The 229,608-nt window shown below is 71.6% G+C and carries 191 protein-coding genes, 5 tRNA genes, 3 pseudogenes and 1 riboswitch (2 of these 200 cut by a window edge); of the genes and pseudogenes, 106 read left to right on the top strand and 93 right to left on the bottom strand.

The annotated features are described in order from the left end of the window. Nucleotides 1–1,312, top strand: partial view of a hypothetical protein gene (locus QFZ75_RS24835; RefSeq protein WP_307540254.1) — the 3' portion only. The gene continues 434 nt to the left of window position 1, outside the view; 1,312 of the gene's 1,746 nt are visible here — the last part of the coding sequence; the start codon falls outside the window, past its left edge; it ends in the stop codon at nt 1,310–1,312. Between the two features lie 270 nt (nt 1,313–1,582). Here the strand turns inward: QFZ75_RS24835 and QFZ75_RS24830 are convergent, their stop codons facing one another. From QFZ75_RS24830 to iolD, 5 genes are all read right to left on the bottom strand, one after another. Beyond that, the gene (locus QFZ75_RS24830) at nt 1,583–3,223 is read right to left on the bottom strand and encodes a VWA domain-containing protein (RefSeq protein WP_307540253.1); all 1,641 of its coding nucleotides are present in this window, start codon (nt 3,221–3,223) and stop codon (nt 1,583–1,585) included. Nucleotides 3,224–3,414: 191 nt separating this feature from the next. Then, nucleotides 3,415–4,200 carry an ABC transporter permease gene (locus tag QFZ75_RS24825; RefSeq protein WP_307544762.1) on the bottom strand — a complete coding sequence of 262 codons (786 nt, stop codon included), beginning with the start codon at nt 4,198–4,200 and terminating at the stop codon, nt 3,415–3,417. A 77-nt stretch (nt 4,201–4,277) separates the two neighbouring features. Then, nucleotides 4,278–7,052: an alpha/beta fold hydrolase gene (locus QFZ75_RS24820; protein ID WP_307540252.1), complete on the bottom strand. Its 2,775-nt coding sequence runs from the start codon at nt 7,050–7,052 to the stop codon at nt 4,278–4,280. Nucleotides 7,053–7,364: 312 nt separating this feature from the next. Beyond that, complete coding sequence (gene mmsA, locus QFZ75_RS24815) at nt 7,365–8,867, bottom strand: CoA-acylating methylmalonate-semialdehyde dehydrogenase (RefSeq protein WP_307544760.1); 1,503 nt, start codon at nt 8,865–8,867, stop codon at nt 7,365–7,367. A gap of 38 nt (nt 8,868–8,905) precedes the next feature. Continuing rightward, the gene (gene iolD / locus QFZ75_RS24810; RefSeq protein WP_307540251.1) at nt 8,906–10,801 is read right to left on the bottom strand and encodes a 3D-(3,5/4)-trihydroxycyclohexane-1,2-dione acylhydrolase (decyclizing); all 1,896 of its coding nucleotides are present in this window, start codon (nt 10,799–10,801) and stop codon (nt 8,906–8,908) included. A gap of 566 nt (nt 10,802–11,367) precedes the next feature. Here iolD and QFZ75_RS24805 point away from each other — a divergent pair. Beyond that, entirely contained in the window at nt 11,368–12,309 is a 942-nt protein-coding gene (locus QFZ75_RS24805; protein ID WP_307540249.1) for a sugar phosphate isomerase/epimerase, read from the top strand. A gap of 308 nt (nt 12,310–12,617) precedes the next feature. Continuing rightward, nucleotides 12,618–12,818 carry an AlpA family transcriptional regulator gene (locus QFZ75_RS24800; protein WP_307540248.1) on the top strand — a complete coding sequence of 67 codons (201 nt, stop codon included), beginning with the start codon at nt 12,618–12,620 and terminating at the stop codon, nt 12,816–12,818. Between the two features lie 112 nt (nt 12,819–12,930). Here the strand turns inward: QFZ75_RS24800 and QFZ75_RS24795 are convergent, their stop codons facing one another. After that, nucleotides 12,931–13,965, bottom strand: coding sequence for a zinc-dependent alcohol dehydrogenase family protein (locus tag QFZ75_RS24795; protein WP_307540247.1), 1,035 nt, complete (start codon nt 13,963–13,965; stop codon nt 12,931–12,933). A gap of 135 nt (nt 13,966–14,100) precedes the next feature. Here QFZ75_RS24795 and QFZ75_RS24790 point away from each other — a divergent pair, with 135 nt between their 5' ends. Next, nucleotides 14,101–14,340 carry a heavy-metal-associated domain-containing protein gene (locus QFZ75_RS24790; protein ID WP_307540246.1) on the top strand — a complete coding sequence of 80 codons (240 nt, stop codon included), beginning with the start codon at nt 14,101–14,103 and terminating at the stop codon, nt 14,338–14,340. 83 nt (nt 14,341–14,423) lie between these two features. Continuing rightward, the gene (locus QFZ75_RS24785) at nt 14,424–16,724 is read left to right on the top strand and encodes a cation-translocating P-type ATPase (RefSeq protein ID WP_307540245.1); all 2,301 of its coding nucleotides are present in this window, start codon (nt 14,424–14,426) and stop codon (nt 16,722–16,724) included. 594 nt (nt 16,725–17,318) lie between these two features. Here QFZ75_RS24785 and QFZ75_RS24780 read toward each other — a convergent pair. The 4 genes from QFZ75_RS24780 to QFZ75_RS24765 all read right to left on the bottom strand — a co-directional run bounded on the left by QFZ75_RS24780 (nt 17,319) and on the right by QFZ75_RS24765 (nt 23,657). Continuing rightward, on the bottom strand, nt 17,319–18,608 hold the full coding sequence (locus tag QFZ75_RS24780; RefSeq protein WP_307540243.1) for a citrate synthase: 1,290 nt from the start codon (nt 18,606–18,608) through the stop codon (nt 17,319–17,321). A 485-nt stretch (nt 18,609–19,093) separates the two neighbouring features. Further along, entirely contained in the window at nt 19,094–21,376 is a 2,283-nt protein-coding gene (locus QFZ75_RS24775; protein ID WP_307540241.1) for an ATP-dependent RecD-like DNA helicase, read from the bottom strand. Nucleotides 21,377–21,509: 133 nt separating this feature from the next. Next, the gene (locus QFZ75_RS24770; RefSeq protein WP_307540239.1) at nt 21,510–22,691 is read right to left on the bottom strand and encodes a DUF4157 domain-containing protein; all 1,182 of its coding nucleotides are present in this window, start codon (nt 22,689–22,691) and stop codon (nt 21,510–21,512) included. Nucleotides 22,692–22,850: 159 nt separating this feature from the next. Further along, complete coding sequence (locus tag QFZ75_RS24765; protein WP_307540238.1) at nt 22,851–23,657, bottom strand: SAM-dependent methyltransferase; 807 nt, start codon at nt 23,655–23,657, stop codon at nt 22,851–22,853. A gap of 672 nt (nt 23,658–24,329) precedes the next feature. On the opposite strand from QFZ75_RS24765, the gene QFZ75_RS24760 reads away from it, so the two are divergent. From QFZ75_RS24760 to rbsD, 5 genes are read left to right on the top strand one after another with little or no spacing between them, the layout of a single operon-like run. Next, nucleotides 24,330–25,379, top strand: a complete 1,050-nt coding sequence (locus tag QFZ75_RS24760; RefSeq protein ID WP_307540237.1) for a LacI family DNA-binding transcriptional regulator — start codon at nt 24,330–24,332, stop codon at nt 25,377–25,379. Next, nucleotides 25,376–26,947 (top strand): sugar ABC transporter ATP-binding protein, encoded by a 1,572-nt coding sequence (locus QFZ75_RS24755; protein WP_307540235.1) that lies wholly within the window; start codon nt 25,376–25,378, stop codon nt 26,945–26,947. The genes QFZ75_RS24760 and QFZ75_RS24755 overlap by 4 nt, the downstream gene beginning before the upstream one ends. Further along, a complete protein-coding gene (locus tag QFZ75_RS24750; RefSeq protein WP_307540233.1) occupies nt 26,937–28,895 on the top strand; it encodes a substrate-binding domain-containing protein in 1,959 nt (652 codons plus the stop codon). The genes QFZ75_RS24755 and QFZ75_RS24750 overlap by 11 nt, the downstream gene beginning before the upstream one ends. A gap of 41 nt (nt 28,896–28,936) precedes the next feature. Then, on the top strand, nt 28,937–29,842 hold the full coding sequence (locus QFZ75_RS24745; RefSeq protein WP_307540231.1) for a ribokinase: 906 nt from the start codon (nt 28,937–28,939) through the stop codon (nt 29,840–29,842). Further along, nucleotides 29,839–30,231, top strand: a complete 393-nt coding sequence (gene rbsD, locus QFZ75_RS24740; RefSeq protein ID WP_307540229.1) for a D-ribose pyranase — start codon at nt 29,839–29,841, stop codon at nt 30,229–30,231. The genes QFZ75_RS24745 and rbsD overlap by 4 nt, the downstream gene beginning before the upstream one ends. Before the next feature lie 196 nt (nt 30,232–30,427). On the opposite strand, the gene QFZ75_RS24735 is transcribed toward rbsD, so the two are convergent. From QFZ75_RS24735 to QFZ75_RS24725, 3 genes are read right to left on the bottom strand one after another with little or no spacing between them, the layout of a single operon-like run. Further along, a complete protein-coding gene (locus QFZ75_RS24735; protein ID WP_307544758.1) occupies nt 30,428–31,225 on the bottom strand; it encodes a sugar phosphate isomerase/epimerase in 798 nt (265 codons plus the stop codon). 50 nt (nt 31,226–31,275) lie between these two features. Beyond that, nucleotides 31,276–32,445, bottom strand: a complete 1,170-nt coding sequence (locus QFZ75_RS24730; protein ID WP_307540228.1) for a dihydrodipicolinate synthase family protein — start codon at nt 32,443–32,445, stop codon at nt 31,276–31,278. Beyond that, nucleotides 32,442–33,593, bottom strand: coding sequence for a Gfo/Idh/MocA family protein (locus QFZ75_RS24725; RefSeq protein ID WP_307540226.1), 1,152 nt, complete (start codon nt 33,591–33,593; stop codon nt 32,442–32,444). The genes QFZ75_RS24730 and QFZ75_RS24725 overlap by 4 nt, the downstream gene beginning before the upstream one ends. A 680-nt stretch (nt 33,594–34,273) precedes the next feature. Between QFZ75_RS24725 and QFZ75_RS24720 the strand changes: the two genes are divergently transcribed. The 5 genes from QFZ75_RS24720 (at nt 34,274) to QFZ75_RS24700 (ending at nt 38,941) form a co-directional block, all read left to right on the top strand. Further along, entirely contained in the window at nt 34,274–35,326 is a 1,053-nt protein-coding gene (locus QFZ75_RS24720; RefSeq protein ID WP_307540225.1) for a LacI family DNA-binding transcriptional regulator, read from the top strand. A 499-nt stretch (nt 35,327–35,825) separates the two neighbouring features. Beyond that, nucleotides 35,826–36,455 carry a sigma-70 family RNA polymerase sigma factor gene (locus QFZ75_RS24715; protein WP_307540223.1) on the top strand — a complete coding sequence of 210 codons (630 nt, stop codon included), beginning with the start codon at nt 35,826–35,828 and terminating at the stop codon, nt 36,453–36,455. Nucleotides 36,456–36,671: 216 nt separating this feature from the next. After that, the gene (locus QFZ75_RS24710; protein WP_307540221.1) at nt 36,672–37,004 is read left to right on the top strand and encodes a beta/gamma crystallin domain-containing protein; all 333 of its coding nucleotides are present in this window, start codon (nt 36,672–36,674) and stop codon (nt 37,002–37,004) included. 152 nt (nt 37,005–37,156) lie between these two features. Next, nucleotides 37,157–38,005 (top strand): alpha/beta fold hydrolase, encoded by an 849-nt coding sequence (locus QFZ75_RS24705; RefSeq protein WP_307540219.1) that lies wholly within the window; start codon nt 37,157–37,159, stop codon nt 38,003–38,005. A 102-nt stretch (nt 38,006–38,107) separates the two neighbouring features. Then, on the top strand, nt 38,108–38,941 hold the full coding sequence (locus tag QFZ75_RS24700) for an alpha/beta fold hydrolase (RefSeq protein WP_307540217.1): 834 nt from the start codon (nt 38,108–38,110) through the stop codon (nt 38,939–38,941). A 43-nt stretch (nt 38,942–38,984) separates the two neighbouring features. On the opposite strand, the gene QFZ75_RS24695 is transcribed toward QFZ75_RS24700, so the two are convergent. Next, the gene (locus QFZ75_RS24695; RefSeq protein WP_307540215.1) at nt 38,985–42,164 is read right to left on the bottom strand and encodes a BTAD domain-containing putative transcriptional regulator; all 3,180 of its coding nucleotides are present in this window, start codon (nt 42,162–42,164) and stop codon (nt 38,985–38,987) included. Between the two features lie 440 nt (nt 42,165–42,604). On the opposite strand from QFZ75_RS24695, the gene QFZ75_RS24690 reads away from it, so the two are divergent. The 3 genes from QFZ75_RS24690 (at nt 42,605) to QFZ75_RS24680 (ending at nt 45,321) form a co-directional block, all read left to right on the top strand. Then, a complete protein-coding gene (locus QFZ75_RS24690; RefSeq protein ID WP_307540213.1) occupies nt 42,605–43,753 on the top strand; it encodes a serine hydrolase in 1,149 nt (382 codons plus the stop codon). Nucleotides 43,754–43,878: 125 nt separating this feature from the next. Continuing rightward, nucleotides 43,879–44,784 (top strand): SGNH/GDSL hydrolase family protein, encoded by a 906-nt coding sequence (locus QFZ75_RS24685; RefSeq protein WP_307540211.1) that lies wholly within the window; start codon nt 43,879–43,881, stop codon nt 44,782–44,784. Between the two features lie 168 nt (nt 44,785–44,952). Continuing rightward, entirely contained in the window at nt 44,953–45,321 is a 369-nt protein-coding gene (locus QFZ75_RS24680) for a YbjQ family protein (protein ID WP_307540209.1), read from the top strand. Nucleotides 45,322–45,374: 53 nt separating this feature from the next. Here QFZ75_RS24680 and QFZ75_RS24675 read toward each other — a convergent pair whose 3' ends face one another. Beyond that, nucleotides 45,375–46,868: an oxidoreductase gene (locus QFZ75_RS24675; RefSeq protein WP_307540207.1), complete on the bottom strand. Its 1,494-nt coding sequence runs from the start codon at nt 46,866–46,868 to the stop codon at nt 45,375–45,377. A gap of 167 nt (nt 46,869–47,035) precedes the next feature. Between QFZ75_RS24675 and QFZ75_RS24670 the strand changes: the two genes are divergently transcribed. From QFZ75_RS24670 to QFZ75_RS24660, 3 genes are all read left to right on the top strand, one after another. Continuing rightward, on the top strand, nt 47,036–47,836 hold the full coding sequence (locus QFZ75_RS24670; protein ID WP_307540205.1) for a sugar phosphate isomerase/epimerase: 801 nt from the start codon (nt 47,036–47,038) through the stop codon (nt 47,834–47,836). Nucleotides 47,837–48,079: 243 nt separating this feature from the next. Further along, nucleotides 48,080–49,897 (top strand): glycoside hydrolase family 3 protein, encoded by a 1,818-nt coding sequence (locus tag QFZ75_RS24665; RefSeq protein ID WP_307540204.1) that lies wholly within the window; start codon nt 48,080–48,082, stop codon nt 49,895–49,897. Between the two features lie 147 nt (nt 49,898–50,044). Next, complete coding sequence (locus QFZ75_RS24660) at nt 50,045–50,689, top strand: hypothetical protein (protein WP_307540202.1); 645 nt, start codon at nt 50,045–50,047, stop codon at nt 50,687–50,689. Nucleotides 50,690–50,735: 46 nt separating this feature from the next. On the opposite strand, the gene QFZ75_RS24655 is transcribed toward QFZ75_RS24660, so the two are convergent. The 4 genes from QFZ75_RS24655 to QFZ75_RS24640 all read right to left on the bottom strand — a co-directional run bounded on the left by QFZ75_RS24655 (nt 50,736) and on the right by QFZ75_RS24640 (nt 57,751). After that, a complete protein-coding gene (locus tag QFZ75_RS24655; RefSeq protein ID WP_307540199.1) occupies nt 50,736–52,184 on the bottom strand; it encodes a S28 family serine protease in 1,449 nt (482 codons plus the stop codon). Between the two features lie 139 nt (nt 52,185–52,323). Next, nucleotides 52,324–52,713 (bottom strand): hypothetical protein, encoded by a 390-nt coding sequence (locus QFZ75_RS24650; RefSeq protein ID WP_307540198.1) that lies wholly within the window; start codon nt 52,711–52,713, stop codon nt 52,324–52,326. Between the two features lie 155 nt (nt 52,714–52,868). Next, the gene (locus QFZ75_RS24645; protein WP_307540197.1) at nt 52,869–56,600 is read right to left on the bottom strand and encodes an ABC transporter ATP-binding protein; all 3,732 of its coding nucleotides are present in this window, start codon (nt 56,598–56,600) and stop codon (nt 52,869–52,871) included. A 92-nt stretch (nt 56,601–56,692) separates the two neighbouring features. Beyond that, the gene (locus tag QFZ75_RS24640; RefSeq protein WP_307540196.1) at nt 56,693–57,751 is read right to left on the bottom strand and encodes an esterase-like activity of phytase family protein; all 1,059 of its coding nucleotides are present in this window, start codon (nt 57,749–57,751) and stop codon (nt 56,693–56,695) included. A 193-nt stretch (nt 57,752–57,944) separates the two neighbouring features. Between QFZ75_RS24640 and QFZ75_RS24635 the strand changes: the two genes are divergently transcribed. From QFZ75_RS24635 to QFZ75_RS24620, 4 genes are all read left to right on the top strand, one after another. Next, the gene (locus QFZ75_RS24635) at nt 57,945–58,313 is read left to right on the top strand and encodes a hypothetical protein (RefSeq protein WP_307540195.1); all 369 of its coding nucleotides are present in this window, start codon (nt 57,945–57,947) and stop codon (nt 58,311–58,313) included. Nucleotides 58,314–58,415: 102 nt separating this feature from the next. Further along, a complete protein-coding gene (locus QFZ75_RS24630; protein WP_307540193.1) occupies nt 58,416–60,683 on the top strand; it encodes a glycosyltransferase family 39 protein in 2,268 nt (755 codons plus the stop codon). A gap of 250 nt (nt 60,684–60,933) precedes the next feature. Continuing rightward, on the top strand, nt 60,934–61,737 hold the full coding sequence (locus QFZ75_RS24625; RefSeq protein ID WP_307540192.1) for an endonuclease I family protein: 804 nt from the start codon (nt 60,934–60,936) through the stop codon (nt 61,735–61,737). A 216-nt stretch (nt 61,738–61,953) separates the two neighbouring features. Further along, on the top strand, nt 61,954–63,372 hold the full coding sequence (locus QFZ75_RS24620) for an FG-GAP and VCBS repeat-containing protein (RefSeq protein ID WP_307540190.1): 1,419 nt from the start codon (nt 61,954–61,956) through the stop codon (nt 63,370–63,372). An 88-nt stretch (nt 63,373–63,460) separates the two neighbouring features. Here the strand turns inward: QFZ75_RS24620 and QFZ75_RS24615 are convergent, their stop codons facing one another. Continuing rightward, nucleotides 63,461–65,146: a thiamine pyrophosphate-binding protein gene (locus QFZ75_RS24615; protein WP_307540188.1), complete on the bottom strand. Its 1,686-nt coding sequence runs from the start codon at nt 65,144–65,146 to the stop codon at nt 63,461–63,463. After that, nucleotides 65,143–66,111 (bottom strand): agmatinase, encoded by a 969-nt coding sequence (speB, locus tag QFZ75_RS24610; RefSeq protein ID WP_307540186.1) that lies wholly within the window; start codon nt 66,109–66,111, stop codon nt 65,143–65,145. The genes QFZ75_RS24615 and speB overlap by 4 nt, the downstream gene beginning before the upstream one ends. Nucleotides 66,112–66,255: 144 nt before the next feature. Here speB and QFZ75_RS24605 point away from each other — a divergent pair, with 144 nt between their 5' ends. Together QFZ75_RS24605 and QFZ75_RS24600 are read left to right on the top strand one after the other, a co-directional pair. Next, nucleotides 66,256–67,776 (top strand): PucR family transcriptional regulator, encoded by a 1,521-nt coding sequence (locus QFZ75_RS24605; protein ID WP_307540184.1) that lies wholly within the window; start codon nt 66,256–66,258, stop codon nt 67,774–67,776. 207 nt (nt 67,777–67,983) lie between these two features. Further along, complete coding sequence (locus QFZ75_RS24600) at nt 67,984–68,781, top strand: phosphatase (RefSeq protein WP_307540182.1); 798 nt, start codon at nt 67,984–67,986, stop codon at nt 68,779–68,781. Nucleotides 68,782–68,785: 4 nt separating this feature from the next. Here QFZ75_RS24600 and QFZ75_RS24595 read toward each other — a convergent pair whose 3' ends face one another. The 3 genes from QFZ75_RS24595 to QFZ75_RS24585 all read right to left on the bottom strand — a co-directional run bounded on the left by QFZ75_RS24595 (nt 68,786) and on the right by QFZ75_RS24585 (nt 71,639). Next, the gene (locus tag QFZ75_RS24595) at nt 68,786–69,667 is read right to left on the bottom strand and encodes an acyl-CoA thioesterase II (protein WP_307540180.1); all 882 of its coding nucleotides are present in this window, start codon (nt 69,665–69,667) and stop codon (nt 68,786–68,788) included. Between the two features lie 66 nt (nt 69,668–69,733). Further along, a complete protein-coding gene (locus QFZ75_RS24590; RefSeq protein ID WP_307540179.1) occupies nt 69,734–70,891 on the bottom strand; it encodes an acyl-CoA dehydrogenase family protein in 1,158 nt (385 codons plus the stop codon). A gap of 130 nt (nt 70,892–71,021) precedes the next feature. After that, nucleotides 71,022–71,639, bottom strand: a complete 618-nt coding sequence (locus tag QFZ75_RS24585; RefSeq protein ID WP_307540178.1) for a TetR/AcrR family transcriptional regulator — start codon at nt 71,637–71,639, stop codon at nt 71,022–71,024. Between the two features lie 122 nt (nt 71,640–71,761). On the opposite strand from QFZ75_RS24585, the gene QFZ75_RS24580 reads away from it, so the two are divergent. From QFZ75_RS24580 to QFZ75_RS24540, 9 genes are all read left to right on the top strand, one after another. Next, nucleotides 71,762–73,378: a carboxyl transferase domain-containing protein gene (locus tag QFZ75_RS24580; RefSeq protein ID WP_307540176.1), complete on the top strand. Its 1,617-nt coding sequence runs from the start codon at nt 71,762–71,764 to the stop codon at nt 73,376–73,378. A 14-nt stretch (nt 73,379–73,392) separates the two neighbouring features. After that, nucleotides 73,393–75,357 (top strand): acetyl-CoA carboxylase biotin carboxylase subunit, encoded by a 1,965-nt coding sequence (locus tag QFZ75_RS24575; RefSeq protein ID WP_307540174.1) that lies wholly within the window; start codon nt 73,393–73,395, stop codon nt 75,355–75,357. Then, complete coding sequence (locus QFZ75_RS24570; protein ID WP_307540172.1) at nt 75,354–76,316, top strand: hydroxymethylglutaryl-CoA lyase; 963 nt, start codon at nt 75,354–75,356, stop codon at nt 76,314–76,316. Before QFZ75_RS24575 ends, QFZ75_RS24570 begins: the two co-directional genes overlap by 4 nt. Nucleotides 76,317–76,327: 11 nt before the next feature. After that, nucleotides 76,328–77,488 (top strand): acyl-CoA dehydrogenase family protein, encoded by a 1,161-nt coding sequence (locus QFZ75_RS24565; RefSeq protein ID WP_307544756.1) that lies wholly within the window; start codon nt 76,328–76,330, stop codon nt 77,486–77,488. A gap of 382 nt (nt 77,489–77,870) precedes the next feature. Then, complete coding sequence (locus tag QFZ75_RS24560; RefSeq protein WP_307540170.1) at nt 77,871–78,917, top strand: ABC transporter substrate-binding protein; 1,047 nt, start codon at nt 77,871–77,873, stop codon at nt 78,915–78,917. 340 nt (nt 78,918–79,257) lie between these two features. Further along, complete coding sequence (gene desA / locus QFZ75_RS24555; protein ID WP_307540168.1) at nt 79,258–80,700, top strand: lysine decarboxylase DesA; 1,443 nt, start codon at nt 79,258–79,260, stop codon at nt 80,698–80,700. Further along, entirely contained in the window at nt 80,684–81,991 is a 1,308-nt protein-coding gene (locus QFZ75_RS24550; RefSeq protein WP_373465938.1) for a lysine N(6)-hydroxylase/L-ornithine N(5)-oxygenase family protein, read from the top strand. The genes desA and QFZ75_RS24550 overlap by 17 nt, the downstream gene beginning before the upstream one ends. Beyond that, nucleotides 81,988–82,563: a GNAT family N-acetyltransferase gene (locus tag QFZ75_RS24545; protein WP_307540166.1), complete on the top strand. Its 576-nt coding sequence runs from the start codon at nt 81,988–81,990 to the stop codon at nt 82,561–82,563. The genes QFZ75_RS24550 and QFZ75_RS24545 overlap by 4 nt, the downstream gene beginning before the upstream one ends. Continuing rightward, the gene (locus QFZ75_RS24540) at nt 82,560–84,338 is read left to right on the top strand and encodes an IucA/IucC family siderophore biosynthesis protein (protein WP_307540165.1); all 1,779 of its coding nucleotides are present in this window, start codon (nt 82,560–82,562) and stop codon (nt 84,336–84,338) included. Before QFZ75_RS24545 ends, QFZ75_RS24540 begins: the two co-directional genes overlap by 4 nt. A gap of 77 nt (nt 84,339–84,415) precedes the next feature. On the opposite strand, the gene QFZ75_RS24535 is transcribed toward QFZ75_RS24540, so the two are convergent. After that, complete coding sequence (locus QFZ75_RS24535; protein WP_307540163.1) at nt 84,416–86,026, bottom strand: beta-N-acetylhexosaminidase; 1,611 nt, start codon at nt 86,024–86,026, stop codon at nt 84,416–84,418. Nucleotides 86,027–86,088: 62 nt separating this feature from the next. Here QFZ75_RS24535 and QFZ75_RS24530 point away from each other — a divergent pair, with 62 nt between their 5' ends. After that, a complete protein-coding gene (locus tag QFZ75_RS24530; RefSeq protein WP_307540162.1) occupies nt 86,089–86,946 on the top strand; it encodes a DUF4429 domain-containing protein in 858 nt (285 codons plus the stop codon). A gap of 207 nt (nt 86,947–87,153) precedes the next feature. Here QFZ75_RS24530 and QFZ75_RS24525 read toward each other — a convergent pair whose 3' ends face one another. Continuing rightward, nucleotides 87,154–88,734, bottom strand: a complete 1,581-nt coding sequence (locus tag QFZ75_RS24525) for a metallophosphoesterase family protein (protein WP_307544752.1) — start codon at nt 88,732–88,734, stop codon at nt 87,154–87,156. Nucleotides 88,735–88,897: 163 nt separating this feature from the next. Here QFZ75_RS24525 and QFZ75_RS24520 point away from each other — a divergent pair, with 163 nt between their 5' ends. Both QFZ75_RS24520 and glmS read left to right on the top strand, forming a co-directional pair. Beyond that, on the top strand, nt 88,898–89,155 hold the full coding sequence (locus QFZ75_RS24520; protein ID WP_307540160.1) for a hypothetical protein: 258 nt from the start codon (nt 88,898–88,900) through the stop codon (nt 89,153–89,155). A gap of 11 nt (nt 89,156–89,166) precedes the next feature. Continuing rightward, entirely contained in the window at nt 89,167–90,984 is a 1,818-nt protein-coding gene (gene glmS, locus QFZ75_RS24515; protein ID WP_307540158.1) for a glutamine--fructose-6-phosphate transaminase (isomerizing), read from the top strand. A gap of 369 nt (nt 90,985–91,353) precedes the next feature. Here the strand turns inward: glmS and QFZ75_RS24510 are convergent, their stop codons facing one another. Next, nucleotides 91,354–91,878, bottom strand: a complete 525-nt coding sequence (locus QFZ75_RS24510; RefSeq protein WP_307540157.1) for a universal stress protein — start codon at nt 91,876–91,878, stop codon at nt 91,354–91,356. A 399-nt stretch (nt 91,879–92,277) separates the two neighbouring features. On the opposite strand from QFZ75_RS24510, the gene QFZ75_RS24505 reads away from it, so the two are divergent. The 4 genes from QFZ75_RS24505 (at nt 92,278) to QFZ75_RS24490 (ending at nt 95,203) form a co-directional block, all read left to right on the top strand. Then, on the top strand, nt 92,278–92,649 hold the full coding sequence (locus QFZ75_RS24505) for a hypothetical protein (RefSeq protein WP_373465937.1): 372 nt from the start codon (nt 92,278–92,280) through the stop codon (nt 92,647–92,649). A 386-nt stretch (nt 92,650–93,035) separates the two neighbouring features. Further along, nucleotides 93,036–94,259, top strand: a complete 1,224-nt coding sequence (locus tag QFZ75_RS24500; protein WP_307540155.1) for a helix-turn-helix domain-containing protein — start codon at nt 93,036–93,038, stop codon at nt 94,257–94,259. A gap of 161 nt (nt 94,260–94,420) precedes the next feature. Then, nucleotides 94,421–95,023 (top strand): oligoribonuclease, encoded by a 603-nt coding sequence (gene orn / locus QFZ75_RS24495; RefSeq protein ID WP_307540153.1) that lies wholly within the window; start codon nt 94,421–94,423, stop codon nt 95,021–95,023. Between the two features lie 107 nt (nt 95,024–95,130). Then, nucleotides 95,131–95,203 (top strand) — tRNA-His (locus QFZ75_RS24490). 107 nt (nt 95,204–95,310) lie between these two features. Here the strand turns inward: QFZ75_RS24490 and QFZ75_RS24485 are convergent. Then, nucleotides 95,311–96,366 carry a LacI family DNA-binding transcriptional regulator gene (locus QFZ75_RS24485; protein ID WP_307540151.1) on the bottom strand — a complete coding sequence of 352 codons (1,056 nt, stop codon included), beginning with the start codon at nt 96,364–96,366 and terminating at the stop codon, nt 95,311–95,313. A 450-nt stretch (nt 96,367–96,816) separates the two neighbouring features. Here QFZ75_RS24485 and QFZ75_RS24480 point away from each other — a divergent pair, with 450 nt between their 5' ends. The 4 genes from QFZ75_RS24480 (at nt 96,817) to QFZ75_RS24465 (ending at nt 101,668) form a co-directional block, all read left to right on the top strand. Further along, nucleotides 96,817–98,139, top strand: a complete 1,323-nt coding sequence (locus QFZ75_RS24480) for an ABC transporter substrate-binding protein (protein WP_307540149.1) — start codon at nt 96,817–96,819, stop codon at nt 98,137–98,139. Beyond that, entirely contained in the window at nt 98,136–99,164 is a 1,029-nt protein-coding gene (locus QFZ75_RS24475; protein ID WP_307540147.1) for a carbohydrate ABC transporter permease, read from the top strand. Before QFZ75_RS24480 ends, QFZ75_RS24475 begins: the two co-directional genes overlap by 4 nt. Next, a complete protein-coding gene (locus QFZ75_RS24470) occupies nt 99,161–100,078 on the top strand; it encodes a carbohydrate ABC transporter permease (protein WP_307540145.1) in 918 nt (305 codons plus the stop codon). The genes QFZ75_RS24475 and QFZ75_RS24470 overlap by 4 nt, the downstream gene beginning before the upstream one ends. Nucleotides 100,079–100,237: 159 nt before the next feature. After that, nucleotides 100,238–101,668, top strand: a complete 1,431-nt coding sequence (locus QFZ75_RS24465) for a GH1 family beta-glucosidase (RefSeq protein WP_307540143.1) — start codon at nt 100,238–100,240, stop codon at nt 101,666–101,668. Between the two features lie 170 nt (nt 101,669–101,838). Here QFZ75_RS24465 and QFZ75_RS24460 read toward each other — a convergent pair whose 3' ends face one another. The 3 genes from QFZ75_RS24460 to QFZ75_RS24450 all read right to left on the bottom strand — a co-directional run bounded on the left by QFZ75_RS24460 (nt 101,839) and on the right by QFZ75_RS24450 (nt 105,580). Continuing rightward, nucleotides 101,839–103,326, bottom strand: coding sequence for a cellulose binding domain-containing protein (locus QFZ75_RS24460; protein WP_307540141.1), 1,488 nt, complete (start codon nt 103,324–103,326; stop codon nt 101,839–101,841). A gap of 101 nt (nt 103,327–103,427) precedes the next feature. Next, nucleotides 103,428–104,867, bottom strand: a complete 1,440-nt coding sequence (locus tag QFZ75_RS24455; RefSeq protein WP_307540139.1) for a HAMP domain-containing sensor histidine kinase — start codon at nt 104,865–104,867, stop codon at nt 103,428–103,430. Beyond that, a complete protein-coding gene (locus QFZ75_RS24450; RefSeq protein WP_307540138.1) occupies nt 104,864–105,580 on the bottom strand; it encodes a response regulator transcription factor in 717 nt (238 codons plus the stop codon). The genes QFZ75_RS24455 and QFZ75_RS24450 overlap by 4 nt, the downstream gene beginning before the upstream one ends. Nucleotides 105,581–105,690: 110 nt before the next feature. On the opposite strand from QFZ75_RS24450, the gene QFZ75_RS24445 reads away from it, so the two are divergent. Further along, complete coding sequence (locus QFZ75_RS24445) at nt 105,691–106,242, top strand: hypothetical protein (RefSeq protein WP_307540137.1); 552 nt, start codon at nt 105,691–105,693, stop codon at nt 106,240–106,242. 23 nt (nt 106,243–106,265) lie between these two features. On the opposite strand, the gene QFZ75_RS24440 is transcribed toward QFZ75_RS24445, so the two are convergent. Both QFZ75_RS24440 and QFZ75_RS24435 read right to left on the bottom strand, forming a co-directional pair. Continuing rightward, nucleotides 106,266–107,141: a spermidine synthase gene (locus QFZ75_RS24440; protein WP_307540135.1), complete on the bottom strand. Its 876-nt coding sequence runs from the start codon at nt 107,139–107,141 to the stop codon at nt 106,266–106,268. 142 nt (nt 107,142–107,283) lie between these two features. Next, nucleotides 107,284–107,721, bottom strand: a complete 438-nt coding sequence (locus tag QFZ75_RS24435) for a hypothetical protein (RefSeq protein ID WP_373465936.1) — start codon at nt 107,719–107,721, stop codon at nt 107,284–107,286. Between the two features lie 262 nt (nt 107,722–107,983). Here QFZ75_RS24435 and QFZ75_RS24430 point away from each other — a divergent pair, with 262 nt between their 5' ends. Beyond that, complete coding sequence (locus QFZ75_RS24430) at nt 107,984–109,453, top strand: hypothetical protein (protein WP_307540134.1); 1,470 nt, start codon at nt 107,984–107,986, stop codon at nt 109,451–109,453. A 91-nt stretch (nt 109,454–109,544) separates the two neighbouring features. Here the strand turns inward: QFZ75_RS24430 and QFZ75_RS24425 are convergent, their stop codons facing one another. Next, the gene (locus tag QFZ75_RS24425) at nt 109,545–110,141 is read right to left on the bottom strand and encodes a histidine phosphatase family protein (RefSeq protein WP_307540133.1); all 597 of its coding nucleotides are present in this window, start codon (nt 110,139–110,141) and stop codon (nt 109,545–109,547) included. 215 nt (nt 110,142–110,356) lie between these two features. Here QFZ75_RS24425 and QFZ75_RS24420 point away from each other — a divergent pair, with 215 nt between their 5' ends. From QFZ75_RS24420 to QFZ75_RS24390, 7 genes are all read left to right on the top strand, one after another. Beyond that, nucleotides 110,357–111,340 carry a phosphatase PAP2 family protein gene (locus tag QFZ75_RS24420; protein WP_307540131.1) on the top strand — a complete coding sequence of 328 codons (984 nt, stop codon included), beginning with the start codon at nt 110,357–110,359 and terminating at the stop codon, nt 111,338–111,340. After that, the gene (locus tag QFZ75_RS24415; RefSeq protein WP_307540130.1) at nt 111,264–112,544 is read left to right on the top strand and encodes a hypothetical protein; all 1,281 of its coding nucleotides are present in this window, start codon (nt 111,264–111,266) and stop codon (nt 112,542–112,544) included. Before QFZ75_RS24420 ends, QFZ75_RS24415 begins: the two co-directional genes overlap by 77 nt. Further along, the gene (locus QFZ75_RS24410; RefSeq protein ID WP_307540128.1) at nt 112,535–114,208 is read left to right on the top strand and encodes a hypothetical protein; all 1,674 of its coding nucleotides are present in this window, start codon (nt 112,535–112,537) and stop codon (nt 114,206–114,208) included. The genes QFZ75_RS24415 and QFZ75_RS24410 overlap by 10 nt, the downstream gene beginning before the upstream one ends. A gap of 8 nt (nt 114,209–114,216) precedes the next feature. Then, entirely contained in the window at nt 114,217–115,551 is a 1,335-nt protein-coding gene (locus QFZ75_RS24405) for an AAA domain-containing protein (protein WP_307544747.1), read from the top strand. A gap of 109 nt (nt 115,552–115,660) precedes the next feature. Further along, on the top strand, nt 115,661–116,026 hold the full coding sequence (locus tag QFZ75_RS24400) for a hypothetical protein (protein WP_307540127.1): 366 nt from the start codon (nt 115,661–115,663) through the stop codon (nt 116,024–116,026). A gap of 114 nt (nt 116,027–116,140) precedes the next feature. Further along, nucleotides 116,141–116,857, top strand: a complete 717-nt coding sequence (locus QFZ75_RS24395) for a bifunctional DNA primase/polymerase (RefSeq protein WP_307540126.1) — start codon at nt 116,141–116,143, stop codon at nt 116,855–116,857. Next, nucleotides 116,848–116,921 (top strand) — tRNA-Lys (locus QFZ75_RS24390). Before QFZ75_RS24395 ends, QFZ75_RS24390 begins: the two co-directional genes overlap by 10 nt. 50 nt (nt 116,922–116,971) lie before the next feature. Here QFZ75_RS24390 and QFZ75_RS24385 read toward each other — a convergent pair. Beyond that, entirely contained in the window at nt 116,972–118,219 is a 1,248-nt protein-coding gene (locus tag QFZ75_RS24385) for a M6 family metalloprotease domain-containing protein (protein ID WP_373465935.1), read from the bottom strand. A gap of 783 nt (nt 118,220–119,002) precedes the next feature. Between QFZ75_RS24385 and QFZ75_RS24380 the strand changes: the two genes are divergently transcribed. Continuing rightward, the gene (locus QFZ75_RS24380) at nt 119,003–120,805 is read left to right on the top strand and encodes a putative bifunctional diguanylate cyclase/phosphodiesterase (RefSeq protein WP_373466059.1); all 1,803 of its coding nucleotides are present in this window, start codon (nt 119,003–119,005) and stop codon (nt 120,803–120,805) included. A 33-nt stretch (nt 120,806–120,838) separates the two neighbouring features. Here the strand turns inward: QFZ75_RS24380 and QFZ75_RS24375 are convergent, their stop codons facing one another. Further along, nucleotides 120,839–121,999, bottom strand: coding sequence for an LLM class flavin-dependent oxidoreductase (locus tag QFZ75_RS24375; RefSeq protein ID WP_307540120.1), 1,161 nt, complete (start codon nt 121,997–121,999; stop codon nt 120,839–120,841). A 126-nt stretch (nt 122,000–122,125) separates the two neighbouring features. Here QFZ75_RS24375 and ehuB point away from each other — a divergent pair, with 126 nt between their 5' ends. The 6 genes from ehuB to QFZ75_RS24345 all read left to right on the top strand — a co-directional run bounded on the left by ehuB (nt 122,126) and on the right by QFZ75_RS24345 (nt 126,365). Further along, nucleotides 122,126–123,067: an ectoine/hydroxyectoine ABC transporter substrate-binding protein EhuB gene (gene ehuB / locus QFZ75_RS24370; protein ID WP_307540119.1), complete on the top strand. Its 942-nt coding sequence runs from the start codon at nt 122,126–122,128 to the stop codon at nt 123,065–123,067. After that, nucleotides 123,064–123,783 carry an ectoine/hydroxyectoine ABC transporter permease subunit EhuC gene (ehuC, locus tag QFZ75_RS24365; RefSeq protein WP_307540117.1) on the top strand — a complete coding sequence of 240 codons (720 nt, stop codon included), beginning with the start codon at nt 123,064–123,066 and terminating at the stop codon, nt 123,781–123,783. The genes ehuB and ehuC overlap by 4 nt, the downstream gene beginning before the upstream one ends. Continuing rightward, nucleotides 123,780–124,430 (top strand): ectoine/hydroxyectoine ABC transporter permease subunit EhuD, encoded by a 651-nt coding sequence (gene ehuD, locus QFZ75_RS24360; RefSeq protein ID WP_307540115.1) that lies wholly within the window; start codon nt 123,780–123,782, stop codon nt 124,428–124,430. The genes ehuC and ehuD overlap by 4 nt, the downstream gene beginning before the upstream one ends. A gap of 49 nt (nt 124,431–124,479) precedes the next feature. After that, nucleotides 124,480–125,250: an ectoine/hydroxyectoine ABC transporter ATP-binding protein EhuA gene (gene ehuA, locus QFZ75_RS24355; RefSeq protein WP_307544745.1), complete on the top strand. Its 771-nt coding sequence runs from the start codon at nt 124,480–124,482 to the stop codon at nt 125,248–125,250. Between the two features lie 182 nt (nt 125,251–125,432). Beyond that, nucleotides 125,433–126,191, top strand: a complete 759-nt coding sequence (locus QFZ75_RS24350) for an IclR family transcriptional regulator (RefSeq protein ID WP_307540114.1) — start codon at nt 125,433–125,435, stop codon at nt 126,189–126,191. A gap of 97 nt (nt 126,192–126,288) precedes the next feature. Then, nucleotides 126,289–126,365, top strand: a tRNA-Lys gene (locus QFZ75_RS24345). Nucleotides 126,366–126,417: 52 nt separating this feature from the next. Here QFZ75_RS24345 and QFZ75_RS24340 read toward each other — a convergent pair. The 5 genes from QFZ75_RS24340 to QFZ75_RS24320 form a co-directional block, all read right to left on the bottom strand. Further along, the gene (locus QFZ75_RS24340) at nt 126,418–126,912 is read right to left on the bottom strand and encodes a DUF3592 domain-containing protein (protein WP_307540112.1); all 495 of its coding nucleotides are present in this window, start codon (nt 126,910–126,912) and stop codon (nt 126,418–126,420) included. 165 nt (nt 126,913–127,077) lie between these two features. Then, a complete protein-coding gene (locus QFZ75_RS24335; RefSeq protein WP_307540110.1) occupies nt 127,078–127,722 on the bottom strand; it encodes a lytic polysaccharide monooxygenase in 645 nt (214 codons plus the stop codon). Nucleotides 127,723–127,865: 143 nt separating this feature from the next. Further along, nucleotides 127,866–128,540 (bottom strand): nucleoside/nucleotide kinase family protein, encoded by a 675-nt coding sequence (locus tag QFZ75_RS24330; RefSeq protein WP_307540109.1) that lies wholly within the window; start codon nt 128,538–128,540, stop codon nt 127,866–127,868. Then, nucleotides 128,527–129,702: an SPFH domain-containing protein gene (locus QFZ75_RS24325; protein WP_307540108.1), complete on the bottom strand. Its 1,176-nt coding sequence runs from the start codon at nt 129,700–129,702 to the stop codon at nt 128,527–128,529. The genes QFZ75_RS24330 and QFZ75_RS24325 overlap by 14 nt, the downstream gene beginning before the upstream one ends. Before the next feature lie 97 nt (nt 129,703–129,799). After that, nucleotides 129,800–131,149, bottom strand: a complete 1,350-nt coding sequence (locus QFZ75_RS24320) for a peptidoglycan-binding protein (protein ID WP_307540106.1) — start codon at nt 131,147–131,149, stop codon at nt 129,800–129,802. Nucleotides 131,150–131,374: 225 nt separating this feature from the next. Here QFZ75_RS24320 and QFZ75_RS24315 point away from each other — a divergent pair, with 225 nt between their 5' ends. The 3 genes from QFZ75_RS24315 (at nt 131,375) to QFZ75_RS24305 (ending at nt 136,456) form a co-directional block, all read left to right on the top strand. Continuing rightward, nucleotides 131,375–132,085, top strand: coding sequence for a FadR/GntR family transcriptional regulator (locus QFZ75_RS24315; RefSeq protein WP_307540105.1), 711 nt, complete (start codon nt 131,375–131,377; stop codon nt 132,083–132,085). Nucleotides 132,086–132,412: 327 nt separating this feature from the next. Beyond that, entirely contained in the window at nt 132,413–134,425 is a 2,013-nt protein-coding gene (locus QFZ75_RS24310; protein WP_307540103.1) for a cellulose synthase catalytic subunit, read from the top strand. A gap of 93 nt (nt 134,426–134,518) precedes the next feature. Continuing rightward, a complete protein-coding gene (locus QFZ75_RS24305) occupies nt 134,519–136,456 on the top strand; it encodes a kelch motif-containing protein (RefSeq protein WP_307540101.1) in 1,938 nt (645 codons plus the stop codon). Nucleotides 136,457–136,544: 88 nt separating this feature from the next. On the opposite strand, the gene QFZ75_RS24300 is transcribed toward QFZ75_RS24305, so the two are convergent. From QFZ75_RS24300 to QFZ75_RS24275, 6 genes are all read right to left on the bottom strand, one after another. Next, nucleotides 136,545–137,561, bottom strand: a complete 1,017-nt coding sequence (locus QFZ75_RS24300; RefSeq protein WP_307540099.1) for a glycoside hydrolase family 6 protein — start codon at nt 137,559–137,561, stop codon at nt 136,545–136,547. Nucleotides 137,562–138,014: 453 nt separating this feature from the next. Then, entirely contained in the window at nt 138,015–138,749 is a 735-nt protein-coding gene (locus tag QFZ75_RS24295; protein WP_307540097.1) for a class F sortase, read from the bottom strand. Nucleotides 138,750–138,755: 6 nt separating this feature from the next. Further along, on the bottom strand, nt 138,756–139,397 hold the full coding sequence (locus QFZ75_RS24290) for a hypothetical protein (RefSeq protein ID WP_307540095.1): 642 nt from the start codon (nt 139,395–139,397) through the stop codon (nt 138,756–138,758). Nucleotides 139,398–139,526: 129 nt separating this feature from the next. Then, nucleotides 139,527–140,306: an HAD-IIA family hydrolase gene (locus QFZ75_RS24285; protein ID WP_307540093.1), complete on the bottom strand. Its 780-nt coding sequence runs from the start codon at nt 140,304–140,306 to the stop codon at nt 139,527–139,529. A gap of 212 nt (nt 140,307–140,518) precedes the next feature. Further along, nucleotides 140,519–141,466, bottom strand: coding sequence for a hypothetical protein (locus tag QFZ75_RS24280; RefSeq protein WP_307540091.1), 948 nt, complete (start codon nt 141,464–141,466; stop codon nt 140,519–140,521). A gap of 291 nt (nt 141,467–141,757) precedes the next feature. Next, complete coding sequence (locus QFZ75_RS24275) at nt 141,758–143,056, bottom strand: ROK family protein (protein ID WP_373465934.1); 1,299 nt, start codon at nt 143,054–143,056, stop codon at nt 141,758–141,760. 66 nt (nt 143,057–143,122) lie between these two features. On the opposite strand from QFZ75_RS24275, the gene QFZ75_RS24270 reads away from it, so the two are divergent. Further along, on the top strand, nt 143,123–144,229 hold the full coding sequence (locus tag QFZ75_RS24270) for a Gfo/Idh/MocA family oxidoreductase (RefSeq protein ID WP_307540090.1): 1,107 nt from the start codon (nt 143,123–143,125) through the stop codon (nt 144,227–144,229). Continuing rightward, a complete protein-coding gene (locus tag QFZ75_RS24265; protein ID WP_307540088.1) occupies nt 144,226–144,699 on the top strand; it encodes a heme-degrading domain-containing protein in 474 nt (157 codons plus the stop codon). Before QFZ75_RS24270 ends, QFZ75_RS24265 begins: the two co-directional genes overlap by 4 nt. 48 nt (nt 144,700–144,747) lie before the next feature. On the opposite strand, the gene QFZ75_RS24260 is transcribed toward QFZ75_RS24265, so the two are convergent. After that, nucleotides 144,748–145,761 (bottom strand): DUF2690 domain-containing protein, encoded by a 1,014-nt coding sequence (locus QFZ75_RS24260; protein WP_307540087.1) that lies wholly within the window; start codon nt 145,759–145,761, stop codon nt 144,748–144,750. Next, entirely contained in the window at nt 145,758–146,711 is a 954-nt protein-coding gene (locus tag QFZ75_RS24255) for a peptidoglycan-binding protein (RefSeq protein ID WP_307540086.1), read from the bottom strand. The genes QFZ75_RS24260 and QFZ75_RS24255 overlap by 4 nt, the downstream gene beginning before the upstream one ends. A 267-nt stretch (nt 146,712–146,978) precedes the next feature. Here QFZ75_RS24255 and QFZ75_RS24250 point away from each other — a divergent pair, with 267 nt between their 5' ends. Both QFZ75_RS24250 and QFZ75_RS24245 read left to right on the top strand, forming a co-directional pair. Next, nucleotides 146,979–147,425: a peptidoglycan-binding protein gene (locus tag QFZ75_RS24250; RefSeq protein WP_307540085.1), complete on the top strand. Its 447-nt coding sequence runs from the start codon at nt 146,979–146,981 to the stop codon at nt 147,423–147,425. 295 nt (nt 147,426–147,720) lie between these two features. After that, nucleotides 147,721–149,367 carry a peptidoglycan-binding protein gene (locus tag QFZ75_RS24245; protein WP_307540082.1) on the top strand — a complete coding sequence of 549 codons (1,647 nt, stop codon included), beginning with the start codon at nt 147,721–147,723 and terminating at the stop codon, nt 149,365–149,367. 275 nt (nt 149,368–149,642) lie between these two features. Here QFZ75_RS24245 and QFZ75_RS24240 read toward each other — a convergent pair whose 3' ends face one another. From QFZ75_RS24240 to QFZ75_RS24230, 3 genes are all read right to left on the bottom strand, one after another. After that, nucleotides 149,643–150,500: a fumarylacetoacetate hydrolase family protein gene (locus QFZ75_RS24240; protein ID WP_307540080.1), complete on the bottom strand. Its 858-nt coding sequence runs from the start codon at nt 150,498–150,500 to the stop codon at nt 149,643–149,645. Nucleotides 150,501–150,644: 144 nt separating this feature from the next. Then, nucleotides 150,645–151,421: a YidC/Oxa1 family membrane protein insertase gene (locus tag QFZ75_RS24235; RefSeq protein ID WP_307540078.1), complete on the bottom strand. Its 777-nt coding sequence runs from the start codon at nt 151,419–151,421 to the stop codon at nt 150,645–150,647. A gap of 157 nt (nt 151,422–151,578) precedes the next feature. Further along, nucleotides 151,579–151,893, bottom strand: a complete 315-nt coding sequence (locus tag QFZ75_RS24230; protein ID WP_307540076.1) for a DUF6412 domain-containing protein — start codon at nt 151,891–151,893, stop codon at nt 151,579–151,581. Between the two features lie 173 nt (nt 151,894–152,066). Between QFZ75_RS24230 and QFZ75_RS24225 the strand changes: the two genes are divergently transcribed. The 4 genes from QFZ75_RS24225 (at nt 152,067) to QFZ75_RS24210 (ending at nt 158,774) form a co-directional block, all read left to right on the top strand. Beyond that, nucleotides 152,067–153,083, top strand: coding sequence for an SEC-C domain-containing protein (locus QFZ75_RS24225; protein ID WP_307540074.1), 1,017 nt, complete (start codon nt 152,067–152,069; stop codon nt 153,081–153,083). A 145-nt stretch (nt 153,084–153,228) separates the two neighbouring features. Further along, a complete protein-coding gene (locus tag QFZ75_RS24220) occupies nt 153,229–156,369 on the top strand; it encodes a DUF3427 domain-containing protein (protein WP_307540073.1) in 3,141 nt (1,046 codons plus the stop codon). Nucleotides 156,370–156,815: 446 nt separating this feature from the next. After that, a complete protein-coding gene (locus QFZ75_RS24215; RefSeq protein WP_307540072.1) occupies nt 156,816–157,910 on the top strand; it encodes an HNH endonuclease signature motif containing protein in 1,095 nt (364 codons plus the stop codon). 90 nt (nt 157,911–158,000) lie between these two features. After that, entirely contained in the window at nt 158,001–158,774 is a 774-nt protein-coding gene (locus QFZ75_RS24210; RefSeq protein WP_307540070.1) for a transposase, read from the top strand. A gap of 68 nt (nt 158,775–158,842) precedes the next feature. Here the strand turns inward: QFZ75_RS24210 and QFZ75_RS24205 are convergent. Then, a pseudogene (locus QFZ75_RS24205) lies at nt 158,843–159,265 on the bottom strand (ATP-binding protein); the annotation flags it as partial. Nucleotides 159,266–159,467: 202 nt separating this feature from the next. Between QFZ75_RS24205 and QFZ75_RS24200 the strand changes: the two are divergent. From QFZ75_RS24200 to QFZ75_RS24175, 6 genes are all read left to right on the top strand, one after another. Beyond that, nucleotides 159,468–160,313, top strand: coding sequence for a helix-turn-helix transcriptional regulator (locus QFZ75_RS24200; RefSeq protein WP_307540067.1), 846 nt, complete (start codon nt 159,468–159,470; stop codon nt 160,311–160,313). Beyond that, nucleotides 160,313–160,492 carry a DUF397 domain-containing protein gene (locus QFZ75_RS24195; protein ID WP_307540065.1) on the top strand — a complete coding sequence of 60 codons (180 nt, stop codon included), beginning with the start codon at nt 160,313–160,315 and terminating at the stop codon, nt 160,490–160,492. The genes QFZ75_RS24200 and QFZ75_RS24195 overlap by 1 nt, the downstream gene beginning before the upstream one ends. Before the next feature lie 135 nt (nt 160,493–160,627). Beyond that, entirely contained in the window at nt 160,628–161,551 is a 924-nt protein-coding gene (locus tag QFZ75_RS24190) for a dihydropteroate synthase (RefSeq protein WP_307540063.1), read from the top strand. Between the two features lie 77 nt (nt 161,552–161,628). Next, nucleotides 161,629–162,426, top strand: a complete 798-nt coding sequence (locus QFZ75_RS24185; protein ID WP_307540061.1) for a transposase family protein — start codon at nt 161,629–161,631, stop codon at nt 162,424–162,426. 693 nt (nt 162,427–163,119) lie between these two features. Next, complete coding sequence (locus QFZ75_RS24180; RefSeq protein WP_307540059.1) at nt 163,120–163,434, top strand: hypothetical protein; 315 nt, start codon at nt 163,120–163,122, stop codon at nt 163,432–163,434. A gap of 37 nt (nt 163,435–163,471) precedes the next feature. After that, a complete protein-coding gene (locus QFZ75_RS24175) occupies nt 163,472–163,873 on the top strand; it encodes a hypothetical protein (protein ID WP_307540058.1) in 402 nt (133 codons plus the stop codon). Between the two features lie 105 nt (nt 163,874–163,978). On the opposite strand, the gene QFZ75_RS24170 is transcribed toward QFZ75_RS24175, so the two are convergent. Then, the gene (locus QFZ75_RS24170; RefSeq protein WP_307540056.1) at nt 163,979–164,434 is read right to left on the bottom strand and encodes a MarR family winged helix-turn-helix transcriptional regulator; all 456 of its coding nucleotides are present in this window, start codon (nt 164,432–164,434) and stop codon (nt 163,979–163,981) included. A 63-nt stretch (nt 164,435–164,497) separates the two neighbouring features. Here QFZ75_RS24170 and QFZ75_RS24165 point away from each other — a divergent pair, with 63 nt between their 5' ends. The 4 genes from QFZ75_RS24165 (at nt 164,498) to QFZ75_RS24150 (ending at nt 167,030) form a co-directional block, all read left to right on the top strand. Next, entirely contained in the window at nt 164,498–164,866 is a 369-nt protein-coding gene (locus tag QFZ75_RS24165) for a VOC family protein (protein WP_307540055.1), read from the top strand. Between the two features lie 101 nt (nt 164,867–164,967). Beyond that, entirely contained in the window at nt 164,968–165,684 is a 717-nt protein-coding gene (locus tag QFZ75_RS24160) for a hypothetical protein (protein WP_307540053.1), read from the top strand. 130 nt (nt 165,685–165,814) lie between these two features. After that, nucleotides 165,815–166,654, top strand: a complete 840-nt coding sequence (locus QFZ75_RS24155; RefSeq protein WP_307540052.1) for a rhamnogalacturonan acetylesterase — start codon at nt 165,815–165,817, stop codon at nt 166,652–166,654. A gap of 73 nt (nt 166,655–166,727) precedes the next feature. After that, the gene (locus QFZ75_RS24150; protein WP_307540051.1) at nt 166,728–167,030 is read left to right on the top strand and encodes a hypothetical protein; all 303 of its coding nucleotides are present in this window, start codon (nt 166,728–166,730) and stop codon (nt 167,028–167,030) included. Nucleotides 167,031–167,259: 229 nt separating this feature from the next. Here the strand turns inward: QFZ75_RS24150 and QFZ75_RS24145 are convergent, their stop codons facing one another. Both QFZ75_RS24145 and QFZ75_RS24140 read right to left on the bottom strand, forming a co-directional pair. After that, nucleotides 167,260–168,789, bottom strand: coding sequence for an FG-GAP repeat protein (locus tag QFZ75_RS24145; RefSeq protein WP_307540049.1), 1,530 nt, complete (start codon nt 168,787–168,789; stop codon nt 167,260–167,262). 174 nt (nt 168,790–168,963) lie between these two features. Continuing rightward, nucleotides 168,964–170,004: a GlxA family transcriptional regulator gene (locus tag QFZ75_RS24140; RefSeq protein ID WP_307540048.1), complete on the bottom strand. Its 1,041-nt coding sequence runs from the start codon at nt 170,002–170,004 to the stop codon at nt 168,964–168,966. 154 nt (nt 170,005–170,158) lie between these two features. Here QFZ75_RS24140 and QFZ75_RS24135 point away from each other — a divergent pair, with 154 nt between their 5' ends. Then, nucleotides 170,159–170,728 carry a protease gene (locus tag QFZ75_RS24135; protein ID WP_307540046.1) on the top strand — a complete coding sequence of 190 codons (570 nt, stop codon included), beginning with the start codon at nt 170,159–170,161 and terminating at the stop codon, nt 170,726–170,728. A gap of 45 nt (nt 170,729–170,773) precedes the next feature. Here QFZ75_RS24135 and QFZ75_RS24130 read toward each other — a convergent pair whose 3' ends face one another. The 3 genes from QFZ75_RS24130 to QFZ75_RS24120 form a co-directional block, all read right to left on the bottom strand. Continuing rightward, a complete protein-coding gene (locus QFZ75_RS24130; RefSeq protein WP_307540044.1) occupies nt 170,774–171,271 on the bottom strand; it encodes a hypothetical protein in 498 nt (165 codons plus the stop codon). A gap of 60 nt (nt 171,272–171,331) precedes the next feature. Beyond that, nucleotides 171,332–172,858 carry an MFS transporter gene (locus QFZ75_RS24125; protein ID WP_307540042.1) on the bottom strand — a complete coding sequence of 509 codons (1,527 nt, stop codon included), beginning with the start codon at nt 172,856–172,858 and terminating at the stop codon, nt 171,332–171,334. Between the two features lie 191 nt (nt 172,859–173,049). Beyond that, on the bottom strand, nt 173,050–174,480 hold the full coding sequence (locus QFZ75_RS24120; protein ID WP_373465933.1) for a DUF445 domain-containing protein: 1,431 nt from the start codon (nt 174,478–174,480) through the stop codon (nt 173,050–173,052). Between the two features lie 184 nt (nt 174,481–174,664). Here QFZ75_RS24120 and QFZ75_RS24115 point away from each other — a divergent pair, with 184 nt between their 5' ends. After that, the gene (locus QFZ75_RS24115; RefSeq protein ID WP_307540039.1) at nt 174,665–175,981 is read left to right on the top strand and encodes an SGNH/GDSL hydrolase family protein; all 1,317 of its coding nucleotides are present in this window, start codon (nt 174,665–174,667) and stop codon (nt 175,979–175,981) included. Between the two features lie 276 nt (nt 175,982–176,257). Here QFZ75_RS24115 and QFZ75_RS24110 read toward each other — a convergent pair whose 3' ends face one another. The 4 genes from QFZ75_RS24110 to QFZ75_RS24095 all read right to left on the bottom strand — a co-directional run bounded on the left by QFZ75_RS24110 (nt 176,258) and on the right by QFZ75_RS24095 (nt 179,723). Further along, the gene (locus QFZ75_RS24110) at nt 176,258–176,983 is read right to left on the bottom strand and encodes a DUF1707 domain-containing protein (RefSeq protein WP_307540037.1); all 726 of its coding nucleotides are present in this window, start codon (nt 176,981–176,983) and stop codon (nt 176,258–176,260) included. A 9-nt stretch (nt 176,984–176,992) separates the two neighbouring features. Beyond that, a complete protein-coding gene (locus tag QFZ75_RS24105; protein WP_307544741.1) occupies nt 176,993–177,943 on the bottom strand; it encodes an ATP-binding cassette domain-containing protein in 951 nt (316 codons plus the stop codon). 111 nt (nt 177,944–178,054) lie between these two features. Further along, the gene (locus tag QFZ75_RS24100) at nt 178,055–178,921 is read right to left on the bottom strand and encodes an ABC transporter permease (protein WP_373465932.1); all 867 of its coding nucleotides are present in this window, start codon (nt 178,919–178,921) and stop codon (nt 178,055–178,057) included. Then, nucleotides 178,914–179,723 (bottom strand): ABC-2 family transporter protein, encoded by an 810-nt coding sequence (locus QFZ75_RS24095; RefSeq protein ID WP_307544737.1) that lies wholly within the window; start codon nt 179,721–179,723, stop codon nt 178,914–178,916. The genes QFZ75_RS24100 and QFZ75_RS24095 overlap by 8 nt, the downstream gene beginning before the upstream one ends. A gap of 210 nt (nt 179,724–179,933) precedes the next feature. Here QFZ75_RS24095 and QFZ75_RS24090 point away from each other — a divergent pair, with 210 nt between their 5' ends. Next, a complete protein-coding gene (locus tag QFZ75_RS24090) occupies nt 179,934–182,456 on the top strand; it encodes a transglycosylase domain-containing protein (protein WP_307540035.1) in 2,523 nt (840 codons plus the stop codon). 107 nt (nt 182,457–182,563) lie between these two features. On the opposite strand, the gene QFZ75_RS24085 is transcribed toward QFZ75_RS24090, so the two are convergent. From QFZ75_RS24085 to QFZ75_RS24075, 3 genes are all read right to left on the bottom strand, one after another. Further along, nucleotides 182,564–182,884, bottom strand: coding sequence for a multidrug efflux SMR transporter (locus QFZ75_RS24085; protein WP_307540034.1), 321 nt, complete (start codon nt 182,882–182,884; stop codon nt 182,564–182,566). Nucleotides 182,885–182,913: 29 nt separating this feature from the next. Continuing rightward, nucleotides 182,914–182,979, bottom strand: a riboswitch (guanidine-III (ykkC-III) riboswitch). Nucleotides 182,980–183,086: 107 nt separating this feature from the next. Beyond that, a complete protein-coding gene (locus tag QFZ75_RS24080) occupies nt 183,087–183,443 on the bottom strand; it encodes a co-chaperone GroES (RefSeq protein WP_307540033.1) in 357 nt (118 codons plus the stop codon). 73 nt (nt 183,444–183,516) lie between these two features. Next, nucleotides 183,517–183,855, bottom strand: coding sequence for a DUF3618 domain-containing protein (locus QFZ75_RS24075; RefSeq protein WP_307540031.1), 339 nt, complete (start codon nt 183,853–183,855; stop codon nt 183,517–183,519). Nucleotides 183,856–184,012: 157 nt separating this feature from the next. Here QFZ75_RS24075 and bcp point away from each other — a divergent pair, with 157 nt between their 5' ends. From bcp to QFZ75_RS24055, 4 genes are all read left to right on the top strand, one after another. Next, complete coding sequence (gene bcp, locus QFZ75_RS24070; protein ID WP_267028875.1) at nt 184,013–184,480, top strand: thioredoxin-dependent thiol peroxidase; 468 nt, start codon at nt 184,013–184,015, stop codon at nt 184,478–184,480. A gap of 168 nt (nt 184,481–184,648) precedes the next feature. After that, nucleotides 184,649–185,296, top strand: a complete 648-nt coding sequence (locus tag QFZ75_RS24065; RefSeq protein ID WP_307540027.1) for an HNH endonuclease signature motif containing protein — start codon at nt 184,649–184,651, stop codon at nt 185,294–185,296. Further along, complete coding sequence (locus QFZ75_RS24060; protein WP_307540026.1) at nt 185,293–185,955, top strand: HNH endonuclease; 663 nt, start codon at nt 185,293–185,295, stop codon at nt 185,953–185,955. The genes QFZ75_RS24065 and QFZ75_RS24060 overlap by 4 nt, the downstream gene beginning before the upstream one ends. Nucleotides 185,956–186,006: 51 nt before the next feature. After that, nucleotides 186,007–186,081, top strand: a tRNA-Leu gene (locus QFZ75_RS24055). 93 nt (nt 186,082–186,174) lie between these two features. On the opposite strand, the gene QFZ75_RS24050 is transcribed toward QFZ75_RS24055, so the two are convergent. After that, nucleotides 186,175–186,840, bottom strand: a complete 666-nt coding sequence (locus QFZ75_RS24050) for a transcriptional regulator (protein WP_307540024.1) — start codon at nt 186,838–186,840, stop codon at nt 186,175–186,177. Nucleotides 186,841–186,979: 139 nt separating this feature from the next. Here QFZ75_RS24050 and QFZ75_RS24045 point away from each other — a divergent pair, with 139 nt between their 5' ends. After that, entirely contained in the window at nt 186,980–187,711 is a 732-nt protein-coding gene (locus tag QFZ75_RS24045) for a hypothetical protein (protein ID WP_307540022.1), read from the top strand. A gap of 88 nt (nt 187,712–187,799) precedes the next feature. Here QFZ75_RS24045 and rdgB read toward each other — a convergent pair whose 3' ends face one another. The 4 genes from rdgB to QFZ75_RS24025 form a co-directional block, all read right to left on the bottom strand. Continuing rightward, nucleotides 187,800–188,402, bottom strand: coding sequence for an RdgB/HAM1 family non-canonical purine NTP pyrophosphatase (gene rdgB / locus QFZ75_RS24040; RefSeq protein WP_307540020.1), 603 nt, complete (start codon nt 188,400–188,402; stop codon nt 187,800–187,802). A gap of 37 nt (nt 188,403–188,439) precedes the next feature. Then, nucleotides 188,440–188,844, bottom strand: coding sequence for a hypothetical protein (locus tag QFZ75_RS24035; RefSeq protein ID WP_307540018.1), 405 nt, complete (start codon nt 188,842–188,844; stop codon nt 188,440–188,442). A gap of 165 nt (nt 188,845–189,009) precedes the next feature. Beyond that, nucleotides 189,010–189,747: a ribonuclease PH gene (gene rph, locus QFZ75_RS24030; RefSeq protein WP_307540016.1), complete on the bottom strand. Its 738-nt coding sequence runs from the start codon at nt 189,745–189,747 to the stop codon at nt 189,010–189,012. A gap of 79 nt (nt 189,748–189,826) precedes the next feature. Continuing rightward, the gene (locus QFZ75_RS24025; protein WP_105869475.1) at nt 189,827–190,060 is read right to left on the bottom strand and encodes a glucose PTS transporter subunit EIIB; all 234 of its coding nucleotides are present in this window, start codon (nt 190,058–190,060) and stop codon (nt 189,827–189,829) included. Between the two features lie 229 nt (nt 190,061–190,289). Between QFZ75_RS24025 and QFZ75_RS24020 the strand changes: the two genes are divergently transcribed. Both QFZ75_RS24020 and QFZ75_RS24015 read left to right on the top strand, forming a co-directional pair. Then, nucleotides 190,290–191,576, top strand: coding sequence for a PTS transporter subunit EIIC (locus tag QFZ75_RS24020; protein WP_307540014.1), 1,287 nt, complete (start codon nt 190,290–190,292; stop codon nt 191,574–191,576). Between the two features lie 281 nt (nt 191,577–191,857). Further along, entirely contained in the window at nt 191,858–193,123 is a 1,266-nt protein-coding gene (locus QFZ75_RS24015) for a PTS transporter subunit EIIC (protein ID WP_307540013.1), read from the top strand. Between the two features lie 103 nt (nt 193,124–193,226). Here QFZ75_RS24015 and QFZ75_RS24010 read toward each other — a convergent pair whose 3' ends face one another. Further along, on the bottom strand, nt 193,227–193,979 hold the full coding sequence (locus QFZ75_RS24010; protein WP_307540011.1) for an MBL fold metallo-hydrolase: 753 nt from the start codon (nt 193,977–193,979) through the stop codon (nt 193,227–193,229). Nucleotides 193,980–194,228: 249 nt separating this feature from the next. Here QFZ75_RS24010 and QFZ75_RS24005 point away from each other — a divergent pair, with 249 nt between their 5' ends. Next, nucleotides 194,229–194,678 (top strand): type II toxin-antitoxin system PemK/MazF family toxin, encoded by a 450-nt coding sequence (locus QFZ75_RS24005; RefSeq protein WP_307540009.1) that lies wholly within the window; start codon nt 194,229–194,231, stop codon nt 194,676–194,678. 188 nt (nt 194,679–194,866) lie between these two features. Here the strand turns inward: QFZ75_RS24005 and QFZ75_RS24000 are convergent, their stop codons facing one another. From QFZ75_RS24000 to clpS, 7 genes are all read right to left on the bottom strand, one after another. Then, entirely contained in the window at nt 194,867–195,817 is a 951-nt protein-coding gene (locus QFZ75_RS24000) for a PLP-dependent cysteine synthase family protein (protein ID WP_307540008.1), read from the bottom strand. Between the two features lie 25 nt (nt 195,818–195,842). Continuing rightward, nucleotides 195,843–196,121, bottom strand: coding sequence for a MoaD/ThiS family protein (locus QFZ75_RS23995; RefSeq protein ID WP_307540006.1), 279 nt, complete (start codon nt 196,119–196,121; stop codon nt 195,843–195,845). A gap of 167 nt (nt 196,122–196,288) precedes the next feature. Continuing rightward, nucleotides 196,289–196,390, bottom strand: a complete 102-nt coding sequence (locus tag QFZ75_RS41180) for a putative leader peptide (RefSeq protein ID WP_313904860.1) — start codon at nt 196,388–196,390, stop codon at nt 196,289–196,291. Nucleotides 196,391–196,490: 100 nt separating this feature from the next. Then, nucleotides 196,491–196,913, bottom strand: a complete 423-nt coding sequence (locus QFZ75_RS23990) for a M67 family metallopeptidase (protein WP_307540004.1) — start codon at nt 196,911–196,913, stop codon at nt 196,491–196,493. Nucleotides 196,914–197,006: 93 nt separating this feature from the next. Then, a complete protein-coding gene (locus QFZ75_RS23985; RefSeq protein WP_307540002.1) occupies nt 197,007–198,482 on the bottom strand; it encodes an amino acid permease in 1,476 nt (491 codons plus the stop codon). Between the two features lie 332 nt (nt 198,483–198,814). Continuing rightward, a complete protein-coding gene (locus tag QFZ75_RS23980; protein ID WP_307540000.1) occupies nt 198,815–199,420 on the bottom strand; it encodes a DUF2017 domain-containing protein in 606 nt (201 codons plus the stop codon). A 73-nt stretch (nt 199,421–199,493) separates the two neighbouring features. Continuing rightward, entirely contained in the window at nt 199,494–199,811 is a 318-nt protein-coding gene (gene clpS, locus QFZ75_RS23975; protein ID WP_307539998.1) for an ATP-dependent Clp protease adapter ClpS, read from the bottom strand. A gap of 120 nt (nt 199,812–199,931) precedes the next feature. On the opposite strand from clpS, the gene QFZ75_RS23970 reads away from it, so the two are divergent. Together QFZ75_RS23970 and QFZ75_RS23965 are read left to right on the top strand one after the other, a co-directional pair. Further along, entirely contained in the window at nt 199,932–201,260 is a 1,329-nt protein-coding gene (locus QFZ75_RS23970) for a nicotinate phosphoribosyltransferase (protein WP_307539997.1), read from the top strand. A 213-nt stretch (nt 201,261–201,473) separates the two neighbouring features. Continuing rightward, nucleotides 201,474–202,058 (top strand): nicotinamidase, encoded by a 585-nt coding sequence (locus tag QFZ75_RS23965; RefSeq protein ID WP_307539996.1) that lies wholly within the window; start codon nt 201,474–201,476, stop codon nt 202,056–202,058. Between the two features lie 18 nt (nt 202,059–202,076). On the opposite strand, the gene QFZ75_RS23960 is transcribed toward QFZ75_RS23965, so the two are convergent. Together QFZ75_RS23960 and QFZ75_RS23955 are read right to left on the bottom strand one after the other, a co-directional pair. Next, nucleotides 202,077–202,406, bottom strand: a complete 330-nt coding sequence (locus QFZ75_RS23960) for a hypothetical protein (RefSeq protein ID WP_307539995.1) — start codon at nt 202,404–202,406, stop codon at nt 202,077–202,079. A 124-nt stretch (nt 202,407–202,530) separates the two neighbouring features. Further along, on the bottom strand, nt 202,531–204,879 hold the full coding sequence (locus tag QFZ75_RS23955; protein WP_307539993.1) for an immune inhibitor A domain-containing protein: 2,349 nt from the start codon (nt 204,877–204,879) through the stop codon (nt 202,531–202,533). Between the two features lie 473 nt (nt 204,880–205,352). Here QFZ75_RS23955 and QFZ75_RS23950 point away from each other — a divergent pair, with 473 nt between their 5' ends. Next, complete coding sequence (locus QFZ75_RS23950) at nt 205,353–205,670, top strand: hypothetical protein (protein ID WP_307539991.1); 318 nt, start codon at nt 205,353–205,355, stop codon at nt 205,668–205,670. A 124-nt stretch (nt 205,671–205,794) separates the two neighbouring features. Here the strand turns inward: QFZ75_RS23950 and QFZ75_RS23945 are convergent, their stop codons facing one another. Together QFZ75_RS23945 and QFZ75_RS23940 are read right to left on the bottom strand one after the other, a co-directional pair. Continuing rightward, complete coding sequence (locus QFZ75_RS23945) at nt 205,795–206,439, bottom strand: RDD family protein (RefSeq protein WP_307539989.1); 645 nt, start codon at nt 206,437–206,439, stop codon at nt 205,795–205,797. 62 nt (nt 206,440–206,501) lie between these two features. Continuing rightward, nucleotides 206,502–208,199 (bottom strand): RDD family protein, encoded by a 1,698-nt coding sequence (locus tag QFZ75_RS23940; RefSeq protein WP_307539987.1) that lies wholly within the window; start codon nt 208,197–208,199, stop codon nt 206,502–206,504. A gap of 264 nt (nt 208,200–208,463) precedes the next feature. Between QFZ75_RS23940 and QFZ75_RS23935 the strand changes: the two genes are divergently transcribed. Further along, nucleotides 208,464–208,943, top strand: coding sequence for an SsgA family sporulation/cell division regulator (locus QFZ75_RS23935; RefSeq protein ID WP_307539985.1), 480 nt, complete (start codon nt 208,464–208,466; stop codon nt 208,941–208,943). Nucleotides 208,944–209,002: 59 nt separating this feature from the next. Here the strand turns inward: QFZ75_RS23935 and QFZ75_RS23930 are convergent, their stop codons facing one another. Further along, nucleotides 209,003–210,430, bottom strand: coding sequence for an FAD-binding oxidoreductase (locus QFZ75_RS23930; protein ID WP_373465931.1), 1,428 nt, complete (start codon nt 210,428–210,430; stop codon nt 209,003–209,005). Nucleotides 210,431–210,533: 103 nt separating this feature from the next. Between QFZ75_RS23930 and QFZ75_RS23925 the strand changes: the two genes are divergently transcribed. Further along, nucleotides 210,534–212,054 (top strand): hypothetical protein, encoded by a 1,521-nt coding sequence (locus tag QFZ75_RS23925; protein ID WP_307539982.1) that lies wholly within the window; start codon nt 210,534–210,536, stop codon nt 212,052–212,054. Nucleotides 212,055–212,102: 48 nt separating this feature from the next. Here the strand turns inward: QFZ75_RS23925 and hppD are convergent, their stop codons facing one another. Next, the gene (gene hppD / locus QFZ75_RS23920; protein ID WP_307539980.1) at nt 212,103–213,248 is read right to left on the bottom strand and encodes a 4-hydroxyphenylpyruvate dioxygenase; all 1,146 of its coding nucleotides are present in this window, start codon (nt 213,246–213,248) and stop codon (nt 212,103–212,105) included. 122 nt (nt 213,249–213,370) lie between these two features. On the opposite strand from hppD, the gene QFZ75_RS23915 reads away from it, so the two are divergent. From QFZ75_RS23915 to QFZ75_RS23895, 5 genes and pseudogenes are all read left to right on the top strand, one after another. Next, on the top strand, nt 213,371–213,844 hold the full coding sequence (locus QFZ75_RS23915) for an Lrp/AsnC family transcriptional regulator (RefSeq protein WP_307539978.1): 474 nt from the start codon (nt 213,371–213,373) through the stop codon (nt 213,842–213,844). A 103-nt stretch (nt 213,845–213,947) separates the two neighbouring features. Next, nucleotides 213,948–214,595: an ABC transporter permease gene (locus tag QFZ75_RS23910; protein WP_307539976.1), complete on the top strand. Its 648-nt coding sequence runs from the start codon at nt 213,948–213,950 to the stop codon at nt 214,593–214,595. Continuing rightward, a complete protein-coding gene (locus QFZ75_RS23905; RefSeq protein ID WP_373465930.1) occupies nt 214,588–215,895 on the top strand; it encodes a betaine/proline/choline family ABC transporter ATP-binding protein in 1,308 nt (435 codons plus the stop codon). The genes QFZ75_RS23910 and QFZ75_RS23905 overlap by 8 nt, the downstream gene beginning before the upstream one ends. Continuing rightward, a pseudogene (locus tag QFZ75_RS23900) lies at nt 215,892–216,861 on the top strand (ABC transporter permease). The gene QFZ75_RS23905 and the pseudogene QFZ75_RS23900 overlap by 4 nt, the downstream one beginning before the upstream one ends. Next, nucleotides 216,858–217,835 (top strand): glycine betaine ABC transporter substrate-binding protein, encoded by a 978-nt coding sequence (locus QFZ75_RS23895; RefSeq protein ID WP_307539974.1) that lies wholly within the window; start codon nt 216,858–216,860, stop codon nt 217,833–217,835. The pseudogene QFZ75_RS23900 and the gene QFZ75_RS23895 overlap by 4 nt, the downstream one beginning before the upstream one ends. Nucleotides 217,836–217,881: 46 nt before the next feature. On the opposite strand, the gene QFZ75_RS23890 is transcribed toward QFZ75_RS23895, so the two are convergent. From QFZ75_RS23890 to QFZ75_RS23875, 4 genes are all read right to left on the bottom strand, one after another. Continuing rightward, entirely contained in the window at nt 217,882–218,691 is an 810-nt protein-coding gene (locus tag QFZ75_RS23890; RefSeq protein ID WP_307539972.1) for a S16 family serine protease, read from the bottom strand. 171 nt (nt 218,692–218,862) lie between these two features. Beyond that, the gene (locus tag QFZ75_RS23885; protein WP_307539970.1) at nt 218,863–219,504 is read right to left on the bottom strand and encodes an IclR family transcriptional regulator; all 642 of its coding nucleotides are present in this window, start codon (nt 219,502–219,504) and stop codon (nt 218,863–218,865) included. Between the two features lie 464 nt (nt 219,505–219,968). Further along, entirely contained in the window at nt 219,969–221,768 is a 1,800-nt protein-coding gene (locus QFZ75_RS23880; RefSeq protein WP_307539968.1) for a DEAD/DEAH box helicase, read from the bottom strand. A 270-nt stretch (nt 221,769–222,038) separates the two neighbouring features. Then, a complete protein-coding gene (locus QFZ75_RS23875; protein WP_307539966.1) occupies nt 222,039–223,490 on the bottom strand; it encodes an MFS transporter in 1,452 nt (483 codons plus the stop codon). A 209-nt stretch (nt 223,491–223,699) separates the two neighbouring features. Between QFZ75_RS23875 and QFZ75_RS23870 the strand changes: the two genes are divergently transcribed. Next, nucleotides 223,700–223,771 (top strand) — tRNA-Cys (locus QFZ75_RS23870). A 104-nt stretch (nt 223,772–223,875) separates the two neighbouring features. On the opposite strand, the gene QFZ75_RS23865 is transcribed toward QFZ75_RS23870, so the two are convergent. From QFZ75_RS23865 to QFZ75_RS23850, 4 genes and pseudogenes are all read right to left on the bottom strand, one after another. Next, nucleotides 223,876–224,367 carry a DUF5949 family protein gene (locus tag QFZ75_RS23865; RefSeq protein WP_307539964.1) on the bottom strand — a complete coding sequence of 164 codons (492 nt, stop codon included), beginning with the start codon at nt 224,365–224,367 and terminating at the stop codon, nt 223,876–223,878. A gap of 107 nt (nt 224,368–224,474) precedes the next feature. Next, nucleotides 224,475–225,665 carry an SUKH-4 family immunity protein gene (locus QFZ75_RS23860; RefSeq protein ID WP_307544734.1) on the bottom strand — a complete coding sequence of 397 codons (1,191 nt, stop codon included), beginning with the start codon at nt 225,663–225,665 and terminating at the stop codon, nt 224,475–224,477. 275 nt (nt 225,666–225,940) lie between these two features. Then, nucleotides 225,941–228,250, bottom strand: a complete 2,310-nt coding sequence (locus QFZ75_RS23855) for a xanthine dehydrogenase family protein molybdopterin-binding subunit (protein WP_307539963.1) — start codon at nt 228,248–228,250, stop codon at nt 225,941–225,943. After that, nucleotides 228,247–229,608: pseudogene (locus QFZ75_RS23850) on the bottom strand (2Fe-2S iron-sulfur cluster-binding protein); it runs 304 nt beyond the window's last position. The gene QFZ75_RS23855 and the pseudogene QFZ75_RS23850 overlap by 4 nt, the downstream one beginning before the upstream one ends.

Genomic DNA, 229,608 nt, shown 5'->3' with positions numbered 1-229,608 from the left:
GGCCGTGCCGCTCGGGTCGCTGGTGCTGCTCGGGCTGCCCCCGGTGTGGGACTTCGCCACCTCGGGGCTGGAGACCGGGCTCGCCACCTGCTGGATCGCGGGCGCGTGGCTGGCGCTGACGGCCCGGCCCGCCCCGCTCGCGACCTCGGTGCTCATCGGGCTCGGGCCCCTGGTACGGCCCGATCTGGGGCTGGTGACCGCGGTGTTCCTGGCCGCCCAGTGGCTGCTGGTGCGGCCGTCGTGGCGGAGGGCGCTCGCGGGGGCGGGGGCGGCGGGGGCGCTGCCGGCCGCGTACGAGGTCTTCCGTGCCGGGTACTACGGGCACCTGGTGCCGCTGCCGGCGGTGACCAAGGAGGCCTCGCGGAGCCTGTGGGGGCGGGGGCTGGTGTATCTGGTCGACTTCGCGCACCCGTACGCGCTGTGGGTGCCGGCGCTGTTCGTGGCGGTCGCGGTGGCGGTGGCGCTCGCGCGCGGGGGGCCGGGCCGGGCCGGGGCGGCGCGGCTCGTACCGGTGTGCGCGCCTGTCGTGGCGGGGCTGCTGTGCTGGGTGTACGTGGTGAGGGTCGGCGGTGACTTCATGCACGGGCGGATGCTGCTGCCCGGACTGCTGCTGATGCTGCTGCCCGTCTTCGTGGTGCCGGCGACCCGGGTGGGAACGTCGGCCGCGGTCGGCGTCGGCCTGTGGGCGGTGGTCTGCGCGGGCTGGCTGCGGATGCCGTACGGCGGGCAGATCGGACCGGCGGGGATCGCCGACGAGCGTGGGGTGTACGTCCGCCACAACGCCGATCCGCATCCGGTGCGGCACACGTTCGCGGGGGCGCCGCACCACTTGCGGTACGCACGTCGGGTGGAGGCGGCCCGCCGCTCGGGGGCGCCGGTGCTGCTGTCCGGCAAGGAGGGGCGGGCCGGGGCCTCGTCCCCCGGGGTGACGGGGAGTTACGTGGTCCTGGGGTTCAACGGCTCGGTCGTTCCGCTGGAGGGGGCCGCGCTGGATCCGATCGGGCTCGCGTATCCGCTGGCCGCGCATTCCGAGCGGGTGGGGCGGGGGCGGGTGGGGCACGACAAGCACCTGCCGGCGGCCTGGCTGGCGGCCGACCGGGGGGTGGGGTCGCCGGCCTGGGCCGACCGCGGGGAGGTGGCCGCGGCGCGGCGGGCGTTGCGGTGCGGGGGTCTTGCGGAGCTGAACGCGTCTGCGCGGGGGCCGCTGACCGCGGGGCGCTTCGTGCGCAACGTCGCCGGTGCGTGGCACCGGACGTCGTTCCGCTTCCCGAACGATCCGGTACGGGCGGAGAGGGAGTTGTGCGGGCGGTAGCCGGGGAGGCGGGGGGGGACGGGTGCGGGGATGTACGTGTTTCGCCGGCCGCGGGCGCATGGGGGCTGGTCGCGCAGTTCCCCGCGCCCCTGGGAGGGACGGGGCTGAGGTCGCAGGGACGTGCGGGCCGGTGGGGGCTGAGCGCGCAGTTCCCCGCGCCCCTGACGGGGTCCGTCAGGGGCGCGGGGAACTGCGCAGTCTTTTAGGGGCGCGGGGAACTGCGCGACCAGCCGTATCCGGGCGCAACCCCGTTCCCCCTCCCCAGGGGTGCTAGGCCAACCTGTCGGCCCTGCTTATCGCGTCGGCCAGTTCGCGGATCTCGGGTGATTCCGTGGCCGTCGCCAGGCGGGCCGCCCGGGACGCGAGTTCGGAAAGGCGCGGGGCTCCCGGCAACGGGGGCCACTGGGAGCCGGCCCCGCGCAGGGCGTCGGCGAAGTACGCCGCCACCGCCGTGACCTGCAGGCCCGTGCGCGCCGTGCGCGGCGTCCACAGGGGCCGGCCGAGGGCCGTCGCCTCCACCCGGGCCGACCGCTCGTGGGCGACGCGTGTGCCGGGGTCCAGCCACCGCACGGTCGCCGTCGCGACGTGCCCCGTCGCACCGGCCCTGACCCGCACCGCGTACAGCGCCGTCACCGTGTGCCCCGGACCCGTCTCGCCGCCGTCCACCCGGTCGTCGCGGAAGTCCTCGTCGGCGACCCGGCGGTTGTCGTAGCCGATGAGCCGGAACCGCTCGACCGTCTCCGGGTCGAAGGCGACCTGCGCCTTCGCGTCCCGGGCGGTGAGGTCGACGGTGCGGGGCAGCTCGTCGCAGAAGAGCTCGCGGGCGTCCTCGGCGTTCGACACGTACGTCGTGTACCCGTCGCCCTTGTCGGCGAGGCGTTCCATCAGGGCGTCGCCGTAGTCGCTGCCCACGCCGACGCCGAACAGCGTGATGCCGTGCTCGCGGCGGGCGCCGCCGATGCGTTCGAGGATCGCGTCGGCGTCGGTCTCGCCGGTGTTGGCGAGGGCGTCGGAGAGCAGCACGACCCGGTTGGTGGCGCCCTCGCGCAGCCCTTCGACGGCCGTGCGGTAGCCGGTGGTGACGCCCGCGCCGAGATTGGTCGAGTCGGTCGGTTCGAGGGCGTCGATCGCCTCGTGGACCCGGCCGCGGTGGTCGCCGAGCCGGGTCATCGGCAGGACGGTCCGCGCCTCGTCGCTGAAGGTGACGAGGGCGACCGCGTCGTCGTCGCGCAGCCGGTCCGTCATCACGCCCAGCGACTCCCTGGCCAGGTCGAGCCGCCCCGGTTCGCCCATGGAGCCCGACACGTCGATGACGAAGGTGAGCGCGGCGGGCGGGCGGCGGCCGTCGTCCTCGGCCTCGCGGGTGGCGAGGCCGACCCTGACGAGCCGCCAGTTTTCGTCGCCCGTGCGGGCGCCGTCCATGGTGACCGTGAAGCCGTCGCCGTCGGGGCGTTCGTAGTCCTGGCGGAAGCTGTTGATGAACTCCTCGGGGCGGACCGTCGACGGATCGGGCCGCCGGCCGTCCTCCAGGGTGCGGCGCGCGTAGCCGTAGGAGGCCGTGTCGACGTCCAGGGCGAACGTGGAGAGGTAGTCCGCCGCCACCGACGGCGGCGGGCTCTCGCGGAGTTCGCCCTTCCGGTCGCCCCCGTCGTCCTCGTACCTCCCGGTGGGGCCTCCGTCGGTGCCCGGGGGGCCGGTCGGCACGGCCGGGGCGGGGGCCGGGAAGCCGTTGTCCTCCAGGGCCTCGGTGCCGCTGCGCTTTCCCGATCCGTCGTCGTCCCCGCCGCCGCAGGCGGTGAGCAGGAGTCCGGCGGTGACGGTCACGGCGGCCAGCGCGCCCCGTACGCGCCGTCGTCGTGCCTGCCGTACCCGCCGTTCCTGCCGCGTCCGGTGCTGTTCGGTGCGCCTCATGTGTGCCCCCTCGGTGACCGCCGTGAGCCGACGTCTGTGACTGTGACGGCGGAGGGGGCCGGAAGGAGCGGGCCGAGGCGTTGCGGATGGGTTGCGATGCGGCCACGGTGGGCGCCCGCCGAGACCGGTGGGTGATCCTCCGGAGACCTGGGGGTGTCCGGAGGATCGGTGGCCCGGCGCCCACGGGGCGTCTAGGACACCACGTCCTTGCCGGCGAAACCGCGGAAGGCCAGGGCGAACAGCACCATCGCGTACGTGACGGAGACCGCCGTGCCCTGGATCATGCCGCCCCACTCGGGGTCGGGCTGCACCGCGTCGGCCCACGCGAACTGCCAGTGCGCGGGCAGGAAGTGGCGCCAGTCGCCGAGGGCGGTGACCGCGTCCAGCACGTTGCCCACGATCGTCAGGCCGACCGCGCCCCCCACCGCGCCCAGCGGGGCGTCGGTCTTCGTCGACAGCCAGAACGCGAGCCCCGCCGTGACCAGTTGGGACGCGAAGATGAACGCGATCACGACGACGAGGCGCTGGGCCGCCGTGCCCGCGGACAGGGTGCCGCCGGTGGGGATCTCCAGCGGCCCCCAGCCGTACGCGACCGAGCCCACCGCCAGCGCGACGACCGGCAGCAGCACCATCGCGGCGAGGCTCAGGCCGAGCGCCACCACGAGCTTGGACCACAGGAGGCGGGCCCTCGGCACGGGCGCCGCGAGGAGGTAGCGCAGGGAGGACCAGCTCGCCTCCGAGGCGATGGTGTCGCCGCAGAACAGGGCGACGGGGATGACCAGCAGGAAGCCCGCGGAGACGAAGAGGTTCGTCGCGGCGAAGTTGGCGCCCGACGCCGTGGCCGTGTCCATGAGGCTGACCCGGCCCTCGCGGCCGTCCGGTTGGCCGCCGATCGCGAAGGCCACCGCCAGCACGAAGGGCAGGGCGGCGAGGATCGCCCCCATGACCAGCGTGCGGCGCCGCTTCAGCTGACGCATCAGCTCGACCCGCAACGGGAGGGTACGCCCGGCCCGGTAGCCGTCCGCCACCTCGGCACGCTCTACAAGTGCGCTGCTCACGCGGAGTCTCCGATCAGGGTCAGGAACGCGTCCTCCAGGCGGCGGTGCGGACCGAGGGACGCCACCGGCACCTCCAGCCGCACCAGCTCCACGAGGAGCCGGGCCGCCGCCGCGGAGTCCCCGGCGGCCGGCTCGCTCGCGATGTCGCGCGTATCAGGACGGGCCCCGGAACCCGCCGGTCCGGCGCCGTCCGCCGACGCGGCGCCGTCCGCCCGTTCCGCGTCGCGTGCCGTCAGGCGCAGCAGCAGGCCGTCGTCCGTGCGGACCGCCGACGCGACGCCCGCCAGCGCCGCCACCTTCTCCACCAGCGGGTCCGTGACCTCGCCCGCGAGGCCGACGAGGAGGGTGTCGCCGGAGCCGATGATCTCGTGGACCGGACCCGCCTGGACCAGCCGTCCGCGGTCCATGACGACCAGGTGCGTGCAGGACTGCTCGACCTCGGCGAGGAGGTGGCTGGACACGATGACCGTGCGGCCGGCCGCGGCGTAACGGATCATCACCTCGCGCATCTCGCGGATCTGGGGCGGGTCGAGGCCGTTCGTCGGTTCGTCGAGGATCAGCAGGTCCGGGAGGCCGAGCATGGCCTGGGCGATGGCGAGGCGCTGCCGCATGCCCTGCGAGTACGTGCGGACCGCGCGGGCCAGCGCGTCGCCGAGGCCCGCGATCTCCAGGGCCTCCTCCAGGTGGGCGTCCTCGGCCGGACGTCCGGTGGCCCGCCAGTACAGATCCAGGTTCTCGCGGCCGGAGAGGTGCGGGAGGAAGCCCGCGCCCTCCACGAAGGCGCCGACCCGGGAGAGCACCGGCGCGCCCGGCCGGATCGCGTGCCCGAAGACCCGGATCTCGCCGCCGTCGGGTTTGATGAGGCCCATGAGCATGCGCAGGGTGGTGGTCTTGCCGGCGCCGTTCGGGCCGAGCAGGCCGAGGACCTGGCCCTTCTCGACGCGGAACGACAGGTCCCGTACGGCGTAGCGGTCCGACGACTTCGCGTACCGCTTGCCCAGGTCGGTGATCTGCAGCGGGACCTCGGCGAGCGCCGGGTCGGGCGGAACCGCGGCCGTGCGGCGGCGGCCCGTCAGCAGCAGGCCCAGGGCGAGCAGCGCGCCGGCGACCGGCAGCCACCACACCCAGGCGGGCAGCGTCGCGGCCGCGGTGCTCACGCCGGGCGCGGTCGGCACGGCGAGGTCGCTCCTCAGGGAGACCTTGTACGTGGCCGGGGCCACCGGGGACGCGTAACCGAGGTCGGTCGAGGCGAGGACCAGGCGCAGCCGGTGGCCGTCCCGCACCTCGTGATCGACGGCGGGCAGGGTGAGCCGGACGTCCTTGCCGCTGTCACCGTCGGTCGTGACCCGGACCGGGGTGACCAGCTGCGACGGCAGGACCTGCTGCCGTCCGCCGGGTCCGACGTCGTACACCTTGGCGAAGAGGACCGCCTCGCCGGTCGTCGACCTGACGTTCACCGTCACGGTGGGCGAGCCGGTGATCCGCAGGTCCTCGGTGAGGGGCTCGGACTCGAAGCGCGCGTACTGCCCGGGGAAGTCGAGCGACACGCCGACGCCGAGCGAGGACAGCTGGGAGAGGCCCGCGGCGCCGCCGAGGCCGGGCAGCGCGGAGACGCCGGGCGGGCTGGCGCCCGCGGGGTTGGCGAACTCCTGCTCGCGCCCGCTCAGCGCGAACCGCCGGTCGCCGCCGGTGAGTCCGGGGTAGGTGTCGCTGTCGGCGCCCCGCAGCTGGGCGGCGCCGTCGGTCGAGTCGATGCCGCCGGTGCGCGTGACGCGGAACGCGGGGCCCGTGTCGGCGTTCTTGTCGTCCTTCAGGTAGCGGTCGAACCAGGAGTGCGTCCGCGCCTGTACGCGGCCGGCCTCCATGTCGCCGCCGTCGTGGCCGCCCGCGATCCAGTCGACGTCCACGGGGGCGCCGTTGGCCTGCACGGCCTTCGCGATCTCGTCGGCCTGGCCGAGCGGGAAGAGGGAGTCGGTCTGGCCCTGCATGATGAGCGTGGGGACCTTGATGCGGTCGCCGACGGCGGAGGGGCTGCGCTCCTCCAGCAGTTCGACGGCCGCGGCGTCGGGCTTCCCGGACTCGGCAACCCGCTCGTACATCGCGCAGAGCCGCGCCTCGAACGTGTCGCAGCCGCCGCCGGAGTTGATGAACATCCCGGCCCACAGCTTCTTGAAGACACCGTTCGGGAACAGCGCGTCCGCGAGGTTCCAGTACGTGATCGCCGGGGCTATGGCGTCCACCCGCCGGTCGTACCCGGCCGCGAGGAGGGAGACCGCGCCGCCGTACGAGGCTCCGGCGACGCCGACCCGGGGGTCGCCGGCCTTGTCCAGCTCGACCTCGGGGCGCTTCGCGAGCCAGTCGATCAGGCGGGAGACGTCGGCGACCTCGCCCTGGGGATCGTTGAGGCCGATCTTGCCGGTGGACCTGCCGAAGCTGCGCGAGGACCAGGTCAGGACCGCGTAGCCGTCGCGGGCGAGGTCCTCCGCCTGCTTGCGCACGTCCCCCTTGTCGCCGCCGAAGCCGTGCGTCAGCAGGACGGCGGGGCGGCGGTCCGACCCGTCCCCACCGGCGGTGAAGTACGACGTGTCGATCCTCACCCCGTCCGCCGTGGGCAGGAGGCGGTCGGCGCGGTGCACCGCGGGCGCCGTGTCGGAGGCGACCGCGGTCCATGTCCCGGCGCCGGCCAGCACCACGACGGCGGCCGCGGCCGCCGTCCACCGGCGGGGGCCTCGCAGCCACCGGCGCGGTGCTGCGGGCATTCGAAGATCCATGCCTCAACGGTACGGGGCGCCTCCGGCGGGGGGTGCAGCCGCTGGGCGGAGCCCGGTGGCATCCCGGAGGAGTACGGGTGTCCTTCGCGTACCGCAGGTGCGGTACGCGGTACGCGGTACGCGAAGGGTTGTCGGGCGGGTGCGGGTTCGTCGTGGCCGGTCGCGCCGTTCCCCGCGCCCCTTAAAGATTGCGCAGTTCCCCGCGCCCCTTGAAGATTGCGCCGTTCCCCGCGCCCCTTGAAGATTGCGCCGTTCCCCGCGCCCCTGGAAGACGAAAGACTGCGCCGTTCCCCGCGTCCCTGGTGGGGTGGGTCAGTGGTGGTGGGGGAAGCCCAGGTCCACGCCCGACGGGGTTTCCGACGGGTCCGGCCAGCGGGTGGTGACGACCTTGCCGCGGGTGTAGAAGTGCGTGCCGTCGTTGCCGTAGATGTGGTGGTCCCCGAACAGCGAGTCCTTCCAGCCGCCGAAGGAGTGGTAGCCCACCGGGACCGGGATCGGCACGTTCACGCCGACCATGCCCGCCTCGATCTCCAGCTGGAAGCGGCGGGCGGCGCCGCCGTCGCGGGTGAAGATCGCGGTGCCGTTGCCGAAGGGCGAGGCGTTGATGAGGGCCACCCCCTCGTCGTACGTGCCGACGCGCAGCACGCACAGCACCGGGCCGAAGATCTCGTCCCGGTAGGCGTCCGAGTCGACCGGCACCCGGTCGAGCAGCGAGAGGCCGATCCAGTGGCCGTTCTCGTGGCCCTCGACCGTCAGGCCCGTGCCGTCGAGGACGACCTCGGAGCCCTGCGCGGCGGCGCCCGTCACGTACGAGGCGACCTTGTCGCGGTGGGCCGCGGTGATCAGCGGGCCCATCTCGGAGGCCGGGTCGTCGCCGGGACCGATCCTGATCTTCTCGGCGCGCTCGCGGATCCTCGCGACCAGCTCGTCGCCGATCGCGCCGACCGCGACGACGGCCGAGACGGCCATGCAGCGCTCACCGGCCGAACCGTAGGCGGCGGAGACGGCCGCGTCCGCCGCCGCGTCCAGGTCGGCGTCGGGGAGGACCAGCATGTGGTTCTTGGCGCCGCCGAGGGCCTGGACGCGCTTGCCGTGGGCGGAGGCGGTGGTGTGGATGTACCGGGCGACCGGGGTCGAGCCGACGAAGGAGACCGCTTTGACGTCCGGGTGCTCCAGGAGCCGGTCCACGGCCACCTTGTCGCCGTGGACGACGTTGAGGACGCCGTCCGGCAGGCCCGCCTGCGTGAACAGCTCGGCCAGCCGGACGGCCGCCGACGGGTCCTTCTCGCTCGGCTTGAGCACGAAGGTGTTGCCGCACGCGATCGCCAGCGGGAACATCCACATCGGCACCATCGCCGGGAAGTTGAACGGCGTGATGCCGGCGACGACCCCGAGCGGCTGGCGGATCGAGGCCACGTCGACGCGCGAGGCCACCTCGGTCGACAGCTCGCCCTTGAGCTGCACGGTGATCCCGCACGCCAGGTCGACGATCTCCAGGCCGCGCGCGACCTCGCCGAGCGCGTCCGAGTGCACCTTGCCGTGCTCGGCGGTGATCAGCGCGGCGATCTCGTCGCGGTGGGCGTCGAGCAGCGCGCGGAACGCGAAGAGGATCGCGGACCGCCTGGCGAGCGAGGAGGTGCCCCAGGTGGCGTAGGCGCCCTTCGCGGCGGCGACCGCGGCGTCCACCTCCCCGGCGCCCGCGAGGGCGACCCGCGTGGTGACGGCGCCGGTCGCGGGGTCGGTGACCGGCCCGTACGAACCCGATGTGCCTTCGACGGTCCTGCCGCCGATCCAGTGGTCGACGGTCTTCGTCACACCGGAGGTCCTGTCAGACGTCATGCCGGAGAACTCCTTCACAGATGGCGGCGACGGGTGGAGGCCAGCCGTTCGTACAGCTCGCGTGCCCTGACCGCCGACGGCCGGGTCGCGGTCTCGGCCACGGGAACATCCCACCAGGCCTGCGCCGGGGGCGCGCCCGACACTGTGTCTGCCGTTTCGGTCTCCACGTAGACACATGTGGGAGTGTCGGCGGCCCGCGCCTGCGCGAGGGCCGTCCGCAGGTCGTCCACGGTCTTGGCGCGCAGCACCCGCATGCCGAGGCTCGCCGCGTTGGCGGCCAGGTCGACCGGGAGCGGGCGCCCCGTGTACCTGCCGTCCTCGGACCGGTGGCGGTAGGCGGTGGCGAACCGCTCGCCGCCGACCGCCTCGGAGAGGCCGCCGATGGAGGCGTACCCGTGGTTCTGCAGGATGACGACCTTGATCGCGATGCCCTCCTGGACGGCGGTGACGATCTCGGTGGGCATCATCAGGTACGTGCCGTCGCCGACCAGCGCCCACACGGGCCGGTCCGGGGCCGCGAGGCTCACGCCGATCGCGGCCGGGATCTCGTAGCCCATGCAGGAGTAGCCGTACTCGACGTGGTACTGGTCGCGGGACCGGGCGCGCCACAGTTTGTGCAGGTCGCCGGGGAGGGAGCCGGCCGCGTTGATCAGGATGTCCTCGCCGGTGACCAGTTGGTCGAGGGCGCCGAGGACCTGCGGCTGGGTGGGGCGCGTGTAGGGGTCCTCCGCCTCGAACGCGGCGTCGACGCGGTGCTCCCAGCGCTCCTTGTCGTCGGTGTACTCGGTGACGTACGCGGACCCGACCCGGTGGCCCAGCGGGGCGAGGGCCGCGGTGAGGGCCTGAAGCGCCGTGCGGGCGTCCGCGACCAGGGGCCGTCCGGCGAGCTTGTGGCCGTCGGAGGAGGCGATGTTGATGTTCAGGAAGCGGACGCCGGGGGCGGCGAAGAGGGTGCCGGAGGCGGTGGTGAAGTCGGTGTAGCGGGTGCCGACGCCTATCACCAGGTCGGCGGTGCGGGCGAGTTCGCAGGCGGTCGCCGTGCCGGTGTGCCCGATGCCGCCGACGTCCGCCGGGTGGTCCCAGGTGAGCGAGCCCTTGCCGGCCTGGGTGGAGGCGACCGGGATGCGGGTGAGGTCGGCGAAGTCCCGCAGCGCGTCCTCGGCCTCGCTGTGGTGGACGCCGCCGCCCGCGACGACCAGGGGGCGGCGGGCCTCGCGCAGGAGCCGTACCGCCGCGGCCAGTTCGCCGGGGTCGGCGACCGGACGGCGTACGGTCCAGACGCGCTCGGCGAAGAACTCGTCGGGCCAGTCGAAGGCCTCCGCCTGCACGTCCTGCGGGAGCGCGAGGGTGACGGCGCCGGTGTCCAGCGGGTCGGCGAGCACGCGCATCGCCTTGAGCGCGGCCGGGACCAGGGCCTCGGGGCGGGTGATCCGGTCGAAGTACTTCGACACCGGGCGCAGGCAGTCGTTGACCGACACGTCGCCCGGGTACGGGACTTCGAGCTGCTGGAGGACCGGGTCGGCGGGGCGGGTCGCGAAGACGTCACCCGGCAGGAGGAGCACCGGCAGGCGGTTGACGGTGGCGAGGGCGGCGCCCGTGACGAGGTTGGTGGCGCCGGGGCCGATGGACGTGGTGACGGCCTGCGCGGAGAGGCGGTTGCTCTGGCGCGCGAAGCCGACGGCCGCGTGCACCATGGCCTGTTCGTTGCGGCCCTGGTGGTACGGCATGTCGTCGGCGTACTCCAGGAGCGCCTGCCCGAGCCCGGCGACGTTGCCGTGCCCGAAGATGCCCCAGGTGGCATCGACCAGGCGGCGGCGCACGCCGTCGCGCTCGGTGTACTGGGCGGCCAGGAACCGCACCAGTGCCTGCGCGACGGTCAGCCTTGTCGTCGTTGGCCTCGGCTCTGTCATCGGTAGCCCTCTGTGCTCTCTGCGTGTCACGGGTGGAACCACGGGTGAAAGCCGATTCCGCCACGTCATACGTCCGAACGGGCCCGGCGTCTCTACGGCCGGCCCACCGATCCGTCGTACGCACCCGGCGCCGGGACACACCGGCACCGGGTGGGGGACCTCCGGCGCGGAGCCGTAGCGGGCGGGGAGTCGTCGCTCGCACTTCGCTCCTGCCAGGGCGAAGCGGCGTACCGCGCCGGAGGCGTTCTGTGCCCGGGCCTCGCGGGGCGCGCGCGGAGTCGGGTGACTCCGGCGAACGCGCTCGCCCTGCCCGGGAGTTCAAGCACTTTGCCCTCTTTGTTCCCCTCTGTGCGTACCGTACGCGCCGTACCACCGCCGTCGCGCAGGCGCGTCGGGACCTCGGCACAGGAGGACCGGCGGTGGCGGGGGCGGGGTCGGCCGCCGGGAGCCCCTCCGTACCGGTCGACCCTAGGTCTAGTCCCGCTCACAGAGCCCTGTCAATTGGTTGTCCGGACATTCGGACCAACCCTTGACACCTCTCCCCGGCCGCCCCGAAGCTGACGCCCATGACGTCGTTGCCACCGCAGTCATCGCCCCAGTCATCGCCCGCATCCTCACTGTCGCGCATCCGGATCGGTTCGGCGCCCGACTCCTGGGGTGTGTGGTTCCCCGACGATCCCCGGCAGGTCCCCTGGGAACGCTTCCTCGACGAGGTCGCCGAGTCCGGCTACGAGTGGATCGAACTGGGCCCGTACGGCTACCTGCCGAGCGAGCCGGCCGTCCTCGCGGACGAGACCGCGCGCCGGAACCTCCAGGTCTCGGCCGGCACGGTCTTCACCGGGCTGCACCACGGGCCGGACGTGTGGGACAAGACCTGGGAGCACGTCTCGGACATCGCCGCGCTCACCCAGGCCATGGGCGCCGAACACCTCGTCGTCATCCCCTCGTTCTGGCGCGACGACAAGACGGGCGAGGTGCTGGAGCCGGACACCCTCACCGCCGAGCAGTGGCGCCACCTGACGGGTCAGACCGAGCGGCTCGGGCGCGAGGTGCGCGAGCGGTACGGGCTGAAGATCGTCGTCCACCCGCACGCGGACACGCACATCGACAGCGAGGAGAACGTGACGCGGTTCCTCGACGGCACGGACTCCTCCCTCGTGTCGCTGTGCCTGGACACCGGGCACTACGCCTACTGCGGCGGGGACAGCGTCAAGCTCATCGAGACGTACGGGGAGCGGATCGGATACCTGCACCTCAAGCAGGTGGACCCGGAGATCCTCGCCGACGTGCGGGCGAACGGGGTGCCCTTCGGGCCCGCGGTGGGGCGGGGCGTGATGTGCGAGCCGCCCGCGGGGGTGCCGGCCCTCGAGCCCGTGCTCGCCGCCGCGCAGAAGCTGGACGTCGAGCTGTTCGCGATCGTCGAGCAGGACATGTACCCGTGCCCGCCGGACAAGCCGTTCCCGATCGCACGGCGGACCCGGGCGTTCCTCCGCTCCTGCGGGGCGTAGGCGTTCCACCGGGCCGAACCGGGGGCGCGTTCGTTCGCCGACGGCCGGCGGGGGCCGGTCGCGCCGTTCCCGGTGCCCCTCACGGGGCTCTCCGTGGGGCCCGATGCGTCACTCGTGTCACAAGTGACCTCGTTCCGTCACATCTGTCTCGTGTACGCGGGTTCTGCGTCACACCCGGGAGACAGGGGCTACCGGGTCGTCACGGTGCGTCGTTCACCGAGCACAGGCTTGTGATCACCAGCGCAGCGCCCGGCTCCCCCGACGGCCACCCCCGGCCGCGCCGCGGCGCGCGCGGGGAGGTGCTACTGATGACCGACCGGAAGCTCTGGTCCTACAAGGAGATCGCGGCGCACATCAAGGTGCAGCCGGACACGGTGCGGTCCTACCGCAAGCACGGACTGCTGCCCCCGCCCGACCACGTGGAGGGCGGCAAGCCCTACTGGTACGCCGACACCGTCCGCACCTGGGTCGCCTCCCGGCCCGGCAACAGGGGGCGCGGGGGCCGCTGACCGCGCCGCGGTCACGACCGGCCCGGAGCGGGCCCCGTGACCCCGTACCGGAAGTGGGTCCCGCACCTCGCGTGCGGGACCCACCGTCATGTCCGGGCGGGTTCCGCGACCCTCACGCCCAGGGTTCGACGACCGTGACGCCCGCTCCCGGCGCCGTGCCCGTCGCCGCCAGCGCGGCCGGGGCCGCCGCCAGCGGGATCGTGGACGTCACCAGGAGGTCGGGGCGCAGCAGTCCGGCCCGTACGGACTCCAGCATCGGCGGGTAGGCGTGCGCGGCCATCCCGTGGCTGCCGAGGAGTTCGAGTTCCAGGGCGACGACCCGGGACATCGGTACCGCCGGGTCCTGGGGCAGCAGGCCCACCTGGACGTGCCGGCCGCGGCGGCGCAGGCTGCCGACCGAGGCCGCGCAGGTGCCGGGCGAGCCGAGGGCGTCCAGCGAGAGGTGGGCGCCGCCGCCGGTCAGCTCGCGGACCGCCGCCGCCGTGTCCTCGACCCGGGACGCGTCCACGCGGTGCGCGGCGCCGAACCGCCGCGCCAGGTCGAGGGCCCGGGGCGAGAGGTCGACGGCGACGACCCGCGCCCCGGCGGCCGCGGCGATCATCACCGCGGACAGCCCGACCCCGCCGCAGCCGTGCACGGCCACCCACTCCCCCGGCGCCACCCCTCCCCGGGCGACGACCGCGCGGAACGCCGTGGCGAACCGGCAGCCGAGCGCCGCGGCCGTACCGAAGGACAGCTCGTCCGGGACGGCGACGAGGTTGACGTCGGCGTGGTCCAGGGCGACGTACTCGGCGAAGGAGCCCCAGTGCGTGAAGCCGGGCTGGGTCTGCCGCTCGCACACCTGCTGGTCGCCCGCCGCGCAGGAGGCGCAGGTTCCGCAGGCGCAGACGAAGGGCACGGTGACGCGGTCGCCGGGGCGCCAGCCGGTGACCAGGGCGCCCACCGCCTCGACGGTTCCGGCGAGTTCGTGGCCCGGCACGTGCGGCAGCACGATGTCCGGGTCGTGCCCCTGCCAGCCGTGCCAGTCGCTGCGGCACAGGCCGGTGGCCCCCACCCGCACCACCACCCCGTGCGGCGCGGGTGCCGGATCCGGCACCTCCCGCACCCCGGCCCGCTCTCCGAACCGCTCGAACACCACTGCCCGCATGTCCTTCACCCCTCCACCGCCGTCAACTCTTTGGAAAGTACCCCCTAGGGGTATACCCTGCACAGGGTGAAGGCGCATGGGTCACCCGTGTCCCGCGCCACGCACGCCCCACACGTCTCGACGAGGAGCAACGACATGACCGCCCACACCGACACCCCCGGCTCCGTCACCACCGTCTACCAGGTGAGCGGGATGAGCTGCGGACACTGTGAAGGCTCGGTCTCCGGCGAGATCTCGGAGATCGCCGGTGTCACCTCCGTGAAGGCCGTCGCCTCCACCGGCGAGGTGACCGTGGTCTCCACCGCCCCGCTCGACGTCGAGACCGTGCGCGCCGCCGTCGACGAGGCGGGCTTCGAGCTCGCCGGTCAGGCCTGACCCACGTCTTTCCACCGCACGGGGCCGTACCGACCAGCTGATACTGGTTCCGTACGGCCCTGTTCGTTCTCTGGAGCACGGACATGAAGAGCATCACCGCAGCAACCGCAGCAACCACCGGGGCCGAGGGGGCCGGCGCGGTCTCGCAGGTCGAGCTGGCCGTCGGCGGGATGACCTGCGCCTCCTGCGCGGCCCGGGTCGAGAAGAAGCTCAACCGCATGGACGGTGTCACCGCCACGGTGAACTACGCGACGCAGAAGGCGAAGGTGGCGTACGCGGACGGGGTGCGGGTCGACGACCTGATCGCCACCGTGGTGAGGACGGGGTACACCGCGGCGGAGCCCCCGCCGCCGCAGCCGTCGACGGCCTCCGGCGCCGGCGAGGACCCGGCGACCGCGCGGCCCGACCCCGAACTGGCCGCGCTGCGCGAACGCCTCCTCGTCTGCGTCCTCCTCGCCGCACCCGTCGTGCTGCTGTCGATGGTTCCGGCGCTGCAGTTCGACAACTGGCAGTGGCTGGCGCTCACCCTCGCCGCGCCGGTCGTCGTCTGGGGCGGACTGCCCTTCCACCGGGCCGCGTTCACGAACGCCCGGCACGGCGCCGCCACCATGGACACGCTCGTCTCCACGGGCACGCTGGCCGCGTTCGGCTGGTCCCTGTGGGCGCTGTTCGGCGGTGACGCGGGCATGGAGGGCATGCGGGACGAGGGTTTCTCCCTGACCGTCTCGCGCGCGCAGGGCTCCTCGTCGATCTACCTCGAAGTGGCCGCCGGGGTGGTGGCCCTCATCCTCCTGGGCCGCTACCTGGAGGCCCGCTCCAAGCGGCGGGCGGGCGCGGCCCTGCGCTCCCTGATGGAACTGGGCGCGAAGGACGTCACCGTCGTACGGGACGGCCGTGAGGTCCGCGTGCCGGTGGCCGCGCTGGCCGTGGGCGACCGCTTCGTCGTACGGCCCGGTGAGAAGGTCGCGACCGACGGGACCGTCGTCGAGGGGGTTTCGGCGGTCGACGCGTCCATGCTGACGGGCGAGTCGGTGCCGGTGGACGTGACGGTGGGTTCGGCCGTCACCGGGGCGACCGTGAACGCCGGCGGGCGGCTGCTCGTCGAGGCGACCCGGGTCGGCGCCGACACGCAACTCGCCCGGATGGCGCGGCTGGTGGAGGACGCCCAGAACGGCAAGGCGCGGGTGCAGCGCCTCGCCGACCGGATCTCCGGGATCTTCGTACCCGTCGTGCTGCTGATCGCGGCCGGCACCTTCGGGGGCTGGCTCGGCGTCACCGGCGACACGGCCGCCGCCTTCACCGCGGCCGTCGCCGTGCTGATCATCGCCTGTCCGTGCGCCCTGGGCCTCGCCACCCCGACCGCCCTCATGGTCGGCACCGGCCGCGGCGCCCAGCTCGGCATCCTCATCAAGGGCCCCGAAGTCCTGGAGTCCACGCGCCGCGTCGACACGGTCGTCCTGGACAAGACCGGCACGGTCACGACCGGCCGCATGACCCTCCAGGAGGTGTACGCGGCCGACGGCACCGGGGAGGACCGGATGCTGCGGCTCGCGGGGGCCCTGGAGCACGCCTCGGAGCATCCGGTGGCCCGGGCCGTCGCCGCGGGCGCCGAGGAGCGGATCGGGGCCCTGCCGGCCGTACAGGGCTTCGAGAACCTGCCCGGGCTCGGTGTCCGCGGCACGGTCGAAGGCCACGCGGTGCTCGTGGGCCGGGCGCGCCTCCTGGCGGACGCCGGGATCACGCTGCCCGGCGAACTGGCCGCGCGCACGGAGCGGGCCGAGCGGGAGGGGCGTACCGCCGTGGCCGTCGCCTGGGACGGCGCGGCGCACGGCGTCGTGACCGTCGCCGACGCGGTCAAGGAGACCAGCGCGGAGGCGGTCCGCGCGCTGCGCGCCCTGGGGCTCACCCCGATGCTGCTGACCGGGGACAACCGCAGCGTCGCCGAGTCCGTGGCCCGCAGTGTCGGCATCGGCACGGCCGACGTGATCGCCGAGGTGCTGCCCGAGGAGAAGGTCGCCGTGATCGAGCGGCTCCGCGCCGGGGGGCGGACCGTGGCGATGGTGGGCGACGGCGTCAACGACGCGGCCGCGCTCGCCACCGCCGATCTGGGCCTGGCGATGGGCACGGGGACGGACGCGGCGATCGAGGCGAGCGATCTGACGCTCGTCCGCGGGGACCTGCGGGCTGCCGCGGACGCGATCCGGCTGTCCCGCAGGACCCTCTCCACGATCAAGGGGAACCTCGTGTGGGCCTTCGGCTACAACGTGGCTGCCCTGCCGCTCGCCGCGGCGGGACTGCTGAACCCGATGATCGCGGGCGCCGCCATGGCGTTCTCCTCCGTGTTCGTGGTGACGAACAGCCTTCGGCTCAGGGCATTTTCATGACGCATTTTCATGATGAAGAGGCAGGAGTCCCCTAGAGTCCGGCACACGTCTTCACATAAGCTCTTCACAAGGCTCGCGCATCATCCTTACGCTGAGGCCCCGATAGTCATATCGGGTCTCTTGCGCATCTTCAGGACATGAGCGAGAGACGCAGGTCACACTGATGTCAACGTAACCATCTAAGGGGTTCGTGAGTCTAGATTGGCGATGTCAGAGACGTCTTGGGGGGCGAATCTGACATCTGGGGACGTCTTGGGGGATGTTCTCGGAATTGCGTTGCCGGGACACGTACGGCGGGGAGCTTTGAGCGGCCCTCCCGTACGTACGGGTCCCGGCAGACCGCACCGCAGCGATTCAGGCGCTGCCTTCGACGCCCGGCCGGATCCCGTGGGGGGAATCCGCACCGGGACATGGGAAGGCGCCCCGACTCCGGCCCGTGGGGGGACCGGCAGCGGGGCGCCTTCTTAATTTCTTCTTCTGCTGCTGTCGCTTCGGCCGGCCTTCAGCGGCCCCGCGCCCCTCAGGGGCGCGGGGAACTGTGCGACCGGCCGCAGCGGACCCGCGGACGAGGACCTGCCGCCGAGGAGCGGAGTGCTACCGCTGCTCGACCGGCGTGAAGTCCCGCTCGACCACACCGGTGTAGATCTGCCGCGGACGGCCGATCCGCGATCCCGGCTCCTTGATCATCTCGTGCCACTGGGCGATCCAGCCCGGCAGCCGGCCGAGGGCGAACAGGACCGTGAACATCTCGGTCGGGAAGCCCATGGCCCGGTAGATCAGACCGGTGTAGAAGTCGACGTTCGGGTAGAGGTTGCGCGAGACGAAGTAGTCGTCGGAGAGCGCGTGCTCCTCCAGCTTGAGCGCGATGTCCAGCAGCTCGTCGGACTTGCCGAGGGCCGAGAGGACGTCGTGCGCCGCAGCCTTGATGATCTTCGCGCGCGGGTCGAAGGACTTGTACACCCGGTGGCCGAAGCCCATCAGGCGGACGCCGTCCTCCTTGTTCTTCACCTTGCGGATGAAGGAGTCCACATCGCCGCCGTTGGCCTGGATGCCTTCCAGCATCTCCAGGACCGACTGGTTGGCGCCGCCGTGCAGGGGGCCCCACAGGGCGCTGATGCCGGCGGAGATCGAGGCGAACATGTTCGCCTGCGACGAGCCCACCAGACGCACGGTGGAGGTCGAACAGTTCTGCTCGTGGTCCGCGTGCAGGATGAGCAGCTTGTCGAGCGCGGAGACGACGACCGGGTCGAGCTCGTACTCCTGCGCCGGGACCGAGAAGGTCATGCGCAGGAAGTTCTCGACGTAGCCCAGGTCGTTGCGCGGGTAGACGAAGGGGTGGCCGATCGACTTCTTGTACGCGTACGCGGCGATCGTCGGAAGCTTGGCGAGCAGCCGGATCGTCGAGAGGTGGCGCTGCTCCTCGTCGAACGGGTTGTGGCTGTCCTGGTAGAACGTCGACAGCGCGGAGACGACCGACGACAGCATGGCCATCGGGTGGGCGTCGCGGGGGAAGCCCTGGAAGAACCGCTTGACGTCCTCGTGCAGCAGGGTGTGCTGCGTGATCTCGGTCTGGAAGGTGGAGAGCTCGTCGACCGTGGGCAGTTCGCCGTTGATCAGCAGGGAGGCCACCTCGAGGAAGGTGGAGCTCTCCGCGAGCTGCTCGATCGGGTACCCGCGGTAGCGGAGGATGCCCTGCTCGCCGTCGAGATAGGTGATGGCGGATTTATAGGCGGCGGTGTTCCCGTAACCGCTGTCCAGCGTCACCAGACCGGTCTGGGCGCGGAGCTTCCCGATGTCGAAGCCCTTGTCGCCGACGGTGCTGTCGATCACCGGGTAGGTGTACTCGCCGTCGCCGTACCGCAGTACTACAGAGTTGTCGCTCACGTCATCCCTCACCGACGTTGTGCCTCTTCTTCGAGGTGCCCTGACTGTCTCTACCATCCCCCATTTGGCGCAGGAGAGTGCACTCGGGGTCGACCATTGGGCCTATGGGCGGCACTCAGTGCCGCCAACCTGTTCATCCTGCCCGCTCCGTCCGCCTTCCGAAAGTCCGGTGTGACGTTTCCGACTCGTTTGATCGATCATTTTTCACCGCGGGGGGTGGGGGCGGGGTTGCGCGGTTGCCCGCGCCCCTGGGGGCAGGGTCGCGCTTGTCAGTCGACCGCGCGCCGTCCTGGGCCGAGCGCGCAGTTCCCCGCGCCCCTGACGGGGCGGGGTTGCGCGCCGTTCCTCGCGCTCCCGGGGCGGGGGCTGGGCGCGGGCGGGTTTTTAGGGGCGCGGGGAACTGCGCGATCAGCCCCCACCGGGCCCGCACCGGTCCACTCGGCTCGGGCACCGGCACCGGCACCCGCCCTTCAGGGCCGCGGGGCTCAAGCCGGTGGGCGGGTGCCGGCCAGGCGGAAGTCCAGGGCCGTGCAGCGCCGCCCCGCGGAGACCGTACGGACCGCCTGGGCCAGCGCCTTGCGCGAGCCCACCAGCACCACCAGCCTCTTCGCCCGCGTGACGGCCGTGTACAGGAGGTTGCGCTGGAGCATCATCCAGGCACTCGTGGTGACCGGGATGACGACGGCCGGATACTCGCTCCCCTGCGAGCGGTGGATCGTCACCGCGTACGCGTGCGCGAGCTCGTCCAGTTCGTCGAACTCGTACGGCACCTCCTCGTCCTCGTCCGTCAGGACCGTCAGCCGCTGCTCGTCGAGGTTCAGCGAGGTCACCACCCCCACCGTGCCGTTGAAGACCCCGTTCTCGCCCTTCTCGTAGTTGTTGCGGATCTGGGTGACCTTGTCGCCCACCCGGAACACGCGGCCGCCGAACCGCTTCTCGGGGAGGTCGGGCCGGGCCGGTGTGACGGCCTGCTGGAGCAGGCCGTTCAGCGCCGCCGCGCCCGCCGGGCCGCGGTGCATCGGGGCCAGCACCTGGACGTCCCGGCGCGGGTCCAGCCCGAACTTGGCCGGGATGCGCCGCGCCGCCACGTCCACCGTGAGCCGCCCCGCCTCCTCCGTCTCGTCCTCCACGAAGAGGAAGAAGTCCTTGAGGTCGTCCGTCACGGGCTGCCGCCCCGCGTTGATCCGGTGGGCGTTCATGACGACCCCCGACTGCTGGGCCTGCCGGAAGACCCGGGTCAGCCGGACCGCCGGCACCGGCCCGCCCTCGGCCAGCAGATCCCGCAGCACCTCCCCCGCCCCGACGCTCGGCAGCTGGTCCACGTCCCCCACGAAGAGCAGGTGCGCGCCCGGCGGCACCGCCTTCACCAGCTTGTTGGCGAGCAGCAGGTCCAGCATCGACGCCTCGTCCACCACCACCAGGTCGGCGTCGAGCGGACGGTCCTTGTCGTACGCCGCGTCGCCCCCCGGCCGCAGCTCCAGCAGCCGGTGCACGGTCGAGGCCTGCGCGCCGGTCAGCTCGGCGAGCCGCTTGGCGGCCCGGCCGGTCGGCGCCGCCAGCACCACCTTCGCCTTCCTGGCCCTGGCCAGCTCGACGATGGAGCGGACCGTGAAGGACTTGCCGCAGCCGGGCCCGCCGGTCAGCACCGCGACCTTCTCGGTGAGGGCGAGCCGGACGGCCTGCTCCTGCTCGGGGGCCAGCTCCGTCCCCGTACGCCCCTTGAGCCAGGTCAGCGCCTTGTCCCAGGCCACATCCCGGAATCCGGGCATCCGGTCCTGCTCGGTGCGCAGGAGCCGCAGCAGCTGGGCGGACAGGGACAGCTCGGCCCGGTGGAAGGGGACGAGGTAGACGGCCGTCACCGGCTCCCCGCCGTCCGGGCCCGGCACCCGCTCCCGTACGACCCCCGGGTCCTCGCCCTCCTCGGCGGGCGCCGCCAGTTCCGCGAGGCACTCGATGACCAGACCGGTGTCCACCTGGAGCAGTTTGACCGCGTCCGCGATCAGGCGTTCCTCCGGGAGGAAGCAGTGGCCCTGGTCGGTGGACTGCGAAAGGGCGTACTGCAGACCGGCCTTGACCCGCTCGGGGCTGTCGTGCGGGATGCCCACGGACTGGGCGATCTTGTCGGCGGTGAGGAAGCCGATGCCCCAGACGTCGGACGCGAGGCGGTAGGGCTGGTTCTTGACCACCGAGATCGACGCGTCGCCGTACTTCTTGTAGATGCGGACCGCGATCGACGTGGACACCTCGACGGTCTGGAGGAAGAGCATGACCTCCTTGATCGCCTTCTGCTCCTCCCAGGCCTCGGCGATCTTCTTGGTGCGCTTGGGACCGAGCCCCGGCACCTCGATCAGCCGCTTGGGTTCCTCCTCGATGATCTGCAGGGTGTCCAGCCCGAAGTGCGTCGTGATGCGGTCGGCGAAGACCGGGCCGATGCCCTTGACCAGGCCGGACCCGAGGTAGCGGCGGATGCCCTGGACCGTGGCGGGCAGCACGGTCGTGTAGTTCTCCACGGTGAACTGCTTGCCGTACTGCTGGTGGGAGCCCCAGCGGCCCTCCATCCGCAGCGACTCGCCCACCTGGGCACCGAGCAGCGCGCCGACGACGGTGAGCAGGTCACCGCCGCCGCGGCCGGTGTCGACCCGCGCGACGGTGTATCCGTTCTCCTCGTTGGCGTACGTGATTCTCTCGAGCACGCCTTCGAGAACGGCCAGGTTCCGCTCCCCGCTCCCCGCTTGGGCCCCCGCTCGCGCCCCCACCTGATTGGACATGATCCGACGCTACCGCCCGGGTCCGACACCGGGGGCGCGTGGGCCACGACAACCGTCCGTCGGGCGCAGGGAGCGCCCTCCGCCCGAGCCGTCGGGCACGGCGCGGTGATCCGCGCCGGCCGTCACGGCCGGTTCAGGACGCGTTCCCGTGCCGGCGGGGAGACTGCTGACGCGTGCGGTCGACGGTGTCCACCACCTGGGCCGGCGCCTTGGGGTCCGCGATCCAGCCCGACTCGGAGGAGCTGCCCTTCGAGAGGTACTTCGCCGCGATGTACACGACCACCAGCACGTTCTTGTAACTGAAGCCTTCGGCCACCCCCGTGTCCGTGGTGAACTCCGGGAGCTGGCCGCCGTGACCCACCTGGGCCTGGCTGCTCGCACGGTCCGGGGCGGTGACGTTGCTGTCTGCCGTCCGCCCGCCCGCGCTTCCCTTGCTCATCATGCTTCTGGCGGTGGACGCCGAGGTGCCGCGCCAGAGGTAGACGCCGTGTTCGGACTGCGCCTCCACCAGGCTGGCGACGGTCGAGTAGTCCGTGGGAGGCGTCAGGTGCGCGGCCACCGTGTCGAAGTTGTCGTCGTCCGAGTCGTAGTTGTCGCTGTCCGGGTCCCGATCCGTCTTGGTGGTCGCGTACTGGGCCCGCTGCACCGGCGTCTCCCCGCCGGCCGACGCGGTCGTCGTGGCCGCCTCGTCCGACCGCGCCCGCTGGACGGCGGGGGCGGCCTGGGACATGACGCGAGAGGCGTTGGCCTCGGCGGCCCGCTCGAAGCGGTCACCCGGGTCGCTGACCTTCAGGCCACCGGCCCCGACGGTTCCGTCGACCGGACCCGAGCGCTGCTGGATCACGTGCGTCAGCTCATGGGCGAGGGTCAGGTCGTCGCCACCGCCCCTGCCGACGACGACGTGGTTGCCCGAGGTCCAGGCCTTGGCCCCGAGTTCGGCGGTGGAACGCTGCGCCACCGCGTCGGTGTGCACCCTGACGTCCGTGAAGTCGGCCCCCAGCCGCCCTTCCATCTCCACCCGCTTGCCGGGTTCGAGCGGACTTCCGGCGGAACGCAGGACCTCGTCGGCCGAGGAACGCTGCACCGGCTGGTGACCGCAGCCGTCACCGTGCTCGTGTTCCTCCGTGGATCGCTGCACCGCCAGCATCTTCGCCACGGCGGCGTTGCCCGCGGCGCGCTGCAGCGCCGGGACGTCGGCGGCGGACCGGTGGCCCCCCGCACCGGCGCCGAACGGCGTCCGGGAGGCCGTCCGAGGCAGCAGCTTCGGCGGATTCCTGTGGTCGTGCCGCGTATCGGCCTTTTCGCTGTAATGCATCGTTGAGCCCTCTCGGCAATTTTCGCGCTACTGAACCACGCCCGGCCAGGGTGTGAAACCGTCCGGCCCGGACTCTGCACTCCCGTGCAGGGTTCCTGCCTCTACAGGCACCCGCCGACACGGACGGAACATGGTGGTGCACGGGCGGAACACGCCGGTTCAGCCCGCCTTGCGCGCCACGCCTCCGTAGAAGCCGATCTCGCCGGACCGGGCCGGCGGCGGGCCGTCCGGGCGCCAGAACGGGACCTGGGCCAGGCCCGGCTCGACCAGTTCGAAGCCCTCGAAGAGCCGTTCGACCTCGGCGCGGGACCGCAGGTTCAGCGTGGCGGTTGCCTTGTTGTAGACGGCCTGGGCGTCGTTGCGGTCCGCGAAGTCGCCCGTGGCGTGCGAGAGCACCAGGAAACTCCCGGCCGGCAGCGCGTCGCGCAGTGTGGCGACGACCTGCCCGGGCTCCTCCGCGTCGGTGAGGAAGTGGACGATGGCGACGAGAAGCACGGCGACCGGCTCGTCGAAGTCGATGACCCGGCGGACGTCGGGGTGGTCCACGACGGCCCGCGGGTCGCGCAGATCGGCGAGCACGATGCTGTTCGCGCCGGAACCGCTGAGCAGCGCGTCGGCGTGGACCCGCACGATCGGGTCGTTGTCGACGTACGCGACGCGCACGTCCGGGGCCACCTCGCGGGCGATCTCGTGCACGTTCGGCGAGGTGGGCAGTCCGGTGCCGATGTCGAGGATCTGGCGGACACCGCTGCCGACGACGAACCGGACGGCCCGCCGCAGGAAGTCGCGGTTGGCGCGCAGACCGATCCGCACCTCGGGTGCGACGGCGGCGAGCGCGTCGCCGGCCCGCTGGTCCACCTCGTAGTTGTCCTTGCCGCCCAGCAGGTAGTCGTAGATCCGGGCGGGGTGCGGCCTGCTGGTGTCGATCCTCCCGGCCCTCTCGGCACGGAAGCCGTCCTGACTCACGCTGCGCTCCTCTCGACCGCCGCCACGGCTTTCGCCCGCGACCGGCTGGGGACAGCCTCCCACGGCAACTGCTCTGCCATGGACCGTAGTTGCCACCGTCCACGGTCCACCGGGCACCGGCCACCGCGCGTCCGCGGCGGCTGCCCCTGGTGCCGGCCGGTGCGTCGACGAGGAACAGGCTCCGACCGGAGTCCTGCCCGACGGCCATCGGCCCGTCCGGGTGCCGCACCGCGTCCGGGACCGGCTCCGACATCAACGGCCCGGCGGCGTCGACGCATCCGGCCACGCAGCCGCAGCCGCCCGTAGCCGCAGCCGCAGCCGCAGTCGCAGTCGACGAACGCGGTGCGCAAAGCCGGCAAGGCCGACCGCCTCCTCCGGCCTCCCGCGGCCTCCCGCACCCGCGGTCGACCGCGGGTGCGCGGGGGGTCGGGCGCGCAGTTCCCCGCGCCCCTGGGGTCCGCGGCTTCCGGCCCGGTCGCCGGGTGCGGGTCCCTGCGCGTCGAGTGCGCAGGGACCCGCACTCCCGCGAGGGCGCGGCCCCACCGACCCCGCCGCCCACCGGCGGACGCCTTTATCACGATCCGGTCTCAGGGGCTTGTCAACTTCGATGTAATCGATTCCAATCACTCCAGCAGGTGCATGTAATCGATTCCACAAGGAGGTGGAGCGGTCATGGCGAGCATCAAGGACGTCGCCGCCGAGGCGGGCATGTCCGTCGCCACGGTGTCGCGCGTCCTGAACGACCATCCGTCGGTCAGCGCGGACGCCCGCACCCGTGTGCTGGCCGCCGTCGACGCGCTGGGCTACCGCCCGAACGCCGTCGCCCGCTCCCTGCGCACCGACCAGACCCGCACCCTCGGCCTGGTCATCAGCGACGTGCTGAACCCGTACTTCACCGAGCTGGCCCGCTCCGTCGAGGAGGAGGCCCGCGCCCTCGGCTACAGCGTCATCATCGGCAACGCCGACGAGCGGCCCGACCTGCAGGACCACCACGTCCGTACGCTCCTCGACCGGCGGATCGACGGCCTGCTGGTGTCCCCCACCGACGGCGGTTCCCCGCTGATGCTGGACGCCGCCCGCACCGGGACCCCCATGGTCTTCGTCGACCGCTGGATCCCGGGCGTGGACGTGCCCGTGGTGCGCGCGGACGGGCGGGCCGCCGTGCGCGACCTGGTCGCCCACCTGTACGGCCTCGGTCACCGCAGGCTCGCCATCATCGCGGGCCCGGCGGCCACCACCACCGGCAGCGAGCGCGTCGAGGCCTTCCGGGACGCGCTGCGCGAGCACGGGCTGCCGCTGCCCGAGGCGTACATCGGGCAGGGCGACTTCCAGGCCGCCAGCGGCCGGCGGGCCACCGAGGAGTTCCTCGACCTGGCCGACCCGCCCGAGGTCGTCTTCGCGGCCGACAACCTGATGGCCCTGGGCGCCCTGGACGCCGTACGGGCGCGCGGACTGCGCGTGCCCGACGACATCGCGCTCGCGGCCTTCGACGACATCCCGTGGTTCGTGCACACCGATCCGCCCGTCACGGCGATCGCCCAGCCGACCCCCGAGCTGGGCCGGGCCGCCGTGCGCGCCGTGGTCGACCGCATCGAGGGGCGGCCCCCGCGGTCGGTGACCCTCCCCGCCGCTCTCGTCGTCCGCCGTTCCTGCGGCGAACCCGCGGCCCTCCGCACCACGCAAGAGAACCTCACGAACGCCACTCGAAGGAGCAACCCGTGAGCAGCAGCCCCGACGAGTTGCTGCGTATCGAAGGGATACGCAAGACCTTCCCCGGTGTGGTCGCGCTCGACAGCGTCGACTTCGACCTGCGCCGCGGCGAGGTGCACGTACTGCTCGGTGAGAACGGTGCCGGCAAGAGCACCCTCATCAAGATGCTGTCCGGCGCCTACCGCCCCGACGCCGGGAAGATCGTGGTCGACGGCGAGAAGGTCCGCATCCACGGCGCGCAGGACGCCGCGCGCCTCGGGATCGCGACCATCTACCAGGAGTTCAACCTGGTCCCCGACCTCACCGTCGCCGAGAACATCTTCCTGGGCCGCCAGCCGCGCCGCCTCGGCATGATCGACCGCAAGCGGATGGAGGCCGACGCCGCCGGGCTGCTGGAGCGGGTGGGCGTCGACGTGTCGCCCCGCGCCCGGGTGCGCGACCTCGGTATCGCCCGCCTCCAGATGGTCGAGATCGCGAAGGCGCTGAGCCTGGACGCGCGTGTCCTGATCATGGACGAGCCGACCGCCGTGCTCACCTCCACGGAGGTCGACAAGCTCTTCCGGATCGTGCGCAGGCTGCGCGAGGACGGCGTCGGCATCGTCTTCATCACGCACCACCTGGAGGAGATCGCCGCCCTGGGCGACCGCGTCACGGTCATCCGGGACGGCCGCAGCGTCGGCCAGGTGCCCGCCTCCACGCCTGAGGACGACCTCGTCCGCATGATGGTGGGCCGCTCCATCGAGCTGCAGTACCCGCGTGAACGCACCGACCCGGGCACCGCGCTGCTCACCGTGGAAGGACTCACCAGGAACGGTGTCTTCCACGACATCGGCTTCGAGGTGCGGGCCGGTGAGGTCGTCGGCATCGCGGGTCTCGTCGGCGCCGGGCGCACCGAGGTCGCCCGGGCGGTCTTCGGGGCCGACCCGTACGACAGCGGCTCCGTCGCGGTGGCGGGCGAGCGGCTGCCGCGCCACGACGTCAACGCGGCGATGGCCGCCGGCATCGGGCTCGTCCCCGAGGACCGCAAGGGCCAGGGCCTGGTGCTCGACGCCTCCGTCGAGGAGAACCTCGGGCTCGTCACCCTGCGGGCGGCGACCCGCGGCGGGCTCGTCGACCTCAAGGGACAGCGGACGGCCGCCGCGAGGATCGCCGGGCAGCTGGGCGTGCGGATGGCGGGGCTCGGCCAGCACGTGCGCACGCTCTCCGGCGGCAACCAGCAGAAGGTCGTCATCGGCAAGTGGCTGCTCGCCGACACCAGGGTGCTGATCCTCGACGAACCGACCCGCGGCATCGACGTGGGCGCCAAGGTCGAGATCTACCAGCTGGTCAACGAGCTGACGGCCGCCGGCCACGCCGTCCTGATGATCTCCAGCGACCTGCCCGAGGTGCTCGGCATGAGCGACCGGGTGCTGGTGATGGCCCAGGGCCGGATCGCCGGCGAGCTGTCCGCCGACGAGGCGACCCAGGACTCCGTGATGGCCCTCGCCGTCAGCACACCCACCGCAGCAACGAAGACCACCACCACCGACTCTGCTACCTCCGACTCTGCTACCTCAGGGGAGGGCCCCCGTGGCCACTGACTCGCTCAAGAGCACGACGGGCGCGAGCGGCGCCCCGGGCGGCCTGCGCCGTCTCCTGCTCGACAACGGCGCGCTCACCGCGCTCATCATCCTCGTCATCGGGATGTCGGCCCTGTCCGGCGACTTCCTGACGACGGACAACCTGCTCAACATCGGCGTCCAGGCGGCCGTGACCGCCATCCTCGCCTTCGGCGTGACCTTCGTGATCGTCTCGGCGGGCATCGACCTGTCGGTCGGTTCCGTCGCCGCGCTGTCGGCCACCGTCCTCGCCTGGACGGCCACTTCGGAGGGCGTACCGGTCTGGCTCGCGGTGATCCTCGCGGTCGCCACCGGCATAGCGTGCGGCCTGGTCAACGGCGTGCTGATCTCGTACGGGAAGCTGCCGCCGTTCATCGCGACGCTGGCCATGCTGTCGGTGGGCCGCGGTCTGTCCCTGGTGATCTCGCAGGGCAGCCCCATCCCGTTCCCCGGTTCGGTCTCGCACCTCGGTGACACGCTCGGTGGCTGGCTGCCCGTGCCGGTCCTCGTGATGATCGCCATGGGGCTCGTCACCGCCCTGATCCTCGGGCGCACGTACATCGGGCGTTCCATGTACGCGATCGGCGGCAACGAGGAGGCGGCCCGCCTCTCCGGGCTGCGGGTGAAGCGCCAGAAGCTCGTCATCTACGCGCTGTCCGGGCTCTTCGCCGCCGCCGCGGGCATCGTGCTCGCCTCCCGGCTGTCCTCCGCGCAGCCGCAGGCCGCGCAGGGCTACGAGCTGGACGCCATCGCCGCGGTCGTCATCGGCGGCGCCTCCCTCGCGGGCGGTACGGGCAAGGCGTCCGGCACGCTCATCGGCGCGCTCATCCTCGCGGTGCTGCGCAACGGCCTCAACCTGCTGTCCGTGTCGTCGTTCTGGCAGCAGGTCGTCATCGGTGTGGTCATCGCGCTGGCGGTGCTGCTCGACACCGTGCGGCGCAAGGCGGGCGCGACGCCGGTCACCTCCGGTGCCGGGGGCACGTCGGGCAGGAAGGGTCCGCAGGCGATCAAGTACGGGCTCGCGGTCGTCCTGGTGGCGGCCGTCGTGGGGGGCCTGAGCATCTTCAACAACGGCTCGTCGTCCTCCGCGAACCCGAAGATCGGCCTGTCCCTGTCCACCCTGAACAACCCCTTCTTCGTACAGATCAAGGCGGGTGCGCAGGCCGAGGCGAAGAAGCTCGGGGCCGACCTGACCGTCACGGACGCGCAGAACGACGCCTCGCAGCAGGCCAACCAGCTGCAGAACTTCACCAGCGAGGGCGTCGACTCGATCATCGTCAACCCGGTGGACTCGGACGCGGCGAGCCCCTCGGTGCGCTCCGCGAACAAGTCCGGCATCCCCGTCGTCGGCGTCGACCGCGGCGTCAACAAGGCGAAGACGGCCGCGCTCGTGGCCTCCGACAACATCGCGGGCGGCAAGCTGGGCGCCAAGGCACTGGCCGAGAAGCTGGGCGGCAAGGGGAAGATCGTCATCCTGCAGGGCCAGGCCGGCACCTCCGCCAGCCGTGAGCGCGGCGCGGGCTTCGCCGAGGGACTGAAGGCCTACCCGGGCATCCGGGTCGTCGCCAAACAGCCCGCCGACTTCGACCGCACGAAGGGGCTCGACGTGATGACGAACCTGCTCCAGGCCCACCCCGACGTCCAGGGCGTCTTCGCCGAGAACGACGAGATGGCGCTCGGCGCGATCAAGGCGCTCGGCTCCAAGGCGGGCAGGTCGGTGCAGGTCATCGGCTTCGACGGCACGCCGGACGGCCTGAAGGCCGTCGAGGACGGCACGATGTACGCCTCCGTGGCGCAGCAGCCGAAGGAACTCGGCCGGATCGCCGTGGAGAACGCGCTGCGGGCGGCCGACGGCAGGAAGACCGAGCAGACGGTGAAGGTCCCGGTGAAGGTGGTCACGTCGAAGAACGTGGCCGGTTTCACGGGCTGACACCCGATCGCCAGGTATTCACCAGTACAGGGAGACAGTCCATGTTCGAGTACGACCTGCTGGTCGTGGGGTCGGCCAACGCCGACCTGGTCGTCGGTGTCGAGCGGCGGCCGGGCGCCGGGGAGACCGTGCTCGGCTCCGACCTGGCCCTGCACCCCGGCGGCAAGGGCGCCAACCAGGCCGTCGCCGCCGCCCGCCTGGGAGCCCGTACGGCGCTCCTCGCGCGGGTCGGCGACGACGCGCACGGCCGGCTGCTGCTGGACTCGCAGCGCGCGGCCGGCGTCGACACGTCCGGGGTCCTCGTCGGTGGCGCGCCCACCGGCGTCGCGCTCATCACGGTGGACCCGTCGGGCGACAACAGCATCGTGGTGTCGCCCGGCGCGAACGGCCGGCTGGTCCCGGCCGACCTCCGCGCGGCCCCGGCGGCGGCCCTCCTCGCCGCCTCCCGGGTGGTGTCGGCCCAGCTGGAGATCCCCCTGGAGACGGTCGCGGAGGCCGTGCGCGGCCTGCGCCCCGGCACCCGTTTCGTGCTGAACCCGTCCCCGCCGCGGGAGCTGCCGGAGGCGGTCCTCGCCGCCTGCGACCCGCTGATCGTGAACGAGCACGAGGCGCGGGTGGTGCTCGGCGCGGACGCGGGCCGGACGCCCGAGGAGTGGGCCGGCGCACTGCTCGCCCTCGGCCCGCGCTCGGTGGTCGTCACCCTGGGCGAGGAGGGCGCGCTGGTCGCCGACGCCTCGGGCACGGTCCGCGTGCCGGCCGTGCGGGTGGACGCCGTGGACACGACCGGCGCCGGGGACTCCTTCACCGCGGCGCTGGCCTGGCGGCTGGGCGCCGGGGAGTCCCTGGCGGACGCGGCGGCGTACGCGGCCCGGGTCGGGGCCGTCGCCGTCACCCGTCAGGGCGCGCAGGCGTCCTTCCCCACCGCCGAGGAGGTCGCCGCCGTATGAAGAAGGCCGGGATACTGAACCGTCACCTCGCGGGCGCGCTGGCCGCGCTGGGCCACGGCGACGGCGTGCTGATCTGCGACGCGGGCATGCCGATCCCGGACGGGCCGCGGGTCGTGGACCTGGCGTTCCGGGCCGGGGTGCCGTCCTTCGAGGAGGTCCTGGCGGGCCTGCTGGAGGAGCTGGTCGTGGAGGGCGCGACGGCGGCGACGGAGGTACGGGAGGCGAACCCGGAGGCGTCCGCCCTGCTGTCGGAGTGCTTCGGGGCCACGCTGGCCCACGTCTCGCACGAGGAGCTGAAGTCGCTCTCGGCCGGCGCCCGCCTGATCGTCCGGACCGGCGAGGCCCGCCCGTACGCGAACGTGCTGCTGCGCTGCGGCGTCTTCTTCTGAGTGTCCGAGGGGATTTCGAGGGGGCCCGGTCCGTCGACCGGGCCCCCTCGGCCCCTCCCCCGAATCAGAACCCCCGCGATCCCCCCAGATCTCCTCCAGAAGTCCTGATGCCACCTACGACCCGCGAGGTGGGGGGAGGGTTGCACGGTTGCCCGGAATTTTTTTGAGGTTCACCCGGACGGGGCCGGGGCCCGGCTCATGCCGTGTGTTCGACGAACCGCGCCGCCGTCTCCGCGAGGACCTCGCGGCCGTCGCGGGCCCACAGGGCGTCGTTGAACAGCTCGACCTCGATGGGTCCTGTGTAGCCCGCCGCCTCGACGTGGCCCTTCCACTCGCGCATGTCGATCGAGCCGTCGCCGAGCTGGCCGCGGCCGTTGAGGACGCCCTCGGGCAGCGGGGTCGTCCAGTCGGCGAGCTGGAAGGTGTGGATGCGGCCCGAGGCGCCCGCGCGGGCGATCTCCCGTGGGGCCCGGTCGTCCCACCAGAGGTGGTACGTGTCGACGGTGACGCCGACCTGGTGGGCGGGGAAGCGCTCCGCGAGGTCCAGGGCCTGGGTGAGCGTGGAGACCACACAGCGGTCCGCGGCGTACATCGGGTGGAGCGGCTCGACGGCGAGGCGCACCCCCCGCTCCTCGGCGTACGGGCCCAGCTCGCCCAGGGCGTCCGCGATCCGCTCCCGGGCGCCGTGGAGGTCCTTGGAGCCCGCCGGGAGGCCGCCCGAGACCAGCACGAGGGTGTCCGTGCCGAGGGTGGCCGCCTCGTCGACCGCCAGGCGGTTGTCGTCGAGCGCCGCCGCCCGCCCGGCCGGGTCGATCGCCGTGAGGAAGCCGCCCCGGCACAGGGTGGTGACGGTGAGGCCCGCGTCCCGGACCAGCTTGGCCGTCGCCTCCAGGCCGTACGTCTGGACCGGCTCCCGCCAGAGCCCGACCGCCGGCACCCCGAACTCCAGGCAGGCGTCGGCCAGTTCCGGCATCGACAGCTGCTTCACCGTCATCTGGTTGATGCTGAAGCGGGAGAGGTCCCCGACAGGGCCGGTGTTCGTGCTCACTGGGTCACTCCGTACAGGGCGAGCAGGTTCTTCATGCGGGACTCGGCGAGCGCCGGGTCGGGGAACAGGCCCAGACCGTCGGCGAGTTCGTACGCGCGGGCCAGGTGCGGCAGCGAGCGGGCCGACTGGAGGCCGCCGACCATCGTGAAGTGCGACTGGTGGCCCGCGAGCCAGGCCAGCAGGACCACGCCCGTCTTGTAGAAGCGGGTCGGGGCCTGGAAGAGGTGGCGCGACAACGCGACGGTGGGGTCGAGGAGTTCACGGAAACCCCGTACGTCACCGGTGTCCAGGGTCCGTACGGCCTCGGCGGCGAGCGGGCCCAGCGGGTCGAAGATGCCGAGCAGGGCGTGGCTGAAGCCGTGGTCGTCGCCGGCGATCAGTTCGGGGTAGTTGAAGTCGTCGCCCGTGTAGCAGCGCACGCCGTCCGGGAGCCTGCGGCGCAGGTCGACCTCGCGCCCGGCGTCCAGCAGGGAGACCTTGATGCCGTCGACCTTGTCGGGGTGGGCGGCGATGACCTCCAGGAAGGTGCCGGTGGCCGCGTCCAGGTCGGCGCTGCCCCAGTAGCCCTCCAGGGCCGGGTCGAACATCGGGCCCAGCCAGTGCAGGATCACCGGTTCGGCGCACTGGCGCAGCAGGTGGCCGTAGACCTCCAGGTAGTCCTCGGGGCCCTCGGCGACGGCGGCCAGCGCCCGCGAGGCCATCAGGACGGCCCGCGAGCCGGACTCCTCGACGAGGGCGAGCTGTTCCTCGTACGCGGCCCGCACCTCGTCCAGGCCGTACGGGTGACCGGCCCCGGTGACCGGCAGCTGGTCGGTGCCGACGCCGCAGGCGATCAGGCCGCCGACCGCCTTCGCCTCGGCCGACGAGCGGCGGATCAGCTCGGCCGCGCCCGCCCAGTCCAGGCCCATCCCCCGCTGGGCCGTGTCCATCGCCTCGGCCACCCCGAGTCCGTGGGACCACAGGTGGCGGCGGAAGGCGAGGGTGGCGTCCCAGTCGACGACGGCGGCCGAGTCGGGGGTGGTGTCGGCGTACGGGTCGGCGACCACGTGCGCCGCCGAGTAGACCGTGCGGGAGGAGAAGGGGGCGCCGGTGGTGACGGGGAGGGGGGTGGTGCGGGGGGTGTAGGTGCGCAGGCTGCCGTCGGCGCCGGGGAGTTCGATGGTCACAGGGAGATCTCCGGGACGTCGAAGCGGCGGCCCTCGGCGGAGGACTTCAGGCCCAGCTCGGCGAGCTGGACGCCGCGGGCGCCGGCCAGCAGGTCCCAGTGGTAGGGGGCGTCGGCGTAGACGTGCTTGAGGAAGAGTTCCCACTGTGCCTTGAAGCCGTTGTCGAACTCGGTGTTGTCGGGCACCTCCTGCCACTGGTCGCGGAAGACCTCGGTGGCGGGGATGTCCGGGTTCCAGACCGGCTTGGGGGTCGCGGAGCGGTGCTGGACACGGCACGTGCGCAGGCCGGCGACCGCCGAGCCCTCGGTGCCGTCGACCTGGAACTCGACGAGTTCGTCGCGGTGGACGCGTACCGCCCAGGAGGAGTTGATCTGGGCGATCGCGCCGCCGTCGAGTTCGAAGATGCCGTAGGCGGCGTCGTCGGCGGTGGCGTCGTAGGGCTTGTCGCCCTCGTCCCAGCGCTGCGGGAGGTGCGTGGCGGTGAGTGCCTGGACCGACTTCACCCGGCCGAACAGCTCGTGCAGCACGTACTCCCAGTGGGGGAACATGTCGACGACGATGCCGCCGCCGTCCTCGGTCCGGTAGTTCCACGAGGGGCGCTGGGCGGACTGCCAGTCGCCCTCGAAGACCCAGTAGCCGAACTCGCCGCGGATCGACAGGACACGGCCGAAGAAGCCGCCGTCGATGAGCCTCTTGAGCTTGAGCAAGCCGGGCAGGAAGAGCTTGTCCTGGACGACACCGTGCTTGATGCCGGCCTCGTCGGCCAGCCGGGCCAGCCGCAGGGCTCCGTCGAGGCCGGTCGAGGTCGGCTTCTCCGTGTAGAGGTGCTTGCCGGCCGCGATCGCCTTCTTGAGCGCCTCCTCGCGGGCCGAGGTGACCTGGGCGTCGAAATAGATGTCGATGGTCGGGTCGGCCAGGACCGCGTCGAGGTCGGTGGACCAGTGCTCGATGCCGTGCCGCTCCGCGAGCGTCTTCAGGGCGTGCTCGCGGCGGCCGACGAGGACCGGCTCGGGCCACAGCACGGTGCCGTCGCCGAGGTCGAGGCCGCCCTGTTCGCGCAGGGCGAGGATCGAGCGGACGAGGTGCTGGCGGTAGCCCATGCGTCCCGTCACGCCGTTCATGGCGATGCGCACCGTCTTGCGTGTCACGTCATTCCCTTCGTACGCGTCCCGCGCGTGTCCCGCGCCGCGTGCGCCCCGCCGGTGTGCCTCGGCGACTGGTGAGCGGTGCAGCAAGCGCTTTCTATGTAAGTGCAAGCTAGCCTCTGTGCAGCGGATCGGACAAGACCGCGGGGGTGGCGAGTTGTTCGAGGGGGCGAACGGGTGGGGGCGGGGGCCGTAGGGTCTGCTCGGGGGCGAGCGGGTGCGGCGGACCCGGTGCGGGTGCGGCGGACCCGGTGCGGGTGCGGCGGACCCGGTGCGGGTCCGATGCAAGTCCGATGCGGGTCCGCCAGGTGTCCGGTACGGGTGCGGCGGACCCGGTACAGGTGGGCGGACCCGGTACAGGTCCGGCCGGGCGTGCCGGGCCGGTGCGCGTGCGGTGCGGGGCCGGGGCGCCTCCGGCGTGCGTCGGGCGTGCGTTCGGTGGGAGCGCCGGGGCGGGCGGGTCGGGGCGTGCGCGTCGGGGCCGGCCATTGGGTCTGCGCCGGTTGGGGTGGTTGCCGGTTGGGGTGGTTGCTGGCTGAGGTGGCCGGCGGTCGGAGTGGCCGGCGGTCGGGGGGGGGCCGGCGGTCGGGGGGCGGTTTCGTGCCGGGCGGCGACAGCGGGCCGGCACAGGAGTGGTACGGCTCTGAGGACGAGGACGAGATGCGCGACCGGAGGACGACGAGATGACGGTGACCCTGGCGGACGTGGCGGTCCGCGCACAGGTCTCGCCCGCGACGGTGTCGCGCGTGCTGAACGGGAACTACCCCGTGGCGGCCTCCACCCGGGAGCGGGTGCTGCGGGCCGTGGACGAATTGGACTACGTGCTGAACGGCCCCGCGAGCGCGCTCGCGGCCGCCACCTCCGACCTGGTCGGCATCCTGGTCAACGACATCGCCGACCCGTTCTTCGGGATCATGGCGGGAGCGATCCAGTCCGAGATCGGCGGGCCGGGGGGCCGGGCGGGAGGCGAGCGGCTCGCCGTGGTGTGCAACACCGGCGGCTCCGCGGAGCGCGAACTCACCTACCTCACACTGCTCCAGCGGCAGCGCGCCGCGGCGGTGGTGCTGACGGGCGGCGCCGTGGAGAACACCACGCACGCGGCGGCCGTCGCGACCAAGCTGCGCAAGCTGGTGGAGGCGGGCACGCGGGTGGTGCTGTGCGGGCGCCCGCCGGCGCCGGCCGACACCGACGCGGTGGCGCTCACCTTCGACAACCGGGGCGGCGGGCAGCGGCTGACCGAGCATCTGATCGGGCTCGGGCACCGGCGGATGGGGTACATCGCGGGGCCCGAGGAACGGACGACCACGCGGCACCGGCTGGAGGGGCACCGGGCCGCGCTCGCCGCGCACGGGATCGAGGACGATCCCGACCGTACGGTGCACGGCCGGTACGACCGGGGGTCGGGGTACGAGGCGACGCTCGAACTGCTGCGGCGCGAGCCGGGGTTGACGGCCGTGGTCGCCGCCAACGACACGGTCGCGCTGGGGGCGTGTGCGGCGCTTCGCGACTCGGGGCTGCGGATTCCCGACGACGTGTCGGTCGTCGGTTTCGACGACCTCCCGTTCAGCGCGGACGCGGTGCCGGCGCTGACGACCGTGCGGTTGCCGCTGGCTTCCGCGGGGGCGCGGGCGGGGCGGATCGCGATGGGGCGGGAGGATGTTCCGCCGGGAGGGGTCGCGACGATTCTCGGGGAGCTGATGGTGAGGGGGTCCGCGGGGGTGCCGAGGTCATCCTGACGGTGTGCCTCCGGGGGCGGCGGATGCGAGTACGGGTGCGGGTCGGTGGGGGCTTGTCGCGCAGTTCCCCGCGCCCCTGAAAGACGGGTCGGTGGGGGGTGGGCGCGTCGTTCCCCGGGCCTGAAAGACGGGCCGGTGGGGGCTTGTCGCGCAGTTCCCCGCGCCCCTGAAAGACGGGCCGGTGGGGGTTGAGCGCGTCGTTCGCCGCGGGCCTGGAAGACGGGCCGGTGGGGGCTTGTCGCGCAGTTCCCCGCGCCCCTGAAAGACGGGCCGGTGGGGGTTGAGCGCGTCGTTCGCCGCGGGCCTGGAAGACGGGCCGGTGGGGGGGCGGGCCCGTCGTTCCCCGCGGGCCTGGAAGACGGGGCGGTGGGAAGCGTCGGGGTGGGGCGGTAAGAAGACGGCAAGGTTTGGTCAAGGCGATTCGAACAGTGTTGGCACCACGTTCCCGCTCGTGCGGGAGACGTGCCACAGAACACTGGAACAGGATCGAGCGCCACCTATGAACGGGACCCTGGACGCGGGAATCGCCCCCCTCGCTCCAGCCCGGGTGCACACCCGGCACATCGCGTCGAACACCGACTGCGACGCCTTCGTCGAAGACCTCTACGACCGGTACGGACCCCTGCTCCTCCGGTACGCCGCACGCCTGCTGGACGGCGACTGGCACAAGGCGGAGGACATCTTCCAGGAGGCGGCGGCCCGCGCCTGGAAGAACGCCGGGTTCCTGGGCACCCGCGGGGAACACGTCCGGCCGTGGCTGTTCACCGTGGTCAGGAATCTGGTCACCGACCACCACCGGGCCCGCCGGCTGCGCCCCCTGGAACTGATGCCCGCCGAGGAACTGGACACCGTCCGGGACGGCACGGACTCCGTCCTCACCTCCCACGTGGTGCTCGAAGCGCTCCGGGGACTGAACGAGCAGCAGCGGACCGTCATCCAGCTCATGTACTACCTGGAATGCAGCGTGGCCCAGGCCGCCGAACACCTCGGCATCCCACCCGGCACCGTCAAGAGCCGCGCCTTCTACGCCGTGCGGGCCCTGCGCAAAGCCCTGAAGGAACGGGACGTGCTCCCCGGCGACGGAGAAAGCCGGCCGCACGGTGAACCGGAGACCGCCGCACCACGTTGAACCGACCGGACGCACGGGCGCCGGTCCACGGGGCCGGACGACACCTCCTCGTCCCGCCGTCTCCGCGCCTCGGTGCGCGACGGTCGGCCACCGGCCGGAGCGTCCGTCCGTTCTCCCCTGAATCATCCGGCTGCCCCCTCCGCGAACGGCGGGACAGGGGGCGGTCAGCCGTGCTGCTCCGCGGCACGGCATCACCACGGAAGGAAAGTTCCCCCCATGAAGCGCTCCATCGCGCGTATCGCGCTCGTCGTGGCGGCGGGAGCCATGACGGCTCTCGTGTCCGCCCTCCCGGCTGCCGCGACCAACCAGACCGGCTGCGGCGACCGGACGGACTTCGTCAAGGTCTGGTACGACGGCGGCGGCCGGACCGCGTGCTACGCCAACGCGGGTGTCATAGCACCCCAGCTCCCCGGCGTCACGCGGATCACCTCGGGCAACAACAACATCGAGATGATCCTGGGCGACCGGACGAGGACCATGTCCAAGTGGTCGAGCATCGTCGATGTCGAGGGACTCAACCACACCCTGTACATCCTGCAGATCCGCTGACCCGTCGCGTCCGCGACGAAGCCCGTGCACCGGGGCCGCCCGGCCCCGGTGCACGGGCGACTCCGGCATGCCGTCGGTCCCCTCCCTCCGCCCTCTCCCCCTGCTCCCTCTCCCTCTCCCTCGACGACACCTCAGGAAATAGGACGTTCACGATGCGCATCACCCGCCCGACCCTTCCGGGCCGTCGGCTCACCCTGCTCGGTGCCACCGCGGCCGCGGGCCTGGCCGTCACGGCCGTCGCCCTTCCCGGTGCGGCCGGAGCCGCGACCCGCCACCAGGAGCGGCCGACGATCGTGCTGGAGCACGGGGCGTTCGCCGACGCCGCGAGCTGGGACGGTGTCGTCAAACGACTGCAGCTCGCCGGCTATCCGGTGGTGGCCGCCGCCAACCCGCTGCGCGGCCCGGCGAACGACGCCGCCCACCTGCGCGGCGTCGTCGAGCACATCGACGGGCCCGTGGTCCTGGTCGGCCACTCCTACGGCGGCACCGTCATCAGCCAGGCCGCCGCCGGACTGGAGGACAAGGTCAAGGCGCTGGTCTACATCGCGGCGTTCCTGCCCGACTCCGGCGAGAGCTCGCTCGGGCTGACGAACAAGTTCCCCGGCAGCACGCTCGGTGCGGCGATCGACTCGGTGAACTACACGCTGCCGGACGGCAGCCAGGGTGCCGACGTCTACATCAAGCCGGACAAGTTCCACCAGCAGTTCGCCGCGGACGTGCCGGCGGGCAAGGCGCGGCTCATGGCCGCGGGGCAGCGTCCGGTCGCCGCCGCCGCGCTGGAGGAGAAGTCCACGCAAGCCGCCTGGCGGACGATTCCCTCCTGGTCGCTGGTCACCACCGGGGACCGGAACATCCCCGTGGCCGCCCAGCGCTTCATGTCGGCCCGGGCGCACGCGCACACGACCGAGATCGACGCGTCCCACGCGGTGTCCGTCTCACGGCCCGACGCCGTGACCCGCATCGTGGAGAAGGCGGCCCGGACGGTCCGCCGGCCGGCGTGACCGGCGGTCGGCCCGCCCCGTCCCGCCGTCTCCCGTGACGTGAGCGTCACCCGTCACCGTCACCGTCACCAGTCTCGTACCTACCGAAAGGCAGCAACCGTCATGCCGTTCATCACCGTCGGCCAGGAGAACTCCGCCCCCGTCGACCTCTACTACGAGGACCACGGCACCGGGCAGCCGGTCGTGCTCATCCACGGCTACCCGCTCGACGGTCAGTCCTGGGAGAAGCAGGCCGCCGCCCTGCTCCGGGCCGGCTACCGCGTCATCACCTACGACCGGCGCGGCTTCGGCCGGTCCGGCCGGCCCACCACCGGCTACGACTACGACACCTTCGCCGCCGATCTGAACACCGTCCTGGAGACCCTGGACCTGCACGAGGCCGTCCTCGTCGGCTTCTCCATGGGTACCGGCGAAGTCGGCCGCTACCTGGGTACCCACGGGTCCGCCCGGATCGCCAAGGCCGCCTTCCTCGCCTCTCTGGAGCCGTTCCTGCTCAAGACCGACGACAACCCCGAAGGTGTCGACGGCGGCGTCTTCGAAGGCATCGAGCAGGCCGTCACCGCCGACCGGTACGCCTACTTCACCGCGTTCTACCAGGACTTCTACAACCTGGACGAGAACCTCGGCACCCGGATCAGCGAGGAGGCCGTCCGCAACAGCTGGAACGTCGCCGCCGGGGCCTCCTGGTACGCGTCCCTGGCCTGCGTGGCGACCTGGACCACCGACTTCCGCGCCGACCTCCCCAAGATCGACGTACCCACGCTGATCCTGCACGGCACCGCCGACCGCATCCTGCCGATCGAGGCCACCGCCGAGCCGTTCCACCGGGCGCTTCCGCAGGCCGAGTACGTCGTCGTCGAGGGCGCCCCGCACGGCCTGCTGTGGACCCACGCCCAGGAGGTCACCGACGCCCTGCTCGCCTTCCTGGCCAAGTGACCGGCGGCGGCCGGCCGCCGGCAGGGCGCAGCCCGGGGAACGGCTAACCCGGCCTCGCGGCGGAGAGCTCGCGCGCGGGGTCGCCGCTCGCCGGAGTGGGCATCCGATGGCTGCCGACGGCCCTCTCCGGTGCGAGGGGCACGGGGTCCGCTTCGGCGTCCAGGGCGGCGAGCCGGTCCCGGACCTCCTGGGCGCTGCGGGCCAGCGCCCGTTGCTCGGCGCAGGCCAGGGCACGGACCCAGTCCGCCCGGGCGGCCTCCCGGTCCCCCATGGCCAGGCGGGTGTCGCCCAGTCGCATCAGGGTGCCGACGGCGTTGCGGTGGTCCCCCAGTTCCCCGAAGGCCTCCGTCGCCCGCCGGTAGGTGGCCACCGACTCCTCGTACCGGCCGAGCATACGGAGGGTGAAGCCCAGGACGTCCCGGCCCTGGGCCAGCTGCCAGGGGGCGTCCAGGCGCTGGAACAGGGCGAGGCCCTCCTCGCCGTACGCGAGGCTCTTCTCCAGCTGCCCCAGGTTGGAGTGGAACCAGGCCAGCTCGACGAGGCATTCGGCCGTCCACAGCTCGTCCCCCGTCGCCCGGGACAGCGCGAGTCCCCGCTCGGAGAACGCCACGGCCTCGGGGATCCGGCCGAACAGGTACAGCGCGCACGCCGTGCCGTAGTGGGCGCGGGCCTGTTCGGCGACCACGCCGAGTTCCTCGAAGAGCGTGGTGGCGCGCCGCAGGTGGTCCAGGGCCTGTTCCTGATGGCCGAGGTAGCCGTGGATGCTGCCGATGTGCCGCAGGCAGCGGCCTTCCTCCAGGCGGTCGCCCCGGCGCCGGGCCACCTCCAGGACGGGGTCCAGCGCGGTGATGGCCTCCGGCCAGTACTCCTGGCGGTTCAGGTACTCCTTCAGCGACCAGGCCAGTCCGGTGATGTGGCGGTCCAGCTTCCGGCCGACGGCGGTGTGCAGCAGGCCGACCAGTACCCGGTGCTCGGCGGTGAACCACCGGTTCGCCTGTTCCACCGTGGTGAGGACCTCCGGAGCGACGCCCGGGTCCGGGGAGCCGAGGTCGAGTTCGGGCAGCGAGTCCTGCTTGAACAGCCGGTTGGCCTCGTAGGCCGTGAACATGTGGTGGTCCAGGACCCGGAGGGTGGCACGGTCGCGCTCGCCCGCGTCGTCGTGGGTGTGGGTGAGTTCGGTGGCGTAGACGCGCAGCAGGTCGTGGAGGGTGAACCGGCCGGGCAGGGGCTGTTCGACGAGGCAGGAGCGGGTCAGTCCGGCGAGCAGGCGGCGGGTCCGGGACAGGGGGAGCCCGGCGAGGCCGGCGGCGGCCGGGGCGGTGATGTGGGGCCCGGGGTGGAGGGCGAGCAGGCGGAAGAGGCGGGCGGCGGGCTCGTCCAGAGACCGGTAGGACCAGGAGAAGACGGCCCGGACGTCGGTGGTGGTGTCGAAGCCGGTGAACGCGTCCAGGCCGCCGTGGGCGTCCCGCAGGTCATCGGCGACGGCGTGGAGGGGGAAGGCGGGTTCGAGTTCGGCGCGGGCGGCGACCACGGCGAGGGCCAGGGGCAGCCGTCCGCACAGCCGGATGATGTCGGCCGTGGCGTCGGGTTCCGCGGCCGGGCGCTCCGGTCCCAGCCGCCGTACCAGGGTCTCGTGGGCCTCGGCCGGTGAGGGCAGCGGGAGGGGGAGCGGCTTGGCCCCGTCCGTCGCGATCAGGCCCGGGAGCTGGTTGCGGCTGGTGACCAGGGTGAGGCAGCCGGTTCCCGCGGGCAGCAGAGGGCGGACCTGTTGCTCGTCGCGGGCGTTGTCCAGGACGAGCAGGACGCGTCGGTCGGCCAGCAGGCTGCGGAACAACGTGCTGCGGGCGGCGGTGTCCTCGGGGATGTGCGGGGCGGGGACACCGAGAGCGGTGAGGAAGCCGTGCAGGGCGTCGCCGGGTTCCACGGCGGGTGCGTGCGGGTGGTGTCCGCACAGGTTGACGAAGAGCTGTCCGTCGGGGAAGGAGGACGCGATGCGGTGGGCGTGGTGGACGGCGAAGGTGGTCTTGCCGACACCGGGAGGGCCACCGATGACGACGACGGGCGCACCCGACGGACCCGTCCGGCCGGGCGCGCCGCTCGCGGCGGACAGCCACGCGCTCTCGGCCGCCCGCCCCGCGAACACCGGCAGGTCACCCGGCAGCTGCGCCGGGCGCGTCACCCGTGGCGACCCGCTCGCGGCGCCGCCCGCGGCAGGGCCGTCGCCCGCACCGCGGGGGCCGGCTTCCGGCAGATCGGCGCGGCGGGCCTGGCCGACGGCTTCGTCGGGGTCCGCCGAGTCCGCCGGTGCCCCGGCTGCCGTGCCGGCGGGCGTCGTGCCCGCAGGCGGCCCGCAGGACGTGGCGCCGTGGGCCGCAGCGGCGGCCGCCGGGCCCGCCGTCCCGACCGGGCCCGGCGCTTCGGCCGGGCCCGGCGGGGACAGCGGCGGCAGGTCGTGGCGGAGGATGCCCTCGTGCAGGGCCCGCAGGCCGGGACCGGGTTCGAGACCGAGTTCGTCGGCGAGATGCCGGCGCAGGTCCGCGTAGCGCTGCAGTGCCTCGGGGTGCCGGCCCGCCAGGTACAGGGCGCGCAGCAGCAGGGCCCAGCCGGTCTCCCACAGCGGGTGCCGCGCCGTCAGTTCCTGGGCCGCCGCCACGGCCTGCGGAGTCCGTCCGGCCAGGAGCAGGGCGGTGGCGTGGATCTCCCGGGTGGTCTGGCGCAGTTCCTCCAGGCGTGCGGCTTCCTGGGCCGCGAACAGATGGTGCGCGGCGTCGGCGAGTGCGGCACCGCGCCACATCTCCAGGGCCTGTTCGGCCTCCCCCAGGGCGTGTTCGGGCCGCCCCCGGTCCAGCAGCCGGTGCGCCCGGGCGACGGCCCGCTCGAAGCGCACGGTGTCCCGGCTCTCGGGCGGGACGCGCAGGACGTAACCGGCGGGTTCGGTGACCAGTACCCCGAACGCCCCCCGCACGCGCAGGTGCTGGGGTTCCAGGACGGCGCGGACCTTGCTGACGTGGGCGTGCAGGGAGGCCGCCGCGCCGCCCGGGGTCCGCCCCGGCCGCTCCGACCACAGCTCCTCGCACAGCGTCTCGGCAGCGACCGCCCGGCCGTCGGCGAGCAGCAGCCGGATCAGCAGCAACCGCTGCTTGCGCCGGCCCGGATCCAGCACCGTGTCCGCCCGCCGTACCACCAGCGGACCCAGCAGTCCGAAGTCGAACTCATGCCCCACAGCCGTCACCGTTCCCCCAGCCCCCGCTCAACTGCGTCGCCACCCGTGCACGCGCGGCCCGTCGGCATGAGGACGGACACGGGACGCCGCCCCGCCCGGACGCCGGTGCGATCCCTGTCACGATGCCCTGTTCCCCCACGACGGCAGGCGGCGCAAGTGACTCGGGTGGCTCGGAGCGGTGAGGACCCCGTCGTCCGCCTCCCGCACACCAGGAGGGACATTAGCAAGGCGTACGCCGTCGTCATCGGGCCCGTTCCCCGGCGTCCGCCTTCCGGCCGGGTCGTGGCCGGGCGGACCGGGCCGTGCACATGGCCACCGCGGGCGGTCCGGTGTGAGCGGGATCTCCTCCGGAACACCCCTTCGACCTGCGCCGACGTGAACCGGGGTGCCTGTCGTCCCGTTGAGTGAGCGAGCGAACGCCGTCCACAGTCTGGAAAGTCATGGTCACCGTCGAAGGAACACGTACGGCCCGGTTCGAACCGGTCCGGGCAGCACTGGCAGCACACCTCGAATCCGGCGAAGAACTGGGGGCGTCGCTCGCGATCGACGTCGACGGCGTCATGGAGGTCGACCTGTGGGGTGGGCACGCCGACGCGGCACGAACCGTCCCGTGGCAGCAGGACACGTTGGTCGGCCTGTGGTCGACCACCAAGACCCTCAGCAGTCTCGCGGCCCTCGTCCTCGTCGACCGGGGAGCGCTCGACCTCCACCGTCCGGTCGCGCACTACTGGCCCGAATTCGCCGCCCGGGGCAAGGAGGACATCGAGGTGCGGCACGTCCTGGCACACACCTCGGGGCTCTCCGGCTGGCAGCAGCCCTTCACCGTGGACGACCTGTACGACTGGCCGACGGCGAGCGCCCGGCTGGCCGGACAGGCGCCCTGGTGGAAGCCGGGGAGCGCCTCGGGCTACCACGTGCAGACCCAGGGACAGCTCGTGGGCGAGCTCGTCCGGCGGGTCAGCGGCCGCACCCTGACCGAGTTCGTCGACACGGAGATCGCGGGGCCGCTGGGGGCCGACGTCCAGATCGGCGCGCGGGAGGCCGACTGGCCGCGTATCGCCCCGCTGGTGCCGCCGTCGCAGATCCCCGAAGCGCCGGCCGGTCTCGATCCCGAGGCCCTCTTCACCAGGACCCTGTTCGGAAGCCCCGCCCGGGACGAGCACGTCGACACCCCGCGGTGGCGCCGCGCCGAACTCGGAGCCGTCAACGGACACGGCAACGCACGGGGCCTGGCCCGCGCCCTCTCCGTGGTCTCACGGCACGGCGAGGCGAACGGCCTGCGGCTGCTCTCCGCGGACACGGTGGACAAAATCCTGGACGTACAGGCCGACGGGGTCGACCTGTTCCTGGGCGTTCCCGTGCGCTGGGGCATCGGCTACGCGCTCGCCGACCCCAGGACGATGCCGCACATGCCCACCGGAAGGATCTGCTTCTGGGTCGGCCGGGGCGGTTCGATCGTCCTGATGGACCTCGATCGGCGCCTCACGTTCGCGTACACGATGAACCGGCTGGGCGACGGACTCCTGGGCTCGGAACGCACGCACCGCTACCTCAAGCATGTCTACGAGGCCTTCGACGCCGCGAACTGACACCCGCCTCGCACCGCGCGCGGTGAACCGGGTGCGCACCGGTGCCGTTGAGACGACAGGCGCGCCCGCGCACCGAACGGCGGGGCGCCGATCCGCACGCTTCCTTTCCATCCCAAGGGGACCCAATGCCTCATTCCCGTCGATATTCCCGTCGATATTCCGCACTCCGCGGGCGGACGGCGACGACCGCCGCCCTCGGCGCCGTCACGGCCTCGCTGCTGTTCTGCGGGACCGGTCCGGCCGAGGCGGCCACCACCTCCGGGCAGACATCCGTCAAGCGGTACGTCGCCCTGGGTGACTCCTACGCCGCGGGCACGGGCCTGTCCCCGCAGACGGACGCGGAGTGCAGGCGTTCCTCGGGCAGCTACCCGTCGTGGATCGCCCAGACCTACAAGCCGGCCGTGTTCAAGGACGTCACCTGCAGCGGCGCCACCACGCGTTCGCTGTGGAACCAGCAGGGATCGTCCGCGCCGCAGGTCAACGCCCTCACCAAGGACACCGACCTGGTGACCGTCACGCTCGGCGGCAACGACCTCGGCTTCTCCGACGTGCTCACCACGTGCGTACTGGCCGGGCTGACGACCAGGGAGGGCACTCCCTGCCGCGACCAACTGCTGCGCGGCGGCAAGGACCTGGACGCGGACTTCGCGAAGCTGAGCACACGCATACCCGGCATGCTCACCGACATCAAGAAGCGCAGCCCCGAGGCGCGTGTCGTCGTGGTCGGATACCCGAACCTGTTCCCCGCCGACGGGAGCACCTGCGGTTCCTCCGTGCCCCTGGCCAAGGGCGACATCACCTGGCTCAACCAGACCACGAACCGGTTGAATCTCCTGCTGGAGACGGCGGCCCACCTCGGACAGGCCGAGTTCGTCGGCACCTCCTCCGTGTTCCGCGGCAGGGACATGTGCCAGTCCCCGTCCGGGCGGTGGATCGATCCGCTGCTGCCGCAGACGCCCGGCTCCGCCCACCCCAACGCCGTCGGACACCTGATGATCGCCTTCGAGGTGTACGGCAGGCTCGGCAGCTAGTCACCGTTCCGCCGGTTCGGTCGACCGGGCGGTCCGGCGGTGTCCCGCGGACCGCCCGGTCACACGTCCCGAAAAAAACGGGCGGCGCCGTATGAACCGGCACCCCACCGACACCGTTGTGCAGGTGCTCGGTTCTTTTCACTCCTTTCTACCTCTGAGGCGGATCCCATGCCCATCGACGACTACACCGGAGGCCCGGCACAGGGCTCGAACGTTCTGGTCGTGACCACCAACGACGTGCCGGGGCACGAGGTGAAGCAGGTGATCGGAGAGGTGTTCGGCCTCACCGTGCGTTCCCGCAACCTGGGTTCCCAGCTGGGCGCCGGACTGAAGTCGGTGATCGGCGGTGAGCTGAAGGGCCTGACCAAGACCCTGGTGCAGACCCGCAACGAGGCGATGGAGCGTCTCCTGGAGGCGGCCGGCGCCCGCGGCGCCAACGCCGTGCTCGCCATGCGCTTCGACGTCACGACGGCCCAGGACATCGGCACCGAGGTCTGCGCCTACGGAACGGCTGTGATCATCGCTCCGGCGGCCTGACCCGCCGTCCGGTGTCCCGGGCGCCGGCCATGCGCCGCGCCCGTGACACCGGCTCAGTTCTTGTTCAGGGAGCGGGTCACGCCCGCCACCACCGCCGTGGTCAGGAGCCAGCCCGCGGCGATCAGCGCGTACGATAGCCACATCACGCCGTCGTTCTCCCAGTGCCAGGCCCCGCGCTGTCCGAAGCCCCCGATCGGGATCAGCAGGTCCAGGGTGTAGGCGAGCGCGCTGAACGGCGGCCCCTCGCCTTCCTTGTTCGGTATGGGGGTGTGCGCCCCGAAGACCAGCGTGCCGATGAGGGACAGCAGCAGGAGCCAGCTCCCCGCCCGCCAGGGCCGGTACCCGTAACCGACCGTCGCGTCGAAGACGTGGCCCCGGAGCCGGTTGAGGGGGCGGAGCGTGCCGCGTCGGTGGCGCTGTTTCTCCAGCAGGACGAGGCGCGCGTCGTCGTCGTGGCCCATCAGGCGGTACCAGCCCGCCAGTTGCTCGTACGGCTGCGGGCTGTACCCGGGCGACCCGCGGATCCACGCCACCCGGCGCTCCACCCCGACGGGCCCCCGCGGCGCGGCGTCCTGCGCGTGCAGGGACGTGTACGTCAGCCCCTCCAGCCGTACGACCGCCGCCCGGACCGCCTCGTTGTCCCGCAGCACCTCCACCCGGGCGCCGCGCAGGTCGACACCGCCGGGCGGGGCCGTACGGGGCGTCAGGTCGATCTCGCCGGCCTGCATCCGGGAGCAGTCCAGGGAGCCGCCCGGCTCACCGAGGGCGGCCCCGTTCAGCGTGAGCCGGTTGGTGATGTGCATGCCGCGCAGGCACACCGCGCCGGTCGCGCCGAAGCCGTCGGTCAGCTCGACGGCCGTCGCCGTGGCGTGCTCGGCGAGGATCGCCTCGCCGTGCGGGTTCTCCAGCCGCGCCCCGGGCATGATCAGGCCGCCGGACAACTGCGCGCCCAGCAGCCGCAGTCCGCCCCTGCTCCTGAACCCGTCGCGGCAGAACACCGCGCCCTCGACGGACAGTCCCCCGGCGAACAGGGCCCACGTGCCGCCGGATTCCAGCGTCGCCCCGTTCAGGATCAGTTCGCCGGAGACATGGGCGTTGGTGAGTGCGAGCCGGCCGCCCCGCAGGGTCGTCCTGCGCAGGTCCAGGCGGCCCTCGATCCGGGCCATCCGCGCGTCGATGTCGTACACGTGGCAGTCGGTCATCCGGATCGTCCGGGTGGCGCTGTCGCGGATGCTCACGGTCTCGTCCAGCCTGCACGACGCGAGGTGCACGGTGTGGGCGATGTCGGCGCCCGCCAGGTCCAGGCGGCCGGCGATCCGCGCGCCCGCGAGGCCGAGGGCCGCCACGGCTCCCCGCTGTGTGGCGTTCGCCCCGAGCAGCAGCGCCACCAGGACCTCCGCGCGGACCGTGCGTCCGGCGCCCCAGTCCTGCCCCTCCCCGGGGTCGTCCTCCTCGGCGACCCCGGTGCGGAGGTCCACGAGCCGGCCCTCGGGGAAGGCGTCCCAGACGGCACGCTCCGGACGCGTCAGATCGTCGTACTGCAGCACGCGGGAAGGCTATCCCCCCTGCCGTGCAGGGAACCCTCGTGTCCGGACCCGCGCCGGGAAGTGAGAGAACGCGAGCCGTGGGTAGGGTCCGTTTCATGCCGCGCCGTCCCGGGGCGGCGCGGCAGACGCCCGTCCGGAACTCGACAGCGACAGCGAAGGTGCCATCCGTGAAACTGGCCTTCTCCACCCTCGGTGTACCCGGCCTCCCGATCGCCGACGTGGTGCGGCTCGCCGCCACCCACGGCTACCACGGCGTCGAGCTGCGCGCGCACCCCGAGGAGCCCGTGCACACCGGCCTCGGTCACACCGAGCGGGCCGACGTGGCCGCCGAGTTCAAGGCGGCGGGCGTCGAGATCCTGGGCCTGGCCGGGTACACGCGCGTGGCGGCGCCCGGCGACGACGCCCCGGTGATCGCCGAGATCCGCGAGCTCCTCGACCTGGCGCGGGACCTGGGCGCGCCCTACGTCCGGGTCTTCCCCGGCGCCGTCGAGGGCCAGAGCCCCGAGGACGCCGACGCGACGGCCGCCCGCCGGCTGGGCACGGCGGCCGAGTACGCCGCCGACCTCGACGTACGCGTCCTGTTGGAGACCCATGACTCGCACCGCACCGGCGCCGACGCGACCCGTGTCCTCGGGCTGGTCGGCCACCGGCAGGCGGGCGCCCTGTGGGACGTCATGCACACCTGGCTGGGCGGCGAGCAGCCCCTGACCAGCTTCGCCTCGCTGTCCCCGTTCCTCGGGTACGTCCAGGTCAAGGACATCGCGTCCCCGGACGACACCACCCCGCTGCCGCTCGGCGCGGGCGTGCTTCCCCTCGCCGAGTGCGTCGAGCTGCTCGCGCGCGAGGGGTGGGACGGGTGGCTGTGCTGGGAGTACGAGAAGCGGTGGTACGAGTCGGCCGCGCCGCTCGAGGGGCTGCTGGCCGGGGGGCGGGATCATCTGGCTCGGCTGCTGAACGAGTCTGCGTAACGGGTCTGCGTAGGGGTTGATTCCGTGCGTGGTCGGGTGCGGGCCGGTGGGGGCTCGTCGCGCAGTTCCCCCGCGCCCCTGATCCGACGGCGCCGGTGACGGCTCCCCACCCGCTTCTCACCCGCGCCGCGCCTGTCCGCGCTCTTGACTGGCAGTTATTTCCCGGATATCCGTGGCTCCTTGGCAGTTTCCTTCATACCCGCCCCTCCACGGGCCCCCGGGCCCTCCTGGGAAGGAGCGCACGTGCACACCTCCAGACGTACGCTGCTCGCGGCCACCGCGGGCGCGGCGGCGGCCGTCGCCGCCGGCGGCACCTCCGCACAGGCCGGCGACACCGCCACCACGCAGCACGAGGGCGACAAGCGGCTGCGCGCCCTCGTCTCCCGTATGACGCTCGAGGAGAAGGTCGGACAGCTCTTCGTGATGCGGGTGTACGGGCACTCCGCCACCGAGCCCGACCAGGCCGACATCGACGCCAACCTCGCGGAGATCGGCGTACGCACGGCCGCCGAGCTGATCGCGAAGTACCGGGTCGGCGGCATCATCTACTTCGGGTGGGCGCACAACACCCGTGAACCGCACCAGATCGCCGACCTGAGCAACGGCATCCAGCGGGCCTCCCTGGCCCGGCCCCGCGGCCTGCCCGTGCTCATCTCCACCGACCAGGAGCACGGCATAGTCGCCCGGGTGGGCACCCCCGCGACGCTCTTCCCCGGCGCGATGGCCCTCGGCGCCGGCGGCTCGCGCACCGACGCCCGCACGGCCGGCCGGATCGGTGGCACCGAACTGCGTGCGATGGGCATCCTGCAGGACTACGCCCCGGTCGCCGACGTGAACGTCAACCCGGCCAACCCGGTCATCGGCGTACGCTCCTTCGGCGCCGACCCCGAGGCCGTGGCGGGCCTGGTGGCCGCGCAGGTGAAGGGCTACCAGGGCGCCGGGGTCGCGGCCACCTCCAAGCACTTCCCGGGGCACGGCGACACCGAGACCGACAGCCACTACGGCTTCCCGGTCATCGAGCACACCGAGGCGCAGTGGGCCGAGCTGGACGCACCCCCCTTCCGCGCCGCCGTCGCCGCGGGCATCGACTCGATCATGACCGCGCACATCATGGTCCCGGCGCTCGACCCGGCGGGCGACCCGGCCACCCTCTCCCGCCCGATCCTCACCGGCATCCTGCGCGAACGGCTCGGCTACGACGGGGTCGTGGTGACGGACTCGCTCGGCATGCAGGGCGTCCGCACGAAGTACGGCGACGACCGGGTGCCCGTGCTCGCCCTGAAGGCCGGCGTCGACCAGCTCCTCAACCCGCCCGAGCTGGACGTCGCCTGGAACGCGGTCCTCGCGGCCGTCCGCGGCGGTGAGCTGACGGAGGCCCGCCTCGACGAATCGATCCTGCGCATCCTGCGGCTGAAGGCGAAGCTCGGGCTGCTGAAGGACCCGTACGTCACGGATCGCGGGGTGGACCGTGCCGTCGGGATTCCCGCGCACCTGAAGGCCGCCGACCGGATCGCCGAGCGGACGACGACACTGCTGGTGAACTCCGGCGGGCTGCTGCCGCTGTCGCGTCGTACGCACAGGAAGGTGCTCGTCGTCGGCGCCGATCCGGCCTCGCCGTCCGGCACCACCGGTCCGCCCACGGCCGTGCTGGCGGCCGCGCTCACCGAACTGGGCTTCACGGCCACGGCGTTGTCCACCGGCACGGCGCCCTCCGCCGCGACCGTCGCGAAGGCCGTCGCCGCGGCCCAGGACGTGGACGCGGTGCTGGTGGGGACGTACAACGTCACCGCAGCCTCCAGTCAGCGGACCCTCGTGGAGCAATTGCTCGCGACGGGCCGCCCGGTGGTCGCGCTGGCCATCCGCAATCCGTACGACGTGGCCCACCTGCCGGGCGTGAAGGCCTACCTGGCGTCGTACTCGTGGACGGACGTCGAGCTGCGTGCCGCGGTGCGGGTGCTCGCCGGCCGGGCCGGCCCGCGCGGCAGGCTGCCGGTGCCGGTGCAGCGCGCGGACGATCCGGCCCGGGTGCTGTACCCGGTGGGGCACGGGCTGACGTACTAGGGCCGATGCGCGGGGCGTGCGTACGGCCCTGGCGTACGGGGCCTACGACGCGCCTCGCGCGGGCCGCCCCCAAGTGGCCCAAAACACCCCGTATGCCCGACGGGGCCCGTCCCGGCGGGCCACGCTGGGCGGGGAACGGGGGGTGTCATGCGCGGTGCACAAAGCTTCGCGGGCGTGCTGTGCGCGCTGCTCGTGGCGGTGGCGGCGGCTCTGTCCGGGTGCGGGCGGTCGTCCGGGGGCGACGGCGGCGGTGCGCGGGAGAGCACCGCGGCGCCGGCCCCGACGCGGACCTTCGGGTACGGGGTGGTGTTCCTCGGGATCGACGAGTGCAGTTCGTTCGGGCGCGAGTCGTTCACCGAGGTGCCCTGCACCGGCGAGCGGGCCGCGGCCCGGGTGGTCGCCCGGCACGACGGCGGCGCGGACGAGGGTCCGCCCTGCCCCGCCACCACGGACTTCGTCCTGCACATCAGCGAGCAGAAGCCGCCGGCCGGCGAGGACGGCGGCGGCACGGTCCCGCGGGGCTACGCCTGTATGCGCGGCCTGCAGGCCCCGCACCCCGGCGACCCGGGCGGCGGCGGAGGCCCCCGCACCATCGTCGGCGACTGCGTCCACGACGTGGGGACGGGCCAGGTGCGGGAGACCACGTGCGACCGGAACGGCGGCGGGGACGGCAGGACGCCCGGGTACCGGGTGACCTCGGCCGTGGAGCGGCGTTCCGACTGCCCCGCGTCGACGCGGCTGTACGTCCGGCTCGGCGGGCCGAAACCGGTGGGCTGCGCCCGCCCGTCGTAGCCCGGGGGCTCGACGGACGGGCGCGGCACGCGGAACCCGCGCGGGACTACGGACGGAGCTGGCGCTCGACCGTGCGCTTGTCCAGCTTCGAGTCGTACTTCGCCAGCGGCTTCGCCTTCCGCGGGTCCGCCTGGACGGCGGCCGGGGCGACGCCCGCCCACTGGAGGATGCGGGCCGTGGCGAGCGCCTTCTGGTCGGGGACGAGACCCGCGACGTTGGCGCCGTGGTTCAGGCCGGGGGCCGTGAAGACGTACGCGTCACGGGCGCCCTTGCCGAGGTGGAACGGCTCGGCACCCCACGGGTCGTTCTGCCCGTACACGAACAGCATCCGGTTCGCGTGGTGCCTGACCCAGGAGTCGACGCTGCGCATGACGCCCGGCTGGAACGTCATCTCGATGTCGCGCGGCACGAAGTTCCGCGGCGGCTGGTAGCCGTAGCGGATGTACTTCTTCTCGATGTGCGGGAAGCCGATGGTGGGCGCACCGAGCTGCGTGCCGGCCTGGTAGTAGTACGGCGTGTACGGCGTCAGACCCTGGTCCGTGTAGGCCGAGAAGCCGGAGATCGTGTCGATCGACGTCCAGATCTCGTCGTCCGTGGCGTTCTTCGCGTCCGCCGGGATCGTGTCGCAGTCGGCGAGCAGGCTGTACTGCCAGAAGCCCCACACGTAGTCGAGGACGACCGCCTCGTAGGCCCGGTCCAGACCGCCGATCGTGTTGAAGGTGTAGCCCTCGGCGGCGGCCAGCTCCTTGTACTTCTTCTCCAGCGGCGTACGGCGCACGAGCGCCTCGCGCTGCACCGCGTTCAGCTTGGTGCGGCACTCCTTGGTGCCGACCTTCGCGAAGAACCGGTCGTACGCCGAGTCCTCCTTGTTCACCACGTCGTTGGGGGCGACGTACGCGACGACGCCGTCCATGTCACGCGGGTAGAAGCGCTCGAAGTACGTGGCGGTCATGCCGCCCTTCGAACCGCCGGTCGAGACCCACTTCTTGTCGTAGACCGGCTTGAGGGCCGTGAAGATGCGGTGCTGGTCGCTGGCCGCCTGCCAGATGTCGAGCTTCGACCAGTCCGCCGGCGCGGGCCGCGACGGGGTGAAGTAGCGGTACTCCATCGAGACCTGGTTGCCGTCCACGATCTGGGTCGGCTCGCGGCGGCTCGGGGTCGTGGAGACGTTGTAGCCGCCGGTGTAGAAGACCGTCGGGCGGGCCGTGTCCTTGTGCAGCACGGTGATGCGCTGCTGGAAGGTGCCCTTGGACGGGTGCCGGTGGTCGACCGGCTGGGTGTAGTTGAGGACGAAGAAGCGGTAGCCGGTGTAGGGCTTCTCCTCGATCAGGCTCATGCCCGGTATCGCGAGGAGGCGGTCCTTGATGTCCGCGGCCTCGTCCGTGACGAGTGTCGGGCCGGAGGCTTCCGGCTGGGCGGCGGTGGCCACCCCGGCCGTGCTCGCGGTGCCTATGAGCACCACGAGAGACAACAGCCATCTGAGCGTCTTGCGCATGCGTTCTCCCCTGAATACGCAGATGTCCGCCGGAACCTAGCGGAGCGACAGCGGACACACCAGGGGAGGTTGCGGGCATTGCGGACAGGTCCGTACGAAGATCGCACGACCGGGGGCCGGGCGGGCGGGAACGGCGGGCTCAGCAGAGGATCCAGCCCGTGCCGACCGAGCCCGAGCCGACCGCCCCCCTGATCCGTACACAGCGGTGACCGGCGTGCACCTTCACCGGACCCGCGTACCGCACGAAGCGGCCCGCGTTCGGCACCCGCTCGCTCCCGCGGGCCTGCACGCTCACCATCATGTAGCGGCGGGCGCCCACCTTCTTGGGGTAGGTCACCGCGCACACGTAACCGCTCTTCTTGTGGACGTTCACGAAGCCGGTGGAGAAGGTCAGCGTGCGGACCTTCCGTCCGGCGCACGGTGCCGCCGCCGACGCGTCACCCACCGGGCCCGCGAGCGCCAGCAGCCCGGACGCCGTCAGCACGGCGGTACCGAGCGCGAGGCGTCGGCGTATCGCGCCCATGTCCACTGGTGTCCCTCCACGGCCCGCTGCGACCGGCGTACTGCTCCGATGGCGTACTGCTCCGACGTACTGCTGTACGGACGCATGACGTACGGCGAACGGTTGCCCTACCCGTCGGTTGCGGCTTTTCTGCGTGTTCACGACGTATTTCGTCCCGCGGCTCAGGTCGTGGTGGCGACCGGGTCCGGCTCCCCCACGAACGTCCGCCACAACTGCGCGTACCGGCCGCCCCGCGCGAGCAGTTCGTCGTGGGTGCCGTCCTCGGCGACCCGGCCGCCGGCCATCACCACGACCCGGTCCGCCCGTGCGGCCGTGGTCAGCCGGTGGGCGACGACCAGCGTCGTACGGCGGCCCGCTATGCGGTCGGTGGCCTGGTTGACCTGGGCCTCGGTGGCCAGGTCGAGCGCGGCCGTGGCCTCGTCGAGGAGCAGGATGTCGGGGTCGACCAGCTCGGCGCGGGCCAGCGCGATCAGCTGGCGCTGGCCGGCGGACAGGTTGCGGCCGCGCTCGGCGACCTCGTGGAGGTAGCCGCCGTCCAGCGTGGCGATCATGTCGTGCGCGCCGACCGCGCGGGCCGCCGCCTCCACCTCGGCGTCCGTGGCGTCGGGGCGGCCGTACGCGATGGCGTCCCGGACCGTGCCCTGGAAGAGGTACGCCTCCTGCGGGACGACGCCGAGCCGGTGCCGGTAGGAGGTCAGGTCGAGCGAGCGCAGGTCCGTGCCGTCGACGGTGACCCGGCCGCCGGTGGGGTCGTAGAACCGGGCGACGAGTTTGACCAGGGTCGACTTGCCCGCGCCCGTCTCGCCGACGAACGCGACGGTCTGCCCGGCCGGGATGCTCAGCCGCACCCCGCTGAGCGCTTCCTCCGCCTCTGCGGCGGGCCCGTACGCGAAGTCCACGTCCTCGAAGGCGATCTCGCCGCGCAGGGACAGCACGTCGAGGGGCTTCTCGGCGGCCGTCGTCGAGGTCGGCTCCCGGAGCAGTTCCTGGATCCGGCCGAGGGAGACGGTCGCCTGCTGGTAGCCGTCGAAGACCTGCGAGAGCTGCTGCACGGGGGCGAAGAACAGGTCGATGTAGAGGAGGTACGCCACCAGCGCGCCGGTGGTGAGGGTGCCCGCGTCGACCCGGCCCGCGCCCACGACCAGCACCGAGGCGGCGGCCACCGACGACAGCAGCTGCACGAACGGGAAGTAGACGGAGATCAGCCACTGCCCGCGGATGCGGGCCTGACGGTAGCTCTCGCTGCCCTCCGCGAAGCGCCTGCCGCCCGCGCCCTCGCGGCGGAACGCCTGCAGGATCCGCAGTCCCGCCACCGACTCCTGGAGGTCCGCGTTGACCACGGACACCCGCTCACGGGCCAGTTCGTACGCCTTCACGCTGGACCGGCGGAAGAAGAACGTGCCGACGATCAGCGGCGGCAGCGTCAGGAAGACGATCAGCGCGAGCTGGACGTCGATCACCAGCAGCGCGGCCATGATGCCGAAGAACGTGACGACGGAGACGAAGGCCGTGACCAGGCCGGTCTGGAGGAAGGTGGACAACGCGTCCACGTCCGTCGTCATCCGGGTCATGATCCGGCCGGTCAGCTCCCGCTCGTAGTAGTCGAGCCCGAGCCGCTGGAGCTGCGCGAAGATCTTCAGCCGGAGCGAGTACAGGACCCGTTCGCCGGTGCGTCCGGTCATCCGGATCTCGCCGGTCTGCGCCACCCACTGGACGAGCACGCTGACCAGCGCGATCACCGAGGCCGCCCACACCCCGCCGAGCGCCATCTCGGAGACGCCCTCGTCGATGCCGTGCCGGATCAGGACCGGCAGCAGCAGGCCCATGCCCGCGTCGACGGCGACGAGGCCGAGGCTGGCGAGCAGCGGCAGTCCGAAGCCCCGCAGCAGGCGCCGCAGCCCGTAGGAGTCCTCGGGCGTGACCGCGCGTGCCTCGTCGATGACCGGGGTGTCGGTGGCGGGCGGCAGCGCGTCGACCTGGGCGAGGAGTTCGGGGGTGGCGGGCGTGCCGGCCAGCGCCATGTCCTTGGGCTCGCGGTCACCGGTCCACAGCCGCGGGGTGACACCGCGCTCGGCGTCGAACTCCGCGTCTAGCTCCTGCCGTACGGAGGTGTCCTCGGGCGGACAGGACCGCGCGGGGGACCGCTCGGGGTGGCCGGGGGAGGCCGCGCCCAGCTCGTCCGGGTCGGTGAGCAGGCGGCGGTAGAGCGGGGAGCGCCCGGTCAGCTCCTCGTGCGTGCCGATGTCGGCGAGGCGCCCGCCGTCCAGGACGGCGATGCGGTCGGCGAGGTTGAGGGTGGAGCGGCGGTGGGCGACGAGCAGGGTCGTGCGGCCGGCCATGACCCCGCGCAGGGCCTCGTGGATCTCGTGCTCGACCCGGGCGTCGACGGCCGAGGTGGCGTCGTCGAGGACCAGCAGGCGCGGGTCGGTGAGGATCGCGCGGGCCAGGGCCACGCGCTGGCGCTGGCCGCCGGAGAGGGTCAGGCCCTGCTCGCCGACCTTGGTGTCGTAGCCGTCGGACAGCGCGGTGATGAAGCCGTGCGCCTGGGCGGCCCTGGCCGCCGTCTCGATCTCCTCCCGCGTGGCCTCGGGGCGGCCGTACGCGATGTTGGCGGCGACGGTGTCCGAGAAGAGGAAGGAGTCCTCGGGGACGAGGCCGATGGCCGCCCGCAGGGAGTCGAGGGTCAGCTCGCGCACGTCGAGGCCGCCGATGAGGACGGCTCCCCCGGTCACGTCGTAGAAGCGCGGCAGGAGCAGGGAGACCGTGGACTTGCCGGAGCCGGACGAGCCGACGACCGCGAGGGTCTCGCCGGCGCGGATCTCCAGGCTGAGGCCGTCCAGGACCGGGCGGGCGTCGTCGTAGGCGAAGGACACGCCGTCGAACTCGACGGTCGCGGGGGCGTCGGCCGGGAGGTCCTTCGTGCCGTCCTCGATGGACGGCCGGGTGTCTATCAGTTCCAGGACGCGTTCGGCGCCGGCCCGGGCCTGCTGGCCGACCGTGAGAACCATGGCGAGCATGCGCACGGGGCCGACGAGCTGGGCGAGGTAGGAGGAGAAGGCCACGAACGTGCCCAGCGTGACCTCGCCCCTCACGGCCAGCCAGCCGCCGAGCGCCAGCATGGCGACCTGGCCGAGGGCCGGGACCGCCTGGAGCGCGGGGGTGTACTTGGAATTGAGGCGGATCGTACGCAGGCGGCCCGCGAAGAGGCGGCGGCCGATCTCGCGGAGTTTCCCGGTCTCCTGGTCCTCCTGCCCGAAGCCCTTCACCACGCGTACGCCGCTGACCGCGCCGTCGACGACCCCGGCCACGGCGGCGGCCTGCGCCTGCGCGTACCAGGTCGCGGGGTGGAGCCTGGAGCGGCTGCGCCTCGCGATGAACCAGATGGCGGGGGCGACGGCCAGGGCGACGAGGGTGAGCGGGAGCGACAGCCAGGCCATGATGCCCAGCGAGATCAGGAAGAGCAGGACGTTCCCGATCGTCATCGGGAGCATGAAGAGCAGGCCCTGGATGAGCTGGAGGTCGCTGGTCGCGCGTCCCACCACCTGGCCGGTCGACAGCTCGTCCTGGCGCCTGCCGTCGAGGCGCACGATCGTGGCGTACATGTCCGTGCGCAGGTCGTGCTGGACGTCGAGCGCGAGGCGGCCGCCGTAGTAGCGGCGGATGTAGGTGAGGACGTAGACGAGGACGCCGGCGCCGACGAGCGCGCCGGCCCAGGGGCCCATGGCGCGGGAGTGGTCCCCGACGACGTCGTCGATGATCACCTTGGTGATGAGGGGCACGAGGGCCATGACGGCCATGCCCGCGAGCGAGGCGCCCAGCGCGAGCACGACGTCCTTCGGGTACCGCCAGGCGTACCCGGCCAGCCGCCGTGCCCATCCCCGCTGCGTTGTCACTCCTGATGCCTTCCCTCGGCCCTGATCGTCCGGAAGGCACCAACACCGCTGGAACCGGATTTCATCCCTCCGCAACATTCGGCCGCAATATTTCAGAGGCGTACGCGCAGGGAGTAGAAGCGGGTGGTCTGGGTGGTGCCCTGGTTGTCGTCGCTGACGAGGAGGACCCGCAGGGCGCCTCGGCTGCCGCCGGTGACGGTCATGCCCTCGATGTTGTCGAGGAGCGGGTTGGGCTGCGGCTGCTTGGCGGTCGCGCCGAGGGAGGGGCAGTCCACGAGGTCGGCGAGGAGGGTCTTGCGGACCAGGCGTACGCCGTCCTGGCCGGTCAGCGCCTCGACGCGGGAGGTGTCCGTGGCGTGGCGGAGGTCGGCCAGGTAGAGGCGGACCGTGTTGCCGACCCCGGCGGTGAAGCCGCGCTCCAGGACGAGGAGGCGGCCGTCGGGGGCCGCGGCGGTCTCGACGAGGCCGAGGCCGGTGTCGGTGCGGTAGCCGTACTGGGCGGCGAGCCGGAAGTCCCGGCCGCCGTGACCGCCGTGACCGCCGTGGCGCTGCCAGCTCTGGAGGCGTACGACGCCGGGGGTGTCACCGGACAGGGAGCCCTCCATGCCGGCCAGCAGGGTGCGGCCGCCGGGCAGGAGGGTCAGCGCCTCGAAGGTCTGGTTGGACGTGGCGCGGCCTGCGGGGGCGACGCGCAGGGCGTCCGGCACGGGGAGGCGGTCCAGGAGGGCGCCGTCGCGGCCGTAGCGGCGTACCGAGGGCTCGGTCTCGGAGGACACGAGCCGGGTGCCGTCGCGGTCGACGACGAGCCCCTCGGAGTCGAGCGCGGCGCCGCTCTCGTCGGCGAGCGGCACGGTGGAGCGCGGGCTCAGGGTCCTCGGGTCCAGGGTGAAGAGGGAGGACCGGTCGGACAGCGCGACGAGCGCTCCGTCGCGGTCCACGGCCAGCGCGGAGAGGTTGCCGACGAACGTGCCCTCGTACGTCGTCTTGTCGAGGGCGTCGGAGAAGCTCTCGATGCTGACGGCGGACGAGCAGGCGCCGCCGCGCGGGGAGCCGGCGGGGCCGCTGTGGGCGGTGGCGGGCCCGGCGGCGGTGACGCAGGTGGCCGCCGCCAGGCCGGCGGCGAGGGTGACGAGTACGGATCGCAGACGCATGGCGTCACGGTAGGGGGAGCGGGTTGAGGACGGGGGACCTGCCCGTGAATTCCGGACAGTGGGCAACCGTACGCGTCGTACCGGCGGCCCAGGTGCGTGCGCGCGTTCCAGTCCGCGCCATGCCGACCGCGGCGCGTTCACCCGACGAGCGGTTGGGTAGGAACAGCGCGAGCCGTCGAAGGGCGAGAGAGCTGTGACGAACACCGAGAGCGATCCTTACCGGTGCGGCCAGTTGTACGCGTCGTTGGAAGCACTGTTCATCATCGGCACAGGAGACAGAACCCTCAGCCGGCCGGAAGTGTTCGCGCGGGCTTCCCGTGCTCCCAGCGCCGAGTTGCGAAGACACCTTCGGTCGGCGGGCGAGCAAGTCGACGAAGCCAAGAGGAAGAAACCCGAGCAGGCAGCGGCGGCTGCCGAGGTGTTCGCCGAGATCCCGGGTTTCATACCGCTGGGCGGGATACCCAAAGGCGGCTTCGACAACAGCCGGTCTCAGGACTTCAACGATGGCCGCTGCTCGCAGATCTCCGCATACAAGGCGAAGTTCACGTCATTTCTGGCCTAGCCCTGAGCAGCCCGGGGGCGGACCCGGGTGACGGGCCCCGCTCACAGCTGAGTCCCAGGTCCACCACAGCCCGCGCCCAAACCCCCCGCGCACGATGCCCTGGTGACATCTGCCACCGATCCGTACCCCCACGCCCCCGCCCCCGCGACCGCGGCCGTCGCGGCGGCGCCGACCGCCGAGCCGGACGCGCGGCCCGCGCAGGCGCCCCGCTGGTCGTTGCCCGCGCTGGGCGCGATCCTCGTCCTGGCCGGCGTGCTGTACTCCTGGAACCTCTCCTCCTCCAGCCTGAACAGCTTCTACAGCGCCGCCGTGCTCAGCGGCACGCAGAGCTGGAAGGCATGGTTCTTCGGCTCGCTGGACGCCGGGAACTTCATGACCGTGGACAAGCCGCCCGTCGTCCTGATGGTCATGGGGCTGTCCTGCCGTGTCTTCGGGTACGGCACCTGGCAGATGATGCTGCCGCTGGTCGCCGCCGCCCTCGGCACGATCTGGATCCTGCACTCCTCGGTCAAGCGCGTCTTCGGACACGGCCCGGCCGCCGTCGCCGCGCTCGTCCTCGCGCTCACCCCGATCACCGTCGCCATCAACCGCGACAACAACCCGGACACGCTGCTCGTCCTGCTGATGGTCGCGGGCGCCGCCCTGGCCCTGCGCGCCGTCCGCAACGGCAGGCTGCTGCCGCTGGTCGGCTCGGCCGTCTGCTTCGGCTTCGCCTTCAACACCAAGATGCTCCAGGGCTACATCGCCCTGCCCGCCGTCTTCGCCGTCTACCTGTACGCGACACGGGCGGGCCTGCTCCGCCGCGTACGCAACCTCGCCGTCGCCGCGGTCGCCCTCGCCGTCTCCAGTTTCTGGTGGGCCGCCGCCGTGTCCTTCGTGCCCGCTTCGTCGCGGCCGTACATCGGCGGCTCCACGGACGGCACCGCCTGGGACCTGATCATGGGCTACAACGGCCTCGGCCGGGTCCTCGGCGGCGAGGGCAACGGCGGGGGCGGCGGAGGTGGCGGAGGCGGGTTCTCCGGGACCGCCGGGATCGGCCGGATGTTCAACGAGGTGCTGGGCGGCCAGATCTCCTGGCTGCTGCCCTTCGCCGGGATCGCCCTCGCCGGCGGACTCGTCCTGCGCGGACGCGCCCCCCGTACGGACCTCACGCGCGCCGCGCTGCTCCTGTGGGGCGGCTGGACCGTGCTGCACTACCTGACCTTCAGCCTCGCCGAAGGCACCATGCACCCGTACTACACGACCGCGCTCGCGCCCGGCATCGCGGCGCTGTGCGGGGGCGGCGGGGCGATGCTCCTGCGCGCCTTCCGCACGGGTGACGCCCGGCGCTGGTCCTGGGTGCTGCCCGTGGCGTTCGCCGCCACCGGCGTCTGGGCCGTCGTCCTGCTGCGGCGCGCCTCCGGCTGGAACAGCTGGCTGTGGCCCGCCGTCGCCGCGGTGATGGTCCTGGCGATCGCGGGGCTGTTCCTCTTCCGTTCCGGGCGCCGGGCGCGCTTCCTCTCCGGCGCCGTGGCCGCCGCCGTCGTCGCCTCCCTCGCCGGGCCGGCGGCCTACGCCGCCTCCGTGCCCTCGGGTTCCGGCGGCGGCATGGGCGGTACGAACCCGACGGCCGGCCCCACCACCGGCGGCGGCATGGGCGGCGGCCCGGGCGGCGGTGGCGGCCGGGGCGGCTTCCCCGGCGGCGGCCAGGCTCCCGGCGGCCAACAGCAGGGCGGTCAGCAGCAGGGCGGCGCGGAAGCCGGCGGCGAGGCACCGGGCGGCGGCCAGACGGGCACGCCTCCCGGCGGTACCCCCAGCGGCGCTCCCAGTGGCGCCCCCGACGGCCAGGAGCAGGGCGGCGACCAGACCGGCACCCCGCCGAACGGCGCGGGCGGCGGCGGCATGGGCGGTGGCGGCATGGGCGGCGGCGCCGACAGCGCCATGACCTCCTACCTGGAGAAGCACCGGGACGGCGCCAAGTGGCTGGTCGCGGTCTCCAGTTCGCAGAGCGCGGCCCAGATGATCGTCAGCACCGGGCAGCCCGTCATCTCCATGTGGGGCTGGTCCGGCAGCGACAAGGCGATGACCCTCGCCAAGCTGAAGGAACTCGTGAAGAAGGGCGAGCTGCACTACATCGTGCTCGGCGGTGGAGGCATGGGCGGGGGCGGCGGCACGGGCGGCGGCTCCGACAGCGTCAGCTCCGAGGTGACCGCCTGGGTCCAGGAACACGCCACGGCGGTGAAGACGAGCGAGTACGGCAGCGACTCCTCCTCCGGATCCTCTGAGTCCTCCCAGTCGTCCGAGTCCTCCCAGTCCTCCGACTCCGCCGACTCCCAGAACACCCAGAACACCCAGGCGCTCTACCGCCTGGACGCGTCGGACGTCAACTAGGGCCAGCCCTAAGCCAGTTGGGGTAAACCCTGCCTCTTCGCAGCCCTCGGACCGGAAACGGCCGAGGGTTGCGTCGTATGCGGGAACGTCACACAAAAGACTCCTCCCCGTTACGCAAGAGCCCTCATGTCCATGCCACGCTCCCGATTGACCGAAGTGTCAACACGCGTAGAACGCGGACCCGTTGTTCCGGACCCATCCCCCGGACCCGCGTACCGGCGCGTGCCGTTCTCGGGAAAGGGCACCCCATATGTCCGTTGCGCAGCTTGGCAAGTGGAAGGCGCTGGCGGCCGGCGTCTCCGCCGTCCTCGTCGGCCTCACCCTCCCGACGGTCGCCGCGACCCCCGCCGCGGCCACCAGCACCGCGTACGACGACACGTACTACGCGAACGCGATCGGCAAGACCGGCACGGCCCTGAAGGGTTCGCTGCACACGATCATCAGCAACCAGACGAAGATCTCGTACTCCGCGGTCTGGGAGGCGCTCAAGGTCACCGACCAGGACCCGAACAACAGCAGCAACGTGGTCCTGCTCTACTCGGGCATCTCCCGCAGCAAGACGCTCAACGGCGGCGACGTCGGCGACTGGAACCGCGAGCACGTGTGGGCCCAGTCCCACGGCGACTTCGGCACCTCCGCCGGCCCCGGCACCGACCTGCACCACCTGCGGCCCGAGGACGTCCAGGTCAACAGCATCCGCGGCAACAAGGACTTCGACAACGGCGGCAGCAGCTTCACCAACAGCGGTGGCAGCCTCACCGACTCGAACTCCTTCCAGCCCCGCGCCGCCGTCAAGGGCGACGTCGCCCGGATGATCCTCTACATGGCCGTCCGCTACGAGGGCGACGACGCCTGGGCCGACCTGGAGCCCAACGACGCCGTCACCAACGGCAGCGTCCCCTACCACGGCCGCCTCTCCGTGCTGAAGCAGTGGAACGAGGCCGACCCGCCCAGCGCCTCCGAGACCCGTCGCAACGAACTGATCTACAGCACCTACCAGCACAACCGGAACCCGTTCATCGACCACCCGGAGTGGATCGAGGCGATCTGGTAGACCGCGGCAGGCCACTGCCGGCCGAGGTGGACCGACGGTGAAGGGCGCTGAACTCCCCGTGACGAAAAGGGAGTTCGGCGCCCCAGCTGTCTCCTCGGTTACGAACCCATGACATTGGGGCGTACAACTGGAAGCGCGCCGATCGAGTCGAACTCTCTGAACGCGGCATTCCGCGCACCGAAGCGGAATCCGACCGACTCGAAAGGCCCCCGCTCTATGTCCCGAGCACACCGCAGGACCCGTACGCGTCTCACCGCCCCCCTGGCAGCCGCGGTGCTGCTCGCCGGAGGATTCGGCGCCATGGCCCTCACCGGGGCCTCGGCCCAGGCGGCCACCACGGCGGCGGACGCGCAGGACGACTTCAACGGCGACGGCTACGCCGACCTGGTCGTGGGCGCCCCGAACGGCACGATATCGAGCAAGGCCAAGGCCGGTTACGTGGCCGTCACCTACGGCTCCGCCGACGGCGTCTCCGCCGCCGACAAGAAGCTCATCAGCCGCTCCACCAGCGGCGTCCCGGGCTCCGCCACCGCGAACCAGCAGTTCGGGTCCACCTTCACCAAGGGCGACCTGGACGGCGACGGCTTCGGCGACCTGGTGATCTCCGGCGGCAAGGCCGGCTCCGTGATCCTGTGGGGCTCCGCCTCCGGACTCACCGGCGGCACGGCCCTGGCCGGCTACAGCTCCCCGCAGACCGGCGACTTCGACGGCGACGGCAAGACGGACCTCACCCTGTTCGCCCACCAGGACGTCCAGGGCGACGACCCCGAGAACACCACCGGGACCGTGTGGAAGGGCCCCGTCTCGCGTGCCGGAACGCCCGCCGCCACCATGCCTCTCCTGAAGACCGGCGAGGCGATCAGCGGCCCCGTCGACACCACCGAGTCCGGCGACGTCAACGGTGACGGCAAGGACGACATCGTCGCCTTCCACTACGAGGGCGACGGCGTCTGGGGCAACAGTCTGCTGCTCGGCGGCGGCAGCGCCGGCTTCACCAGGAGCTGGGTCCCCGGTGAAGCCGCGGGCAACAAGATGGGCACCGGCATCGGGGACGTCAACAACGACGGGTTCGACGACGTCGTGGTCGGCAACGACTGGGGCGGCGGCAACGTCAAGGTCGCTCTGGGCTCGGCCACCGGTCTGTCCTCGGACCGCGTCCAGACCTTCAACCAGGACTCGCCCGGGTTCCCCGGAGCCGAGGAGGAAGAGGACGAGATCGGCGCGTCGGTCTCGGTCGCGGACGTCACGGGTGACGGCTACGCCGACATCGCGCTCGGCATCCCGGGCGAGGACGTCGGCGACATCTACGACACCGGCTCGGTCGCCCTGGTCCCCGGCAGCGCCGCCGGTGCCACCGGTGCCGGGACGCAGGTCTTCCACCAGAACACCGCCGGAGTTCCCGGAGTCGCCGAGAACAGCGACGAGTTCGGTGTGAGCACCGCCCTGCTCGACCTCAACGGTGACGGCCACCGCGACCTCGCGGCCGGTTCCACCGCCGAGAACGAGCAGAACGGCGCGGTCTGGATCCTGAACGGCACGGCGAGCGGCCTCACCGCCACCGGGTCCTTCGCGTTCGGCGCGGGCACCCTCGGCGCCCCCGCCACGGCCGCCCACTTCGGCGCGCTCCTGCGCTGAGCGACGGGTCCACGGACATGAGGGTGGGGCGGCCGGGTGCCGCCCCACCGTCATGTCCGGGCCAGGAACAGTTGTGCCCGCGCGCGGTTCAGTCCAGGTGCGTCGGCGCGAACATCCGCAGCCGCGCCGGCAGCACGACCACCGAGGGGCCGGGCGTGGCGAGGGCCTTGGCGAGGTCGGCGGCGAGGGTGTCCGGCGTGGTCCGTACGCCCGGGACGCCGAAGGACTCCGCGAGCGCCACGAAGTCCGGGCGGGTCAGTTCGGTGGCCGTGGCCTGCCCGAAGGCGTCCTCCATGTACGCGCGCAGGATGCCGTAGCCGCCGTCGTCGACGATGAGCCAGGTCACGTTCAGGCCGTGCTGCCGGGCGGTGGCGAGTTCGGCGATCGAGTAGAGCGCGCCGCCGTCGCCGGAGACCGCGAGGACGGGATGGGTGGGGTCGGCGACCGCGCCGCCGATCGCCGCCGGGAAGGCGTAGCCGAGGCCGCCCGCGCCCTGGGCGGAGTGCATGGTGTTGGGGTGGCGGGCGTCGAAGGCGGACCAGGCCCAGTAGGCGAGGATCGTCATGTCCCAGAAGCTCGCGGACCGGTCCGGCAGGGCCTCGCGGACGGCGGCCAGCACCCGCTGCTCCAGGGTGAGTTCCTGGGAGTCGATGCGTTCACGGACCAGGCCGAGCACGGTGCGTACACGGTCCGCGGCCGTGGGGTCCCGCCGCTCGGGCACGGTCTCCAGGAGTGCCGACAGGGCGAGGCGGGCGTCCGCGTGGATGCCGAGGGCCGGGTGGTTGGACTCCAGCTTGCCGAGGTCGGCCTCGATCTGGACGACCCGGCCGCGGGGCTTGAACGTGTGGTAGTTCGAGGACAGTTCGCCGAGCCCCGAGCCGACGACGAGGAGGACGTCGGCGTCCTCCAGGAAGTCGGTGGTGTGCCGGTCCTCCAGCCAGGACCGCAGCGACAGCGGGTGGTTCCAGGGGAAGGCGCCCTTGCCGCCGAAGGTGGTGACGACGGGCGCGTCGAGCCGTTCGGCGAGCTGCCGCAGTTTGCCCGACGCGTCGGCGCGTACGACACCGCCGCCCGCGATGATCACCGGGCGGGCCGCGTTCGCGAGCAGGTCGGCGGCGACGGCGGTCAGTTCGGGGCGCGGGGGCAGGTCGTGGGGCGCGGCGTCCACGGCCGTGACGACGGGCAGGTCCGTCGCGGCGAGCAGCACGTCCTGCGGGATCTCCACCCACACCGGACCGTGCGGGGCGGTGAGCGCCGACTCCCAGGCCTCGGCGATCGCGGAGGGGATCTGCGACTGCGTACGGACCGGGTGGACGGACTTGACCACGCCCCTGAACGAGGCCTGCTGGTCGGGCAGTTCGTGCAAGTAGCCGTGGCGGCCGCCGCCGAGCCCCGCGCGCGGGACCTGGCTGCCGACGGCGAGGACGGGCGCCGACGCCGCCGCGGCCTCCTGCAGCGCGGCCAGCGAGGTCAGGGCGCCCGGTCCGGTCGACAGGAGCAGTGGGGCCGCCTCGCCGGTGATGCGGCCGTACGCGTCCGCCGCGAACCCCGCGTTGTTCTCGACCCGCAGGCCGACGTAACCCAGGTCGGAGCGGCGCAGCGCGTCGAACACGCCGAGCGCGTGCTGGCCCGGCAGGCCGAAGACGGTGGTCGCGCCGAGACCTGCGAGGGTCTCCACGACCAGGTCTCCGCCGGTGCGGCCGGGCGGCGGGTTCAGTGCGGCCTCCGTCTGCGCGGCGGTGGGGCGGAGCACCAGGTCGTGGTCGTGGGTCACTGCGCTCGGGCCTCTGCAATCTGGCGGGACATGATGGTGGTGAGTTCGTACGCCGTGTGGGAGGCGGCGACCGAGGTGATCTCGGCGTGATCGTACGCGGGGGCGACCTCGACGACGTCCGCGGAGACCAGCCGGCAGGAGGCGAGGCCCCGCAGGATCTCCAGCAGTTCGCGCGAGGTCATGCCGCCGGCCTCGGGGGTGCCGGTGCCGGGCGCGTGGGCCGGGTCGAGGCAGTCGATGTCGATGGATATGTAGAGCGGGCGGTCGCCGATGCGCTGCCGGAGCTGGTCGGCCACCTCGTCGGCGCCGCGCCGGTAGATGTCGGCGGAGGTGACGATGCCGAAGCCCATCTTCTCGTCGTCGCTCAGGTCCTGCCGGCCGTACAGCGGGCCGCGGGTGCCGACGTGGGAGAGCGCCTCGGTGTCGAGGATGCCCTCCTCGACGGCCCGCCGGAACGGGGTGCCGTGCGTGTACTCGGCGCCGAAGTACGTGTCCCAGGTGTCGAGGTGCGCGTCGAAGTGCAGGAGCGCCACCGGGCCGTGCTTGCGGGCGACCGCGCGCAGCAGCGGCAGCGCGATGGTGTGGTCGCCGCCGAGGGTCATCAGCCGGGCGCCGGTGCCGAGGAGTTCGTCGGCGGCGCCCTCGATGGTCTCCACCGCCTCGTTGACGTCGAAGGGGTTCGCGGCGATGTCCCCGGCGTCCGCGACCTGCGCGAGGGCGAACGGCGAGGCGTCCTGCGCCGGGTTGTAGGGCCGCAGGAGCCGGCTCGCCTCGCGGATCGCGTTCCCGCCGAAGCGGGCCCCGGGCCGGTACGAGACGCCCGCGTCGAACGGCACGCCGACCACGGCGACATCGGTCCTGCCGACCTCGTCGAGGCGGGGCAGCCGGGCGAAGGTGGCCGGGCCCGCGTACCGCGGTACGCGGGAGGAGTCGACGGGCCCGCGGGGCGTCTCGTTGCTGTTCATGGACCGGTGCTCTCTTTCCTGCGGTTCACGCGCTTCACCGCGTGTGCGCGTCTTCTGCCGGTCCTGACGCTAGGTGGCCGGAGGGCAGCGCTGAAGTGTACGTTTCATCCACTCGCAGTGGAGCAGAGGGAGGAAACATCCACCGTGCCGGACCCTGCCGTCACCGCCGCCCCCGCCGTCCCGCCCACTGCGCCGGTCCCGCTGGCCGCGCTGCTGGGCCGGGAGGAGCTGGGCCTGCGGCAGATCGCCGGCCCGCGCGATCCGGCCACGGTGATCCACTGGGCGCACACCTCGGAGATGGCGGACCCGTACCCGTACCTGCTCGGTGGCGAGCTGCTGCTCACGGCGGGGGTGCACGTTCCACGAGCGGCGGGGCCGGGCCCCTGCTTCGACGCGTACGTGTCGCGGATCGTCGAGGCGGGGGGCGCCGCGCTCGGCTTCGGGGTGGCGCCGGTGCACGACACGGTTCCGCGGGCCCTGGTCGAGGCCTGCGACCGGTACGGGCTGCCGCTCGTGGAGGTGCCGCCCCGCACGACCTTCTCGGCCGTGGCGCGGGCGGTCTGGCAGCTCATGGCCCAGGCCCGGCACACCGAGCTGCGGCGTGTCACGGAGGCCCAGCAGAGCCTGGCCGCCGCCGCGGCGCGTCCGGACCCGGTCCCGTCGGTGCTGCGGCAGCTCGCCGCGCGGGTGGGCGGCCGGGCCGTGCTGTACGCGCCGGACGGCGGGGAGGCGGCTTCGGCGGGGCGCGCGCCGGGAGCGGGCACCGGGGCGGAGGTGGACGGGGCCCTCGCCGGGCTGGCGGCCGTGGTGCGTCCCGCGGGCGGCGGGTCCGGCACCGGCCCCGCCCCCTCCTCCGCCAGTGACACCGTCGCCGGTGCGCATCTGGCCGCGTACGCCCTCGGGGCCGGCCGGGGTTTCGTGCTGGGCGTGGCGGCGGCGCGCCGCGACCCGGGCGACCACACCATCGCGTCCGTGGGAGCGGTGCTGCTCTCGCTGCTGACCGGGGAGCAGCAGAGCGGTACGGGGGCGGCCCGTTCCTCGGCGCTGGTCCGCCTGCTGCTGGGGGCCGCGCCGCAGGAGGTGGCGCCCCTGCTGGACGCCGGGGAGCTGTGGGTGGTCGTGCACGCGCGGCCGGACGGTCCGGCGCCGGACGCCGTGGCGGCGTCGGCGCTCGGGACGGTGCTGGGGTCGCCGCTGGTGGACGTGGACGGGGACGTCGTACGGGTGCTCGTCCCCGTGGGGCACCGCCCCGAGCCGGCCGCCCCGTCCGGGTGGACGTGCGGGGTGAGCGCGGCCGTCGCGCCGCGCGAATGGGGGGTCGCCGACGCCCAGGCGGGCCGTGCGCTGGCCCGGGCGAGGGCGACGCGGTCAGCGCTGGTCCGGCACGGCGACGGGCGGCTCGGGCTCGCGGGGCTGATCCCGCCGGACGAGGCCGCCGCGCACGCCCGTACGGTCCTGGCGCCGATCGCCGGCACCCCGGCCCTCACGGAGACCCTCCGCACGTGGCTGTCCCTGCACGGCAGCTGGGACCGGACGGCGGTGGCGCTGGGGGTGCACCGGAACACGGTGCGCCAGCGGGTGAACCGCTGCGCGGCGCTCCTGGCGACGGACCTGGACGACCCGGACACCCGCATGAACCTGTGGTTCGCCCTGAGCCACATCTGAGCACCTTCGCTCCTCGACCGCCGGACGGCCCGAAAAGGCAGGGCGCGGCCCGCCTTTCAGGGGCGCGGGGAACTGCGCGACCGGCCCCCACCGGGCCGTCACCCGGCACCACACCCCGGCCACCCCGCCCCCGAACCCCCGAGTGACACACATCCCACGGTTCGATACCCGGCGTCACCCCGCGGAGCGCACCGGCAGAATAGGGGCATGCCGATACCCGCAACCCCCAGCCGCGCCGACCTCCTCGACCACCTCGTACGGACGCGTATCGCGGGCGACGTGGCCACCCCCCGCGAGAACAACCTCTCCCACTACCGCAAGCTCGCCAACGGCGACCGCAACTACTGGCTCGGCCTGGAGCTCGGCGACCGCTGGACCGACGAGCAGGACGTCCTCGCGGTCATGGCGGAGCGGTGCGGCGTGAACGACGACCCGGAGTACCGGTACGGCCAGGACACCATCGACCCGGAGCTGACGGTCGACGCGCTGGAGCGGATGGCGGGCCGGCTGCGCAAGGCCGCGGCGGGCCGGCAGCGCGTGCTGTTCGCGACGGGCCACCCGGGCGGCCTGCTGGACGTGCACCGCGCGACCGCCGCCGCCCTGCGCGCCGCGGGCTGCGAGATCGTGGTGATCCCGGACGGTCTGACCACGGACGAGGGGTACGTCTTCCAGTTCGCGGACGTCGCCGTCCTGGAGCACGGCGCGACGCTGTGGCACACCCACTCGGGCGAGCCGATGCGGGCGATCCTGAAGGGCCTGGAGGGCGAGGGCCGCCCGCTCCCCGACCTGGTCGTCGCCGACCACGGCTGGGCAGGCTGCGCGGGCCAGCTGGGCGTGGACTCCATGGGGTACGCGGACTGCAACGACCCGGCCCTGTTCCTCGCGGAGGCGGAGGGCACGGTCCAGGTGACCGTCCCCCTGGACGACCACGTCACCAGCCCCCGCCACTACGACCCGATGACGGCGTACCTGCTGGACGCGGCGGGCCTCACGAACACCGGCTGAGCGGCTAGCGGGGGATCCGGACCACGCCCTCCTGGATCACCGTGATCGCGAGCCGGCCGTCCCGCGTGTAGATGCGGGCCTGGCCGAGGCCCCGCCCGCCGGACGCGGACGGCGACTCCTGGTCGTACAGCAGCCATTCGTCGGCGCGGAACGGCCGGTGGAACCACATCGCGTGGTCCAGGCTGGCCCCGACGACGTCCCCGGTGACCCAGCCGCCGCGCCCGTGGGCGAGCAGCACGGAGTCGAGGAGCGTCATGTCGGAGACGTACGTGGCGAGGCAGACGTGCAGCAGCGGCTCGTCGATGGCGCCGTCGAGCTTGCCGTTGGTGCGGAACCACACCTGCGAGCGCGGTTCGCGCGGCTCGCCGACGCTGGCGAACGGCGGCGCGTCGACGTAGCGCAGGTCGACGGCGGCCCGCGCCTCCAGCATCCGCCGGGCCACCCCCTGGTCGCCGTACGCCGCCAGGTACCGCGGCAGCATCTCGGCCGTGGTCTCCAGGGTCTCCGGATCGGGCGCGGGCGGCATGCCGGCCTGGTGGTCCATGCCCTCCTCGTACGTCTGGAACGACGCGGAGAGGTGGAAGATCGGCTGCCCGTGCTGGACGGCGACCACCCGGCGGGTCGTGAAGGACCGGCCGTCGCGGATGCGGTCGACGGTGTAGACGATGGGCGCGCCCGGGTCCCCGGCGCGCAGGAAGTAGGCGTGCAGGGAGTGGGCGTGCCGGTCGGCGGGGACCGTACGCCCCGCGGCGACCAGCGCCTGCGCCGCGACCTGCCCGCCGAAGACGCGCGGGACGACGGCGAAGCGTGACTGGCCGCGGAAGATGTCCTGCTCGATCCGCTCGAGGTCGAGCAGATCGAGCAGGGACTCAAGTGCCTGACTCATGTGCCAGTTCTACCGTGCGGTGTTTCTCGGATGGTTTCTCAGCCGTTTCGCCGTGCTGCCCGGGTCCTACAGGCCCATGTTCTTGGCGATGATCGACTTCATGATCTCGCTGGTGCCGCCGTAGATGCGGTTGACGCGGTTGTCCGCGTACAGCCGGGCGATCGGGTACTCGTTCATGAAGCCGTAGCCGCCGTGCAGCTGGAGGCAGCGGTCGATGACGCGGTGCGCGACCTCGGTGCAGAACAGCTTCGCGGACGCGGCCTCGGCGGCCGACAGCTCGCCCTCGTCGAGGGCTTCCAGGGCGCGGTCGGCGACGGCCTGCGCGGCGTCCACCTCGGCCTGGCAGGCGGCCAGCTCGAACTTGGTGTTCTGGAAGTGGGAGACCGGCTTGCCGAAGACGGTGCGCTCCTGCACGTACTCCTTGGCGAAGCGGACGGCGGCCGCGGCCTGGGCGTACGCGCCGAAGGCGATGCCCCAGCGCTCGGAGGGCAGGTTGCCGCCGAGGTAGGAGAAGCCCTTGTTCTCCTCGCCGAGGAGGTCCTCGAGCGGCACCTTCACGTCGACGAACGCCAGCTCGGCGGTGTCGGAGGTCTTCAGGCCGAGCTTGTCGAGCTTGCGGCCCACCGAGTAGCCCTCGGACCTGGTGTCCACGGCGAACAGCGAGATGCCGAAGCGGCGGTCCTCGGCCGTGGGCGCGGAGGTGCGGGCGCAGACGATGACGCGGTCGGCGTGCACGCCGCCGGTGATGAACGTCTTGGCGCCGTTGAGGACGTAGTGCGTGCCGTCCTCGGAGAGCTTCGCGGTGGTCTTCATGCCCGCGAGGTCGGAGCCGGTGCCCGGCTCGGTCATCGCGAGCGCCCACATCTCCTCGCCGGAGACGAACTTCGGCAGGAAGCGCTTCTTCTGCTCGTCGGTGGCGAGCGCCTTGATGTAGGGCAGGCCCAGCAGCACGTGCACACCGGAGCCGCCGAAGGAGACGCCCGCGCGGGCGGTCTCCTCGTACATCACGGCCTCGAACTTGTACGAGTCGATGCCGGCGCCGCCGAACTCCTCGTCCACGCGGATACCGAAGACGCCCAGTTCGGCGAGCTTGTAGTAGAAGTCGCGGGGCACCTGGCCCGCCGTGAACCACTCGTCGTAGACCGGGACGACCTCGGCCTCGATGAAGGCGCGCAGGGTCTCCCGGAACGCCTCGTGATCCTCGCTGAACACCGTACGGCGCACCGCCGCCACCTCCACCTGGCTCGAAGTTCCTGTCTGAGCGCACCATGTCTAAGCGCTTGCTCAGTTCCACGTTACCGGCCGGTCACGACCAACGTCCAGACCAGGCCGCGCAGGCGTCCCGAGACGCTCGTCACGCCCCGGCCGTCCCGGCCGCTCGGGCCGTCCCGGCCGCCGCGAAGGCGCCCCTCGCCATACGGTGCAACAGTTCCGCCGTGCCCGCCCGCCCGGGCAGCGCCCCCGGCCGCCCCAGGTGCGGTGTGGAGTTGAGGAGACCGAAGACCGAGTGCACGGCCGAACGGGCGCCCGGTTCGGCCAGGCCGGGGTGCAGCTCGCGCACGACCGCCACCCACAGTTCGACGTACTGGCGCTGCAGCTGCCGCACCAGCTTGCGGTCGCTGTCCCGCAGGCGGTCCAGCTCGCGGTCGTGCAGGGTGATCAGCGGGCGGTCGTCGAGCGCGAAGTCGATGTGCCCCTCGATGAGCGAGTCGAGGAGCGCTCCCGGGTCCCCGTCGGACTCCGCCACACGGCGCTTGCCCCCGGTCAGCAGCTGCTCGCTGATCCCGACCAGCAGCTCGGCGAGCATCGCGTCCTTGCCCGCGAAGTGCCGGTACAGGCCGGGGCCGCTGATGCCGACCGCCGCGCCTATCTCGTCGACGCCCACCCCGTGGAACCCGCGCTCGGCGAAGAGCCGGGCGGCCTCCTTGAGGATCTGCTCGCGGCGGGTGGGGGCGTCGGTTCTGGTGGCCATGCGAACGATTCTAGACAGGACGGTTAGCGCTCGTTAACCTGAGCGAAACGCGTTAACGCTCATTAACCTGTTTCAGCGACTTGGTTCATTGACCGGTGACCACCGGATGAGGGGACCGCAGGATGCACGAGGCACCGGAGCTCCACAGCGCGGCCGATCCCGCGTCGGAGACCTGGCGGGACAACGAGGCGGCACACCGCGCGCTCGTCGACGAGCTGCGGCACAAGCTCGCCGCGGCGCGCCTCGGCGGCGGCGAGCGGGCCCGCGCCCGGCACACCGCCCGCGGCAAGCTGCTGCCGCGCGACCGCGTGGACACGCTGCTCGACCCCGGCTCGCCGTTCCTGGAGCTGGCCCCGCTGGCGGCCGACGGGCTGTACGAGGGGCAGGCCCCGGCGGCGGGCGTCATCGCCGGCATCGGCCGGGTCGCGGGCCGCGAGTGCGTGGTGGTCGCCAACGACGCCACGGTCAAGGGCGGCACGTACTACCCGATGACGGTGAAGAAGCACCTGCGCGCCCAGGAGGTGGCGCTGGAGAACCGTCTCCCCTGCGTCTACCTGGTGGACTCGGGCGGCGCCTTCCTCCCGATGCAGGACGAGGTCTTCCCCGACCGCGACCACTTCGGCCGGATCTTCTACAACCAGGCCCGCATGTCGGGCGCCGGCATCCCCCAGATCGCGGCCGTCCTCGGCTCGTGCACGGCCGGCGGGGCGTACGTCCCCGCGATGAGCGACGAGGCGGTCATCGTGCGCGGCCAGGGCACGATCTTCCTCGGCGGCCCGCCGCTGGTGAAGGCCGCGACCGGCGAGGTCGTCACGGCGGAGGAGCTGGGCGGCGGCGAGGTCCACTCCCGCGTCTCCGGGGTCACCGACCACCTGGCGGAGGACGACGCGCACGCGCTGCGCATCGTCCGGACCATCGTCTCCACCCTTCCCGACCGTGGCCCCCTGCCCTGGTCGGTCACGTCCGCCGTCGAGCCGAAGGTGGACCCGGCCGGGCTGTACGGCGCGGTGCCGGTCGACTCCCGCACCCCCTACGACGTGCGCGAGGTCATCGCCCGCGTGGTGGACGGCTCACGCTTCGCGGAGTTCAAGTCCGAGTTCGGGCAGACCCTGGTCACCGGCTTCGCCCACATCCACGGCCACCCGGTCGGGATCGTCGCCAACAACGGCATCCTGTTCTCCGAGTCGGCCCAGAAGGGCGCCCACTTCATCGAGCTGTGCGACCAGCGCGGCATCCCCCTCGTCTTCCTGCAGAACATCTCCGGGTTCATGGTGGGCCGCCGGTACGAGGCCGGGGGCATCGCCAAGCACGGCGCCAAGATGGTGACCGCGGTGGCCTGCGCGCGCGTACCGAAGCTGACGGTCGTGGTCGGCGGCTCGTACGGCGCGGGCAACTACTCGATGTGCGGCCGGGCGTACTCGCCGCGCTTCCTGTGGATGTGGCCGAACGCCAAGATCTCCGTGATGGGCGGCGAGCAGGCCGCCTCCGTCCTCGCGACCGTCAAGCGCGACCAGCTGGAGGGGCGCGGCGAGTCCTGGCCGGCGGCGGAGGAGGAGGCCTTCAAGGACCCGGTCCGCGCGCAGTACGAGACCCAGGGCAGCGCCTACTACGCGACGGCCCGGCTCTGGGACGACGGCGTGATCGACCCGATGGAGACCCGGCAGGTGCTGGGTCTGGCCCTGACGGCTTGTGCGAACGCCCCGCTGGGTGAACCCCGGTTCGGCGTCTTCCGGATGTGAGGGGACCCACGAAAATGTTCGACACGGTACTGGTCGCCAATCGGGGCGAGATCGCCGTCCGGGTCATCCGGACCCTGCGGTCGCTGGGCGTGCGCTCGGTGGCCGTCTTCTCCGACGCGGACGCCGACGCCCGCCACGTGCGCGAGGCGGACACGGCGGTACGCATCGGCGCGGCGCCGGCCGCCGAGAGCTACCTGTCGGTGGAGCGGCTGCTGGCGGCGGCGGCGCGGACGGGCGCGCAGGCGGTGCACCCGGGCTACGGGTTCCTCGCGGAGAACGCGGAGTTCGCGCGGGCGTGCACGGCGGCCGGGCTGGTCTTCATCGGCCCCCCGGCGGACGCGATCTCCCTGATGGGCGACAAGATCCGCGCCAAGGAGACGGTGCGGGCGGCGGGGGTCCCGGTGGTGCCGGGCTCCTCCGGCAGTGGCCTGACCGACGCCGAACTGGCCTCCGCGGCACGGGAGATCGGCATGCCGGTGCTGCTGAAGCCCTCGGCGGGCGGGGGCGGCAAGGGCATGCGGCTGGTGCGCGACGCGGCCGCGCTGGCGGACGAGATCGCCGCCGCGCGCCGTGAGGCCCGGGCCTCCTTCGGCGACGGCACCCTCCTCGTCGAGCGGTGGGTCGACCGGCCCCGGCACATCGAGATCCAGGTCCTGGCGGACGGCCACGGGAACGTGGTGCACCTCGGCGAGCGCGAGTGCTCCCTCCAGCGCCGGCACCAGAAGATCATCGAGGAGGCGCCCAGCGTGCTCCTCGACGAGGAGACCCGCGCCGCGATGGGCGAGGCGGCCGTCCAGGCGGCCCGTTCCTGCGGTTACTCGGGCGCGGGCACGGTCGAGTTCATCGTGCCGGGCAGTGATCCGGCCTCGTACTACTTCATGGAGATGAACACGCGTCTGCAGGTCGAGCACCCCGTGACCGAGATGATCACGGGTCTGGACCTGGTGGAGTGGCAGCTGCGGGTGGCCGCGGGCGAGCGGCTCGGCTTCGGCCAGTGCGACGTCACGCTCACCGGGCACGCCGTGGAGGCCCGCGTCTGCGCGGAGGACCCCGCGCGGGGTTTCCTGCCGTCCGGCGGCACGGTCCTGCGGCTGCACGAGCCCCGGGGGAACGGCGTGCGCACCGACTCGGGCCTCACCGAGGGCACGGAGGTCGGCTCGCTGTACGACCCGATGCTGTCCAAGGTGATCGCGTACGGCCCCGACCGCGCGACGGCCCTGCGCCGCCTCCGCGCGGCCCTGGCGGAGACGGTGACGCTGGGGGTGCAGACGAACGCGGGGTTCCTCCGGAGGCTGTTGGCGCATCCGGCGGTGGTGGCGGGCGACCTGGACACGGGGCTGGTGGAGCGGGAGGTGGAGGGGCTGGTCCCGGACGGGGTTCCGGAGGAGGTGTACGAGGCCGCCGCGGCCGTACGCCTGCACGCGCTCGCCCCCGCCACCGGCGGCTGGACCGATCCGTTCTCCGTACCGAACGGCTGGCGGCTCGGGGGCGAACCGGTTCCGCCCGTCTTCGACGTGCGGGTGACGGGACATGAACCCGTCGCTCGCCGGGCCCGGCCGGACGCCGAGGTCACCCCCACGCGGGTCTCCGTGACCCTCGACGGCGTACGCCACACCTTCCACCACCACGGCACCTGGCTCGGCCGGGACGGCGACGCCTGGAACGTGCTGGACCACGACCCGGTCGCCGCCTCCCTCACCGGCGCGGCGCACGCGGGGGCACACTCCCTCACCGCGCCCATGCCCGGCACGGTGACCGTCGTGAAGGTCGCCGTCGGGGACGAGGTGGCCGCCGGGCAGAGCCTGCTGGTGGTGGAGGCGATGAAGATGGAGCACGTCATCGCCGCCCCGCACGCCGGCACCGTCACGGAACTGGACGTCTCCCCGGGCACGACGGTCGCGATGGACCAGACCCTGGCCGTGGTCGCGCCACTCGAAGAAGCCGACACGGCGGCCGCCACGGAAGGGGCCGCGTCATGACCACCCCTGAACTCGGGCTGCCCATGGCCGTCCCGGCCGAAGGTCTCCCCGCCAGGGTCCGCATCCACGAGGTCGGCGCGCGCGACGGGCTGCAGAACGAGAAGACGGCCGTCCCGACGCAGGTGAAGGCCGAGTTCATCCGCCGGCTGGCCGCCGCGGGCCTCACCACCCTTGAGGCGACCAGCTTCGTGCACCCCGAGTGGGTGCCCCAACTGGCCGACGCCGAGCAGCTGTTCCCTCTCGTACGGGACCTGACCGGCCCCGCCGGAGAGGCCCTGCACCTGCCCGTCCTCGTACCGAACGAGCGGGGCCTGGACCGCGCCCTGACCCTGGGCGCGACCCGGATCGCGGTCTTCGCCAGCGCCACCGAGTCCTTCGCGAAGGCCAACCTCAACCGGACCGTGGACGAGGCGCTGTCGATGTTCGAGCCGGTGGTGGCACGGGGCCGGGCGGAGGGCGCGCACGTGCGCGGCTACCTGTCCATGTGCTTCGGCGACCCGTGGGAGGGCCCGGTGCCGATCCCCCAGGTCGTACGGGTCTGCCGGGCCCTGCTCGACATGGGCTGCGACGAGCTGAGCCTGGGCGACACGATCGGCGTGGCGACCCCGGGGCATGTGGACCGGCTCCTCGACGCGCTGGTGGAAGCAGGCGTTCCCACCGCCTCCCTCGGCGTGCACTTCCACGACACGTACGGCCAGGCGCTCGCCAACACCCTGGCCGCGCTGCGGCACGGCGTCACGACCGTGGACGCGTCCGCGGGCGGCCTCGGCGGCTGCCCGTACGCGAAGAGCGCCACCGGCAACCTCGCCACCGAAGACCTCGTGTGGATGCTGACGGGCCTCGGCATCGACACCGGGGTCGACCTCGGCCTCCTCACCGCCACCAGCGGGTGGATGGCCGGACAACTGGGCCGACCCAGCCCGTCCCGCACCGTCCGCGCCCTCTCCCACAAGGAGTGACCCCCATGTCCCTGGACCACCGCCTCTCCCCCGAGCTGGACGAACTGCGGCGCACGGTGGCCGAGTTCGCCCACGACGTCGTCGCGCCGAAGATCGGTGACTTCTACGAGCGGCACGAGTTCCCGTACGAGATCGTCCGCGAGATGGGCCGCATGGGGCTGTTCGGGCTGCCTTTCCCGGAGGAGTACGGCGGCATGGGCGGCGACTACCTGGCGCTGGGCATCGCCCTCGAAGAACTCGCCCGCGTGGACTCCTCGGTGGCCATCACCCTGGAGGCGGGGGTGTCGCTCGGCGCGATGCCGATCCACCTCTTCGGCACCCCGGAGCAGAAGGCCCGGTGGCTCCCCCGTCTCTGCTCGGGCGAACTCCTCGGCGCCTTCGGCCTGACCGAGCCGGACGGCGGCTCGGACGCGGGCGCGACCCGGACGACGGCCCGCCTGGACGAGGCGACGGACGAATGGGTCATCAACGGCAGCAAGTGCTTCATCACCAACTCGGGCACGGACATCACGGGTCTGGTCACGGTCACGGCGGTCACGGGCCGCACCGAGGCGGGCAAGCCGCTGATCTCCTCGATCATCGTGCCGTCCGGCACCCCCGGCTTCACGGTCGCCGCCCCGTACTCGAAGGTCGGCTGGAACGCCTCGGACACCCGCGAGCTGTCCTTCGCGGACGTCCGCGTCCCGGCGGCGAACCTGCTCGGCGAACAGGGCCGCGGCTACGCGCAGTTCCTGCGCATCCTGGACGAGGGCCGCATCGCCATCGCGGCGCTGGCGACCGGCCTGGCGCAGGGCTGCGTGGACGAGTCGGTGAAGTACGCCAAGGAGCGCCACGCCTTCGGCCGCCCGATCGGCGCGAACCAGGCGATCCAGTTCAAGATCGCGGACATGGAGATGAAGGCCCACACGGCCCGCCTGGCCTGGCGCGACGCGGCCTCCCGGCTGGTGGCGGGCGAGCCCTTCAAGAAGGAGGCGGCGCTGGCGAAGCTGCACTCCTCCACGGTCGCCGTCGACAACGCCCGCGACGCCACCCAGATCCACGGCGGCTACGGCTTCATGAACGAGTACCCGGTCGCCCGCATGTGGCGCGACTCCAAGATCCTGGAGATCGGCGAGGGCACGAGCGAGGTCCAGCGCATGCTGATCGCGAGGGAACTGGGCTTGACGGGCTGAGCGGCGCGGCGCGCGGTCCGGGGAACCGGCGCCGGCTCCCCGGACCGCGTATGCGCCGGATCCGCAACGCCCGGCCGGCCAGAGCTGTGGCCCGTGCCACGGAGGAACAGCACGAACACGAGCCGGCCGCGGCCGTCGGCAACCCACGGGTGCTCCGGGGCAGGACGCACCGGAGGCGTCCTCCCGATGGACGAGTTCGAGTCCCCCGCGCTGCGAGGACCGGTGTTTCCCGCGGGCCGAACCGGTCGCCGTGCCCGCACGAGAGCGAACCGGCGGACACGTGGCGGCGGGGAACCCGCCCTTGGGCCTCAGCTGAGGTTAGGCTAACCTACCTTCGCACTTGTCCGGTGGGCCCTCCGCCCTGTTCGAAAGCAGTCACGCCATGTCCAACGCCCGTGCCACCCACCTCTCCCGACGCGGCGTCCTCGCCGCCGGCGGGGCCCTCGGCCTCGGTGCCGTCCTGGCGGCCTGCGGGGACGACGACGCGAAGAGCGGTGGCTCGGCGGACGGGACGAAGGCCGCCGCCTCCGGTCCCTGGACGTTCGAGGACGACCGCGACAAGACCGTGAAGCTCGACAAGGTCCCGGCGAACATCGTCGCGTTCACCGGTGTCGCCGCCGCCCTCTTCGACTACGGCATCGAGGTCAAGGGCGTCTTCGGCCCGACGAAGACCAAGGACGGCAAGGCCGACGTCCAGGCCGGCGACATGGACGTCAGCAAGCTGACCGTCCTCGGCAACGCATGGGGCCAGTTCAACATCGAGAAGTACGCCACCCTGGCCCCGGACGTGCTGATCTCCACGATGTTCGACGACGCCGGCACCCTCTGGTACGTCCCCGAGGAGTCCAAGGACAAGATCCTCAAGCTCGCCCCGAGCGTCGGCATCTCCGTCTACGACCGCCAGCTGCCCGAGCCGCTGGAGCGGATGCTCGCGCTCGCGAAGTCGCTGGGCGCGGACGTGAAGGCCGCCAGGACCGTCGAGGCGAAGAAGAACTTCGAGAAGGCCGCCGAGCGCCTGCGCGCCGCCGCCAAGGCCCGCCCCGAGATCAAGGTCCTCGCCGGTTCCGCCAGCCAGGACATCTTCTACGTGTCCGGCTCGAACCTCTCCGTCGACCTGGAGTACTTCAAGGCCCTCGGCGTGAACCTCGTCGAACCGCCGGCCAAGGTCCTGAAGGCCAGCGGCGGCTGGTTCGAGAACCTGAGCTGGGAGAACGTCGACAAGTACCCGGCCGACGTCATCATCATGGACGACCGCACCGCGACCATCCAGCCCGCCGACATCACCGAGGCGACCTGGAAGAAGCTCCCCGCGGTCAAGGCCGGCCAGGTCATCGCCCGCACCCCGGAGCCGATCCTCTCGTACGCCAAGTGCACCCCCATGCTCGACAACCTCGCCGAGGCCATCGAAAAGGCCAAGAAGGTCGCTTGACACGGCACTTGGGGTCCCGCGCCTCCGGAAGGCCGCCGCAGGCGCCTTCCGGAGGCGCGGGGAACTGCGCGACCAGCCCCCGCCGGCCCGCAGGCAGAGCACCACCACGCCCCGCCCCCACAGCCGTGGAGGCGGGGCGCATTCATGGGCCCCACCTCATAAGCCCAGCTCATGGGGGTCCGGCGGCACTCCGCGCGACGCGGGAGAGGCATGTGTCACAGCGGTGGCAGGCGGGGCGGAGACTCACAGAAACTTAGGTTAGGCTAACCTAAGTTCGGCGCCGCCCCCCATGCCCCTTCCCTGCGCCCGTCCCCACTCCTGCCCCCCGGAGGACTCCCCCATGCGCTCGCACCTGCTCAACGACACGACCGCGGAGCGGTACCGCCGCTCCGTGACCGAAGGAATAGAGCGGGTGGCGGCCAAACTCGCCACCACGGAACGGCCGTTCACCGGCGTCACGGTCGACGCCCTCGCCCCCCGCATCGACCGCATCGACCTCGACAAGCCGCTGCACGACACCACGGCCGTGCTCGACGAACTGGAGGACGTCTACCTCCGGGACGCGGTCTACTTCCACCACCCCCGCTACCTCGCCCACCTCAACTGCCCCGTGGTCATCCCGGCCGTGGTCGGCGAGGCGGTGCTCTCCGCCGTCAACTCCTCCCTCGACACCTGGGACCAGTCGGCCGGCGGCACCCTCATCGAGCGCAAGCTCATCGACTGGACCAACGAGCGCATCGGCTTCGGCCCCGCCGCCGACGGCGTGTTCACCTCCGGCGGCTCGCAGTCCAACCTCCAGGCGCTGCTGCTCGCCCGTGAAGAGGCTAAGAGCGACTCGTACGCCGACCTGCGGATCTTCGCCTCCGAGGCGAGCCACTTCAGCGTAGGGAAGTCGGCGAAACTCCTCGGACTCGGCCCCGACGCCGTGGTCACCGTCCCCACCGGCAACGACAAGCGCATGCGGACGGTCGCGCTCGCCCACGAGCTGGAGCGCTGCGCGCGCGAGGGCCTGGTCCCGATGGCCGTCGTCGCCACGGCCGGCACCACCGACTTCGGCTCCATCGACCCGCTGCCCGAGATCGCCGAGCTGTGCGAGCAGTTCGGCGCCTGGCTGCACGTGGACGCGGCGTACGGCTGCGGACTGCTCACCTCGCTGAAGAACCGGCACCGCATCGACGGCATCGAGCACGCCGACTCGGTGACCGTGGACTACCACAAGTCCTTCTTCCAGCCGGTGAGTTCCTCCGCCGTCCTGGTCCGCGACGCGGCCACCCTGCGGCACGCCACCTACCACGCGGAGTACCTCAACCCGCGCCGCATGGTGCAGGAGCGCATCCCCAACCAGGTCGACAAGTCCCTGCAGACCACCCGCCGGTTCGACGCCCTCAAACTGTGGATGACCCTGCGGGTGATGGGCGCCGACGGCATCGGCGAGCTCTTCGACGAGGTCTGTGACCTGGCGGAGGAGGGCTGGCGGATGCTGGCCGCCGACCCGCGCTACGACGTCGTGGTCGCCCCCTCCCTGTCCACCCTCGTCTTCCGCTACATCCCCGCCGCCGTCACCGACCCGGCCGAGATCGACCGCGCCAACCTGTACGCCCGCAAGGCCCTGTTCGCCTCCGGCGACGCGGTGGTCGCGGGTACGAAGGTCGGCGGCCGCCACTTCCTGAAGTTCACCCTGCTCAACCCCGAGACCACGACGGACGACATCTCCGCCGTGCTCGACCTGATCGCCGGCCACGCCGAGCAGTACCTGGGAGAGTCCCTTGTCCGCGCTTCCTGAACCCGCGACCGCGCAGTCCGCCGGGTCCACCGTGCACACCCACGACTTCATCGGCATCGGGCTGGGCCCCTTCAACCTCGGCCTCGCCTGCCTCACCGAGCCGATCGACGAACTCGACGGCGTGTTCCTGGAGTCCAAGCCGGACTTCGAGTGGCACTCCGGGATGTTCCTGGAGGGCGCGCACCTCCAGACGCCGTTCATGTCGGACCTGGTCACCCTGGCCGACCCGACGTCCCCGTACTCCTTCCTCAACTACCTGAAGGAATCGGGCCGGCTGTACTCGTTCTACATACGCGAGAACTTCTACCCGCTGCGCGTCGAGTACGACGACTACTGCCGCTGGGCCGCCTCGAAACTGACCTGCATCCGCTTCGGCACGACGGTCGCGGAGGTGACGTACGAGGAGGGGAGCGAGGTGTACGTCGTCCGGACGACTGCCGGTGAGCGCTACCGCGCCCGGCACCTGGTCCTCGGCACCGGCACGCCCCCGTACGTGCCCGAGGCGTGCGCGGAGCTCGGCGGGGACTTCCTCCACAACTCCCGCTACCGGCAGCACAAGCGGGAACTGCAGGCCAAGAAGTCGATCACGCTGGTCGGCAGCGGGCAGTCCGCCGCCGAGATCTACCACGACCTGCTGAGCGAGATCGACGTCCACGGCTACCGGCTGAACTGGGTCACGCGCTCCCCGCGGTTCTTCCCGCTGGAGTACACCAAGCTGACGCTGGAGATGACCTCCCCCGAGTACATCGACTACTTCCACGCGCTGCCCGAGCGGACCCGCTACCGCCTCCAGACGGAGCAGAAGGGCCTGTTCAAGGGCATCGACGGCGAGCTGATCGACGCGATCTTCGACCTGCTCTACCAGAAGAACCTCGGCGGCCCCGTCCCCACCCGGCTGCTCACCAACTCGGCGCTGCGCACGGCGGCGTACGAGAACGGCACGTACACCCTGGGCCTGCGCCAGGAGGAGCAGGGCAGGGACTACGAGCTGCAGTCCGAGGGCCTGATCCTCGCCACCGGCTACCGGTACGTGGAGCCCGCGTTCCTGGCGCCCGTGCGCGACCGGATCCGCTACGACGGGCAGGGCAACCACGACGTGGCCCGCAACTACGCGATCGACACCACCGGTCGCGGGATCTTCCTGCAGAACGCCGGCGTCCACACCCACTCGATCACGTCGCCGGACCTCGGCATGGGCCCGTACCGCAACACCTGCATCATCCGGGAGCTGCTCGGCACCGAGTACTACCCGGTGGAGAAGTCCATCGCGTTCCAGGAGTTCGGCGTATGAGCGCCGCCGGGACCGCCGACGCCGTCGGCACGCTGAGCATGCGCCCCCTCGACCCCCTCAGGGACGCCGGGCTGCTGCACTCCTGGGTGACCCATCCCAAGGCGGCGTACTGGATGATGCAGGGCGCGAAACTGCAGGACGTGGAGCGCGAGTACATGGCCGTCGCGGCCAGTGAGCACCACCACGCGTACCTCGGGTTCCACGACGGGCGGCCCGCGTTCCTGATGGAGAAGTACGACCCCCGGTACATCGAGCTGGTGGGGCTGTACGAGCCCGAGCCGGGCGACGTCGGCATGCACTTCCTGGTCGCCCCCACCGACCGGCCCGTGCACGGCTTCACCCGGGCCGTCATCACCGCCGTGATGGACGAGCTGTTCGCCGACCCCCGCACCCGCCGGGTCGTCGTCGAACCGGACGTCACCAACGAGGCGGTGCACGCGCTGAACGAGGCCGTCGGCTTCGTCCCCGAGCACGAGATCCAGAAGCCGGAGAAGCGCGCGCTGCTGTCCTTCTGCACCCGCGACCAGTTCATGAACCGGCGCGATGCGGCCGGCCGAGGAGTTTCCCTGTGACCCTGTCCGACGCCGTGGCACATCTGTCCCCCGACCGCTGGGCCCGGGCCAACCGCCTGCTCATCCGCAAGGCACTCGCCGAGTTCGCCCACGAGCGGCTGATCACGCCCGAGACCGTCGAAGGCGACGAGGGCGCGTACGCCGTCCGCAGCGACGACGGCCTGACCCACTACCGGTTCACCGCCGTCCGCCGCGCCCTCGACCACTGGCAGGTCGACGCCGGGTCGATCACCCGCAGCCGTGACGGCGCCGAACTCCCGCTCGCCGCGCTGGACTTCTTCATCGAGTTCAGGAAGTCGCTCGGGCTGAGCGACAAGGTGCTGCCGGTCTACCTGGAGGAGATCTCCTCCACCCTCTCCGGCACCTGCTACAAGCTCACCAAACCCCAGGTCACCTCCGCCGAGCTCGCGGGGAGCGGCTTCCAGGAGATCGAGACGGGGATGACCGAGGGCCACCCCTGCTTCGTCGCCAACAACGGCAGGCTCGGCTTCGGCGTCCACGAGTACCTCTCGTACGCGCCCGAGACCGCGAGCCCGGTACGGCTCGTCTGGCTGGCCGCGCACCGCTCGCGGGCCGCGTTCACGGCGGGCGCCGGCATCGAGTACGAGTCGTTCCTGCGCGGCGAGCTGGGCCAGGAGACCGTGGACCGCTTCCACGGCGTCCTGCGCGACCAGGACCTCGACCCGGCCGACTACCTCTTCATCCCGGTCCACCCCTGGCAGTGGTGGAACAAGCTCACGGTGACCTTCGCCGCCGAGGTGGCCCGCCGGCACCTGGTGTGCCTGGGCGAGGGCGACGACGAGTACCTGGCCCAGCAGTCGATCCGGACGTTCTTCAACACGAGCGCGCCCGGGAAGCACTACGTGAAGACCGCCCTGTCGGTCGTCAACATGGGCTTCATGCGCGGCCTGTCCGCCGCCTACATGGAGGCGACCCCGGCCATCAACGACTGGCTCGCCCAGCTCATCGACAACGACCCGCTGCTGCGCTCGACCGGCCTGTCGATCATCCGCGAGCGCGCGGCCGTCGGCTACCGGCACCTGGAGTACGAGGCCGCCACCGACCGCTACTCCCCCTACCGCAAGATGCTCGCCGCCCTGTGGCGCGAGAGTCCGGTCCCCGCGCTGCGGGACGGCGAGACCCTGGCCACCATGGCCTCGCTCGTCCACGTCGACCACGCGGGCTCCTCGGTCGCGGCCGCGCTGATCGAGCGCTCGGGCCTCACCCCGGTGGAGTGGCTGCGCCGCTACCTGCGGGCCTACTTCACCCCGCTGCTGCACAGCTTCTACGCGTACGACCTGGTGTTCATGCCGCACGGCGAGAACGTCATCCTCGTCCTCGAGGACGGGGTGGTCCAGCGGGCGGTCTACAAGGACATCGCCGAGGAGATCGCCGTCATGGACCCGGACGCGGTGCTCCCGCCGGCGGTCGAGCGGCTGCGCGTGGACGTCCCCGAGGACAAGAAACTCCTGTCGCTCTTCACGGACGTCTTCGACTGCTTCTTCCGCTTCCTGGCGGCGAACCTGGCCGACGAGGGCGTCCTCGGGGAGGACGACTTCTGGCGGACCGTCGCCGACTGCGTACGCGACTACCAGAAGGCCGCGCCCGAACTCGCGGACAAGTTCGCGCAGTACGACCTGTTCGCGCCCGAGTTCGCGCTGTCCTGCCTCAACCGGCTCCAGCTGCGCGACAACGAGCAGATGGTGGACCTCTCCGACCCGGCCGGTGCCCTCCAGCTCGTCGGCACCCTGAGGAACCCCGTCGCCGGGCTGTAGCCACGTCTCACAGCCCCCACCAGCAGGCGGGCGCCCCCGCGTACGGTCCCAGGGGGCGCCCGCCGTCGTACCGGCGGCTATCTCCCGGTCGGCCAGGGCACCTGCGGCGACCGGTAGTAGTTCATGCCGAGCGCGTCCCAGCGCGGTGCCTGCGCCGCGAGCCGGACCCTGTAGTCGTCCCAGTCGTGCGTCGAGGCGGGCGACCAGCCGAGCTCGGCGACCCCGGGCAGCCGCGGGAACGCCATGTACTCGATGTCCGACGAGGTCGCGAGGGTCTCCGTCCACAGCGGTGCCTCGACACCCCGTACGGCCGAAGCCGGCGCGCCCGGCAGGTAGGCGCCCGGGTCCCAGTCGTAGGAGCGCCGCACCTCCACCAGACCGGCCCAGTCCTGGCCGAGGGGGGTGTCCGCGGTGTACTTCATGTCGAGGTACACCCGGTCGGCGGGCGAGAGGACGAGCCCGGTGCCGTTCCTGGCCGCCGCCGCGACCTGCTCCTTCTCGGCCGCGCTCGTGTCGTCCAGGCCCCAGTACTGGGCCACCGCGCCCTTCGCCGGGGCCGCCCCGGTCAGCTGGTGCCAGCCCACCACGGTCTTGCCGTACTTCGCGACGACCGGCTGGACCTTCTCCATGAAGGCCACGTAGTCCTCGTGGCTCGTCGAGTGCGCCTCGTCGCCGCCGATGTGGAGGTACCGGCCCGGGGTGATCGCGGCCAGTTCACGGATGACGTCGTCCACGAAGTCGTACGTCACCGGCTTGTCGACGCACAGCGAACTGAAGCCGACCTCGGTGCCGGTGTAGAGCGGCGGGGCGACGCCGTCGCAGTTCAGCTCCGGGTACGAGGCGAGCGCCGCATTGGTGTGCCCGGGCATGTCGATCTCGGGCACGACCTCCAGGTGGCGCGAGCCGGCGTACCGGACGATGTCCTTGTACTGGGCCTTCGTGTAGTGGCCGCCGGGGCCGCCGCCGACCGACGTGGATCCGCCGTACGGGGCGAGACGCGGCCAGGAGTCGACGGCGATGCGCCAGCCCTGGTCGTCGCTGAGGTGCAGGTGCAGGGTGTTGATCTTGTAGAGCGCGAGCTGGTCGATGTAGCGCTTGACCTGGTCCACGGTGAAGAAGTGCCGGGAGACGTCGAGCATCGCGCCGCGCCAGCCGTAGCGGGGGGTGTCGGTGACGGTGCCGCCGGCGACCGGCCAGGGTCCCGGCTGCTCCGAGTCCTCCTCGACGGCGGCGGGCAGCAGCTGCCGCAGGGTCTGCACGCCGTGGAAGAGTCCGGCGGGCTCGCGGGCGGTGATCGTGACAGCACCCTTCCCGCTCGTCAGCCGGTAGCCCTCGGCGCCCAGCCGGGCGTCCTCGCGGGTGATCCGGAGCCGGATGCCGTCGCCGCCCGGGTCGGCCGTGACGGGGAGCCGGTAGCCGGTCGACGGCCGCAGCACGCCGGCGAGGTACGCGCCGACGTCCCGGACCTCCTTCGACCGGTCCACGCGGATGCGCGTACCGCTCGTGATCCGGTACGGGGGGCCGCCCGGGTCGACGGAGGCGGGGGCCGGGACGACCCGGTCCAGCGGGGTGACGGGAGGGGGGACGGTGCGGTCGGACGCGGACGGTGCCGCGCCGACGGCGGAGATTCCGGCGGCTGCCACGAGCAGCAGCGTACCGAGCAGGCGGGGCGTTCTGTGCTGTCTCACATGCGCTCCCTTCGAATGGGTATAGACCACTCTCCCGCAGAGGCGGTGGAACAATCACCCCCATGGCGGAAATCATCCAGCGGGACGGAACGTGGACCTTCGACGGCGACGTCCTGCGGCTGGTGCCGGGCCGCGACCGGAACGTGGGTCTGCTGCGTAAGTCCCTCGGTGAACTGGCGGTCCCGCTGGGCGCGTTGGCAGGCATCTCGTTCGAGCAGGGCAAGAGGACCGGCCGGCTCAGGCTGCGGCTGCGGGACGGCGCGGACCCGCTGCTCCAGGCGACCGGGGGCCGGCTCGTGGACTTCGCCGACCCCTACCAGCTGACGGTGGAGTCGGACCGCTACGGCGTGGCGGAGTACTTCGTGGACGAGATACGCAACGCGCTGCTCCTGGACGAGGTGCCGGCCGTCGCGGTCGACCGCTATCTGCTGCCGGGCCCGGCCGTGCCCCTGTCGGTCTCGGCCGGCGACGGCACCGCGAGCTTCGACGGGGAGCGGGTCCGCCTGGAGTGGAACTGGAAGACGGAGGAGGCCAAGTCGGCCGCCGGCACCCGTACGCTCGCCCTGGCCGACATCCGGTCCGTGGAGTGGCAGCCGTCGGTCGGCCTGGAGAACGGCCACCTCCGCTTCACGGTCCGGGGCGCCCCCACGAAGGCCCCGCCGAAGTACGACCCCCACGCCATCGAACTGTGGGGCTTCAGGAAGGACCCCCTGACGGCCCTGGTGGCAGCGGCGGTCCAGGCCCGCCTCCCCCACCCCTCGGCCGCGCCGGACGCGCCGCCGAAGCGGCTCGCGCCCACCGGGGCCGACCAGGACGCCCTGCTGCGCCGCCTGCGCGAACTGGGCGACCTGCACAGCACAGGCGTCCTGACGAACGAGGAGTTCACCCAGGCCAAACAGGCGATCCTGAAACGGCTGTAGCCCCCGCAGAGGCACGGCGAAGCCGCCTCTGCAGGGGCGCGGGAAACTGCGCGCCCAGCCCCCACACACCCGCACCCGACGAGCGGCCCAACCGGCGTGGCGAAGCCCGCCGTCCAGGGACGCGGGGAACTGCGCAACCGGCCCCCACCGACCCGCACCCGACGAGCGGCCCAACCCGCGGGGCGCCCCCGGAGCGCCCCACCCAGGTCAACGAACCCGACGCGCCACCACGAACCGGTCGACCTCCTCACCTGTCTCGGCGATTCCCCGCACCGTCAACGTGGCGGTACGCCCCTTCGCCGCCGGCGTCACGTCGACCCGCAGGAACGAGTAGTCCAGGTACCGCACCCGGGACCACGCGACCGTCTCGGCCCGTCGCTCCCCGTCCGCCAGGCACACGAACGACGACACCGCGTCGTCGTCCTTCACCTGACCCTCGTACGACTCGTCCGCACTGAACGCGTACAGGCTCCGCCCCGCCGCCCCCGCGGTCACGTACACGACACCGTCGGTCTCGGGGTACGCCGTCCCGCCGATCGGCAGCTGCCTGGCGACCTCGCCGCCCTTGAGGACGTCGGTGCGCTCGTACACGTGGTTGTGCCCGTTGATCACCAGGTCGACGGTGTACTTCTCGAACAGCGGCACCCACTCCTGCCGCACCCCGCCCTCGGAGGCGTGCGCGGTCGAGGTGCAGTACGCGCAGTGGTGGAAGAAGACGACGACGAAGTCGATCCCCTTCGCGGCCCGGTACTTCTTGAGCTGCGCCTCCAGCCACCTGGTCTGCGTCCCCCCGGAGATGCCGAGGTTGGCCGGGATCTCGAAGGAGATGTCGTTGGCGTCGAGCGAGATGACCGCCGTGTTGCCGTGCACGAAGGTGTAGACGCCGGGCAGGTTCTTGCGGTCGGGGCCGTTCCCGGGCAGCCGCCAGCGCGCGTCCTCGCCGCCGTAGCCGTTCGGGGAGTACCAGGCCTCCATGTCGTGGTTGCCGTAACTGACCATCCACGGCACCTGCTTGGCGACCGACTCGGTCTGGGCGAGGAACTGGTCCCAGGTGCGCGAGTCGTAGCCGGTGTCCTCCTTCCTGCCCATGCCGGACGGGTCCGCGTACGCGATGTCACCGGCGTGCAGGTGGAACGCCGGGCCCTGCGCCAGGATCAGGCTGTCGTTGGCGAGGCCGTGGTAGCTGACGCCCTGGTCGCCGAAGGCGGTGAAGGTGAACGGCTCGGCCCGGTCGGGCGCGGTGGTGAAGGTGCCGATCGTGCCGGCGAGGCGCGGCGCCGCCGGGTCGAAGCCCTCGTGCCCGACGCCGTAGTAGTACGTGCGGCCGGGCCGCAGGTGGGTGAGTTCGGCGTGCAGGTAGTACTGGGTGTGGTCGCCGCTCGCGCCCACCCCGGCCGGGGTGAACAGCGTGCGCACCTCCGCCTCGATCTTCCGCGAGAGGTCCCAGGGGTGGGCACCGATCCGGATGTACGGCCTGCGCACCGCGACCGGGACCTGCCAGGACACGGTCATCTCGGTGCGCGGGTCGGCGCCGTACGCGAGGTGACGGCCGAACGGCGCGACCAGGGCCCCGTCGATCCGCTCGGCGCCACGGGTCTGCGCCGGTACCGCCGACGCGGTCGGCGCGGCGGCCTGCGCGGTCGCCCCCGGCAGGAACGCGCCACCCACGACGGCGCCCACGGTGACGGCCCCGCCCCTGATCATCGTGCGGCGGGAGAACCTGGAGCGCAGGTACTCGTGCTGCTCGGCCATGCTCATCCGCCCGGCGAGGTGCGGCGGGATCCCCATACGTGGAATGTCCATGGCCTGAAAGGTGCCCCCAGCAACCATCCCGTTCCGGGCCGGCGGGTGAACAGGCGGCCAACAGGGTCCCATAAGAGTTTCAACAGACGCTTGCCCGATATCGGGCAGGATTCTTGCGATTGCCCGCGCTTTACCTCAGGATCGTCGGGTGCACGAGGAACTTGTCGATCACCTGACGCGCTCCTCGCCCCTCAGCCGGGGCGAGGCACTGCGGGTGATCCAGGACGTGCTCGCCTACTTCGACGAGACGACGGAGGACTACGTCCGTCGCCGCCACCGGGAGCTCCAGGCACAGGGCCTGGTCAACTCGGCGATCTTCGAACGGATCACGGCGGATCTCCAATACCGCGCGGTCGCGCCGCCGGAGCTCACGCTCCGCCAGGTGCGCCGCATCGTCTACGGCTAGGAACCTTCTGTATGTGCGGAATCGTGGGATACATCGGCAGGCGCGACGTGGCGCCGCTCCTCCTCGAAGGCCTGCAGCGCCTGGAGTACCGGGGCTACGACTCGGCGGGGCTCGTGGTGACGTCCCCGAAGACGGCCGGTCTGAAGATGGTCAAGGCCAAGGGCCGGGTCCGTGACCTGGAGGCCCGCGTCCCCAAGCGCTTCGCCGGCACCACGGGCATCGCCCACACCCGCTGGGCCACCCACGGCGCCCCGTCCGACGAGAACGCCCACCCGCACATGTCGGGCGACAACAAGGTCGCCGTCGTCCACAACGGCATCATCGACAACGCCTCCGACCTGCGCAGGAAGCTGGAGGCGGAGGGCGTCGAGTTCCTCTCCGAGACCGACACCGAGGTCCTCACCCACCTCATCGCCCGCTCCCAGGCCGAGAAGCTGGAGGACAAGGTCCGCGAGACCCTCCGGGTCATCGAGGGCACGTACGGCATCGCGGTGATGCACGCCGACCACGCGGACCGCATCGTGGTGGCCCGCAACGGCTCCCCGGTCGTCCTCGGCATCGGCGAGAAGGAGATGTTCGTCGCCTCGGACATCGCCGCGCTGGTCACCCACACCCGCCAGATCGTCACCCTGGACGACGGCGAGATGGCGACCCTGAAGGCCGACGACTTCCGTACGTACACCACCGAGGGCACCCGTACGACGTCCGAGCCGACCACCGTGGAGTGGGAGGCCGCCTCGTACGACATGGGCGGCCACGACACGTACATGCACAAGGAGATCCACGAGCAGGCCGAGGCCGTGGACCGGGTGCTGCGCGGCCGGATCGACGACCGGTTCTCGACCGTGCACCTCGGCGGGCTGAACCTGGACGCCCGCGAGGCCCGCAAGATCCGCCGCGTGAAGATCCTGGGCTGCGGCACCTCGTACCACGCGGGCATGATCGGCGCCCAGATGATAGAGGAGCTGGCCCGCATCCCCGCGGACGCCGAGCCCGCCTCGGAGTTCCGCTACCGCAACGCGGTCGTCGACCCCGACACGCTGTACGTGGCGGTGTCCCAGTCCGGTGAGACGTACGACGTCCTGGCCGCCGTGCAGGAGCTGAAGCGCAAGGGCGCCCGGGTCCTCGGCGTCGTGAACGTCGTCGGTTCGGCCATCGCCCGCGAGGCCGACGGCGGCATGTACGTGCACGCCGGGCCCGAGGTGTGCGTGGTCTCCACCAAGTGCTTCACCAACACCACGGTCGCCTTCGCGCTGCTCGCCCTGCACCTGGGCCGCACCCGCGACCTGTCGGTCTCCGACGGCAAGCGGATCATCGAGGGCCTGCGCAGGCTCCCCGGGCAGATCACCGAGATCCTCGCCCAGGAGGACGAGATCAAGAAGCTGGCCGAGAGCTACGCCGAGGCCCGCTCCATGCTCTTCATCGGCCGGGTGCGCGGCTACCCGGTGGCCCGTGAGGCCTCGCTGAAGCTGAAGGAGGTCTCGTACATCCACGCCGAGGCCTACCCCGCCTCGGAGTTGAAGCACGGCCCGCTCGCGCTGATCGAGCCGGCGCTGCCGACGGTCGCGATCGTCCCGAACGACGACCTGCTGGAGAAGAACCGCGCGGCCCTGGAGGAGATCAAGGCCCGCAGCGGCAAGATCCTCGCCGTGGCCCACGAGCACCAGGAGAAGGCCGACCAGACGATCGTCGTCCCGAAGAACGAGGACGAGCTGGACCCGATCCTCCTCGGCATCCCCCTCCAACTCCTCGCCTACCACACGGCGTTGTCCCTGGGCCGCGACATCGACAAGCCGAGGAACCTCGCGAAGTCGGTGACGGTGGAGTAGCCGCTCCCGGGAGGCGGCCCGCAGAGGCGGCCGGCACAGGACGGACCCCCGCGCGTCGCCACCAGACGCGCGGGGGTCCGTTCACACGCCGGGGCCGCCCAAAACCCCGGCTGGCCGCCCGCCACCGGTGACCGTCACGTCACATCCCGGCCGGCAGCACGACGTGTGTCGCACGCCGTACGACGCACGTCGTGCGACGACGGCAAACCTGCCCCCTATATGCCCTTCACAAGCGCACAAACACCTCTACGCGCGAGTAGTTTCCGGAGTCGCACGAGCGAGCCGCACGACGGAACCGGGCGGACACGGGGAGCCGGGCGGAAAGAGCCGGCCGGCGGGGAACGGAGCTCAGGGAATGGGGAACGGAGCTCAGGGAATGACGACGACCGGCCGCTGCGCCCGCTTGGCGAGCCGCCCCGCGACCGACCCGAAGAGCCGGCCGACGAGCCCGTGGGTCGACCCCACGACGATCGCGTCGGCCTCGTACTCCCGCCCGACCTCTTCGAGTTCGTGGCAGATGTCGCCGCCGCGCTCGACGAGGATCCAGGGGACCTCGGCCAGGTACTCCGCACAGGCGAGTTCGAGCCCGAGCACCTCGGTGCGGTGGTCCGGCACGTCGACGAAGACCGGCGGCTCGCAGCCCGCCCACACCGTGGTGGGCAGCCGGTTGGCGACGTGCACGATGATCAGACCCGATCCGGACCGGCAGGCCATGCCGATCGCGTACGCCAGGGCGCGCTCACTGGACGTCGAGCCGTCGAAGCCCACGACGACCCCGTGCTTGAAGGCGGGATCGCAGGACTGACGTGCTTCTTCCGCCGCCAAGGGCTCGGCCGCCGTGGGATCGGCGACGGGGCGCTTGCGGTCCGCAGGTTCGAATTCGTGACCGGCCATGGATGTCTCGGCGTTCGGATCCTCTGGGTGGGACGAGCGGTGACGGCGGAGCTGTGTCCGGGAATCATCTTCCCAACCCCATACCCGTAAGGGTACGGCGACAAGCGTTCTGCGCCCACTTCCCGCTCCCGGCTCGGGAAGGTTCCCCGGAGCATGCACGAGAGGGTGCCCGTAACGCAATGGTTGCTGCCACCTACAGCCGCTTCACCCGCCCCTCCCCCGGCCGGGTGACACCCCCGCCGGGGGCGCGGGAACCACGCGGGCGGTCATGACGCGCCCGCGGCCGGCGAAGCACCCGGGGGAACCCGGGGCTCCCGGGGGTTCCCCCGGGAAGCTCCCCGTGACCGCCCGCTCGAACACGCGTTGAACCCCGGTAACCCACCGCCCAGGGAGCACACCGTGTCCGCACGCCCCTCGACCGCGCCCCGCCCGCACTCCGCACCGCCCACCGCTCAGGACACGGTCACCCACGTGGTCGCCGACGCGGTGACCGACGTGGTCCGCTGGGCGGCGTTCAGCTGCGTCCTGGTGCCGGTCGTCCTCGTCGGGTACGGGGCCTCGCTGGCGGGCGCGGCCGGCACGGCCCTCGGCCTGGTCGCGGTGACCGGCGCCTGCCGGGTGCTGCTGCGCCGGTCCGAGCACGGCGCGGCGGAACTGCGCGCGCGGGAGCGGACCCCGCATCATGGGCGGCACGGCGGGACCCGGGCGGAAGGCCGCCGGGAAGGCCGCCGGGGAGACCGCCGGGCCGGTGCGGAGGCCCCGGTCGACTGACCGGTTTACGCACACGCGTCCGCCACTTTTCAGCCAACTTCTCTGCCCTGCGCGTCCCTTGGCCGAACCACCCCCCGACCCCCGTTCCACCTGCACCGAAAGGGTCCAGCAGGGTACCCGCACCCTACGGGGACCGGCCACGGTGACGAGGCGCACTTCCCTGGGCGGCCCACGAGTGCAACGCTTCGTGATCGAATGCTTCACGCCAAGTTGCCATGTCGACAATCTGCCGAGTGCTGAACTGGCCACCTCGGCACCGTGCGACACAGTAGATTCGATCTTGACGTCTTACGGCGGGGGACTCGTGCAGGACCGAGGGGAAACGTGTTGGAGCGACAGACCCGAAAGGTTGAGGGTGCCGCGACCACCGAGGGGGGCTTAGCAGGATGAGCCACGACTCCGCTGCCGCGCCAGAAGCCGCGGTCCGGAAGCTGTCCGGACGACGCCGCAAGGAGATCGTCGCGGTGCTGCTGTTCAGCGGCGGCCCCATCTTCGAGAGTTCCATACCGCTGTCGGTGTTCGGGATCGACCGCCAGGACGCCGGCGTACCGCGGTACCGACTACTGGTGAGCGCCGGTGAGGAAGGCCCCCTGCGGACCACAGGAGGCCTGGAACTCACCGCGCCCAACGGGCTGGAGGCGATCTCCCGGGCGGGCACCGTTGTCGTGCCCGCGTGGCGGTCGATCACCTCACCGCCACCGGAGGAGGCGCTCGACGCGCTGCGCCGGGCACACGAGGAGGGCGCCCGCATCGTCGGGCTGTGCACCGGCGCCTTCGTCCTCGCCGCGGCCGGGCTGCTGGACGGCCGTCCCGCGACGACACACTGGATGTACGCACCGACGCTGGCCAAGCGCTACCCGTCGGTGCACGTCGATCCCCGCGAGCTGTTCGTGGACGACGGCGACGTGCTGACGTCGGCCGGCACCGCGGCCGGGATCGACCTCTGCCTGCACATCGTGCGGACGGACCACGGCAACGAGGCGGCCGGAGCACTGGCCCGCCGCCTGGTGGTGCCACCCCGGCGCAGTGGCGGCCAGGAGCGCTACCTCGACCGCTCTTTACCCGAGGAGATCGGCGCCGACCCGCTCGCGGAGGTCGTCGCCTGGGCCCTGGAACACCTCCACGAGCAGTTCGACGTGGAGACGCTGGCGGCACGCGCGTACATGAGCAGGCGTACGTTCGACCGCCGTTTCCGTTCGCTCACCGGGAGCGCTCCCCTGCAGTGGCTGATCACCCAGCGGGTGCTCCAGGCGCAGCGGCTCCTGGAGACGTCCGACTACTCGGTGGACGAGGTCGCGGGCCGCTGCGGGTTCCGTTCGCCGGTGGCGCTGCGCGGGCACTTCCGCCGCCAGCTGGGCTCCTCGCCGGCGGCGTACCGCGCCGCGTACCGGGCGCGCCGCCCGCAGGGTGAGAAGCAGAGCGACCCGGACGGCTCGCCGCCGTCACCGCCACCGGTGCTGCAGGAAGCACCCGTGCCGTTCCAGTCCCGCCGTACGGCGGCCGCCCACGCGGTCGGCCCGGCGGCGTCGTCCCTGTCCGCGGACGCGGGGCGCGCGGAGCTGTACGTGGCCGGGCGGCACAGCCTGCCGGGCCAGCGGAGCGCGACCTGACGACACCGGCGCGCCCGGCGTCGTGCGCCGGCCCCGGACCCCTCGTGGTCCGGGGCCGGCGCCGTTGCGCGCCCGGGACCACGGCGGCCTGGGCCTCTCGGCCACGACTGCCGAGGTCCCGGGCCTGCCCCGGTGGGGAAGCGGGCCGTAGGGTGAACCCCATGAACGATCGCATGGTGTGGATCGACTGCGAGATGACCGGTCTCTCGCTGTCGGAGGACGCGCTCATCGAGGTGGCCGCGCTGGTGACCGACTCGGAGCTCAACGTGCTCGGCGAGGGGGTGGACATCGTGATCCGTCCGCCGGACGCCGCGCTGGAGACGATGCCGGAGGTGGTGCGCACGATGCACACGTCCTCCGGTCTCCTCGACGAGCTGGCCGCGGGCACGACCCTGGCGGCCGCGGAGGAGGAGGTCCTCTCCTACATCCGCGAGCACGTCAAGGAACCGGGCAAGGCCCCGCTGTGCGGGAACTCGGTGGGCACCGACCGCGGCTTCCTGCTGCGGGACATGCCGGCCCTGGAGGGCTACCTCCACTACCGGATCGTCGACGTCTCGTCCGTGAAGGAGCTGGCGCGCCGCTGGTACCCGCGGGCGTACTTCAACAGCCCCGACAAGAACGGCAACCACCGGGCGCTGGCGGACATCCGCGAGTCGATCGCCGAGCTGCGCTACTACCGCGAGGCGATCTTCGTGCCCCAGCCTGGCCCCGACTCGGACACGGCACGGACCATCGCCTCGAAGCACGTCCTGCCCGCGGGGTGACGCACGCCAGGAAGCCGGGAGCGAGCACCCCTTCGGACCCTGTACACTTTTCCTCGGCCGGTCGGTGAACCACACAAGGTGAACCACACGCAGGATCGCCGGTCATGGTGGGTGTAGCTCAGCTGGTAGAGCACCTGGTTGTGGTCCAGGAAGTCGCGGGTTCAAGTCCCGTCACTCACCCTGATGTACAGAGGGCCGAACCGCGGAAGCGGTTCGGCCCTCTGGTGCTTTCCGAACCGACGGATCGACGGGCCGTAGCCCGCGGCCCCCGCCCCGCGCGGCCGGTCCTACGACGACTGCCGGGCGACCAGCTCGGTGGGCAGGACCACCTGCCGCCGCTCCAGGCCGCGGGAGGCCGCCGGGCGGCGGTCGGCGATCTCGTCCAGCAGCAGGTCGAGCATCGCGCGGCCCATGCCCTCGATCGGCTGGCGCACACTCGTCAGGGGCGGGTCCATGTGGCGGGCGATGGCCGAGTCGTCGTAGCCGACGAGGGCCACGTCGTCGGGTATGCGCAGGCCCGCCTCGCGCAGCACCTGCCGGGCGCCGGCCGCCATCACGTCCGACCCGGCGAAGACCGCGTCGACGTCCGGGCGCACCGCGAGCAGTTCCGTCATCGCGCGCCGGCCGCCCTCCTCGGTGAAGTCCCCCGGCACGATCAGACGTTCGTCGATCTCGTGGCCCGCGTCGCGCAGTGCCGCGCGGTAGCCGTCGACGCGGCGCTGGGCACCGAACACGTCGAGGCGTCCGGCCAGGTGGGCTATGGTGCGGCGGCCCTGCGCGATGAGGTGTTCGACGGCGAACCGGCCGCCGCCGAAGTTGTCGGAGTCCACCGACGGCAGGGTCTCGTCGGCTGACCTGCGGCCGCTGATCACCGCCGGGATCTCCAGCTGGGACAGCAGGTCGGGCAGCGGATCGTCCGCGTGCACCGAGACCAGCAGGACCCCGTCCACCCGGTGCGCCGCCAGGTACTGGGCCAGCCGGGCCCGCTCCCGGTCGCTGCCGGCGAAGATCAGCAGCAGCTGCATCTCGGTCTCGGAGAGGGCCGCGCCCACGCCCCGCAGCATGTCGGAGAAGTACGGCTCGGCGAAGAAGCGGGTCTCGGGCTCGGGCACGACCAGGGCGATCGCGTCGGTCCGGTTGGCCGCGAGGGCACGGGCCGCCGTGTTCGGCACGTAACCGAGCTCCGCGACCGCCGCCTCGACGGCCGCACGGGTGGCGTCGCTGACCCGCGGGGAGCCGTTGATCACACGGGAGACCGTGCCGCGGCCCACACCCGCGCGCGCGGCGACCTCCTCGAGGGTCGGCCGTCCGCCGCTCCGGCTCCGCGCTCCGTGGACTGCCATGGTCCGCCTCCCGTCCGACACGGTTGACACCGCGTTTGGCCTGGAATCTAACAGTCGCGATCGGGTCCGGGCCCGCCGAGACGGGCCTGCGTGCAGCGGCCGCGCTCCCCCGCCGGCCCCGGCCGTGACGTTACGGGGACCGGCTTCGAAGTCACTCCGAGGCCGATCCGGAGCCTTCCCGAAGCCTTCCCGAAACCGTCGGGGACCTACTCTCCGGATCTCCGCCGGTGTTAGTTAACAGCCCGATAACTGAAGACATCTCCCTGCGTCCTCTCCCTTGACACCCCCGCGTCGAGCGACGAACCTTCAACACATCACCTGTGGGAGCGCTCCCACAGTACCTGACACATACACATCCCGCACGTTCCCCGCCCGAGCCGCAGCATGAACTAACGGGCCCAACAACGCAGTTGGCCGGGGGGTCGGCACGTCAGGCAACAGGAGGACGCAATGCGCACGAGTACCCGAGGGTCCCGCAGGCTGATGGCCCTCGCGGCCGTGGCCGCGCTGACGACGGGGCTGCTCGCCGGCTGCGCCGAGGACTCGGACGACGGGTCGTCGGACTCGGACGGTGGCAGCGGCGGTGGCAAGACCACGCTGACCATCGGCACGTTCGGGGTCTTCGGCTACAAGCAGGCCGGCCTCTACGACGAGTACATGAAGCAGAACCCGGACGTCACGATCAAGGAGAACGTCACCACCCGTACCGACGTGTACTGGCCGAAGACGCTCACCCGTCTGCAGGCCGGTTCCGGTACCGACGACATCCAGGCGATCGAGGTCGGCAACATCGCCGAGGCGGTGCAGACGCAGGGCGACAAGTTCGTCGACCTGGGCAAGGACGTCGACAAGTCCCAGTGGCTGGACTGGAAGACGGCGCAGGGCACCACCAAGGACGGCAAGACCATCGCGCTCGGCACCGACATCGGCCCGATGGCGATCTGCTACCGCAAGGACCTTTTCAAGGAAGCGGGTCTGGAGACGGACCGCGCCAAGCTCGCCGAGCAGTGGAAGGGCGACTGGTCGAAGTACGTCGGCGTCGGCAAGGACTACATGAAGAAGGCGCCCAAGGGCACCAAGTTCGTGGACTCCGCCTCGTCGGTCTACAACGCGGCGCTCGGTGGCGAGAGCGAGCGTTACTACGACAAGGACGGCAACGTCGTCTGGGACAAGTCCGCGGGGGTGAAGAAGGCCTGGGACGCCTCGATGGAGGTGGCCACCAGCGACATGTCGGCGAAGCTGAAGCAGTTCGACAAGCCGTGGGACCAGGCCTTCGCCAACGGCGGCTTCGCGACGGTGGCCTGCCCCGCGTGGATGCTGGGCTACATCCAGGAGAAGTCGGGTGACTCCGGCAAGGGCAAGTGGGACGTGGCGGCGGCGCCCACCGCGGCCAACTGGGGCGGCTCGTTCATCGGTGTGCCCACGGCGGGCAAGCACCAGAAGGAGGCCATCGCGCTGGCGAAGTGGCTGACCGCCCCCGAGCAGCAGGCGAAGGTCTTCGCCAAGCAGGCGAGCTTCCCGTCGACCCCGTCGGCGTACGCGAGCCTGAAGCCGCAGGCCGCCACGACGACCTTCTTCTCGGACGCGCCGATCACGCAGATCTTCTCCGACTCGGCCAAGACCATCCCGACGCAGATCTTCGGCGTCAAGGACCAGCCGATCAACACCGCCATCTCGGACATCGGCATCCTGCAGGTCGAGCAGAAGGGCAAGACCCCGGACCAGGGCTGGGACGCGGCCTCCAAGGAGATCAAGGACGTGCTCGGCCAGTGACAAGCTCCAAGCAGGCTCTCGCGCACTCCGCGTCGAGCGCCGACGCCGCGCCCGGCTCCCAGCCGGGCGCGGCGCGCCGTGCTCACGGTCGCGGTACACCGCCCCCCGGCCCCGGCTCCTGGCGCAGCCGGCTGTACCGCTGGGACATGAAGGCGTCGCCGTACGCGTTCATCGCCCCCTTCTTCATCTTCTTCGGCGCCTTCGGGCTCGTCCCGCTGCTGTACACGGCCTGGTACTCGCTGCACAACGTGCAGCTGTCCAACCTGGACCAGCAGACCTGGGTGGGCCTGGACAACTACGAGAACCTGCTCTCCTCGGACTTCTTCTGGGGGGCGCTGCAGAACACCTTCACCATCGGTGTGATCTCGACCGTGCCGCAGCTGGTCATGGCGATCGGCATCGCGCACCTGCTCAACTACAAGCTGCGCGGCTCCACCATGTGGCGGGTCGTGATGCTCACCCCGTACGCCACCTCGGTGGCGGCGGCGACCCTGGTGTTCGTCCTGCTGTACTCGTGGGACGGCGGCATGATCAACTGGCTGCTGCACTTCGTGGGGGTCGACCCGGTCAACTGGCGTGAGTCCACCTGGGGTTCGCAGTTCGCCGTCTCCTCGATCGTGATCTGGCGGTGGACCGGCTACAACGCCCTGATCTACCTCGCGGCGATGCAGGCGATCCCCGCCGACCTGTACGAGTCGGCGTCCCTGGACGGCGCGAACCGCTGGCAGCAGTTCCGCCACGTGACGATCCCGATGCTGCGGCCGACGATCCTGTTCACGGTGGTCGTCTCCACGATCGGCGCCACCCAGCTGTTCGGTGAACCGCTCCTGTTCGGCGGGGTCAGCGGCTCCAAGGGCGGCTCCGAGCACCAGTACCAGACGCTCGGCCTGTACATGTACGACCAGGGCTGGATCATCGGCAACCTCGGCAAGGCGTCCGCGATCGCCTGGACGATGTTCCTGATCCTGCTGATCGTCGCCGCGGTCAACCTGCTGATCACCCGACGGCTGAGGAAGTCACGATGACGACAAGTGAACTGACGCCTCCTCAGGCACAGGACGAGGTGGCGCGCAAGAGCGGCCGGGACGGCTCCGGACGCCGCCGGCTGCTCGGCGCGGGCAAGCAACTGCACGGCGGGCCGGTCACGTACGTCGTCCTGGCCGTCCTGGCCTTCGTCTCGCTGGCGCCGCTGCTGTGGACGGTGGTCGCGTCCTCGCGCACCAACCAGCGGCTCGCCGAGACGCCGCCGCCGCTGTGGATCGGCGGGAACCTGTTCAAGAACCTGCAGACCGCGTGGGAGGAGGGTGGCCTCGGCACCGCGATGGTCAACAGCACGATCGTCGCCGGGACCATCACCGTCGGTACGGTCCTGTTCTCCACGCTCGCCGGGTTCGCCTTCGCCAAACTGCGGTTCAGGTTCTCCAACACCCTGCTGCTGCTGACCATCGGCACGATGATGATCCCGCCGCAGCTGGCGGTCGTACCGCTGTACCTGTGGATGAGCGAGCTGGGCTGGTCCAACCAGCTGCAGACGGTCATCCTGCCGACCCTGGTCAGCGCCTTCGGTACGTTCTTCATGCGGCAGTACCTGGTCCAGGCGCTGCCCAGCGAACTGATCGAGGCGGCGCGGGTCGACGGCGCGAGCAGTCTGCGCATCGTGTGGCACGTCGTCTTTCCGGCGGCGCGGCCCGCGATGGCCGTGCTCGGGCTGCTGACGTTCGTGATGGCCTGGAACGACTTCCTGTGGCCGATCATCGCGCTCAACCAGCAGAACCCCACCGTGCAGGTCGCCCTCAACTCGCTCGGCACGGGTTACGTCCCCGACCAGGCGGTGATCATGGCGGGCGCGCTCCTCGGCACCCTGCCGCTGCTCATCGCCTTCCTGCTGTTCGGCAAGCAGATCGTGGGCGGGATCATGCAGGGCGCGATCAAGGGCTGACCCGCCGCCCCCGCGCCCGCCGGGCCGGCCCGTGGCGCCCGGCCCGGCGGCACGGGCCGGCCGCGCCCGGCCGACGGGGGCGAGCCGTCGTCGCCCCGCCCCCGTCCCCGACCTCCATATCCCCGGTCTCATACGACCCCCTCCCATGGGAGCGCTTCCATGCCCGAGCCCGAATCGCCCGTGACCTTCCCGCCCGCTTTCCTCTGGGGCGCCGCGACCTCCGCGTACCAGATCGAGGGGGCGGTCCGGGAGGACGGCCGTACGCCCTCGATCTGGGACACCTTCAGCCACACCCCCGGCAAGACCGCGGGCGGTGAGACCGGCGACATCGCCAACGACCACTACCACCGTTACCGCGAGGACGTCGCGATGATGGCCGACCTGGGCCTGACCGCGTACCGCTTCTCGGTGTCCTGGTCGCGGGTGCAGCCGACCGGCCGGGGCCCCGCCGTCCAGCGCGGCCTCGACTTCTACCGCCGGCTGGTCGACGAGCTGCTCTCCCACGGCATCAGGCCGGCGCTCACCCTCTACCACTGGGACCTGCCGCAGGAGCTGGAGGACGCGGGCGGCTGGCCGGAGCGCGACACCGCGCTGCGCTTCGCCGAGTACGCGCAGATCGTGGGCGAGGCGCTCGGCGACCGCGTCGAGCAGTGGATCACGCTCAACGAGCCGTGGTGCAGCGCGTTCCTCGGCTACGCGTCCGGTGTGCACGCCCCCGGCCGCACCGACCCGGAGGCGTCCCTGCGCGCGGCCCACCACCTCAACCTGGCGCACGGCCTCGCCACCAAGGCCCTGCGCACGGCGATGCCCGCCCGCAACAGCATCGCGGTGAGCCTCAACTCCTCGGTGGTCAGGCCGCTGACCCGGGACCCGGCGGACCTGGCGGCGGCCCGGCGCATCGACGACCTGGCCAACGGCATCTTCCACGGCCCGATGCTGCACGGGGCGTACCCGCAGACGCTGCTCACGGCGACCGCGTCGGTGACGGACTGGTCGTACGTGCGGGACGGCGACCTCGCCCTCATCAAGCAGCCGCTGGACGCGCTCGGGCTGAACTACTACACGCCGACGCTGGTGGCGGCCGCCCCGGCGGACTCGTCCGGGCCGCGCGCGGACGGCCACGGGTCGAGCGAGTTCTCGCCCTGGCCGGCCGCGGACGACGTGGCCTTCCACCAGACTCCCGGTGAGCGCACGGAGATGGGCTGGACGATCGACCCGTCGGGCCTGCAGGACCTGATCATGCGCTACACCCGCGAGGTGCCGGGGCTGCCGCTGTACATCACGGAGAACGGCGCCGCCTACGACGACAAGCCGGACCCGGACGGCCGCGTCCACGACCCGGAGCGCATCGCGTACCTGCACGGGCACCTGCGCGCGGTCCGCCGGGCGATCGCCGACGGCGCGGACGTGCGCGGCTACTTCCTGTGGTCCCTGATGGACAACTTCGAGTGGGCGTACGGCTACGACAAGCGCTTCGGCGCGGTGTACGTGGACTACGCGACGCAGGCCCGTACGCCGAAGTCGAGCGCCCTCTGGTACCGGGAAGCGGCCCGTACCGGGGAGCTGCCGCCGGTCAACCCGGTCGAGTAGATACCCCTTTCGGGGGAAACGGGCGGGAGTGGGGGTGGGGCGCGGCACCAGAGTGAGGGGAGTGCCGCGCCCCGCGGCGTACCTGCGCGCGCCCCGGCCGGGTGGGGGGAAGGCCGGCCGGGGCGCGCGGCCCCCGCGCGGACATGACCTCCCACGGGGGCGTTCGGGGGCTACTTGTAGGCGGCGAAGGCCTTCGAGAAGGCGTTCGCGTCCTGGAGGACCGAGCTGCAGGTCGCGTCGGCGGTGGGCCTGGTGCCGCCGGCGCACTGCTTGTCGCGGGTGGCGGACCACAGGGAGAGCCCGCCGAGCCCCTTCGACCGGGCGAAGGCGACGAGCTGGGTGGCGTCGTCGACCGTGAAGATCTCCGTGGCCACGTCGTTGACGCCGATCATCGGGGTGACGGCGACGGCCTTCCAGGCGGCGGAGTCGGAGAGCCCGAGGACTCCCTCGATCTGTGCCTGGGTGGCGGTGGCGGCCTGCTCGGCGTAGGTGCCCATGTCACCGCTGTACGCCGGCCCGTAGTCCATCGCCATGATGTTGACCGTGCCGACGGCGACACCGTTCGCCTTGGCGTCGGCGAGCAGGCTCACGCCGTCCTGGGTGAGGCCTTCCGGCATGACGGGCAGGGTGAACGAGACGTCCAGGCCCGGGTGTTCGGCCTGCAGCTTCGCGATCGCCTTCGCCCTGCGGGTGTTCGCCGCGGTGTCCGGGAGCGCGCCGCCCTCCACGTCGAAGTCGACCTTCGTCAGGTCGTACGCGTCCACGGCCTTGCCGTACGCCGCCGCGAGGGCGTCAGCCGACGGGCAGTTCAGCGCCAGTTCGGAGCCGGACGCACCGCCGAAGGAGACCCGGACGTCGCCGCCCCCGTCCCGCAACCCGCCGATCTGCGCGGCGACCGCGTCACCGCCGAGGTCGGTGACCCCGCCCCACTTGGGGGTACAGCCGCCGCCGTCCGTGACGAAGGCGAGGTTGTACTCCTTCACCCCGGTGGCCGCCGCGTGGGCGAGCAGATCGAAGGCGGGGTAGAGCGAGGTGTCGACGTAGGGCGCGAAGCCGGCGCCGCCTGCCGTGCCGCCGCCGGTGGTCCCGGTGGGCGTCGGGGCCGGGCTCGCGCTCCCGGTCGCCGTGGCGGTCGCGGTGGCCGTCGGGGTCGCGGTGGGCTTCGTCGGTTCCGGTGACGGCGACGGGGTCGTGGTCCGCGTCGGGCGACCGGTGGGCTCCGGGGTCGCCCCGTCGTCCACCGAGCACGTGGCGCCGTCGACGAGACAGCCGGTCGGGTCGCCGGAGCCCCGCACCACGAAGCCGACGGTGACCGACTCGCCCCGGGTGAGGCCGTCCTCGTCCCAGGACGGGGGCTTCACGGTGACGTGCCGGCCGCTCACCTTCGACTCGGCGTTCCACAGCGAGCCGAGCTCGGCGCCGGACGGCAGGTCGAACTCCAGCGTCCAGTCCGTCTTCGCGCCGGCGCTGTCGTTGGTCACGACGTACTGGGCGGTGTAGCCCGTCGACCAGTCGCTGGTCCTGGTATACGCGGCGCCGACCCCGGCCGCCTGCGCCGTCCCGGTGAACACGAGCGCTCCGCCGCCGACCACGGCCGCGGCGACCACCGCGCCCATCGCCTTGTTCCTGCCACTGGCCATGCGCCGGTGCGTGCTCATCGCGTGCCTGCCTTCCGAGGTGGGGTTGCGGCAGCACGCTAGCGAGCCGGAAACCGGCAAAAACCGCGATCGGGACAGGGCTTGAGGATCTTAGGGTGCGCTTAAGGATGGGATCGGGAACGGTTAAAGGTCGAGACCAATGTGGCCGGTCCGCGCCGTCGCACCGATCCGCGGTGGCCGCGCCGCTCGGGCTCGCGGCCGTCCAGCTGGATCCAGATCCTGACCTCGGTCCCGCCCAGTACGGAGCGGCCGATGCGCACGTCCCCGCCGGTCGACTCCGCGAGCCGGCTCACGATGTCGAGCCCGAGCCCGGTCGAGCCGTCGGCACCCGATCCGCGACCGCGGGCCATCGCGGCCCCGGGGTCGGCTATCCCCGGGCCCGCGTCCGAGACGAGGACGATCACGGCGTCCTCGCCGTTGTGCACGTCGACCGCGAACGCCGTGCCCTCGGCGGTGTGCCGGAACACGTTCCCGAGCAGCGCGTCGAGCGCGGCGACGAGATCGGCGCGGGCCACCGGTATCCGTACGGGCCGGTCGACACCGGCCACCCGTACCTTGCGCCCCTCGTCCTCGGCGAGCGCCGACCAGAAGTCCATGCGCTCGCGGACGACCTCCGCCGCGTCGCACCCGGCGCCGGCCCCGACGGCCGCGGTCTGCGGCTTGGCCTCCCGGGCCGTGCGGATGATCGTGTCGACCTCGCGCTCCAGCTGGGCGACGGCGGCCCTGGTCTGCTCGGCGGCCGGCCCGTCACCGAGCGAGGCCGCGTTCAGCCGCAGCACGGTGAGGGGGGTACGCAGCCGGTGCGAGAGGTCCGCCGCCAGCTCCCGCTCGTTGGCGAGCAGCTGGACGACCTGGTCGGCCATGGAGTTGAAGGCGACGGCCGCGAGCCGCAGCTCGGTCGGTCCTTCCTCGGGCACGCGCACGCCCAGCTTCCCCTCCCCCAGTTCGTGCGCGCTCTCCACCAGTCGCTGTGCGGGCTGCACCATCCGCACCCCGAGCCGGTCGGCCACCGCGACCGAGCCCACGACGAGCGCGATACCGACCCCGGCGAGGACGGCCCAGGCGGTGCCCACGCCGTTGGTGACCTCCGACTCGGGGACGTACACCTCGACGACCGCGATCTCGCCCGAGCTCAGCGCGACGGGCTGCAACAGCGTGGATCCGCCGGGCACTTCGGCGGTGGAGGCCCGGCCGAGTCTGCGGGTGGTGGCGATGTCCTCGCCGGTGGCGCGCTGCCTGCCGATGTCGACGGCCTGCTGCCCGCCGCCGGCAGCCTTCCCGCCGCCGGTGTCCGCGCGGTCGCCCGCCGGTATGTGGACCGCCATCCTCGCGTCCGACGCGGCCGAGACGACGACCCGCTCCAGCTCGGCCCGGTCGGTGGTGATCGACAGGGCGGGCGCGACGGCCGCCGCCTCCCGCTCCGCGTTCGAGAACGCCCGGTCCCGCGCCATCTCCCTGATCACCAGGCCCAGCGGGACCGCGAAGGCCACCACGACCATCGTGGTGACGGCCACGCAGACCTTGACCAGCGCCCATCTCATCGCGCCGGTCCCGGCGTCCCGGCGGGCCCCGGCGGCTCCAGCTTCACGCCGACCCCGCGCAGGGTGTGCAGGTAGCGCGGCCGGGCCGCCGTCTCGCCCAGCTTGCGCCGCAGCCAGGACAGGTGGACGTCGATGGTCTGGTCGTCGCCGTAGGACTGCTGCCACACCTCGGCGAGCAGCTCCTTGCGGGCCACCACGACACCGGGCCGCCCGGCGAGGAAGGCCAGCAGGTCGAACTCGCGCCGGGTCAGGTCCAGTCGTACGCCGTCCAGTTCGGCCTGGCGGCGCAGCGGGTCGATGGCGAGGCCGCCGACCCGCAGCTGAGGGGCGGGCGCGGGCTCCGCGGCCGAGGACCGGGCGCGGCGCAGGACCGCCGCCATCCGGGCCGACAGGTGCTCCACCGAGAAGGGTTTCGTCAGGTAGTCGTCCGCGCCGTCGTTCAGCAGCCGGACGATCTCCGTCTCGTCGTCCCGCGCGGTCGCCACGATCACGGGCACGTCGGTGATGCCGCGCAGCATCTTCAGCGCCTCCGACCCGTCCAGGTCGGGCAGGCCGAGATCCAGGATCACGACGTCGAAACGGAAATGGGCGACCTCGCGCAGCGCCTCGAGGGCCGTGCCGACACTGCGCACCGTGTGCGCGGCCTCGGTCAGATGCCGGATGAGGGCGGAGCGTACGAACTGGTCGTCCTCGACCACGAGCACACTTGCCATGAGCGGCACCGTACGCCATGCGGGGGAGCCCGGTCCGGGGCCTGTGGACAACTTCCCCGGCCCCGGGCCCGCGGGACACGCGTGGGGTTCGTGGGGCAGGATGGCCCGCGATGCGCAGAGGACTCGTACACGTACTGGCGTGGTCGCTCGCCACGGGCGCGGCGGTCACGCTGTCGTGGTGGGGTGTGCACACGGTCATGACGGGCACGGCCTACGATCCGCCGCGGGCGCTGCCGATCACGGCGGACGTGACCGCGCGGGGGGTCGAGCCGCTGTCGTCCTCGACGAGCCGGTCCCGGTCCCCGGCAGAGGCGACGCCTTCGCCGTCGGAGAGCCGCCGTGCGCCGCGGGCGAGCCGTTCGCCGTCGGCCGCGCCCCCGGCCTCGCCGTCGCCGTCGCGCTCGGAGGCGGCGAGCCCCACTCCCGGCGCGGATGCCTCCGGCGAGGTGAAAAGTTACGACACCGACGGCGGGCGGGCCGTCTTCGACCTCGGGACGTCGTCGGCCGCGCTGGTGTCCGCGACGCCCGCGTCGGGGTGGTCGATGCAGGTGTGGAAGACGCAGACGTGGATCCGGGTGGACTTCTCGTCCGGGGCCGACCGGGTGTCGGTGTTCTGTACGTGGCACGACTCCGCGCCGCGGGTCGAGATCAACGACTACTGAACGCCGGCCCTCCGGCTTCGCCGCTACCGGAACACCGACGGCGGGGGCGCCGGTGAGGCCGCCGCCGTCGCGTCCGTCACCGGGACGGCTCCGCCGGTGAAGTCCCGCAGCGGCTTGCCGTGTTCGACTCTGGCCGGGTGCGGGTCGGAGGCCGCCCGGCGGGTCAGTTCCGCGACCGGGAGGGGCCGGTCCGAGGCGACCAGGACCGCGTTGCCGAAGCGTCTGCCGCGCAGGACCGCCGGGTCGGCGACGAGGGCCAGTTCGGGGAAGACACCGGCGGCCGTCGCGATCTGACCGCGCAGATGCGCCAGGGGCGGCCCGTCGGCGAGATTGGCGGCGTACAGGCCGCCGGCCTTCACGACCCTGCGTACGTCGGTGAGGAACTCGCCCGACGTGAGGTGCGCCGGTGTGCGCGCCCCGCCGAACACGTCCGCGACGACCAGGTCCGCCCACCCGTCCGGCACCTTCGCGAGTCCCTCGCGCGCGTCGGCGGACCGCACCCTGATCCGGGCGTTGGGGTCCAGCGGCAGTTCGCGCCGGACCAGCCGGACGAGCGCCGCGTCCCGTTCGACGACCTGCTGGGTGGAGCGGGGGCGGGTCGCGGCGACGTACCGGGCGAGGGTGAGGGCGCCACCGCCGAGGTGCACGGCGTGCACGGGCCTGCCCGGCGGGGCGACCAGGTCGATGACGTGGCCGAGGCGGCGCTGGTACTCGAAGTCCAGGTACGCCGGGTCGTCCAGGTCGACGTGCGACTGCGGGGCCCCGTCGACGAGCAGCGTCCACGCCCGCGCCCGCTCCCGGTCGGGCACCAGCTCGGCCAGCCCTCCGTCGACCTCTTCGACAACGGCCGGGCTCCCACCCCGCCGGTCACCCGCCCGCTTGTTCTTCGCCCTGGCCATCCCCCCATTATCAGGGGCACAGCCCTTAAGGGGCGCAGCCCCGAGGGGCGCAGCCCCGAGGGGCGCGGGGAACTGCGCGACCAGCCACGACGAACCGACACCGGACGACGCACCCGAGCAAGCCCCCCCCCCGGGCCGAATCTCAGCGGCAGTTGTCCGCGGCCTCGATGAGGCGGGCCGCCTCCCCCAGCGCCGCCCGCAGCACCGCGGGGTCCGTGGCCAGGTCCGCCTTCCCCGGCGGCAGCAGCCAGTCCGACCCCTCGACGGGCGGCTCCGGCGCCGGCCGGACCCCCCGCCCGTCGGTCCGCGTGCACGTACTGCCGGGGAGGTCCCAGGCGGAGGCCGTGCCGGGCGGCACCAGGAAGCCGAGCGTGTCGCAGGTGTCGTCGTGCAGGACGGGCCCGACCGCCTCGGCGGGCGCGCCCCGCCGCAGGATGTCGACGGCCTCCAGCCCCTGCCGGGCAGGCACGGTGACGAGATCGCACGGGTCCGCGGGGCCCGTACCCCGCTCGGCACCGGACGTCACCGTCCACGGACAGCTGTCGACGCTCTGCCTGGTCTCCATGCTGGCCTCCACCACGGAACCCCTCCTCGATCGAGCACGCCGCACGGTTCAACGCCCCAGCGCGTCAACGGCTACGGCGAAACTCGGCCGCAAAGGATGGCAGTTCATGGCAGAACAGGTATGAGATATCCGTTTTGTAGCCAAACACAGTGTGGCGGGACCATCACAGCGGGTACGTTCGTGCCCGCCGGAAACGCAGGTGCGGCCCGATCGGTCACCTGATTCGATCCGCATGGTTCCCGGTCTGGTTCGACGGTTCGTGAGAGAGGGCCCGGCCATGGCGTCGTCATCGGTGACCGTGTCGTCCCCGTCGCCTCGGCCGCCGCGGCCGAATCTCGCCTTCCGGCGTCTGCGCGGCCGGCGCTCGCCGGGCGAGTTCGCCGCGGCGGTCCGGCGGGCGGCCCGGGAGATCGACGAGCGGGTCAGCTGCGACGCGCGCTACATCGGGCGGGTCGAGGCGGGCGAGATCCGCTGTCCCAACTACGCGTACGAGCGGGTGTTCCTGCACATGTTCCCCGGCCGGACGCTGACCGACCTGGGGTTCGTGCCCCGGTCGGCGGTGCGCGGGCGGGGGGCGCGCGCCGCCGGTCCGGCAGCGGTCCCGCACACCACGAGCCCTCCGTACGCCTCGCGTGAGACGGACGGGGCGCACGAGCCGTATACGACGACACACGACCTGAACGACCCGCACGAGGTCGACGACCGGAACCACGAGGAGAGCGACGTGCAGCGTCGCGCATTCATGAGCGGGGGCACCGCCACGGTGGCGGCGGCCTCCCTGGGCCCCTGGGGGCTCGCGTTCGGCGGCACGGCCGGGGCCGCGCCGCCGCGTTCCGCGCGCCGGCCCGGCGAGGCCGAGGCCGGCGCACTGGAAGAGGCCGTCCGCAGGATCCGGCTGCTGGACGACCGGCACGGCGCCGACGGGCTGTACCGCAGAGCGGCGGCTCCGCTGCGGGCCGCGTACGCCCTGCTGGACGCCGGGGCGGCACGGCAGGCGACCGCCGACCGGCTGCACACGGGGGCCGGTGAGCTGGCCGTCTCGGTGGGCTGGCTGGCACACGACTCGGGGCGTTTCGACGACGCGCGCTCGCACTACGCGGAGGCCCTCGCGACGGCCCGGGTGGCGCTGGACCCGGCCCTGGAGGCCCACGCCTTCTGCAACACGTCCTTCCTCGCCCGGGACGCGGGCCGCCCGCGCGAGGCGGTGCGGGCGGCCCAGGCCGCCCAGGTCGCGGCGCGCCCGCTGGGCTCGGCCCGGCTCCTGTCGCTGCTCGCGCTGCGCGAGGCGGGCGGCTGGGCGGGGCTGGCCGACCGGACGGGCTGCGAGCAGGCGCTGACCCGCGCGCAGGCCCTGTACGGGCGCGGCCCCTGCGACGCCGACCCGGAGTGGATGAGCTTCTACGGGGACGCCGAACTGGCCGGTCTGGAGGCCCAGTGCTGGTCGGCGCTGGGCGACTGGCAGCGCGCGGCCCACCAGGCCCACCGGGCGACGCGCCTCCAGGACCCGCACTTCACCCGCAACCTCGCGCTCTTCACCGCCGAGCTCGCCGACGACCTGGCCCGTGCCGGGCACCCCGACGAGGCCGCCGCGGCCGGGCTGCGCGTCCTGGACCTGCTGGACGAGGTCCAGTCGTCCCGGGTGCGGACGATGCTGGCGGGAACGGCGCGGGTCCTGCTGCCGCACCGCCGCGCGTCGGGGGTGTCGGACTTCCTGGACCGGCACAGGGCGCTGCCACGGTCCGCCTAGGTTCCGCGAGAACCCCGGACACGCCCGACACGCCGGACCGCGGTCACCCCGACACGCCGGACCGCGGTCACCCGGACACGCCGGACCGCGGTCACCCGGTCAGGTGGCCGCAGTCGTTCCAGGTCTCGATCGCGGGCTCGCCGTAGGCCCAGCCGAGGACCGAGAGGCTGGTGGGGTTCAGGCGGACGCGGGCCGCGAAACCGATGCCGAGGCCCAGCCAGCGGGCGCCGATCGAGCGCAGGATGTGACCGTGCGCGAAGACCAGTACGTCACGCTCCTGCGAACGGACCCACCCGACCACCTCGTCCGCGCGCGCGGAGACCTCGGCGAGGGACTCGCCCCCGGGCACGCCGTCCCGCCAGATCAGCCAGTCGGGCCGGTCGGCCCGGATCTCGTCCGGGGTCATGCCCTCGTACGAGCCGTAGTCCCACTCCATGAGCGCGTCCCAGTCGGCCGCGCGGTCGCCGAAGCCGGCGATCTCGCACGTCTGCCGCGCGCGCACCAGCGGACTGGTGCGGACCTCCACCCCGGGAAGCCCGTCCAGCGGCGCCCGGTGCAGGCGGTCCCCGAGCAGTTTCGCGCCGTGTCTGCCCTCGTCCAGGAGCGGGATGTCGGTCCTGCCGGTGTGCTTGCCGGACAGCGACCACTGCGTCTGTCCGTGCCGGGCCAGCAGGATGCGCGGTGCCATGAAGGGGGCCTTTCCGGGAGGATCGCGCGGCGGGAGGGGTGAACCGCGGAAGAACGAGGGATGGATCACTCCATCATCTCCCACGGGCCCGCGGAGCAACCCGGCGGGCGATCCCGGCGTCTTTGAGCACCGGGGGCGCTCCTACGAAGCAGGCGCACAGACCGTACATTGGTCCGCGGCACTGGCGCCCGGCGAGCAGGAGGGGGAGGGATCGGATGCTGCTGACCGATGCACCAGTCGGCAAGGCGGTACCACGTACCCGCCTGCGCTGGTGGACCGAGCTGCCCCTGATCCTGCTGGTGTACGGGGCGTACTCGGCGGGACGGCTCCTCGCGCGCGGGGACGTGACCCATGCCGTCGACCACGGCCTGGCGATCCTGCGGGTCGAGAAGTTCTTCTTCCTCAACGCCGAGCACCCGCTGAACCGTCTTTTCACCCGTGAACCCTGGCTCGGCATCCCGGCGGACTTCTGGTACGCGTCGCTGCACTACATGGTCACGCCCGCCGTGCTGATCTGGCTGTTCCGGTCCCGCGCGGTGCGCTACCGGGCGGCCAGGACCTGGCTGATGGCGTCCACGTTCATGGGCCTGATCGGCTTCACTCTGCTGCCGACCTGCCCGCCGCGGCTGCTGTCGGCGAGCCACGGGTTCGTCGACACGATGGCCCAGTACAGCGACTACGGCTGGTGGGGCGGCGAGGCGAGCGCGCCCCGCGGGCTCGGCGGCATGACGAACCAGTACGCGGCGATGCCCAGTCTGCACTGCGGCTGGGCCCTGTGGTGCGGTGTGATGCTGTGGATGTACGGCGGCACGCGGCTCACCAAGGTCGCGGGCGTGCTGTACCCCCTGATCACCACGATCGTGGTGATGGGCACCGCCAACCACTACTTCCTCGACGCGGTCGCCGGGTTCGTCGTGATGGGGGTCGGATTCCTGGTCACCCGGCCGCTGTTGCGGCTCGCGGACATGTTCCGGGCGCGGTACGGGATGCGTCCCTACGCCCCGTCACTCGGCGGTCCCGCCGCCGTCCCGCACGGCACAGGTTCCTCAATTGTCAGTGTGGAGTGCCAGACTTCGCCGGGTGAGCGACTTCCCCGACAGCGCAAGGTCCCAGCCACCCCGGGTGCCGCCGAGCCGGGAGCCGGACCGGCAGCCAGTCCCGCCGACGCGGGGGACGAGACTCCGGCAGCGGCTCGCTGAGCTGCGCGGCCCGGACGTCCCGCCGCAGCCGCTGGACGCACGGGCCCTCGCGGCGCTCGCCGCGAACCCGGGCTGCAGACGGCGCGCGATCCTCGACGGGGCCGGCGTGGACAAGGCGGCGCTGGCGGGTGCGTTGGGCTCGCCGTCGGCCTTCGGGCAGTCGCAGTTCGCGTTCATGCGGGGCAACGCCTTCGAGGCGCGGGTCAAGGCCGACGGGGGCGCGGAGCTGCTGCGGCTCGTGCACGAGAAGCTGGACCCGCGGGCCGAACCGCCCGCGGCGGGCGTCGTCCCCGACCTGGGCGCCGTCGGCCCCGAGGGGCGCACCGCCCGTACGGCGCTCGCCCTGCGCGAGGCGACCGCGGCGGGCGGCTGGACCCTCCTCGACCACCCGCTGCTCGCCCTGGACGTGGCGGGCTCCCCCGCCTTCCTGGAGCCGGACGCGGTGGTCGTGCACCCGGACGGGAGCTGGACGGTCGTCGAGATCAAGTCCTTCCCGATGCTGGACGGTTCGGCGGACGCGGCCAAGGTGGGCGCGGCGGCCCGCCAGTCCGCGGTGTACGTCCTGGCGCTGGAGCAGGTCGCGGTCCGCCTCGACCCCGCGCCCGAGGTCCGGCGCACCGTGCTGCTGGTCTGTCCGAAGGACTTCTCCAACCTGCCCACCGCGTCGGCCGTGGACGTGCGCAAGCAGCGCTCGGTGACCCGCCGTCAGCTGGACCGGCTCGTCCGCGTCGAGGACATCGCCGACGCGCTGCCCGAGGGCACCTGCTTCGCCCCCGACCTCCCGCCCGCCGACCTGACGGCCGCGGTGGAGTCGGTCCCGGCGACCTACGCCCCCGAGTGCCTCTCGGCCTGCGAACTGGCCTTCCACTGCCGCGCCCGCTCCCGCGCGGAACGGGCGGTGACCGCCCTGGGCCGCTCCCTGCGGGCGGAGCTCGGCGCCCTGGCGACGGTGGACGACGTCCTGTCGGCGGCCCGGGGCACCTCCGGCGACCCGGAGGACCCCACGGTGGCAGCCCTGCGCAGAGCAGCCGCCCTCAGAGCGGAAGCGCTGGGCACCCCGAGCCCCGCAGGTGGCGCAGACAACGGCGCCGCAGGGGGCACGGGGAACGGCGCGACCGGCCACGGCGGCGCCGCGGCCGACGCGCCACAGCCCGCGCGGCGAACCGCGGAGCACTCCCCCCGGTCGGAGGCGACGTGTCCCTGATCGCCACCCTCGCGAAACTGGAGGCCGTGGACACCGGCAGGGCCCAGCCCCTCGCCACCGTCCGCCACCGCCACCTCGCCGACCGTCCCCTGGTCCTCGTCCCCCTCACCACGGCGGGAGAGGCCGGCGCCCCCCTGGGCGCCCTGATCGGCACGGACCGCGCCGAGCCCCGTCTGCTCGTCGTGCCCCAGCCCCGGGACCGCGACCTGAGGTTCGCGTTCCTCGCCGAGCTGGCGGACATCGTCCTGCCGTACATCGACGCCCACGCCGAGGACGTGGAGGCCGCCGAGCGCAACGAGACCGACCCCCAGACCGGCAAACGCGTCAAGGTGGAGGTCGAACTCTGCGCGGACGCAGCCCAGTTGATCGTCCCGAGCCGCGCCGGCATCGATCTCGTACGGCTGCTCGGCCGCTCCATGCGCTTCAGGCGCACCGCCGAGCAGGACCCGCAGACCCCGTACCCGGCGCCCCCGCGCGTCCCGCTGCTCGGGCGGTGGCTCACGCACTACGGGGAGCGCGCGCGGGTCCCGGGCTCGTCGCTCCTGATCGCCCTCACGGACGCCCTGTCCCGGCACTGGGCCACCGGCCAGTCCACGCTGGAGGACCAGCACCTGGGGGCGCTGCTCGCCTGGATCGACCCCCCGGAGGGCGGGTCCGGCGCCGAGGCGGCGCTGCGCGCCGAGTTGCTGCGGGACCCCCAGGGGCAGCTCGTCTGCCCGCCCGCGGGCCCCGCCACCGACCCGGCGTTCGACAACAGGCTGCTCGCGCCCGCCATCGAGCGCTACGACCGCGCGCGTACGGCGCTCGCGGCCGCCGAGGACGGGGTCGAGGCGGACGACCGGCTCGGTGAACTCACCGCCGCCGAACGGCACATCCGCGAGCTGGTGGCGAGCCGCACCCGCCCCACCTGGGACGCCGTGTGGCACGGACTGGACCTGCTGCGGGCGCTGCCCGAGGGACCGCGCGCGGCCGAGAGGTGGACCCGCGACCGCTGGTCGTTCACCGGCCACCGCGACCGGGTCCTGGCCGGCGAACCCCCGCAGCCGCGCCGCGACGACGCGGTCACGGCGGCGAACAAACTCGCCACGCGCGAGCGCGAACAGGCCCGGCTGGAGGCGCAGGAGGCCCTCGACGACCCGCTGGTGATGGCCGGGCGGCGGCTGGCGGGCGAGGCGTTCGCGGGTGAGGTCACCGATGTCGTGATGGCGTACGGCGAGGGGAAGCGGCCGAGCCCGCGCCCCCTGGTGACCGTGCGCACGGACGACACCCCGCACCTGGGCGAGCGGGTGAGGGTCTACCGCTCGCTCGGCGGGAAACCGCAGGCCGCCGAGTTCGTGGGGTACGAGGGGGACGGTTCGGCCGGCGTTCTCGACGAGGACGCCCCGCCGGGCCCCACGGGCTCTTCCGGACCCGGGTCGGGTCCCGGCGGCGGCACGCTCGTCGTGCTGCGCGTCCTCGACAAGATGGGGCGCGGCAAGGAGCCGGAGCCCGGGTCCGTGCCGGAGAAGGGCGACCGGCTCTGCTTCACGCTCTTCGAGCACGAGCAGCGGGGCGGTGCGAAGCTGCCCGACCCGGAGAACACGCCGTGGACGCACGGCGGGCCGCCCGGGGAGGCCGACGCCGTGCCGCGGCCCGACGCCGTGACCGAGGAGGACGTGCTGTGAGCAGCCCCGTGACCACCGTGTCCGACCCGGGGGCCGAGGCCGGCCGCGCCACCGACGCGATCCTGCGCGACACCCTGCACGGGGCGCACCGCGGGGTCGTGGTCGACTCGCCGCCCGGCGCGGGCAAGTCCACGCTCGTCGTGCGGGCCGCGCTCGAACTGGCCGCCGCGGGACGCCCGCTGATGGTCATCGCGCAGACGAACGCGCAGGTGGACGACCTGGTGCTGCGGCTCGCCGAGAAGGACCCGGAGCTGCCCGTCGGCCGGCTGCACAGCAGCGACTCCGACCCGTACGACAAGGCGCTCGACGGGCTCGCGAACGTCCGCAAGTCCGCCAAGGCGGGCGACCTGGCCGGGCTCGACGTGGTGATCTCGACGGCCGCGAAGTGGGCGCACGTCAAGGGGGTCGAGCCGTGGCGGCACGCGATCGTCGACGAGGCGTACCAGATGCGCTCGGACGCGCTGCTCGCGGTGGCGGGGCTGTTCGAGCGGGCACTGTTCGTGGGCGATCCGGGCCAGCTGGACCCGTTCGCGATCGTCGGTTCGGAGCAGTGGGCGGGTCTGTCGTACGACCCCTCGGCCTCGGCCGTGACGACGCTCCTCGCCCACAATCCGGAGCTGCCGCAGCACCGGCTGCCCGTCTCCTGGCGGCTGCCCGCCTCGGCGGCGCCGCTGGTGTCGGACGCGTTCTACCCGTTCACGCCGTTCCGCAGCGGCACGGGGCACGGCGACCGGCGGCTCGGTTTCGCGGTGGCGTCGGACGGTTCGGGCCCCGACCGGGTCATCGACGAGGCGGCGGAATCGGGCTGGGGCCTGCTGGAGCTGCCCGCCCGGCACACTCCGCGTACGGACCCGGAGGCGGTGCGGGCCCTCGCCCTGGTCGTACGCCGTCTGCTGGACCGGCGCGGCACGGCGGCCTCGGAGCGGTCCCCGGACGCGGCCCCGCTGACGGCCGACCGCATCGCCGTCGGCACGGCCCACCGCGACCAGGCGGCGGCCGTCCGGGCGGCGCTGGCCGAGCTGGGCGTCCGGGAGGTCACCGTGGACACGGCGAACCGGCTGCAGGGGCGGGAGTACGACGTGACCGTCGTCCTGCACCCCCTGTCGGGCCGCCCCGACGCGACGGCCTTCCACCTGGAGACGGGCCGGCTGTGCGTGCTGGCCTCGCGCCACCGCCATGCCTGCATCGTCGTCTGCCGGGCCGGCGTCACCGGCCTCCTGGACGACCACCCCTCCACGGAACCGGTCCGGCTCGGGGTGACCGTGAAGTTCCCGGACGGCTGGGAGGCCAACCACGCCGTGCTGTCGCACCTCTCCGAACACCGGGTGGTGTGGCAGCCGTAAGGAAGCGCGGGGCCGGCCGGTGCGCCGGGGCCCTCTTGCGCGGTCAAGGGACAATGGACGGTGGCCCGCCCACAAGGACGGGCCGACCGCTGTACGAGGAGGAGAAGTCATGGCGGAGCCCACGCCGCGTCGGAACGAGCCGCGGCTTCGCCCCGCGCCGCTGCTCTTCGAGCCCGCGGAGGCCGCCGCCGATCCGGAGCACTTCTTCGACCTGGAGTCGATCGACGATCCGCGGGCGCTGCTGGCGCGGGCCACGGAGCTGACGCACGCGTTCCGTGCGGCGACCGACCGGGCGGTGGAGTTCCAGGCGATGGCCGCGGCCCAGCTCGCCGATCCCCGCCGGTTCGACCGGCTCACCGGCGCGGAGATCGCCGCGCGGGCCGAGTGGACCGAGGACTACGCGAAGAAGATGGTCGAGTTCGGGCGGGAGCTGCTGCGGGGGGCCGACGCGGAGGGGTACGCGGATCCGGCCTGAGAAACCATGTCTGGCATATGCCAGGCGGGCAAGATACTCCACCCCGTCCTCCCCTGTCCCGGATATCGGCAACTCTGTGGAATCACTTGTTCACCACGGGTAGATCTGAATGCCATGAGCATCGATCGGAACCTGGCAAGCAACGCCCCCCACTGCTCCGGAACCGTCGGCGACACCCACACCGCCGAGGCGCTCCCGAACCCGTTCGACGCACTCGGCGCCCCGGAGGTCACCGGGGTCACCCCCGAGGGCGCGGCCTGGCTCGCGTCGGCGGGAACGTATCCACGCAGCACCCGCCTCCTGTGGGAGGACCGGCCCACCGCCCCGGCCGTCCTGGCCTGCGGCTCCACCTTCGACGTCGTCAACGCGCCCGCCGTCTTCGGCCGCCTCATGCTCGACCGGCTCTGGGACGAGGGCCCCGGCTCGGGCCCCGTGGCCGCCCACCGGGGCCGGATACTGCTGTTCGCCGCGCCGGGCACGGCCCAGCGCCTGCCCACGCTCCTGGCCTGGGAGGAGCGCGGCTCGGGCGGCGGCTCGGACCGCGGCCGGGCCATCCCGGCGCTCCTGTGCCACGGCACCGGCGACGCGGTGACGGTCCCCGCCCCGACGCAGGCGGTTCCCGGCACCCAGCTGGACTCCCGCTGGCTCGTCGCCCCCGACACCCGGGAACCCTGGCTGCCCGGTCCGGAGGTCATGCTCTGGGCGGCGGTGCGGGCGGCCAGGTCAGCGGCCCGGCGGCGGCTGTCGACGCCCTCCCCCGCGGCGCCGATATCGATTTTTCCTCCCGCCGATCAGGGTGCTAAAGTCTACGACGTCAGCAGGCGCCGCTAGCTCAGTTGGTTAGAGCAGCTGACTCTTAATCAGCGGGTCCGGGGTTCGAGTCCCTGGCGGCGCACAGACGGTGGAGAGCCCCTCGCGCAAGCGGGGGGCTTTTCGCATGCGGTGTCATGACGCGTCCGTCGACACCGTCACCGTCCACGCCCCCGAAGCCGTCCGGTCGTGCACCTCGACGCGTACGCCCTCGCCGGGCACGGTGAAGCTCTCCCCGACGCCGACCGGCGCGTCCGCGAGCGGGCCGTAGACCGAGTCGTCCCAGCAGCCGCCGGACCCGGGGTGCGCGTCGACGACCTCGATCGGCCCGCGGCCGGACTCCGCCCCGCCGCGCACGCGGTAGACGAGGACGCCCTGCGCGCAGGCCGCCCGGTCGTTGCCGGCCGGCCCCCGCACCTCCAGGGCCACGACACGGTCCCGCGCCGTCCGCACCACCGCCAGCTTCGTCCCGCCGTCCGACCCGGACCCCGCCCAGTCGGACCCGCCCCCGGGCGCGCCCGCCCGCCCGGCGGGTTCCGCACCCGCCGCGACCGCCCCGGGCCCCGCCGCCAGCGGCTCGAGCGTCAGCCGCGCGCCCCGGCGGCCCGCACCCCGTACGCACGCCACCTGGCGCGGTTCCAGCCACCCCAGCTTCCACTTGTGCCAGCCGAAGAGGTCCGGGGCGAGCCCGAACTGGCTGCCCATGAGATCCCAGTCGCCGACGTGCGTGTCCCAGTCGCCCTTGCCGTCGACGGGCCGGTGGTAGAGGTCGGGCAGGTCGAAGACGTGCCCGGTCTCGTGGGCCAGGACCAGCCGGTCCGGCGGATGCTTCTCGAACACCGTGACAACCCGGTGGATGTCCGTCCCGTCGGCCCGCAGCGGCATCTCCAGGTTCACCACCTTCGTCGCGTCGGAGTCGACCCCGGGGGCGTCGGGATCGGCGACGAAGTAGACGATGTCGTAGCGGGAGAAGTCGACCCGGCGGTCCGCCGCCGCGAGGGCGTCCCGCAGATAGGCGGAGCGCGCCGCCGCGTGCCAGTCGCGCCGTATGGCGTACGCCGTCGAGGCCCTCGGCATCCGGATCCATTCGCGCAGCGGGTGCAGGCGCAGCCGGAACTTGCCGTAGGAGGCCTGTTCGAAGAAGCGGCTGGTCGCGGGGAAGTAGTCGGCCGTCAGCTCGGCGGGACGGGTCAGCGGCTCGGCGTCCGGGAAAGAGAGGAACACCATCACCGCGTCCAGCCGGCGGACGGGGCGCGGATAGGCAGCGTTCCAGGTGTCCAGGCCCTCCGAGTGGTGGACCTCGGTCCGCTTCAGCGCGCACGGCATCGACAGCGGCACGGCGACCGGGGGTGCGATCAGCGACGTGGCGGCGAGGGCCGTCAACGAGGTGAGGACGGCCGCGCAGCCGCGCCATCCGCACCCGCGCCGTCCCGGGGCGCGCCGACGGGACCGGACCCCGCCACGGGTGAGCCCCCCGAGGGGCAGCGGACGCGGCACGTCGACCTCCGGATGCGGAATTCGGGATACCGCACCCAGCCTGTGCCGTTTTGTTCCTCCGTGCCCTGTTTATCTGATCCAAAGGAGTGAGCGTGCCGACATCCGACCGAGCACATCGGGGAGCACCAGGGGGGGCGCCTGGACGCGCCGACACCCCGAGTACTCACAGAACGTCACAAGTGATCTGCCGGTGAAGGAACCTGTCCAGGTGCGGGCAGAAACGATCTGTCAGAAAGGGGTGCCCTTCCGGGACACTGGGCAGTAGCTGGAAGGGCTAACAGCCAGCCTCTATGATCGGCACACTTTCCTGCGCGGACACGGCTGGAGCGGCCGTCCACCACCGGCCGACCCCCGACGAGACCTGTACGACGAACGAGTGCACAGCGGGAGCGAACGGTGAGCGGAACGTCCGATGGGCAGGCGCCCACGGCAGACCTCGTTCGGTCGGCCGTCACAGAGAGTCAGATTGCCACCTCTCCTCGCGCCGGGACCCCTTCTCCTGAGGAGCGGGCCCGACGGGTCGAGCCCCTGGCAGACCCCTTGATCGACCCCCCGGTCGACCTCACGACCGGGCTTCCGGTCGCCCTTTCGGCCGAGTTCCCGGTCGGTCTGGCGGCGGGGCTGCCGGCGCGGCTCTCGGCCACCGGCCCGCCCGGCGGCCCGACCGGAATCCCGGCGCGCGCGGAGTCCGGCACGGAGTCCGGCGCGGAGACCGGCCCCCGTACCTTTCGGGCCACCTTCGCCGCGGCCCCCCTCGCGATGGCCGTCGTGGACCGCGAGGGCCGGGTCGTCACGGCCAACGACACCCTGGCCGCGCTGCTCGGCACGGGTTCCGGCGGGAACAGCCTGACCGGGCGGATCGCCGCCGACCTGGTGGACCTCGCCACCGACGCCCGCACCTGGCACGCGTACCGCGAGGTGCTGCGCGGCCGGCAGGCCAGGCTCCGCTGCACCCGGCGTCTCAAGCATCCCGACGGTCACTCGCTGTGGGCGCAGGTGACCGTCAGTCCGCTGCCCGAGGAGGAGCGGGCGGTGCTGATCTCGGTCTCCGACATCAGCGGGCGCCGGGAGCTCCAGGCCCGGCTGCGGCACCTTCAGATGCACGACCCGGTGACCCGGCTGCCCAACCGCACCCTGTTCTTCGAGCGGCTGTCGGCCGCCCTGGAGGCGGAGGCGTACGAGGAGTCGGGCACCGGCCGCATCGGGCTGTGCTACCTGGATCTCGACGGGTTCAAGGCGGTCAACGACACGCTCGGCCACCGTGTCGGCGACCGGCTGCTCGCGGCCGTCGCCGAGCGGCTGACGCGCTGCGCCAACGAGGCCGGGTACGCGAGAACGGCCACCCCCCTGGTCGCCCGGCTCGGCGGCGACGAGTTCGCCCTGCTGGTCGAGGACTCGACGGGCACCGAGCAGCTCGCCGAGCTCGCCGGCTCCGTACTGAAGTCCCTGCAGGTGCCCTTCGACCTCTCGGGGCAGCGGCTGTCGGTCTCGGCGTCGATCGGTGTGGTCGAGCGGCACGCGGCCGGTACCACCGCGACCGGTCTGATGCAGGCCGCCGACACCACGCTGTACTGGGCGAAGGCGGACGGCAAAGGCCGCTGGACGCTGTTCGACCCCGAGCGCAACGCGCACCGCATGACCCGGCAGGCGCTGTCCTCCACGCTGCGCCCCGCCGTCGAGCGCGGGGAGTTCACGCTGGAGTACCAGCCGCTGGTGTGCATGGAGGACGGGGTGCTGCGCGGCGTCGAGGCGCTGGTGCGATGGAACCATCCTCAGTTCGGCACACTGACGCCGAATCGGTTCATCGGACTTGCCGAGGAGGACGGGTCGATCGTGCAGCTCGGCCGCTGGGTGCTGGCGACCGCCTGCCGGCAGGCGCGCCGGTGGCAGCTGGACCACCCGGACGCCGAGCCGATCTTCGTCAGCGTCAACGTGGCGGTGCGGCAGGTCTGGGACTCCGACCTGGTCTCCGACGTGGCGGCGATCCTCGCGGAGACCGGGCTCGCCCCGCACCTGTTGCAGCTGGAGCTCACCGAGTCCGCGGTGATGGGCTCCGCGGGCCGGCCGCTCCAGGCCCTGCAGGCGCTCAGCGACATGGGCGTGGGCATCGCCATCGACGACTTCGGCACGGGCTACTCGAACCTCGCCTACCTCAGCCGGCTGCCGGTGTCGGTGCTGAAGCTCGACGGCTCGTTCGTACGGGGCTTCCAGTACGAGAGCGGCGACGGCGCGGGCGTGGGCGGTGACGGCGTGGGCGCGCCGCCCAACCCGGCCGACGAGGTCGTCGTCGAGGCGATGATCCAGCTCGCGCACCGGCTCGGCCTCACCGTCACCGCCGAGTGCGTGGAGACGGCGGGCCAGGCGACCCGCCTGCGGCGCATCGGCTGCGACACCGGGCAGGGGTGGCTGTACTCCCGCCCGGTGGCCCCGGACCGCATCTCCGCGCTCCTGACGGCGGCGGCCCGCCCGTAGGCCGCCGCCCGCCCCGTTCCCCGCCCCGCCCCGCTACACCCGGGGCGCCGCGGGCAGCCCGTAGGCGTCCGCGATCAGTTCGTACGAGCGCAGGCGTACGGCGCCGCTGTGGGCGTTGGCCGTGAGCATCAGCTCGTCGGCGCCGGTGCGCTTGTGGAGGTCGTCGAGGCCGGAGCGGACCTCGTCGGCGGTGCCGTGGACGACGTTCGCGTTCCAGGAGTCCATGAACTCCCGCTCCATCGGGCTGAAGGCGTACGCCTCCGCCTCCTCCGGGGTCGGGACCAGGCCGGGGCGGCCGGTGCGCAGGCGGACCATGTTCAGCGCGGCGGCCATGACCTGGCGGCGGGCCTCCTTCTCGTCGTCCGTCGCGAGCGCGGAGACGCCGATGAGGGCGTAGGGCGCGTCGAGCACGGCCGACGGCCGGAAGGACTCGCGGTAGAGGTCGAGCGCCGGGACGGTGTTCTGCGCGGAGAAGTGGTGTGCGAAGGCGAACGGCAGGCCGAGCGTGCCGGCCAGGCGCGCGCTGAAGCCGGAGGAGCCGAGCAGCCACAGCGGCGGGCGGTGCGGGGACTGCACACCGCCGGGCGAGGTCGCCTGGACCGGGCCGGGGACCGCGTGGATCCGGGCGTACGGGTGACCGCTCGGGAAGTCGTCGTCCAAGAAGCGGGTCAGTTCCGCCAGCTGCTGGGGGAAGTCGTCGGCGCCCTCGTTCAGCCGCTCCGTGCGGCGCAGGGCCGCGGCCGTGGCGCCGTCCGTGCCCGGGGCGCGGCCGAGGCCGAGGTCGACGCGGCCCGGGGCCAGCGCTTCGAGCGTGCCGAACTGCTCCGCGATGACCAGGGGGGCGTGGTTGGGCAGCATCACGCCGCCGGAGCCCAGGCGGATGCGGGTGGTGTGCGCGGCCAGGTGGGCCAGGATCACGGCCGGGGAGGAGGAGGCCACGCCCGGCATGGAGTGGTGTTCGGCCACCCAGTAGCGGTGGAACCCGCGGCCCTCCGCGAGACGGGCCAGCTCCACACCGGTGCGCAGGGCCTCGGTGGCGGTGTGGCCCGCACCGACGGTGACCAGGTCCAGGACGGAGAGGGGCACCGGGGCGGTGCCCTGTGCCTCGCCTCGGATCTCGTCGGTGCCGCTGGTCGAGTGGTCCGCTGCCGCCACGGGGTTCCTCCTGTTGGTGCGTAGGTGTCCGCCCCCCATAACAGGAGGGAGGCTCCGGTTGTTCCCCGCGCCCCGCGCCCCGCCCGTGGGGGTGACGCACCCGCACGGCGATACAGGCGCAAATTAATCCGAATAGTTTGCATCGCCTTGGGTAGCCGCGCGCCCATGGCTCCACCACTTGGGAACGACTCGAACGCTTCACCGGAGGAAAGAACCCGGGCCGCGCACGGCACGAGCCGCCGGTCGCTGCTGGCGGGCGTCACGGCGCTCGGCGCGCTGGGCGCGCTCGGCGCCACCGGCTGCAGCCGCGTGGCCACGGCGTCGGGCAAGGACGGCGGCGACCTCCTGGACCGGCTGAGGGCGCAGGGCGTCGTACGGCTCGGCATCGCCGGGGAGATCCCCTTCGGCTACATCGACAAGGACGGCGAGCTCACGGGTGAGGCCCCGGAACTGGCCAAGGTCATCTTCGGGCGGCTGGGGGTGGAGAACGTCCAGCCCGTGCCGACGGAGTTCGGCTCGCTCATTCCCGGCCTGAAGTCCCAGCAGTTCGACGTGGTCGCGGCCGGCATGTACATCAACGCCGAGCGCTGCGCGCAGGTGATCTTCTCCGACCCCGACTACCAGATGCTCGACGCCTTCATCGTGCGCAAGGGCAACCCGAAGAAGCTGCGCGACTACAAGGACGTCGTGGAGTCGGGGGCGAAGTTCGCGACCGGAACGGGATACGCGGAGATCCGGTACGCGGTCGGGGCCGGGTACGAGGAGAGCGACATCCTGATCGTGCAGGACCAGGTCGCGGGCCTGAACGCCGTCGAGGCGGGCCGGGTCGACGTGTTCGCCGGGACGGCGCTGACCGTCCGCGAGGTCGTCAAGAAGTCCGGCAGGGTGGAGGCGACCGAGCCGTTCGCGCCCCTGGTGGACGGCAAACCGCACACGGACGGCGGCGGTTTCGCGTTCCGCCCCACCGAGACGGGCCTGCGGGACGCCTTCAACGCCGAACTGCGGAAGATGAAGGACAGCGGTGAACTGCTGCGCGTCCTGCGGCCCTTCGGTTTCACCAAGAACGAGATGACCGATCTGACCGCGAAGGAGCTGTGCGGCGGATGACATCCGGACTCTGGGAACTCGTACTGAAGGGGATCTGGGTCACGGTCCAGCTGCTGGTGCTGAGCGCGCTGCTGGCCGGGGCCGTCTCCTTCGTGATGGGCATCGCGCGCGTCCACCGGCTGTGGATCGTCCGCTTCCTCGCGGGCTTCTACACGGAGGTGTTCCGCGGCACCTCCGCACTGATCATGATCTTCTGGGTGTTCTTCGTGCTGCCCCTGGCCTTCGGCTGGCAGCTGGTCCCGATGTGGGCGGGCACCCTCGCGCTGGGCCTGACGTACGGGGCGTACGGCTCCGAGATCGTGCGCGGCGCCCTGAACTCCGTGGACCCGGCGCAGGTGGAGGGCGGCATCGCGCTCAGCTTCACGCCCTGGCAGCGGCTGCGGCTGATCCAGCTGCCGCAGGCCGTGCCGGAGATGGTCCCGCCCTTCTCCAACCTGCTGATCGAGCTGCTCAAGGGCACCGCCCTGGTGTCCGTGATGGGCATGGGCGACCTGGCCTTCAGCGGGAATCTGGTGCGGCTCGCGCTGCAGGAGAGCGCGGAGATCTACACGTACATCCTGCTGATCTACTTCGTGATCGCCTTCCTGCTCACGCGGCTCATGCGCGGACTGGAGAAGCGCCTCAAGGCCGGCATCGGCGAGGTTCCCGAGAAGGGTGTGTCCCAGGCCGAGCTGCATCGCCCGGAGACCACCGGAGTCGGCGGAGGTGCCGTATGAACTGGGACTGGAGTGCCGTCGGCGACTTCATGCCGCACTTCTGGGACGGACTGCTGGTCACCCTGCAGGCCCTGGTGCTCGGCTCGCTGATCTCCTTCGCCCTCGGACTGGTGTGGGCGCTGCTGATGCGCGCCCCGACCCGCTGGGTGCGCTGGCCGGTCGGGGTCGTGACGGAGTTCATCCGCAACACCCCGCTGCTGGTGCAGCTGTTCTTCCTCTTCTACGTGCTGCCCGAGTGGGACATCACGTTCTCCGCGATGACCACCGGTGTCGTCGCCATCGGGCTGCACTACTCGACGTACACGATGCAGGTCTACCGGGCCGGCATCGAGGGCGTGCCGGCCGGCCAGTGGGAAGCGGCCACGGCACTGAACCTGCCCCTGACCCGGACGTGGACCGCGGTGATCCTGCCGCAGGCGATCCGCCGGGTGGTGCCCGCCCTGGGCAACTACGTCATCTCGATGCTCAAGGACACGCCGCTGCTGATGGCGATCACCGTCCTCGACATGCTCGGCGAGGCACGGCTGTTCTCGCAGCAGAACTTCCAGTTCACCGAGCCGCTGACGGTCATCGGCGTGGCCTTCGTCCTCATTTCCTATCCGGCTTCCCTCCTCATGCGAGCCCTGGAGCGACGTCTTGTCCGCTGACACCCCCCTGACGAAGGAGTCCGCCGCCGCCTCCGCCGCCAACCCGGCGGTGGACGGCAGCGAGCTGATCCGCTTCGACAAGGTCACCAAGCGCTTCGGCGCCAACACGGTCCTCGACGACCTCGACTTCTCCGTCGCCTCCGGCAGGCACGTCACGCTGATCGGCCCGTCCGGCTCCGGCAAGACGACGATCCTGCGGCTGCTGATGACCCTGCTCAAGCCCGACGAGGGCACGATCAAGGTGGGCGGCGAGTACCTCACCCACGAGGAGAGGAACGGCAAGCTGGTCCCGGCCGGCGAGAAGCACGTCCGCGAGGTCCGCAAGAACATCGGGATGGTCTTCCAGCAGTTCAACCTCTTCCCCAACATGAAGGTGCTGCGCAACATCACCGAGGCGCCGGTCACCGTGCTCGGCATGTCCAGGGACGCGGCCGAGGAGCGGGCCCGTGAACTGCTCGACCTGGTGGGTCTCGCGGAGCACCTCGACAAGTACCCGAGCCAGCTCTCCGGCGGGCAGCAGCAGCGGGTCGCGATCGCGCGGGCCCTGGCGATGCGGCCGCAGGTGCTGCTCCTCGACGAGGTGACGTCCGCGCTCGACCCCGAGCTGGTCGCGGGCGTCCTCGACGTGCTGCGGGACATCGCGCGCAGCACCGACATCACGATGCTCTGCGTGACCCACGAGATGAGCTTCGCGCGGGACATCTCCGACCAGGTGCTGATGTTCGACTCCGGGCGCGTGCTGGAGTCCGGCCCGCCGGAGAAGATCTTCGGCGACCCGGAGCACGACAGGACCAGGGAGTTCCTCGGCGCGGTGCTGTGACGGCGGTGCGGTGACTGCGGTGCGGTGACGCAAGGGCACCGGTCTCGTCAAGAGCCCCTCCCGGTGACCGCCCCGGCGGCTATCGTGGAGGGGGCCCCGGCCGTCCGGGCCGCGTTGATGTGCGGCCCGATGCGCGCCGGGTCGGCCGCACGCCGGGCCGCAAAAGCGCAAGGGGACCCACCGTGGCGCTGAAGCACGAGCCGACCGTGCCGTACCACTCGGCCCAGGACGCCCTGCGCGTCCTGGAGACCGTGGCCCGGCACCCCACCGGAGTCACCGACGCCGAGCTCGCCCGGCACACCGGCCTCGGCACCGAGCGCCTCGTCGTACTCCTGCGGATGCTGCGCCGCGAGGGGTACGTGGAGCAGCTGGCGGACGGGGCGTACCTCACCGGGGAGGCCTTCGACCGGCTCGGTTCCGCGCACGGCCGCGAGGAGGCGCTGCGCGCCCAGCTGCAGCGCACCCTCGACCGGCTGCGGGACTCGCTGGGCGCCGCCGTCTACATGAGCCGGTACGTGGACGGCGAGATCCACGTCACCCAGTGCGCGGACGGCCCGGCGACCCCGGCGGTCAACGAGTGGGTGGACTTCCGTTCCTCGGCCCACGCCAGCGCGATCGGCAAGAGCCTGCTCGGGCAGCTCGACCTCAACGGCCGGCGCGACCACCTCTCCCGTCACCGGATGGCGCGGCTCACCTCGCGGACCATCACGAACGAGCGGGTGCTCCTGTCCCGGCTCGACGCCCAGGCACCGACCGTGCCCGTGCTCGACCTCCAGGAGTACGCGGTGGGCACGGTCTGCGCGGCGGTCCCGGTCACGGCCGGCTCCGCCGTGGGCTGCCTCGCCCTCTCCCTCCCACTGGAACACGCCCACCGGCTGCGCGAGGCGGCCGACACCCTGAACCGGGGCGCGGCACCGGTCCTGCTCTCGCTGGCCATCTGAAGCGGCCGCCCGTCACCCGCGGGTGGTCGGAAGCACCCCTGAGGACCGGGTAGTATTTTCTTTGTCGCCAGCCGCGGAAGCGGTCGGCGGGAGTCACGCGCCGCTAGCTCAGTTGGTTAGAGCAGCTGACTCTTAATCAGCGGGTCCGGGGTTCGAGTCCCTGGCGGCGCACCACACGAAGGGCCTTCGCGAAAGCGGAGGCCCTTTTCGTCGCCCGGGCCGCTCGTCACGGGAAGGTGCCGTATCCGGTGCCGGAGTCCTCGACGAGGGAGTCGCCCGCCTCGGAGACCTCGGTGTACGTGACCATGAAGCCGACGCAGATCACCGCGATCACCCCGAGGAGGACCAGGACCGCCGCGGCCCCCACCGCGTTCTTCCGGTGGCTGGGCGTCTGGGCCGTGGCCCGCACCCTCTCGCCCTCGGCGTAGTGCACGACGACGGTGTCGCCCTCCAGCGTCGTCCCCGGTCCGTCCTCCTCCTCGAACCGGACGGTCCGGCCGTCCCGGGCCGTGAACTCGTAGACGTGGTGGAGTGTCGTGCGCACGGCGGAGTCGCCGCTGCCGCCGCTGGTCGTCGTGTAGGTGCGCAGACAGCGCGCCTCGGCCGTCAGCCCGCTGTTCCAGACCTGCCTGAGGTCCCGCGCACGGCGGATCACCCGTATGGCCGCGAAGAGCACGAGGGCCAGGATGAGGCCCGGAATCGCATAGAAGAAGAGATCCACGACATCCCCCGGTGTTCGGAGTCCGGTACGGCTCCACGCACGCCGTCATGGTCATGTCGACGTGCGTGGAACCTACCCGTGGGGGGTGGCGGAGATCCTCAAGGGATGCTCAGAGCTGCGCGGCGGGCGATCGGCGGGGGCACCCGCCGGTCGCCCGCCGGGCGGTCAGAACGTGACGTCGGAGCAGGCGTAGAACGCGTTGCCCGTGTCGGCGATCGTCCAGACGGCGAGGATGACGTGATGTCCGCTCCTGCCTGACGGCAGGGTGCCGCTGTGCGAGAGCGTCGCCGGGGGCTGACCGCTGTAGGGGACGGTCAGGAACGGGGTGGTGTCGAGCGCCGACCGGGTCAGGGCGGCGTTCTGGTTCCAGCCGTTCTTGGTGATGTAGTACTTGAAGTCGGTCGTGGAGTGCCGTGCCGTGAACTGCCAGCGGAAGGTGTAGCTCTGTCCGCCGTTCACCTTGGTCGTGGGCCAGGCACCGCCCGAGGGCGTCGTCGCCTTGTCCAGCGCGCCGAAGTTGCCGTGGTTCCCGGAGCAGATCTGACCGTCGGCCGGCCCGGACGCCGGGAAGCCCTTGGGGCCCTCGACGCTCTGGGGCTCCCACTGGATGTCACCGCAATTGGTCACGGTGCCGTTCTGACAGACCTTCTGCCGGCTGACCGGCAGGTCGGTGTAGCCGTGACCGGTGGCCCCGCCGCTGGAGAGCACGAACGCTCCGGTGGTGGCGAGTCCGACCGCGGCGGCGTACCACTTCAGCCGCTTTCGGGGACGGGGAGTCGGATGAAGGGCCGGCTGGGGGGTTTCTCGCATGCTGCCGCTCCTGGAGAACGTGGGGGAGGTTCCGTGAGCCGTGCGTGCGCATCGCGATGCGTGAGGGTGGTGCGTAAGGGTGAGGCGATGGTTCAGGTCTAGACCAAGTACCAGATTATTGCCGAGACTTGGCTGTGTCCATATCAAAAATGCGATGGGTCCATACCTGTCGTGGTGAGCGTCCGGTGACACCGGTCCCGCGACCTCTCCACCAGCTCCCCGTTGGGGCCGTCGTTGGCCTCGACCCAGTCCCGCGCCTGCGCCTCGTCCTTCCCTCCCGCCAACTGCCGTTCCACCAGCCTCTTGTGCCGCACGTCCCCGGGCGCTCCGACGTACCAGCACTCCCCCATGAGCACGTACGCGTCCCGCCACCCGGGCAGATCGCAGGCCAGGTAGTTCCCCTCGGTGACGACGAGCCGGGCGGCCGGGGGCACCAGATGCCGGGCCGCGACGGGCTCGTGGAGGGTCCGGTCGTAGTCCGGTACGTAGATGTCGCGGGCCGTCTCGTCGAGGACCCGGCGCAGCAGATCGACGTATCCCCACACGTCGAAGCTCGGCTCGGAACCCTTGCGGGCCGTCAGCCCGAGGCGCTCCAGCTGGACGTTGGAGAGGTGGAAGCCGTCCAGCGGCAGGTAGGCGGCGTCCTCGCCGAGGTGCGCGACCAGGGCGCGGGCGAGGGTCGACTTGCCGGCCCCGGGCGGCCCGGCCAGGCCCAGCACGGCACGCGGGGTGCCCTCGGTCAGGCTCCGGGCGTCCGCCGCGAGGTCGGCGAGGACGAGGGGGTTCGTGGCGGGGGTGCGGTGGTCAGCGATCTCCATGCCCCGTATAGAACGCCACCGTCAGGTCCTTCACCAGGGCCTTGCGCTCGTAGTCGTCCAGCTCGACGAGCCCGCGCACGGTCAGCCGGGTCACCGTGTCCTCGACGGAGTCGACGACCGAGGTGAGGACCTTGTCGCGGTGCCGGGCGTCCAGGGCCGCGATCCGGCGGCGCTGCATCACGGCGGCGACCTCGGGGGCGTACTCCACCCCGAGCGGCTGCGCGGAGAACACCTGGAGGCCGACCGCCGCCGCGTCCGCCGCCACGAGGCGGGTCAGCGCGTCGCTGACGGCCTCCGTGTTGCGCAGGGTCGCGGGGTCCGCCGCCCCCGCCGTGTGCGGCGGGACGTCGGCCGGCAGCTGCGCGAGCACCCGCGCGAGCGCCGCCTCCACGCACTCGCGCAGGTACTGCTGGTGGTCCTCGACGCCGAGCGCGGCCCGCGCGGTGTCCCGCACCCGCCAGACGACGAGGACGGTGACACGCAGCGCGACCCCGTTCGCGTCGACCGCCGGCATCGCCTCGCTGCGCCAGTGCCGCAGCCGCACGTCGATCCGGCGGCGCAGCACCAGCGGGTTCACCCACATCAGCCCGGTGCGCCGGACCGTGCCCCGGTAGCGGCCGAAGAGCCCGAGCACCCAGGCGCGCCCGGTGCGCCCGCGCGCCAGCCCGCCGAACCCGAACAGGGCGAGCGCCCCGCACCCCGCGAGCGCCGCCCACTGGGGGCCGCCGAGCCCGGCACCGGTGTGCGCCGACAGGCCCAGCGCGTCCACGGCGAGCAGCGGCAGAACACCGGCCCACCAGGACGCCAGTACGCAACCGGCCGCGCCGGCGGCACCGGCCAGCACTCCGACCGTGCCCGGCAGCACCCGTGCGGGCCGCTCCACCAGGTCGGGGTCGACCTCCGGGGCGGGCCTCGGCGGCAGCGGGGCCGGTGCGCGCCGGGCGATCCGCGGCTGCTCCCCGGTGCCCCGCCGGCGGCTCACCACTGCGGGTGCGAGCGCCACGGACACCGGTTCCGGCTCGTCGCGGAACAGCAGGTGGACCGGGATCTCGGTGGTCGCCTCGGTGTGGATGACCCGCGCCCCGCGGCCGCCGGTGTCGCGCGTGGCCGGCTCCGGGACCCCCTCGGACTCCGGGGAATGTGAAGTGGTCGTCGTGCTCATACGTGCCTCCGCGCCGGGAAGAACTGCCGCCGGAAAGAACTGCCGCCAGGAAGAACCGTCGTCGGGGGCTCGGCGGGGGAGCCCGGGGAGAGGAGACCTAGGAGAAGAGCCGCCGCCAGGTCTCCGGGCCGGGGTAGCCGTCCGCCGCCCCGCCGCGCCACCCCTGCGACCGCTGGAACGCCTCGACGTTGCGCCGGTCGCTCTCGCCCCAGCGCGGTCCCGGACCCTGCGTGTAGTGCGTGCCGAACCCCTTCTTCACCAGTTGCCTGCCGAGCCGGGTCACGTGCGCGTTGTCGGCGCCGGGCCGGAACGCCGCCCGGCCGGGGTAGCCGGCCACACCGTGCGAGCCCGCTTCCGTGGCCGGAGCCGGGACCGGGGGCCGCACGGGGGTGGCGGAACCTCCGGCACTCGCGGCCCTGACGTCCCGGCCCCCGCCGTTCACCAGGTACGACCAGGTCGTCGGCCCCGGCAGTCCGTCGGCGTCCGCGCCGGTCCAGCCCTGTGCCAGCTGGAACGCGCGGGTCGCCCGCCGGTCCGCGTCCGTCCAGCGCGGCCCCGGCCCCGAGCTGTAGTACGCGCCGGCGCCGCGCGCGACGAGCATCCGTCCCAGCCGGGTGACGTACGCGTTGTTCCTGCCGGGCCCGAAGGCGGCCGCGCCGGGGTAGGCCCCGCCCGGCGAGGTGACGGGCGTGACGGTGCCCGTGCCGTCCGTGCCGTCCGCGCCGGGCTCCGCCCTGAGTCCCTTGTAGCGGTACGGGAGATAGCGGGCCGAATTGCTCCAGTAGGCGTAGGGAGTGGATTTCCGCCGGGCGGTCGGGGGGGTCAGCTCGTACGCGACGTAATGGCTCCGCGTCTGATCCGTCCAGCCGCCGAAAATCGTGACGTGCGACCCTTTCTCGGGGTCGGCGGGATTGTGGAAGAGCAGGATGTCGCCGGCCTGGAGCTCGTCCTTGCCGATCCGCACGCCGTACGTGTCGAGGCTGCCCGTCCATTCGTTGCCGCCGAGGTTCCAGGCCATCGAGACGAAGCCCGAGCAGTCCTGGCGGTAGCCGTCGGACCAGTAGGCGTTCATGTCGTACGGCACCCGCGCCGCGACCCACTCCTTGGCCCGGTCGATGATCTCGGCCCGGGTCGTCAGGGGGACCCTGGCCTTGGCGGGGACGCCGCCGGGGCCGTGCAGCGGGGCCGTGCCGCCCTGGGGGGTGCCGGGGTCGTCCGCCGCGGGGGCGCCGGGACGCTGGGGGGCGTGCGCCGCGGCGACGGCGGGGGCGGCGCCCGCCGCGCCGAGCACCGTGCCGGCGGCCGCGGCCAGGGCGAGGGCCGCCATGGGGGCGCCGGCGGGGTGGCGCGTGGGGGTGGAGTGCGGCAGGACGCGCCGCCAGTGGGTGCATCCTGGGCAGTCGCAGTCGCTCGCGGGATCGAATTCCTCGAACACCGGAGCGGTCATCTTTTTCCCCTCGTCGTTCTGCTGGAGATTTCCAAGGTTCTGCACATCCGTCAGCTTCTCAACCGGCTGCGGACATCGCATGCTGACGGTCCGAATGATGTAATCGCCGCCGGCGGCCGGACCGTTTTCGACCGCGGCCCCCACCGGCCCGTGGCCGAGAACGGTCGGAGCCCGGGGCACCCCGATCCGCGAAGGGCGTCCGCGGGGACCCGCTACCCTCTCGCCATGGCGCGCGATCTCCAGGAGCAGATCAAGAAGCTCATCATCGACCGCCGGCTGCCCCCGGGCGCCGTGCTGCCGACCGAGCCCGACCTCATGGAGCTGCTCGGCGCCAGCCGGAACTCCGTGCGCGAGGCCCTCAAGGCCCTGCAGGCGATGGGCATCGTGGAGATCCGGCACGGTTTCGGCACGTATGTCGGGCCGATGTCCATGGCGCCGGTGATCGAGGGCCTCGCCTTCCGCACGGTCGCCGGGCACTACCGCGGCGAGGACAGCCTGCTGCAGCTGCTGCAGCTGCGCGAGGCGGTGGAGACCGGCCTGGTCTCCCGGGTCGCGGGCAACGTCCCGCAGGACGACCTGGCCGCCCTGGACGCACTGGTCGACCGCATGGACGCGCAGGCCTCCGCCGGCAAGGGCCTCGCCGAGACCGACCGCGCCTTTCACGCCACCCTGTACCGGGGCCTGGGCAACGCGCTGCTGAGCGAGCTCCTGGAGGCGTTCTGGGACGCCTTCCACCGCGTACGCACGGATCTCGCGGAGCTTCCGCAGGATCCGAGGGTGACCTGCCGGCAGCACCGGGAGATCCTCGACGCGGTGCGCTCCGGTGACGCGGGCCGGGCCGAGGGCGCCATAAGAGAACACTTCGGTCACATCCGTACACGCCTGACCGCAACCGTACCGAACGAGACCATCAGGCACCCCAATAGGCACATATGATCGGTAAACACCATGTTTCGCGTCTTGCGATCATGGGGAACCGCGTAGAACCCTGGGCGACAAAAGGCTGCGGTTGCGGCCCGGTTGGGGGACACGGAACCGGTGATGTCCGAAGGCGGGGATTCGGGGCCCCGTCCGTACGCGGATGCCGAGCGGATGCCGAGGGGGGCATCATGCAACCGGAAGGCCGCTCCACCATGTCTATAAGGTATGTGGATGATGTGGTGACGGGGGCCTGCTGTTGATACGCCTGTGCATGGTCCAGGGGGGACCTGCCGGCGAAGGGAACAACGAGCACGCAGTGACGTGCGTGTGGGGGGATGACTCATGACGTCGACGCCGACGGGCGCCCGGCAGAATTCCGACCCGTCCGAGACCACCCAGCTGAGGGTGCCGTCACAGACACGGACCGGCACTTTCCGCAGAATAAAGAAGAACCTGCCGAGATACGACTACGAGCACTACAGCCGTCTCGCAGGTCCTCTCACCCAGCCCGACCCGGGCAAGCCGTACAAGGTGCAGTACCGCACGCTCCTCTCGCAGGAGCCGCACCGGCTGCGCGCCGCCCTGATGCTGGGCGCCGCCCCGCTCCTGTCGCTCGTGCTGCTCGCCTGGCTGCTCCAGCCGGAGCACTGGACCGAGCGGGACTACCCCGCGTACGACTTCCTGCCGGCGCTCGACATGGTGATGCTCGTCTCCATCGGTCTGATCGAGCTGTTCCGCTGCATGAACGTGCTGTCGAACGCGCACGCCACGCTGGTGGCCCGCGATCCGATCCCGGTGGTTCCCGAGACCGGCACGCGAGTGGCCTTCCTCACCTCCTTCGTGCCCGGCAAGGAGCCGTTGGAGATGGTGACCAAGACGCTGGAAGCCGCGGTGCGGATCCGCCACCGCGGCCTCATGCACGTCTGGCTGCTCGACGAGGGCGACGACCCCGCAGTGAAGGCGGTCTGCGAGCGCCTCGGCGTGCACCACTTCTCCCGCAAGGGCGTCGCGAAGTGGAACCAGAAGAAGGGCCCGCACCGCGCGAAGACCAAGCACGGCAACTACAACGCCTGGCTGGACGCGCACGGCGACCACTACGACTTCTTCGCCTCCGTCGACACCGACCACGTGCCGCTGCCCAACTACCTGGAGCGGATGCTGGGCTTCTTCCGCGACCCGGACGTCGGCTTCGTGATCGGCCCGCAGGTCTACGGCAACTACGACAACCCGATCACCAAGGCCGCCGAGTCGCAGCAGTTCCTGTTCCACGCGCTGATCCAGCGGGCGGGCAACGCCTACGGCTCGCCGATGTTCGTCGGCACCTCCAACGCCGTGCGCATCCGGACGCTGAAGCAGATCGGCGGTCTGTACGACTCGATCACCGAGGACATGGCGACCGGCTTCGAGATCCACCGCCACAAGAACCCGGTGACGGGCAGGAAGTGGCGCTCGGTCTACACCCCGGACGTCCTCGCGGTCGGCGAGGGCCCGAACGCCTGGACGGACTTCTTCACCCAGCAGATGCGCTGGTCACGGGGTACGTACGAGACGATCCTCAAGCAGTACTGGAAGGGCGCCTACTCGCTGCCGCCGAGCAAGTTCTTCAACTACACGATGATGATCATCTTCTACCCGATGTCGGCCCTCAACTGGATCCTGGCGGCGCTGAGCTGCGCCCTGTTCCTGGGCCTGGGCGCCTCGGGTGTGGACATCGACCCGGCGATCTGGCTGATGCTCTACGGCAACGCCTCCGCGCTGCAGATCGGCCTGTACGTCTGGAACCGCCGCCACAACGTCTCGCCGCACGAGCCCGAGGGCTCCGGCGGTGTGGCCGGCATGATCATGTCCGCGCTGTCGGCGCCGCTGTACGCGAAGGCGCTCATCGACTCGGTGCTGCGGCGCAAGAGCAAGTTCGTGGTCACCCCCAAGGGCGACTCCGCGAGCCCGGACACCTGGTTCGGCACCTTCCGGTACCACTGGTACTTCATCGCGATCTTCAGCGGTTCGATCACCGCCGGTTTCGTCTACGGCCACGCCCACCCCGCGATGATCATCTGGGCGACGTTCGCGCTGCTCATCACGGCCTCGCCGATGTTCGCCTGGCGCTGGATGATGCGGCAGGACAAGAAGGGGCGCAAGCACCGCCACGGCGGCGCCCCCAAGGAGGTCCCGGCGCCCCCGGTGCCCGTGCACGACAGCCGGATCCCGGTCCAACCCCAGCAGTCCCAGGCGCCGCACTCACCCCAGTACGCGCCGCACGCGCCCCAGCACAAACCCAGCTGGGCGGCCAACGGGGGGAACGACCAGACCGTGCAGATCTCCCTCGGCGGCCGGCGCGACCCGTCCGGCAGCTGAGACGGACGGCCACTCCGCCGCGTACCTGAGGCCGGCCCGGAAGGGATTTCCGCGCGCCGCCGATCATCAACGACACATCAGACGGGAATTGAAGTGAAAGACGGTTCCAGCCGCCGCCGTGCCCGCCGCATCGCGATAGGTGCGGCGGTGGTGCTTGCGCTGGCCGGGATGAACGGACCCGCGCTCTACCGCTTCGGGTCGGACCAGTACCACGAGTACAAGATCAACAAGCCGGAGTACAAGGCCGAGAACGGCAAGTGGGACGTCGTCGAGTTCCCGGAGGAGTACCGGCTCAACACGATCCACGCCGCGCTCCTGCACACCGGCAAGATCCTGCTGATCGCCGGCTCGGGCAACAACCAGGACAACTTCGACGCGAAGAAGTTCGACACCCGCGTCTGGGACCCGGTCAAGAAGACGATCAAGAAGGTCCCGACGCCCGCCGACCTGTTCTGCACCGGCCACACGCAACTGCCCAACGGCAACCTGCTGATCGCGGGCGGCACCAAGCGGTACGAGAAGCTCAAGGGCGACACCACCAAGGCCGGCGGTCTGATGGTCGTCCACAACGAGAACCCGGACAAGCCGATCACCCTGCCCGCCGGCACCCGGTTCACGGGCAAGGAGGGCGGCAAGACGTTCGTGTCGAAGGACCCGATCGTCGTCGAGCGGGCCAAGAAGGTCTTCGACAAGGCGACCGGCGCGTTCCTGCGCAACGAACCGGGCCTGGGCCGGATCTACGTCGAGGCGCAGAAGAGCGGCGCCAAGTACGAGACGGGCACCCAGGACAACTACCGCGTGCAGGGCCTGTCCGGCACGGACGCGCGCAACACGTACGGCATCGCCGAGAAGCTCGCCCTCGACAAGAAGGACTTCCAGGGCATCAAGGACGCCTACGAGTTCGACCCGGTCGCCGAGAAGTACATCAAGGTCGACCCGATGAACGAGGCGCGCTGGTACCCGACGCTCACCACGCTGTCCGACGGCAAGATCCTCAGCCTCTCCGGCCTGGACGAGATCGGCCAGTTGGTGCCGGGCAAGAACGAGGTGTACGACCCGAAGACCAAGAAGTGGACGTACACCGACGGCATCAGGCAGTTCCCGACCTACCCGGCGATCTCCCTGATGCAGAACGGCAAGCTGTTCTACTCGGGCGCGAACGCCGGTTACGGACCCGACGACGTCGGCCGTGACCCGGGCGTCTGGGACCTGGAGACCAACAAGTTCAAGAAGCTCAAGGGCATGTCCGACCCGAAGCGCCTGGAGACCGCGGGCACGGTGCTGCTGCCGCCCGCGCAGGACGAGAAGTACATGGTGATCGGCGGCGGCGGGGTCGGCGAGTCCAAGCTGTCCAGCAGGAAGACCCGCATCATCGACCTGCTGGACGACGACCCGAAGTTCGTCGACGGCCCCGAGCTGGAGAAGGGCACGCGCTACCCGCAGTACTCGATCCTCCCGGACGACGACGTGCTGGTCTCGGGCGGCTCGGAGGACTACCGCGGGCGCGGCGCCACCAACATCCTCCAGGCCCGGATGTACGACTCGAAGACCAACAAGTTCAAGCGGGTCGCCGACCCGCTGGTGGGCCGCAACTACCACTCGGGCTCGATCCTGCTGCCCGACGGCCGGGTGATGTTCTTCGGCTCGGACTCGCTCTACGCCGACAAGGCCAACACCAAGCCGGGCAAGTTCGAGCAGCGCGTGGAGATCTACACGCCGCCGTACCTGTACCAGGGCTCGCGGCCGGCGCTCTCCGGCGGCCCGAAGACCATCGCGCGCGGCGGGTCGGCGACGTTCACCACGCAGCACTCCTCGTCGATCAAGTCGGCCCGGCTGATCCGGCCGAGCGCCTCGACGCACGTCACCGACGTCGACCAGCGGTCCATCGCGCTGGACTTCGAGAAGACGGAGGACGGCATCGAGGTGACCGTCCCGAAGGGCCGCAACCTCGTCGAGTCCGGCTGGTACATGCTGTTCGTGACGGACGGCCAGGGCACCCCGAGCAAGGCGCAGTGGGTGAAGGTTCCCTGACCCCCGACCGGTGATCATGCGACTGGGGCGTCCTCCGTGTCCGGAGGGCGCCCCAGTCGCATGATCACCGGTCGCACGACGACAGGTACTACTTGCTCGCCTTCGCCAGTTCCAGCGCGTACTCCGGCCACCACTGGCCCGCCTTCGGCCCGTCCTTGCAGGTGCCGTCGGACTCGCCGGGGCGCTTGACCCACACGTAGGCGTCGACGAGGTCGTCACCGGTGTTCGTGGTGGGCGACTCGCCCAGGGCGCGCCCGGGCGGGTTGCACCAGTTCTCCTCCGGATCGCCTTCCGTGTACGGCCCGTTGCCGTTGCGGCTGGTGTCGATCACGAACGGCTTGCCGCCGACCTTCGAGGACAGCTCCTTGCCGTACTCCGTGCTCTCGGGCGTCTTGTAGAAGTTGGACACGTTGACCGCGAAGCCCTCGGCGTTCTCGACGCCCGCCAGCTTCAGCGGCTCGGCGATGTCGTCGGGCTTGCCCCAGCCCGCGTTGCCCGCGTCCAGGTAGACCTTCGTGTTCTTCAGCGACGTGAGCTTCTCCACCGCGCCCCGCAGCAGGTCGTACCGCTCCTCGTGGAACTCCTCCGGGGTGCAGCCGTCCACCATGTGCAGGACGGCGTCCGGCTCCAGGATGACCGTGGTCGCCCGGTCGCCGATGCCCTTGGCGACCTGGTCGATGAAGGTCCGGTACGCGTTGCCGTCCGCGGCGCCGCCGCCGGAGAACTGGCCGCAGTCGCGGTGCGGGATGTTGTAGACGACGAGCAGCGCGTCCCGGTCGGCCTCGGCGGCGGCCTCGGTGAAGCCGCGCGCCTCCTGCTCGGCGTTCTCCGGGGTGAGCCACTGCCCGGTGGGCTGTTCCGCGATCCTGCGGATCAGTTCGGCGTCCTCGTCCTTGCCGTCCTTCACGTAGGTGGCGACCTGCTCCGCCGCGTTCCCGTCCGGGTTGACCCAGAACGGGTCCTTGTCCTTGGGCTGCTGGCTCACCCCGGCACCGGACTTGTCCTTCCCGCCGCCGTCGTCCGAGGACGAACACCCCGCGAGCAGCAGCACAGCTCCGGCCACCGCCACGGACGCCCTTGCCCCGGCCCCCCTGCTCCCGTACATCGAAAACTCCCCCTCGGGTGCGCCGTGCGAAGTACCAATCCTGACATACCCGCCGTGGCCCCACGAGCGCAGTCGGGCCTTGTCGGTCAGCTGTTACAGCGCCTTGTCGCCCGGCCCGGGCGGGACATGCGCGCGGGCTCCGGTCCGCCTGTCCCGCGGCGGGTGGACGCGCGTCACGACAGCGGCAAGCTGCGCCGATGACGCAGCGCTGTCGGCCCGGGACTTGGCGTCATTCAGACCCTAGGCCGGGGCGCTCATCCGTTCTAAAGTCGTCTCAGACGGCCCCGGCCCCAGGCTGTCGGCCCTCCGGACGCACCCGGACGGGCCGCTGAACCTCCCGTGCCGGTCGCCGGGTTACTCCCGCAGCCCGTGCGCGCACGGTCGAGGGCCGGCCCGGTCGACGGCTCTCAGGGGAGCGGGTCGTCGGCCGGGCCAGGTGCCGCCCGGGAACCACTACCCCGCGCTCCCGGGCACGCTTCCGGCCGCGCTCTTCCCCTCGCCGGCGACGGTTCCGCTGAGGTACGCGGAGACGACCACGTTCGCCGTGTAGGTGCGGCTGTGCCGGTCGAAGGAGCCACCGCACGTGATCAGCCGCAGCTCGGCGCGGCCCGACTGGCGGACCCCGTACGCCTTCCGGGCGTCGAAGCGGTCACGGGCGAAGACCTGGACGTCCTCGACGGTGAACTCGGCGACCGTGCCGTCGTCGCGCACCACCCGGACCGCCGCGCCCGGCCGCACCTCGCTCAGGTGGTAGAAGACCGCGGGCCGGGTGTCGGTGTCCACGTGCCCGACGAGCAGCGCGGTCCCGGCGGACCCGGGCCGCACCCCTCCCCCGTACCAGCCCACGGTCCCCGGCCGCTCGTACGGCGGCGGGTCGACCGCTCCCCGCGCGTCGAGGCCGCGGGTCACCACGGGCGCCTGCACGCGCAGCGCGGGGATGTCCACGCGCTGTGGCCGCGCACCCCTCAACGGTCTGACCGCGGGCGGCAGTTCGACGCCGAGGGGGCGGCCGACCGCCGCCACGTCACCCGTGGTCGGCGCGGATATGCCCTGGCGTACGTCGGTGACCTCGCGGCCCCACAGCCACAGCCCGAGCAGCAGCAGGGCCCAGGCGACCCCCATCAGGAGCCGGCCGCCGGAGGGGTGCGCATGGTCCGCCCGGTCCTCCCGGGGGTTTTCGTCCGGCATGGCCGCTCAGTCCGTACGGCCGCGGCCGCGCCGGACGCTGCGCACGGCCACGGCGACGGCGGCGACACCGGCGAGGACGAGCCCGACGACGGCGTGCCGGGTACCGGGCCCCTCCGAGCGGGCCTCGGCGGCGGTGAGCCGGGAGGTGCCTCCGCCTCCGGCGTGCACGGGGGCGACGGGGGACGCGGGCGCGCCGGACACGTCCTGCTGCTGCTTCTGCTGCGGCTTCTCCTGCTGCTTCTTCTCCTGCTGCTGTTTCTCGTGCTGCTGTTTCTGCTGCTCGTCGTGCTGCTTCTTGTCGTGCTGCTTCTTGTCGACGACGGTGACGGTGCCTCCGAACTCGTGCTCGGAGCCGTCGCAGGTGACCCTGACGCCGTACGAGCCGGGGTCCAGCGTCGAGCGGACACGGGTCTCGCCGGTCAGCGTGCCGGACTCCCCGGCGAGCCGCGCGTCGGCGACGAACGCCTCGGACGCCGCGGTCCCGGACCTCCCGTCGCAGCCCTGCACCCGCAGCCGGATGTCGCTGCCGGGAGCCGGGGCCCCCGAAGTCACCGAGACGGCTCCGTCGGCCGCGTACGCGAGGGATGCGGCGGACAGTGCGGCGGCGACCGCCGCTCCGGCACAGAGTGTGAGTCGCAGTGAACCCATCGTGAACCTCCAGACACCTGGAGCGTCCTCCCCCGGGCACGGGCACGCATCCGGGGAGGAGAACCACTGCTCCGTACGGGTGGCTCCGACACGCTCGGTTCAGACGCGTCCGGTTCAGATGCGCTCGGTTCAGATGCGCTCGACGAGGTCGGCGATGGAGTCGACAATCGTGGACGGGCGGTACGGGTACTTCTCGATCTCCGCCTGGGTGGTGAGGCCGGTGAGGACCAGGAAGGTCTGCATGCCGGCCTCCAGACCCGCCAGGACGTCCGTGTCCATGCGGTCGCCGATCATCGCGCTGGTCTCGGAGTGCGCGCCGATGGTGTTGAGTCCCGTACGCATCATCAGCGGGTTCGGCTTGCCCGCGAAGTACGGCTTCTTGCCGGTCGCCTTGGTGATCAGCGCGGCGACCGCGCCGGTGGCGGGCAGCGCCCCCTCGGCGGACGGGCCGGTCTCGTCGGGGTTCGTGGCGATGAAACGGGCGCCGTCGTTGATGAGGCGCACCGCCTTGGTCATGGCCTCGAAGGAGTACGTGCGGGTCTCGCCGAGGACCACGTAGTCGGGGTCGTGGTCGGTCAGCACGTACCCGATGTCGTGCAGCGCGGTGGTCAGGCCCGCCTCGCCGATCACGTACGCGGAGCCGTCGGGGCGCTGGTCGTCCAGGAACTGGGCGGTGGCGAGGGCGGACGTCCAGATGTTCTCGACGGGCACGTCCAGGCCCATCCGCCGCAGCCGGGCGTGCAGGTCGCGGGCCGTGTAGATGGAGTTGTTGGTGAGGACCAGGAAGGGCTTCCCGGACTCCCTGAGCTTCTTTATGAAGGCGTCGGCGCCGGGGATCGGCACGCCCTCGTGGATGAGCACGCCGTCCATGTCGGTGAGCCACGATTCGATGGGCTTGCGATCTGCCATGTGCCGTCTCCTGCCGTACGCGTGCGGAGTCCGCCGTGCGGGGTGTGTGCCGTGCGGGGGTGTGGAGGACGCCGTCACGGCTGTGTGCCGGCGTCACCGGACACAGCTGTGTGCCGACGCCCCCAGACTAGCCATCCGCTGGATCTTGGTGGAGAGGGGCGGGGAGGGGTGAGAAGGGGCGGGGAAAGGTGGGCGGGGTGAGGAGGAGGGACTCAGCGCCTGCCGCGGCCGCCGCGGCGGGCCAGGACCAGTGCGGTGGTCCCGGCGCCGAGGAGGAGCAGCGCGCCGGCCGCCGCGGCGAGGACGGCGCGGGGCGAGGACAGCCCCGTACCGGCCAGTTCCTCGGCGAACGGGAGCCTGTCCGGTACGCCGTCGGTGGCGCCCCGAGGGCTGCGTTCCCGGACGCCCGCGTCACGGCGCGGCTCACCGGACGCCTCTTTCTCCAGCCCCCCGCCCCCGCCGTCGCCCGCGCTCTCCCTCCCGTTCTCTCTCTCGCTCTCGCTCTCGCTCTCGATCCCGACGATCCGGAAGCGGTAGTCGTTGGACTGCCCCACCCAGGCGCCGTCGTCCTCCTGGCGCTGCACGACGGCCGCGTTCGCGACGACGTCGTTGGCCACCGCGTCCGAGGTGACGGCGAGCCGCACCTTGACGGAGAGGGTCTCCCCGGGCGCGACGGTGAACCCCGAGAAGCCATCACCTTCATCGTCGCCGTCGCCGTCGCCGTCGCCGTCACCTTCACCGAGGACACCGATGTGCTCGTCCTCGTCAGTCCGCTCGAAGGTGACGGGGCGGGGCCGCTCCCCGTCGTAGAACTCCAGCCGTGGCTGCTCCGCAGTGAGCGCCCGTCTGTCGTCCACCAGGACGACGACCGGGTGGATGTGGCGGCAGGTGGCATCGGTGGTGTTGGTGAGGTCGATGTACCAGGTCCGGTACCCGCCCCCGGCCTCATAGGCATCGGGCCCGCCGTGGATCCGGGTCCGAACCGGAAACTCCCGCTCCCCGGACACGGCACACCCCGGCAGCCCGGGCCGCCCGATTCCGTCAGCCACGGGGACGGCCTGCGCGACACGTTGCGCGGCCTGCGCCGCGGGCACGGCGGGCACGGCGGTGAGCGCGGCTGCGGCACTGACGGCAAGGGACACGGGCTTGCTCACTCGCATGAACACAGGACCCTGCCACGAGCCCACCCGCCCCCACCCCAGGCGCGCGGAGATGGGACTGTTCGGACGGCGGGGGTGCGCCCGGTCGGGTCAGGGCGGGAACGCATCCGGGGGGGGGGCCGAAGCCCCCAGGGGCGCGGGGAACCGCGCGACCAGCCCCCACACACCCACAGACGAACACCCGCAGCAGACAGCCCGCCCGGAGGCCGCCCAGGCCCGGGCCCAGGGCAAAGACCGAAGCCGGGGCCGGGGCTGGGGCTGGGGCGAAGACCGGGCCCGGGGCCAGGGCCCCTACCCCTGCGCCCGCCCGAACAACGGCGCCAACAACAACTGGGCCGCCCCCTCGGCCACCCCCCGCACCCCGCCGGAGGCCACCCGTACGGGCACCGGACTGCTCCCCCCTTCCCGCCGGGCCCGGGCGTCGAGCACGACACCGACCCCCCGCACGAACCGCTCGGGCTCGGCGGCGACCGTACGCCCACCGAGCAGGACCAGATCGATGTCGAGCAGCCCGACAAGGTTCGCGGCGCCCTCGCCGAGCACCCGGGCCGCCTCGTCGACGTCACCCCGGGCCACCGCCGCGAGGCACAGCGCCTCCACGCAGCCCCGGTTCCCGCACGGGCACGGCGGCCCGTCCAGCTGGATGACCTGGTGCCCGAACTCCCCCGCCCCGGTACGCGCCCCGTGGTGCACGGCCCCGCCGAGCACCAGCCCGGCCCCCAGCCCCGTACCGAGGTGCAGGTACGCGAAGGCGCCGGCCTCGCCACCGACCGCCAGCCCCAGCGCGGCGGCGTTCGTGTCCTTGTCCAGCACGACGGGCACGTCGAGCCTGCGCGCGAGCGCGTCCCGCAGCGGAAACCCGTCCCACTCGGGGAACCCGGTCACCCGGTGCAGCACGCCGTGCGTGTGGTCGAGCGGCCCCGGCATGGCGACACCGACACCCAGAACGGCGGACCCGGCGGACCCGGCGGATCCGGCAGCGACGGCGGACTCCCCCGCAAGGGATCCCCCCGCCTCCCGGCCCGGTCCATCGGACCCCGGGCCACTCACCAGCAACCCCTCGGTCACCGCCCGAACCTCCCGCACCACCACCCCCAGCACGGCTTCCGCCCCGGCACCCAGGTCCAGCCCCGCCCGCCGTTCCGCCACGACGGTGCCGGTGAGGTCCACCAGGACCGCGCGCAGTTCGTCCCGGTCGAGGTGGAGCCCCACCGCGTGGCCGGCCTCCGGCACCAGCCGCAGCGCGGTCCGCGGCTTGCCCCCGGTGGAGGCCCGCCGCCCCGCCTCGGTCACCAGGCCGTCCTCCCGCAGACGGGCGGTGATCTTGCTGACTGCCTGCGGAGTCAGCCCCGTACGCTCGGCGAGTTCGAGGCGGCTGATCCCCGCCCCGCCGGACCGCCGGAGCAGGTCGAGCAGCAGCGCCGCGTTGTGGCTGCGCAGCGCGAGCAGGTTCACCCCGCCGACCGCCCCCGTGACCAGCCCGCCGGCCGCCCCGCCGCCTCCGCCCCCGTTCGCCCCCGTGGCGTTCGTCCCAGCCACTTCGCACCCTCCTCGCCGCTCACCGCCGGCCGCACCACTCACCGTCCGCATCCGCTCTCCGAACCCCATTGTCCTCGGCGCTTGCACTTTGGCAACAGCGTTGTTTAAGTGGAGGGCATGACTGGCACAGGCTCTGACACCCCCCGCCGCGAAGGCCCTTTCCGCGTGGGCCTCGTCGGCTACGGCCTCGCGGGCTCCGTCTTCCACGCCCCACTGATCGCCGCGACCGAGGGCCTCACCCTCGACACCGTCGTCACGGCGAACCCGGACCGGCGACGGCAGGCGCGGGACGAGTTCCCGGACGTACGGTTCGCGACGGCCCCCGACGAGCTCTGGCAGCGCGCCGGCGAGCTGGACCTGATCGTCATCGCGTCCCCGAACAAGACGCACGTCCCGATCGCCCGGGCCGCCCTGGAGGCGGGCCTGCCGGTCGTCGTGGACAAGCCGATCGCGGGCACGGCGGCCGAGGCGCGCGAGCTCGCCGCCCTCGCCGAGGACCGCGGCCTGCTGCTCTCCGTCTTCCAGAACCGCCGCTGGGACAACGACTTCCTGACCCTCCAGAAGCTGATCGCCGAGGGCGGGCTCGGTGACGTGTACCGCTTCGAGTCCCGCTTCGAGCGCTGGCGCCCCGAACTGAAGGGCGGCTGGCGTGAGTCCGGCGACCCCGCGGAGATCGGAGGTCTGCTGTACGACCTCGGCAGCCACGTCGTGGACCAGGCGCTGGTCCTCTTCGGCCCGGCGGCCGCGGTGTACGCGGAGTCGGACGTCCGGCGCACGGGCGCGGCGGCCGACGACGACACGTTCATCGCGATCACGCACGAGAACGGCGTCCGCTCTCACCTCTACGCCTCCGCGACGACGGCCCAGCTCGGCCCGCGCTTCCGCGCGCTGGGCTCGAAGGCCGGTTACGTGAAGTACGGCCTCGACCCCCAGGAGGCCACCCTGCGCGACGGCGGACGTCCGGTGCCGGGCGGCGAGAAGGAATGGGGCGTGGAGCCGGAGGAGCTGTGGGGCCGGACCGGCTCGGGCGAGTCCCCTCTCACCGGCGGCGGCACCCCGGTCCCGACCGTGCCGGGCGCGTACCCGGCGTACTACGCGGCCGTGGCCGACGCGCTGCGCGGTACCGGCGAGAACCCGGTGACCGCGCTGGAGGCGGCCGCCGCCCTGGACGTCCTGGAGGCCGCGCACCGCTCGGCCCACGAGAAGGTGACGGTGACCCTGTGAGTACTCCCGACGCACCGACCATCGCCGAACTGGAGGAGCAGGAGCGCCGCTTGACGCTCCCCCGCTTCACCCACGCCGACGCGTGGAGCCTCGGCACGCTCCTCGTCGAACTGGCCCGCGACCGCGACGCGCCCGTCGCCGTCGACATCCGCCGCGGGGGCCAGCAGCTCTTCCACGCCGCGCTCCCCGGCTCGACCCAGGACAACGACGCCTGGATCGACCGCAAACGCCGGGTCGTCGAACGCTACGCCGCCTCGTCGCTCCTGGTGGGCACCCGTTTCCGCGCCAAGAACATCACGTTCGAGGAGTCGTCCCGCCTGGACCCGAACACGTACGCGGCCCACGGCGGAGCCTTCCCGATCACGGTCGAGGGGGTGGGCGTGATCGGCACGGTGGTGGTCTCGGGCCTCCCCCAACTGGAGGACCACGCCCTGGTGGTGGAGGCCCTGACCCACTTCAAGGACCTCTAGCCCAAGGGCTTTTGTCCTCAAGGGCTTTTGTCCTCAAGGGCCTTTGTCTCAAGGGGTGGCGGGGGCCTGGTCCGCGCGGGTCCTGAAGCATTCCTTCGGGCCGCCCGCCGCGGGACTGAAGCACGCCCGCATCGACGTGCCGGGGCTCACCACGCTCATGAGGGTGTGGACGTAGGTGTCCGCCTCGTCGCGGCTGGTGACCCGCGCACCGTGGCGGGAGCCGCCCCGGCCCTCGCCCTCCACCCGGGTCTCGACGCGGTCGCCCACGACCGCGCCCCACATCCGGGCCCAGGCCGCCCCGCACTCCAGGCTGTAGCGGATCTGGATCCAGGCACCCGTGGTGGTCTCGTGCTCGGCGAGCGTCAGGGGCTCGGCGCCGCATTTCATCACGACCGGGTCCTTGTCCTGACAGGCGGTGTGCCAACAGAACGGCCCGGTGGCCGCAGTGGGTGTGGACGTGGGCGTGGGGGACGGTGCGGCCTCCTCGCGGTGCGAGGGGGGAAGGTTGACGAGCACGAGCGTTCCCAGCACCACGGCACAGACCGACGCGAGGGCGGTGAGGACGGTCGCGCGCCGATGCCCGATCGCGCGGGCACCGACCCGGGTACGAGTACGGGTACGGATGGGGGCGGCGGGGCCGACGCCCCCCGGGGCGGTCCCGCCCGGGTCGGCGTCATCAGGGTCGGCGTCGTCCGGGACCGCCCCGCCCGCGCCGGCGTCGGACGGAGCCGTGGTCCGGTCCGGGACCGGCGCGTCCGCCGGGGTGCCGGCGCCCCGGCGGACCGGAGTCTCCCGCGTCGGCCCGCTCTCCTCCGTCCGGTGGGTCCGGGCGATGTCCAGGAGCGCCAGCGGGTGGTCGGCGGATTCGCCGGCGAGACGGCACAGCTCTTTGACCGCGCTGCGCGGTGGCAGGCTCTTGCCGTTGAGATAACGCTCCCAGGACGACTTGCTGAAGGTGGTCGCGTTCGCGAGCTGCGCCAGGCTCAGGCCGGTGAGCCGCCTCAACCGCTGGAGCACGACGGCAAGTCGCGCACCCGGCACCGAGGGCACGCCCTGTGTCATCCGCGCAGCGCCTTCCAGGAGCGCGGCCCCAGCATTCCGTCGGCGACCAGGCCCGCGCGTCGCTGGAACGTCTTGACGGCCCGCAGCGTCAACGGGCCGAACATGCCGTCGATCCCGCCGGGTGAGATGCCCGCCCGGCGCAGCAGACACTGCGCCTCCGCGACGTCGGCACCGGTGGCGCCGTAGACGATCTCGGTGTTCCGGCCGTTGTTGACGCCGGCCGACCAGCGGCCGTCGGCGCGGGTGAGGTGACAGGTGTAGGAGGGCGGCGAGACCTCGGCGGTGGAAGGCGTGGCGGCGACGGTCGCCGGACTGACGTCCTCGTCGAGGCGCAGCACGAGCAGCAGCGTCGCCAGGAGGGCCACGGCCAGGGCGCCGACGCCTGCCGTGAGGGCGATGTGCGGGAAACGGCCGGGGGCCGCCGGTCCGGCGGCGTCGGACGGCCCCATGAGCACGACCGGTCCGTCCGACGGCATCGCGGCCGGTGGCGCCGCGCCCGACGACGTCTCGCCCGACGACGTCACGGAGGCCGATGACGTCACAGGAGTCAACGACGTCGCGGAAGCCGATGACGTCGCGGAAGTCGGCGACGTCACAGGAGCCGGTGACGTCACAGGAGCCGGTGACGTCGCGGACTGCGGCAAGGTCGCGGACTGCGGCCGCACGACGGACCTGCCGCGGCGGCTGTCCCAGGTGGCGGCGGCGACCTCGTGCAGCGCGAGCAGGGGGACGGGATCGGCGCCGGCGATCCGGGCCAGCGCCTCCACCGCCTCCCGGGGCGGCAGCGACGTGCCTCCCAGATACCGCTCCCACGACTTGGCGCTGTAACCGGTCTTCGCCGCGAGGTGTCGCATCGTCAGCTCGCCGTGATCCTTCAGCTGACGTAACCGCTCCACCAACTGCCGTGCACAAGGATCGAGTTCGGCGGGCAGCACCTTGTGGCGCGGCATGTTTCTCCCATTGCGGTCATCAGCGTGAACAGCGGCCCCCTCCGCTGCTGCGCATTCTGCATGAGCCCGCCACATCTGTCACAGGTGTCCCACACAGCCGTCCCTCGGGACGCTGTCGTCGCAGCTCAGCGGGGTGGTCGTCCCGAGCAGCCGCCACCTGTTCCGCAGCCGTGGCCGTGACGCCCGGGCACCCTGCACCTTTGGTCTCGCCACCTGCTCCCCGCCGGCCGGGGACAGGTGCGGATCCCACGACCGAAAGAGGAAAGCATGCGACCGAACGCTCTGGGCAGGACCATCGTCGGCCTCATCGCCGTTGCCGGCATCGCCGCCGGCAGTGTGGCGACCGCGGGCACCAGCTTCGCGGCGACCGCGACCACCGCGCACACGGCGGCGGTCGCACAGCCCGCCGCCGCGGCCGCGACGCAGAACTTCGGTCTGACCACGGCCGAGGCCAAGAACGTGCAGGACTTCCTCGCGTACCACTGGGGCTACACGGGCAGCATCGACGGTCAGCTCGGCACCAACAGCTGGAAGGCCTTCCAGCGCTGCCTCGCGACCTACTGGGGCTACACGGGCGACATCGACGGCGACCCCGGCCCCAACACCATCAAGGCGCTGCAGCGCCTGCTGAAGGACGACTACGGCTACACGGGCGCCATCGACGGCGTCGCCGGCGCGGGCACCAAGGCGGCGTTCAAGCGCTTCGCCGCCTGACCGTCCGTCCGAACCGCCCACCCGGGCCACCCACCCGGGCCGACTCGGCTGACCGGTCCGTCGGGGGGCTGACCGGGCCGACTGGCCCGACCGTCGGGTGGCCGTCGGGTGGCCGTTGAGTGACCGACCCCGGTCCGTCCTTGAGGAATGAGGACGGACCGGGGTCGTGCGTTCCCCGGCAGCTCTCCCAGTCCCTCGCACCACGGCCCGTCACCCGACGAAGCGCCCCGCACCGGCCCACCGCACGACGAAGCGCCGGGCAACGCCCCACCGACAGAAGGAGAACCTCGCCACCATGGGAAGACTCGCATTCCCCGTACGCGCCGAAGAGGACGAAAGCCCGCGACGTCGGGACACGCACCGCACCGGGGCGGGGTGGCGTACGCGCATCGGGACCTTCGCCGCCACCGCGGCCATGGTCTCGGCCGGCATCGTGCTCGGTGCCCAGCCGGCCGCGGCGGCACCGGCCCCGATCAAACTGACCTCCGCGTCCTGCCCCGCCGAGATCGTGCAGGGCCAGACGAGCGGTTGCGTCACGGAGCTGCAGAACCTGCTCAACGCGCACGGCGCCGGCCTGATGGTGGACGGCCAGTTCGGGGCGGGCACGCTCTACGCGGTCCGTGAGTACCAGGCCGCCACCGCCATCGCCGTGGACGGCCGGGTGGGCTCCGCGACCAAGAGCAAGCTGTACGCGACCGGCGGCTCGGCGCCCGCCCCGGTCAACCTGAACTCCGCCTCCTGCCCCGCGAACATCGTCCAGGGCGCCAAGGGCGGATGCGTCACCGAGCTCCAGCGGCTGCTGCGCCACCAGGGCTACGCCGTCGACGTGGACGGTGACTTCGGCGCCGGGACGGCGAGTGCCGTCCGCTCCTTCCAGTCCTCCCGCAGCCTCACGGCCGACGGCCAGGTCGGCGCGGCCACCAAGCGGGCGCTGTACGACACCGACGAGTCACCGTCGACGGGCCTGGACCTGAGGTCGTCGTCCTGCCCGGAGAACATCGTGGAGGGGCAGAGCGGCGGTTGCGTCGCCACGCTGCAGTCCCTGCTGAACGGCAAGGGCCAGAGCCTGGACGTCGACGCCAGCTTCGGCCCGGCGACCCTGGCGGCCGTGAAGGCGTTCCAGTCCGCGAGCGGCCTGACCGCCGACGGCGCGGTCGGCCCGAACACCAAGACCGCCCTGTACGCGAACATCGGCGGTGGCGGCGGCAACGGCGCACCCGCGCCGGTCAACCTGAACTCCGCCTCCTGCCCGAACGAGATCGCGCAGGGGCAACGCAGCGGCTGCGTGACGGAGTTGCAGAGCCTGCTCAACCACCACGGCGCCGATCTCGCCGTCGACGGCGACTTCGGCGCGCTCACCGACAGCGCCGTCAGGGACTTCCAGGCCGAGAAGGGCCTGTCGGTCGACGGCCACGCGGGACCGAACACCAAGGCGGCGCTGTACGGCGCGGTCACCCCGCCGTCGTCGCCCCCGCCCGGCGGCGGCTACAGCAAGATCCTCGACGTGGCCGAGGCCGAGGTCGGCACGGCCGAGGGCAGCGCCCGCGCGAACAGTTACGGCTCGGCCGTGGGTCTTTCGCTCTCCACCAGCAACTACGCCTGGTGCGCCACCTTCACGAGCTGGGTCGCCAAGCAGACCGGGGCCAGCTCCTACCGCAACTCCTACGTCTCGGGCTGGGTCAAGCAGGCGCGGGCCGGCAACTACCACCTGTCGGTGACGACCAGCCCGCAGCCGGGCGACATCGTGGCCTACGACTGGGACGGCGGAAGCGACTTCACCGGCGGCAACGAGCACATAGGCATCGTGCGCACGATCTCCGGAACGTCCTTCACGGCGGTGGAGGGCAACACGGGCAACCCCAACGGCAGCAACGACGGCGTCTACATCAGATCCCGGGCCACGAACAGCAACTACGACGTGGTCTTCATCAGAGTCCGCTGACCACTCGCCCCCAGGGGGCGCGGCTCCTCAGAGACACGGCCCCTCGGGGCGCGGCTCCTGGGGAACGCGGCTCCTGGGGGCGCGGGGAACGGCGCAGTCCTTTAGCTTTCAGGAGCGCGGGGAACGACGCAATCCTTTAGCTTCCAGGGGCGCGGGGAACGACGCAATCCTTTAGCTTCCAGGGGCGCGGGGAACTGCGCGACCAGCCACGACACCCCCGCACCCGACAACGCACCCCAGCCCCCGGCGCCCCCTCACCCCTCCCAGTGGAACGCCTACGCCGAGCCGAAAACCTGCCGCTGCCGCCCCAACCCCTCGACCTCCAGCTCCACGACATCCCCCGCCCGCAAGAACGGCTTGGGCTCGGCCATCCCCATGGCCACCCCCGCCGGCGTCCCGGTATTGATGACATCCCCGGGATAGAGCGTCATGAACTGACTCACGTACCGCACGACCTCGGCGACGGAGAAAATCTGGTCGGCGGTACTGCCGTCCTGCCGCAGCTCCCCGTTCACCCACAGCTTCAGACCGAGCGCCTGCGGATCGGCCATCTCGTCCGCCGTCACCAGCCACGGCCCCAGCGGGTTGAACGTCTCGCAGTTCTTCCCCTTGTCCCAGGTCCCCCCACGCTCGATCTGGAACTCCCGCTCGGACACGTCGTGCGCCACCGCGTACCCGGCGACATGCGCGAGCGCCTCCTCGCGCGAGGCGAGGTACCGCGCCGTACGCCCGATGACGACCGCCAGCTCGACCTCCCAGTCGGTCTTCACCGAGCCGCGCGGCACGAGCACCGTGTCGTGCGGCCCGACCACGGTGTCCGCGGCCTTGAAGAAGATCACCGGCTCGGCGGGTGGCTCGGCCCCGGTCTCCTTGGCGTGGTCGTGGTAGTTGAGGCCGATGCAGACGACCTTGCCGATCCGGGCGACGGGCGGCCCGACCCGCAGCCCGTCCGCGTCGAGGGCGGGCAGTTCCCCGGCCTCGGCGGCGGTACGGATCCGGCCGAGCGCCTCGTCGTCGGCGAGCAGCGCCCCGTCGATGTCCGGCACGACGCCGGACAGGTCCCGCAGCACACCCTCGGCATCGAGCAGCGCGGGACGCTCGGCCCCGGCCGTACCGACTCGCAGCAGCTTCATGAGCTCCATCTCCTCTGATCGCGGGCGGCCCGACCGACGGGTGCAGCCATCGGAGGACTGGTCGATCCTCCAAGGCGGACGTCCAGTCCGCAATACCCGGTTCACGTACTGGACCGTCACTCCGCGCCTCAGCACCTCCGCGCCTCAGCCCAGCGCGGCGGCGGTGACAGGCGCTCCCCCCGGCATGTCCCGGTACAGCGCCGCCCGCTCGACCGCGCTCCACGTCGTACTGGTCACGACGTACAGCGCGGCGGCCAGCGGCACGAAGGCCACCGTGAGCAGGGTGAAGAAGGACATCAGCGGCATGACCTTGGTGACGGCCCCGAGCCCCGGCACCTGCTGCGGCCCGCTCTGGAACCCACTCCCCTCAGCCACGCCGTTCCCCGTCCCGGCGGCCATCGCCCGCTTCGTACGCCGGTAGTTGAAGGTCGCGACGACGGCGACGATCACGAACAACCCGGCGTACACCAGCCCCTGCGCCCCGAGGACCCCGCCGTCGCCCAGTGCGTCCGCCCACCGCTCCCCCAGCGGCGCCGCGAAGAGCTGGTGGGCGAGCAGGGAGTTCGCCCCGTCGCCGATCCGGGCGTTGGAGAACAGGTGGTAGAGGAGGAAGAAGGCCGGCAGCTGGAAGAGGCTCGGCAGGCATCCGGACAGCGGGGACACCTTCTCCGCGGCGTGCAGCTCCAGTACGGCCTTCTGGAGCTTCTCGGGGTTCTTCCCGTGCTTCCTGCGCAGTTCCGCGATCTTCGGCTGCAGTGCGGCCCGCGCCCGCTGACCCCGCGCCGAGGCACGCGACAGGGGATGCACGAGGAGCCGTACGAACGCGGTGAACAGGACGATCGCGGCGGCCGTGGCCGAGCCGTGGAAGAGCGGTTCGAGCAGTCCGGCCAGCCCTTCCACGAGACTGGCGAAAGCGGACATGAAGTCAGAGAAAACAGACACGGTTGAGCCCTCCGAGGGTCTCGTCGTACCGAAGCGAGAAGACGTACGCCGGCACGACGACCACGAGAGGGGCACCACGAAAGGCAGAGGGGAAGCAGGAAGAAGAAGCAACCGCTGCGCTACCGAGCGAGGACCCCTACGCGGCCGTCGGGAGGGACGGACCCGGGGCCCGGGGACGCCTGCGCCCCCGCGCGTCGGGATCGCGCTGCGGCAGGAACGCCGTGCGCCGCGCACGGTCACGCAGGGCCGTACGGACCCGGGTACGCGGCACGGCGGGCGCGAGCCGTGAGGCGATCAGGGAGCAGGCGGCGAGCGCGGACCCGGCCGCGGCGGTCGCCGCGAACGTCACGGCGACGGCACCGGAGAGGCTGCCCGTGTCGAGGAGCGCCACCTGCAGGACGAGGACGAGCAGCAGGACGGCGGGCTTCAGCTGCGCCCAGCTCCGTGTCATACGGCTGCCCTCCTCCCTGTTCGCATCCACTCCACGACCTCATGCCGTTATACAGGAAGGGCCGTACGGATCCGAGTGCGCGCATGAGGCGCCGCCTGCGACGCCTGCGCCGATCTCACCCCTGGCCTGCACCTACCTGACCTCTGTCGGCCGTCGGCAGTACGGTGTCATCCATGCGCCCCGACACGTCTGCCGAGTACGTCGACCACAACGCCGAAGCAGCACGCCTGGAGCGGACAGCCGGCCTGTATCCCGAGGACGCCGAACACCTGCTCGTGCAGGCCGCGGCCCACCTCGAACTGGCCGACGACCGCCCGCGAGCCACCTCTCTCTACGACCGCCTGCTCTCTAGCGCGATCCCGCTGGAGAACCCCTTCCTCGTCCGGGCCCTCAAGGCGGCCAACCTCTGGGAGTACGGCCACGAGGCGGAGGCCAGGGCAATCATCGAGGGCGTCCGCGCGGCGGCACCGCGCGACCCGGCCCCCTGGGTGATCGTCGCCGAGTCCCTGGAGTCCCACGACGAGCTGGAAGCGGCGCAGGAGACGTTCACGGAGGCGGCGGTCCACCTCCTGACGGACGTCGCCGAGCCCCCGTACGCCACCCGCCCGGTCCTCTTCGGCCGCCACCGCGTACGCCGCATGCTGGGCCTGCCCCACGACGAGTGGGACGGCCGCGCGGACACCCTCCACTCCTCGCCGGTCTCCCTGGACGAGCTGCACGACCCCAAGCGCGTGTGGTCGCTGGGCTCCGACAACCCGGCGGAACTGGAGGCGGAGATCTCCCGCCTGCGCGCCGAACTGGGCACGTACCGCGAGGCGCTGTCCCGCCCGTTCCCGGTGGCGGTCCTGCACTGGCCGGCCCCGGAACTGACCGAACTCCTGACGGCGTACCCGTCCCTGTCCACGGAGTACCCGTCCCACGAGGAACACCTGGCGACGATAGAGGCCTCGCTACGGGAACTGTCGGCATCCGGCACCCCGAACCTGGGCATCGTGACGGGCACGGTCCCCTCCTACGAGGCGTTCGCGGCCTCGGAGAACTCCTCCCCGTCCGACGCGTCCCTGCTCCCCCAGTACGCGACGACACTGGCGGCGCGGGGCAGGGCGGTGGCGTGGCCGCCGGAGCGGGTGGCGGCTTGCTGGTGCGGGTCGGGGCGGGCATATGGGGAGTGCCACGGCAGCGATGCCTGAGGGCTGTCCCCCATCGCCCAGCATGCACAGAGACGATCACCTTGGTGCAACACCCTCGATTGTCAGCGGCTACTTGTCAGCGGCTGCTGTTAAAACTGCTATCGGAACAGAGCCGTAGCAACACGTGCAATCGAGGGAGCATCGGGTGGCAGAGTCGGGGGGACTGGCGCAACCGGTCGCGGGTGTGTACGAGCAACTCATCACTCAGAGCTTGCACGGCCAGATAGAGCAGCTCGAAGCTTCGGGCTGGAAAGCCATCCACAAGGAAGTGAGTGCGGAATCGTCCCCGCACGTGCTTGCCCGCCACATCGCTGAGACTGTCGCACGCAGGCTGAGTCAACTGCCCCACGACAAACAGGTCGCTGCCGCGAACCAGATCTTGGCGTCACTCGCTGAGAGCGCACCGGACCCAACCGAGGCCGTCGGCTCCATCGTCGAAGGCCCACGGCAGCTTCTGACCCTCGCAGAACAAGAAGCCCCCGGCGTCTACGCAATCCGCCCCCTCACACCTCTGTCCGAGACATCTCTCATCACCAACGCCTCGGATGACCCCAGCTTGGGTGCAGAGCTACGTGCCGAGTTGGCCACCGCGGACCGCGTTGACCTGCTTTGTGCGTTCGTGAAGTGGTACGGCATCCGCGTGCTGGAAGACTCGTTGCGCGCCGCGAAGGAGCGGGGCGTGCCGATCCGTGTCATCACGACGACCTACATCGGTGCCACCGATCGGCTTGCGCTCGACCGCCTCGTCCGTGACTTCGGTGCCGAGGTGAAGGTCAATTACGAGATCCGGTCCACGCGGCTCCACGCGAAGGCATGGTTGTTCCGACGCAACAGCGGCTTCGACACCGCGTACGTCGGCAGCTCGAATTTGTCCAAAGCTGCGCTACTCGACGGCTTGGAATGGAACGTACGCCTGTCGTCGGTAGCGACGCCCGCGGTCATCAACAAGTTCGAAGCGACTTTCGACGCGTACTGGAACGACATCGCCTTCGAGTCCTACGATCCCGACGATGACGGAGAGCGACTTGATCGAGCTTTGGCCCAAGCAGGTGGCACCGGTTCCGCCTCCGACTTGAAGATCAACCTCTCCGGACTCGAAGTACGTGCCTTCCCGCACCAGCAGGACATGTTGGAACGCCTCACCATCGAGCGCGAGCTCCGCGACCGACACCGCAACCTCCTCGTCGCAGCCACCGGTACAGGTAAAACAGTGATGGCGGCCCTGGACTACCGGGATCTGAGCAAAAAGCTTGACACCGGAAAGCCACGGCTGCTGTTCGTCGCCCACCGTAAGGAAATCCTGCGGCAGTCGCTGCGTACGTACCGCGAGGTACTAGACGACGCCTCTTTTGGAGAGTTGCTGCATAGCGGCCAGGAACCGAGAGACTGGAACCATGTCTTTGCCAGTGTCCAATCACTGAGGATTGAGCGACTAGAACGGCTCGCCCCCGACCACTTCGACGTCATCGTCATCGATGAGTTCCACCACGCCACGGCTGCGACGTACCGTCGAATCCTTGACCACTTCAAGCCGAAGGAACTGCTCGGCCTCACCGCCACACCCGAGCGGATGGACGGGCAAAACGTCCAGGATGAGTTCTTTGAGGGCCGCATCGCAGCAGAGATGCGGCTGTGGGAAGCGCTTGAGAACGACTTGCTGTGTCCCTTCCACTATTTCGGCATCCCGGACGGCACAGACCTGACCTCTCTCGGGTGGCAGAAGGGTACATACGCGGAACGGGAGCTCGGCAACCTCTACACGGGCCATCACGCCCGTGCCCGCATCGTGGTCAAGCAAGTTCAGGACAAGATTCCGACCCCAGGAGCTATGCGAGCCTTGGGCTTCTGCGTGACCAAGGCTCACGCTCACTTCATGGCTGACTATTTCCGTACGGCAGGGCTCCAGGCTGTAGCGCTCGACAGTGACTCGCCCGCTGAAGTACGTGCACAGGCGCTGGCTGACCTACGTGATGGCAAGCTGCAGGTGATCTTCTCGGTCGACTTGTTCAACGAAGGGCTCGACATTCCGGACGTCGACACCCTTCTGCTTCTGCGCCCTACGAGCAGTGCCACGGTCTTCCTCCAGCAGTTGGGCCGGGGACTACGCCGCACGCAGACGAAACCAGTACTCACCGTTCTGGACTTCATTGGCCAGCACCGAGCGGAGTTCCGCTTCGAGGAACAGTTCCGGGCTCTGACGAACCTCACGCGGAACCGACTCGTAGACCACATCGAGCGAGACTTCCCCCAACTCCCCTCTGGGTGCCAGATCATCCTGGAAGGAAAGTCCAAGGACCTCGTCCTCGATAACATCCGTACGCAACTGGGCGCCACGATCAAAACGTTGGCAATCGAGGCGAAGGCATACAACACACCGCGGCTTGCGGACTATCTCCGCGAAAGCCGCCGGGAGATCAAGGAACTCTACAAGAGCGACAACTCCTGGACGACTGTCCTGCGCAGGGCCGACCTCATCAAAGGCTCCGCGCCAGCAGGGGAGGCGGCACTCCTCAAGCGCGTGCACGCGTTCCTGCACGTCGACGACCCCGAACGCGCCGGCGCCTACCTCCGCCTACTCGCGGACGACGCTCCTACATACGAATCTTTGTCTCCCACCGACCAGACGTATGCCCACATGCTCTTCTTCAATCTGTGGGACAACGCCGGAGGTTTCACCAGCTTCCAGCAAGGCCTTGAATCACTGCGCTCCCAACACGTGTTCCGCGATGAACTCCGGCAGGTATTGACCTACGTCATCGACCGCTCGGACCACCTCCCGATCCCCCTCTCGGGCCCACACCGCCACGTGCCCCTGAAGGTCCACAGCAGCTACAACCGTTCCGAAATCCTGGCCGCTCTCGGCGTGGCCCGTTTGGGCGGACAGTTGCCCAGGTCCTTCGCCCAGGGCGTCCAATGGGTCGACGACCTCCAGACCGATGCCCTGTTGATCACGCTGGACAAGAACGAAAAGGACTTCTCCCCCACGATCCGCTACAAGGACTACGCACAAAGCCCCACTCTCTTGCACTGGGAATCACAGAACGCGACCGCAGAGAACTCACCGACCGGCCTGCGCTACCAGCGACACACACAGCAAGGCAGCCACGTCCTGCTGTTCATGCGCCGCTATAAGAACAACGACATCGGCAAATCCCAGCCCTGGATGCTCCTGGGCCCGGCATCGTACGTGGAGCACACGGGCAGCAAGCCGATGGCCATCACCTGGCGCCTCGATCATGAGCTTCCGGCGGACGTGTGGACGTACTCGGCTATCGCAGCGGGGTGATGCCTTCGATCTGTGACATAGCGCCACGATCAAGACAGATTTGGCCACGTCCCTAATAAAATTGAACAGTGTCAGTGCCATCTGGTCAGATAGTCCTACTAGTGACGCTAGAGGACTGGGGTGGCCAAGTGACCAACGCAAGGGACCTGATCGGGCGCATAGGTAAGGTGCAACCTGCTCAGCGGACTACAGGCCAATCGCTGCATCGTCCGCTCCTGCTCCTATGGGCCATCGCCCAGGCCGTACATGGGCACCCACGCGAACAGCCTTGGTCGGTGGTCAAACATGCTGTGGGCCCACTACTCAGCGAGTTCGCCGGAGCAACCAACGGTCACCAAGCTGTGCTGTACCCGTTCTGGGCCCTGCAGCGAAACGCATTGTGGGAGGTGGCAGAGTCCGCTGACCTTCCCCTAACAAGTCAGGGGCGACGCCCGACACTGTCCGCCTTGGATGACGTGAACCCTCTTGCCGGGTTGCCAAAGCAGGATTACGACCGTCTGGCCGAAGACCTTGAATTTGCAGCGTGGGTCGTGGGAAACCTCGTCGTGCGGTTCTTCGACCCCATACCTGCACGGCTGCTGGAAGTTCTACACCTTGAAGAGTTGACGGTCGGACCGATTGCGTCCTATTTGCGCCCTCTTCCTGGAGAGCAGTACCAGCATCGCGGCGCCGTCGCCGACGTCTATGGCGGGAATCGCGTACTTGGGATCACCCCCCTCGCAGATGGCCTCCTCACCGTTTATTCGGATGACAAAGGTCCGTACGCTGACCAAAGAATCCCAGGGATGGACTGGATCGCCTACACCGGCGACGGCCTATCTGGGCACCAGACTCTGTCCTCAGGCAATCGCGCAATGGCGAAATATCAGGAACGACGGAAGGCCCTACGGTACTGGCATAAGCCGCACCGCGGGCGCTGGACGTTCGAGACCTGGACCGTCATCGTCCAACGCCGCCGACGTTGGGGCTGCGGACAAGACGGCCTGCAGCGACGCGAGTTCGTTTGGATACTGGCGCCTGTCCCTTCGCCGATATCAGACACCTGGCCCCGGGAAGTCATCGAGGCTCTGAACCAGGATGACGGGCAGCTCCATGACGACTCCATCGACGTCATTCCCGCAGAGGTGGCCCTGCCCCCGAAGTCGGAGCGAATAAGCGCCCGGCAGAGATACGAGCAGCTCACCGCAGCCGCTCATCGGACGGCATCCGGTCGAACCCGCAGCTCAAAGCTGGTCCAGATGGAACGCTACTTGCGCTCGCCCGCTGCCCGGGAAGCCGTGATACTCCGCAGTAATGGCCACTGTGAAAACCCTTCCTGCATGGGACATCCCCTCGATCGCACGGACTCTGGCGCACCGCTCCTGGAAGTCGACCACGTCAACGGCCTAGCACGTACTGGGCAAGACGTCCCCGAACTCATGATCGCTCTTTGCCCGAACTGCCATGCCCTAAAAACACGAGGCAGAGAACGGAGCGCTCTACAGAGGGATCTGTTGGTAGTAGCTCGCGCCCGCCACCAGGACTTCCTGGAGAGGCAATAATTCGGCATGCGATACCTTCCCCCATTCGAAGTCGGCACCGCCCTTAGAGGTTGTCCCGTAACTGCTGGTCAGAGATGAGACAATCTTGCCGTGGCTGGTGTGATCACGGCGTCAGAGCCCTCGTGGATAGCTCCGTTCACCGGGCTGAGCCCGCGGCAGTTCAACAAGCTGATCACCGCGTTGCGGCGTGAGGGGGCCGATCCGGTCCGCAAGGGCCGGCCGTGGTCGCTTCCGTTGGAGGACCGGGTGCTGCTGGTGGCCGCGTACTGGCGCACCAACCTCACCCTGCGCCAACTCGCCCCGCTGTTCGGCATCTCCAAGTCCGCGGCCGACCGCATCGTCGACCACCTCTCACCGGCTCTCGCCCTCCAGCCCCGACGGCGGTTCCGCAAGGACACCGTGCTCATCGTGGACGGCACGCTGGTCCCCACCCGCGACCGGGCCGTGGCCGCCTCCAGCAAGAACTACCGCTACTCCACCAACCATCAGGTCGTCATCGACGCCGACTCCCGCCTGGTCGTGGCCGTCGGCCGGCCGCTGCCCGGCAACCGCAACGACTGCCGGGCCTGGGAGGACTCCGGGGCGAAGACCGCCGTCGGCACCACCCCCACAGTGATCGCTGACGGCGGCTACCGCGGCACCGGCCTGACCATCCCGCACTACCGCAGGCACAAGGAGGAAGAACTGCCCGCCTGGAAGGAAGAGCACAACGCCTCCCACCGCAAGGTCCGCGCCCGCGTCGAGCACACCTTCGCCCACATGAAGAACTGGAAGATCCTGCGAGACTGCCGCCTCAGAGGTCACGGCGTCCACCACGCCATGCTCGGCATCGCCCGCCTGCACAACCTCACCCTCACCGGATGACGAGCAAACAAGCAGGTCAACCAGCATGTCCCGGGAGATTTACGGGACACCATCTAGCGCGCCCGCTGATGACCAGTCCGGGCCGACAGTTCCGTACTCAGTTCGCACCAGGTCACTTTGACGTCGGCGCGTAGCTGGACACCCCACAAGTCGGCGAGGTGATTAATCAGCGCCATGCCACGCCCCGCTTCGGAGTCCGGGGCTGCGGCGAGAAGGGTAGGAAGAGCTCGCGTGTCAGGGTCGTGGACTTCGATGCGTAGGCGCATGCCGTTCATTGAGACCGCGAGTTTCGTTGGGGTACCTACGCCGACATGTCTGATGACGTTGGATACGAGCTCGCTGACACAGAGTTGGGCCGTGTCGGTAACGCCGTGCAAGCCCCACAGCTCTAGGTGAGACCGAAGGGCGCGACGAAGCCCTGCGACTTCCTCGGGCTCAGTCACGAACAGCAGGTCCCAGGGCTTCCTCAGCAAACCGGCAGTGCAGTCCATCGTTCAACTCCTGTGACGTAACTTCGCGTTGCGATGTGCAGTCAACTACACACACAGAGTTGCATTGGAACTCTCAAAATGGAACTCTCATCCCCTGCCTGCAGGAGCGCAGCCCGTTCCGCGCGCCCCCGGCGCGTGCCGCCTTGCCGTCACGGTCGACCAACCTTGACGATCTGGCAGATCAACATGAAGGGTCTTGAACATGGCAGTCGGACCTACCACTCGTAGGCGCCAGTTGGGCGCCGACCTGCGTCGTCTCCGCGAACTCAAAGGCCTGACACTTGAGGAAGCGGGCGCACGCGTCGGCATCTCGAAGGCGACTCTGAGTCGCTACGAGACCAAGGAGGGGTCGGTCAAGTGGCCGGCCGTAGATGCCCTTTGCCGCGAGTACTCAGTTTCAGATGAAGAGCGTCTGGCCCTCGTCGATCTGGCGAAGGACGCCAAGATCCAGGGCTGGTGGCGGTCGCTGGCTGACCCCATCCCCGAGTCGATGAATCTCATGCTCACACTTGAGGACGAGGTGGCTCGCGAGGACCACTACGCCTGCATGTACGTCCCGGGGCTTCTTCAGACCCGCGCCTATGCCGAAGCCGTGCATCGAGCCTCCGAGATGCGGTGCACCGAGCGGGAGGTACAGCACATGGTGGACATCCGCATGAAGCGGCAGGAACTCCTACAGCGCGCAGAGCCACCACATATCTGGTGCGTCATCGATGAGGCTGCGATCCGGCGCAGCGTGGGTGGGCAGACGGTGATGCGCGAACAGTTGCGGCACCTTCTCGCCACGACGGAACTCCCCCACGTGACCATCCAGGTCCTACCGTTCTCAACCGGTGCCCACGCGGCAGCGGTGGGCAGCTTCGTCGTTCTGGGAGGCCAGACTCCCGAACTGGACGTGGTGTATGTGGACACCCTCGGCGGCGGGCTGTTCATGGAGAAGCCCAAGGAACTGGAGCGCTATAGGTTGGCGTTCCAGTACCTTCGCGCGCAGGCCCTCGACCTCGAGGCATCCATGGCGCTGATTCAACGTATGAGCGAGGAGTCCTGATGGACATACGGCCCGAGTCCCGCTGGTTCAAGTCCTCGTACAGCGGCGGAAGCGGCACCGAGTGCGTCGAGTGCAACCACGTGGCCGACCGCTTGCGCGTACGTGACTCAAAGCGTGTCGACGGTCCTGTTGTGGCCGTCCGCATCCAGACTTGGCGGGCGTTCGTACGGGCGCTGTAAGACTGTGGTCTGGTAGGAGCGTGCGGCCGCAACGGCGAGAAGGCAACGCGCGAATTTCTGGGAAATTGATTCACATTTCACCAAGCAGATATCCACAGTGGTACATTCCCTGCATCCCATTGAGAGTGTGGTCAAATGATTTCTCTTATCGATTTAGTCGATCTGGCTCGACGATTCGAAAGTGACCTCTCTCTACCTGTCGACCCGCTTCGAATAAAGGATCGGGAAATTGATGTCGACGCCACCCCTGTCATTATGGGGTGCATCAATCTTTCGCAAGACTCAACCTATCGGGAGAGCATTTCAACCTCAACTCAATCTGCCATCCGAAGAGGTCGCATTCTCACGGCGCAGGGGGCAGAGATCGTCGACATCGGCGCCGAGTCGAGTAACCCCCGCACCGTACGATTCACAACGCACGAACAGACTTCCGCCTTGGTGCCAGTCATAAGAGAACTTGCTTCGCAAGGCATAACTGTTTCGATAGAGACTTATGACCCTACCGTTGCCAGATCTTCCTTGGAAGCGGGGGCGCTCATCCTGAATTACACCGGCGGGTTAACATCAGACAACGAAATTTTTCGTATCGTGGCCGACCATCAGGCCACGATCATCCTGTGCTATATCGAAGGAAATAGCTCTCGAGACGCGAGCGCAAAGAGCATACACGAAGATCCCATCCCAGGAATGCTTGACTACTTCGACAAGCGCGTGAAACACGCTCGCTCTATGGGAGTCGATCGAATCGCCATCGACCCTGGAATCGGCTTCTCCCATAACAAGTCTGTAACCGCTGACGTTCGCACTCGCTATCAGGCCAGAGCCCTACTAAATACATTTCGATTGCGACGCATTGGCCTCCCCATCTGTCACGCTTTACCGCATGCATTCAATCTTTTCGAGGATGAATTTCGCACCGCCGAAAGCTTTTTTGCGGTGTTAGCGCACCTTGGAGGAACTGGCATATATCGCACTCACGAAGTTCCTAGAATCAGGGCGACATTATCTACTCTACAGGCACTCGAACCTCAAAAAATTAGCCTAGATAACAGCGACTAATATAACGAGGTGACTCGGTCCTGGCTGCCGTTTCTAAAGGATGTTGCACAAGGCCGTGAACTGGGCGTCTCCGGTGTATGGCTGGGGTGCTGAGGGCTGAACGCGTGTGGGTGGAGACGTTCACGGGGCTGCGGTGGGAGCAGTTCGGGCGGTTGTTGAAGGCGGTGCGGGAGCGGAGTGGCAACGGCACCCTGCGGGGCCGGCCATGGGCTCTGCCGCTGGCTGAGCGGGTCCTGATCGTGGCGGTTTACTACCGCACGAACCTGACCATGCGACAGCTCGGGCTGCTCTTCGGTGTCTCGTCCTCGACCGTGTGCCGGGTGATTCAGAAGCTGGGTCCGCTGTTCGCAGTGGAGCTCGTGGCCCGCCCGGCCGATGCGGCGGACCGGTTGTGGATCGTGGACGGCACACTGATCCCGGTCCGCGACCGCAAGGTCGGGGTGTCCAGCCGCAACTGCCGGTTCTCGGCGAATGTGCAGGTCATCGTGGACGGGGATACCCGGCTTGTCATCGCGGCAGGTCGTCCGGTGCCGGGCACCACCGCGGATGCGCATGCTTGGCGGGCCTCCGGACTGGCCGAACACTGCCAGGACGTGACCGTGCTAGCCGACGGCGCCTACCTCAACTGCGGCATGGTCACCCCGCACCGCAAACGCCCCCAACGCGGGCTGCTGCCAGGCGAGGAGGCCGACAACGCGGACCACCGAACTGTGCGGGCCCGGGTGGAACATGTCATCGGCCGCATGAAGAACTACAAGATCCTCCGCGACTGCCGACAGCACGGCGACGGCCTCTACCACGCCGTCCAGGCCGTCGCCCACATACACAACCTCGCCCTCGCATCACGACCAGAAGACTGTGATCACAGGACCTGACCTGCCCAAACACGGCCTTGTGTAACACGCTTTAGTACGCGGTACGCAAGCTTCGGACGTATCGTGGGGCCGCCCGGTTCTTCGTCAGTGTCGTGCTTCCGCGCGCCGCGTAAACGGCGGCCTGCGGCCGTCGCCTGCGGCGATTGCACTTCACCCTTGACCCGGCCCGCTCCAGCACGGGTCAGAAGCGAACGTGCGGCCCGGAAAGGTGGGGCCCAGGAGGTAGGGATGCGGGCCGGGTTGGTGGGGCTGCAAGGGTGGGCTTGCGGGCGCAGTCGCGTTTCGCCGACACGCCGGGGCGGCTCAGCGGCTGTCGGTGAGTGGGTGGCTGCCGGTGACCGGGCGGACGCCAGGCGCGGCCAGCGCGGGCTACGGCACCTATGCGAACGAGGGGCTCTATCCGGAGTCCACGTCGTGTGCCGGCGGCTGCGGTTCCTTCGCCCGAATCGAGAACGCCCCCACCAACCGCTCGACGTACCTCGACCGTTCCGACGACGATGGGGCGACCTGGGCGAACACGTCCGAACCGGTCGGGGCCGGTCTCACCTACGCGTACACCAAGATCGGCAACAACCTCAACGGGCGGGTGTCCCGCACGGCCCTGCTGAGCCCGTCAGCGGCAACGGCAACAGCGGCGGCGGACACCGCATCGTCCCGCCGCGCGCCTCGGCCACCGTCACGGTGCCAGCGGGGGTGACGGCGGGAGTCGCCGTCTTCGACCGGCAGACCGGCACGTTCACCGAGCAGCTGAATCCGGCCATGCAGTTCCGGTCGGCCTCCGTGGTCAAACTCCTGATCGCGCTGGACTACCTGTGGAACCGCGGCCCCACCTACGAGATTCCGGCCGGTGACCGGACCCAGCTGAACTCCATGCTCCGCAGCAGCGACGACGACGCGGCCAGTGACTTCTGGGTGCGCAATAGCGGGGGCGCGATCGTCACCCGGATGTCCGACGAACTGAAACTCTCCGACACGACTAGGCCGCCGACCGGCCAGGACGGTATGTGAGGCCGAGATCGAGAACCAGTGAGAAAACGGTAAGTGCATGACCGGGATCAGTAAGCATCTCTCCCTCTGGACGGCGGCCCTCGCTCTGACGGTGGGCGGTGTGATCGCCGCCCCTGCGGCCGGTGCCGCCTCAGACGACGACTGCGTGGTCCGGGTGAGCGACAACCGGTTGTGGTGCGGGAACAACTCACCGGTCATCACGCGCAAGGGTGCCTGCCATGAAGCCCCCGTCACGGGGCAGTTGTTGGCGAATTACAGCTGGTTCGACTGCTGGACCAGTGGCGAACTGCACGGGGGCGGCAACACCATCTGGTACCACACCGCCGCCGACTGGGCCCATCCCAACTACGACGAGTGGGGATACGTTCCGGCGGACTGGGTGGGCACGACGGGTTCATTCGAAGCCGATCCGACCGCGCACGGTCTGCGGCGCTGCTGAGGGGGGCGGACCGCTCTTTGACGCCGCCGGTCTCGTCGACGAGGGCGGCGGCGTCCGCGCTCCCGCCGGGGCGCGACGAGACGTGCGCCGGGGATCGGGAACGGGCTATGCGCCGCCGTCACTGCCGTCGCGTAGGGAGTGGATCATGCTTCGCAGGGTCCGGAGCGCGTGCGACCGGTCGGCCTCGGTCAGGCCGGCCAGCATTCTGAGCTCGACGGACCGGACCGCCGCGGTCGCCTGCTCCAGGCTCTGCCGGCCGCGGGGTGTGAGCTGCGTGGGAAGGACCTTCCCGACGGGTGCCTGTGCGGGTCTGGTCACGTAGCCCTCTCGTTCCAGGTTCTGGAGCAGCACGTTCATCGACTGCCGCGTCACGAACGCGCCCCGCGCGAGCTCGGAGTTCGACAAGCCCGGCCGCTGGGACAGCAGTTCGAGGCAGGAGTAGTGCGTCACGCTCATCCCGAGCGGCCGCAGCACCTCCTCCATGGCCACGCGCAGAGCGCTCGACGCCTCTTTCAGCAGGTAGCCCAGTGACGTCTTCAGGTCGACACCCTCTTGATTCATGTCAGGATTCTGACATAGGTTGACCTGTGTCAGAAAGCTGACACGAAAAGAAGGAGCACCGCCATGCCCGCCACCGGCCCCGACTTCATCTCGCTCCAGGCCCGCGACCTCGACGCCTCGCAGGCGTTCTACGAGCAGTACCTGGGCCTCGTCCGCTCGCAGGCCGGACCTCCGCACGCCGTCGTCTTCGAGACGAAGCCGATCGCGTTCGCACTGCGCGACCTCGTTCCCGGCACCGATCTCGCATCCGTCGCCCAGCCCGGCATCGGTGCCGCGATCTGGCTCCACGCCACGGACGTCCAGGCCATCCACGACGCCCTCGCCGCCGACGGCCACACCATCGTCTCCGCGCCGGTCGACGGCCCCTTCGGCCGGACCTTCACCTTCGCCGACCCCGACGGCTACCGGATCACCCTGCACGACCGCACCTGACCGGCCGTACGCCGTCTCCCGCCCCGCCGCCCCGACGACGTTCCCCTCCTGTACAGGTACCCGGAGGGCTAGGAACGGTGTGCTCGGGGATGATCTGGTGCATGGGGCATGAGACAGGGCGCGGGACGGACGGGGACGACGCCCGGGCATGGGACGAGCGGTTGGCCTGGGCGTACGGGCTGATCTCGAAGGATCCCGGCGAGCGGGCCGCCGCACTGGATCGGCTGGCCGCCGCCAGGAAAGCCACGGACGAGGCCGTCGAGCGGTTCAACGCGACCTTGCTGGCGTTGCAGGAGCAGGGGGTGCGGGAACCGTACGGGGTTCCGGCCCTGCGGCTGGCCCACGAGGAGCACCTGCGGATCCGGGGTTCCTCCCTGCCCGACGGTCTGTGGGACCGGTGGGACTGCGAGGACATCGCGAAGTGGCCGGGGCTGCCCTACGCCCTGCTCTTCCTGGAGTGGGAGGCCCGGTTCCCGTACGAGTGGACCCTCACCGCCAAGGCCTGGGGGACGAAGCAGGGGCTCGTCCGGGATCTGGCCGTGGACTCCGTCGGGCGGGATCCGGTGGCCCGGGCCAAGCTGATCGACCTCGTGGAGATCGTCGTGCGGCGGGCCTACCGCTGCAAGGACCGCGAGTACGTGCGGGTGGCCCGGGTTCTCGACGGGCCTCCCCTGCGCGTACGGCTGGAGGCGGCCCGGCGTTCGGAGAACCCCTGGGCCCGGTTGCACGCCGGGTACGTGCTGTGGATGCTCGACCGGCCCGAGCTGCCCAACAGCCGGCGCGTCTGGCGCACCTGGCTGGCCGACGCCCGTCCGTGAGGGGGCCGGCGCCCGGCCGTGAGAGGGGCGGCGCCTTGCCGTGAGGAGGCCGCGCCCGCCCGGCAACCTTTCCGCCCGCGGCTGCCACCGCTCTGCGACAGCTCCTCAACTCCGTGACGAGGGTGGGCAGATGAGCCGTAACACCAGTGTGGGCAGTCGTAGGCGGTTCCTGATCGGTGCCGCGGGTGCGGGCGGCGCCGGGGTCCTCGGCGCCCTGGGCCTGCCCGGTACCGCCAGTGCCGCCGGTGTCCCTGGAGGCGTCGCCGCGACCGGGACCGTCTACATCGCCAGTGACTCCACCGCGCAGACCTACAGCTCCGGTTACTACCCCCAGGCCGGATGGGGACAGAAACTGTCCGGATACTTCACCTCGAACATCACCGTCGCCAACCGCGCCATCGGCGGGCGCAGCTCGCGCTCCTTCATCGAGCAGGGGCGGCTGGCCGCGATCCACCAGGTGATCAAGGCCGGTGACTACCTGTTCGTGCAGTTCGGGCACAACGACGCCACCGTCGGCAACGCGGAGCGGTACACCTCCCTCGCCGACTACAAGGAGTACCTCCGCAACGACTACATCCGGGCGACCCGGGCGCGCGGGGCGACACCGGTCGTCGTCACGCCCGTCTCGCGCCGCTCCTACAACGCGACCACCGGGAAGTTCAACGTCTCCTTCCCCGCGTACGTGGACGCCGCGAAGGCAGTCGCGCAGGAGGAGGGGGCTGCGCTGGTCGACCTGGCGGCGGCCAGCCGGGCCTACCTCGACGGGATCGGCGTCGAGGCCTCCAAGGGGATCTTCCTGTGGCTGAACGCGGGGCAGTACCCGAACTTCCCCGGCGGGGTCCAGGACAACACCCACTTCCAGGAGCGGGGTGCCGTCGAGATGGCCCGGCTGGTCGCGCGGGCCGTGGCGGGGCTGGGGCTGCCGGTGTCGGGCGAGGTGGTGCCGGGGGTCCGGGCCGGGGTCCGGTGAGGGAGGCTGGTTGGTTAGTCTCGGCCGACCGGCGGACGGAGGAGTCCGCCGGACGCGACGGCAGGAGGCAGTGATGGCGAAGGTACCGGCCGCGGCGGTGGCCGCCGGTGGACTCATCGGCGGGTACGGGGTCGCCCGCTGGACCAGGAAGCGTCAGCTCGGCGGGGTCGTGCTCGCCGCCGCCGGGGCGGCCGCCGCCCAGCGGTGGCGGCAGCAGGCGGGAGGGAGGGCGGCCGGGGCGCTGACCGCCGCGTACGTCGCCGCCTTCGCCGGCTCCCATCCGCTCGCCAGGGAGGTCGGGGCGTGGCCCGCGGTGTTCGGGGCGGCCGGGGCCGTGGCACTGGCGTCGTGGGCCGTGGCCGACCGGCGGGGCTGAGTCCCGCCCCCGACGCTCGCCCCCCTATCGGCCGACCCCCGTCGGCCGTCCCCCATCCGCCGACCCCCATACGCTGTCCCCGTCGGCCGACCCCCATACGCCGTCCCCCGTCAGGCCTCGTCAGTCCCCAGCGGGTCTCATCGGGCCCGGCCTCAGCCCGTCCGCCTGGCCCCGCCCGGTCCGGACGGGCCCGGTCCGGACGGCCCCCGTACCGGCGCCCGGCGGTGCCTCACTCGTCGACGGCCTCGCCGAAGCCCGCGCCGTCGCCCGGAGCGCCGAGCGAGGTCGCGCCGTAGAGCCACGCGCCGGTCGTGACGAGGCCCTTCGTGCTCGCGGACAGGTGCCAGACCACCCCGTCGTGGCCGTCCTCGTCCGGCGCGGCGGCCAGCAGGTCGGAGCGGCCGTCGTGGTCCGTGTCGGCGAGCCGCACCTGCTGCCCCCACGCGTCACCGGCCTCCGCGGTCCCGGGGACCTCGGCGCTGTTCTGGTCGAAGGACTGGGCGCCCGTGGCCGTCAGGCCCTCGGCCGAGCCGCGCAGCAGCCACACCGCGCCCGCGTCCGCGACGGTGCCGATGTCCTCGCCGGGGGCGCCGACGGCGACGTCCGCGTAACCGTCCCCGTCGACGTCGCCGACGGAGAGCTCGGTGCCCCAGGCGTCACCGCGCTCGCCGGCACCGGGCACACCCGGGGAGTTCTGCGTCCAGTACTGGGGCGCCTCCTCGGTCCCGTCCTCAGGAGCCTCCTGGCCCCTGAGGCCGCTGTCACTGCCGTAGTAGACGCCGATCATGCCGCCCGCCATGCCCTCCGCCTCGTGGTCGGGGCTGCTGTGGTGGCCCGTGACGAGGTCGTCGTACCCGTCGCCGTCGATGTCCCCCGACGCGGTGGAGACACCGCCGCGCAGGTCGCGCCGGAAGGTCACGCCGCTCTCGCCGCCCGAGTAGACCGCCGACCAGCCCTGCGCATGGTCGTCGTCGGGGCCGAACCCCGAGATCACCAGCTCGGCGTAGCCGTCCGAGTCGTAGTCGCCGGTGGTCAGGTACGCCGGTGTGAGGGCGCGTCCGGCGGGGTGCGCGGTCGTGTCGAGCGTGCCGGTGTGCCGCAGGGAGCCCGCGCTGTAGGTGAACAGCTCGGCGCCGCGGTGGTCGGTCACGGCGACGACGTCGCCCGGGGATGCCCCCGTCAGCCGGGCCGCGGTGACGGCGGAGCCGAAGCGGACCCCGGCGGCCGGGGACGCGGATGCGATCGTGACGCTGCGGGCGGCGCCCAGCCCGGTCCCGGAGCCGTACAGGACGGTCACCCGGCCGGCGTCCTCCAGCGAACCGACCTCCTCGCCGGGCGCCCCGATCACCGCGTCGTCGTACCCGTCGCCGTCGAGGTCACCCGTGGCGACGGCCGCACCGAAGGCGTCGTACGTCTGCGAGGTGCCCGGAACACCGGCGGTGGACTGGCTGAAGACCGCGGTACGGGCCTTCGGGGCGCTCTTGGCGGTGCCGATGCCGTTGGCCGCCCCGTACTGGACGGTGACGAACCCGGCGCCCTCCTTGCCGTCGGCGGTGCCCTTCGGCGCGCCGATCAGGACGTCGTCGTACCCGTCGCCGTCGAAGTCGGAGTTGCGGTCGTTCGCGGCGGTCCCGCCGGGGGTGCCCGCGAAGGAGGCGGGCGCGGCGGCGATGCCGAGGCCGCCCAGCAGCAGGAAGGAGGCCGCGGAGACGGCGAAGGAGACGGTCCTGCGGCGGGAGCCGAGGTTCTTGCTGGTCATGATGTGTTCCCCCGTTGATGGACAGCACTGAGGCGTCACGTGCGATCGAAAGGCCGGTGTGTACGTGAGAGCGGTGATGTGTGGCGGTAAAGCCTTGTTGCTCTCACTCACGCCTGGTTCGACACGAGACCTGCCGGGAGAGTTGTGGCACCCGGGGGTGCCGTGACGCAGCGGTTACGTCTGTAGCGGTACGCGGACCTCACGGGTACGGGCACCGGGACCGGTGCCCGTACCCGTACCGGTGCCGACGTCACCGGTGCCTGGCCCGTCCGGCACACCCCGGAACGCCCGCCGGTAGGCCTGCGGGCTCGTGCCCACCACTTTCCTGAACCGGTCCCGGAAGGCGGTCGGCGAGCCGAACCCGGCCTGTACCGCGATGCGTTCGACGGGATGGGTGGTGTTCTCCAGCAGGTGCTGGGCCGTGCGCACCCGCGCCCGGTGCAGCCACTGCAGGGGCGTCGTGCCGGTCTGCTCGCGGAAACGGCGGTTGAGCGTACGGGCGCTGGTGCCCGCCCGGGCGGCGATGTCGTCCAGGGTGAGGTCGCGGCCGGCGTTCTCCTCCAACCACGCCAGCAGGGGTTCCATCGTCGTGCCGGCCGGGGCCGGGGGCCGGCCGTGGACGATGAACTGGGCCTGTCCGCCCTCCCGTTCGAGCGGCATGACGGACATCCGGGCCACGTGGGCCGCGACGGCCGAGCCGTAGTCCTTGCGGATCATGTGCAGGCACATGTCCATCGCCGCGGCGGCCCCCGCCGAGGTGAGGAACTGGCCGTTGTCGACGTAGAGGACGTTGGGGTCGACCGTCACCGCCGGGTGCAGGGCGGCCAGGTCCGCGGCCGCGATCCAGTGGGTCGTCGCCCGCTGTCCGTCCAGCAGCCCGGTGGCGGCGAGGATGAACGCGCCCACGCAGACCGAGGCGATGCGCGTGCCGTTCGCCGCCGCCGCGCGCAGGGCCTGCGCCACCCCCGGCGGCAGCGGTCCGGTCGGGTCGGCGGTGCCCGGCACGATGATCGTGTCCGCCTCGGCCAGCGCCTCCAGCCCGTACGGCGCGCGCACGGTGAACGCGCCGGCGTTCACCTCCCCGGTCACCGAGCAGACCCGGACGCGGTAGGGGGCGCGGCCGTCCGGCAGCCGGGCCCAGTTGAAGGTGTCGATCGGAGCGGCGAGGTCGAACGGGATGACCTGGTCGAGCGCCAGTACGGCCACGGTGTGCATGGCAAGAGCGTAGGGGGGCGACGGATTCCCGCCAAGGAGCGGAAGCGGCTGCCGCGGACGGGGAAGCCGAGCCCACGGGCCCTGGCGGGAATCCGTTGAAGGCTGGCAATCTCGCCACTTCCACCGGATCCGGTGCGCCGCCTACCGTCCCCTCGTGACCAAGTTCCTCCTCGCACTCCATGTCCTCGTCGCGATCGTCGCCGTCGGTCCCGTCACCGTCGCGGCCAGCATGTTCCCGCCCGCCGCCCGGCGGGCCCTCGCCGCTCCCGGCGATCCCCGGGCGACGGAGACCCTGCGGCTGCTGCACCGGATCTGCCGGGTGTACGCGGCCGTCGGCATCGCCGTTCCCGTGCTGGGGATGGCCACGGCTCTCAGCATGGGCGTGCTCGGCGACGCCTGGCTGCTCGTCTCGATGGTGCTGACCGGGATCGCCGCGGCTGTTCTGCTGGCGCTGGTGCTGCCCCGTCAGGAGGAACTGCTGGAAGCGGTGGACGCGGCCGGCTCCGCGGAGGCCGCCCCGACGGCGCCCGCGTCCACGTCGGTATCCACGTCCACGGAGGCCGCCGCGACGCTCTCCACCTCCACCGAAACCGCCCCGAGCGAAACCGCCCCGAGCACCCGCGTCACCGTCCGGCTCGCCATGTTCACCGGCGTCTTCAACCTGCTCTGGGCCACCGTCACGATCCTCATGATTGTGCGGCCCGGTTCCACCACGGGCGCCTGACCCTCACCACCTGACCCTCACCACCTACCGCTCGACGCCCGCCGCTCACACCCGCCGCCCGCACGCCGCGGGCCGCTGCGGACGGGCGAGGACCAGTCCCTCCATCGAGTCGCCGGTGTCCTCCTTGAAACGCCGGGCCACGGCCGTCGCGACGAGCACCCCCGCCGAGATCACGAGCGTGGCGGACGCCCAGGTCAGGGACCAGGGCCGGCCGGACACGCCGGGCGGCTCGCCGTTCGCGCTCAGCGAGGCGTACAGGAGCGCGGCCGGCGGCACCGCCACCAGCAGCAGCGGCCAGGCAAGGGCGTCACGGCGGCCGAAGTACGCGGCCAGGGGGAGCAGGCAGCCGGCCAGGGCGGCGGCTCCGAGGACGGTCACCGGAGCCGCCTCCGCGGTCGGGCCGAACGACGCGGGGCGGTCGCGCGGCTCCCAGGGGACGCACAGGAGGTACGCCGCCGAGGACAGGACGGCACCCAGCAGGCGGGTCAGCCAGCGTTCCGTCCAGGGGCGCTCCGACAGCGGGCCCAGCAGCTTCTCGGTCATAGGAACGAACGTTCCTCTGCCGCACGCGGGGCCGACAGAGTACGCGTACTCAGTTCGGATCTAGGCCTTCGCGCCCGCCCCCGTGCCGGTGCCCGTGCCCCCGCCCGGCGACCCGGCGGGGCCGGCGGCCGTCGACAGCGGGCTCGCGATGTCCTCCAGGGAGCGCCCCTCCGCCTTGACCGCGAGCGCCGCCGCGACGAGGCCCGCCGCGCACATCAGACCGGCGCCGATCTGGAAGGCGAGGACCGTGTCTCCGACGACGCCCGTGCTGGTCAGGTCGGCGAAGATCAGCGGACCGCTGATGCCGCCGGCCGCGGTGCCGATGGCGTAGAAGAAGGCGATGGCCATCGCACGGGTCTCCATCGGGAAGATCTCGGAGACGGTCAGGTACGCGCTGCTCGCGCCGGCCGACGCGAAGAAGAGGACCACGCACCAGCAGGCGGTCAGGGTGACCGCGCTCAACGAACCCTGGTCGAAGAGGTACGCCGTGCCGAACAGCAGGACGCCGGAGAGCAGGTAGGTGGACGAGATCATGATCCGGCGGCCCACGGTGTCGAAGAGCTTGCCGAGGAGCAGCGGGCCGATGAAGTTGCCGGCCGCGATGACGGCGAAGTAGTAACCGGTCTTCCCCGTCGGCACGTCGAAGAACTTGGTGAGGATCGCGCCGAAGCCGAAGGTGATCGCGTTGTAGAGGAACGCCTGCCCGATGAAGAGGGACAGACCCAGCACGGCGCGCTTGCGGTACGTCGAGAAGACCGTGCGGCCGATCTCCAGGAACCCGATGCTCTTGCGCTGGTGGATGGTGATCTCCCCGGCGGGCGGCGGGAGTTCCTTCCCGGTCTCCTCCTTGATCTGCCCCTCGGCCTCGGTGACCAGCCGTTCCGCCTCCTCGCCCTTGCCGTGGATGAACAGCCACCTGGGGCTCTCGGGGACGTTGCGGCGTACGAGCAGGATGACCAGGCCGAGGACGACGCCGAGGACGAAGGTGAGCCGCCAGCCGACGTTCATCGCGAACAGGTCGGTGTCCAGCGCGACGATCGACAGGAGGGAGCCGGCGACCGCGCCCAGCCAGAAGCTGCCGTTGATGATCAGGTCGACGCGGCCGCGGTACTTCGAGGGGATCAGTTCGTCGATCGCCGAGTTGATGGCCGCGTACTCGCCGCCGATGCCGAAGCCGGTGAGGAAGCGGAAGAGGAAGAACCACCAGGTGGAGAAGGAGAGCGCCGTCATGGCGGTGGCCGCCAGGTAGACCGCCAGGGTGACCATGAACAGCTTGCGGCGGCCGAAGATGTCCGTGAGCCGGCCGAAGACCAGGGCTCCCAGGCAGGCTCCCGCCACGTAGAGGGCGGCTGCCAGGCCGGTGACCTGGGCGGCCGAGATGGGCAGGCCGCTGCCGGGCTCCGAGAGCCGGCCGGCGATGTTGCCGACGACGGTGACTTCCAGACCGTCCAGGATCCAGACGGTGCCGAGACCGATCACGATGGTCCAGTGCCAGCGTGACCAGGGCAGCCGGTCCAGTCGGGCGGGCACGGCGGTGGTGACGGCTCCGCTGCCCGCGGATCCGGTGCCGGCGTCGGTTACGGCCATGGGCTCTCTCCTCGACGAGCGAACCCCGCACGGGGGTGGGCGAACCCCCTACGTGTCCCCCCGACGCGCCGCTTTACGCCCCGGTCACGGCCGCTCGCACCCGGTCGGCCCAGGTCAGCCGCCCGCACCGGCCGCCGGGCTCGACCACCCGGGCCGGGGCCCGGCCCGGCCGTCCGTACCGGCCGCCCGGGTCAGCCGCCCAGAGCCCGCGACACCGTGTAGATGACAAGGCCGGCCAGTGATCCGACCACCGTGCCGTTGATCCGGATGAACTGCAGGTCACGGCCGATGTGCGCCTCGATCTTCCGGGAGGTGTGCTCGGCGTCCCAGCCGGCGACGGTGTCGGTGATCAGGGAGGTGATCTCGTCGCGGTACGTCGTCACGACGTACACCGCCGCCCCCTCGACCCAGCCGTCGACCTTGGCCTGGAGCCGCGCGTCACCGGCCATCCGCGCGCCGAGGGACAGCAGCGAGGCCCGCACGCGCAGCCGCAGCTCGCTGCGCTCGTCCTCCGCGGCGGACACGATCATCTGCCGTACGGAGGACCAGGCGGACGCGATCAGGTCCTGGACCTCGCCGCGGCCGAGGACCTCGCGCTTGAGGTTCTCCACCCGCGCCCGGGTGTCGGTGTCGGACTGGAGGTCGGCGGCGAAGTCGCCGAGGAAGCGGTCCAGGGCGCCGCGGGCCGGGTGGGCGGGCATGTCGCGCATCTCGGTGACGAAGCGCAGCAGTTCCTTGTAGACGCGCTCGCCGACCCGCTTGTCGACGAACTTCGGGGTCCAGCCGGGGGCGCCGCCCTGCACGGCGTCCATCACCTGCTCGTCGTGGAGGACGAGCCAGTCGTGGGCGCGTACGCAGATCAGGTCGACGACCCGCCGGTGGCCGCCGTCCGCGACGATCCTCTCCAGGGTCTTGCCCATGCCGGGGGCGATCTCCTGCGCGTCGGCCCGCCGGTTGATGGCCTCGCCGACCACCGCCTGGACGTCCGAGTCGCGCAGCACCGCGAGGGCGCCCCTGAGCGCGGTGGCCAGCTCCGCCGTCACCCGGTCGGCGTGCTCGGGGTCGGCCAGCCAGGTGCCGAGGCGGCTGCCGATGCCGACGGACCGCAGCCGCTGCCGTACGACGTCCTGGGACAGGAAGTTCTCCCCGACGAACTCGCCCAGGGAGACGCCGAGCTGGTCCTTCTTGGTCGGGATGATCGCGGTGTGCGGGATGGGCAGGCCCAGGGGCCGGCGGAACAGCGCGGTGACGGCGAACCAGTCGGCCAGCGCGCCGACCATGCCGGCCTCGGCGGCCGCGGCCACGTACCCGGCCCAGGCGCCCGCGCCGGAGTTCTCGGCCCAGGTGGCGAACACGTAGACGAGGGCGACCAGGAGCAGCAGCCCGGTCGCCGTGGTTTTCATCCGGCGGACGCCCCGGAACTTCTCCTCGTCGGCGGGGCTGAACGAGTTCATCGCCCGGTTCGGTGCGGCGGCGCCGGTCCCCGGGGAGCCCGCGGCGCCCGGCAGGCCCGCGGCGCCCGCAGGATCCGCGGCGCCCGTGGGGTTCGCCACACCGCCGGGGCGGGAAGACCCGCCCTGCGGACCCGTTTCCCCTGCTTCGTCCTCTTTCGTGCTTTCCATCCGCTCCATCCGTTCCCGGGTCCCCCCATCGCATTGTCCCAACCTGACCGACTCCTGGAACGGAACAGGAGTTCCCGGCGTCTGTCCGGGCGGGGCCCCGTCGGGTCCTTGCCACGCCATGCCTCATCATGGGGTGATCACACCGGAGCCCGGGCTCCCATTTTTTCGAGGAGATACGCACCGCATGACCAAGCGTCACGGTTATGCCTTGCTGGCCGCGATCATCGCCGTCATCGTCGCCATCTCAGCCGCCATATACGCCGGTGTCACCGCCGACGACAGCCCGGAGACCGCGGTCACCGGTGCCCGCGGCCCGCACAACTCGGCGGCACCCGCGTCCGCCGGCACCTGGGTGGGCGCCTGGTCGGCGTCCCCGGCGGGCTCGGAGCCGGGCACCGAGGAGAACGGCATGGCGGGCCGCTCGGTACGCAACGTGGTGCACATGGCGGTCGGCGGCACCGCGGCCCGGATCACGCTCTCCAACCTCTACGGACAGCAGCCGCTCAGCATCACGCACGCCTCGGTCGCCGTGGCCGCCACCGGGAACGACGCCGCCGCGGCCCCCGGCACGATGCGCCGCCTCACCTTCGGCGGCCGCCCCTCCGTGCTGGTGCCGCCCGGGCGGCAGGTGGTCAGCGACGCCGTACGGGTACTGGTCCCGCACGCCACGGACGTGCTGGTCACGACGTACTCGCCGACCCCGTCCGGACCCGTCACCTACCACCCGCAGGCACGGCAGATCTCGTACACCGCGGAGGGCGACCGCACGGAGGACGTCAGCGGCGTCCCCTACACCGGGCAGACGCCCTACTGGCGCTACCTGACCGCGGTGGACGTGCTGAGCAACGAGTCGGACGGCACGGTCGTCGTCATCGGCGACTCGCTCACCGACGGCGTGACCTCCACCGTGGGCGAGAACCGGCGCTGGACGGACGTCCTCGCCGGCCGGCTGCGCGGCGGCTCGGACGGGCCCCGCTACAGCGTGGTCAACCAGGGCATCAGCGGCAACCGCGTCCTCACCAGCGGCCTCGGCCGCCCCGCCGAGAACCCGAGCGGCCTGAGCCGCTTCGACCGCGACGTGCTCGGCCGCACCAATGTCAGGGCCGTCGTGGTGGCCCTCGGTGTCAACGACATCCTGCGCACCCCGAGCCAGACCGACGCGAACAAGATCACCGCGGGGCTGCGCGGGCTGACGCGGCTGGCCCACGCCCGCGGCCTGCGGGTCGTCGGCGCCACCCTGATGCCCTTCCAGGGCCACCGCGGCTACCTCCCCCACCTCGAGGACACCCGGCAGGCCGTCAACGCCCAGATCCGCGCGGGCGGGGTCTTCGACGCGTACGCCGACTTCGACAAGGCGCTCCGCGATCCGTACGACCCCCGCCGCCTGCGCGCCGACTACGACTCGGGCGACCACCTCCACCCGAGCGACAAGGGCTACGCCCGCATGGCGGAGGTCTTCGACACCGACACCCTCAAGGGCGCGGCGCCGGCGCAGCTGTAGAAAGCCCGGGGCGAGCCCGCGGTCGAAAACCCGCGGGCCCCGGCGGGGGCTGATCGCGCCGTTCCCCGCGCCCCTGACAACAGGCGCGTGGAAGACCGCGCAGTCTTTCGTCTTCAGGGGCGCGGGGAACGGCGCAGTCCTTTGCCCTTGGGGGCGCGGGGAACTGCGCAGTCTTTTAGGGGCGCGGGGAACTGCGCGACCAGCCACGACGCACCCGCACCCGCCCACACACCGGCGGCAGCGGCGGCGGCGGCCAAGCCGAAGAGGGGCGCGCCCTCAGTCCCGCCCCGCCTCCAACTCGCCCCGCCGCTCGGCCCGCCGCTCCACCTTCTCCTGCCGCCGCGCCTCCTTGAGGCGGGCCCGCTCCGCGCGGGACACCTTCCGCTCGATCCCCACCCCGCCCCAGAACGCGAACCCGGTCACCACGACCCGCGGAGCCCCCGGCTCACCGGGCACCCCCTCCTGACCGTGGTCGAACCCGCCCATGATCCCGATCCCGCGGACGACGACCTCGACCCCCGGCGGCACGATCACCTGCGTCCCGCCCATGACGGCGACGCAGTTGACGACGACCTCGCCGGCCGCGAAGTTCGCCTCCCGCAGATCGATGACACCCCCGCCCCAGAAGACGACGGAGTTGAACCTCCGCGGCACGGTCCAGTGCCCCTTGCGCTCGAACCCCGACATGACCGCCACGCCCCACTGCGACGAGGAGTCCGAGTCACCGACGATCCGCCCGGCCCAGTCCCCGCTGCCGCCCGGCCCCTTGACCATCGACACGGCCGGCCCCGGAGCGGTGACGCCCGGCACGGGCAGATCCCGCGTGATCGGCTCCAACTCGCCGTACGTACGCGCCTTGTACGTCGCCTCCAGCCGCTCCTCGAACTCCGCCATGTCCAGGCGGCCTTCGGCGAGGGCGTCCCTCAGCACTTCGCAGACCTGCTCACGGTCGGCGTCGGAAGCACGCAGTTCGGGAAGTCCGCCCGGGAGTTCGTCCGTCATGACAGCAGCCTACGAGGTTGCCTTCTCCGCGTACATGCGGCTGATGACGGCCTCGATGTCGGGTTCCCGTACCGACAGGTCCACCAGCGGGTACTCGGCCGCGATCCGCGCCACCAGCGGTGCCGCCGACTGCGCCGCCGGGAAGGCGAGCCACTGCCGCGGCCCCTCGACCTTCACCACCCGCGCCGACTCCACCTCGACGGGGGGCAGTTCGCGCTCCAGGTCCACGACCAGCGTGCGCTCGCTCTCCCCTATCTCGTGCAGCCCGGAGAGCGGACCGTCGTACATCAGGCGCCCGTGGTCGATGACCATCACGCGCCGGCACAACTGCTCGATGTCGGAGAGGTCGTGGGTCGTCAGCAGCACGGTCGTGCCGCGCTCCGCGTTGAGGTCCCGCAGGAACTCCCGCACCCGCACCTTGCTGATCACGTCGAGCCCGATCGTCGGCTCGTCCAGGTACAGCACCTCGGGATCGTGCAGCAGCGCCGCCGCGATGTCCCCGCGCATCCGCTGCCCGAGCGAGAGCTGCCGTACGGGCACGTCCAGCAGGGCGCCCAGCTCCAGGAGTTCCACGCACCGGTCGAGGTTCTCGGCGTACCGCGCGTCGGGGATCCGGTACATGCGGTGCATCAGCTTGTACGAGTCGATCAGCGGGAGGTCCCACCACAGGGTGGTCCGCTGTCCGAACACCACGCCGATGTGCCGCGCGAGCCGGGTACGTTCGCGGGACGGGTCGATACCCGCCACCCGCAGGCGCCCGCCGCTCGGTGTGAGGATGCCGGTGAGCATCTTGATGGTGGTGGACTTGCCCGCGCCGTTCGGCCCGATGTAGCCGACCATCTCGCCGCGCGCCACGGTGAAGGAGATCGAGTCGACCGCCCGGACCTCCCGCCGCTCACTGCGCAGGAAGCCGGTCTTCTTGCGCACGTCGAAGACCTTCTCGACCCGGTCGAGGTGGATGAACCCGTTCTCCCGGGATCCGGTGCCGGTGCCGGTGCCGGTGCCGGTGCCACTGTCTGTGCCGGTGCCGCTGTCTGTGCCGCTGCCGGTACTGATGTCGGTGTCCACGAACTAACTCCCCGTGCTCCGGTACGAACGAAGGCCCGCCCGCCAGGCGAGACCTGCCAGCGCGCAGCAGGCGGTCGCCACGAGCGGCGACAGGAACGCCACCCACTGCGGCAGGTCGAGCGGATACGGCAGCCCGAGCACGTACAGCGCGGGCAGCCAGTTGACGAAGGCCAGCGGCACGACGAAGGTCACCCCGCGCACCAGTTCCTTCGCGAAGACGGTCGGCGGGTACTGCAGCAGCGTGGTCCCGCCGTACGTGAACGAGTTCTGCACCTGGGACGCGTCCTGCGCCACGAACTGGAAGGCCCCGCCCGCCACGAACACCGCCCCGAAGATGGCCGCCCCGCCGGCCACCGTCACCGGCAGCAGCAGCACCTTGAGCGGCGTCCAGTCGATGTCGACCACGGCGAGCGCGTACCCGAGGACCAGCAGCCCCTGCGTGATCCGGCCCAGCCGGCGCACCGCGAACCGGTCCGCGGCGACCTGCGCGAGCACCGGCACGGGACGCACGAGCAGGGTGTCGAGCGTGCCGTCGCGCACCCGGCCGCCCAGCCGGTTCATCGAGCCGAACAGCAGCTCGGTGAGACCGAACGCCGCGCTGGACAGCCCGTACAGGAAGGCCACCTGGCCCAGCGAGTAGCCGCCGAGCTCGTCGACCCGCGAGAACATCAGCAGGATCGTCATGAAGTCGAGCGCGGTCCCCGCGAAGTTCCCGAAGAGGGTCATCGCGAAGGACGCGCGGTACGCCATCGTCGAGCGGATCCACATCCACGCGATCAGCCGGTAGGCCCGCAGCCCCTCCGCAAGCCGCGAACCGCCGGCCCGCTCGAAGCCGGGGTGCACGTCCTGCCGCTCCCGGAGGTCAGCCACCCTGGACCACCACCCTGCGCGTGGCCGCCGACTGGAGCAGCCGGCCCACCGCCAGCAGCCCGACGGCCCAGGCCGCCTGGAAGGCGTACGTACGCAGCAGCGCGACGCCCGTGCGCTCGCCGAGCAGCACGTCCGCCGGGGCCTGCAGCAGCGCCGACCAGGGCAGTGCCCGGGCCAGCTCGCCGAGCGCGCCCGGGAAGACGTTCAGCGGCAGCGTCATCCCGGAGAAGAAGATCGCCGCCAGGACGGACAGCTGCTGCGCGCCCGCCCCGTCCATGAACCAGAACGCCGCGAGCGCCACGAGATAGCGGATCGCGAAGCTCACCAGGACACCGAGCAGCACGGCGACGAGGAACGCCGCCCAGGTCCCGATGTCGGAGGGCAGCGCGAGCCGGAAGACGAGGCCGCCGATCATCATCGGCACCACACCACGCCCCAGCAGCTGGAAGGCGGCCCGCCCGGTGTCCGCCGCCAGCCACCACGACTGGAGATCGACGGGCCGGTACAGGTCGATCGCGATGTCACCCGTACGGATTCTCTCGGTCATCTCGTCCTCGAAACCGCCGCCCATCACCGCGACCACCGCGAGCAGCCCCTGCCCCACCCACACGTACGTCACGGCCTGGGCCTGGTCGTACCCGCCGAGGCCGGGCCGCTCGTCCCACAGCGCGATGTACGTGTACGCCAGGATCAGCCCGAAGACCGTGTTGGTGAACACCCCCGCGGCGGTGGCCACCCGGTAGGTCGCGTACCGTCGGAAACCGCCTGCCGCGACGGCCGCGTACAACCTCCAAGCCCGCACCACGAACCCTCTCCGGTAGTTCCGAGCCAAAACGCTGGAGCCTAGTCGCGGGACCGTGCCGCGTGCCAGGCGTTTTCTTCGCGCCCTCTCCTCACGACGCGTGCCACGCACAGGGAACGATTCACCGGATGGGACAGTCTTCAAGGGTGGGCGCACCAGGCGTACGAGGGCGTACCAGATGTACGACGTGAAACGGGAGCACGGCACACGATGAACGACCAGCCGCAGCCTGAGCAGCAGCAGCCGAGCGAGGGCTGGGCACCGAGAGACCCCGACACCCCCGCCGCGGCGGAGCCGGCTCCGGCTCCGGCTCCGGCCGAAGAAAAGCCCGGGGAGCCCGGGGAGCCTGGGGAGCTCAGGGAGTCCGGGGAGCCCGGGGAGCCCGAGAAGGCGGAGAAGGCGGAGAAGGCGGAGAAGGCCAAGCGGCCCAAGCGCACCGGCTGGAAGCGGCTGATCCCGACCTGGCGGATCGTGCTCGGCACCTTCGTCGTCGGGATCCTGCTGCTCGTCGGCGTCTTCGCGCTCGGTTACTACCTGGTGAAGATCCCTTCGGCGAACGCGACCGCGATCAAGCAGAGCAACGTCTACCTGTACGCGGACGGCAGCCAGCTCGCCCGCGACGGCGAGGTGAACCGCGAGAACGTGGACCTGTCGCTGATCTCCGAGGACGCCCAGCACGCGGTGCTCGCCGCCGAGGACCGCGACTTCTACACCGAGTCCGCGGTCGACCCCAAGGCGATGCTCCGCGCCGGCTGGAACACCGCCACCGGCAAGGGCAAGCAGTCCGGCTCGACGATCACCCAGCAGTACGTGAAGAACTACTACCTGGCGCAGGAGCAGACGGTCACGCGCAAGGTGAAGGAGTTCTTCATCTCGATCAAGCTGGACCGCGAGAAGAGCAAGGACGACATCCTCGAGGGCTACCTCAACACCAGTTACTTCGGCCGCAACGCGTACGGCGTCCAGGCCGCGGCGCAGGCCTACTACGGCGTCGACGCCAAGGACCTGACGGCCGGCCAGGGCGCCTACCTGGCCGCGCTCCTCAACGCGCCGAGCGAGTACGACGTGGTCGCGCACCCCGAGAACAAGCCGGCGGCCCTGGCCCGCTGGAACTACGTCCTCGACGGCATGGTCAAGAAGGACTGGATCACCGACTCCGAGCGCTCCGGTGTCGAGTTCCCCGCGCCCAAGGAGACGGTGATCGCGGCCGGCATGTCGGGCCAGCGCGGCTACATCGTCAAGGCCGTCAACGACTACCTCGCCGACCACGACATCCTCGACGAGGACGCCCTGAACGCGGGCGGCTACCGCATCACGACCACCCTGCAGAAGTCGAAGCAGGACTCCTTCGTGAAGGCCGTCGACGACCAGGTGACGGACGAGCTCGACAAGAAGGACCGCAAGGTCGACACCTACGTCCGCGCGGGCGGCGCCTCCATCGACCCGAAGACCGGCAAGGTCGTCGCGATGTACGGCGGCATCGACTACACGAAGCAGTACTACAACAACGCCACACGCCGGGACTACCAGGTCGGCTCCATCTTCAAGCCGTTCGTGTTCACCTCGGCCGTGCAGAACGACTCGGTCACCCAGGACGGCCGCCCGATCACCCCGAACACCGTCTACGACGGCACGAACCAGCGCCCCGTACAGGGCTGGGACGGCGGCCGGTACGCCCCGGAGAACGAGGACCAGGTCTCGTACGGCCGGATCCCGGTCCGCACCGCCACCGACAAGTCCGTGAACTCGGTGTACGCGCAGATGGCCGTGGACGTCGGCTCCGCGAAGGTCGAGAAGACCGCCGTCGCCCTCGGCATCCCGTCCGACACCCCCGACCTGAACCCGTCCCCGTCCATCGCGCTCGGCACGGCCACCGCCAGCGTCCTCGACATGACGGAGGCGTACGCGACGCTCGCCAACCACGGCAAGCACGGCACGTACACGATCATCGAGAAGATCACCAAGGACGGCTCGGAGGCCGTGGAGCTGCCTGCGGCGAAGACCGAGCAGGCCGTCAGCAGGGAGGCCGCGGACACGACGACCTCCATCCTGCGGAGCGTCGTCGAGGGCGGCACCGGAACGGCCGCCCAGGCCGCCGGACGCCCCGTGGCGGGCAAGACCGGCACCGCGGAGGACGACAAGGCGGCCTGGTTCGCCGGCTACACCCCGAACCTCGCCACCGTCGTCGCCGTGATGGGCCAGGACCCCGACACGGGCGAGCACAAGTCGCTGTACGGGGCGCTCGGACAGGCGCGCATCAACGGCGGCGGCTACCCGGCGCAGATCTGGGCCCAGTACACGAAGGCCGCACTGAAGGGCGTGAAGGTCCAGGACTTCGACCTGAACCTCCAGGACGGCGCCGAGCAGCAGGAACTCCCGCCGCCCGACTCCGACGGGGACGAGACCGGGACGGGCGGCACCACCGGCGACGGCGGCACGACCACCGGCGGCGAGGAGACCCCGGCCACCGAGGGCCAGGACAACGGCGGCACCACGGGCGGCGACACCGACGGGGGCACCACCGGGGACGGCGGGACGACGACCGGCGGCGGCACCACGGACGGCGGTGACACCGGCGGCACCACGGGCGACGGCGGAACGACGACCGACGGCGGCACCACGGACGGCGGTGACACCGGCGGCACCACGGGCGACGGCGGAACGACGACCGACGGCGGCACCACGGACGGCGGGATCGGATCGACGGGAACGACGATCGGCGACTTCCCGTAGCCCGCGGCCGCTCTTGCCGGCCACCGGCGGCCGGGGCCGCCGCTCCGGCCGTCGGTGGCCGGGGCCGCCGCTCCGGCCGTCGGTGGCCGGGGTCCGGCGGCCGGGGCCTAGTGGCCGGAGGTCGCCTTCAGCCCGACGACGGCCACCAGCAGCAGACAGACGAAGAAGATCCGGGCGGCGGTCGCCGGTTCACCGAGCGCCACCATGCCGACCACCGCCGCACCGGCCGCGCCGATGCCCACCCAGACCCCGTACGCGGTACCGATGGGCAGCGACTTCGCCGCGTACGACAGCAGGAGCATGCTGGCGACGATGCCGGCACCGGTGAAGAGGCTGGGCACGAGCCGCGTGAATCCCTCGGTGTACTTCATACCGACCGACCAGCCGACCTCGAGCAGACCGGCGACGACGAGCAGGACCCAGGCCATCAGGCACCTCCGTGAAGGAATCAACAGGGGGTGCGTCGTCTTTGCCTGTCCCGGTACGGCGCGTCTCGTCGGGTTGTTCCCCACGGTAGCAAAGAGTGGCTGCCGCGGCCCGTACGCAGCGGAAAGGGGCCGGTGACCACGGTCACCGGCCCCTCCGCCCCAACGCGTTCCAGGCTTCCAGGCTTCCAGGCTTCCAGAAGTACTAGAGGTACAGCCCGGTGGAGTCCTCGGACCCCTCGAACCGGTCCGCGGCGACGGCGTGCAGGTCCCGCTCGCGCATCAGCACGTACGCGGTGCCGCGCACCTCCACCTCGGCACGGTCCTCCGGGTCGTACAGCACCCGGTCGCCCGGCTCCACCGTCCGCACGTTCTGCCCCACCGCGACCACGTCGGCCCACGCGAGCCGCCGGCCCACCGCCGCGGTCGCGGGGATCAGGATGCCGCCACCGGACCGGCGTTCACCCTCAGCGGCGTCCTGCCGCACGAGCACACGGTCGTGCAGCATCCGGATGGGCAGCTTGTCGTCGTGGCTGCTGTGCTCATTACTCTTGGCGCTCACGGTCCGAACCTACCTGTCTCCGGGCCACTCGTACGCAGGTGGAGTACGGGTGGGACACGGATGGGACATGGGCTCAGCGCCTGCGGCGCCTGGTGCCGAGGGTGAGCAGTCCGACGACGCCGACCAGCACGAGGGCCACGGGCACGATGCGGTCCAGCCGCGGCTCCCCGTCCTCCGTGACGAACTGGGCCTTCACATCGTCGACGACGCGGTTGACGCCGACGTAGGCACGTCCGAGGGTGTGGTCGACGCTGGACGCCACCTTGGCCTTGGCATCCCCGACGATGGTCTTCGGGTGCACCCGCACACCGATTTCGTCGAGCGTCTCGGCGAGGGTTTCGCGACGGCGTTTGATGTCCGCCTCGATCTGCGCCGGAGTCCTGGTGTCCGGCGTGCTCGACGTGTCAGACACGCGCTGCCTCCGTGATCGTGGTCGTTGCTTTCCTTGGCCTGTTCCTGTCGGCCTTGTCTCTGGTCGACAGTCTGTCAGCTTCACCCGCCGGTCACCGCTCGGCACCCCCATTACGCTCGGTTCCGTATCCACCACCTCGCAAGGAGACCGAACCGAGATGAGCGAGCGACTCCAGCCCGGCGACACCGCCCCCGCCTTCACCCTGCCCGACGCCGACGGCAACGAGGTGTCCCTTGCCGACCACAAGGGCCGCAAGGTCATCGTCTACTTCTACCCCGCCGCCCTCACTCCAGGCTGCACCAAGCAGGCCTGCGACTTCACCGACAACCTGGACCTGCTCACGGGCGCCGGCTACGACGTCATCGGAGTCTCCCCCGACGAGCCGGCGAAACTCGCCAAGTTCCGGGACAAGGAGAACCTGAAGGTCACGCTGGTCGGCGACCCCGACAAGAAGGTCCTGGACGCGTACGGCGCCTTCGGCGAGAAGAAGAACTACGGCAAGACGTACATGGGCGTGATCCGCTCCACCATCGTGGTGGACGAGGAGGGCAAGGTCGAACGGGCCCTGTACAACGTCCGCGCGACGGGCCACGTAGCGAAGATCATCAAGGACCTGGAGATCTAGGCCCGAAGAGGAGCCACCAGCCCCGGGCCCACGCTCCCCGAACGACCGAACGGCCCGCACCGGATCAATCCGGTGCGGGCCGTTCCACATTCCGGACGTGACTGTCCGATAACCGGCTCGTTAGCCCGTACGAGACCGCGAACACGCGGCCGGAACGGAGGGGGAACGATGCCGGTTAGCTCGTACACGAGGGAGCGTCTGGAAGAGGCAGCCGGTTCGTCACGAACGCTGTCGGAGGCGCTGGGGAAGTTGGGGGTGGATCCGAGGAGCCCGACGCGGCGGTATGTGCGCGAGCGGATGAAGAGGCTCGGGGTGGACACCGCACACTTCGAACGCGAAGGGACCCGGTGGACCAGAGAGATTCTTGAGGCCGCGGTCTCCGCCTCGACGAATATGTGCGAAGTACTGCGCCGTCTCGGGCTCGAGGTCGTCGGCGGCCATCACACCCACATCACCCGCAGGGTCAGAGCCCTGGACATCGACACGTCGCACTTCGTCCTGGAAGCCCATCGGAGCGGACGCAAACGCAGACCTGAGGAACTGCTCGTCGAGCAGGGCCCGACGCATCCTCGTCGCGAGCAAAGTGCTCGACTGAAGCGAGCGATGACGGACCATGGCGTCGCCGCCCGCTGCGCCATGTGCGGTATCGAGGCAGTCTGGCTCGGCGAACCACTGCCTCTCGAAGTCGACCACATCGACGGCAACTGGCGTGACAACCGGATCGAGAACCTGCGTCTGCTGTGTCCCAACTGCCATTCCACTACAGACACTTACCGTGGACGGGCAAAGGGACGCCACCGGAGTTCCGCCTCATGAGCGGCGGCAACCGATACACCCGCGAGCAGCTGGCTCGGGCCGCCGAACAGTGTTCGAGCATCGACGAAGTGATCGCCTTCTTCGGCACCCAGCCCTATGTGAACCTTCGGCGCCACCTGTACAAGCGCTTCGAGCACTTCGAAATCGACATTGCTCACTTCTCCTGCAAGGACCGACGCAGGCACAAGGCCCTGCCGAGCGAAGAGGAGTTACGACGTGCCGTTGCCGAGTCGACTTCCGTAGCCGGCACCCTCCGACTGCTGCGACGCCCGGACAGCACACGCCTGCGCGCGCTGTTCCCTGAGCTGACCGCGAGGTACGGGATCGACACATCACACTTCCTCGGCCAGGGTCATCTGCGCGGAAAGCCTGGACCGACACCTCTGAAACGACCGGAAGACCTGCTGGTCAAGCGCAGCGGTGAACGGCGGGCCAGGACCGGTCAGCTGCGGCGAGCGCTCAGGGAGATCGGTGTACCCGAGCGATGCGCCCGATGCGGCGCCCCACCCGAGTGGCTCGACAGGCCGATGACACTCGAGGTCGATCACATCAGCGGGGACTGGAGCGACGACCGGCCCGAGAACCTGCGGCTGCTGTGCCCCAACTGCCATGCGATCACCAGCACCTGGTGCCGAGGAGGCTCGAGGCGTTCCGCGTAGCAAGCTCGACCACCAGCGGTCCCTGGCTGCCAGTAAAGTAGGCACCGCTGCGGGCCCGTATCCCAGCAGGCAAGAGGATGCCGGTTTAGATCCGGTATGTCGTGGGTTCGAGTCCCACCGGGCCCACCGACCTGAAGGCCCAGCCCGCATCGCACGAGCTGGGCCTTCGTCGCACCGAACCCCTCCGCTCGACACCTCGGCAGGCGCAACGGCGAACCGTCACTCGGCCGGCAGCGCGAACCACCTCAGCAGGACCGGCTTCGCGTCCGGCGGGGCGTCCTCCGGGCCGCGGGCGAAGCGTGCCAGGAGGTCCAGGTACGCGTCGTGGAAGGCGGTCACCTCGTCCTTGGTGAGGTGACTGAGGCTGCGGGAACCGCGCATCCAACCCTCCGACTCACCCTGCTCCCGCGTGAACCGCCTGGCCAACTCGATGTCCTCGTCGAGCCGCATCCGGTCCAGGGCGCCCGCGACCGCCCGCTCCCCCTCCGTCATCCCGTCCTGCGCCGGCCTGCGTACGTCGAGTCCGCGCACCGCCCGCCACCAGCGCTCGCGGCCGTTGGGCCGTTCCGGTACGTCCTCGATGAAGCCCCCGCGCTCCAGGCGGCGCAGGTGGTAGCTGAGGGTGCCGGTGTTCTCCCCGAGCGCGGCGGCCAGGGTCGTGGAGGTCGCCGGGCCGGAGACGGCGAGGCGACGGAGGATCTTCAGCCGCAGCGGGTGCGCGAGGGCCTTGAGGGCCGCCGGGTCACTGACCGTGCGCCGCTCGCCGTTCGGATCGGGCTCCGCTTCCGACTCGGTCTCCGACTCGGCCCCTGGCCCGACCTCGGCCCCTGACTCGGCCTCGGCCCCTGACTCGGCCTCGGCCTCTGACTCGGCTGCATCACTCATACGGAGAGCCTACCGGCACGCACAGCTGAAGCTCTGCAGATTTTTCTCTGCAGATCTTCCATTGCAGATAAATGTCTGCGATCGTTGAGGCAGGCGGGATCCTCCCGTTCAAGCTGTCGTCAGTCACCAGGAGGCCTCCATGTTCCGAGCCGGCCGTCCCGCTCGACGTCTCGCCATGGCGCTGTCCGCCATGGCTCTCACCGCAGGCATGGGCACGGCGGCAGCCGGCTCGGCGCATGCCGGAGTCGGCGTCGGCGTCGGAGTCAAAGCGCAGAACCGCGGTTTCCAGGACTGTCCCGCCCTCTCCGAGCTGCCCGAGGGCGCCGATCCGGCGAACTGGCGGTGCGAGGCCATGACCGCCGTCGGGCATCTCACCCTCGGCCGGGCCGAAGTGCCGATCGACGAGCCCTTGACGATCACCTTCGCGGAGGGCACGGACGACGGTGAGTACCGTCAGGTGTTCGGCGCGATGACCGCCACCCCGCTGCCGGTTCGGGGGACCCGGCTGTCGATCACGCCCCGGTACGGCGGGTACTCCGACTTCCGGTCCGACGACGAGCGGCGGGGCGAGCTGGATCTCACGTTCGGGATAAGCGGGCCCGGGTTGCCGGCCGGTTGCTCCCTGGGCAGCGCGGCGGACCCGGCCCATCTGGTGCTGCTGGAGACGGCTCCGCCGGTGGTGGTCACGCCGGATCCGCTCGTCGTCACCTTCGGGGTCGAGGACAACCGCTTTACGGCGCCGCGGACCTCGGGCTGCGGCCTGCTGGGACCCGTGCTCGACAGGGCACTGCGGCTGCCGTCACCGGCGGGCGCGAACGGCATAGCCCTGAACGCCCGGGTGACGATGCGCCCGTACGGGGAGGTGGAGTAACCCTCGGACTCCCCGGGCTCCCCCATCTTCCTGTCCCTCCTGGTCCTCCTGGTCCTCCTGGTCCTCCTGGTCCTCCGAGTGGGGGGACTCAGCCCAGCAACTCCCTGACCACCGGCACCAGTTCCCGGAACGCCTTGCCCCGGTGACTGATCGCGTTCTTCTCGTCGGGGGTCAGTTCGGCGCAGGTGCGGGTGTCGCCGTCGGGCTGGAGGATCGGGTCGTAGCCGAAGCCGTGGGAGCCGGCGGGCTCGTGGCGCAGGGTGCCTCGCAGACGGCCCTCCACCACGCGCTCGGTGCCGTCGGGCAGGGCGAGGGCGGCGGCGCAGGCGAAGTGGGCGGCCCGGTGCCCGTCCGCGATGTCGCCGAGCTGGGCGAGGAGGAGTGCGAGGTTGGCGCGGTCGTCGCCGTGGGTGCCGGACCAGCGGGCGGAGAAGATGCCGGGGGCGCCGCCGAGTACGTCGACGCACAGGCCGGAGTCGTCGGCGACGGCCGGGAGACCCGTGGCCTGGGCGAGGGCGTGTGCCTTGAGCAGGGCGTTCTCGGCGAAGGTGACGCCGGTTTCCTTGACGTCGGGGATCTGCGGATAGGCGTCCGCGCCGACGAGGTCGTGCTGCAGACCTGCGTCGGCGAGGATCGCCCTCAGCTCGGTGATCTTTCCGGGGTTGCGCGTGGCGAGGATCAGGCGGCTCATGGTGCTCACCCTAGCCAGGCGGGCGGTGCCGCGGCCGTCAGGGCGTGCAGACCTTGGTGAGCTCGCCGGCCGCGTCGGTCACGGGGCTGATGTCGGGCGTCGCGTCGCCGTCGTCGACGGAGTCGCGGACGTTGGTGACCGCCGTCTGGAGGTCGTCCACGGCCTTGTCGATGTCAGCGTTGTCGGTCCTGTCGCCGATGCTGTCGAGGTTCGTGTCGATCGAGTCGAGTGCCTCGTCCGTCTTGGTCGGATCGTCCCCGGCGTTCTCGACGGCCTGCTGGAGGTCGGTGACACTGTCGGCGATCGTGTCGGCGGTCTGGACGCAGTCCAGGGCCTTGTCGACGGCGTCGCAGCCGGTGGTCAGTCCGGCGGTCAGCGCGACGGCTGCCACGGCCGTGGCGACGGCGGTGAGACGGCGGGGTCGGCGGCGGCTCGCGGCCATGGAACGGTCCTCCCGTTGGTCAGGCCCCGGGGGCCCGTTTCGTAGGCCACAGGGCCCCGTTGGCAAAGGCCGGGCGGCGACCGGTGTGCCGTGCGCCCGCACCTGTAAGGACGCGACGGCCGGTGCCGTGGTTGCCCGCGACATCCGGCCGCCTTGGTGCGTCTTTTACCTTTCGAGGACCGTGTCGAGTGCCGCGCGCTGGGCGGCGGCGAGTTCGGTGCAGCCGAGGACGGCGAGGTCGAGGAGGGAGTTGAGCTCGTCGCGGTCGAACGGCTCGGCCTCGGCGGTGCCCTGGACCTCGACGAAGCGGCCGTCGCCGGTGCAGACGACGTTCATGTCGGTGTCGGCGCGGACGTCCTCCTCGTAGCAGAGGTCGAGGAGGGGGATGCCGTCGACGATGCCGACGGAGACGGCGCCGACGGTTCCGGTGAGGGGCTGCCGGTTGGCCCTGATGAGCTTCCTGCCCTGGGCCCAGGAGACGGCGTCGGCGAGGGCGACGTACGCGCCGGTGATGGCGGCGGTGCGGGTGCCTCCGTCGGCCTGGAGGACGTCGCAGTCCAGGACGACGGTGTTCTCGCCGAGCGCCTTGTAGTCGATGACCGCGCGCAGGGAGCGGCCGATGAGCCGGCTGATCTCGTGGGTGCGGCCGCCGATCTTGCCGCGGACGGACTCGCGGTCGCCGCGGGTGTGGGTGGCGCGGGGGAGCATGGAGTATTCGGCGGTCACCCAGCCCTCGCCGCTGCCTTTGCGCCAGCGCGGGACGCCTTCGGTGACGGAGGCGGTGCAGAAGACCTTCGTGTCACCGAAGGAGACGAGGACGGAGCCCTCGGCGTGCTTGCTCCAGCCGCGTTCGATGGTGACCGGGCGGAGCTGTTCGGGCGTGCGGCCGTCGATGCGAGACATGGCGACGAGCCTAGTCGTTCACGGCCGAGGGGCCGCCCCGGTCGACGGAAGCGGCCCCTGGGGGGTGAGGCTGCGGGACTTACATCATGTCTTCGATGTCCGCGGCGATCGGGTCCGCGTCGGTGCCGATGACGACCTGGATCGCCGTGCCCATCTTCACGACGCCGTGGGCGCCCGCGGCCTTCAGGGCGGCCTCGTCGACCTTGCTCGGGTCGAGGACCTCGGTGCGCAGCCGGGTGATGCAGCCCTCGACCTCTTCGATGTTCTCGATGCCGCCGAGCCCGGCGACGATCTTCTCAGCCTTGGTGGCCATGTCCTACTCCCTGATCCGAACCGCTTTGTCGCAGCGCTTTGTCGCAGTAACCCACAGTTGGCCCATCTTCGCGAGCGGTTGCGTCGCCTCTGCCGAAGGATGGCGGTCACGACAGCGTGATCCGTTCGCGAACCGTTCGCCGACTGGTCTACACCAGTTTTCAACGGCCGCCAAACCCGCCCGGTTCCCGGGGCGCGGAGGGCGCCGGAGGGACGCAGGAGGACAGCCCATGAGTGCCGACGGTACGGCCGCGCCCGTGCGGTCCCGCTGGAGCGATCTGTTCCAGGGTCTGCAGAAGATGGGTCGCAGCCTGCAACTGCCCATCGCCGTGCTGCCGGCGGCGGGCATCCTCAACCGCCTGGGGCAGCCGGACGTGTTCGGGGCGGACGGCCTCGGCTGGACGAACGTCTCGAAGGTGATGGCGGGTGCGGGCAGTGCGCTGCTCGACGGTTCGCTCGGTCTGCCGCTGCTGTTCTGCATCGGTGTGGCCATCGGGATGGCGAAGAAGTCGGACGGTTCGACGGCGCTGGCCGCGGTGGCGGGTTTCCTCGTCTACTACAACGTGCTGCGGCAGTTTCCGGAGGACTGCGCGGGCGGGGCGAAGGCGGTGGCGACGGGCTGCCAGGCGCAGGACGGCACGGTGGCGGCCTTCACGTATCAGAACCCGGGTGTCTTCGGCGGCATCGTCATCGGTCTGCTGGCGGCCTACTTCTGGCAGCGGTACCACCGCACGAGGCTCGTCGACTGGCTGGGCTTCTTCAACGGCCGCCGGCTGGTGCCGATCGTCATGGCGTTCGTGGCGATCGCGTTCGCGGCGCTCTGCCTGTGGGTGTGGCCGCCGATCGGCCGGGGCCTGGAGGACTTCAGCGACTGGCTGGTGAGTCTGGGCGCGTGGGGTGCCGGGGTCTTCGGCGTCGCCAACCGCGCGCTGCTGGTGATCGGGCTGCACCAGTTCCTGAACGTGCCCATCTGGTTCCAGTTCGGCAGTTTCACCAAGCCGGACGGGTCGGTCGTGCACGGCGACATCAACATGTTCCTGGCGGGTGATCCGGACGCGGGCCAGTTCACGTCCGGGTTCTTCCCCATCATGATGTTCGCGCTGCCGGCCGCGTGCCTGGCGATGACGCACTGCGCGAAGCCGCACCGCCGCAAGGAGATCGGGGGCCTGATGCTGTCGATCGCGCTGACGTCGTTCGTCACGGGCATCACGGAACCGATCGAGTACTCGTTCGTGTTCATCGCGCCGGTGCTGTACGCGGTGCACGCGCTCCTGACCGGTGTCTCGATGGCGGTGACATGGGGTCTGGGGGTGCACGACGGCTTCAGCTTCTCGGCCGGCCTGATCGACTACGTCATCAACTGGAACCTCGCCACGAGACCCTGGGCGATCATCCCGATCGGCCTGTGTTTCGCGGTCGTCTACTACGTGGTGTTCCGCTTCGCGATCACGAAGTTCGACCTGCGGACCCCGGGCCGCGAGCCGGAGGACGAGGTCGAGGACGTCACCAAGGCCTAGCCGGGCGGGGCGGGGCGGGACGGGCCCCTCGCCATGCCTTTTGCGTGCATGTGCCCCGTTGGGCGGCGACTTCCCCGCCCTATGGTCGAGGCCACAAAATTCGCGGGTTCCTTATCTCACCTTCACCGTGCTACAACAGGTCTACACCACTCAGTGGTGTAGACCACGTGGTCGATGACCGCGTTCCCCCGAAGACGCCGCCTCTCCTTCCTGCCTGCCCTCAGGCGGCGCCTCGCCCGCCCCCGGCCGCCTCCGGCCGGGGGGACACCCAGGAGGAAGTTGTGTCCACGGCCAGCGCCGCCCCCGAGGCTGCGAAGAAGAAGGGCTCCGGCGCGATGGCTGTCTTGCAGCGCATCGGCCGCAGCCTCATGCTCCCCGTCGCCGTCCTGCCCGCGGCAGCGCTCCTGGTGCGTCTCGGCAACACCGACATGCTCGGTCGCGAGTCGTTCCCGGCGTTCATAACGAAGATCGCCGGCTTCATGGCGGCGGGCGGCAACGCGATCCTCGACAACATGGCGCTGCTGTTCGCGGTGGGCATCGCCATCGGCTTCGCGAAGAAGTCGGACGGCTCCACGGCCCTCGCGGCGGTCACGGGCTACCTGGTCTTCAAGAACGTGCTGGCCACGTTCACCGACAAGAACCTGCCGCAGGTCGCGAAGGCCGTCGACGGCAAGGTCGTCATGGTCGACGCGCCGGTGGACGCCAAGGTCCTCGGCGGTGTGGTCATGGGCATCGTGGTGGCCCTGCTCTACCAGCGCTTCCACCGCACCAAGCTGCCCGACTGGGCGGGCTTCTTCAGCGGCCGCCGCCTGGTCCCGATCCTGTCCGCCTTCGCGGGTCTGCTGCTCGGCATCGTCTTCGGCTACATCTGGCCGGTCCTCGGCACGGGTCTGCACAACTTCGGTGAGTGGCTGGTCGGTTCGGGTGCCGTCGGCGCCGGCATCTTCGGTGTCGCCAACCGCGCGCTGATCCCGATCGGCATGCACCACCTGCTGAACTCGTTCCCGTGGTTCCAGGCCGGTGAGTACGAGGGCAAGAGCGGCGACATCTCGCGCTTCCTGGCCGGCGACCCGACCGCCGGGCAGTTCATGACCGGCTTCTTCCCGATCATGATGTTCGCGCTGCCCGCGGCCTGCCTCGCGATCGTCCACTGCGCCCGCCCGGAGCGTCGCAAGGTCGTCGGCGGCATGATGTTCTCCCTGGCGCTGACCTCGTTCGTCACGGGCGTGACCGAGCCCATCGAGTTCACCTTCATGTTCATCGCGCCGGTCCTGTACGGGATCCACGCGGTCCTCACCGGTGTCTCCATGGCGCTGACCTGGGCGCTCGGCATGAAGGACGGTTTCGGCTTCTCGGCCGGCGCGGTCGACTTCGGCCTCAACCTGGGCATCGCGACCAACCCGTGGGGCCTGGTCCTGGTGGGTCTGTGTTTCGCGGTCGTCTACTACGTGGTCTTCCGCTTCGCGATCGTCAAGTTCAACCTGCCGACCCCGGGCCGCGAGTCGGACGAGGAACTCGCCGAGCTGCAGAAGGCCGAGGCCAAGTAGCCCCGGCCCCGCTCCCCGTTCGTCCGGAATTCCCCGGACCGCCTGCCCGGCGGCCGGGGAATTCCGCGTTCCCGGGACGAAGTCGCCTGCCCTGCCCGCGCGCTCAGATCTCGTACGTCGCTCGCGGCGCGGCCAGTTCCACCGGGCCGCCGAACACCTCGCGGGCGTCCACCAGGTTGGCCTGCGGGTCGGTCCACGGCGGGATGTGGGTGAGGACCAGGCGGCGGGCACCGGCGCGGGCCGCGGTCTGGCCCGCCTCGCGGCCGTTGAGGTGGAGGTCCGGGATGCTCTCCTTGCCGTGCGTGAACGCGGCCTCGCAGAGGAACAGGTCGGTGTCGCGGGCGAGTTCGTCGAGCGTGTCGCACACACCCGTGTCCCCGGAGTACGTCAGCGACCGTCCGCCGTGCTCCACGCGGATGCCGTACGCCTCCACGGGATGGCTGACCTTCTCCGTGTGCACCGAGAAGGGGCCGATCTCGAACGAGGCCGGCTTGACCGTGTGGAAGTCGAAGACCTCGCTCATCGAGGAGGCGGAGGGGGTGTCCGCGTACGCGGTGGTCAGTCGCTGCTCCGTGCCCTCGGGTCCGTAGACGGGGATCGGATCGCAGCGACCGCCGTCATGGCGGTAGTAGCGCGCGACGAAGTACGCGCACATGTCGATGCAGTGGTCGGCGTGCAGATGGCTGAGGAAGATCGCATCCAGGTCGTAGAGACCGCAGTGGCGCTGCAGCTCGCCCAGGGCACCGTTGCCCATGTCGAGAAGCAGCCGGAAGCCGTCGGCCTCGACGAGGTAGCTCGAGCAGGCCGATTCCGCGGACGGGAACGACCCCGAGCAGCCGACGACGGTGAGCTTCATAGAGCAGAAACCTCCGCTGGCGGGAAGTGAGACGGGGGTCGTGACGGGGGTCGTACGGTCCGTCGAGCGTAAAGCGCGAAAGGGCGGGTCGCTCCTCCGTCGAGGGCTGTTGTGGGGGAACTCACCTGCGGTGTCACCGGTTCGGGGGCCTGCGGGGGCCGTGTCGGGAGCGGGCGGGCGCGGACAGGCGGGGCGGACAGGCGTGGGCGGGCAGGCGTGGGCGGGGACGCGCCGGGTACCGTCGTACGCATGAACATGTCGTGGTGGCTCGCGCTCACCGCCGTGGTGCTGCTCGCGGGCGTCGCGACGTTCGTGGACGGGTGGGGGCGCGGGCGCAAGCCCTCCACCCGGCGGCCGCCCGGCCGTTCCGACGCCGTCCGCCGGTCGCCCCGGCCCCGGCCGGCCGAGATCTGGTGGGCGAACGTGCCGTTCGAGGACGGGCCGGGGGCGAAGGACCGGCCCTGCCTGGTCCTGTCCGTACAGGGCCGGAAGGCTGTCGTCGCGAAGATCACGACGAAGAACCACGACGAGCGGGACGGGGTCATCGCGCTGCCCGCGGGGTCGGTGGGGGACGCCCGGGGACGGGCGAGTTTCCTCGAGACGGACGAGTTGCGGGGGGTGCGGGTACGGGAGTTCCGGCGACGGGTCGGAGAGGTGGACTCCCGGGTCTGGGCGCAGGTGCGGCACCTCGCGGGATGACGGCGACCGCCGTCACTTCCTCAGGGGCTCCGCCCCCGGTCCTCCGGTCCTCAGACGCCGGACGGGCTGAAAGATGTCGCGGCCGGGCCGCGACATCTTCAGCCCGTCCGGCGTCTGAGGACGAGCGCACAGCGCGACAGCGGGTCCGGGGGCGCAGCCTCCGGGGAAACCCCGGGCCGGGCCAAGGGCTACGCCCAGAGCTGGCCCTGCAGCGTGGCGATCGCTTCCTCCGTCGTCGCCGCCGTGTAGACCCCCGTCGACAGATACTTCCACCCGCCGTCGGCGACGACGAAGACGACGTCGGCGGACTCACCCGCGGCCACCGCCTTGCGGCCGACCCCGATCGCCGCGTGCAGCGCGGCCCCCGTGGAGACCCCGGCGAAGATCCCCTCCTGCTGGAGCAGCTCCCGCGTACGCGTCACGGCGTCGGCCGACCCGACCGAGAAGCGGGTGGTCAGCACGGACGCGTCGTAGAGCTCCGGGACGAAGCCCTCGTCCAGGTTGCGCAGGCCGTACACGAGGTCGTCGTAGCGCGGCTCGGCCGCGACGATCTTCACGTCCGGCTTGTGCTCGCGCAGGAACCGGCCCACGCCCATCAGCGTCCCCGTGGTGCCGAGCCCGGCGACGAAGTGGGTGACCGAGGGCAGGTCGGCCAGGATCTCCGGGCCGGTCGTCGCGTAGTGCGCGCCCGCGTTGTCGGGGTTGCCGTACTGGTAGAGCATCACCCAGTCGGGGTGCTCGGCGGAGAGCTCCTTCGCCACGCGCACCGCCGTGTTGGAACCGCCCGCCGCCGGGGAGGGGATGATCTCGGCGCCCCACATGCCGAGCAGATCCCGCCGCTCCTGCGAGGTGTTCTCGGGCATGACGCACACCATGCGGTAGCCCTTGAGCTTCGCGGCCATGGCGAGCGAGATGCCGGTGTTGCCGGACGTCGGCTCCAGGATCGTGCAGCCGGGGGTGAGGCGGCCGTCCTTCTCGGCCTGTTCGATCATGTGGAGCGCGGGGCGGTCCTTGACCGAGCCGGTCGGGTTGCGGTCCTCGAGCTTCGCCCAGATGCGGACGTCGGCGGACGGCGAGAGCCGCGGCAGGCGCACCAGGGGGGTGTTGCCCACCGCGGCCAGCGGGGAGTCGTAGCGCATCAGCGATCAGAGCCCGGCAGCCCGGTCAGACCATGCCGCCGGCGACGGCCGGCAGGATGGTGACGCTGTCGCCGTCGGTGAGCTTGGTGTTGATGCCCTCGAGGAAGCGGACGTCCTCGTCGTTCAGGTACACGTTCACGAAGCGGCGCAGCTCACCGCCGTCCACGATGCGGGCCTGGATGCCCGTGTGGCGGCTCTCGAGGTCGTCGAGGAGCTCGGCGAGGGTCTCCCCGCCGCCCTCGACCGCCTTCTGGCCGTCGGTGTAGGTGCGGAGGATGGTGGGGATGCGGACCTCGATGGCCATGGTTGCGGGCTCCTGTCGGAAGTCTGAAGGCGGAGGGCGAAGGGCGGAAGTCGGAGGGGAGTCAGGTCTGGGCGCCCGTGGCGGTGCGGGAAGAGCACCGGGGAGGGCAGGGGCAGGCCGGTCGCGGCCCCGCGGAGCCGTGGCCCACGGCCGTGCGGCGGCAGGGGTCAGCGCGTACAGATGGCGCTCTGCAGCCTGCACAGGTCGACGTGCAGCCGCGCCACGAGCAGCATGCCCGGCGTCTTGTCGCTCACGTCGTGGGAAACCATGGGCTCATCGTATCGATTCCCCGTCCGGGTCCCGGAATGTGATCTCGGATGGTGGATGAATTCTGCCCGAAGTGTGGGATACCCGGGAGATCCGCCGGGTTCAGTACGCCTCCACCACCGTGACCTCCTCCTCCGTGACCTCGCCGTCGACGATGCGGAACGAGCGGAACTGGAAGTCGCCGAGCCCGTCGGTGTCCGCGGTGGAGACGAGAACGTAGTGGGCGTCCGGCTCGCTCGCGAGGGAGATGTCCGTGCGGGAGGGGCGGGCCTCGGTCGACGTGTGGGAGTGGTAGACGACCACCGGTTCCTCGTCACGGTCGTCCATCTCGCGGTACAGCTTGAGCAGGTCCCCCGAGTCGAACTCGTAGAACGTGGGCGACATGGCCGCGTTCAGCATGGGGATGAAGCGCTCGGGGCGGCCGGTGCCCGCCGGGCCCGCGATCACGCCGCACGCCTCGTCGGGGTGGTCCCGGCGCGCGTGCGCGACGATCTGGTCGACGAGGGCCTGGGTGATGGTCAGCATGGGGCTCAGGATAAGCAGACGGCAGCCCCGTACCGGAGGGTGGTACGGGGCTGTCCACATGCCGGTCGGTGCGGCCGGTCTCCCCGGGCTCCGTCAGCCGGCCTTCTCGAACTCCGGCTCGCGGCGCTCGGTGACCTCCGGGTTGCGCGACTTCAGCACCGCCCAGCCGATGCCCAGCGCCACCGCCCAGCCCGCCATCACGTACAGGCAGACGCGGGAGTCGGCGTCGTAGGCGATGAGGCAGGTGACGAAGAGCAGGAAGACGACGGCGACCCAGCTGAACTTCGAGCCGCCCGGCGCCGGGAAGGGCGAGGCGGGCAGCCGGCCGGCGTCGACGGCGCGGCGGTACCGGATGTGGCTGACGAGGATCATGAGCCAGGTCCAGATGCCGGCCGCGGTGGCCACCGAGACGACGTAACCGAAGGCCTTCTCCGGGACGATGTAGTTCAGGACCACGCCGACGCCCATGAAGAGCACGGAGACGGTGATGCCGAAGGCGGGCGTCCTGGTGGAGGAGAGCCGGTTGAAGACCTTCGGGGCCTCGCCGTTGTCCGCCAGGGTGCGCAGCATGCGGCCGGTGGAGTACATGCCGGAGTTGCAGGAGGAGAGGGCGGCCGTCAGGACGACGAAGTTGACGATGCCCGCGCCGGCCGGGATGCCGATCTTGGCGAAGGCCGCGACGAAGGGGCTGACGCCCGGCGCGAACTCCGTCCACTTCACGACGCAGAGGATGACCGTGAGCGCGCCGACGTAGAAGAGGGCGATGCGCCAGGGCAGGGTGTTGATCGCCTTGGGGAGGGTCTTCTCGGGGTTCTCCGACTCCCCCGCGGTGACGCCGACGAGCTCGACGGCCAGGTAGGCGAACATCACGCCCTGCAGGGTCATCAGGGACGAGCCGACGCCCTTGGGGAAGAAGCCGTCGAAGGCCCAGAGGTTGGACACGGCGGCGGTGTCGCCCGCGGAGCTGAAGCCGAAGGTGAGCACGCCCAGGCCGATCACGATCATGCCGACGAGGGCGGTGACCTTGACCATCGAGAACCAGAACTCGATCTCGCCGAAGAGCTTGACGGAGATCAGGTTCGCCACGAAGAGCAGGACCAGGAAGGCCAGGGCCGTGACCCACTGCGGGATCTGCGGGAACCAGTAGTTGACGTAGATCGCGGCGGCGGTGAGCTCCGCCATGCCGGTGACGACCCACATCAGCCAGTACGTCCAGCCGGTGAAGTAGCCGAAGAACGGGCCGAGGAACTCGCGGGAGTACTCCGCGAAGGAGCCCGAGACCGGGCGGTAGAGCAGCAGCTCGCCGAGGGCCCGCATGATGAAGAAGATGATGACGCCCGCGAGGGCGTACATGAGGATGAGGCTGGGGCCCGCCTTGGCGATGTTCGCCCCGGCGCCCAGGAAGAGGCCGACGCCGATGGCGCCGCCGATCGCGATCATCTGGACCTGACGGCTGCCGAGCCCGCGTTCGTAGCCCTCCGCGGAGGCGTTGCCGTCCGGGGTGCCGCCGTCGGCGGCGCCGTCGCCGCCGCGCTCGTCGTCGTGCTTGCCGACCTGCACCGAGGTCATGTCTCGTGCGCCTTTCTCCATGCCGGCCCGAGCCGTCGTCGGCTTCGGTCCGGTCTCCGAATCCCCCCGGATTGCTGGAGTCGAGCGGGCTCCCCGAGCCCGCTCCTGCCTGGCCGGCGGTCGCCGGCTCGGTGGCGCACCCGGCGGGACGTGGGTGGTGTCCCGTCGGGCGGTCGTGAAGATCTATCACGGCCGCGACGTCGATCGTCCGTGCCGGTTGTAGCGCATGCCACAGGAAGAAGCGGACATAAAACACCCGGGCCCACATTGCAGGCCCGGGTGGTGATGTGATCGTTATCCGGATTTGAGCGTCCGCTGAGCGAACGTCCGGGTCAGTTCATCAACGTTTCGACCAGCGTCTCCTGCAGTCCGCCGAGCCACAGGTAGGCCATCACCATGGGCTTGCGCGGGTCCTCGTCAGGCAGCCGGTAGAGCAGGTCGGTGTCCTCCTCGTCGACGACGTCCAGCCGCGAGCCGATCGCGAGGCGCAGGTCGTTGAGGGAGCCGAGCCACTGCTTCGACTCCTCGGGGGTCAGTTTCAGGACCGCGCCCCCCTTCCCGTCGGCCGCGACGGCGTCCAGGGAGCGGATCACCACGAGGGCGTTCTCCCGCTTGCCGGCCCGCAGGTCGTTCTCGGTGAAGCGGCGGAACTCCGAGGAGTACGCGCGCTGCTGCTCGGCCTGCTCGGGCGAGGTGGCCTCGACGCCGGGGCCGCTGTACGCGTCCGGGAAGAGGCGCTTGAGCACGGGGTCGGCGGGCGGCTCGCTCGGGCCCTCGGCGAACAGCTCGGCGAGCGGGTCGTCGGACACGTCCCCGCCCGGGCCCGGCCCGATCAGCTCCAGGAGCTGGACCGCGAGGGAGCGGATGATGGAGATCTCGACCTCGTCGAGCGCGACGGCCGCGCCGCCGCCGGGGAGCGGTTCGAAGTGTCCTGGCATCAGGTTGCGTCGCTACTTCCAGTACTGCGCGGATGTCGGGAGGGTGCCGGCCGCGCCACGGCCGGCCGTCGGGTCAGTTCCGGTCGTGCTGGAGGGTGGCCCACAGACCGTAGCCGTGCATGGCCTGCACATCGCGCTCCATCTCCTCACGGGTGCCGCTGGAGACCACGGCCCGGCCCTTGTGGTGGACGTCCATCATCAGCTTGGTGGCCTTGTCCTTCGAGTACCCGAAGTACGACTGGAAGACGTAGGCCACGTAGCTCATCAGGTTGACCGGGTCGTTGTGGACGATGGTCACCCAGGGAACGTCGGGCTCGGGTACGGCGAAGACCTCCTCCGCCGACTCGGTCTTCTCGGTCTCTAGGGGTGCGGGAGCCGTCACACGGCCCATGCTGCCACCACAGGCGGGTGCCCGGCCAAACGAGCCCCGCAAAACGCGATCCCCGCACGGTGTTCCATGAGGAGCCCCACAAATCGTCAGAGTGACGAGATAGGGGGTAGCATCCCTGCCATGAACACTGCGGACCTAGGGCTGCCGGTGGACGTCCCGTCGACCGCGCTCTTCACGGACCACTACGAGCTGACCATGCTGCAGGCCGCGCTGAAGGCCGGCAGCGCCGACCGGCGTTCGGTCTTCGAGGTCTTCACCCGCCGCCTGCCCGAGGGCCGCCGCTACGGCGTCGTCGCCGGCACGGGCCGGGTCCTGGACGCGGTCGAGAACTTCCGCTTCGACCCCGGCGTCCTCGGCTTCCTGCGCGAACGCGACGTCGTGGACGAGCCGACCCTGGAGTGGCTGGCCTCCTACCGCTTCGACGGTGACATCTGGGGCTACCCGGAGGGCGAGGTCTACTTCCCGGGATCGCCGATCCTGCGGGTCGAGGGCTCCTTCGCCGAGTGCGTGCTGCTGGAGACCGTGATCCTCTCCATCCTCAACCACGACTCGGCCATCGCGGCCGCCGCCTCCCGGATGGCCTCGGCCGCCGGCGGGCGCCCGCTGATCGAGATGGGCGCCCGGCGCACCCACGAACTGGCCGCGGTGGCGGCGTCCCGCGCCGCGTACGTCGGCGGCTTCACGACCACCTCGGACCTGGCCGCGGGCTTCCGCTACGGCATTCCGACGGTCGGCACGTCCGCCCACGCCTTCACCCTCGTGCACGACACCGAGCGGGACGCCTTCCGGGCCCAGGTGGACTCGCTCGGCCGGGGCACCACGCTGCTGGTGGACACGTACGACGTCGCCGAGGCCGTCCGGCTGGCCGTCGAGGTGGCCGGGCCCGAGCTGGGCGCCGTCCGCATCGACTCCGGCGACCTGCTGCTGGTGGCGCACCGGGTACGCCAGCAGCTGGACGAGCTGGGTGCCACGAAGGCCCGGATCATCGTCACCTCGGACCTGGACGAGTACGCGATCGCCTCGTTGGCCGCGGCGCCCGTGGACGCGTACGGCGTGGGCACCCAGCTGGTGACGGGTTCCGGCCACCCGACCGCGTCGATGGTCTACAAGCTCGTCGCGCGCGCCGAGTCGGCCGACCCGAAGGCCCCGCTCGTGCCGGTGGCGAAGAAGTCCTTGGGCGGCAAGACCTCCATCGGCGGCCGCAAATGGGCCGCGCGGCGGCTCGACGGGTCCGGGACCGCCGAGGCCGAGGTGATCGGCACGGAGGCCGTCCCGGCCGAGCTCGGCGACGGTCTGCTCCAGGTCCGGCTCGTCGAGGGCGGCCGGGTCGTCGCCCGCGAACCGCTGGACGTCGTCCGCGAACGGCACGCGCGGGTCCGCGCGGGCCTGCCCCTGTCCGCGACGCAGCTGTCGCGGGGGGAAGCCGTCATTCCGACCGAGTACGTGTGAGCCGCGTGGGCCCGGCCGGCGACGGCCCGGGCCCACGTCCCCGGCCGATGCCCCTCCTCCACGTGTCCGTACGGGAGTGAACGGGTGGTGAGCCGGGAAGGGGCAACGGCAACGACCGCGCTCTCCGCGTCCGCCGCCCCGCCCGCCCGCGCCCGTGAGGGGTACGGGACCGTACCGACCCGCGCCCGCCCGCCGAGCCGAAGGACACCGACCATGCGCCGCGCCCTGATCGTCGTAGACGTCCAGAACGACTTCTGCGAAGGAGGCAGTCTCGCCGTGTCCGGCGGGGCGGATGTCGCCGCCGCGATCACGGAGCTGATCGGGCAGGCCCCGGCCGGCTACCGCCACGTGGTGGCGACCCGTGACCACCACATCGCGCCCGGCGGCCACTTCGCCGACAACCCCGACTACGTCCACTCCTGGCCCGCGCACTGCGTGGCCGGCACCGAGGGCGTGGGCTTCCATCCGAACTTCGCTCCGGCGGTCGCCTCCGGCGCGATCGACGCCGTCTTCGACAAGGGCGCGTACTCGGCGGCGTACAGCGGCTTCGAGGGCGCCGACGAGAACGGCCTCTCGCTGGCGGACTGGCTGCGCGCCCGCGAGATCACCGAGGTCGACGTCGTGGGCATCGCCACCGACCACTGCGTGAAGGCCACGGCCCTGGACGCCGCCCGCGAGGGCTTCCGCACCCAGGTCCTGCTGGAGCTGACGGCGGGCGTCGCCCCGGACACCACGGCCCGGGCCCTGGACGACCTGCGCGAGGCGGGCGTGGAGCTGACCGGCAAGCCGGTCGTCTAGCTTTTTCAGGGGCGGGGCCTACAGAGGCGCGGCCGGCCGCCTCATCAGCGCGCGGATCGGATGCCACAGCTCCGCGGCGACCGCGTCCACCCCCGGCGCCGTACGCCATATGAGCCCGTCGGGATGGTGCAGCACCGCGGTGATCTCGTCCGGTGTCGGAGGTGCGCCGTTGCCCCGTAGGTACACCGCCCGCAGCCCCAGGTTCCGCAGCCGCGTCAACGCGCGGGCACGGTTGTGCGCATGCACCAGGACCCGGACCGAACCGCTGCCCTCGGCGAGCGGTCGGGGCAGGTTCAACGCCACCACGACGGTGCCGTTCGGCAGCTTGCTGAAACCTCCTGCGGCCATGCGGTCATACCCCCGTGCGATCAGGTGTCAATAAGAGAGTCACAGGACGCACCTAAACACGATCGGCCGCAACCCGCCAGGGGGTTGCGGCCGATCATGGTCTGACCTGGGAAAACGTCTTCCGTTACTTCGCGGAGGAGACCTTCACGGTGATCGTCGAGCCGTCGCGGGGCTCCTTGACGATGGCGATCTTGGTGTTGGTGTCAGTGATCTTGACACCCCCGGTCGGGTTGGCCGTGTCGTAGTACGTGTTCGTGCGGTCGTTGAAGATCCGGTTCCCCGGCTGCGACTTGATCTTCGTCGCGACGTCCGCCTTGTGCAGCGTGAGACCGTCCGTGCGGTACGAGCTGAACGGCGAGTCGTAGGACTGGATGCGGTTGCGCATCAGCACGCCGTCGGACCACTTCAGCGCCTTGGGGTGGGCGTCCACCGGCAGCAGCAGGCCGGTGCCCGGGTGCTGGCTGACGTTGTTGTCCCGCTGGGAGGTGTCCCACTTCCAGATCAGCAGACCGTTCTGGTACGGGAAGTGCTCCACCCAGGACGGCCGCGTGGACGCGAAGCCGAAGTTGTACGGGCCGACCTTCAGCGTCTTGTCGTACGACACGTACTGCCGGTTCTCGGCGATGTAGTACTGCGCGTAGTCCTTGGTGAAGGAGGCGCCGATACGGGAGAAGCCGGTCGCCTTCCACGCCGCGTCCGCGGTCTCGGCGTTGTCCGTGAAGAGCGCGGAGCCGTCGGCGGTGACGGTGATCCGGTCGGCCGCGAAGCCCGACTGGGCCACGCCGCCGTCGGTGGAGTAGCGGAAGCGCAGGTCGATCTTCTTGCCCGCGTAGGCGTCGAGCGGGTACGACAGCTTCTTGTACGCGTCCACCGTGCCGGTCAGCGCGGGGCTGCCGCTGGCATCGCGCGGGATCGGCGCGCCGTCGACCGTTCCGTCGACGGCGGTCCACTTGGCGCCGCCGTCGGTGGAGACCTCGGTGTAGAGGTAGTCGAAGCCCGACTCGATGTCGTAGTACCCGTCGAGCGTCAGCGTGGCCGCGGCCTTGCCCGTGAGGTCCACGGAACGGGTCAGCGTGTTCTTGAGCTTGTCGCCGCTGCCGCTCCACCACTGGGTGGCGCCCTCGGCCGGGGCGACGACCTCGGTGGTGACCGACCTCTTCGGCAGTTCGACCACCAGCGCCTGGGCCTTCTTGGTGTTGTACTCGGCCACACCCAGCGTGTGGGTGGAGCGCGTCGCGGCCTTGGCCGTGTCGTACTTCAGCCAGCCGAGCTGGAGCTTGTCCCAGGCGGTCATGTCGCCGGGCAGGTCACCGATGGCGTTCTTGCCGGTGCCGAGCCAGGAGCCGGAGGACATCAGCGTCCAGAACGCGGTGGAGTTCTCCGCGGTGTTGGTCGTGTCGTAGTGGTCCGGCAGACCGAGGTCGTGGCCGAACTCGTGGGCGAAGACGCCGAGGCCGCCGTTCTCCGGCTGGATCGTGTAGTCGCCGACCCAGATGCCGGAGTCACCGATCTGCGCGCCGCCCATCTTGTTGCCCGTGGGGCCGGTGGCGCCCTCGTCGGTGCCGAACGCGTACCAGCGGTGGGCCCAGATGGCGTCGTCGCCCTGGGCGCCGCCGCCCGCGGACTCGTCCTCGCCGGCGTGCACGATCTGGAAGTGGTCGATGTAGCCGTCGGGCTCGTTGAAGTCGCCGTCGCCGTCGAAGTCGTTGCGGTCCCACTTGTCGTAGGCGGACAGCGCGGACTTGATGTCGGCGTCGGACTTGCCGGCCGCCTTCTGGGCGTCGACCCAGGCGTTCACACCGTCGGCGACGGCGTTCCACGCGCAGGTGTCGGGGTCGCACTTGTTGGAGCCGTAGCGGGCCTCGTTGTAGGGCACCTTGACCCAGTCGGAGACCGTGCCGTCGATGGAGTAGCGGCCCGAGGACTGCTTCTCGTAGTACTTCTTCATCGACTCGACACCGTTGCCGGTCCCGAAGTACAGGTCCTCGTAGTGCTTCTTGTTGTAGTCCGCCTTCCAGTCCGTGCTGTTGTCCTCGGCACGGTCCGGCTGGGCTATCCGGTTGTGCAGCGGGCCGGGGGTGCCGCCGTAGCGGCTGTCCACCTTGTCGCCGAACTCCACGAGGATGGTGAAGATCTCATCGGTCTTCTCGCGGCCGAGCTCCACGTACTTGCCGTTCTGGAGCTTCACGACCTGCGAACCGCCGCGCTCGGTGACCTTCGCGTCACCCGAGATGACCCTCTTGAGGGCCTCTTCCCGCTGGGCTTCCTGACGGTCGGTCAGCGGGCCCTTCAGGTCGTGCTCGCGCTGGGTACCGTCACCGGAGGGTGCCGGGTCCTGCCGGTTCGCGGCCGCGGCCGGCTGGTCGCCGGCGTCGGCGGCCTGCGCCACCGCGAAGGTCGAGAACGTGGCGGCGGCCGCTGTCATCGCCACACCCACCGCGGCAGCTCTGAACGTCCATGGTCTGCTGATCACTTGAGGCAGTCCTCCCTCGCGCCCGGGCGCGCGGATGGAGGGTGTCCAGGTCATGGAGTCCGCGCGCGCTCTATGCGCGTCACAAGTGACGACATTCGATCGGAGTTGAAGGAGAAAAGACAGACCTTGACTTGGACAGGTCAAGTGGGTTATGGGCCGACGGCCGCCCGTCACCCCCTGTCACCCGCCTGTTCATCACCCCTCCGAGCACCGCTCAACAGGCGCGTCAACAGGCCGAGTTGGCGGACCTGATGATTCCGTGCGCCCCCTGTGCACCGGCACCGTGGGTTAGGTCACGCTTACCGCTCGTTCCGCTCGGGCACACACGCCAATAGAGTCGGTTGGCGGCTCGCCGGATATCCGGTGATTTGCCGAGCGACACCGTTGTCGCAGCCCTTTGATCCTTCATCCGCCACCTCCCCCACCGCGAGAGGCACCCCGGGGGGAGACCCCCACCCCGAGGACGGATTGCCATGCCTCGTCCGACCGCCGCACAGCTCGCCTACGGTTCCTGCACCGTGCTCTTCTCCACGCTCGCCATGCTGTTGCTGTCGCAGACGAGTTCGGGCCTCGGAGTCGTGGTCATCGCGCTCTCCGCCCTCGTGCTCGGGCTCCTCGTGGCCATGACGGTGCCCTCGCCGAAGTCCGCCGGGTCCGCGGCCCCGTCGTCCGCCGCCCGCCGGTCGTCCGCCGCCCGTCCCTCGTCCGCCGTCACGGAGCGGCGCGTTCCGCAGCGGCGCGAGACCGTCGCCGCCGCCGGCGCGTCGAAGCCGGTACGCGAACGCGCCTGACATCGCCCGAAGACCTCCGTGACCGCGAACCGGCGGGCCCGTGCCGCACGGGCCCGCCGGTTCCGTGTCGCGGCCCGGGCTCCCGTCGTCGGGCACCTGCCGCCGGGGTCCGCCGCCGGGCGGCTCACCCGGTGCTGACCACGACCGTCTTGGCCGCCTTGTCGTGCAGTCCCTGCTTGTACGGCTTGTCGAAGAAGCTCCAGCCGCCCGTGACGGCGGTCCAGATGCAGGCGCAGCAGAACGCGAACGGCACCCACAGCACCAGGGCGCGCACCAGGTTGGTCTGCACGGAGGGCGTGGAGCCGTTGTCGAGGTTCGCCACCCGCAGGTGCAGCCACCTCTTGCCGAGTGTCTGCCCCGACCTGCTGGTCATGAAGACGTCGTAGCCGACGTAGAGCAGCAGCGCGATCAGGGACTGCCCGAAGGACTTGCCGTACTGGATCCTGTCCGCGTCCATGTCGTACTCGTTGACGCCGAACCCCCAGGTCAGCAGCCACACCACGATGACGACGAGGACCATGTCGATGATCCGCGCGAGCACCCGCTTACCGCTGTCGGCGAGCGGCGGCATCCCGGCGAGCGGGTCGGTGGCGTACGGACCGCCGCCGTAGGGGTCACCGCCTCCGTAGGGCGGCGGGGCGGCGCCGTACGGGGAGCCGTCACCCGGCGAGGGCTCGCCGCCGTACGGGGAGCCACCGCCCTGTCCCGGGGGTGGCGGCTGTTTCCGGAACGGGTCCTCGTCCGGAGGGGGCGGCGGCTCGGTACTCATGTCACGAGTCGACCGCGAACCCTCCCCGCCCGCAATGAGGGAGGGGCCGTCCGGAGTACCCGTCAGCCGGCGACGAAGGTGTGGGCCGCCTTGTCGTGCCAGCACTGGCGCCACGGGCGGTCGAACAGGCCCCACACGACACCCGCGACGCCGATGACGAGGACCCCCGGGACGATGTAGACGAGCCAGCGGCGCAGGGCCGGGCCGAACGACGGCGGGTCGCCGCCCTCGATGTCCCGCACCTGGAGACCGAACAGCTTCTTGCCCGGTGTGCGGCCCCACTTCGCGGTGGGCAGCGCCTCGTAGAGGACGCCGAACACGATCAGTACGGCGAGCACGAGGCCGAGGTAGAGCGCGGTCGTGCCGTCCAGCAGCCAGACCGTGACCGTCTCACCGGACTGCTTGGCGGCGTCGATCTTCCCGTCGACGTGGTCGAGGGCCCTCGTGCCGAGCGGTACGGCGGCCGCCCCGGTGACCACGGCCAGCACGAGCGTGTCCACGAGACGGGCGGCGAACCGCTTGCCGAGCCCGGCCGGGCGCGCGTTCGCCTGCGAGCGGGCGGCGGCCTGGAACGGATCCTCCCGCACCGGCTTCCACGGCACGACGGGCTGCTCCTCGTCCGGCCCGGCCAGCCGGTGCACCTGCTGGGCCCAGGAGGGCTGCCCGCCACCGGGACCCGCGCTCATGGGCGCCTGGGCGGCCGACTGCTGCGGCGGCACGGCGGCGGCCGGGGCGGGGGAAGGAGTCGGGGCAGGAGCGGGGGCGGGCTGCACCTGCTGCGGACCGGCGGGAGCCGCCGGCGCGGTGAACGAGGAGGCGGGGGCGGCGGGTCCCCGGGCGGAGCCCGGGCGGGCCTGCGCCGCGGGCTCCTGGCCCGCTCTCGGCGACACGGTCCTGAAGGTCATCGTGCCCTCGGAGACGAGGGGTTCGGAAGCGAGGGGTCCGGAGGCGGGTTCGCGGGAGCCGGGGGCGCCCTGGCCCGGCACGTTCCCGGCAGCGGCAGCCGCAGCGGCACCGGCACCGGCCTGAGCGGCGTCCGTGCCCGGCTTCGGTGCGCTTCCCGCACCGGACTTGCCCGCGACGTGCGCGCGTCCGGCGCCCATGGCGCCGGCCGACCCCGCCGACCCGGTGGCTCCCGCGGCGTCCGTGGGGCGTACGGGTCCCGTGGGTCTGCGGAAGACCACGGTGCCGGAGGAGGGGGGCGTGGACGTCCCGCCGTCCTGCCCGGCGTCGGACGCGTGGAACGTGGCCGTGCCGTCCGTATGGTCCGACCTGCCGTCCGGCTGCGCCTGCTGCGCGGGCAGGGACTGCTGGACGGGCTGCGCCTGCTGCGCGGGCGGGGACTGCCCGGCCGGATCCGACGGTACGCGCGGGTCCGGGGAACCCCAGCGGACCCGGCGGTCCGGATCACCGCCGAAGCCGGTCTGCCGGGAGCGGTCGGCGCCCCACGCGGTGGCCGGCTCGGGACGGCTGCCGTGCTGCGCCTCGGCGGGCGACGGCCCCGCGGCCGCCGAGGGCGGGTCCTCGTCGAAGAAGTGCGGACCCGTCTCCTCCGTGGACACGGGTGCGGGCCGCGCGGCCGCCGGTGCGGACGCGGACGGGGACGGCGAGATCGACTCGCCGCCGGCCGGCGCCGGCCGGCTGGTGCCCGGCACCCAGGAGGCACCGTTCCAGTACCGGACATATCCAGGAATGGACGGGTCGGGGTAGTACCCCTCGCGGGGCCTGTCGTCGCCGGGGGCCGGGGTTGGGGCGCTCATGTCCGTCGTCCCGTATCTGCTCGGGGGTCGTGTTGAGCGTCCACATCTATCAGACCGGCGCACGCGCCACTGCCGCTCCTGGTGTACCTACCCCCTTCGAGCGGCGTTCCCACACGTTTTCCCGTCGCTACGGGGTATAGGGACTCGGCCGGTGGAGCCCTCCCGGGAAAATTCCGCGAACCGGCGTAATGCTCCGGGCCCCATCCCGTCTCCACTCGTACGGGCCTGCCCGACGGGCCCCGGACACGAGAGGAACCGGACGACATGAACGACGACACCGTGGTGGAGCGTGAGCTCGAACTCCAGCTGGTCCTGTCCCCCGACCGCAGCATTCCGGTCCCCGCGCTGCTGAGTTACCGCGCCCGCGACCCGTACGCCGTCCACGTCACCTTCCACATCGGCACCGACCACCCGGTGAACTGGACGTTCGCGCGCGAGCTGCTCGTCGAGGGCGTGTTCCGGCCGTGCGGGCACGGGGACGTACGGGTGTGGCCGACGAAGATCGGCGGGCGCGGTGTCGTCCTGATGGCGCTGAGCTCGCCCGGCGGGGACGCCCTCCTGGAGGCGCCCGCCGCGCAGGTGTCGGCCTGGCTGGAGCGCACCCTGGTCGCGGTACCGCCCGGCACCGAGAGCGGCCGGCTCGGTATCGACGGCGGCCTCGCCGAACTGCTCGCGCCGACGCCGGCCGACGATTTGTGGTTGTGCGACCCGTGGCCCTCGGACGAGTCCGCGGACGGGGAGTGAGAAGACGGGGAGCGAGGCGCCGAAGGGTGAGGGGCCGGAGGGTGAGGGGCGAAGGTGTCTCAGAAGAGCTTGCCGGGGTTGAGGATGCCCAGCGGGTCGAAGGTCGCCTTCAGCGCCCGCTGCACCTCGATGCCGACCGGGCCGATCTCGCGTGCCAGCCACTCCTTCTTCAGGACGCCCACGCCGTGCTCGCCGGTGATGGTGCCGCCGAGCTCCAGGCCGAGGGCCATGATCTCGTCGAAGGACTCCCGCGCGCGCCGGGACTCGTCCGGATCGCCCGCGTCGAAGCAGACCGTCGGATGGGTGTTGCCGTCGCCCGCGTGGGCGACGACCCCGATCGTCAGCCGGTACTTCCCGGCGATCCTGTCGACCCCTTCGAGCATCTCCGCGAGCCTGGAGCGCGGTACGCACACGTCGTCGATCATCGTCGTGCCCTTGACCGCCTCCAGCCCGGTGAGGGACAGCCGGCGGGCCTGCAGGAGCAGTTCCGACTCGGCCGCGTCCTCCGCCGGTACGACCTGGGTGGCGCCGGCCGCCTCGCACAGCGCGCCCACCGCGGCGAGGTCGGCGGCCGGGTCGGGCGTGTCGAAGGCGGCGAGCAGCAGGGCCTCGGTGCTCTCCGGCAGGCCCATGTGCGCCATGTCGTTGACGGCCCGCACCGTCGTACGGTCCATCAGTTCGAGGAGGGACGGCACGTGGCCGCCCTCCATGATCCGGCAGACCGCGTCGCAGGCGGCGGCCCCCGACGCGAACTCGGCCGCGAGCACGAGCTGTTGCGGAGGCCGGGGCTTCAGGGCGAGGGTCGCCCCGACGACGATGCCGAGCGAGCCCTCCGAGCCGACGAAGAGCCGCGACAGGTCGTATCCGGCGACGCCCTTCGCCGTGCGGCGGCCGGTGGACAGCAGGCGCCCGTCGGCGAGGACGACGTCCAGGCCGAGGACGTACTCGGCCGTCACCCCGTACTTCACACAGCACAGGCCGCCCGAGGCCGTGCCGATGTTGCCGCCGATCGTGCACATCTCCCAGCTGGAGGGGTCCGGCGGGTAGGAGAGGCCGTGTTCGTTGACGGCGCGGGAGAGCGTGGCGTTGACGACGCCCGGCTCCACCACCGCGATCCGGTCGACCGGGCTGATCTCCAGGATGCGGTCCATCTTGACCAGGGACAGCACGATGCAGCCCTCGGAGGCGTTGGCGGCTCCCGACAGGCCCGTGCGGGCGCCCTGCGGGACGACCGGTACGCGCAGTTCGGTCGCGACCCGCATGACGTGCTGGACCTGCTCGACGGTGCGCGCCAGCACGACGGCGGCGGGGGTGCCGGCCTCGCAGAAGCTGGCCATGTCGTTGGCGTACGAGCTGGTGACGTCCGGGTCGGTGAGGACGGCCTCGGCCGGCAGGCCCGCGAGGAGACGTGCGGTGAGACGTTCGGTGAGGCTGCCCACCGCCACGGCGTCCTCATCGGGTCGGGCTTCGATACGGCTCATGATCACAGCGTCGCACTCGGGGCCATCGGTGTGAACCCCGCCCGCGCGGGGCTTTCCGGGCCGGGGTGGTGGACGGATGTGCTCTTCGTACTGACGCACAGTGAGCGGCATGGAGAGCGGCGGTGTGGAGTGCGGCCCGGGGAAGGACCCGGCGGCCGGGACAAGGACGGGCGCCGGGACGGGGAGCGGTTCGGTCCGGCGTGATGTCCTCGTGCGGCGCGCTGTCGCCGGGGCCGTCGTGGGCTGCCTGGCGCTGGGGGGCGCGCTCGTGGTGATGCCCGACGGGGATCGCCGGCCGCCGGCCGCTCCCGGGCCCGTGGCGCGGGCCGCCACCGCCGTCGGGACCGGGGCGCCCGCCTCGCTGCCCGACCTCGGCGCGCTCATCCGGGACCGCGAGGCGCATCTGCGGGCCCATCCGGGTGATGTGCGGTCGTGGGCCGAGCTCGGCGCGGCGTACGTGGAGCGGGGCGGACGGACCGCCGAGCCGCGGTACTACCCGAAGGCCGAAGCGGCGTTGCGTACGTCGATCGAGGGACGGCCCGAGGGAAACACCGAGGCGTTCCGCGGGATGGCCGCGCTCGCCGACGCGCGGCACGACTTCCGGGCCGCGCGGAGGTGGGGCGAGGCCGCGGTGGCCGCCTCACCCGAACGGTGGACGGCCTATCCCGCGCTGATCGACGCGTACCGGGGACTCGGCGACCACAAGGCCGCGCGCAAGGCGCTGGACACATTCGTCGCGCTTCCCCCGGCCGGTTCGGCGGGCCCGGCGGCGAGGGCGCGGATGCTCACGGCCGCGGGGCTCGTGTACCGGGACCGGGGGTGGCGGGAGGACTCCGCTGCCGCCTTCTCGGACGCGGCGGCGCTCGCTCCGACTCCGGCGGAGCGGGCCGCCTGTCTCGTGCGGGTCGGTGAGCTGGCCTGGGAGCGCGGGGAACCCGTCGAGTCGCTGCGCGCCCACGAGGCCGCGCTGCGCGCCGAGCCCGGTGAGCACGCGGCGCAGGCGGGGCGGGGGCGGGCGCTGGTGGCGCTGGGCCGGCACTCCGAGGCGCTGCGGGCGTACCGGTCGGCGCTGGCCACCCGGCCGCTGCCGCAGTACGCGCTGGAGCTGGGCGAGCTGTACGAGTCGTTGGGGGTGGGCGGGGCCGCCCGGGTCCAGTACGACCTGGTGCGGGCGCGGGTGCGGGAGGGCGGCGCGGGGGGTGTGAACGACGAGCTGGTGCTCGGGGTGTTCGAGGCGGATCACGGGGACGCGGGGGCGGCCGTCCGGCGGTTGCGGGCCGAGTGGGCCCGGCATCCGTCGGCGGCCGTCGCGGATGCGCTGGGGTGGGCGCTGCACCGGGCCGGGAAGGACAAGGAGGCGCTCGGGTTCGCCACCCGGGCCACCGACCGGGAGCGCGGGGGCGGGGCGCGGGTCGCGCTGTACGCGTATCACCGGGGGACGGTCGAACGGGCGCTGGGGATGGACTGGGCCGGCCGGCGGCATCTTGAGGAGGCGTTGCGGATCAATCCGGCGTTCTCGCCCCTCCTCGTGCCGGTCGCGCTGCGGGCGCTGGAGGAGCTGGGCGAGCCGGCGGGCGCGTGGCGACAGCGGCCGGTGAGGGATACGGCCGGTGGCGACAGCGGCCGGTGACGGGTGCGGCCCCGCGGTGGGGGCCGCGGGGCCGTTTTCCCGGGGGGCTCAGAGGTTGCCGCGGCGTTCCTGCTCTCGTTCGATCGCTTCGAAGAGGGCCTTGAAGTTGCCCTTGCCGAAGCCCATCGAGCCGTGGCGTTCGATCATCTCGAAGAAGACGGTCGGACGGTCCTGGACCGGCTTGGTGAAGATCTGGAGCAGGTAGCCGTCCTCGTCGCGGTCGACCAGGATCTTCAGCTCGCGCAGGGTCTCGACGGGGACGCGGGTCTCGCCCGCCCACTCGCCGAGGGTGTCGTAGTAGGAGTCCGGGGTGTCGAGGAACTGAACGCCCGCGGCGCGCATCGTGCGGACCGTGCTGACGATGTCGTTGGTGTTCAGGGCGATGTGCTGGACGCCGGCGCCGCCGTAGAACTCCAGGTACTCGTCGATCTGGGACTTCTTCTTGGCGACGGCGGGCTCGTTGATCGGGAACTTGACCTTGAGCGTGCCGTCGGCGACGACCTTCGACATCAGGGCGCTGTACTCGGTGGCGATGTCGTCGCCCACGAACTCCTTCATGTTCGTGAAGCCCATGACCTTGTTGTAGAAGCCGACCCACTCGTTCATCCGGCCCAGTTCGACGTTGCCCACGCAGTGGTCGATGGCCTGGAAGGTGCGCCGGGCGGGCGGTTCGACGATCGGGGCGGCGGCCGTGTAGCCGGGGAGGTAGGGGCCCTCGTAGCCCGTGCGTTCGACCAGGGTGTGACGGGTCCTGCCGTACGTGGCGATCGCGGCGAGGACGACCGTGCCGTGCTCGTCCTCGACCTCGTGCGGCTCGGTGAGCGGGCGGGCCCCGTGCTCGACGGCGTAGGCGAACGCGGCGCGGGCGTCCGGCACCTCGATGGCCAGGTCGACGACCCCGTCGCCGTGTTCGGTCACGTGCTCGGTGAGGAAGTGGCCCCAGGGGGTGGCGGGCTTGATGACCGAGGTGAACACGAAGCGGGCGGAGCCGTTCTCCAGGACGTAGCTGGCGGTCTCCCGGCTGCCGTTCTCCGGTCCGGAGTAGGCGACGAGCTTCATACCGAAGGCGGTGGAGTAGTAGTGCGCCGCCTGCTTGGCGTTGCCCACGGCGAAGACGACCGCGTCCATTCCCTTGACCGGGAAGGGGTCTGCCTGCCGCGCGGTGTCGGGGGTGTGGTGCGTGGTCTGAGTCATGGCCGCAGGCTCTCTCCGTTTCGCAAGGTGCGCAATAGTTTGCGGAACGGCTGGGCATTGTGTGCAACGAAAGGGGTCATTTACCGATCGTTGTGTACAGGGTGACTACGTGGGAGGCGCTTGTGGGGATCGACCGGCTGGACGGGCGGCTCATCGTGCTGCTGGCCCGGGAACCGCGGATCGGCGTGCTGGAGATGTCCCGCCGGCTCGGTGTCGCGCGCGGGACCGTGCAGGCGCGGCTGGACCGGCTTCAGTCGAATGGCGTCATCCGGGGGTTCGGGCCGCAGGTGGATCCCGCGGCCCTCGGCTATCCCGTCACCGCCTTCGCGACCCTTGAGATCCGGCAGGGCCAAGGCGCGGACGTACGGGCCCACTTGGCGACCGTGCCGGAGGTGCTGGAGCTGCACACGACCACGGGTGGCGGGGACATGCTGTGCCGGCTCGTGGCGCGGTCCAACGCCGATCTCCAGCGTGTGATCGACCGCGTCGTCGGTTTTGATGGCATCGTCCGGGCCTCCACGGCGATCGTCATGGAGAACCCGGTTCCGCTGCGGATCATCCCGCTGGTGGAGCAGGCGTCGAGGGACGACGGGTGAACGACGACGAACGAACGACTGGGTGACCGCGCGACCGCGTGACCGGGTGACCGGGTGACTGCGTGACCGGGTGACTGAGGCGATTCGGGTGAGGTGACAGCGGGTGAACTTCTGGGAGTACCTCGGCAGTCGTCATCAGCAGCTCCTCGCCGACGCCTACCAGCACGCCGGCGCCGTCTTCCAGTGCATGGTCGTCGCGACCCTCCTGGGCGTGCTCATCGGGGTCGTCACCTACCGCAGCGGCTGGGCCGGGAACCTGGCCACGACGACGACCGCGACCCTGCTCACCATTCCGTCGCTCGCCATGATCGGCCTGCTGATCCCGGTCGTGGGACTGGGTGTCCCGCCCACCGTCATCGCCCTCGTCCTGTACGGACTGCTGCCCGTCGTCCGCAACTCGATCGTCGGGCTGCGCGGGGTCGACCCGTCGCTGGTGGACGCCGCCACAGGCATCGGGATGTCGCGGATCGCGCGGCTCGTACGCGTCGAGCTGCCGCTGGCCTGGCCGCCGATCCTGACCGGGATCCGGGTCTCCACGCAGATGCTGATGGGCATCGCCGCCATCGCCGCGTACGCCTCCGGGCCCGGGCTCGGCAATGAGATCTTCCGCGGGATCGCCTCGCTGGGCAGCAGGAACGCGCTCAACCAGGTGCTCGCGGGCACGCTCGGGATCATCGTCCTCGCGCTGTTGTTCGACGCCGCATACGTCCTCGTCGGGCGGCTGACCATCCCCAGGGGGATCCGTGTCTGAGACACCCGCGGTACCGGTGCCGGTGCCCGACGAGCGCGCCGGGGACGGGGGCGCAGGCGAGGACCGGGCCACGACCGGGGCCACCATCCGGCTGGAGAATCTCACCAAGCGGTACCCGGGAAGTCCCGATCCCGCCGTCGACAGCGTCACCATGGAGATCAGCGCCGGTGAGCTGGTCGTCTTCGTGGGGCCCTCGGGATGCGGGAAGTCCACCACCCTGAAGATGATCAACCGGCTGATCGAGCCCTCCGGCGGACGGATCCGGATCGGTGGCGAGGACGTCACCCACATGGATCCCGTGAAACTGCGGCGCAAGATCGGGTACGCCATCCAGTCCTCGGGGCTCTTCCCCCATATGACCGTCGCCCAGAACATCGGGCTCGTGCCGAAGATGGTCGGCTGGTCGAAGACGCGGGTCGCGGACCGGATCGAGGAGATGCTGGACCTGGTCGGGCTCGACCCCGGTGAGTTCCACGGCCGTTATCCGCGGCAGCTGTCCGGCGGCCAGCAGCAGCGGGTGGGCGTGGCGCGGGCGCTGGCCGCCGATCCGCCGGTGCTGCTGATGGACGAGCCGTTCGGCGCCGTCGACCCCATCACGCGCGACCACCTCCAGGACGAGCTGATCCGGCTCCAGCACGAGCTGCACAAGACCATCGTCTTCGTCACGCACGACTTCGACGAGGCCATCAAGCTGGGCGACCGGATCGCGGTGCTGCGGGAGCGGTCGCACATCGCGCAGTTCGACACCCCGGAGGCGATCCTCACCAACCCGGCCGACGACTTCGTGTCCGGGTTCGTGGGCGCCGGGGCCGCCCTGAAGCGGCTGAACCTGACGCGCGTACGGAACGTGGAGATCACCGACTATCCGACGGTGACCGTCGACGACCCGCTGCAGGAGATCTTCAACAGGGTCAGGGCGAGCGGTACGAACGAGATCCTGCTGCTCGACCGGCGGGGCCGGCCCTACAAGTGGCTGCGGCGCGGCGACCTCATGCGGGCCCGGGGCTCACTGGCCCGCGCGGGCACGCCGGTGAACGACACGGTGACCCGGGACGCGACGCTGCGGGACGCGCTGGAGGCCGTGCTCACGGACAATGCCGGGCGGGTCGTGGTGACCGGGCGGCGCGGGGAGTACACCGGCGTGGTGGACATGGAGACGCTCATGAACTCCGTGCACGAGCTGCTGGAGGCCGACCGGCTCGAAGCGATGGAGAACCAGCACGAACTGGCGGAGTCGCGCCTCGAGCAGACCCGTCACGAGCAGGAGGGCGTGCACGGCGGTGGGGAGGAGCAGGCATGAGCACCTCCGGTCCCGGGAGCCGTCGTGACCGTGGTGGCAGTGGTGGTGGTGTTGGCGAGGGTGGCGGCGGTGGCAGCGCCGGCGGCGGTGCGGATGTCCGGCACGCCCGTGCGGACGCCGGGCACACCGGGCACGTCGGTCGCGGACCCGAGGACGCCGGTCCCGAGGCCGGGCGGGAGGCCGCGTTCGAAGAGGACCCCGCCGCGCCGACCGCCCCGTCACGGACGCCCAGGTTCGGCTGGCGGAAGCTGACCTTCCTGCCGGCCGTGCTCGTCGTCGGGCTGCTGGCCACCTGGATCTGGTTCCGGCAGGCGGACCTCGACCCGCTCTCCGAGAACGCGCTCTCGAACGGGCAGGTGGGGAAGGCGCTGCGGCAGCACATCGAACTGACCGTGATCTCCACCTTCTTCGTGCTGGTCATCGCGATCCCGCTGGGCGTCCTGCTGACCCGCGGGGGCCTTCCGCAGGGCGACCCCGCTGGCCATGACCTTCGCCAACATGGGGCAGGCGACGCCCGCGATCGGTCTGCTGGCCCTGCTGGTGATCTGGCTGGGCATCGGCCGGAAGGCGGCGCTGATCGGCATCATCGCGTACGCCGTCCTGCCGGTCCTGTCGAACACGATCGCCGGGCTGAAGGCGAACGACCCGACGCTCCTGGAGGCCGCCCGGGGCATCGGCATGTCACCGCTGGGCGTGCTGGGCCGGGTCGAACTCCCCCTCGCCGTCCCGCTGATCCTCGCCGGTGTCCGTACCGCGCTCGTCCTGAACGTGGGCACGGCGGCGCTCGCCACGTTCGGCGGGGGCGGCGGTCTCGGTGTGCTGATCACGACCGGGATCACCAACCAGCGGATGCCGGTGCTGGTCCTCGGCTCGATCCTGACCGTCGCGCTGGCGCTGCTGGTCGACTGGCTGGCGTCGCTGGCGGAACTGCTGCTCGGTCCGAGTGGGTTGGAGGCGGGCGCATGAGACGTCCCACGGCTCCGGTGGCGGCGACGGCCCTGCTGGCCGCGCTCGCCGTGGTCCCCGGGTGCGGGCTGACCAGCGGGTCGCCCATGGTCGACGACGTGAAGCCGGGATCGGTCGGGCGGGGGCAGCCGCTCAAGGGCGCCGATCTGACCGTGACCAGCAAGGAGTTCACCGAGCAGCTCGTCCTCGGGGCGATCATGGGCATCGCGTTCCAGGCGGCCGGCGCCGACGTCCTGGACCGCACGGGCATCCAGGGCTCCATCGGCTCCCGGGAAGCGGTCAGGAACGGGGACGCGGACGCCGGTTACGAGTACACGGGCACCGCGTGGATCACCTACCTGGGCAACAGCGACCCGATCGCGGACCCGGGGAAGCAGTGGGAGGCCGTGCGCGAGGCGGACCGGAAGAACGGGCTCACCTGGCTGGCGCCCTCGGCGCTGAACAACACGTACGCGCTCGCCATGAACCGGACCAACTCCAAGAAGTACGGCACGAGGACGCTCTCCGAGGTGGCCGCCCTCGCCAGGTCGGACCCCAAGGCGGTCACGGTCTGCGTGGAGAGCGAGTTCGCCAACCGGGCGGACGGGATGCCGGGCATGGAGAAGGCGTACGGGATGAAGCTGCCCGGCGGGAACATCACGCAGATGGACACCGGGATCATCTACACCCAGGTGAAGAAGGGGAGCTGCACCTACGGGGAGGTCTTCACCACCGACGGGCGCATCAAGTCCATGGACCTCGCGGTGATGACGGACGACAGGAAGTTCTTCCCCAACTACAACGTGGCTCCGCAGATCAACTCCAGGACCTTCGAGAAGTATCCGGCGATCGCCGACGTCCTGGCGCCGGTCACGGCACGGCTGGACAACGCCGTGGCGCAGGAACTGAACGCGAAGGTGGACGTCGACGGCGAGGACCCGCACGCGGTGGCACTGGACTGGATGAAGGCGGAGGGGTTCGTGAAGGAGGGCTGAGCGACCGTCCGCCGCCGGGCGGGACCTGACGCCGCCGGGGCGGGACCTAACAGGAGGGGACGGAGCCCCGGCCCTTCTCCAGCGCCACGAGGGAGTCGACGGCACCCTTCAGGGTCGTCACCGGGATGAGGCGGAGCCCTTTCGGCAGCTCCGACTCCGCGTCGGAGCACTCCGCCTTCGGCACCAGGAAGACCGTCGCGCCGTCGCGGCGGGCGGCCTGGGTCTTGAGGGCCACTCCCCCGACCGCGCCGACCTTTCCGCCGGCGTCGATCGTCCCCGTACCGGCGATGACGCGGCCGCCCGTGAGGTCGCCGCCGCTGCCGTCGCCGTCCAGCTTGTCGACGATGCCGAGGGAGAAGAGGAGCCCGGCGCTCGGACCGCCCACGTCGGCGAGCTCCAGGGTGACCTCGATGCCGTCCGGCTTCTCGCCCAGGTGGTCCAGGGCCGCCTCGGTGGCGGTGTCCTGGGACTTCTTCATCTCCTCGGCGTTGTAGTCCTCGATCTCCTCGACGCTGTCCCCGTTCGGATAGACCGCGTCGCGCGGCATCACCGCGCGGTCCGTACGGAACCAGCCGTCGAGCACGTCACCGAGGCCGATGTCCGCGTCCGGTCCGGTCGCCTCGATGGTCGTCATCCGCAGCTGCCCGCTCGTCTCGCGGGCCTTCGCACCGGAGATCGTGATCACCGGGTCGCCCTTGTTCTCCCCGAGGACGTCCGCGGTCATCCCGGGCTGCGCCAACGAGAACGGCAACGGCGCGAACACCGCCACGGCGAGCAGGCCCACGACGGGCAGGGCACAGACACCGACGGCCTGGAGCCGGGAAAGCGGGGAGAACCGAGAGAAGCGAGAGGGCACGGGATCAATCTAACGTGCGAGCACGACCGGCCACGGCCCGCCCGCACCCTCGGACTCCGGGCCCGCGCGCGCTCCCCGGGGGCGCGGGGAACTGCGCGACCAGCCACGTCCGGCCCGCGGCCGACATCCGGCCCACGGTCGACGCCCGGGCCGGGCCGGCCCGGCCCGAACTCACCTCAGGGCGTCGGCAACCTCCCGCGCCGCGTCCACGACACGCGGCCCCACCCGCTCCGGCACGGCGTCCGCGAGCATCACGACCCCCACGCTCCCCTCCACTCCCGTCACCCCGATCAACGCGGCAGCGGCCCCGCTCGCCCCGGCCTCCAGCTCGCCGTGCGTGAGCGTGTACCCGGGCTCGTCCGTGGCGGCGGCCCGCGCGGCGAGGATCGCCTTGCCGGCCGCTCCCCGCTCCAGTGAATGCCGGAACCCGGCCCGGTACGCCACGTGGTAGTCCGTCCACGTCGGCTCGACCACGGCGACGGCGAGCGCCTCCGTACCGTCGACCAGGGTGAGGTGGGCCGTCGCCCCGATGTCCTCGGCCAGTGACCGCAGCGCGGGCAGCGCGGCCTCACGGACCAGCGGATGCACCTGCCGTCCGAGCCGCAGCACACCGAGCCCGACCCGGGCCCGGCCGCCCAGGTCACGGCGGACGAGGGCGTGCTGCTCCAGTGTGGCGAGCAACCGGTACACGACGGTCCGGTTGACTCCGAGTTTGTTGGACAGCTCGGTGACGGTCAGACCGTGGTCGGTGTCGGCGAGCAGCTTGAGGACGCGCAGTCCCCGGTCGAGCGTCTGGGAGGTCTCCGCGGTCACGACGCCCACTCCTTAGTGGTGAGAGTCGGCGGCCCCCTGCGTGGCGGATGCGTCACCTGTCCCATCGGCGACGCGCGTCAGAGGCCGCCGGTCGGCAGCGTCCCGGGCACTCCCGGGCATGTACCGGCTGCGCTCCGCGGCGGCGCTGCCACGGTGCGTGTGCGTAGCGGGACAGTAGCGACCCGGTCCGCTCAGCGGAAGGCTCCGTCCAGAATCCGGTCAGACACAGGTACGGACCGGCCACGATTACTCAGCGTTTGATCCACTTCTGTCCCGATGTGACCCGGGCGGGCCACCCGGCGCGCACCACGCCGCACGGAGCGCGGACACGCGCGAGCGCCGGTGCCAGAACGGCACCGGCGCTCGTGTCGACGTACGGCCGCAGGACGTCGCGGCCGTCCCAGCATGTGGTCACCCGCGCACGGTCACCGCATACCGTCACCGCGCACAGTCGCCGCACACGGTCACCGCATACGGGTGGCCCATTCCTGGACCTTCTCGATCCGCTGGCGCAGCTGCCCGGCGGTCGCCTCCGCGCTCGGCGGACCGCCGCACACGCGCCGCAGCTCGGTGTGGATCACGCCGTGCGGCTTGCCGCTCTGGTGGACGTACGCGCCGACCATGGTGTTGAGCTTCTTGCGCAGCTCCAGCATCTCCTTGTGGGAGACCACGGGGCGGCGCTCGGCGGGCAGTTCGAGCAGGTCGGCCTCGTCGTCCGGTTTCTTGCGGCTGTGCGCGATCTGCCGGGCCTGCCGCTTCTGCAGGAGGAGCTGGACCTGGTCGGGTTCGAGGAGCCCGGGGATGCCGAGGTAGTCCTGCTCCTCCTCGCTCCCGGGGTGGGCCTGCATGCCGAACTCGGCGCCGTCGTAGAGGACCCGGTCGAAGACGGCCTCGGACTCCAGCGCCTCGAAGGAGAACTGCTCCTGCTCGCCGGTGTCCTCGTCCTGCTCCTTGTTCGCCTCCTCCATCTCCTTCTCGGATTCGGCGTACGGGTCCTCCTCGCCCTGCTTCTTGGGCTTGTCGAGGGCGTGGTCGCGCTCGACCTCCATCTCGTTGGCGAAGGTGAGGAGGTCGGGGACGGTCGGCAGGAAGACGGAGGCGGTCTCACCGCGCCGCCGGGACCGTACGAAACGGCCGACGGCCTGCGCGAAGAAGAGCGGGGTCGAGATGGTGGTCGCGTACACGCCGACGGCCAGGCGCGGCACGTCGACACCCTCGGACACCATGCGGACGGCGACCATCCACCGGTCGTCGCTCGCCGCGAAGTCGTCGATCCGGCTGGAGGCGCCCGTGTCGTCGGACAGGACGAGCGTGGCCTTGCTGCCGGTGATCTCGCGGATGAGCTTGGCGTAGGCGCGGGCCGAGTCCTGGTCGGAGGCGATGACGAGGGCGCCCGCGTCCGGGATGCCCTTGCGCACCTCGGTGAGCCGCCGGTCAGCGGCGCGCAGCACGCTGGGCATCCACTCGCCGCGCGGGTCGAGGGCGGTGCGCCAGGCCTGGCTGATCGCGTCCTTGGTCATCGGCTCGCCGAGCCGGGCGGCGATCTCGTCCCCCGCCTTCGTACGCCACCGCATGTTGCCGCTGTAGGAGAGGAAGATGACGGGCCGCACGACGTGGTCGGCCAGCGCGTTCCCGTAGCCGTACGTGTAGTCGGCGGCGGAGCGGCGGATCCCGTCCCTGCCCTCCTCGTACGCGACGAAGGGGATGGGGTTGGTGTCGGACCTGAAGGGCGTACCGGTGAGGGCGAGCCGCCTGGTGGCGGGCTCGAAGGCCTCCAGGCACGCCTCGCCCCAGGACTTGGAGTCACCGGCGTGGTGGATCTCGTCGAGGATGACGAGGGTCTTGCGCTGCTCGCAGCGGTTGCGGTGGAGCATGGGGCGCACGCCGACACCGGCGTAGGTCACGGCGACGCCCTGGTACTCCTTGCTGAGCGGGCCAGCGCTGTACTCGGGATCCAGTTTGATCCCTATCCGCGCGGCCGCCTCCGCCCACTGCTTCTTCAGGTGCTCGGTGGGCGCGACCACGGTCACCTGCTGCACGACGTGGTGGTGCAGCAGCCACGACGCGAGCGTCAGCGCGAAGGTGGTCTTGCCGGCGCCGGGCGTGGCGACGGCGAGGAAGTCGCGCGGCTGCTCCTGGAGATACCTCTCCATCGCCCCCTGCTGCCAGGCGCGCAGCTTGCCGGCGGTGCCCCAGGGGGCCCGCCCGGGGAACGCGGGAGACAGGTGGTGCGAGGAGGAGGCACTGGCGGCGGTGGTAGTCACGGTCTCCGGGGGTGGTCGAGCGGCTCGGCCGCCGTCCCCAGCCGCGTATGACGAGGCTGGGTACGGCGAGGCTGGGTATGACAACCGGGCCACCCTACCGGCGGCCCGTGAACGTCAACGCGCGGACGACGCGAGGTCACCCGTGGATGCGACTCAGGTCACACCACCGCCCGGCGCCTCAGCACGCGAAGCGCGCCGGCCACACGGCGATCCTCGGCACGTCCAGGGCGCCGCGGCCGGGCCGGCGGCACCACGTGATGCGACCCGCCGTCACGCAGGATCGGCCCGCAGCCGTGTAGTCACCCAGGCTCCTACCAGCGCCACCCCCGCCATCGGCAGGAACACCGCCACGAAGGCGGACGGGTGGCCGCCGGAGGCCTGGGTGGCCGTGTGGGCGACCGTGCCGCCGCCCAGCGCCGCGAAGGCCGCGCCGCCCGCGGCGAGCAGGACCACGTTGGCGAGGCCGTCGGATATCTGGAGGGCGGCGGAGTTCTTGCCGGCCTGGCCGGGGGCGGAGAGCTTGAGGAGCAGGACGCTGCTGGAGGAGATCACCAGACCCATGCCGAAGCAGCCGAACCCCCACGCCACCGCCACCGTCCACACGGGCACCCCGTCGATCAGCACGCTCGGCGCGGCGGTGATGGAGGCCGCCGTCAGCACCATGCCCAGCGTCATCAGCCGCTCCCGGTACGGTTCCATCCGCGCCCTCGCCTGGACGAAGGAGCCCAGCGCCCAGGTGGCCCCGCCCGCCGCCAGCGAGAAGCCGGCCATCGTCGGCGACAGGCCCCGCTCGGTGACCAGCATCAGCGGCACGAACGACTCGGCCGCGATGAAGGACCCGGCCGCCACCCCGCGCAGCAGCACCACGGACGGCAGCCCGCGCGCCGCCCGGTAGGTGCCCCGCGGCAGCAGCCCGAGCACCGCGGGAACGAGCAGCGCCGCTCCGGCCGCGCCCGGGACCAGGGACAGCCACCGCAGGTCCTGGGCGGCGTACTGGAGCAGACCGGCGCCCGCGGAGATGGCGAGGGCCAGCCGGATGCGCCGCCGGTCGAAGGGCGCGGCGACGGTCCCGTCCTCCGGCCCGGACGCCCGGCGCCGTATCTGCGGCAGCGCGAGCGCCAGCGGCAGCACGACCAGCACCGGCACACCGACGAAGACCCAGCGCCAGCCGAGGTGTTCGGTCACCGCGCCGGCGGCGAGGGGGCCGACGACGGACGGCACCACCCAGCTCGCCGCGAACGCCGCCATGATGGCCGGCCGCAGCCGTTCCGGATAGGCGCGTCCCACGACCACGTACAGCGCGACGATCACCAGGCCGCCACCGAGGCCCTGGACGGCCCGGCCGAGGATGAAAAACCACATGGTCCCGGCCGTCCCGGAGAGCAGCAGCCCCGCCGCGAACGCCCCTATGCCCACGGTGAGCGACCCCAGCGGGCCCGCCCGGTCCGACCACTGCCCGGCCAGCACCATGCCGAAGAGGCTGGTCGTGAAGTAGCCGGAGAACGCGAACGCGTACAGCGATATCCCGTCGAGCTCCCGCGCCGCGACGGGCATGGCCGTCCCGACGGCCGTCGCCTCGAAGGCGATCAGCAGCACGACGGAGACGATCCCGATGCTGAGCGCCCGGTGCGAACGGCTGAGGACGCCGTCCGGGGCAACGATGTCTTGTGGTGCGCTAGGGGTGGCGGCGACGCCGGTGTCGCCCGGTTCCGGGATAGTCATATCTTCAGCGTAAGGGGCAAGACAAGCGTTGACCCCTGTCGGAGGACGGCCCCGGACCGGGACCTTGGTCGTAGGACCGGCCGGCCCCGCCGCCCGCCTTTTATGAACGCGGTGTGGCAGTCCCGTTGCGGCCCCCGCGAGCCCCTTGGCCCCGCCCGCCCCCAGCCCTAGGGTCGACACGACGAGCCCGCGACAACGGACTCGAGTTCGGCCGTGTGCCCGAGTGGCTTAGGGACTCGCCTGCAAAGCGAGGCACGTGGGTTCAATTCCCGCCACGGCCTCTGGTGGCCTGACCAGACAGAACGGATGGGCGGCATCCCCCGGGGGATGCCGCCCATCCGTTCGTTCATCCGTCCGTCTCGGTCGGCCCGGTGGACGTACCGCGTCAGCGGTCGCGCAGTTTGCGGGCCGGGAGGGCGACGACGGCCGCTGCCTTGAGGGTCTCCTCGTCGTTGGCGAAGGCGGCCAGGGTCTCGTTGTCGTCGAGGTCGCCACCGGGCCACGGGCGCGTGGTGAGGATGAGGCACGCGCAGCCGCGCTCCGCGACGGCGCTGAGCCACTGCGCCGAGGGGACGATCTGGGCGTTGATCTGCGGCATGGTGAGGACGATCGACCCGTCCACGACGAGCAGGCTGATCGGCAGGGACGGGCGGGTGGAGGCGTCGACGAGACCCTCCTCCGTGGAGAGCCCGGAGTTGTGCAGCAACTGCGCGACGGACGCCGACGAGCCCTCCGGACCCTGCTCGCCGTCCCCGAGGGAGCAGGCGAGGATGTAGGGAACGCTGCCCTGGGGCGTCGCACGGCTCCAGGACATGGCCACGAGCGTGCCCAGTTCGGCGGAGCGCACCGGGCGCGCTTCTGTTGAGTTCGAGGTCATCGGGGAACCGTATCGACGCCACGCGGCGCCACCGGCTCACGTTCACCCGACCGGGCGATGCCCCTCGGCAGCTCCACCCGAACGAAGGATGAGGAGACCCTTCGAGGTCACAGCACCCCGCCGGCCTCGTCCTGGAACATCTCCGTCCAGTAGTGCCGGCTGCCCTCCGTCCCGCCCGTGGGGTCGATCCTCGACAGCGTCTGCGTCATCGTCGTGGCGAGGTGGTCGTAGGCCGCCTCCGTCAGTTCGTGGGCGAGGGACTCGTCGATCGCTCTCTCGCGGTGCAGCAGCCACAGGGTGAAGGCCAGCGTGGAGACGTCCGTGTTCAGGGCGTACAGCGTGGCGTCCGGCTCGTTCCAGTCCAGGATCGCGCCCGTCGTGCCGTCGACCACCAGGCTGTTGTCCTCGACCAGGTGGCCGAGGCGTATCAGGTGGTCGCTGCCCGCGGGGAGCCGGTCGGCCGTGAACACGTGCGGGCGCTCGTCCTCGTAGTACTCGGCCAGCGTCGGCAGCGGCACGTCCGTGTCCAGGTGGAACAGGAAGCCGTCCTCGGGCAGGCCCGTCTCGCGCAGGAAGCGCCGGGTCGGCTCGTGCGCGAGCGCCGCGGGGAAGTCGACGTCCTCGAAGCGCACGACACGGCCCTGCCCGAACTCCTGGTCCAGCAGACGGGCTGGCAGGTCGAGCGTCAGCGCCGCATCGGCGGGCGGGCCCGCGACGAGGGCCAGCGGGCGGATCAGCGCGGCCATCCTCCAGAACGGCGGGATCTCGCCGTCGACGCCCTCCTCGAAGAGCGCGAGGAGCCGCTGCGACATCCCGGCGACCGCCTTGGGTCCGAACCGGCCCTCGTAGGACGCGAACCGGCCGCTCCTGGCGGTCATCTCGTCCGTCGCGGCCATGAAGTCCGTGAGGGCGCGCAGCGAGGGTGCGAGCGGGAGGCGGTCCATCAGGTCGGGGCGGTCGTGCAGGAAGCAGGTCGTGGACACTTCGCCCGTCGCGCCGTCGAGCAGGACCGACTCCGTGTCCGTACCCGCCTCCGTACCGGCCGGGTCCCGCAGTGCGCCGATCACCAACTGGTCGCGCAGGTCCGCCGGGAGACGGACCGGGTCCGCGGTCGAGTCCGCCACCGTGCGCAACCCGCCCCGGCGGGCGGCCTCGTGAAGCGCCGCGAACGTGAATATGTCGTCGTCCGCCGGCAGTCCCGGGCCCGTCAGCCGGCGCCGCGTCGGTTCGTGCGTGACGTACGGGTCCAGCGCGTCCTCGGGCAGAGTGATCCTCGCGATGCCGCTTCCGATACCCATGCCGATGCCGAAGTCGGTGCTGGAGCTGGTGCCGATGCTGGTGCCGGTGTCCGTCGTGCTCATCGTTCCCCCGTGGATCGTTGTTCACAGTCCCCCGGCAGGACCGGTCGGGCGGCACACGCACGCAAGCGTCGGCACAGGCCTCGAAACCCGGCCCCGCCTCCGGAAACACCCACGAACAGGCCCGCCGCCCAGCGGTCCTCCCCCACTGCCCAGAACACTAGCGGGCACCACTGACAACGCCCCCGCACCGCCGTGACCAGCGGGGATCCATGTCACTGCGTCGCGGTCACCACGGCCGCCTGCGGCCTTATCGGGAGGCGGTTGACCGGACGCCCGGTCGCCGCCCGTACCGCGGACGCGACCGCCGCGGGGGACGTCACGACCGGTACCGCGCTGACGGCCTTGGCTCCGAAGGGCGCGACCACGTCGCGCTCCTCGACGAGCTTCACGATGCGGATCTCGGGGGCGTCGAGGGCGGTCGGCAGCGAGTACCCGGTCAGGTCGGGGTGGCGCACCAGACCGCGCGCGGTACGCAGGTTCTCCGTGAGGGCGGCCCCGATGCCCTGGGTGACCCCGGCCTCGATACGGGCGGTGATCTGCGCGGGGTTCAGGATGCGGCCCACGTCCTGGGCGAGCGCCAGTTCGACCACGCGTACCGAGCCGAGTTCGATGTCGACGTCCACCACCGCGCGGATCGCGCAGAAGGCGAGGCCCACGAAGGCGTCGCCCTGGCCGGCGCCGTCCAGCGGCTCGGTGGGGTGCGGGCGGCACTGCGCGGTCGCCCACAGCTCCTTGCCGTCCATCGCCTCGGTGACGGTCGTCGACAGCACGCCGTCGTACGAGGTGATCTTGCCGTCGGTGATCTGGAGCAGCTCGGTGGACATCCCGAACTTGTGCGCCAGGGGCTGCAGCAGCTGCGTACGGACCATCTTGGCGGCCCGTTCGACGGCGCCGCCGGACACCCAGGTGTGACGGCCTCGGGAGCCGGGGCCCGCGGGCGGCTGGTCGGTGTCCACGGAGGCCACGTGGACCTCTTCGATGCCGAGCGTCTCCTGGACGATCTGGCGGGCCAGCGTGGTGAAGCCCTGGCCGGTCTCCACGGCCGCGCAGAGCACGGTGGCGATGCCGTCGTGGACCTTCACGGTGGCCGTCGAGACCTCGTCGGTGCCCTCGGCGCCGAGCATGTGGACCATGCCCAGGGCGTAGCCGACGCCGCGCCGTACGGCGCCGGGCTCACCGGCGCCCTCGGGGCCGCCCGGGAGCAGCCACTCGTCCTCGGGGGTGTCCTTGGGGAGGGCGGGCAGCGGGAAGTCCTGGACGGCCTGCAGCAGTTCGGCCACCGGGGCCGGGCAGGTGACCGTCTGGCCGGTCGGGAGCACGTCCCCGGTGGCCAGCACGTTGCGCAGGCGCAGGTCGGCCGGGTCGACGCCGAGCTTCTTCGCCAGCTTGTCCATCTGGGCCTCGTAGGCGGCGCACACCTGCATGGCGCCCTCGCCGCGTACGTGTCCGGAGGGCGGGTTGTTGGTGCGTACGGCCCAGCCCTCGATGAAGGCGTTCGGGACGACGTAGGGGCCGCAGGCGAAGGAGACGGCGGCGGCGAGGGCCTCCGACGAGGTGTCCGCGTACGCGCCCGCGTCGAGGAGGATCTGCGCCTCGACCTTGACCAGCTTGCCCTCGGCGTCCGCGTGGTGGCGGTAGCGCAGCAGCGTGGGGTGGCGGTGGACGTGCCCGAGGAAGGATTCTTCGCGCGTCGCGGTCAGCTTGACCGGGCATCCCGTCTTCAGGGCGAGCAGCCCCAGGGGGAGCTGGAAGCCCTGGTCCTCACGGTCGGCGGTGGCGCCGGGCACGCCGGTGACGACGACCTTCACGCGCTCGGGCTCCAGCCCGTAGCAGGCGGCCGCCGTGTCCCGGTCGGTGTGCGGGTCCGTGGACGCCACGTAGAGCTCGACGCCGCCGTCGGGTCGGGGCACGGCGAGACCGGCCTCGGCGCCGATCGGGGCCGGGTCCTGGCGGCCGATGCGGTACAGGCCCTCGACGACGATGTCGCCCGCCGCGTCCGGGTCGCCGTGGCGCAGCGGGATGTGGCGGATGAGGTTGCCGTCGGGGTGCAGGGGCTCGGCCTCGAAGGCCTGCTCCGGGTCGGTCACCGGGTCGAGGATCTCGTACTCGACGATGACGGCGGCGGCGGCCATGCGCGCGGTGTCGGGGTGGTCGGCCGCGACGGCCGCGATGGGCTCGCCGTGGTGGCGCACGACGTCGGAGGCGAACACCGGGCGGTCGGCCTTGCCCCGGCCGAGCAGCGCGGTGCCGGGCACGTCCTCGTGCGTGATGACGGCGCGTACGCCGGCCATCTCGCGCGCGTGGGTGGTGTCGACGGACAGGATGCGCGCGTGCGGGTGGGGCGATCTCAGGACGGCCGCCCACAGCAGTCCCTCGGCCCACAGGTCCGCCGCGTACGGGAAGGTGCCCTCGGTCTTGGCGCGGGCCTCGGCGGACGGCAGGGACACGCCCAGGCCGTGCGGCGGCGGCTCCGGAGCGGTACCGGGCTGCGCGGTGGTCGCGGTGGCGGTGTCGTTGCTCATTCCTGGCCTCCGTCCTCGCCGTACGGCTGCTGGTGGGGCTGGTGGGACTGGTGGGGCTCGAACGCGGACGGGTTGACGCCACCGCCGCCCGGGCCCGCCTGGCGCGGGATACGGGCCTCGTCGCCGTCCGCGGAGCTCTCGGCGGCCGTGTGGGCCTCGCGCCCGGCCACGACGTCCCGTACGGCCTCCAGGACGCCCCGGTAGCCGGAGCAGCGGCACAGGTTGCCGCACAGGGCCTGGCGGGTCTCGAGGTCGGTCGGCGCGGGGTTGCCCTCGAGGAGGTCGTGCACGGTCATCGCCATGCCGGGGATGCAGAAGCCGCACTGGACCGCGCCGCACTTGGCGAGCGCCCGCTGGACGTCGGAGGGCTGCCCGTCGGCGGCGAGCCCCTCGACGGTACGCACCTCGCTCCCGGCGGCGGTCACCGCGGGCACCAGGCAGGACGCCACGAGGCGTCCGTCGACCTGGACGTTGCAGGCTCCGCACTCGCCCTGCGAGCAGCCGTCCTTGGCGCCCGCGAGGCCGAGCCGCTCGCGCAGTACGTACAGCAGCGATTCGCCGATCCAGGCGTCCGTCACGGGCCGCTCGACGCCGTTCACCCCGCAGGACGTACGCGGCCAGGGGGTGGTCGTTGTGCGGCGGGAGTGCCTGGGAGTCCTCCGACCCGGACGCGGGCCCTGCCGCGGACTCCGGCCCGGACTCCGCGTCGACGACAGCGACGTCGGCGTCGGCGGCTTCGGCGGGCTCCTCCGTGGCGGCCGTTTCCGTGAAGGCCGCTTCCGTGGAAGCCGTTTCCGGCGGAGCCGCTTGTGTGGCGGCCGTTTCCGCCTCGGCCGCAGGGCCGTCCACGTACTCCTGCTCCCGGTGCTCCCGGTGCTCCCGGCGGAGCTCGAACGCCCCGTCGTGTCCCGGGTCGCGCGGCGCGGAGACGGCGATCTCGTCGGCGTGCTCTCCGGGGACGTCGACGATCTCGGCGGTACCGTGCCCGCCGGGAGAGTGCTCATGGCCACCGTGCCCGTCGGCGGGCTGCTGGACCCAGGGCTCGTCGGCCCAGGGCGCGGCCGCCCCGCCCGGCAGCGTGGCGGGTGGGTTCCCGCCGCCCCACTGCTCGACCAGGGACGACGTGGTGAACTCCCCGGACTCGTCGGGCAGGTCCCCGTCGGCGACCGGAATGGACCACTGGCCGGTCACGTCATGTCCGGCCGCGTCGTGCCCGGGCGCGTCATGTCCGGGCGCTCCGGGGCCGCCCTGCGAGGACTGGTCGAAGTCCCACTGGCCGGTGGCCCCGGGGCGGTAGTCGAAGGCGTCCTGGGCGGGCTGCCGGTGCTCCTCGGGCAGAGCGTTCGGGTCGGGCCACC

The organism is Streptomyces sp. V3I8 (assembly GCF_030817535.1).
In the GTDB taxonomy this organism is placed as follows: domain Bacteria; phylum Actinomycetota; class Actinomycetes; order Streptomycetales; family Streptomycetaceae; genus Streptomyces.
The sequence above is the reverse complement of the archived record's forward strand: the minus strand, read 5'-3'. Positions and strand labels throughout refer to the sequence as shown.

Bases quoted from the DNA above. Each gene is read 5' to 3' on its own strand.
- QFZ75_RS24830 (WP_307540253.1), bottom strand. From the start codon at position 3,223: ATGAGGCGCACCGAACAGCACCGGACGCGGCAGGAACGGCGGGTACGG.
- QFZ75_RS24825 (WP_307544762.1), bottom strand. From the start codon at position 4,200: ATGCGTCAGCTGAAGCGGCGCCGCACGCTGGTCATGGGGGCGATCCTC.
- QFZ75_RS24820 (WP_307540252.1), bottom strand. From the start codon at position 7,052: ATGGATCTTCGAATGCCCGCAGCACCGCGCCGGTGGCTGCGAGGCCCC.
- iolD (WP_307540251.1), bottom strand. From the start codon at position 10,801: ATGACAGAGCCGAGGCCAACGACGACAAGGCTGACCGTCGCGCAGGCA.
- QFZ75_RS24805 (WP_307540249.1), top strand. From the start codon at position 11,368: ATGACGTCGTTGCCACCGCAGTCATCGCCCCAGTCATCGCCCGCATCC.
- QFZ75_RS24800 (WP_307540248.1), top strand. From the start codon at position 12,618: ATGACCGACCGGAAGCTCTGGTCCTACAAGGAGATCGCGGCGCACATC.
- QFZ75_RS24795 (WP_307540247.1), bottom strand. From the start codon at position 13,965: ATGCGGGCAGTGGTGTTCGAGCGGTTCGGAGAGCGGGCCGGGGTGCGG.
- QFZ75_RS24790 (WP_307540246.1), top strand. From the start codon at position 14,101: ATGACCGCCCACACCGACACCCCCGGCTCCGTCACCACCGTCTACCAG.
- QFZ75_RS24785 (WP_307540245.1), top strand. From the start codon at position 14,424: ATGAAGAGCATCACCGCAGCAACCGCAGCAACCACCGGGGCCGAGGGG.
- QFZ75_RS24775 (WP_307540241.1), bottom strand. From the start codon at position 21,376: ATGTCCAATCAGGTGGGGGCGCGAGCGGGGGCCCAAGCGGGGAGCGGG.
- QFZ75_RS24770 (WP_307540239.1), bottom strand. From the start codon at position 22,691: ATGCATTACAGCGAAAAGGCCGATACGCGGCACGACCACAGGAATCCG.
- QFZ75_RS24760 (WP_307540237.1), top strand. From the start codon at position 24,330: ATGGCGAGCATCAAGGACGTCGCCGCCGAGGCGGGCATGTCCGTCGCC.
- QFZ75_RS24745 (WP_307540231.1), top strand. From the start codon at position 28,937: ATGTTCGAGTACGACCTGCTGGTCGTGGGGTCGGCCAACGCCGACCTG.
- rbsD (WP_307540229.1), top strand. From the start codon at position 29,839: ATGAAGAAGGCCGGGATACTGAACCGTCACCTCGCGGGCGCGCTGGCC.
- QFZ75_RS24735 (WP_307544758.1), bottom strand. From the start codon at position 31,225: ATGACGGTGAAGCAGCTGTCGATGCCGGAACTGGCCGACGCCTGCCTG.
- QFZ75_RS24720 (WP_307540225.1), top strand. From the start codon at position 34,274: ATGACGGTGACCCTGGCGGACGTGGCGGTCCGCGCACAGGTCTCGCCC.
- QFZ75_RS24715 (WP_307540223.1), top strand. From the start codon at position 35,826: ATGAACGGGACCCTGGACGCGGGAATCGCCCCCCTCGCTCCAGCCCGG.
- QFZ75_RS24710 (WP_307540221.1), top strand. From the start codon at position 36,672: ATGAAGCGCTCCATCGCGCGTATCGCGCTCGTCGTGGCGGCGGGAGCC.
- QFZ75_RS24705 (WP_307540219.1), top strand. From the start codon at position 37,157: ATGCGCATCACCCGCCCGACCCTTCCGGGCCGTCGGCTCACCCTGCTC.
- QFZ75_RS24700 (WP_307540217.1), top strand. From the start codon at position 38,108: ATGCCGTTCATCACCGTCGGCCAGGAGAACTCCGCCCCCGTCGACCTC.
- QFZ75_RS24690 (WP_307540213.1), top strand. From the start codon at position 42,605: ATGGTCACCGTCGAAGGAACACGTACGGCCCGGTTCGAACCGGTCCGG.
- QFZ75_RS24685 (WP_307540211.1), top strand. From the start codon at position 43,879: ATGCCTCATTCCCGTCGATATTCCCGTCGATATTCCGCACTCCGCGGG.
- QFZ75_RS24680 (WP_307540209.1), top strand. From the start codon at position 44,953: ATGCCCATCGACGACTACACCGGAGGCCCGGCACAGGGCTCGAACGTT.
- QFZ75_RS24660 (WP_307540202.1), top strand. From the start codon at position 50,045: ATGCGCGGTGCACAAAGCTTCGCGGGCGTGCTGTGCGCGCTGCTCGTG.
- QFZ75_RS24655 (WP_307540199.1), bottom strand. From the start codon at position 52,184: ATGCGCAAGACGCTCAGATGGCTGTTGTCTCTCGTGGTGCTCATAGGC.
- QFZ75_RS24640 (WP_307540196.1), bottom strand. From the start codon at position 57,751: ATGCGTCTGCGATCCGTACTCGTCACCCTCGCCGCCGGCCTGGCGGCG.
- QFZ75_RS24625 (WP_307540192.1), top strand. From the start codon at position 60,934: ATGTCCGTTGCGCAGCTTGGCAAGTGGAAGGCGCTGGCGGCCGGCGTC.
- QFZ75_RS24620 (WP_307540190.1), top strand. From the start codon at position 61,954: ATGTCCCGAGCACACCGCAGGACCCGTACGCGTCTCACCGCCCCCCTG.
- speB (WP_307540186.1), bottom strand. From the start codon at position 66,111: ATGAACAGCAACGAGACGCCCCGCGGGCCCGTCGACTCCTCCCGCGTA.
- QFZ75_RS24600 (WP_307540182.1), top strand. From the start codon at position 67,984: ATGCCGATACCCGCAACCCCCAGCCGCGCCGACCTCCTCGACCACCTC.
- QFZ75_RS24595 (WP_307540180.1), bottom strand. From the start codon at position 69,667: ATGAGTCAGGCACTTGAGTCCCTGCTCGATCTGCTCGACCTCGAGCGG.
- QFZ75_RS24585 (WP_307540178.1), bottom strand. From the start codon at position 71,639: ATGGCCACCAGAACCGACGCCCCCACCCGCCGCGAGCAGATCCTCAAG.
- QFZ75_RS24580 (WP_307540176.1), top strand. From the start codon at position 71,762: ATGCACGAGGCACCGGAGCTCCACAGCGCGGCCGATCCCGCGTCGGAG.
- QFZ75_RS24575 (WP_307540174.1), top strand. From the start codon at position 73,393: ATGTTCGACACGGTACTGGTCGCCAATCGGGGCGAGATCGCCGTCCGG.
- QFZ75_RS24570 (WP_307540172.1), top strand. From the start codon at position 75,354: ATGACCACCCCTGAACTCGGGCTGCCCATGGCCGTCCCGGCCGAAGGT.
- QFZ75_RS24560 (WP_307540170.1), top strand. From the start codon at position 77,871: ATGTCCAACGCCCGTGCCACCCACCTCTCCCGACGCGGCGTCCTCGCC.
- desA (WP_307540168.1), top strand. From the start codon at position 79,258: ATGCGCTCGCACCTGCTCAACGACACGACCGCGGAGCGGTACCGCCGC.
- QFZ75_RS24545 (WP_307540166.1), top strand. From the start codon at position 81,988: ATGAGCGCCGCCGGGACCGCCGACGCCGTCGGCACGCTGAGCATGCGC.
- QFZ75_RS24530 (WP_307540162.1), top strand. From the start codon at position 86,089: ATGGCGGAAATCATCCAGCGGGACGGAACGTGGACCTTCGACGGCGAC.
- QFZ75_RS24525 (WP_307544752.1), bottom strand. From the start codon at position 88,734: ATGGGGATCCCGCCGCACCTCGCCGGGCGGATGAGCATGGCCGAGCAG.
- glmS (WP_307540158.1), top strand. From the start codon at position 89,167: ATGTGCGGAATCGTGGGATACATCGGCAGGCGCGACGTGGCGCCGCTC.
- QFZ75_RS24510 (WP_307540157.1), bottom strand. From the start codon at position 91,878: ATGGCCGGTCACGAATTCGAACCTGCGGACCGCAAGCGCCCCGTCGCC.
- QFZ75_RS24500 (WP_307540155.1), top strand. From the start codon at position 93,036: ATGAGCCACGACTCCGCTGCCGCGCCAGAAGCCGCGGTCCGGAAGCTG.
- orn (WP_307540153.1), top strand. From the start codon at position 94,421: ATGAACGATCGCATGGTGTGGATCGACTGCGAGATGACCGGTCTCTCG.
- QFZ75_RS24485 (WP_307540151.1), bottom strand. From the start codon at position 96,366: ATGGCAGTCCACGGAGCGCGGAGCCGGAGCGGCGGACGGCCGACCCTC.
- QFZ75_RS24480 (WP_307540149.1), top strand. From the start codon at position 96,817: ATGCGCACGAGTACCCGAGGGTCCCGCAGGCTGATGGCCCTCGCGGCC.
- QFZ75_RS24470 (WP_307540145.1), top strand. From the start codon at position 99,161: ATGACGACAAGTGAACTGACGCCTCCTCAGGCACAGGACGAGGTGGCG.
- QFZ75_RS24465 (WP_307540143.1), top strand. From the start codon at position 100,238: ATGCCCGAGCCCGAATCGCCCGTGACCTTCCCGCCCGCTTTCCTCTGG.
- QFZ75_RS24460 (WP_307540141.1), bottom strand. From the start codon at position 103,326: ATGAGCACGCACCGGCGCATGGCCAGTGGCAGGAACAAGGCGATGGGC.
- QFZ75_RS24455 (WP_307540139.1), bottom strand. From the start codon at position 104,867: ATGAGATGGGCGCTGGTCAAGGTCTGCGTGGCCGTCACCACGATGGTC.
- QFZ75_RS24450 (WP_307540138.1), bottom strand. From the start codon at position 105,580: ATGGCAAGTGTGCTCGTGGTCGAGGACGACCAGTTCGTACGCTCCGCC.
- QFZ75_RS24445 (WP_307540137.1), top strand. From the start codon at position 105,691: ATGCGCAGAGGACTCGTACACGTACTGGCGTGGTCGCTCGCCACGGGC.
- QFZ75_RS24440 (WP_307540135.1), bottom strand. From the start codon at position 107,141: ATGGCCAGGGCGAAGAACAAGCGGGCGGGTGACCGGCGGGGTGGGAGC.
- QFZ75_RS24430 (WP_307540134.1), top strand. From the start codon at position 107,984: ATGGCGTCGTCATCGGTGACCGTGTCGTCCCCGTCGCCTCGGCCGCCG.
- QFZ75_RS24425 (WP_307540133.1), bottom strand. From the start codon at position 110,141: ATGGCACCGCGCATCCTGCTGGCCCGGCACGGACAGACGCAGTGGTCG.
- QFZ75_RS24420 (WP_307540131.1), top strand. From the start codon at position 110,357: ATGCTGCTGACCGATGCACCAGTCGGCAAGGCGGTACCACGTACCCGC.
- QFZ75_RS24400 (WP_307540127.1), top strand. From the start codon at position 115,661: ATGGCGGAGCCCACGCCGCGTCGGAACGAGCCGCGGCTTCGCCCCGCG.
- QFZ75_RS24395 (WP_307540126.1), top strand. From the start codon at position 116,141: ATGAGCATCGATCGGAACCTGGCAAGCAACGCCCCCCACTGCTCCGGA.
- QFZ75_RS24375 (WP_307540120.1), bottom strand. From the start codon at position 121,999: ATGGGGGGCGGACACCTACGCACCAACAGGAGGAACCCCGTGGCGGCA.
- ehuB (WP_307540119.1), top strand. From the start codon at position 122,126: ATGGCTCCACCACTTGGGAACGACTCGAACGCTTCACCGGAGGAAAGA.
- ehuC (WP_307540117.1), top strand. From the start codon at position 123,064: ATGACATCCGGACTCTGGGAACTCGTACTGAAGGGGATCTGGGTCACG.
- ehuD (WP_307540115.1), top strand. From the start codon at position 123,780: ATGAACTGGGACTGGAGTGCCGTCGGCGACTTCATGCCGCACTTCTGG.
- QFZ75_RS24335 (WP_307540110.1), bottom strand. From the start codon at position 127,722: ATGCGAGAAACCCCCCAGCCGGCCCTTCATCCGACTCCCCGTCCCCGA.
- QFZ75_RS24330 (WP_307540109.1), bottom strand. From the start codon at position 128,540: ATGGAGATCGCTGACCACCGCACCCCCGCCACGAACCCCCTCGTCCTC.
- QFZ75_RS24325 (WP_307540108.1), bottom strand. From the start codon at position 129,702: ATGAGCACGACGACCACTTCACATTCCCCGGAGTCCGAGGGGGTCCCG.
- QFZ75_RS24320 (WP_307540106.1), bottom strand. From the start codon at position 131,149: ATGACCGCTCCGGTGTTCGAGGAATTCGATCCCGCGAGCGACTGCGAC.
- QFZ75_RS24315 (WP_307540105.1), top strand. From the start codon at position 131,375: ATGGCGCGCGATCTCCAGGAGCAGATCAAGAAGCTCATCATCGACCGC.
- QFZ75_RS24310 (WP_307540103.1), top strand. From the start codon at position 132,413: ATGACGTCGACGCCGACGGGCGCCCGGCAGAATTCCGACCCGTCCGAG.
- QFZ75_RS24300 (WP_307540099.1), bottom strand. From the start codon at position 137,561: ATGTACGGGAGCAGGGGGGCCGGGGCAAGGGCGTCCGTGGCGGTGGCC.
- QFZ75_RS24295 (WP_307540097.1), bottom strand. From the start codon at position 138,749: ATGCCGGACGAAAACCCCCGGGAGGACCGGGCGGACCATGCGCACCCC.
- QFZ75_RS24290 (WP_307540095.1), bottom strand. From the start codon at position 139,397: ATGGGTTCACTGCGACTCACACTCTGTGCCGGAGCGGCGGTCGCCGCC.
- QFZ75_RS24285 (WP_307540093.1), bottom strand. From the start codon at position 140,306: ATGGCAGATCGCAAGCCCATCGAATCGTGGCTCACCGACATGGACGGC.
- QFZ75_RS24280 (WP_307540091.1), bottom strand. From the start codon at position 141,466: ATGCGAGTGAGCAAGCCCGTGTCCCTTGCCGTCAGTGCCGCAGCCGCG.
- QFZ75_RS24275 (WP_373465934.1), bottom strand. From the start codon at position 143,056: ATGCGGACGGTGAGTGGTGCGGCCGGCGGTGAGCGGCGAGGAGGGTGC.
- QFZ75_RS24270 (WP_307540090.1), top strand. From the start codon at position 143,123: ATGACTGGCACAGGCTCTGACACCCCCCGCCGCGAAGGCCCTTTCCGC.
- QFZ75_RS24260 (WP_307540087.1), bottom strand. From the start codon at position 145,761: ATGACACAGGGCGTGCCCTCGGTGCCGGGTGCGCGACTTGCCGTCGTG.
- QFZ75_RS24255 (WP_307540086.1), bottom strand. From the start codon at position 146,711: ATGCCGCGCCACAAGGTGCTGCCCGCCGAACTCGATCCTTGTGCACGG.
- QFZ75_RS24250 (WP_307540085.1), top strand. From the start codon at position 146,979: ATGCGACCGAACGCTCTGGGCAGGACCATCGTCGGCCTCATCGCCGTT.
- QFZ75_RS24245 (WP_307540082.1), top strand. From the start codon at position 147,721: ATGGGAAGACTCGCATTCCCCGTACGCGCCGAAGAGGACGAAAGCCCG.
- QFZ75_RS24240 (WP_307540080.1), bottom strand. From the start codon at position 150,500: ATGAAGCTGCTGCGAGTCGGTACGGCCGGGGCCGAGCGTCCCGCGCTG.
- QFZ75_RS24235 (WP_307540078.1), bottom strand. From the start codon at position 151,421: ATGTCCGCTTTCGCCAGTCTCGTGGAAGGGCTGGCCGGACTGCTCGAA.
- QFZ75_RS24230 (WP_307540076.1), bottom strand. From the start codon at position 151,893: ATGACACGGAGCTGGGCGCAGCTGAAGCCCGCCGTCCTGCTGCTCGTC.
- QFZ75_RS24225 (WP_307540074.1), top strand. From the start codon at position 152,067: ATGCGCCCCGACACGTCTGCCGAGTACGTCGACCACAACGCCGAAGCA.
- QFZ75_RS24200 (WP_307540067.1), top strand. From the start codon at position 159,468: ATGGCAGTCGGACCTACCACTCGTAGGCGCCAGTTGGGCGCCGACCTG.
- QFZ75_RS24195 (WP_307540065.1), top strand. From the start codon at position 160,313: ATGGACATACGGCCCGAGTCCCGCTGGTTCAAGTCCTCGTACAGCGGC.
- QFZ75_RS24190 (WP_307540063.1), top strand. From the start codon at position 160,628: ATGATTTCTCTTATCGATTTAGTCGATCTGGCTCGACGATTCGAAAGT.
- QFZ75_RS24185 (WP_307540061.1), top strand. From the start codon at position 161,629: ATGGCTGGGGTGCTGAGGGCTGAACGCGTGTGGGTGGAGACGTTCACG.
- QFZ75_RS24175 (WP_307540058.1), top strand. From the start codon at position 163,472: ATGACCGGGATCAGTAAGCATCTCTCCCTCTGGACGGCGGCCCTCGCT.
- QFZ75_RS24170 (WP_307540056.1), bottom strand. From the start codon at position 164,434: ATGAATCAAGAGGGTGTCGACCTGAAGACGTCACTGGGCTACCTGCTG.
- QFZ75_RS24165 (WP_307540055.1), top strand. From the start codon at position 164,498: ATGCCCGCCACCGGCCCCGACTTCATCTCGCTCCAGGCCCGCGACCTC.
- QFZ75_RS24160 (WP_307540053.1), top strand. From the start codon at position 164,968: ATGGGGCATGAGACAGGGCGCGGGACGGACGGGGACGACGCCCGGGCA.
- QFZ75_RS24155 (WP_307540052.1), top strand. From the start codon at position 165,815: ATGAGCCGTAACACCAGTGTGGGCAGTCGTAGGCGGTTCCTGATCGGT.
- QFZ75_RS24150 (WP_307540051.1), top strand. From the start codon at position 166,728: ATGGCGAAGGTACCGGCCGCGGCGGTGGCCGCCGGTGGACTCATCGGC.
- QFZ75_RS24145 (WP_307540049.1), bottom strand. From the start codon at position 168,789: ATGACCAGCAAGAACCTCGGCTCCCGCCGCAGGACCGTCTCCTTCGCC.
- QFZ75_RS24140 (WP_307540048.1), bottom strand. From the start codon at position 170,004: ATGCACACCGTGGCCGTACTGGCGCTCGACCAGGTCATCCCGTTCGAC.
- QFZ75_RS24130 (WP_307540044.1), bottom strand. From the start codon at position 171,271: ATGACCGAGAAGCTGCTGGGCCCGCTGTCGGAGCGCCCCTGGACGGAA.
- QFZ75_RS24125 (WP_307540042.1), bottom strand. From the start codon at position 172,858: ATGGCCGTAACCGACGCCGGCACCGGATCCGCGGGCAGCGGAGCCGTC.
- QFZ75_RS24120 (WP_373465933.1), bottom strand. From the start codon at position 174,480: ATGGAAAGCACGAAAGAGGACGAAGCAGGGGAAACGGGTCCGCAGGGC.
- QFZ75_RS24115 (WP_307540039.1), top strand. From the start codon at position 174,665: ATGACCAAGCGTCACGGTTATGCCTTGCTGGCCGCGATCATCGCCGTC.
- QFZ75_RS24110 (WP_307540037.1), bottom strand. From the start codon at position 176,983: ATGACGGACGAACTCCCGGGCGGACTTCCCGAACTGCGTGCTTCCGAC.
- QFZ75_RS24090 (WP_307540035.1), top strand. From the start codon at position 179,934: ATGAACGACCAGCCGCAGCCTGAGCAGCAGCAGCCGAGCGAGGGCTGG.
- QFZ75_RS24085 (WP_307540034.1), bottom strand. From the start codon at position 182,884: ATGGCCTGGGTCCTGCTCGTCGTCGCCGGTCTGCTCGAGGTCGGCTGG.
- bcp (WP_267028875.1), top strand. From the start codon at position 184,013: ATGAGCGAGCGACTCCAGCCCGGCGACACCGCCCCCGCCTTCACCCTG.
- QFZ75_RS24065 (WP_307540027.1), top strand. From the start codon at position 184,649: ATGCCGGTTAGCTCGTACACGAGGGAGCGTCTGGAAGAGGCAGCCGGT.
- QFZ75_RS24060 (WP_307540026.1), top strand. From the start codon at position 185,293: ATGAGCGGCGGCAACCGATACACCCGCGAGCAGCTGGCTCGGGCCGCC.
- QFZ75_RS24050 (WP_307540024.1), bottom strand. From the start codon at position 186,840: ATGAGTGATGCAGCCGAGTCAGAGGCCGAGGCCGAGTCAGGGGCCGAG.
- QFZ75_RS24045 (WP_307540022.1), top strand. From the start codon at position 186,980: ATGTTCCGAGCCGGCCGTCCCGCTCGACGTCTCGCCATGGCGCTGTCC.
- rdgB (WP_307540020.1), bottom strand. From the start codon at position 188,402: ATGAGCCGCCTGATCCTCGCCACGCGCAACCCCGGAAAGATCACCGAG.
- QFZ75_RS24035 (WP_307540018.1), bottom strand. From the start codon at position 188,844: ATGGCCGCGAGCCGCCGCCGACCCCGCCGTCTCACCGCCGTCGCCACG.
- rph (WP_307540016.1), bottom strand. From the start codon at position 189,747: ATGTCTCGCATCGACGGCCGCACGCCCGAACAGCTCCGCCCGGTCACC.
- QFZ75_RS24025 (WP_105869475.1), bottom strand. From the start codon at position 190,060: ATGGCCACCAAGGCTGAGAAGATCGTCGCCGGGCTCGGCGGCATCGAG.
- QFZ75_RS24020 (WP_307540014.1), top strand. From the start codon at position 190,290: ATGAGTGCCGACGGTACGGCCGCGCCCGTGCGGTCCCGCTGGAGCGAT.
- QFZ75_RS24010 (WP_307540011.1), bottom strand. From the start codon at position 193,979: ATGAAGCTCACCGTCGTCGGCTGCTCGGGGTCGTTCCCGTCCGCGGAA.
- QFZ75_RS24005 (WP_307540009.1), top strand. From the start codon at position 194,229: ATGAACATGTCGTGGTGGCTCGCGCTCACCGCCGTGGTGCTGCTCGCG.
- QFZ75_RS24000 (WP_307540008.1), bottom strand. From the start codon at position 195,817: ATGCGCTACGACTCCCCGCTGGCCGCGGTGGGCAACACCCCCCTGGTG.
- QFZ75_RS23995 (WP_307540006.1), bottom strand. From the start codon at position 196,121: ATGGCCATCGAGGTCCGCATCCCCACCATCCTCCGCACCTACACCGAC.
- QFZ75_RS41180 (WP_313904860.1), bottom strand. From the start codon at position 196,390: ATGGTTTCCCACGACGTGAGCGACAAGACGCCGGGCATGCTGCTCGTG.
- QFZ75_RS23990 (WP_307540004.1), bottom strand. From the start codon at position 196,913: ATGCTGACCATCACCCAGGCCCTCGTCGACCAGATCGTCGCGCACGCG.
- QFZ75_RS23985 (WP_307540002.1), bottom strand. From the start codon at position 198,482: ATGACCTCGGTGCAGGTCGGCAAGCACGACGACGAGCGCGGCGGCGAC.
- QFZ75_RS23980 (WP_307540000.1), bottom strand. From the start codon at position 199,420: ATGCCAGGACACTTCGAACCGCTCCCCGGCGGCGGCGCGGCCGTCGCG.
- clpS (WP_307539998.1), bottom strand. From the start codon at position 199,811: ATGGGCCGTGTGACGGCTCCCGCACCCCTAGAGACCGAGAAGACCGAG.
- QFZ75_RS23970 (WP_307539997.1), top strand. From the start codon at position 199,932: ATGAACACTGCGGACCTAGGGCTGCCGGTGGACGTCCCGTCGACCGCG.
- QFZ75_RS23965 (WP_307539996.1), top strand. From the start codon at position 201,474: ATGCGCCGCGCCCTGATCGTCGTAGACGTCCAGAACGACTTCTGCGAA.
- QFZ75_RS23960 (WP_307539995.1), bottom strand. From the start codon at position 202,406: ATGGCCGCAGGAGGTTTCAGCAAGCTGCCGAACGGCACCGTCGTGGTG.
- QFZ75_RS23950 (WP_307539991.1), top strand. From the start codon at position 205,353: ATGCCTCGTCCGACCGCCGCACAGCTCGCCTACGGTTCCTGCACCGTG.
- QFZ75_RS23945 (WP_307539989.1), bottom strand. From the start codon at position 206,439: ATGAGTACCGAGCCGCCGCCCCCTCCGGACGAGGACCCGTTCCGGAAA.
- QFZ75_RS23940 (WP_307539987.1), bottom strand. From the start codon at position 208,199: ATGAGCGCCCCAACCCCGGCCCCCGGCGACGACAGGCCCCGCGAGGGG.
- QFZ75_RS23935 (WP_307539985.1), top strand. From the start codon at position 208,464: ATGAACGACGACACCGTGGTGGAGCGTGAGCTCGAACTCCAGCTGGTC.
- QFZ75_RS23925 (WP_307539982.1), top strand. From the start codon at position 210,534: ATGGAGAGCGGCGGTGTGGAGTGCGGCCCGGGGAAGGACCCGGCGGCC.
- hppD (WP_307539980.1), bottom strand. From the start codon at position 213,248: ATGACTCAGACCACGCACCACACCCCCGACACCGCGCGGCAGGCAGAC.
- QFZ75_RS23895 (WP_307539974.1), top strand. From the start codon at position 216,858: ATGAGACGTCCCACGGCTCCGGTGGCGGCGACGGCCCTGCTGGCCGCG.
- QFZ75_RS23875 (WP_307539966.1), bottom strand. From the start codon at position 223,490: ATGACTATCCCGGAACCGGGCGACACCGGCGTCGCCGCCACCCCTAGC.
- QFZ75_RS23865 (WP_307539964.1), bottom strand. From the start codon at position 224,367: ATGACCTCGAACTCAACAGAAGCGCGCCCGGTGCGCTCCGCCGAACTG.
- QFZ75_RS23860 (WP_307544734.1), bottom strand. From the start codon at position 225,665: ATGGGTATCGGAAGCGGCATCGCGAGGATCACTCTGCCCGAGGACGCG.
- QFZ75_RS23855 (WP_307539963.1), bottom strand. From the start codon at position 228,250: ATGAGCAACGACACCGCCACCGCGACCACCGCGCAGCCCGGTACCGCT.